The 230686-nt window shown below is 54.6% G+C and carries 214 protein-coding genes, 2 tRNA genes and 1 riboswitch (2 of these 217 cut by a window edge); of the genes, 124 read left to right on the top strand and 92 right to left on the bottom strand.

Features of this window, described 5'->3' with window-relative positions; all coding sequences use genetic code 11:
- The 8 genes from KF784_10510 to KF784_10475 all read left to right on the top strand — a co-directional run.
- Positions 1-60, top strand: the final stretch of a protein-coding gene (locus KF784_10510; protein ID MBX3119489.1) for a hypothetical protein. It extends 948 nt beyond the left edge of the window; 60 of the gene's 1008 nt are visible here — the last part of the coding sequence; its start codon lies off the left edge, out of view; the stop codon is at positions 58-60.
- A 9-nt stretch (positions 61-69) separates the two neighbouring features.
- A complete protein-coding gene (locus KF784_10505) occupies positions 70-975 on the top strand; it encodes a hypothetical protein (protein MBX3119488.1) in 906 nt (301 codons plus the stop codon).
- A 49-nt stretch (positions 976-1024) separates the two neighbouring features.
- Complete coding sequence (locus KF784_10500) at positions 1025-1246, top strand: DUF433 domain-containing protein (GenBank protein ID MBX3119487.1); 222 nt, start codon at positions 1025-1027, stop codon at positions 1244-1246.
- A complete protein-coding gene (locus KF784_10495) occupies positions 1247-1576 on the top strand; it encodes a DUF5615 family PIN-like protein (GenBank protein ID MBX3119486.1) in 330 nt (109 codons plus the stop codon).
- A 570-nt stretch (positions 1577-2146) separates the two neighbouring features.
- The gene (locus KF784_10490) at positions 2147-2824 is read left to right on the top strand and encodes a G5 domain-containing protein (protein ID MBX3119485.1); all 678 of its coding nucleotides are present in this window, start codon (positions 2147-2149) and stop codon (positions 2822-2824) included.
- 1 nt (position 2825) lies between these two features.
- A complete protein-coding gene (rsmA, locus tag KF784_10485) occupies positions 2826-3656 on the top strand; it encodes a ribosomal RNA small subunit methyltransferase A (GenBank protein MBX3119484.1) in 831 nt (276 codons plus the stop codon).
- Between the two features lie 324 nt (positions 3657-3980).
- Positions 3981-4925, top strand: a complete 945-nt coding sequence (gene queG / locus KF784_10480; GenBank protein ID MBX3119483.1) for a tRNA epoxyqueuosine(34) reductase QueG — start codon at positions 3981-3983, stop codon at positions 4923-4925.
- Positions 4926-5034: 109 nt separating this feature from the next.
- A complete protein-coding gene (locus KF784_10475) occupies positions 5035-5433 on the top strand; it encodes a DUF559 domain-containing protein (protein ID MBX3119482.1) in 399 nt (132 codons plus the stop codon).
- 166 nt (positions 5434-5599) lie between these two features.
- Here KF784_10475 and KF784_10470 read toward each other — a convergent pair whose 3' ends face one another.
- Entirely contained in the window at positions 5600-6634 is a 1035-nt protein-coding gene (locus KF784_10470; GenBank protein ID MBX3119481.1) for an aspartate-semialdehyde dehydrogenase, read from the bottom strand.
- Between the two features lie 243 nt (positions 6635-6877).
- Between KF784_10470 and KF784_10465 the strand changes: the two genes are divergently transcribed.
- Positions 6878-7777, top strand: a complete 900-nt coding sequence (locus KF784_10465) for a helix-turn-helix transcriptional regulator (GenBank protein MBX3119480.1) — start codon at positions 6878-6880, stop codon at positions 7775-7777.
- 154 nt (positions 7778-7931) lie between these two features.
- Here the strand turns inward: KF784_10465 and trpB are convergent, their stop codons facing one another.
- Entirely contained in the window at positions 7932-9113 is a 1182-nt protein-coding gene (gene trpB / locus KF784_10460; protein ID MBX3119479.1) for a tryptophan synthase subunit beta, read from the bottom strand.
- Positions 9114-9190: 77 nt separating this feature from the next.
- Here trpB and KF784_10455 point away from each other — a divergent pair, with 77 nt between their 5' ends.
- Both KF784_10455 and KF784_10450 read left to right on the top strand, forming a co-directional pair.
- A complete protein-coding gene (locus KF784_10455) occupies positions 9191-10951 on the top strand; it encodes a hypothetical protein (protein ID MBX3119478.1) in 1761 nt (586 codons plus the stop codon).
- A gap of 233 nt (positions 10952-11184) precedes the next feature.
- The gene (locus KF784_10450) at positions 11185-11694 is read left to right on the top strand and encodes an inorganic diphosphatase (GenBank protein ID MBX3119477.1); all 510 of its coding nucleotides are present in this window, start codon (positions 11185-11187) and stop codon (positions 11692-11694) included.
- A gap of 1 nt (position 11695) precedes the next feature.
- Here the strand turns inward: KF784_10450 and KF784_10445 are convergent, their stop codons facing one another.
- The 4 genes from KF784_10445 to KF784_10430 form a co-directional block, all read right to left on the bottom strand.
- Positions 11696-12022, bottom strand: coding sequence for a hypothetical protein (locus tag KF784_10445; protein MBX3119476.1), 327 nt, complete (start codon positions 12020-12022; stop codon positions 11696-11698).
- Between the two features lie 42 nt (positions 12023-12064).
- The gene (locus KF784_10440; GenBank protein ID MBX3119475.1) at positions 12065-12469 is read right to left on the bottom strand and encodes a hypothetical protein; all 405 of its coding nucleotides are present in this window, start codon (positions 12467-12469) and stop codon (positions 12065-12067) included.
- 79 nt (positions 12470-12548) lie between these two features.
- On the bottom strand, positions 12549-14321 hold the full coding sequence (gene ggt, locus KF784_10435) for a gamma-glutamyltransferase (protein ID MBX3119474.1): 1773 nt from the start codon (positions 14319-14321) through the stop codon (positions 12549-12551).
- On the bottom strand, positions 14318-14776 hold the full coding sequence (locus tag KF784_10430; protein ID MBX3119473.1) for an EVE domain-containing protein: 459 nt from the start codon (positions 14774-14776) through the stop codon (positions 14318-14320). Before KF784_10430 ends, ggt begins: the two co-directional genes overlap by 4 nt.
- Before the next feature lie 155 nt (positions 14777-14931).
- Between KF784_10430 and gcvH the strand changes: the two genes are divergently transcribed.
- The 9 genes from gcvH to KF784_10385 all read left to right on the top strand — a co-directional run bounded on the left by gcvH (position 14932) and on the right by KF784_10385 (position 23894).
- Positions 14932-15309: a glycine cleavage system protein GcvH gene (gene gcvH, locus KF784_10425; protein ID MBX3119472.1), complete on the top strand. Its 378-nt coding sequence runs from the start codon at positions 14932-14934 to the stop codon at positions 15307-15309.
- A gap of 188 nt (positions 15310-15497) precedes the next feature.
- Positions 15498-16838, top strand: a complete 1341-nt coding sequence (gcvPA, locus tag KF784_10420; GenBank protein MBX3119471.1) for an aminomethyl-transferring glycine dehydrogenase subunit GcvPA — start codon at positions 15498-15500, stop codon at positions 16836-16838.
- Positions 16839-17110: 272 nt separating this feature from the next.
- Positions 17111-17941 carry a hypothetical protein gene (locus tag KF784_10415; protein ID MBX3119470.1) on the top strand — a complete coding sequence of 277 codons (831 nt, stop codon included), beginning with the start codon at positions 17111-17113 and terminating at the stop codon, positions 17939-17941.
- On the top strand, positions 17938-18573 hold the full coding sequence (locus tag KF784_10410; protein ID MBX3119469.1) for a prepilin-type N-terminal cleavage/methylation domain-containing protein: 636 nt from the start codon (positions 17938-17940) through the stop codon (positions 18571-18573). The genes KF784_10415 and KF784_10410 overlap by 4 nt, the downstream gene beginning before the upstream one ends.
- Before the next feature lie 591 nt (positions 18574-19164).
- On the top strand, positions 19165-20676 hold the full coding sequence (gene gcvPB, locus KF784_10405; GenBank protein MBX3119468.1) for an aminomethyl-transferring glycine dehydrogenase subunit GcvPB: 1512 nt from the start codon (positions 19165-19167) through the stop codon (positions 20674-20676).
- 39 nt (positions 20677-20715) lie between these two features.
- A complete protein-coding gene (locus KF784_10400; protein MBX3119467.1) occupies positions 20716-21291 on the top strand; it encodes an S-layer homology domain-containing protein in 576 nt (191 codons plus the stop codon).
- 38 nt (positions 21292-21329) lie between these two features.
- Positions 21330-21947, top strand: coding sequence for a hypothetical protein (locus KF784_10395; protein MBX3119466.1), 618 nt, complete (start codon positions 21330-21332; stop codon positions 21945-21947).
- 110 nt (positions 21948-22057) lie between these two features.
- Positions 22058-23092 carry an endonuclease/exonuclease/phosphatase family protein gene (locus tag KF784_10390; protein MBX3119465.1) on the top strand — a complete coding sequence of 345 codons (1035 nt, stop codon included), beginning with the start codon at positions 22058-22060 and terminating at the stop codon, positions 23090-23092.
- A gap of 67 nt (positions 23093-23159) precedes the next feature.
- Positions 23160-23894, top strand: a complete 735-nt coding sequence (locus KF784_10385; GenBank protein ID MBX3119464.1) for a hypothetical protein — start codon at positions 23160-23162, stop codon at positions 23892-23894.
- A gap of 39 nt (positions 23895-23933) precedes the next feature.
- Here KF784_10385 and KF784_10380 read toward each other — a convergent pair whose 3' ends face one another.
- The 10 genes from KF784_10380 to KF784_10335 form a co-directional block, all read right to left on the bottom strand.
- A complete protein-coding gene (locus KF784_10380; protein MBX3119463.1) occupies positions 23934-24164 on the bottom strand; it encodes a NifU family protein in 231 nt (76 codons plus the stop codon).
- Between the two features lie 219 nt (positions 24165-24383).
- The gene (locus KF784_10375) at positions 24384-26390 is read right to left on the bottom strand and encodes a glycoside hydrolase family 127 protein (GenBank protein MBX3119462.1); all 2007 of its coding nucleotides are present in this window, start codon (positions 26388-26390) and stop codon (positions 24384-24386) included.
- Positions 26391-26505: 115 nt separating this feature from the next.
- Positions 26506-27459 (bottom strand): hypothetical protein, encoded by a 954-nt coding sequence (locus KF784_10370; protein MBX3119461.1) that lies wholly within the window; start codon positions 27457-27459, stop codon positions 26506-26508.
- A 49-nt stretch (positions 27460-27508) separates the two neighbouring features.
- Positions 27509-28330, bottom strand: coding sequence for a carbon-nitrogen hydrolase family protein (locus KF784_10365; protein MBX3119460.1), 822 nt, complete (start codon positions 28328-28330; stop codon positions 27509-27511).
- A gap of 134 nt (positions 28331-28464) precedes the next feature.
- Complete coding sequence (locus tag KF784_10360; GenBank protein MBX3119459.1) at positions 28465-29793, bottom strand: homoserine dehydrogenase; 1329 nt, start codon at positions 29791-29793, stop codon at positions 28465-28467.
- A 176-nt stretch (positions 29794-29969) separates the two neighbouring features.
- The gene (locus KF784_10355) at positions 29970-30428 is read right to left on the bottom strand and encodes a hypothetical protein (GenBank protein ID MBX3119458.1); all 459 of its coding nucleotides are present in this window, start codon (positions 30426-30428) and stop codon (positions 29970-29972) included.
- A gap of 89 nt (positions 30429-30517) precedes the next feature.
- Entirely contained in the window at positions 30518-31270 is a 753-nt protein-coding gene (locus KF784_10350; protein MBX3119457.1) for a prepilin-type N-terminal cleavage/methylation domain-containing protein, read from the bottom strand.
- A 62-nt stretch (positions 31271-31332) separates the two neighbouring features.
- Positions 31333-31444, bottom strand: a riboswitch (TPP riboswitch).
- A gap of 46 nt (positions 31445-31490) precedes the next feature.
- The gene (locus tag KF784_10345; protein ID MBX3119456.1) at positions 31491-34223 is read right to left on the bottom strand and encodes an AAA family ATPase; all 2733 of its coding nucleotides are present in this window, start codon (positions 34221-34223) and stop codon (positions 31491-31493) included.
- Positions 34224-34517: 294 nt separating this feature from the next.
- On the bottom strand, positions 34518-35975 hold the full coding sequence (locus KF784_10340; protein ID MBX3119455.1) for a hypothetical protein: 1458 nt from the start codon (positions 35973-35975) through the stop codon (positions 34518-34520).
- Between the two features lie 220 nt (positions 35976-36195).
- Positions 36196-37578 (bottom strand): hypothetical protein, encoded by a 1383-nt coding sequence (locus tag KF784_10335; protein ID MBX3119454.1) that lies wholly within the window; start codon positions 37576-37578, stop codon positions 36196-36198.
- Between the two features lie 350 nt (positions 37579-37928).
- Between KF784_10335 and KF784_10330 the strand changes: the two genes are divergently transcribed.
- Positions 37929-38954, top strand: coding sequence for an isocitrate/isopropylmalate dehydrogenase family protein (locus KF784_10330; GenBank protein MBX3119453.1), 1026 nt, complete (start codon positions 37929-37931; stop codon positions 38952-38954).
- A 166-nt stretch (positions 38955-39120) separates the two neighbouring features.
- Here KF784_10330 and KF784_10325 read toward each other — a convergent pair whose 3' ends face one another.
- From KF784_10325 to KF784_10315, 3 genes are read right to left on the bottom strand one after another with little or no spacing between them, the layout of a single operon-like run.
- Complete coding sequence (locus tag KF784_10325; protein MBX3119452.1) at positions 39121-40188, bottom strand: hypothetical protein; 1068 nt, start codon at positions 40186-40188, stop codon at positions 39121-39123.
- A complete protein-coding gene (locus KF784_10320; protein ID MBX3119451.1) occupies positions 40185-40805 on the bottom strand; it encodes an SRPBCC domain-containing protein in 621 nt (206 codons plus the stop codon). The genes KF784_10325 and KF784_10320 overlap by 4 nt, the downstream gene beginning before the upstream one ends.
- Positions 40802-41581 carry a helix-turn-helix domain-containing protein gene (locus KF784_10315; protein MBX3119450.1) on the bottom strand — a complete coding sequence of 260 codons (780 nt, stop codon included), beginning with the start codon at positions 41579-41581 and terminating at the stop codon, positions 40802-40804. The genes KF784_10320 and KF784_10315 overlap by 4 nt, the downstream gene beginning before the upstream one ends.
- Positions 41582-41843: 262 nt before the next feature.
- On the opposite strand from KF784_10315, the gene KF784_10310 reads away from it, so the two are divergent.
- Positions 41844-42842: a hypothetical protein gene (locus tag KF784_10310; protein MBX3119449.1), complete on the top strand. Its 999-nt coding sequence runs from the start codon at positions 41844-41846 to the stop codon at positions 42840-42842.
- The gene (locus tag KF784_10305; GenBank protein ID MBX3119448.1) at positions 42835-43767 is read left to right on the top strand and encodes a glycosyltransferase family 9 protein; all 933 of its coding nucleotides are present in this window, start codon (positions 42835-42837) and stop codon (positions 43765-43767) included. The genes KF784_10310 and KF784_10305 overlap by 8 nt, the downstream gene beginning before the upstream one ends.
- Before the next feature lie 81 nt (positions 43768-43848).
- Here KF784_10305 and KF784_10300 read toward each other — a convergent pair whose 3' ends face one another.
- The 6 genes from KF784_10300 to KF784_10275 all read right to left on the bottom strand — a co-directional run bounded on the left by KF784_10300 (position 43849) and on the right by KF784_10275 (position 52925).
- Positions 43849-45552 carry a hypothetical protein gene (locus tag KF784_10300; protein MBX3119447.1) on the bottom strand — a complete coding sequence of 568 codons (1704 nt, stop codon included), beginning with the start codon at positions 45550-45552 and terminating at the stop codon, positions 43849-43851.
- Positions 45553-45667: 115 nt separating this feature from the next.
- Complete coding sequence (locus KF784_10295; protein ID MBX3119446.1) at positions 45668-47194, bottom strand: glycosyltransferase family 2 protein; 1527 nt, start codon at positions 47192-47194, stop codon at positions 45668-45670.
- A 166-nt stretch (positions 47195-47360) separates the two neighbouring features.
- Complete coding sequence (locus KF784_10290) at positions 47361-49274, bottom strand: S1 RNA-binding domain-containing protein (GenBank protein ID MBX3119445.1); 1914 nt, start codon at positions 49272-49274, stop codon at positions 47361-47363.
- A 191-nt stretch (positions 49275-49465) separates the two neighbouring features.
- Positions 49466-50698: a TlpA family protein disulfide reductase gene (locus tag KF784_10285; GenBank protein MBX3119444.1), complete on the bottom strand. Its 1233-nt coding sequence runs from the start codon at positions 50696-50698 to the stop codon at positions 49466-49468.
- A 181-nt stretch (positions 50699-50879) separates the two neighbouring features.
- Entirely contained in the window at positions 50880-51488 is a 609-nt protein-coding gene (gene rpsD / locus KF784_10280) for a 30S ribosomal protein S4 (protein ID MBX3119443.1), read from the bottom strand.
- Between the two features lie 159 nt (positions 51489-51647).
- Positions 51648-52925, bottom strand: a complete 1278-nt coding sequence (locus KF784_10275; GenBank protein MBX3119442.1) for a PDZ domain-containing protein — start codon at positions 52923-52925, stop codon at positions 51648-51650.
- A 99-nt stretch (positions 52926-53024) separates the two neighbouring features.
- Between KF784_10275 and KF784_10270 the strand changes: the two genes are divergently transcribed.
- A complete protein-coding gene (locus KF784_10270; GenBank protein ID MBX3119441.1) occupies positions 53025-55217 on the top strand; it encodes a hypothetical protein in 2193 nt (730 codons plus the stop codon).
- Here the strand turns inward: KF784_10270 and KF784_10265 are convergent.
- Together KF784_10265 and KF784_10260 are read right to left on the bottom strand one after the other, a co-directional pair.
- A complete protein-coding gene (locus KF784_10265; protein MBX3119440.1) occupies positions 55214-57460 on the bottom strand; it encodes a hypothetical protein in 2247 nt (748 codons plus the stop codon). The two genes, KF784_10270 and KF784_10265, sit on opposite strands and share 4 nt — an antisense overlap.
- Before the next feature lie 81 nt (positions 57461-57541).
- The gene (locus tag KF784_10260) at positions 57542-57961 is read right to left on the bottom strand and encodes a VanZ family protein (protein MBX3119439.1); all 420 of its coding nucleotides are present in this window, start codon (positions 57959-57961) and stop codon (positions 57542-57544) included.
- Positions 57962-58418: 457 nt separating this feature from the next.
- Here KF784_10260 and surE point away from each other — a divergent pair, with 457 nt between their 5' ends.
- The 4 genes from surE to KF784_10240 all read left to right on the top strand — a co-directional run bounded on the left by surE (position 58419) and on the right by KF784_10240 (position 62553).
- A complete protein-coding gene (surE, locus tag KF784_10255) occupies positions 58419-59183 on the top strand; it encodes a 5'/3'-nucleotidase SurE (protein ID MBX3119438.1) in 765 nt (254 codons plus the stop codon).
- A gap of 151 nt (positions 59184-59334) precedes the next feature.
- The gene (locus KF784_10250; GenBank protein ID MBX3119437.1) at positions 59335-60645 is read left to right on the top strand and encodes a hypothetical protein; all 1311 of its coding nucleotides are present in this window, start codon (positions 59335-59337) and stop codon (positions 60643-60645) included.
- A gap of 241 nt (positions 60646-60886) precedes the next feature.
- Positions 60887-61636, top strand: a complete 750-nt coding sequence (locus KF784_10245; GenBank protein MBX3119436.1) for a PEP-CTERM sorting domain-containing protein — start codon at positions 60887-60889, stop codon at positions 61634-61636.
- Positions 61637-61806: 170 nt separating this feature from the next.
- Positions 61807-62553, top strand: coding sequence for a hypothetical protein (locus KF784_10240; protein MBX3119435.1), 747 nt, complete (start codon positions 61807-61809; stop codon positions 62551-62553).
- 14 nt (positions 62554-62567) lie between these two features.
- On the opposite strand, the gene KF784_10235 is transcribed toward KF784_10240, so the two are convergent.
- The gene (locus KF784_10235) at positions 62568-64346 is read right to left on the bottom strand and encodes a sodium:proton antiporter (GenBank protein ID MBX3119434.1); all 1779 of its coding nucleotides are present in this window, start codon (positions 64344-64346) and stop codon (positions 62568-62570) included.
- A gap of 140 nt (positions 64347-64486) precedes the next feature.
- Positions 64487-64993, bottom strand: a complete 507-nt coding sequence (locus tag KF784_10230) for a DUF3011 domain-containing protein (protein ID MBX3119433.1) — start codon at positions 64991-64993, stop codon at positions 64487-64489.
- A gap of 109 nt (positions 64994-65102) precedes the next feature.
- Here KF784_10230 and KF784_10225 point away from each other — a divergent pair, with 109 nt between their 5' ends.
- On the top strand, positions 65103-65858 hold the full coding sequence (locus KF784_10225; protein ID MBX3119432.1) for an enoyl-CoA hydratase/isomerase family protein: 756 nt from the start codon (positions 65103-65105) through the stop codon (positions 65856-65858).
- 314 nt (positions 65859-66172) lie between these two features.
- Positions 66173-67714, top strand: coding sequence for an ATP-grasp domain-containing protein (locus KF784_10220; protein ID MBX3119431.1), 1542 nt, complete (start codon positions 66173-66175; stop codon positions 67712-67714).
- 180 nt (positions 67715-67894) lie between these two features.
- Here KF784_10220 and KF784_10215 read toward each other — a convergent pair whose 3' ends face one another.
- Together KF784_10215 and KF784_10210 are read right to left on the bottom strand one after the other, a co-directional pair.
- Entirely contained in the window at positions 67895-69295 is a 1401-nt protein-coding gene (locus KF784_10215; GenBank protein ID MBX3119430.1) for a Gfo/Idh/MocA family oxidoreductase, read from the bottom strand.
- Positions 69296-69409: 114 nt separating this feature from the next.
- Positions 69410-69841, bottom strand: a complete 432-nt coding sequence (locus tag KF784_10210; protein MBX3119429.1) for a hypothetical protein — start codon at positions 69839-69841, stop codon at positions 69410-69412.
- Between the two features lie 216 nt (positions 69842-70057).
- Here KF784_10210 and KF784_10205 point away from each other — a divergent pair, with 216 nt between their 5' ends.
- Positions 70058-71515: an ankyrin repeat domain-containing protein gene (locus tag KF784_10205; protein ID MBX3119428.1), complete on the top strand. Its 1458-nt coding sequence runs from the start codon at positions 70058-70060 to the stop codon at positions 71513-71515.
- Between the two features lie 76 nt (positions 71516-71591).
- Here the strand turns inward: KF784_10205 and KF784_10200 are convergent, their stop codons facing one another.
- The 5 genes from KF784_10200 to KF784_10180 all read right to left on the bottom strand — a co-directional run bounded on the left by KF784_10200 (position 71592) and on the right by KF784_10180 (position 75677).
- Positions 71592-72062 carry a hypothetical protein gene (locus tag KF784_10200; GenBank protein MBX3119427.1) on the bottom strand — a complete coding sequence of 157 codons (471 nt, stop codon included), beginning with the start codon at positions 72060-72062 and terminating at the stop codon, positions 71592-71594.
- A 91-nt stretch (positions 72063-72153) separates the two neighbouring features.
- Positions 72154-72822, bottom strand: coding sequence for a hypothetical protein (locus KF784_10195; GenBank protein ID MBX3119426.1), 669 nt, complete (start codon positions 72820-72822; stop codon positions 72154-72156).
- 175 nt (positions 72823-72997) lie between these two features.
- The gene (locus tag KF784_10190; protein ID MBX3119425.1) at positions 72998-73612 is read right to left on the bottom strand and encodes a VOC family protein; all 615 of its coding nucleotides are present in this window, start codon (positions 73610-73612) and stop codon (positions 72998-73000) included.
- Positions 73613-73669: 57 nt separating this feature from the next.
- The gene (locus tag KF784_10185) at positions 73670-74227 is read right to left on the bottom strand and encodes a hypothetical protein (GenBank protein MBX3119424.1); all 558 of its coding nucleotides are present in this window, start codon (positions 74225-74227) and stop codon (positions 73670-73672) included.
- Between the two features lie 52 nt (positions 74228-74279).
- Positions 74280-75677, bottom strand: coding sequence for an aspartate ammonia-lyase (locus tag KF784_10180; GenBank protein ID MBX3119423.1), 1398 nt, complete (start codon positions 75675-75677; stop codon positions 74280-74282).
- 398 nt (positions 75678-76075) lie between these two features.
- Between KF784_10180 and KF784_10175 the strand changes: the two genes are divergently transcribed.
- The 3 genes from KF784_10175 (at position 76076) to KF784_10165 (ending at position 79964) form a co-directional block, all read left to right on the top strand.
- The gene (locus KF784_10175) at positions 76076-76960 is read left to right on the top strand and encodes a hypothetical protein (GenBank protein MBX3119422.1); all 885 of its coding nucleotides are present in this window, start codon (positions 76076-76078) and stop codon (positions 76958-76960) included.
- 90 nt (positions 76961-77050) lie between these two features.
- Positions 77051-77341, top strand: a complete 291-nt coding sequence (locus KF784_10170) for a metal-sensitive transcriptional regulator (protein MBX3119421.1) — start codon at positions 77051-77053, stop codon at positions 77339-77341.
- Positions 77342-77423: 82 nt separating this feature from the next.
- The gene (locus KF784_10165) at positions 77424-79964 is read left to right on the top strand and encodes a copper-translocating P-type ATPase (GenBank protein ID MBX3119420.1); all 2541 of its coding nucleotides are present in this window, start codon (positions 77424-77426) and stop codon (positions 79962-79964) included.
- A 190-nt stretch (positions 79965-80154) separates the two neighbouring features.
- Here the strand turns inward: KF784_10165 and KF784_10160 are convergent, their stop codons facing one another.
- Positions 80155-80730, bottom strand: coding sequence for a YHS domain-containing protein (locus KF784_10160; protein ID MBX3119419.1), 576 nt, complete (start codon positions 80728-80730; stop codon positions 80155-80157).
- 134 nt (positions 80731-80864) lie between these two features.
- Entirely contained in the window at positions 80865-81845 is a 981-nt protein-coding gene (locus tag KF784_10155) for a Gfo/Idh/MocA family oxidoreductase (GenBank protein MBX3119418.1), read from the bottom strand.
- A gap of 400 nt (positions 81846-82245) precedes the next feature.
- On the opposite strand from KF784_10155, the gene KF784_10150 reads away from it, so the two are divergent.
- The 7 genes from KF784_10150 to KF784_10120 all read left to right on the top strand — a co-directional run bounded on the left by KF784_10150 (position 82246) and on the right by KF784_10120 (position 88680).
- The gene (locus KF784_10150) at positions 82246-83913 is read left to right on the top strand and encodes an FAD-binding protein (protein MBX3119417.1); all 1668 of its coding nucleotides are present in this window, start codon (positions 82246-82248) and stop codon (positions 83911-83913) included.
- Positions 83910-84572, top strand: coding sequence for an FAD-binding protein (locus KF784_10145; GenBank protein MBX3119416.1), 663 nt, complete (start codon positions 83910-83912; stop codon positions 84570-84572). Before KF784_10150 ends, KF784_10145 begins: the two co-directional genes overlap by 4 nt.
- On the top strand, positions 84569-85780 hold the full coding sequence (locus KF784_10140; protein ID MBX3119415.1) for a (Fe-S)-binding protein: 1212 nt from the start codon (positions 84569-84571) through the stop codon (positions 85778-85780). Before KF784_10145 ends, KF784_10140 begins: the two co-directional genes overlap by 4 nt.
- 47 nt (positions 85781-85827) lie before the next feature.
- Positions 85828-86313: a transposase gene (locus KF784_10135; GenBank protein ID MBX3119414.1), complete on the top strand. Its 486-nt coding sequence runs from the start codon at positions 85828-85830 to the stop codon at positions 86311-86313.
- 131 nt (positions 86314-86444) lie between these two features.
- Complete coding sequence (locus tag KF784_10130; GenBank protein MBX3119413.1) at positions 86445-87257, top strand: GTP cyclohydrolase I FolE2; 813 nt, start codon at positions 86445-86447, stop codon at positions 87255-87257.
- Positions 87258-87337: 80 nt separating this feature from the next.
- Entirely contained in the window at positions 87338-87628 is a 291-nt protein-coding gene (locus KF784_10125; GenBank protein MBX3119412.1) for a hypothetical protein, read from the top strand.
- A complete protein-coding gene (locus KF784_10120; GenBank protein MBX3119411.1) occupies positions 87625-88680 on the top strand; it encodes a YchF family ATPase in 1056 nt (351 codons plus the stop codon). Before KF784_10125 ends, KF784_10120 begins: the two co-directional genes overlap by 4 nt.
- A gap of 1 nt (position 88681) precedes the next feature.
- On the opposite strand, the gene KF784_10115 is transcribed toward KF784_10120, so the two are convergent.
- The gene (locus tag KF784_10115; protein ID MBX3119410.1) at positions 88682-89617 is read right to left on the bottom strand and encodes a PD40 domain-containing protein; all 936 of its coding nucleotides are present in this window, start codon (positions 89615-89617) and stop codon (positions 88682-88684) included.
- 73 nt (positions 89618-89690) lie between these two features.
- Here KF784_10115 and KF784_10110 point away from each other — a divergent pair, with 73 nt between their 5' ends.
- The 6 genes from KF784_10110 (at position 89691) to KF784_10085 (ending at position 97544) form a co-directional block, all read left to right on the top strand.
- Complete coding sequence (locus KF784_10110) at positions 89691-90746, top strand: M42 family metallopeptidase (GenBank protein ID MBX3119409.1); 1056 nt, start codon at positions 89691-89693, stop codon at positions 90744-90746.
- Between the two features lie 164 nt (positions 90747-90910).
- Complete coding sequence (locus KF784_10105; GenBank protein MBX3119408.1) at positions 90911-92716, top strand: DUF2207 domain-containing protein; 1806 nt, start codon at positions 90911-90913, stop codon at positions 92714-92716.
- A gap of 168 nt (positions 92717-92884) precedes the next feature.
- Positions 92885-93562: a hypothetical protein gene (locus tag KF784_10100; GenBank protein ID MBX3119407.1), complete on the top strand. Its 678-nt coding sequence runs from the start codon at positions 92885-92887 to the stop codon at positions 93560-93562.
- A 57-nt stretch (positions 93563-93619) separates the two neighbouring features.
- Positions 93620-94138 carry a hypothetical protein gene (locus KF784_10095; protein ID MBX3119406.1) on the top strand — a complete coding sequence of 173 codons (519 nt, stop codon included), beginning with the start codon at positions 93620-93622 and terminating at the stop codon, positions 94136-94138.
- Positions 94087-95004: a 3' terminal RNA ribose 2'-O-methyltransferase Hen1 gene (locus KF784_10090; GenBank protein ID MBX3119405.1), complete on the top strand. Its 918-nt coding sequence runs from the start codon at positions 94087-94089 to the stop codon at positions 95002-95004. Before KF784_10095 ends, KF784_10090 begins: the two co-directional genes overlap by 52 nt.
- A complete protein-coding gene (locus KF784_10085) occupies positions 95001-97544 on the top strand; it encodes a polynucleotide kinase-phosphatase (GenBank protein ID MBX3119404.1) in 2544 nt (847 codons plus the stop codon). Before KF784_10090 ends, KF784_10085 begins: the two co-directional genes overlap by 4 nt.
- On the opposite strand, the gene KF784_10080 is transcribed toward KF784_10085, so the two are convergent.
- Both KF784_10080 and KF784_10075 read right to left on the bottom strand, forming a co-directional pair.
- Complete coding sequence (locus tag KF784_10080; protein ID MBX3119403.1) at positions 97541-98299, bottom strand: DUF3738 domain-containing protein; 759 nt, start codon at positions 98297-98299, stop codon at positions 97541-97543. The two genes, KF784_10085 and KF784_10080, sit on opposite strands and share 4 nt — an antisense overlap.
- Before the next feature lie 195 nt (positions 98300-98494).
- A complete protein-coding gene (locus tag KF784_10075; GenBank protein MBX3119402.1) occupies positions 98495-99337 on the bottom strand; it encodes a hypothetical protein in 843 nt (280 codons plus the stop codon).
- Positions 99338-99763: 426 nt separating this feature from the next.
- Here KF784_10075 and KF784_10070 point away from each other — a divergent pair, with 426 nt between their 5' ends.
- Both KF784_10070 and KF784_10065 read left to right on the top strand, forming a co-directional pair.
- Positions 99764-100186 carry a hypothetical protein gene (locus KF784_10070; GenBank protein MBX3119401.1) on the top strand — a complete coding sequence of 141 codons (423 nt, stop codon included), beginning with the start codon at positions 99764-99766 and terminating at the stop codon, positions 100184-100186.
- 58 nt (positions 100187-100244) lie between these two features.
- A complete protein-coding gene (locus KF784_10065) occupies positions 100245-101036 on the top strand; it encodes a PD-(D/E)XK nuclease family protein (protein MBX3119400.1) in 792 nt (263 codons plus the stop codon).
- Position 101037: 1 nt separating this feature from the next.
- Here KF784_10065 and KF784_10060 read toward each other — a convergent pair whose 3' ends face one another.
- The 3 genes from KF784_10060 to KF784_10050 are packed head-to-tail and all read right to left on the bottom strand — an operon-like array spanning position 101038 to position 103733.
- Positions 101038-102243: an insulinase family protein gene (locus KF784_10060; GenBank protein ID MBX3119399.1), complete on the bottom strand. Its 1206-nt coding sequence runs from the start codon at positions 102241-102243 to the stop codon at positions 101038-101040.
- Entirely contained in the window at positions 102240-103403 is a 1164-nt protein-coding gene (locus KF784_10055; protein ID MBX3119398.1) for an insulinase family protein, read from the bottom strand. The genes KF784_10060 and KF784_10055 overlap by 4 nt, the downstream gene beginning before the upstream one ends.
- A gap of 3 nt (positions 103404-103406) precedes the next feature.
- The gene (locus KF784_10050) at positions 103407-103733 is read right to left on the bottom strand and encodes an FKBP-type peptidyl-prolyl cis-trans isomerase (GenBank protein ID MBX3119397.1); all 327 of its coding nucleotides are present in this window, start codon (positions 103731-103733) and stop codon (positions 103407-103409) included.
- 253 nt (positions 103734-103986) lie between these two features.
- Here KF784_10050 and KF784_10045 point away from each other — a divergent pair.
- From KF784_10045 to KF784_10035, 3 genes are all read left to right on the top strand, one after another.
- Positions 103987-104062: transfer RNA gene (locus KF784_10045), tRNA-Arg, on the top strand.
- A gap of 76 nt (positions 104063-104138) precedes the next feature.
- A complete protein-coding gene (locus KF784_10040; protein ID MBX3119396.1) occupies positions 104139-104600 on the top strand; it encodes a MerC domain-containing protein in 462 nt (153 codons plus the stop codon).
- 29 nt (positions 104601-104629) lie between these two features.
- The gene (locus KF784_10035; protein ID MBX3119395.1) at positions 104630-105190 is read left to right on the top strand and encodes a GNAT family N-acetyltransferase; all 561 of its coding nucleotides are present in this window, start codon (positions 104630-104632) and stop codon (positions 105188-105190) included.
- Here the strand turns inward: KF784_10035 and KF784_10030 are convergent.
- Positions 105184-106485, bottom strand: coding sequence for a PD40 domain-containing protein (locus tag KF784_10030; GenBank protein ID MBX3119394.1), 1302 nt, complete (start codon positions 106483-106485; stop codon positions 105184-105186). The genes KF784_10035 and KF784_10030 overlap by 7 nt on opposite strands.
- Positions 106486-106642: 157 nt before the next feature.
- On the opposite strand from KF784_10030, the gene KF784_10025 reads away from it, so the two are divergent.
- The 4 genes from KF784_10025 to KF784_10010 all read left to right on the top strand — a co-directional run bounded on the left by KF784_10025 (position 106643) and on the right by KF784_10010 (position 110754).
- Positions 106643-107341: a hypothetical protein gene (locus KF784_10025; GenBank protein ID MBX3119393.1), complete on the top strand. Its 699-nt coding sequence runs from the start codon at positions 106643-106645 to the stop codon at positions 107339-107341.
- 90 nt (positions 107342-107431) lie between these two features.
- Positions 107432-107890: a hypothetical protein gene (locus tag KF784_10020; GenBank protein ID MBX3119392.1), complete on the top strand. Its 459-nt coding sequence runs from the start codon at positions 107432-107434 to the stop codon at positions 107888-107890.
- A 109-nt stretch (positions 107891-107999) separates the two neighbouring features.
- Entirely contained in the window at positions 108000-109385 is a 1386-nt protein-coding gene (locus KF784_10015; protein ID MBX3119391.1) for an MBL fold metallo-hydrolase, read from the top strand.
- A 43-nt stretch (positions 109386-109428) separates the two neighbouring features.
- A complete protein-coding gene (locus tag KF784_10010) occupies positions 109429-110754 on the top strand; it encodes a serpin family protein (protein ID MBX3119390.1) in 1326 nt (441 codons plus the stop codon).
- A 39-nt stretch (positions 110755-110793) separates the two neighbouring features.
- Here KF784_10010 and KF784_10005 read toward each other — a convergent pair whose 3' ends face one another.
- The 10 genes from KF784_10005 to flgB form a co-directional block, all read right to left on the bottom strand.
- Complete coding sequence (locus KF784_10005; protein ID MBX3119389.1) at positions 110794-111282, bottom strand: hypothetical protein; 489 nt, start codon at positions 111280-111282, stop codon at positions 110794-110796.
- The gene (locus KF784_10000) at positions 111279-111878 is read right to left on the bottom strand and encodes a lytic transglycosylase domain-containing protein (protein ID MBX3119388.1); all 600 of its coding nucleotides are present in this window, start codon (positions 111876-111878) and stop codon (positions 111279-111281) included. The genes KF784_10005 and KF784_10000 overlap by 4 nt, the downstream gene beginning before the upstream one ends.
- A 14-nt stretch (positions 111879-111892) precedes the next feature.
- Complete coding sequence (locus KF784_09995; GenBank protein MBX3119387.1) at positions 111893-112312, bottom strand: flagellar FliJ family protein; 420 nt, start codon at positions 112310-112312, stop codon at positions 111893-111895.
- Entirely contained in the window at positions 112305-113564 is a 1260-nt protein-coding gene (fliI, locus tag KF784_09990) for a flagellar protein export ATPase FliI (GenBank protein ID MBX3119386.1), read from the bottom strand. Before fliI ends, KF784_09995 begins: the two co-directional genes overlap by 8 nt.
- Positions 113565-113620: 56 nt before the next feature.
- On the bottom strand, positions 113621-114298 hold the full coding sequence (locus KF784_09985) for a hypothetical protein (GenBank protein ID MBX3119385.1): 678 nt from the start codon (positions 114296-114298) through the stop codon (positions 113621-113623).
- Entirely contained in the window at positions 114291-115301 is a 1011-nt protein-coding gene (gene fliG / locus KF784_09980; GenBank protein ID MBX3119384.1) for a flagellar motor switch protein FliG, read from the bottom strand. Before fliG ends, KF784_09985 begins: the two co-directional genes overlap by 8 nt.
- Positions 115298-117040, bottom strand: a complete 1743-nt coding sequence (locus KF784_09975) for a hypothetical protein (GenBank protein MBX3119383.1) — start codon at positions 117038-117040, stop codon at positions 115298-115300. The genes fliG and KF784_09975 overlap by 4 nt, the downstream gene beginning before the upstream one ends.
- Before the next feature lie 116 nt (positions 117041-117156).
- Positions 117157-117459, bottom strand: a complete 303-nt coding sequence (fliE, locus tag KF784_09970; protein MBX3119382.1) for a flagellar hook-basal body complex protein FliE — start codon at positions 117457-117459, stop codon at positions 117157-117159.
- A 39-nt stretch (positions 117460-117498) separates the two neighbouring features.
- A complete protein-coding gene (gene flgC, locus KF784_09965) occupies positions 117499-117870 on the bottom strand; it encodes a flagellar basal body rod protein FlgC (protein ID MBX3119381.1) in 372 nt (123 codons plus the stop codon).
- 20 nt (positions 117871-117890) lie between these two features.
- Positions 117891-118268: a flagellar basal body rod protein FlgB gene (gene flgB, locus KF784_09960; GenBank protein MBX3119380.1), complete on the bottom strand. Its 378-nt coding sequence runs from the start codon at positions 118266-118268 to the stop codon at positions 117891-117893.
- Positions 118269-118510: 242 nt separating this feature from the next.
- Here flgB and KF784_09955 point away from each other — a divergent pair, with 242 nt between their 5' ends.
- Both KF784_09955 and KF784_09950 read left to right on the top strand, forming a co-directional pair.
- On the top strand, positions 118511-121066 hold the full coding sequence (locus KF784_09955; protein ID MBX3119379.1) for a DPP IV N-terminal domain-containing protein: 2556 nt from the start codon (positions 118511-118513) through the stop codon (positions 121064-121066).
- Between the two features lie 111 nt (positions 121067-121177).
- A complete protein-coding gene (locus KF784_09950; GenBank protein ID MBX3119378.1) occupies positions 121178-122737 on the top strand; it encodes an erythromycin esterase family protein in 1560 nt (519 codons plus the stop codon).
- 57 nt (positions 122738-122794) lie between these two features.
- Here the strand turns inward: KF784_09950 and gcvT are convergent, their stop codons facing one another.
- On the bottom strand, positions 122795-123901 hold the full coding sequence (gcvT, locus tag KF784_09945) for a glycine cleavage system aminomethyltransferase GcvT (protein MBX3119377.1): 1107 nt from the start codon (positions 123899-123901) through the stop codon (positions 122795-122797).
- A 213-nt stretch (positions 123902-124114) separates the two neighbouring features.
- Here gcvT and rfbD point away from each other — a divergent pair, with 213 nt between their 5' ends.
- On the top strand, positions 124115-124990 hold the full coding sequence (rfbD, locus tag KF784_09940; protein ID MBX3119376.1) for a dTDP-4-dehydrorhamnose reductase: 876 nt from the start codon (positions 124115-124117) through the stop codon (positions 124988-124990).
- 199 nt (positions 124991-125189) lie between these two features.
- Here rfbD and KF784_09935 read toward each other — a convergent pair whose 3' ends face one another.
- Positions 125190-125660 (bottom strand): ankyrin repeat domain-containing protein, encoded by a 471-nt coding sequence (locus tag KF784_09935; protein ID MBX3119375.1) that lies wholly within the window; start codon positions 125658-125660, stop codon positions 125190-125192.
- A gap of 211 nt (positions 125661-125871) precedes the next feature.
- On the opposite strand from KF784_09935, the gene KF784_09930 reads away from it, so the two are divergent.
- Both KF784_09930 and KF784_09925 read left to right on the top strand, forming a co-directional pair.
- On the top strand, positions 125872-126657 hold the full coding sequence (locus tag KF784_09930; protein ID MBX3119374.1) for a ParA family protein: 786 nt from the start codon (positions 125872-125874) through the stop codon (positions 126655-126657).
- Complete coding sequence (locus tag KF784_09925; GenBank protein MBX3119373.1) at positions 126642-127505, top strand: ParB/RepB/Spo0J family partition protein; 864 nt, start codon at positions 126642-126644, stop codon at positions 127503-127505. The genes KF784_09930 and KF784_09925 overlap by 16 nt, the downstream gene beginning before the upstream one ends.
- A gap of 89 nt (positions 127506-127594) precedes the next feature.
- Here the strand turns inward: KF784_09925 and KF784_09920 are convergent, their stop codons facing one another.
- Positions 127595-128848, bottom strand: coding sequence for a pyridoxal phosphate-dependent aminotransferase (locus KF784_09920; protein ID MBX3119372.1), 1254 nt, complete (start codon positions 128846-128848; stop codon positions 127595-127597).
- Between the two features lie 363 nt (positions 128849-129211).
- Between KF784_09920 and KF784_09915 the strand changes: the two genes are divergently transcribed.
- Complete coding sequence (locus KF784_09915) at positions 129212-130315, top strand: porin (protein ID MBX3119371.1); 1104 nt, start codon at positions 129212-129214, stop codon at positions 130313-130315.
- Positions 130316-130375: 60 nt separating this feature from the next.
- On the opposite strand, the gene KF784_09910 is transcribed toward KF784_09915, so the two are convergent.
- A tRNA-Arg gene (locus tag KF784_09910) sits at positions 130376-130451 on the bottom strand.
- A 177-nt stretch (positions 130452-130628) separates the two neighbouring features.
- Here KF784_09910 and KF784_09905 point away from each other — a divergent pair.
- The 7 genes from KF784_09905 (at position 130629) to KF784_09875 (ending at position 137352) form a co-directional block, all read left to right on the top strand.
- The gene (locus KF784_09905; protein ID MBX3119370.1) at positions 130629-130940 is read left to right on the top strand and encodes a hypothetical protein; all 312 of its coding nucleotides are present in this window, start codon (positions 130629-130631) and stop codon (positions 130938-130940) included.
- Positions 130941-131008: 68 nt separating this feature from the next.
- Positions 131009-131983, top strand: a complete 975-nt coding sequence (locus KF784_09900) for a diacylglycerol kinase family lipid kinase (GenBank protein ID MBX3119369.1) — start codon at positions 131009-131011, stop codon at positions 131981-131983.
- Positions 131980-133101: a 1-deoxy-D-xylulose-5-phosphate reductoisomerase gene (dxr, locus tag KF784_09895; protein ID MBX3119368.1), complete on the top strand. Its 1122-nt coding sequence runs from the start codon at positions 131980-131982 to the stop codon at positions 133099-133101. The genes KF784_09900 and dxr overlap by 4 nt, the downstream gene beginning before the upstream one ends.
- Positions 133102-133150: 49 nt before the next feature.
- Entirely contained in the window at positions 133151-134347 is a 1197-nt protein-coding gene (locus tag KF784_09890; protein ID MBX3119367.1) for a site-2 protease family protein, read from the top strand.
- A gap of 26 nt (positions 134348-134373) precedes the next feature.
- The gene (locus tag KF784_09885) at positions 134374-135657 is read left to right on the top strand and encodes a hypothetical protein (GenBank protein MBX3119366.1); all 1284 of its coding nucleotides are present in this window, start codon (positions 134374-134376) and stop codon (positions 135655-135657) included.
- A gap of 40 nt (positions 135658-135697) precedes the next feature.
- Positions 135698-136090, top strand: a complete 393-nt coding sequence (locus tag KF784_09880) for a BlaI/MecI/CopY family transcriptional regulator (GenBank protein MBX3119365.1) — start codon at positions 135698-135700, stop codon at positions 136088-136090.
- Positions 136091-136092: 2 nt separating this feature from the next.
- Positions 136093-137352, top strand: a complete 1260-nt coding sequence (locus KF784_09875) for a M48 family metalloprotease (GenBank protein ID MBX3119364.1) — start codon at positions 136093-136095, stop codon at positions 137350-137352.
- Here KF784_09875 and KF784_09870 read toward each other — a convergent pair.
- Positions 137319-137873, bottom strand: coding sequence for a hypothetical protein (locus tag KF784_09870; protein ID MBX3119363.1), 555 nt, complete (start codon positions 137871-137873; stop codon positions 137319-137321). The genes KF784_09875 and KF784_09870 overlap by 34 nt on opposite strands.
- Before the next feature lie 334 nt (positions 137874-138207).
- Between KF784_09870 and KF784_09865 the strand changes: the two genes are divergently transcribed.
- Positions 138208-138483, top strand: coding sequence for a hypothetical protein (locus tag KF784_09865; protein MBX3119362.1), 276 nt, complete (start codon positions 138208-138210; stop codon positions 138481-138483).
- A 59-nt stretch (positions 138484-138542) separates the two neighbouring features.
- Here the strand turns inward: KF784_09865 and KF784_09860 are convergent, their stop codons facing one another.
- Positions 138543-139796, bottom strand: coding sequence for a 2-oxo acid dehydrogenase subunit E2 (locus tag KF784_09860; protein ID MBX3119361.1), 1254 nt, complete (start codon positions 139794-139796; stop codon positions 138543-138545).
- A 166-nt stretch (positions 139797-139962) separates the two neighbouring features.
- Positions 139963-140982 (bottom strand): ROK family protein, encoded by a 1020-nt coding sequence (locus tag KF784_09855; protein ID MBX3119360.1) that lies wholly within the window; start codon positions 140980-140982, stop codon positions 139963-139965.
- 149 nt (positions 140983-141131) lie between these two features.
- On the opposite strand from KF784_09855, the gene KF784_09850 reads away from it, so the two are divergent.
- The 6 genes from KF784_09850 (at position 141132) to KF784_09825 (ending at position 149811) form a co-directional block, all read left to right on the top strand.
- Entirely contained in the window at positions 141132-142121 is a 990-nt protein-coding gene (locus tag KF784_09850) for a MoxR family ATPase (protein MBX3119359.1), read from the top strand.
- A 19-nt stretch (positions 142122-142140) separates the two neighbouring features.
- Positions 142141-143334 carry a DUF58 domain-containing protein gene (locus KF784_09845; protein MBX3119358.1) on the top strand — a complete coding sequence of 398 codons (1194 nt, stop codon included), beginning with the start codon at positions 142141-142143 and terminating at the stop codon, positions 143332-143334.
- On the top strand, positions 143331-145382 hold the full coding sequence (locus KF784_09840; GenBank protein ID MBX3119357.1) for a DUF4129 domain-containing protein: 2052 nt from the start codon (positions 143331-143333) through the stop codon (positions 145380-145382). The genes KF784_09845 and KF784_09840 overlap by 4 nt, the downstream gene beginning before the upstream one ends.
- Positions 145379-146449 carry a DNA polymerase III subunit delta gene (gene holA / locus KF784_09835; protein ID MBX3119356.1) on the top strand — a complete coding sequence of 357 codons (1071 nt, stop codon included), beginning with the start codon at positions 145379-145381 and terminating at the stop codon, positions 146447-146449. The genes KF784_09840 and holA overlap by 4 nt, the downstream gene beginning before the upstream one ends.
- 187 nt (positions 146450-146636) lie before the next feature.
- Positions 146637-147173: a hypothetical protein gene (locus KF784_09830; protein MBX3119355.1), complete on the top strand. Its 537-nt coding sequence runs from the start codon at positions 146637-146639 to the stop codon at positions 147171-147173.
- A complete protein-coding gene (locus tag KF784_09825; protein MBX3119354.1) occupies positions 147166-149811 on the top strand; it encodes a hypothetical protein in 2646 nt (881 codons plus the stop codon). The genes KF784_09830 and KF784_09825 overlap by 8 nt, the downstream gene beginning before the upstream one ends.
- Before the next feature lie 230 nt (positions 149812-150041).
- On the opposite strand, the gene KF784_09820 is transcribed toward KF784_09825, so the two are convergent.
- Entirely contained in the window at positions 150042-150458 is a 417-nt protein-coding gene (locus KF784_09820) for a cell division protein SepF (GenBank protein MBX3119353.1), read from the bottom strand.
- Between the two features lie 21 nt (positions 150459-150479).
- Positions 150480-151145, bottom strand: coding sequence for a YggS family pyridoxal phosphate-dependent enzyme (locus tag KF784_09815; protein ID MBX3119352.1), 666 nt, complete (start codon positions 151143-151145; stop codon positions 150480-150482).
- Between the two features lie 190 nt (positions 151146-151335).
- Here KF784_09815 and KF784_09810 point away from each other — a divergent pair, with 190 nt between their 5' ends.
- The 4 genes from KF784_09810 to KF784_09795 all read left to right on the top strand — a co-directional run bounded on the left by KF784_09810 (position 151336) and on the right by KF784_09795 (position 154112).
- A complete protein-coding gene (locus KF784_09810; GenBank protein ID MBX3119351.1) occupies positions 151336-151662 on the top strand; it encodes a hypothetical protein in 327 nt (108 codons plus the stop codon).
- Between the two features lie 156 nt (positions 151663-151818).
- Complete coding sequence (locus tag KF784_09805; protein MBX3119350.1) at positions 151819-152196, top strand: hypothetical protein; 378 nt, start codon at positions 151819-151821, stop codon at positions 152194-152196.
- A gap of 138 nt (positions 152197-152334) precedes the next feature.
- Positions 152335-153669, top strand: coding sequence for a dicarboxylate/amino acid:cation symporter (locus KF784_09800; GenBank protein ID MBX3119349.1), 1335 nt, complete (start codon positions 152335-152337; stop codon positions 153667-153669).
- An 8-nt stretch (positions 153670-153677) separates the two neighbouring features.
- A complete protein-coding gene (locus KF784_09795) occupies positions 153678-154112 on the top strand; it encodes a DinB family protein (GenBank protein ID MBX3119348.1) in 435 nt (144 codons plus the stop codon).
- On the opposite strand, the gene KF784_09790 is transcribed toward KF784_09795, so the two are convergent.
- Positions 154109-155266 carry a homogentisate 1,2-dioxygenase gene (locus KF784_09790; GenBank protein ID MBX3119347.1) on the bottom strand — a complete coding sequence of 386 codons (1158 nt, stop codon included), beginning with the start codon at positions 155264-155266 and terminating at the stop codon, positions 154109-154111. The two genes, KF784_09795 and KF784_09790, sit on opposite strands and share 4 nt — an antisense overlap.
- 267 nt (positions 155267-155533) lie before the next feature.
- On the opposite strand from KF784_09790, the gene KF784_09785 reads away from it, so the two are divergent.
- From KF784_09785 to KF784_09740, 10 genes are all read left to right on the top strand, one after another.
- Positions 155534-156106: a hypothetical protein gene (locus tag KF784_09785; protein ID MBX3119346.1), complete on the top strand. Its 573-nt coding sequence runs from the start codon at positions 155534-155536 to the stop codon at positions 156104-156106.
- 246 nt (positions 156107-156352) lie between these two features.
- A complete protein-coding gene (locus KF784_09780; GenBank protein ID MBX3119345.1) occupies positions 156353-158977 on the top strand; it encodes a hypothetical protein in 2625 nt (874 codons plus the stop codon).
- 575 nt (positions 158978-159552) lie between these two features.
- Positions 159553-163404 carry an RHS repeat protein gene (locus KF784_09775; GenBank protein ID MBX3119344.1) on the top strand — a complete coding sequence of 1284 codons (3852 nt, stop codon included), beginning with the start codon at positions 159553-159555 and terminating at the stop codon, positions 163402-163404.
- Positions 163405-163461: 57 nt separating this feature from the next.
- A complete protein-coding gene (locus KF784_09770; GenBank protein MBX3119343.1) occupies positions 163462-164457 on the top strand; it encodes a hypothetical protein in 996 nt (331 codons plus the stop codon).
- 125 nt (positions 164458-164582) lie between these two features.
- Positions 164583-166064: an RHS repeat-associated core domain-containing protein gene (locus tag KF784_09765; GenBank protein MBX3119342.1), complete on the top strand. Its 1482-nt coding sequence runs from the start codon at positions 164583-164585 to the stop codon at positions 166062-166064.
- Complete coding sequence (locus KF784_09760; protein MBX3119341.1) at positions 166064-166552, top strand: hypothetical protein; 489 nt, start codon at positions 166064-166066, stop codon at positions 166550-166552. The genes KF784_09765 and KF784_09760 overlap by 1 nt, the downstream gene beginning before the upstream one ends.
- Complete coding sequence (locus KF784_09755) at positions 166545-166775, top strand: hypothetical protein (GenBank protein MBX3119340.1); 231 nt, start codon at positions 166545-166547, stop codon at positions 166773-166775. Before KF784_09760 ends, KF784_09755 begins: the two co-directional genes overlap by 8 nt.
- Before the next feature lie 358 nt (positions 166776-167133).
- On the top strand, positions 167134-167685 hold the full coding sequence (locus KF784_09750) for a GNAT family N-acetyltransferase (GenBank protein ID MBX3119339.1): 552 nt from the start codon (positions 167134-167136) through the stop codon (positions 167683-167685).
- A gap of 40 nt (positions 167686-167725) precedes the next feature.
- Positions 167726-168952 (top strand): hypothetical protein, encoded by a 1227-nt coding sequence (locus KF784_09745; protein MBX3119338.1) that lies wholly within the window; start codon positions 167726-167728, stop codon positions 168950-168952.
- Positions 168953-168971: 19 nt separating this feature from the next.
- The gene (locus KF784_09740; GenBank protein MBX3119337.1) at positions 168972-169478 is read left to right on the top strand and encodes a bifunctional nuclease family protein; all 507 of its coding nucleotides are present in this window, start codon (positions 168972-168974) and stop codon (positions 169476-169478) included.
- Between the two features lie 16 nt (positions 169479-169494).
- Here KF784_09740 and KF784_09735 read toward each other — a convergent pair whose 3' ends face one another.
- The 6 genes from KF784_09735 to KF784_09710 all read right to left on the bottom strand — a co-directional run bounded on the left by KF784_09735 (position 169495) and on the right by KF784_09710 (position 176438).
- Complete coding sequence (locus tag KF784_09735; GenBank protein MBX3119336.1) at positions 169495-170256, bottom strand: ABC transporter permease; 762 nt, start codon at positions 170254-170256, stop codon at positions 169495-169497.
- Positions 170257-170349: 93 nt separating this feature from the next.
- Complete coding sequence (locus KF784_09730; GenBank protein MBX3119335.1) at positions 170350-171129, bottom strand: prepilin-type N-terminal cleavage/methylation domain-containing protein; 780 nt, start codon at positions 171127-171129, stop codon at positions 170350-170352.
- Positions 171130-171214: 85 nt separating this feature from the next.
- A complete protein-coding gene (locus KF784_09725) occupies positions 171215-172018 on the bottom strand; it encodes a hypothetical protein (GenBank protein ID MBX3119334.1) in 804 nt (267 codons plus the stop codon).
- A complete protein-coding gene (locus tag KF784_09720; GenBank protein MBX3119333.1) occupies positions 172015-172572 on the bottom strand; it encodes a sigma-70 family RNA polymerase sigma factor in 558 nt (185 codons plus the stop codon). The genes KF784_09725 and KF784_09720 overlap by 4 nt, the downstream gene beginning before the upstream one ends.
- A gap of 49 nt (positions 172573-172621) precedes the next feature.
- Positions 172622-174949, bottom strand: a complete 2328-nt coding sequence (locus tag KF784_09715; GenBank protein MBX3119332.1) for a hypothetical protein — start codon at positions 174947-174949, stop codon at positions 172622-172624.
- A gap of 28 nt (positions 174950-174977) precedes the next feature.
- Entirely contained in the window at positions 174978-176438 is a 1461-nt protein-coding gene (locus tag KF784_09710; GenBank protein ID MBX3119331.1) for a glycosyltransferase family 39 protein, read from the bottom strand.
- 131 nt (positions 176439-176569) lie between these two features.
- On the opposite strand from KF784_09710, the gene KF784_09705 reads away from it, so the two are divergent.
- The 5 genes from KF784_09705 to KF784_09685 all read left to right on the top strand — a co-directional run bounded on the left by KF784_09705 (position 176570) and on the right by KF784_09685 (position 181242).
- Entirely contained in the window at positions 176570-177544 is a 975-nt protein-coding gene (locus tag KF784_09705; GenBank protein ID MBX3119330.1) for a thioredoxin family protein, read from the top strand.
- Positions 177545-177854: 310 nt separating this feature from the next.
- Entirely contained in the window at positions 177855-178934 is a 1080-nt protein-coding gene (locus KF784_09700; protein ID MBX3119329.1) for a thiamine pyrophosphate-dependent dehydrogenase E1 component subunit alpha, read from the top strand.
- Positions 178931-179944 (top strand): alpha-ketoacid dehydrogenase subunit beta, encoded by a 1014-nt coding sequence (locus KF784_09695; protein MBX3119328.1) that lies wholly within the window; start codon positions 178931-178933, stop codon positions 179942-179944. The genes KF784_09700 and KF784_09695 overlap by 4 nt, the downstream gene beginning before the upstream one ends.
- A gap of 154 nt (positions 179945-180098) precedes the next feature.
- The gene (locus tag KF784_09690; protein ID MBX3119327.1) at positions 180099-180614 is read left to right on the top strand and encodes a hypothetical protein; all 516 of its coding nucleotides are present in this window, start codon (positions 180099-180101) and stop codon (positions 180612-180614) included.
- Positions 180615-180711: 97 nt separating this feature from the next.
- Positions 180712-181242: a DUF1579 family protein gene (locus KF784_09685; protein MBX3119326.1), complete on the top strand. Its 531-nt coding sequence runs from the start codon at positions 180712-180714 to the stop codon at positions 181240-181242.
- Positions 181243-181319: 77 nt separating this feature from the next.
- On the opposite strand, the gene KF784_09680 is transcribed toward KF784_09685, so the two are convergent.
- The 4 genes from KF784_09680 to KF784_09665 are packed head-to-tail and all read right to left on the bottom strand — an operon-like array spanning position 181320 to position 185759.
- Positions 181320-182084 (bottom strand): ABC transporter ATP-binding protein, encoded by a 765-nt coding sequence (locus tag KF784_09680; protein ID MBX3119325.1) that lies wholly within the window; start codon positions 182082-182084, stop codon positions 181320-181322.
- Positions 182081-183304 carry a branched-chain amino acid ABC transporter permease gene (locus tag KF784_09675; GenBank protein MBX3119324.1) on the bottom strand — a complete coding sequence of 408 codons (1224 nt, stop codon included), beginning with the start codon at positions 183302-183304 and terminating at the stop codon, positions 182081-182083. Before KF784_09675 ends, KF784_09680 begins: the two co-directional genes overlap by 4 nt.
- Positions 183304-184482, bottom strand: coding sequence for a branched-chain amino acid ABC transporter permease (locus KF784_09670; protein ID MBX3119323.1), 1179 nt, complete (start codon positions 184480-184482; stop codon positions 183304-183306). Before KF784_09670 ends, KF784_09675 begins: the two co-directional genes overlap by 1 nt.
- Before the next feature lie 5 nt (positions 184483-184487).
- Positions 184488-185759 carry an ABC transporter substrate-binding protein gene (locus KF784_09665; protein MBX3119322.1) on the bottom strand — a complete coding sequence of 424 codons (1272 nt, stop codon included), beginning with the start codon at positions 185757-185759 and terminating at the stop codon, positions 184488-184490.
- A gap of 254 nt (positions 185760-186013) precedes the next feature.
- On the opposite strand from KF784_09665, the gene KF784_09660 reads away from it, so the two are divergent.
- From KF784_09660 to smc, 7 genes are all read left to right on the top strand, one after another.
- A complete protein-coding gene (locus tag KF784_09660) occupies positions 186014-186994 on the top strand; it encodes a tetratricopeptide repeat protein (GenBank protein MBX3119321.1) in 981 nt (326 codons plus the stop codon).
- A gap of 80 nt (positions 186995-187074) precedes the next feature.
- Complete coding sequence (locus KF784_09655; protein MBX3119320.1) at positions 187075-188253, top strand: PDZ domain-containing protein; 1179 nt, start codon at positions 187075-187077, stop codon at positions 188251-188253.
- A 158-nt stretch (positions 188254-188411) separates the two neighbouring features.
- Positions 188412-189749 (top strand): HD-GYP domain-containing protein, encoded by a 1338-nt coding sequence (locus KF784_09650; protein MBX3119319.1) that lies wholly within the window; start codon positions 188412-188414, stop codon positions 189747-189749.
- Positions 189746-190414, top strand: a complete 669-nt coding sequence (locus tag KF784_09645; protein ID MBX3119318.1) for a hypothetical protein — start codon at positions 189746-189748, stop codon at positions 190412-190414. The genes KF784_09650 and KF784_09645 overlap by 4 nt, the downstream gene beginning before the upstream one ends.
- Positions 190386-192218 (top strand): glycosyltransferase family 39 protein, encoded by a 1833-nt coding sequence (locus KF784_09640; protein ID MBX3119317.1) that lies wholly within the window; start codon positions 190386-190388, stop codon positions 192216-192218. Before KF784_09645 ends, KF784_09640 begins: the two co-directional genes overlap by 29 nt.
- Positions 192170-193072, top strand: coding sequence for a tyrosine recombinase (locus KF784_09635; GenBank protein MBX3119316.1), 903 nt, complete (start codon positions 192170-192172; stop codon positions 193070-193072). Before KF784_09640 ends, KF784_09635 begins: the two co-directional genes overlap by 49 nt.
- 273 nt (positions 193073-193345) lie before the next feature.
- Positions 193346-196864, top strand: a complete 3519-nt coding sequence (gene smc, locus KF784_09630; protein ID MBX3119315.1) for a chromosome segregation protein SMC — start codon at positions 193346-193348, stop codon at positions 196862-196864.
- A gap of 2 nt (positions 196865-196866) precedes the next feature.
- On the opposite strand, the gene KF784_09625 is transcribed toward smc, so the two are convergent.
- Together KF784_09625 and KF784_09620 are read right to left on the bottom strand one after the other, a co-directional pair.
- Positions 196867-197304: an RpiB/LacA/LacB family sugar-phosphate isomerase gene (locus KF784_09625; protein MBX3119314.1), complete on the bottom strand. Its 438-nt coding sequence runs from the start codon at positions 197302-197304 to the stop codon at positions 196867-196869.
- A 48-nt stretch (positions 197305-197352) separates the two neighbouring features.
- Positions 197353-197748, bottom strand: a complete 396-nt coding sequence (locus tag KF784_09620) for a DUF423 domain-containing protein (GenBank protein ID MBX3119313.1) — start codon at positions 197746-197748, stop codon at positions 197353-197355.
- A gap of 115 nt (positions 197749-197863) precedes the next feature.
- Between KF784_09620 and KF784_09615 the strand changes: the two genes are divergently transcribed.
- Entirely contained in the window at positions 197864-199738 is a 1875-nt protein-coding gene (locus tag KF784_09615; GenBank protein ID MBX3119312.1) for a CocE/NonD family hydrolase, read from the top strand.
- 13 nt (positions 199739-199751) lie between these two features.
- Here the strand turns inward: KF784_09615 and KF784_09610 are convergent, their stop codons facing one another.
- Positions 199752-200690 carry a prepilin-type N-terminal cleavage/methylation domain-containing protein gene (locus tag KF784_09610; protein MBX3119311.1) on the bottom strand — a complete coding sequence of 313 codons (939 nt, stop codon included), beginning with the start codon at positions 200688-200690 and terminating at the stop codon, positions 199752-199754.
- Between the two features lie 151 nt (positions 200691-200841).
- Between KF784_09610 and KF784_09605 the strand changes: the two genes are divergently transcribed.
- From KF784_09605 to KF784_09580, 6 genes are all read left to right on the top strand, one after another.
- The gene (locus tag KF784_09605; GenBank protein ID MBX3119310.1) at positions 200842-201360 is read left to right on the top strand and encodes an RNA polymerase sigma factor; all 519 of its coding nucleotides are present in this window, start codon (positions 200842-200844) and stop codon (positions 201358-201360) included.
- Positions 201357-202448 carry a DUF4349 domain-containing protein gene (locus tag KF784_09600; protein ID MBX3119309.1) on the top strand — a complete coding sequence of 364 codons (1092 nt, stop codon included), beginning with the start codon at positions 201357-201359 and terminating at the stop codon, positions 202446-202448. Before KF784_09605 ends, KF784_09600 begins: the two co-directional genes overlap by 4 nt.
- Positions 202449-202495: 47 nt before the next feature.
- The gene (locus KF784_09595; GenBank protein MBX3119308.1) at positions 202496-203143 is read left to right on the top strand and encodes a phosphatase PAP2 family protein; all 648 of its coding nucleotides are present in this window, start codon (positions 202496-202498) and stop codon (positions 203141-203143) included.
- Complete coding sequence (locus tag KF784_09590; GenBank protein MBX3119307.1) at positions 203109-203471, top strand: cupin domain-containing protein; 363 nt, start codon at positions 203109-203111, stop codon at positions 203469-203471. Before KF784_09595 ends, KF784_09590 begins: the two co-directional genes overlap by 35 nt.
- Before the next feature lie 107 nt (positions 203472-203578).
- Positions 203579-204019 carry a hypothetical protein gene (locus tag KF784_09585; GenBank protein MBX3119306.1) on the top strand — a complete coding sequence of 147 codons (441 nt, stop codon included), beginning with the start codon at positions 203579-203581 and terminating at the stop codon, positions 204017-204019.
- Positions 204020-204290: 271 nt separating this feature from the next.
- Positions 204291-204752, top strand: coding sequence for a HEAT repeat domain-containing protein (locus tag KF784_09580; protein MBX3119305.1), 462 nt, complete (start codon positions 204291-204293; stop codon positions 204750-204752).
- A gap of 81 nt (positions 204753-204833) precedes the next feature.
- On the opposite strand, the gene KF784_09575 is transcribed toward KF784_09580, so the two are convergent.
- The 3 genes from KF784_09575 to groES form a co-directional block, all read right to left on the bottom strand.
- Positions 204834-205985, bottom strand: a complete 1152-nt coding sequence (locus KF784_09575) for a nucleotide-binding protein (GenBank protein ID MBX3119304.1) — start codon at positions 205983-205985, stop codon at positions 204834-204836.
- Positions 205986-206194: 209 nt separating this feature from the next.
- Positions 206195-207808 carry a chaperonin GroEL gene (gene groL / locus KF784_09570; protein ID MBX3119303.1) on the bottom strand — a complete coding sequence of 538 codons (1614 nt, stop codon included), beginning with the start codon at positions 207806-207808 and terminating at the stop codon, positions 206195-206197.
- A gap of 178 nt (positions 207809-207986) precedes the next feature.
- Positions 207987-208325, bottom strand: coding sequence for a co-chaperone GroES (groES, locus tag KF784_09565; protein ID MBX3119302.1), 339 nt, complete (start codon positions 208323-208325; stop codon positions 207987-207989).
- Between the two features lie 186 nt (positions 208326-208511).
- On the opposite strand from groES, the gene KF784_09560 reads away from it, so the two are divergent.
- Positions 208512-208970 carry a GNAT family N-acetyltransferase gene (locus KF784_09560; GenBank protein MBX3119301.1) on the top strand — a complete coding sequence of 153 codons (459 nt, stop codon included), beginning with the start codon at positions 208512-208514 and terminating at the stop codon, positions 208968-208970.
- Between the two features lie 48 nt (positions 208971-209018).
- Here KF784_09560 and KF784_09555 read toward each other — a convergent pair whose 3' ends face one another.
- Both KF784_09555 and KF784_09550 read right to left on the bottom strand, forming a co-directional pair.
- Positions 209019-209330, bottom strand: a complete 312-nt coding sequence (locus KF784_09555) for a helix-turn-helix transcriptional regulator (GenBank protein ID MBX3119300.1) — start codon at positions 209328-209330, stop codon at positions 209019-209021.
- A complete protein-coding gene (locus KF784_09550) occupies positions 209330-209788 on the bottom strand; it encodes an SRPBCC family protein (GenBank protein ID MBX3119299.1) in 459 nt (152 codons plus the stop codon). The genes KF784_09555 and KF784_09550 overlap by 1 nt, the downstream gene beginning before the upstream one ends.
- A gap of 181 nt (positions 209789-209969) precedes the next feature.
- On the opposite strand from KF784_09550, the gene KF784_09545 reads away from it, so the two are divergent.
- The gene (locus KF784_09545; protein MBX3119298.1) at positions 209970-210839 is read left to right on the top strand and encodes an RluA family pseudouridine synthase; all 870 of its coding nucleotides are present in this window, start codon (positions 209970-209972) and stop codon (positions 210837-210839) included.
- 67 nt (positions 210840-210906) lie between these two features.
- On the opposite strand, the gene KF784_09540 is transcribed toward KF784_09545, so the two are convergent.
- The 3 genes from KF784_09540 to KF784_09530 form a co-directional block, all read right to left on the bottom strand.
- Positions 210907-211506: a PEP-CTERM sorting domain-containing protein gene (locus KF784_09540; protein ID MBX3119297.1), complete on the bottom strand. Its 600-nt coding sequence runs from the start codon at positions 211504-211506 to the stop codon at positions 210907-210909.
- Positions 211507-211696: 190 nt separating this feature from the next.
- Positions 211697-212317, bottom strand: coding sequence for a PEP-CTERM sorting domain-containing protein (locus KF784_09535; GenBank protein MBX3119296.1), 621 nt, complete (start codon positions 212315-212317; stop codon positions 211697-211699).
- Between the two features lie 266 nt (positions 212318-212583).
- A complete protein-coding gene (locus KF784_09530) occupies positions 212584-213204 on the bottom strand; it encodes a PEP-CTERM sorting domain-containing protein (GenBank protein ID MBX3119295.1) in 621 nt (206 codons plus the stop codon).
- A gap of 43 nt (positions 213205-213247) precedes the next feature.
- On the opposite strand from KF784_09530, the gene KF784_09525 reads away from it, so the two are divergent.
- Both KF784_09525 and KF784_09520 read left to right on the top strand, forming a co-directional pair.
- Positions 213248-214003 (top strand): dienelactone hydrolase family protein, encoded by a 756-nt coding sequence (locus KF784_09525; protein ID MBX3119294.1) that lies wholly within the window; start codon positions 213248-213250, stop codon positions 214001-214003.
- 285 nt (positions 214004-214288) lie between these two features.
- Positions 214289-215572, top strand: a complete 1284-nt coding sequence (locus tag KF784_09520; protein MBX3119293.1) for a PAS domain-containing protein — start codon at positions 214289-214291, stop codon at positions 215570-215572.
- A 48-nt stretch (positions 215573-215620) separates the two neighbouring features.
- Here the strand turns inward: KF784_09520 and KF784_09515 are convergent, their stop codons facing one another.
- Both KF784_09515 and KF784_09510 read right to left on the bottom strand, forming a co-directional pair.
- Entirely contained in the window at positions 215621-216256 is a 636-nt protein-coding gene (locus KF784_09515) for a prepilin-type N-terminal cleavage/methylation domain-containing protein (protein MBX3119292.1), read from the bottom strand.
- A 54-nt stretch (positions 216257-216310) separates the two neighbouring features.
- On the bottom strand, positions 216311-217393 hold the full coding sequence (locus KF784_09510) for a DUF2961 domain-containing protein (protein ID MBX3119291.1): 1083 nt from the start codon (positions 217391-217393) through the stop codon (positions 216311-216313).
- A 200-nt stretch (positions 217394-217593) separates the two neighbouring features.
- On the opposite strand from KF784_09510, the gene KF784_09505 reads away from it, so the two are divergent.
- The 4 genes from KF784_09505 to murB are packed head-to-tail and all read left to right on the top strand — an operon-like array spanning position 217594 to position 221973.
- The gene (locus KF784_09505) at positions 217594-219330 is read left to right on the top strand and encodes a GAF domain-containing protein (GenBank protein MBX3119290.1); all 1737 of its coding nucleotides are present in this window, start codon (positions 217594-217596) and stop codon (positions 219328-219330) included.
- Complete coding sequence (locus KF784_09500) at positions 219327-220406, top strand: hypothetical protein (GenBank protein ID MBX3119289.1); 1080 nt, start codon at positions 219327-219329, stop codon at positions 220404-220406. The genes KF784_09505 and KF784_09500 overlap by 4 nt, the downstream gene beginning before the upstream one ends.
- Complete coding sequence (tsaB, locus tag KF784_09495; protein ID MBX3119288.1) at positions 220403-220996, top strand: tRNA (adenosine(37)-N6)-threonylcarbamoyltransferase complex dimerization subunit type 1 TsaB; 594 nt, start codon at positions 220403-220405, stop codon at positions 220994-220996. The genes KF784_09500 and tsaB overlap by 4 nt, the downstream gene beginning before the upstream one ends.
- On the top strand, positions 220993-221973 hold the full coding sequence (murB, locus tag KF784_09490; GenBank protein ID MBX3119287.1) for a UDP-N-acetylmuramate dehydrogenase: 981 nt from the start codon (positions 220993-220995) through the stop codon (positions 221971-221973). The genes tsaB and murB overlap by 4 nt, the downstream gene beginning before the upstream one ends.
- On the opposite strand, the gene KF784_09485 is transcribed toward murB, so the two are convergent.
- Positions 221919-222248, bottom strand: coding sequence for a hypothetical protein (locus KF784_09485; GenBank protein ID MBX3119286.1), 330 nt, complete (start codon positions 222246-222248; stop codon positions 221919-221921). The two genes, murB and KF784_09485, sit on opposite strands and share 55 nt — an antisense overlap.
- A 67-nt stretch (positions 222249-222315) precedes the next feature.
- Here KF784_09485 and KF784_09480 point away from each other — a divergent pair, with 67 nt between their 5' ends.
- The 3 genes from KF784_09480 (at position 222316) to KF784_09470 (ending at position 224652) form a co-directional block, all read left to right on the top strand.
- Positions 222316-223290 (top strand): hypothetical protein, encoded by a 975-nt coding sequence (locus KF784_09480; GenBank protein MBX3119285.1) that lies wholly within the window; start codon positions 222316-222318, stop codon positions 223288-223290.
- A gap of 98 nt (positions 223291-223388) precedes the next feature.
- Positions 223389-223991 (top strand): phosphatase PAP2 family protein, encoded by a 603-nt coding sequence (locus tag KF784_09475; GenBank protein ID MBX3119284.1) that lies wholly within the window; start codon positions 223389-223391, stop codon positions 223989-223991.
- On the top strand, positions 223942-224652 hold the full coding sequence (locus KF784_09470; GenBank protein ID MBX3119283.1) for a M50 family metallopeptidase: 711 nt from the start codon (positions 223942-223944) through the stop codon (positions 224650-224652). Before KF784_09475 ends, KF784_09470 begins: the two co-directional genes overlap by 50 nt.
- On the opposite strand, the gene KF784_09465 is transcribed toward KF784_09470, so the two are convergent.
- The 3 genes from KF784_09465 to KF784_09455 all read right to left on the bottom strand — a co-directional run bounded on the left by KF784_09465 (position 224564) and on the right by KF784_09455 (position 227662).
- A complete protein-coding gene (locus tag KF784_09465) occupies positions 224564-225214 on the bottom strand; it encodes a GerMN domain-containing protein (GenBank protein ID MBX3119282.1) in 651 nt (216 codons plus the stop codon). The two genes, KF784_09470 and KF784_09465, sit on opposite strands and share 89 nt — an antisense overlap.
- Positions 225198-226907: an N-acetylmuramoyl-L-alanine amidase gene (locus KF784_09460; GenBank protein MBX3119281.1), complete on the bottom strand. Its 1710-nt coding sequence runs from the start codon at positions 226905-226907 to the stop codon at positions 225198-225200. The genes KF784_09465 and KF784_09460 overlap by 17 nt, the downstream gene beginning before the upstream one ends.
- Positions 226908-226984: 77 nt before the next feature.
- The gene (locus tag KF784_09455) at positions 226985-227662 is read right to left on the bottom strand and encodes a DUF2807 domain-containing protein (GenBank protein ID MBX3119280.1); all 678 of its coding nucleotides are present in this window, start codon (positions 227660-227662) and stop codon (positions 226985-226987) included.
- Positions 227663-227758: 96 nt separating this feature from the next.
- On the opposite strand from KF784_09455, the gene KF784_09450 reads away from it, so the two are divergent.
- The 4 genes from KF784_09450 to msrB (KF784_09435) all read left to right on the top strand — a co-directional run.
- Positions 227759-228868 (top strand): glycosyltransferase, encoded by a 1110-nt coding sequence (locus tag KF784_09450; GenBank protein ID MBX3119279.1) that lies wholly within the window; start codon positions 227759-227761, stop codon positions 228866-228868.
- A gap of 158 nt (positions 228869-229026) precedes the next feature.
- Positions 229027-229614 (top strand): hypothetical protein, encoded by a 588-nt coding sequence (locus tag KF784_09445; protein ID MBX3119278.1) that lies wholly within the window; start codon positions 229027-229029, stop codon positions 229612-229614.
- 153 nt (positions 229615-229767) lie between these two features.
- Entirely contained in the window at positions 229768-230316 is a 549-nt protein-coding gene (gene msrB, locus KF784_09440) for a peptide-methionine (R)-S-oxide reductase MsrB (GenBank protein ID MBX3119277.1), read from the top strand.
- 61 nt (positions 230317-230377) lie between these two features.
- A protein-coding gene (gene msrB / locus KF784_09435; GenBank protein ID MBX3119276.1) for a peptide-methionine (R)-S-oxide reductase MsrB crosses the window boundary here: on the top strand, positions 230378-230686 show its 5' portion. 114 nt of this gene lie beyond the right edge of the window; only the first 309 of its 423 coding nucleotides appear in the window; it begins with the start codon at positions 230378-230380; its stop codon lies beyond the right edge, outside the window.

Raw genomic sequence — 230686 nt, 5'->3', positions numbered from 1 at the left:
TGGGCGCATCAGTACCTATTCCTGGAGAACTTGCTGAACTGGCGCGAGCGCAGGAAGTAAGCTCCAAGCATGAACACGAAGTGGCTGCTTTCCGCCGTTGCTGCCTTTACACTGGTCACGGGATTCTCTTGCACTGAACCCTCTTCGCAGGGCACGACGGGGACGTCTGAGGCATCGACCGGGCGTTCGTTTGGAGAGCCAAGTCTTGCCGTGACTCTGCAGGATAAGGCGATCAACGAAAGCTCTGGGATTGCACCGAGCTATCTCAAACCCGACTGGTACCTCACGCACAACGATAGCGGAGACACGGCGCGGTTTTGGCGATTCGACCTGAAAGGGACGATCGAGGGGCCTTTCAACATCAAGGGCGCGGGAGCGGTGGATTGGGAGGATATGGCGAGCGCGAGCCTGGACGGAAAGAACTATGTCTATCTGGCGGATATTGGGGACAACAGCAGCAGGCGGGCCTCAGTCCAGATTTATCGGGTTGAGGAGCCATCGGGGTCGGGTGGGGATATTTCTGCGTTCGAGAAATGGGATTTGAAATATCCCGACGGCGCACACAACGCCGAGAGCTTCATGGTCCACCCCAAAACGGGCGATATGTATATCGTTACCAAGGTTTCGGCGGGAGATTGGCAAGTGTTTAAGCTCGATGGTTCGTCCGGTCCGGGAAGCCATACACTGAAGGAGATTGGAAAGATCACGCCGTCGGGGGCGATGGAGGCCTCCCGACTGACTACGGCAGGGGATATCTCTCCCGATGGGAAGTACGTTATGGTGCGAACCTATTCTGGTGGATTTGAGTTTGCGGCACCGGCGAACTTCGATGATTGGTTTAAGGCAAAGCCGGTTCCGGTGAAGCTGAACGTGGAGATGCAAGGCGAGGCGATCTGCTATGCGCTTGATGGGAAGAAGATTCTGACGACGAGCGAGTTTACGCCGTGTCGGGTGTCGGTGGTTCCAGTCAGATAGTCGCAAGGCTATTCACGCTCGGAAAGGATAGATATCGTACAATAGCACAGTGGACTATCGGTCAATCATCACTATCGAGCCAGGCAAGCGAAGCGGGAAGCCCTGCATTCGAGACCTTCGTGTGACTGTTTCAGACGTCTTGGGTTGGCTGGCGGCGGGGATGTCTCGCGAGGAGATCATCGCCGACTATCCGTACGTGACGAACGACGATATTTCAGCTTGCCTTGCGTTTGCTGCTGACCGGGAACGTCAATTGATTTCCAGAATCTAAATGAAGCTGCTTTTCGACGCGAATCTGTCGCCGAAGCTCGTGGACTTGCTTCGTGATCAATATCCTGATTCGAAGCACGTTCTGGAGATTGGACTGACTCTTCCAGACGTGGATATTCTTGCCTTTGCCCTGGCGCAAGACTACATAGTCGTGACCAAGGATGACGACTTCGAAGGCTTGGCTTTCCTGGGCGGTCCGCCGCGCAAGGTCATTCTGATCAGGCTGGGTAACTGTCGAACTGAAGCGGTCGCATTGTTGCTGCGTACCGAGTTTGAGCTCGTTAGCCAGCTGGCAGAATCAACAACTGAAGTACTCCTAGCAATCCCGTAATCACAACGGGGTGCAATCCAAACAGACCCAGTGCCTCTATCGTAATGCTCTCCAAATTCTCCCTCATCGGCAGCTCCGACCGTGCTTATTCAGCCTGACGGTCAGGTAACGGCTTCGTACCTGTAAAGGTTGTAAAGAGTAAGGATTGTAAGGGGAGGAAATGGCACTTGCGGTCAATTCGTCTACACTCATCTCTTCACATTTAATAGAGTTCGCGCATGTGCGTACGCGTGAGGACTGATTTCAACCTGATTGAACCCAAGCTCAGCCTTTGGGCTTCAGCTTCTTCGCATGCAAAAACATGCGCTATCGCAGCTTCAAACCGGGACCCACGGCCTACCGCAATCTCCGGTTCGTTTGAACCTAAACGATTTGACGAAAAATCAAGAAAACACGCAAAAAACGAAGATTTGTGAAGATTGAAAACGAAAGGATAACTCCATTATCTCAGGATAACCCAGGATAACCCAGGATATCTCCGGCTCCTTCGGTTTGCCTCCGGTTGAGATTCCTTGGTACAGTACGAACTTCGATTCTGACGCGCAGAAGGAGGTGACCCCAATGAGCGCCATGAAGCGATTTACCCTTGGGTTGGGTATCGCAATTGCCACCGTAACGGTGGTTGCACAAGTAGACCTACCGGTAGGAGTTCGCAGCCAAAGCGAGCACTCCGCTCAACAAGCCGGTACGGACGAGAAGGCGAACGAAAGAGAGTTCTTTGTCGTTCGCAAAGAGATCCCTTTCCCTGTTGAGTATGTTCTCACACGCTCCCTTCCGCATGGACGAATGAAGGAGGAGAAGCCGGGGACGAAAGGCCGTCTCGTCGATGTTTATCGCATTGAGGAGAAGGATGGGAAGGAAGTCATGACTCTGGTGCGGACCGACCGCGTGGAGCCCATGAGCCAGATTTTTCACGTCGGCAAGCCAAGATTCGAGATGAGTCGCGGTAATTATTCGCGGACCAAGAGCATTGAGATGGAGGCTTCGGCATACGATCCCAGCGCGGGGCGCGGCAAGAACGCAACGTTCCGCACAGCTACCGGACAAAAGGCTGAAATGGGCGTTGCCGCCGTCGATCCCAGTGTGATTCCACTCGGTACAGTGTTGTATATCGAGGGTTATGGCATGGCTTTGGCCTGCGATAAGGGCAGCGCTATCAAGGGCTACAAGATCGACCTTTGTTTCCCAACACGCGCCGCTGCGTTGAAATTCGGACGCAAAAAGGTTAAGGTCCACGTCCTTAGCTAAATTGAACCTACACGATCAGAGCGAGCTTCGTGCGTTCCTGGCCAAACACGGTCTTTGGGCACGCAAGGGGCTCGCTCAACACTTTCTCTGCTCCCCCAAAGTTCTGAATGCGATCCGCTCGCGTTTGGATGGCATCGAGGGCATTCTTGAGATCGGCCCTGGTCCAGGCGCTATTACTGGAATGCTTACCGAAGCAGCGTCGAAGGTGATCGCACTTGAGGTGGATACAAGATTCCCCGAGGTGTTGGCGGAGTCGGCTCCCCTTGCTGATGTGCGTTTGTTGGATGCGCTGGAGGCCGATCTTGGGTCGGTGCTTTTCGAGCTTCCAGAGCCGCGTTCTGTTGTTTCGAACATGCCCTATCACATCACGGGGCCGTTGATCACACGCATTGCTGAGGTGCGGAAGCAATATGTGAAAGCGGTTTTGATGATGCAAAAAGAGGTTGGCGTAAGGATTCTTGCGCCGGTTGGGGATTCAAATAGGGGATCGCTGTCGGTTTACTTGCAGACTCAGTTTCAGATCAACAAGGTGTGCGACGTGCCTCCGGGGGCGTTCTTGCCACCGCCGAAAGTTCAGAGCATCGTGCTGGAGTTTGTGCCGGTGGAGACCGGCTTGTCGGCTGAGGAAGAGCCGGGATTTTTTAAGCTGGTGCGTGGGTGCTTTGCGATGCCGAGGAAGACTTTGGCGAACAACTTGATTCGGTATGGGATAGAGCGTCCGCGAACGGAGGCGTTGATTGAGAAAGCTGGGTTGTCGGCCTTGGCCCGTCCGCAGTCTTTGACTTTGGATCAGTGGCGGGAGTTGTATCGATTGTCGGTTTTGGGGAGGTGAATCGTGATCGGTGATCCGCCATCAGAGTCTTTCTCGCAAAGGCGCAAAGCCGCAAAGGGGGAAGGTGATCCGTGATTCGTGATCCGCAAGTGACCTCCGATTTCCGATCTTCGATCTCTGATCCCTTTCTCCGGGAGACGCGACGGGAAGAATAGATCTGCTGAAGGGCTGAGCGCGCCCGGGACCTCCCCACCCCTGCCCCTCCCCTCCATTTCAGGAAAAATGGAAGGGGAGGGGATCGTGCCACACTCGTAGAGGAGCGTCACCTTTGATGGAGACCGGAATTGCACATCGGAAGATGTGTTCTTGCCACCTCAACCAGAAATGCTGGACCCTACACCGCTCAAGGAGAAAGCCCTCGAACTTGGCTTCGACACCGTCGGGGTTTGCGATGCGGTGTCGCCCCCTAACCTAGACACCTACAAGAGCTGGCTTGCCAAGGGTTATCAAGGGACTATGGACTACCTTGCCGAACAGCTCCCTTTGAAGGAGCATCCGGAGAGGCTGCTGCCGGGAGTCCAGTCGGTGGTGGCGGTTTCTCTCAATTACAACCAATCTAACCCCTTCGACGATGGCTTTCCGCGCATTGCGCGGTATGCCTTGGGTCGTGATTATCACAAGGTTATTCGGGGGAAGCTGAGGCGGCTTTCGGAATGGCTGAAGGCGGAGTATCCCGGTATAGAGACAAGGCCTTGCGTGGACAGCGCCCCGATCATGGACCGTGAATTTGCCCAGCTTGCTGGACTTGGTTGGTATGGGAAGAACACCTGCCTTATCGACTCTCGACGGGGAAGTTGGTTTTTCATTGGGCTGCTGCTCGTGACAAAGCGATTTGCGCCGGATGCTCCGGCGGTCGGAGGTTGCGGCACCTGCACGAAGTGCATCGACGCCTGCCCAACAGGAGCGATAAAGCATGAAGACGGGCGCTATCACGTTGATGCTCGGCAATGCATAAGCTATTTGACCATCGAGCATGAGGGGCCGATTCCTGATGACCTTGCGTCGAGGCTCAGCGGTTGGACGTTTGGGTGTGATGTCTGCCAAGAGGTTTGCCCGTTTAATCAACCCAGTGAGAACCAGCCCTTGCGCGCCCGAATTACCGAAGAACCAGATTTCCTGAACCGGCGAGAGTGGCCTGCTCTGAAGGAGTTGGCGGTGATACAGTCGGATGCATGGGATGATTTGACGCGGGGGTCTGCTGTGAGGAGGACTGGTCTTGTGGGGCTTAGGCGGAATGCGGAGCTGTGCTTGAAAGCCTGTGAGGAGTGAGTTTCCCCTCCCCTTGCTCATGCTCCCCCTCCTCATTAACTGCGTAGCCTTAATGAGGAGGGGGTAGGGGGTGGAGACAAGAAGCTTTTAGCCCAGTTAGAATGTGACTATGCGCCGGGGAAGCTATAACCACTCGCCAGAAGCCAGGGCTCGTGCTCGCGAACTGCGCAAGTCGATGAGCGTAAGCGAAAAGCGGTTGTGGTACTGGCTAAGGGAAAAGAAGACGGGCTTTCTTTTTAAGAAGCAAGTTCCGGTTGGCGTTTACTTCCTCGATTTCTATTGCCCGGAAGCAAAACTTTGTGTCGAAGTTGACGGTGAACAACACGCACAACGGCAAACTAAGGATAAGGCAAGAGATGAGTATTTGAGATCGGTAGGCATCGATACATTTCGATTGCCAAGTCTCGATCTCTTTGAACACACTGGCGCTGAGCTTGTTGAGTGGGTCACCCTGATCGTTCGGGCTTGTGAAGAAAGAGCGGGTAGAAAAGGAAAGCTGCCGTTCTGACAAGATCGCTAGTCTCCCTCCCCCTGCCCCCTCCCTCATCAAGTCTTCGACGTTGACGAGGGAGGGGAATTTTTGAGTCGAAATTAAGTCTTCGACATTGACGAGGGAGGGGAGTGTTGAGTTGAAACCAAGTCTTCGACGTTGACGAGGGAGGGGAGTTTTTTTATTAGAGCGTTGCGGCGACCTTTAGCTTGCCCAACTCGATCAGTTTTTCGGCTATCTGTACACCGTTCAGGGCTGCGCCTTTTAGGAGTTGATCACCGCTGGCAAAGAGTGAGATTGCGGACGGGTGGGAAACATCCTTTCGGACTCGCCCTACCAAGACGTCGTACTGGCCTGAGGCATCTAGCGGCATAGGGAAGACGTTTCCGGCTCGGTCGTCGACAATCCGAACTCCAGGAGCTGCGCTTAGCGCTTCGAGGACTGCCTGCTCTGACGGGGCTGCGCCTTCAAACTCCACGGTAATGGACTCCGAGTGTGCTCTAAGAACGGGCACTCGAACGCATGTGACATTGATGCGCAGATCGGGGATGCCCATGATCTTGCGCGACTCTTGGATGACCTTCCACTCTTCGTCGTTGTAACCGTGCTCGTTGATGGCGGTGTTGTGGCTAAAGACGTTGAAGGCGTAGGGGTGAGGCATGATTTTGGGTACGGCGGGTCTGCCCTCCAGTACGTCGCGCGTTTGCTCTCTGAGCTCTTCCATCGCGGCGGCTCCGGCTCCGCTGGCGCTCTGGTAGGTGCTCACCACGATTCGACTCACTTTGCCGAGCTTGAAGAGTGGGGATGTCGCCATGAGGAGGATGATTGCGGTGCAGTTGGGAACAGCGAGCACCTTCGCATCTCCGATCGTGGCTGTGTTGATTTCGGGCACCACCAATGGGGTTTCCTCATTCATTCGGAAGGCGCTTGAATTGTCGATCACGTAGGAACCTGCGGCGACGGCATGTGGCGCAAACTCCTTTGAGCGGGTGGCTCCGGCGCTGAAGAAGGCAACGTCAACGCCTTCAAAGCTTTGGGGCGAGACCGCTTCGACAGCGACATCACGGCCTTGAAAACTCAGGGTCTTACCGGCGGACCTTGCACTGGCGAGCAGACGAAGGTCCCCTACCGGAAACCGCCGATCTTCAAAGAGCTTTAAGAATTCGTGGCCGACAGCGCCAGTTGCGCCGAGGACAGCCACGGATAAACCTTGGGGCATAGGAAAGTGATACCCTATGAAAGAACGAAGGAAATTTGCGGGCTTAGGAACAAACCGCTGCGATTCCTTTTGTGAGGAGTGTTACACTAACAAAAGTAATCTAAATGGGCTCGGGCAGTTTTGATTGTTTTGAATCAGCAATCAAGGATGGCCCTGTTGCTAGTGGGCGGCTTTTTCTAAAGGTCTGGCAAAAGACCTGGCGAAATTTATGCCCAAGGCTTCATGCTCTGATGTACAAGGGCGATGCGATTATTTGGAACGGCAGCTATGGGGGCAGACGAGCAGGGCGGTTCAGCACAGTTTCGTAGTCAGGTGTTGTTCGAGTCGGACAAGCTTCGCGCAATCGTGCGCACTGCTACCATTCGAGCCACGTCAACAACGACGATGGATGTACCTGCGAATACGGCCTGTCTATGGTTCAAGCGGCAGGGAACAATCCTGTTGCGTACGCCATCTGACACGCGCTGGAGCATCCTCCCTGTTGGAAGTGTCTCGCTCCTTCGCGGCCCGGCAAACCTCACACTTCGCGTCGCTAGAGGCGAACAAGAATGCCGGATTCTAACTTGGGCGCTACCCTCAACACCTGGTCTGCTTGATGACGCCCTGATTGACCCAGCTAAACCGAGCGATCGCCTGAGCGTGATGACGCAGCCTGTAAACCCGCTTTTTGTGACAGCTGTGGATCGGTTGAATCGGGCGCTGAACGGGAAGCGTGGCGATGTCGAGGCGTTGCTGTTTTCTGTGATTTATGAATCCTGTGCGTACCTCAAGACGGGGGTCAGCAGCTTTGGTCTAACACCGTTGCCGATTGATCTTGCCGAGGGCATTGTGGACTTAACCGAAGCCGTGCGGAAGAACCCCGAGCAGGCCTGGCCTCTCAAAGATGCCGCCGATTTTGTCGGGTACTCCCCCTTCCACTTCTCACGTGTGTTTAAGGCCAGCGTTGGGTATGGCTTCCATGAGTTTGTGGACCGGTGTCGGACGGAGATGGCTGTGGAGTTGCTACGCACGACAGATTCCCCTATCGATGTGATCGCCACAGCGGCGGGCTTTGGAACAACGCAGGGCTTGCGTGAATCGGTGAAGGAATACCTGGGGCTAGTGCCTTCTGAGCTGAGAAGTGATCCTGATCCGGGAGAGTAGAGAATCTACGATTTACGATTTTGGATTTTGGATTTTAGATTTTTTGGATTGTAGATTTGGGATTTGGGATTGGTTTGAACGTGTGTCTGGATCGGGCAGATATAGATCTTTTGATGATCTCATGCTCGTACTGACCACGCTAAGAAGTGCTCAATCATAGGTCAAACAGCTTTGCGGCTGACTCCATATCCTTATCTCCGCGGCCGCTCATGTTCACAAGCACACGGTCGCCGGGCTTGAATCGCGACGTGTCTCGCAGGAGCGCGAAGGCGTGAGCCGATTCAAAGGCGGCGATAAGACCCTCCTTTTTGGCGAGCCACTGAAATGCGTCCAGAGCCTCTTTGTCGGTGACCGACGTGTAATCGACCCGTCCTGAATCCTTCAAATACGAGTGCTCGGCGCCAACGCCTGGGTAATCCAGCCCTGCCGACACTGAATGCGTGCCGATAACCTGGCCGTCGTCATCCTGCATCAGATAGCTGTATGACCCGTGCAGTACCCCTGGCGAGCCTGCCGTGAGCGGAGCCGCGTGTTGACCTGACTCGATCCCGTGCCCCCCTGCCTCCACGCCGTACAGCCGTATGTCGGTGTCTCCAAGAAAAGCGGCAAAGAACCCGATGGCATTTGAGCCTCCGCCAACACAGGCTATACCGGCATCAGGCAGTCTGCCGTACCTTTCCAGATACTGCGCGCGGGCTTCGTTTCCGATGACGGACTGGAACTCACGCACCATGTAGGGGTAGGGGTGCGGGCCGGCTGCTGTGCCGATGACGTAGTGGGTGTTGGTCACATTGGTGACCCAATCGCGCATCGCTTCGTTCAAGGCGTCCTTCAGCGTCTTCGTGCCGCTGGAAACGGGGATCACCTTCGCCCCGAGGAGCCGCATCCGAAAGACGTTGAGCTGCTGGCGGGCGCAGTCCTCCTCGCCCATGTAGACCTCGCACTCCATCCCCAGCAGAGCGCAGACCGTTGCCGTCGCCACGCCGTGCTGTCCGGCTCCAGTTTCGGCTATGATCCGCTTCTTGCCCATCCGCTGCGCAAGCAGGCACTGCCCGAGAGCGTTGTTGATCTTGTGCGCGCCCGTGTGGTTAAGGTCCTCGCGCTTGATGACGACGTGCAGCCCGAGCTCCTCCGAAATGCGGCGGGCTTCGGTGATCGGGGTGGGGCGGCCCACGTACTCACGGAGGAGGCGATCAAATTCAGCCCGAAACGTGTCCTCTGACCACGCCCTTTTGAATTCGGCTTCGAGTTCGTCGAGAGCCGGGATTAGGGTTTCGGGGACATAGCGTCCGCCAAAATCGCCAAAGCGTCCGGTAGCGTCGGGCTGAGTGGGCATGTTGATATTATGGCTTCGGCGGTTCGGGTACGGCTGTTCGTAAGTAACCAAATGAGTCGGCGGTACGTCTGCAAGCCATGAGGTATTTTGCTCGCTATCTCGCATCTCTTAGTTTTGTCTTGATCGCTACGCAGGCTCTTCCGCAAGGCAGTGCGGCAGGCTATGGCCAAGGTGGCGGATTTGGTGGTGGAGGAGCAGGCGCAGCAATCGGACGAGATGATGCTGAGAAGACTTCATCAAGTCCAGACAACGATGCTCGCGTGCCGCACCTCTGGACTTCAAGATCGGCTGTCCTCACGCCGGGAGACCGCGTTGAATTCACCTACAAAGTCAAGAAGGGAGAGACGCTTATGGCGGGGGCCACGAGTGACGCCTTCGACCCTGTGCTTGTCATTGAGGATGAAAAGGGCACCAAGCTCAAAGAGGTTGATGATCGGGTGGAGGGTGATCAATCCCCGTTTATTATCTACCGCTTTACCGAAGCGGGCACCTACAAGCTAAAAGTGGTCTGCTACAAGCCGGTGGCGGGTGGAAAGTTCACTCTTAAAACGCGGACCTTTATGCCACTGGATGCGCCTTTTGGGCAGAAGAAGCATGACTCAATTCCTCCGGAAGTTTCTGACACCAATCGAATCTGGGTTTCAATGGCAGCGAAAAAGAACGGCTTGTATGACCTGAGACGCGTGTATTCTGAAGGCAACTACACTTCACAAGCTAGCTTTGTGCGAGTTGTCGGCCCGACCGGAGTGGAGGCATCTGACTTTCAACAAATTAGGACGCCTGATGGATCGGTCGCCTTTAAAGCTCTTGCTGACGGAGCCTACTTTGTTGAATACGGCGTGTACGAGACCAAGCGCTTGACTACAGAATTCCACGAAGTCGTTCCTATTCGAATCAAACCTGCAGACAAAACCGACTTCGAACTCCAGGAGGACGAGTTGGCGGTGGTTGAGTTTCCCGTGACGGAAAGTCAGATTGTGCGGACGACCATCGTCGGAGGTAAGTTTCGACAGGCCTTCACGGCCCCCAAGGGCAAACAAGAGGAGATCTCAACAGCAGATGACTCTTACGGCGTTGATAGCGATCTTCTATGGTTTCTGGTGAAGGTTTCGAATCCAAACGATGTGGTTAGGGTGTTTCAAGCTGAAGGGACCGCGCAGCTTGTGCTGCGCTCGATGTCGACCAAGTCGAGCAAGATCACCATCTCCAACACCGAGTCTTTGCCAACCTGGGAGGACGGTAAGGCGATCAAAGATACGCTGGAGATTGGCGAGTCGAAGCTGTTTCTCATTGAATCCAACAAGTCGGAACTTATGCGTGTCTTTGCCAAGGCTGCCCACTTTTTGACGAAGATTGACATTTTCAGTCTAACGGGCAAGCTGGAGAACAGCATTGTAAACCGGGAAACGCTTGTTTCTGCCGATGACCTCTACTTTCCGGAGGCCAAGACCTTTATCATTCGGTTTTCTTGTGAAGGCAATGGTGGATCGGGGGACTTTGAACTGCGTCGAGACGAAGTGACGGCGACAAAGTACACGCTGGATCGGCCGGAAACGTTTACCTTCGAAGGCGGCAAGTTCGGTCTTTATGCGGTTGACCTTGTTGCAGGAAAGCGCTATGAGTTCATCGTTGATCAGCCAGGGACTCAACTCCGGGTTGATCTCCTTGACGACGACGGACAGTTTCTGCGGGCGCAGTGGTTGCAGTTTGACAAGGTGCAGGTCCATTACTTCGTGCCGACGAAATCGGGCAGACACCGTCTTTGGCTTCGAGCGAGTACGGGAACACGTCAATTTAAGCTACAGCTTCATACGCCGCCGGGGATTGGAGGTGGGTAGTAGCTGGGAGCGGGGTGTATGGAGCTGGGATGTCATAGGGGATTATAAGCATAGCCAGCTGAGGGGCGAGGCGCGCAGTTCTGGTGCGCCTCGTTTCCGACTATTTTTTGATTTCCGCTCCTGATTCATCTCTCATCCATGATCGTTCATCGTTTCCCATTGACGCCTTGACTTGGTATCCCCCTGTCCGAAGCCCTGGGGGTGGCTGGGCTCTCACGGTACTCTAGCCGTAAATGAGTCTTCTCACATTGCCTCTCGGAAAGAACGCTCCCCAAGAATTCAACGCGATTATTGAGGTGCCGCGGTACAGCACCAACAAGTACGAATACGATCCGGCTTTGGACATGATCCGGCTCGACCGGGTGCTCTTTTCGCCGCTGTTTTATCCGTGGGATTACGGCTTTTTGCCGTCAACAAAGTATTTGGATGGGGACGCCATCGATGTGCTGGTGCTGTGTTCGCATCCCACTTTTCCGGGCTGTGTGGTTGAGGCGAAGCCGATTGGCGTCTTGGAAATGTACGACGAGAAGGGGTCGGACGAGAAGATCCTCGCCGTTGCCTCGAAGGACCCGCGATTTGGAAATCGTGAGTCGATGGATGAGGTGAATCCTCATACACTCAATGAGATTCACCACTTTTTCGAGATTTACAAGCTGCTGGAAGACAAAACTGTTGAGGTCTTTGGCTGGAAGGGCAAAGACGTTGCGCTGGAACTGATTGAGAAATACCGGACGGACAAATGATTTAGGCGCTTGAGCGCATCGAAACAAGCCCGTAGATGAGGCATGCGAGGGTGATGAGTGCAGCCACGACTAGAATTCCCCCAGGATAGACTGCGGGCTCGGACATCAGCTTTCGCCCAAATCGGCCCAGGATTGCAATGCATGCAATGGCGACGATGGCATAGCCCAGAATCGTGCTGTTTTTTGCTACGAACGCCCCTACTATGGCGAGTACGCCAATGGCGCCACCTGCGTACAGTGAGACCATGCTGCCGCTAGCTGCGCCAGCGATACCCAAAACGACGTTTAGAGCTCCGAAAGCCGCTCCAACCATTTGCACCCAGTTCATGTTTTTGAGGCTACCCAAGCGCGTGATGCGGTCGCTGACAGCCTAGGCCGCGCTTTCGAGAATCATCTTCAGTGTTGCGTTGCGTACGGCCCGTTTGCGAGCCAATTTATCCTTGCTTAAGTAGCAAGCGATGGAGACAACTTTTTCGGGCTGGGGCTCGCCCATTCCGGCGATCAGCCACTCAAGCATGAGGATGTCGATAATCATCGACGAATCCAAGCCAAAGAGGAATGCGACGGTCGGGACGCTCATCTCGTAGTCGATGCAGCACTCGGTGAGGAGTTTTGCGGTCGGTTCGAGTGAGCGATAGCTTGCCCAGAAAACTTCGTAATCGCCGGCTTCTATCGTCTCTTCCAAAATCGCAAGCAACAGCCGGCACTCTTCGAAGGTGGGTAGATCGTCGAGAGGACGGTCTTGCCGTCGATTCTTGTCGGTCGGAAACTGCATGTGTGTGCCCTCGGTCCCGCCGAAGGATTGAAGCAAAGTTTATGCCAAAGGCGCTTGGATAAGACAAGGCGCGTTTCCGTTAGAATCCGGCTGCTCCGGCGTCGTCGCTGCGAGCGTCTACTCCGGCTCGTCTGTTGCCATTCGAATCGACAAGGATCGACATGCACGATCCCATGTTTGACGGGCGTGCAGCAAACTTGTGCCCCATGGATTCCATCATCTTCTTGGTATCTGGGGCAACTCCAAAGGACTCCCAGGAGATCGAATCGGGCATCCATTGATGATGGATTCGAGGTGCGGACACGGCTCGCTGAATGTCCATGTTGAAGAGCGCGACATTCAGGAAGGTTTGCATCACGGTGTTGATGATGGTGGGTCCGCCGGGCGAACCAATCACCATGGACAGCTCACCCTCTTTCAATACGATTGTCGGTGTCATTGACGAGACTGGGCGCTTGCCAGGGGCGATGGCATTGTTTTCGCCTTGAATGAGGCCAAACACGTTTGGTTTGCCGGGTGCGGTCATGAAGTCGTCCATCTCGTTGTTTAGGAGGAACCCTGCACCCGTGACCATCACCCCGCTTCCATAGCCAGTGTTGAGGGTGTAGGTGTTCGCCACGGCGTTGCCCCACTGATCGACGACCGAGAAGTGAGTGGTATGGTCGCCCTCTTTGATTCCCGAGTCAAAGGGTTTGATTTCGGCTGAGGGGGTGGCTTTGTCGAGTTTGATCGCCTCGCGCAGGCTGTCTGCGTATGCCATTGAAGTTAGGGTTTGAGTAGGGACTTTGAAAAAGGCCGGATCGCCCGAGTTGTATGCTCGGTCGGCGAATGCCCGCTTCATTGTTTCGATCAGGATATGGTTGTAGGAGACGCTCCCCCAGCCCATCGGTTTCAGTTCGTAACCGCTGAGGATATTGAGCATTTGGACGAGAGCGATCCCACCGGAGCTTGGTGGGGGCATGGTGATGATGTCGTAACCAAAAGCGGATGCCTTGAGCGGCTGACGAGATACGCTACGGTAGTTCTTTAAGTCTTCGAGGGTGATGATGCCGTTGCCGCGCTTCATCTCGGCAACGATCAGCTTGGCGGTTTCGCCTTCGTAGAATCCAGCAGGTCCTTCGTCTCGGATGCGGCCGAGTGTCTTGGCGAGGTCCGGCAGCTTTAGGGTTTCGCCCCAACCCCAAAACTTTCCGTCTTTGTTGAGCACTCGGTAGCTGTCGGGGAAGGGTCGGAATCGGGCGGCCTGGGATTTGAGTTCATCGGCGAGGCTCTTGCTAACGACGAAGCCGTTTTGTGCGAGCTTGCGGGCGGGCTCGACGACGTCCTTCCAGGGGAGCTTTCCAAACTGTTTGTGGGCGTCGTACATTCCGTAAACCGTGCCGGGGACTCCCGATGCCATCTGTCCGGTTAGGGAAGCCCCGGGTTGGGGGGCGTTCATGTACATCTCTCGCGATGACGCGGCTGGCGCGGTTTCACGGTAGTCGATAGCAATGGTGCGGCCGTCAGCCATGCGGACGACCATGAAGCCTCCACCGCCTATGTTTCCAGCTGTGGGATGAGTGACGGCGAGGGCAAAAGCAGTCGCCACTGCGCCGTCGACGGCGTTGCCACCTTTGCGCATGACTTCGGCGCCGATTTGAGAAGCGATGGCGCTATCGCTGACGACGCAGGCTTTTTCGAAGTATTGGGGGGCGTGAGATTGGGCTTGGGCAGACGGAGAGGCCCATCCGATCGCAACAATGAGAGCAGCAGCTTTGCACAATCGGAATGCTTTGCCTGTGGAATGCGTCACTCCTCTCCATTTCTCCTTCGTCGAAGCAAGGAGGGGGTTTAGTCGCAGCCGAGCCTTCATAGCCCTTCTTTCCCCATGACGATGTTCCACTCTGCCTCGGTTACGGGCATCACGCTCAGGCGCTGGCCCTTGCGCGTCACCCACATATCTTCAAGGCCGGGTGTTTCACGGAGTTCAGCGAGGGAGACGGTGCGCTTAAACTTGCGGACGAACCTCACATCACGGACGAGCCATCGGGGGGCATCCTTTGGGCTCTTGGCGTCGTAGTAGTGCGACTTGGGATCGAACTGAGTGGGGTCGGGGTAAGCCTCGCTGACGATCTCCATTACGCCGACGATTCCCGCTGGATCAACGTTAGAGTGGTGAAAGAAAGCGAGATCGCCGATCTGCATGCTGTCTCGGAAGAAGTTCCGCACGGTGTAGTTGCGACAGCCCTCCCACATGTTTGTGCCCTCTTTTTCCAGGTCGTCGATGCCATATGTGTCCGGCTCTGACTTCATCAGCCAATATCCCATAGGCGTATTTTAACCTGCTTGTGGTTCGGCGCGGCTTGGCTCTTGACGACGACGCTTGGAACAGCTTGCCAACGTCGACCCAAACGGCGTCCCAAAGTCCACATGATACGGTGGGGCACTGGTAAACTTTGCCATTCCCATCAGGAGACCCCGCATTGAACGTACCCAGCGACCTCAAATACACCCCAACCCATGAATGGATTCGTGTCGACGGCGACGTCGCCACCATCGGCATCACCGAGTTTGCCCAGTCGGAACTCGGCGACATCGTCTACGTCGATCTTCCCAACGTTGGCCGAGCAGTAAACGCCGCTGAGGCGATCGGATCGGTTGAAAGCGTGAAGACCGTATCCGATATCTATTCGCCTTTGGGTGGAGAGATCGTTGAGACGAACGAAGCGCTTGGCGCTAGGTCGGAACTGGTGAACAGCGACCCGTACGGCGATGGCTGGATGTTCAAAGTGAAGGTCGGAGATGCCGCTGCATTTGACGGTTTGTTGGATGCGGATGGTTATAAGGGAGTGCTTGGATAGGGTTGTCGACAAGTTGTTGTCAAGTGGTCGGCAAGTAGTCGGCAAGTTGTAAGACCACTTACCAACCGCACGCCGAAACTTTGAGAACCACCTGCCGACAACTTGACAACAACTTGAAAACCACTTGAAAACCACCTGACAACGCCTCTGAAGAATCGTCAATCCAAAATCCCAAATCTAAAATCGAAATGTCCCGCCCATACATCCCCCACACCGAAGAAGACGTTAAAGAGATGCTCGCCACCATCGGTGCGGGCAGCATTGAGGAGCTGTTCCGAGAGGTCCCCGATGACCTGAAGCTCAAGGGTCAGCTGGATGTTCCGGCTTCGCTTGATGAACACAGACTCCTGGGTCACCTCTTTGAGCTTTCACGCAAGAATAAAAATCTCCTAACCGATCTTGTGTGCTTCCTTGGCGCAGGGATTTATGACCGATATATTCCGGCGACGGTCGGCGCTCTGATCTCGCGTGGCGAGTTCTTGACCGCGTACACGCCGTATCAGCCCGAGCTATCGCAGGGTTACCTGCAAACCATTTACGAATTTCAAACGATGGTCGCTGACCTTTACGGGATGGAGATTGCCAATGCGTCGCTCTATGACGGGGCGACGGGAACGGCTGAAGCGGCGATTCTTTGCCACGGAGTGAATGGCAGGCAAAAGATCGCGGTGAGCGATGCCGTGCATCCCCACTATCGGCAGGTTCTGGAGACTTATTGCTGGTCGATTGGGCTGGACGTGGTTGTGATCAACCATGAAGATGGCGCGACGACGGATTATTCGAAGCTCGACCAAGACACAGCTTGTGTGATCGTCCAATATCCCAACTTCTTTGGCACGATCGAAGACCTTGCCCAAGCAAGGGAAGCGGCTACCCAAGCTGGAGCGATGTTCGTGGTTGTTGCCGATCCTATCGCCTGCGCGCTGCTTAAGCCACCGGGCGAATACGGCGCTGACATCGTTGTTGGCGAGGGCCAGCCGATGGGTGTGGCGATGGGCTTTGGTGGACCGGTGGTTGGACTGTTTGCGTGTAAGACCGAGCTTGTCCGCCGAATTCCGGGCCGAATCGTTGGTAAGACGTTGGACCACGACGGCAATCCAGGCTATGTGATGACTCTGCGCACGCGAGAGCAGGATATTCGCCGAGAAAAGGCGACTTCCAATATCTGTACAAACCAAGCGCTTATGGCCTTGGCGGCAACGATTTACATGTCGGCGCTTGGCAAGAACGGTATGCAAACGGTTGCCGAATCGACGGTCCGCAATACACAGTACGCGATGTCGAAGCTTTCGGAGGCGGGGGCGAGGGTGAAGTATTCGGGCAAGGTCTTTGGGGAGTTTGTATTGGAGCTGCCCAAAAGCGCTGAAACCGTCCAACGCGCAATGATGGAGAAGGGCGTCCTTGCCGGTCTTCCTCTTGGTAAGTTCTATCAAGGGATGGAGAACTGCTTGCTTGTTGCGGTGACGGAGACCCGGACGAAAGCGCAGATCGATGATTTTGCGACGAAGCTATCATTTGAACTTGCTTAACTGGCTGCTTTGATAGCACTCAAGAATATCTGCAATGCCTGCCAATCTCTTGTCTATTCTTTGAGACACAACTCTTTGAGTCTCAATGATTCTTGGTCAAATTGTTGGCAGTAGTAGACATAGAGAAACTAATTTCAGGCTAAACTACTGGCACAATTACCAATTGTTGCAATCTAATTTAGCGTTAACCAAAAAATTCTTGAGAACATCTCTTTACATTTCGCGTCCTATGTGATAATTTATAGAGCGTCTTGACTGTTCGGAGTTTGCACATGGCTGAGGAATGTGTTATTGGGGAAATCGCAGTTCAAAGAAGAGTCTTGAAGATAGGGACAATCGTCAAGTGGATTCTTCCACTTCCTCCTGCAATCATTCTCCTTAGCTTTTGTACAGCATGCACGCAGCCTGGTCCCTTTCAATATTTTAAGGCAGTCCTATTGCCGCTAATTGGCTTTACGGTTGCATTAAGCTTGAATTTTCTGCGAGGTCTGTGGAGCGACTGTATTGTTGTTCTTGGATCAGTCACTGGTGTCTTGCTCCTCTCGACGGGCTACTTGCTTGGTGTGCAGCCTTGCCTTATGTGTCTTACCTTTTGGTTCTTGTGGGGAGTACTGTTGCTTGAGGTTATTCTTGAAAATCGGAAACTTGCAAGAATTGGCAGTGTAGCTATTCTTACAGCCACGTTTTGCGTAGTTGCGCTCAGTATGTCTCCCTTCGTGCGAGCAAGCGCCAGGACGATTGCTTCTAATAATTTCATAGAGGCCGAGGGGCTACGTGTTGGAGCCGCTTTGCCTGAAACTGGAATAATAGGCCAGAATGCAGTTGCGATCTTTTCAGCAAAATGTCCGACCTGTTGGTCGGGCAGGATGGAGAAGATAATAGGCCAGCTAAGGCAGAAGTATCAACAATATCCGTTGCAAGTTTTTGTTTTAGACGGAGCAGATGATCCGGTATGGGCAAACAAGACCGTCATCCGACATGCCGATCCTGAATTCTTTTCGATGTTTAACGTCCGCACGGCTGGCATTCCTTATATTATGATTTTTGAAAACGGAAAGGTGAGCGAAAGCTTTGATGCTTCGAGTGAGGGAGAGGGGAAATGAGGAAGAAGACAAGAGGCGCTACCTTGCCTGAAATACTAATCGTAATAGCAATAATAGCTATTCTTTGTGTGACACTTACGCTGCTTCTGAGGCCTGTAGTGATGCGTAAATCGCATGAGACGGCGATTAGAGTGGATTTAAAGCAAAATGTTTCCGCAATCAATCTGTATATGTCTGATTATGACGGCAATTATCCGAATTATTTGCATAGTTTAGAGGGCTCTTATAAGTATGTTAAGGGTCGCCCAGAGCTTGCGGACTATCCTGGTTCACATGGGTTGCCAGAATATTCACTGACTTACAATTGGGGTGTTCGCATCGCGGAAAAAAGGCGTCCACTAACAACAAAATTTGATCCAGTCTCGGATCCAATTGTAAAAGCTGAATTTTTCCCGAGAAGCTTAGGTTTTATCAATAAGAGATATTTTTCGAGTCCTAAACAAGGATTTGCTAACTCTATTTCAAAAACTGAAGCATTCGAAGTCTTAGGTGGATACTTAGATGGACATGTTAAATGGTGCCCTATGCTTAGCGACTGGGAAGATGAAGCAGCATATTATTCGATGGGTGCCGTGAAAGAAGAGATGGATGAAAGGCTGAGAGCGCGGAAGAGCGGTAGACCGCTCCAATAAGTGTGGAGGCGAAATGAAAACAAATAGATTTGGCATTATTTGCCTGATAATCACCGTGTTGGGAATAGCGACAATAGCCTGGGCTAGTGATGGATCGTGCACACCTACATACCCAGAATGTCCGATGCCAATACGAGAGGGAGATCCCTGCGGAGGTGGGCTATATACCTATCGTGATGTTAGCGAAGAATTGGATGGCTTTATGTACAGCTGCAATAGTCATTCAACTCAATGTTCACCTGCTGGAGCACAATGCAATCAACGCACGAGGTTTAGGGTGAAGTACATTTCCTTTCGATGCGGTGAGGGACCACTTCAATTTTGTATCAGGGGAACCCCGTACGATGCTACACCTCTAAATCTCAACTGTTCCGACGAGAAATGCAATCCTACAGGGCCGGATGATGTGATTCCTGAGCTGATCCCGCCTTGTACAACCTGCCCGCAAAAACCTTTGCCAGAACCGATTGTGGCGCATGAGTAACGTTAGGTCTTGTTGCATGAGAGGGTCCACTCCAGAATTGGAGTGGGCCTTCTTTTTGGGCTGCTCGCGATTGCACAACTGCGCAGGTAAAATCTCCTCCAACACCTATGCCCACAAAGACCGTTCCTCAGCCGCAACTCATCTTTGAAAAATCCCGCGCGGGCCGCGTTGGATGCAACGTTCCCCGTTGCGACACGCCTAAAGTCGATCTCAAGGCGACTGTTGGAGAGATGCGCACGGAGTTGCATCTGCCGGAGATAGGTGAGATGGACCTGGTGCGCCACTTCACAAACCTGAGCCACATCAACTACGGCATCGACACGGGCTTCTATCCGCTCGGTTCATGCACCATGAAATACAACCCGCGCATCAATGAGCGCACGGCAGGCTTGGCGGGCTTCACCCAGATTCACCCGCTGCAACCGCTGGATACGGTGAAGGGCTTTCTTGAGGTCATTGCGGGCGTTCAAGACTTTCTGATTGAGATCACCGGCTTTGATGCGATCACGATGCAGCCGGTAGCGGGGGCGCACGGTGAGCAGACCTGTTTGATGCTCATCAAGGCGTATCACGAGTCGCGTGGGGAAGGGGAGAAGCGCCGAATCGTGTTGATTCCCGACTCGGCTCACGGCACCAATCCGGCTTCGGCGGCGCGATGTGGTTACGATGTGAAGACCGTTCCGACGGATGCCAGCGGTAATACTGATCTAAAGGCCTTTGAGGCGTTGTTGGATGACACGGTCGCGGCCTTTATGGTCACAAACCCATCCACGCTCGGGTTGTTTGAGACCAACATCTCCAAGATTTGTGAGATGGTGCACGCGGTCGGCGGACAGGTTTTCTGCGACGGCGCGAACATGAACGCGATGGTGGGCACCACCCGCCCCGGCGATCATGGGTTCGACTGCATGCATTTGAATCTGCACAAGACGTTTACGACCCCTCACGGAGGCGGCGGGCCGGGGTGCGGCGCGATCGGCTTGATGAAACATCTGGAGCCGTTTTTGCCTGGGCCAGTGATCGTGAGCAAGAAGCAGTCGGCAAAGCTTGGGTTGAGCGCAACGGAGGCGTATGTGGACGAGAACCGTCCGCTCAGCATTGGGCGCGTTAGCTCGTTCTGGGGGCAGTCATTGATGGCAGTGCGGGCTTATACATATCTGCTTGCGATGGGCAAGGAGTATTTGCCGGATATCAGCCGGTATTCGGTCCTGAACGCCAACTATCTGCGTGCTCGGCTGAAAGAGGTTCTTCCTCCCGCGCATGATCGACCTTGCACGCACGAGTGCATCTTGACGGCGGAACGCTATAAGAAGCAGTTCGGCGTGCGGGCGCTGGATATCTCCAAGCGGTTGATCGACTATGGCTTCCACCCGGCCACCAACTACTTCCCGTTGATCGTTCCCGAGTGCTTTATGATCGAGCCGACGGAAACGGAGTGCAAGGAGACCTTGGACGCGTTCTGCGATGCGCTGATTGCGATCTGCAAAGAGGCGGAGACCGATCCTGAGCTGCTGCACAACGCGCCGTCGACGCAGATCGTGGGGCGGTTGGATGAGGCGAAAGCGGTGAAGGATTTAGACGTGCGTTGGCGTCCTGCGAAGACTGCGGTTATTGCGTAGGCACCGAAATCTTCCGGTATTCCCAACCGTCCTTCAAGCATGAAGGTCACTCGCGTAGTTGTTGCTGGCTTGGCGCTGACTTTTGCCAGCGGCTCATCATCCCAACAGTGGACGAACAAAGGGACTGAGTGGGCGAGGCCGTTTATCCGTGTGGTCCAGAACAAGGGCATGTTGGCTGGCTATCCAGATGGCTCCGCTGGTCATGTCAGGGGTGAGTTCCCGTCGAAATGGGATCTTGCGGTGACGGCGAATGCTCTGGTGATGAAATACAGTCAGGTTTGGTCGGCAACTTCTCAAGAACAGAAATCTTATCGAGATACCGTTGCTCCAGGTACAGGTTGGGAGCTATCGCAACTGAAGCGATTGATTCGATACGTGTCGAAGGAGCTTCAGGAGATTTCGAACTCCTATGAAGACAGGCCATGCGATCCTGAAGACTTGCTGAAGAGAGTGGACGAGCTATCAGCGCATTGGGCCGCAGAGTATCCAGGGTTTGCTCGTCCATTTCCTGACGTTCCTTCCGATCACTGGGCGACTGGTGCGGTTGCGAACCTACGCAACGCGGGCATCCTTGTGGGTTATCCATCTGGAGAATTTGGAAAGCCGAAGCCTTGAAGGAGCGCCTTGACCAATCATCGAATTAGAGTATGGAAATGCTCATCCCATTCGCCCTATTGATAAGCCAGCAAACGACATACGATACGGTCGTCGAGCAACGGCTTACGTTCACCGAATCCGGCGTGAAGTGGCGTTTCGATGTCATGAATGCACGGCTCAATGACGAGCATTTCGTTCTTCTTTACAAGAATGGAAAGAGAGTCGCTGGATATGGGATGCCCGAAGAGGGAGTGGAGTTCAAAAAAGGGCAGTATGTATATGGTCGCTTTTTCAAAGTCTTTGAACCAGTTGTGAAAGCACCCTTTAAGGTTGCTGCTGTGCGTGGACACTCAGGCGCTGGACACGGACAGGATACGCTTTTCCTTGGATTTCGGAATGGCAAAGTGTTCCAGATGGGGAGGGCAGTCCAGAACGGCGGAGAATATGGAGGTCTAGTGAACTGGAAAGGCCAGCCCGATCATTGGGTGTTCGACGATTACGACTACTACTTGCATTACGATCTTAAGGAGTCGACGGCACCCTTCCACCACCTCCTTTATCGAATCAATAAACGGGGCAAGCTGGAGTTTGTCCGAAAATGGAAAGTCAATCATTCGGACAGGTTGAAGGATTTGGTTGCGCCGGCCGCTCGTGGTGTGCCAGAGATCTTTTGACTGAAAATGGTTGCCCCGGGATTCGTACTCTGGAGGCAGTTTTGTACCCTCTACAACAGCAGCTGTGGAGGGATCAGACTTGATGTTTACGAAATGGATAAGCTAATTACGTGAGTGATGCAGAGTCTGTTGACGTGCCCGAAAGTGATGTCCGGACATCACGAAAGAGTAGGCCCGTTAGGGCGCACTCCATTTGGCTTGCTCTCATTCTCCTTGACTGCCTCCTCTATGCCTTCAAGCCGGACATCCTTTGGGCTCTGGCGATCTTGCCTGTGTGGGTTTGGAGCTTTGTTGCTTGGCTGTGCCTGTTGGTGAGCCTGCGCAAGAGGAACTGGAGAAGGAAGGCTGCATGGGCGGGATTGTGGCTGATCCCAGTGTTGCTATTCTCCCAAGAATGGATTTCGCTGGGTCGAGGGCTTTTCGCCGATGACAAGCGCGGCGATCTGCGAGTGATCAGCCTGAACTGCGAAGGGGGATCGTTTGATGCGGCGAAAGAGGTTTTGGCCTACAAGCCGGATGTCGTCCTCTTTCAAGAGACGCCGAGCCAGCCGGAGCTTGACCTTCTTGCCAAAGAGATATTCGGTGAAGAGGGTGTAGCCTTTGCCGGACCCGATTGCTCCATCGTGGCAAGAGGGAAGAAGGAGGCTGTTTTCATTCCGTTTGTTGGCTCTAACCGTACAGTTGCCAACGCAACTGCGGCGCTCTTCAACCTCGGAAGTGGGAAGAAGCTGCTAGTTGTCAGCCTTCGGCTCCAACCGCCGGTCTTTAATCTCAACTTTATAAGCCCCGACTGCTGGACTGGGCTTGCCGAGAATCGACGAAGCAGAAGGCAAGAACTGATCGAGCTACGCTCAACTTTGGACGATCTAGCCGTTTCCAAGGACACTTTGGTGATCGTAGGCGGGGATTTCAATACACCACCCGATGCGTCGGTGCAGAACGCTTTACGACCGTGGCTTGAGGACTCCTTCAACAAGGCGGGAGTTGGGTGGGGCAACACCGGAGTGAACGCTTATCCGCTAGTTCGAATCGATCAAATCTGGCATTCCAAGGAGTTAACGCCGAAGCGGGTTTGGGCGGCTGAGACATTAAACTCGGACCATCGGATGGTGATTGCTGACTTCACATTTAACAAACAGAATTAAATAGTCAATTTTTTACAAGGATCATCAGGATTGATAAGTCCGTCTATTAGGTAAGCTCAGGTTCAACATGCAGACAGAGACCGCTCACCAACGATGCTATCGGTCTCTCCAAGGCGGAGAGGATGCCGAGTTCATATTCTTCAACGAAGGGGCTCATCTTGGCCAAGTAAATATGGCTCGCGACGCCCAACTCCTCATCGACGCTGAGAGGGGTTTTGTCGGCTGTCGAGTTTATGGATGGAGCGGCCCTTGGGTGAGCTTGGGAATGAACCAAGACCCGGATAAGGCTCTGCGTGTGAGCTGCGATATTCCTTGGGTTGTGCGTCCGACGGGCGGGAAGGCCGTTCTGCATGGGCACGACGTGACGGTGGCGATCGGTGTGCCGCTGTCAGCGATCTCTCGCGTATTGGGAGAAGAGCTGGATGCGAAGTCGGTTGCAAAGGTCTATCGATTCTTGGCCCGACCGCTGATCTCAGCCCTACGCTCTGGGGGAGTGGACGCTTTCTTGGGAGAGGAGACAGAGCAATTGCGCGCCGAAGGCCGGTCGAGCGATTGCTTTATGCACGTCTCCCCGAACGACATTGTGGATGCGGGGAGCGGCAAGAAGGTTTGCGGCTGTGCCTTGCGGCTAACGGATACGGCGGTTTTGCTGCAGGCAAGTATTCCTTGTCGGCGGCCTTTGGTAGATCCAGAAATGGTCTTTGAAGAGGCGCATGAGGGCTTCTTTATCAAGCTCGATGCGAACGCGTTTCAGAATGCGCTTGAAAGCACAATGCGGGAAACGTTTGGGTTTGCCGGGTGAAAAATCGGATATCTGATATCGGAGATCAGATTTCTCTTATCAAACCTGAATGACTTTTCGAACGCCAGGGACTAGTTCCCGCAGCCGCTCTTCGATCCCTAGTTTCAGCGTCACTGCCGACATTGGGCAGCCTACGCATGTTCCTCGGAATTTGATCTTGACGTCGCCTTCTTCATTCACGCTCAGGAGTTGAATGTCGCCGCCGTGGGATCGGGCGTAAGCCTGGACATCCTGCATGACCTCTTTGACGGTGGCATACAGCGGGCCCATTGATGCTGGGTCCTGCGGTTCACCGTTTCTGAATAAGCGCTGAAGAAGAGTCATTCGGTACCCCTAAACTATACTTACTTATACGGAAACTTTGGTGGGAAACGTTAGGGGGAAGCGTTGGCAAGTGGTTGGTAGGTTGTTGGCAAGTGGTTGGCGGGTTGCGGTTGGGTAGATGCATCTGCGGATTCTGAACAGGCGACGACGAAGCGTTGCCCTCTCTTACCTCTCCCTCACCCAAACCGCCATCGTGTTCGGCCCAGGATTGCACCAGGCGTAGTAGGGGATGAACTCGAATTCGGCGCTCTCCGATTCCGGCTCAGAGTCGAGATACAGCTCTTCATCCTCCCAGTCGGCATCCCGGAAGCCTGGCGCAGACAGCATTACCGAACCGTTGAAGCTCTGGCTCGGACGCTCGGCAATCTCGGTGTCGGTGTTGACCTTTGCCAGGAGTGGGGTGCGATCCTCGGCCCCGGACTGCAGGCAATAGACGACAGGCCCGCGCATGAGGGCGACCCGACCGAGGTTTGCCGCAACCTTCGGGTTGCACCGAACCCACTTCGGCTGAACGTCGAAGTTCACACGAAAGGTGTCGCCCGGCTTCCACCGACGGCGGATCAGGATGTAGTTTCCGTCATAGTCGGCCTCTTCGTCCAAACCCTCGACCTCGACATTCCCACACCACAGAGGAATGCGCACCTTCACCACAAACTCCATCCCTTCGGTGGGATCGACCTTGACCTCAACCTCTCCGGACCGCGGATAATCGCCGACGATCTCGATCTTGAGCCCCGGCGCGACCTCAGCCTGCATCGCGATGGGGAGGTGAATCCAGACGGTCTTGTCAGAAGTGGAATGGGCGTCTCGCCCATGCGTCCCATGACCGTCCCGGTCATGGATATCAGAATCCACGGGCGAGACGCCCGTGTGACGCTTGGGCGGGACGCCCAAGCCACGCTCCTCGAAGCCGTAAGCCCCGAGCGCATAGCTCCCCAAGTTCGCCAGCACGCGGGCGATGTTCGGCGGGCAACAGGCGCAGGTGAACCACGGCACGCGCTGATGCGTTCCGTGGCTTTCGTGGGGGTTAGCGTAGAAGAAGCGGTCGCCGCTGAGCGAGATGCCGCTGAGGAGCCCGTTGTAGAGCGCAAGCTCCATCACGTCGGCGTAGTCGCCCTCTCCCGTCTGCTCCAGCATGGCATGGCCCCAAAGAAACAGCCCGATCGCGGCGCAGGTCTCAGCGTAGGAACTGAGGTTGGGCAGGTCATAGTCCGTGGTGAATCCTTCATTGCTCCCCGACGGCCCAATGCCCCCCGTCACATACATGCGACGCTTGGTGAGGTTGGTCCAGGCGCGGGTAAGCGCGTCTTCGAGAGCCTGGTCGTTTTGTCCATCGGCGAGGTCTGCGGCGGCGATGTAGAGGTACATCGCTCGCACGGCGTGTCCAACGACCTTGTCATGCTCGCGCACGGGGGCGTGGTCCTGCGCATACTCGCCGCTGTACTTGCCGTCGGCATTCATGAATCCGGCAAGCCACGGCGCTAATGCATTGGTGGCTCCTGTGTCCAGCTCAGTCTCGAACGGTGAGGGTCGCTGACCACGCATGTCCACCATCCAGCGGGCTCGTTCGCGGTACTTCGGGTCGCCGGTGATGTTCGAGAGTTTGATGAATGCGAGTTCGATCTCCTCATGCCCGCAGAATCCCAGCCTGCCTTCGGGTCCGAAGATCGAAAGCACATGGTCGGCGGCTTTGATGCCGACGTTCAGGAGGGCCTCGTCGCTGTGGTATTGGGCCATCGCTACGCAGGCCTCGATGAGGTGCCCGATGCAGTACATCTCGTGCATTGCGGAGAGGTTGGCCCACTTGTATTGCGGGTAGTTGAGCTGGAAAAAGGTGTTGATATAGCCGTCGGCCTCTTGGGCTTGGGCGATGAGATCTATCGCTTCGCGGGCCGCTTTTCCGACTTCGTGGTTCGGGCGGATGGCGAGGCTGTACGCACAGGCTTCGAGCCATTTGTAAACGTCGCTGTCGTCGAATTTGAGCCCCTTGTGCGTGCCGCTCTCGCCCCGGACGACCTTGCGGAAGTTTTCCAGCCTCCCAGTCTCCTCAAGCTGCTTGTGGATGTGCAGCAGGGTGGTGCCCGATACGGTGTCTTGCCACTTTGACCAAAAGGGGTCGGTGATGCGGACGGAGGACAGGGGCAGCGAGCGCATGCGGCGACGAAAGGGCATGGGGAGGAGGATACCAATTTTGGATTTTGGATTTTAGATTTTGGACTTAGAACATGATAACTGCGATGCCCTGACCTGCAAGTGCAGGCGTGATGTGAGCGCTCTATCCACTGCTTCAACGCGGTCTAAGACTTAGCGACCGAACACGCATCCCAGCCGATGTGAATCGGTAGCTTTTTCGGGCACGAAGATCATGAGATGTCGATGTTCCCGACACAGGTTTATGACGGATTGAGCCATCGGTGTCGAGCGAAGAAGCGGCTATCTCGTTTTCGACATCGGCGTCTAGTTCGCGCCCGAATGCAGCCAGTTCAAACTCGCCGGTTAGCCAGTTCATTTGGTGCAAGCTCTCGACAGGATCGCCCTTTAACCAACTGATCGAGTAGATCCACGACGAAGTTGCCCCCTTCTTGTTCCAGGCCGAGATGGGAATGCCCTCGAAATTGGGGCAGGAATACTGCTTGCCATCTCGCTCAAGGATGAGGCCAGAACGCGCTTTGCCTATCGACGAGACGACTCCAACCGACGGGCCGTATCCGCCAGCGGTGATCCAGCGAACAGAGTCGTCTTGGGTTTCTCGGTTGTCTCTTACTCGCTGATGCTTCCACATGAAGACTGGGAGGTATTCGATACGTCTCCCTTGTAGGTCGCCATCAACGTCAATGACGTATCCGACCGGAGAGAAAAAGTTCTCTGAAAGTGTTGGCCGGATATTGAAGATCGGTTCACGGTAGCTGCTGCCGAAGTTACGCGGGTCGATTGCGGAGATTGTCTCGCCTTCAGCAAGCTTCCTGGGGTTATTGAATGGGGCTTTCGCGTACCAAAGCGAGAATTTGCCACCGTTCGAGCGCGTCGTCCATGCTATGGCATCCCGGCCCTCCCAGCGCACTTGGACACAGGCCGCCTTCGAGCTTGTAATTTGTCGCGTGTTGCTTCCGTCTTTATCACAGATGTAAACCTGTGCAATATCTCTGCCGAGTTTGCTGTCTGAGTTCAGATTTCGTGCGACGTACGCGACGTCGGCGGTATTGAGGAGACAGGTGCAGAGCAAGTAGGAAAGACCGAGCATCGAGGAGTTGACGCTCTATCTTTATGCGCGTTTCGCTGGGGTTAACTGGCTACTCCCCGAGCACTCCGTACAGCTCCGGTCTGCGGCAGGCGATCACATCCAACTCATACTCCCCCGGAATGTTCACAACATGCTTTTGCCGAGCTTGGGCGAGATCGCAGTCCGCGATAACGATCGCTTCATCCCGATGGTCCGCCGCCGCAAGAATCTGGCCGCTGGGGGCGATGATCCGGCTATGTCCGATGAAAGTTGTGCCCTTTTCCTGGCCCACACGATCCGCTGTAGCCATGAAGACCCGGTTCTCTGCCGCACGCGAGATCGAGCCACTTTGTGCGGAGACTTCGGCTCCGATCGGCCAGTTCGTCGGCAGGCAAATGATCTCTGCACCTTTCAGAGTTAGGACGCGAGCAGCTTCGGGAGGACGCAGGTCGTAGCAGATGAGGATGCCGATTCTGCCGACCTTGGTATCGAAGACTTCCAGTTCGTCTCCCGCTTCGTCAAAGCGGTCATAACCCAGGCAAAGCAGGTGAGCCTTTCTATAGCGCCGCATCGGCATGCCCGGCTCATAGAGGCCGGCTGTGTTGCGAAGCTTGTCCTCAGAGTCGATTCCAGCAAAACCGACAATGGCCACGATCCCCGTCTCCTCAACGACCGCTTGAATCTGGGTGTGGACGGGGTGGTCCGTTTCGGAGATGGCAATGCTGCGGGCTTCTTCGGCGGATGCGGCGGCGTAGCCGGTGAGGAAGCACTCGGGGAAGACGGCCAGTTCGACGCCTTTTTTGGAAAGCTCGCGGACGGTCGCGCAAACCCGGTCGGCGTTGGTTTGGGGATCGTTGAAGGCAACTGTGAGCTGGCAGCAGGCGACGCGCATTTCTCTATGTTGACAGAAGAGAATTGGGTAGCGAGACTGGACTACCATCCGAAAAGGATATCTGACTCAGTTACCCCACCCCCTGCACCCCCTCCCCATCTTCGCTCCGCTCAGACAAGGAGGGGGAATGCTGCTTACTCCTCAACCCGGATCGCGGAGCAGACATCCAGCACCACCGGAAGATCGCGAATAACGCTTAGGGCTCGCTGGAAGTCTGACTCTTGGCAGGTGTGGGTGAGGAAAACGATCTCGCCGATGTTTTGCTCTGGATCAACAACGCGCATCTCCATCGCGGCGAGGGAGACGTCGGCGTCGCCGAGTGTGTTGGCGATTGCGCCGAGGACTTTGGGTTGGTCTTTGACTCGGACTCGGAAATAGTAAGCGGTCCGCAGCGCTCCGATAGTGGCAAGGCGGAAATCTGCCGCCCAAGGAATGGCGCTGCCAGGACCCTCCACCATGTGGTTTCGAGCCACGTCAATCACATCTCCCACAACGGCTGAGGCGGTGGGTTTTGAGCCCGCTCCCTTGCCGCTGAGCATCACGCTGCCGACGTAATCGCCTTGGAACCAGAGAGCATTGTAAACATCGCTGACCGTGGCGAGAGGGTGGGCTTTGGGGATCATGGCGGGGTGGACCCGGCAGATGGCTTTGCCATCGTCCCAGGGCTCACAGATGGCAAGGAGCTTGATTCGATAGCCAAGCACATCGGCATAGTGCATGTCCACGCTGGAGACCTTTGTGATGCCCTCGCGATAGATATCTTCGACGTCGACCTGGCTGCCAAAGGCGATTGAGGCGAGGATGGCGAGTTTGTAAGCGGCGTCGAAACCTTCGACATCGGCGGTGGGGTCAGCCTCGGCGTATCCCTTTTCTTGCGCCTCACGGAGGACTTCGCCAAAGTCGGCGCCTTCCTCTGCCATTTTGCTGAGGATGTAGTTTGTGGTGCCGTTGACGATTCCCATCATCTTGACGAGATCGTTGCCGGAGAGCTGATGTTTGAGCGGTTGGATAAGTGGGATGCCCCCGCCGACAGCGGCTTCGTAATGGAGGTCGAGACCCTTGGATTTGGCGAGGTTGACCAGGCGTCCGCCCTGCTTGGCCATCAGTTCTTTGTTTGCGGTGACGACGCTTTTGCCGAGCGAAAGAGCTTTTTCGATGAGGCGTTCTGCGGGATCACAGCCACCTATGAGCTCAACCACAACGTCGACGTTGGCGGACTCGACAATGGAATCAAGGTCGGTCGTAAAGAATGAAGAGGGAAGGGACCTTGTTTTTGCTTGGTCGCGAATGCCTGCGGTCACGATCTCAAGACCCATGCCCGCGCGAGCCTCGATGGTCTCTCGGTTCTCTTCGAGCATACGGTACACACCTTCGCCAACCGTGCCAAAACCAAGCAATCCAATGCGAAGGGTACGCGGTTGAACACCCGTGGACAAAAATGAGGAAGCCTCGCCAGCGTTCATGAGGCTCAATTATGAAGCCCGCACCATGGCTTCGTCGAGTTAGACCCAATTGCGTTTGCCGTCAAACGTGCTGACTCTACTTTGCCTAAGAAGCACAGTCCGCACAGCCAAAATGGCTAAGAATGTTCGGCGAGCAGGTTGAAATCTTGGATTGGATGGGGCCGAGCAAAAGGATTTCAGCTCACGTATAGGAGGGGGTCGCCTTGGTTGACGATATCACCGCTCTTAGCCGCTATCTTTTGGACTGTTCCGGCCATCGGCGCGACGATCTCGTTAAAGACCTTCATCGCTTCGATGAGTGCGACGACCTGGCCAGCCTCGACAACGTCTCCCTCGTTCACGAAGGGGGCCGCAGTTGGGCTTGGCGCGGCGTAAAAGATTCCGTTCATCGGGCTGTTGATGGGCATTCCGACAGGCTTTTCTGCTGCTGGCGCAGGTTCGGGAGTGACAGTTTCGCTTGCCATCCCGTCCATATCGGCGTGCCCATCGTGCAATACCGCCGGTGCTGCTGTGGGAGCAGGTCGGTTCTTTCTTAGAGCCACCCTCCAGTCGTTGCCCTTTAGTTCAGCCTCAGACAGGTTGAACTCGGACATGATCTCGGCAAGCTCATCGACGCGCGTATTGATGTCGGACACGGGGATATTATGGACGATATGGCGGTCGGCGATCAGCTATCGGCGATCACATTCCAAGATAGCCGATAGCAGACCGCTGATAGCTTGCTTCAGTCACATGCCCAATACCAAGTTCCGGCGGTTGGGTGCGCTTCGCCCGATTTTTTGCCTTCTGGGTTCACACGGGCGTTGTCGAATTGGCCAGGGGCGACGATGTGCCGAGCGCTGCCGTCGGCAAAGATGAAGATGCCTCCACGTGGGCTCCATTGTTTGTAATAGTCCCACGGAGACGGGCAATCATAGCCGTACTTTTCGCAGTTGATGTCGATGCGCTTGTCGAAGAACGGAAACATCTCCGAGCGCATAACCCGGGAGTCGGAAGGGAACTCGATCTGGGTTTCTTGAACGACCCAGTTGTCGGTTGTTGGGTTGTTATTGGTGGAGGACTCTCCGGCGACGACCGTGTAAAGGCACTTTGTGAAGCGGTAGGAACTGCCGTAAGCCTTCCAATAAGAGTCGGAGCCGGGAACATCGACTGACGTGTATGGTCCTCCGATATCGAACGGACTCTTAAAGATGTTCTGGTTCTTGCAGTAGGGTTGGAGGAGGACCTCGACGCCTTTGTGTCCTGGCTGCCAGCCGGGAGGGGCGCTATTGTAAGCATAAAAGATCGGCATGGTGTCGTCGTAGTCGGTGAGATACATTTTCACCGCCATGCCGATTTGGCGTCCGTTGCTGATGTCGGCAGTTGTTTTAGCCGAGACCTTCGCTTGAGCGAAAACGGGGAAGAGAATGGCCGCCAAGATGGCGATGATGGCGATGACGACAAGAAGCTCAATGAGCGTAAATGCGTTGCGTTTCAATTTTGTTCACCTCAAATAAGTTGAGCCACCTTTGACGATTGCAAAGGCAGCTCAACCACCGCGGTGAACGCCTTCCACAATCCCTACGCCGGCATTACCCGGATCAGGTTATTTGGGTCATCGCCCGGTTCCCCGGTACGAAATCTCAGCCTTGCGGCCCCCCATGCGGATAGCTCTGTTTCTATTCTACGGCATTTTGAAAGCAGCGTCGCAACAATGGTCAGTCACGGACAGCCATCCCGGTCCAACCCGAATCGCTTTGCGAAACTGACCGGACGATTTCAACCATGGTAGCGTCGTCATCCTCGGGGCATAACTGATCGAGGGGTTTGCGAGGACTATTGAGGATGACTATCTTCCCGTTCGCGACCCTTTCGATACCCGTATGCTGGTGGAAGCGGGCTGGCAGATTGTGCCATTTCACCTCGCCGCGCTGTACGTTTACCAGCCTTTCGAGATCATGCCTCAAATCGCGAAAAGTGAAGCTGTCTTCAAGCATGGCGAAGGCCTTCAGAACTCTTAGGCTAATCCTTGTAACTTCAGGGTGCATGCTTGTTATCATGTGTGTACCGATGTAGATCCTCTCCAGAGCCTGCCCTTCGCGGGCCATCCGGCTGAGAATCATAAGTCTCGCATACTGAGCAGGTTCGTTTCCAAGCTGGCGACCTCTCAGTTCAAGCAACTCTTCGTAAGCAAAGTCGTTGCCTATCGCTACCTGATCTCTTAGCTTTTTCAGCTCTGCGCAAAGAACAGGCATCTGGTTGCGGATCTCGTCTCCTACAGTCAACGCCTCATTTAGCAAGAAGGGTGGCGATGTAAGTCTTGACAGGAAGTCGCTCTTTTTGAGTGTGCGGTCAGAGGCCTCGTAGGACTCTCTTTCTGTCTTTGTATGGAATTCGGTTAGGGGGGAACTGTGCTTTAGGCCTATAGTGACTGCGGTTCCATCCTCGCACTGAGAGTTTTCCGATTTCCCCGCGATTGCGACCTGCGCGGGTTCGTGGTCGCCTTCGACGAGAGCATAGCTGGGGAAACCTCTGTCGCTGCCAGATGCATGAGTCGCAAGAAAGTTGTCAATTTCTGCCACTAGCTGGTCTCTTGTCTCCTCCAAATGCCTGACTGTCCTTGGCTGGTGTCGCGTCTGCTTGAGGTCTTCCGTACCTACGAAAACCCAGACACAAGGGTGTATCGTGAAGGATTTTCCTTCGCGGTTGTAGTGCCCATCCTCAAGAGGTGCTAGAAAGGCGCTGTAAACGTTCTGGTTGTCAAGGAGTGCGTTTATCTCATCGACGAACACGAGTATGGGGGAGGTAGGGTCTTGCGCCTGAGAGGTGACGATCGTGTCGAAGAAGGAAAGCAGATCCTCCTTGCGAGACAGCTCAGTGATGTTAACCTGCAGCACCCTCAGTCCTTTAAACCTTGCTAACTGCTTCACAAGCGTTGACTTGCCTCCGCCAGGATCGTCAACGATCATAAAGCTTTTGTGATGCTGTCGGTTTGAGCGCACAAATCTGTCAAGTTCAAGGGACAGTTGATTCAGCGTGTGCCTCTTTGTGCGCACAACACTAATCACGCCGGGAATGTCGCTCATTGCGCGCCACACTTCGAGGTACATCCTGCCGTTCCGCCTGATCGCTCCTAAGCCTGGCCAGGCTGTAAAAGAATCCTTGTATTCTTTCAGAAGATGGTTCCATGCAAAGCTGACATGCTTGTCAGTCTCCAGTGCCTGTATCCTTTTGTGTAGCTTATCTGCCGGGTTCCCTTTTATAGTCGTTATCCCACAGGCGTCCCCAGTTTTCGTATCGGCAAGCCTAGCCGAGTTTTCCTTCCAATCATTCTTGGAGATTCGACCTGCTTCTTCCTGAACCCATATGCCTGTAAATTCTAAGGCACGAGCAATTGCGGAACACCAATGATCCTCATCATTGCAGACGACGTCTGAATGAAAAAGGGCGGCAAACAGCGCAGAAGCACGAGGCATAAAGGATTCAGGCTGTTTTTCTTCCATCATTTGATGAAAGCACCCGAAAGCGGGGTCCTCAGGGATTCGTGCAATGAGCGAATTGCGACCGGGAAGGGCGATAACTACAGGGCCATTTTTGCTCGTCTCATATTCCATGTCAGGACACAGATCACGGAACTTAAGATCAATGGCCTGCAATGCTGCGCGAGTAGGCGCTTTTCCGTCGATAAACCAGTGTCGGACCTCTTTGGCGAGTACATCGTTCGTTGTGGCCTTCGCTGTGGCTTCATATTGATACAAAACAAGCCTGAGTTTTTGACTTTTAAGCTCTGAAATCCAGTCCGCATTCCATTGCTTTGTTGAGACATACCAGGTGGCATCTGGATAGCATTTGATCAGCTCTTTGATAAGATCCTTAGTGACAATTCCATGCCCATGATCTTTCACAAGGATGTATTTGATATCCGGGATTGCTTTCTGAATATCGTGAAATGAACGTCGATGCTCGCCCGACGGCGCTGGAGTCTCAAAGTCAATTCGATGGACTATTTTGTATTCGTTGGAGGATGTTTGGCGATAGACTCTAATGACGCGGCTAGTGCCGCTTTTAGCAGATGTTGAAAGGTTGTAGACCCTTTGCGGATTCTTCGTGCCTATCGGTTGGTATTCGATCCTTGATTTCAGGTGCAGCGGATTGTCCCCGATGTTCTTGCCGCGCATCATTGCCTGAATGAGTGGATCATCCCCTATCGCCCAGCTGCCCACGCCATAGATTTCTCCATACAGTCCTCTATGACTTCCAGCTTCGAGAATGCTAGCGACTTGGCCAGCTCCGCATAGGGCTCGGACAGTGGCCTCTACTTCATGTATAGATAGGCTTTGAACGTCGCCGGGCCGACTAGCAGTATCCGATTCGTGCGGTGCTACAACCCAGTGTGCATCAACATACCAGTCTCCTATGACTAGTACGTTTGAACTATTGCCTCCATCCATGCGCGCATCATACCCAACGTTCTGCTTCAGTAAGAGATGAAGGTTCTGTACTCTTTGAGACAAGAGAAGCGATCCTGGCAAAATTCCCTGGTCAATGTGGACCTCTAACAAACTGTAAAGCCCCGACGGGTGATCGGGGCTTACGATGAGAGGAGGTCACGTTAAGTGATCCGAGCTTCGCCGCACTTTGCTTTCGCTCCGAACGGTTCCGCTCCGGGGCGCCTGGGCGTCTCGGAACGTGCCGTCTTGGAGTTTGGAGCGCCTCCCCAAAGACGCTGCTCTGCTCGTCTTAACCTAGCCGCCTCTTAAAAGGCTCAAGATTCCTTGCGGAATTTGGTTGGCCTGCGCCAGAACCGACATACCGCTCTGGTTGAGAATCTGCAATCGAGTCATCTGCGTGATCTCGCTTGCCATATCTGCGTCACGAATCGAGCTCTCGGTCGCGGCGAGGTTCTCTTGCGAGATACCCAGCGACCGAACCGTCGATTCAAGGAAGTTCTTCTGGAACGATCCGAGTTCGCCGCGCATTCGGGCGACCTGCTGGATCGCGTCGTCGATAATGCGCATGGCGTTCGTTGCGCCCGTTTGGGTGGTTACATCGATGTCGGCAAGGCTCATTCCGCTGACAACGCCGGTACCAAGTCGATTTGCAAAGACTGGCGGCATGCTGAACTGAACGGCCTGACCTTGGTTCGCGCCAATCTGGAACTGAACATTGCCGGCGGTGATTTCGCCAACGACTGCTCCGGCTCCTGTGATGGACTGGTTGCCCTGTTCGGTCAATGTGATTGCGTTGCCGTAGTTATCGGTGAGTCTCAGACCCGATTCCTGCGGGCCGCGTCCGCCTGTGAACAGCGTTGTCGTGACGCCCGATTGAGTGGTGATCGTGACGTTGAACACAGCGTCGATACCGCTGGCGCTGCCACTGGCCGATGTGTGTAGGATATTCGTCGGGTCGAAGAAGCTGATATTGTGCTGCGAACCGTACTGATTCTGCACGAGGTTGATGGAGATCGGACCACTGCCGGAAACCTGCGCGGTGACGCCGGTTGTGCCGGACATCGCGTTGATCTTGCTGAGCAGCGCGTTGACCGATTCGTTGCCGTCGGTGGTGAAGGAGTAGCCGTTGATAACGAAAGCGCCTGCGGTTGGGACGATGCTGCTTGTGTTTGCAAACGTCTGGCCGAGCGAGATCGATGCGACGGTTCCCTGAGTGACTCGTGAAATTGTGATCGGGCCGGTTGCGGTGCCCATTCCAGCGAACGTTCCACCGATGTAGAGGCTGGATACGTCGTTGACGCTGGTGACGTTCGCCATTACGCCAGCAGTACCGTCGAGCAGTTTCTTGGTTCCAAACTGGGTTTGCTGGGCGATTCGGTTTACCGACTGGATGGTAGAGCGAATTTGTGTTTGGTCGGCTTGAAGGCCGGACGAATCGACAACAGCGGTGTTGGCGGCGTGTACAGCCAGACCTCTGATGTTCGTGAGAAGCCGCTGCACTTCGTCGAGGGCGGATTCTGCCGTCTTGGACATGTTGACAGCATCCTGCGAGTTGCGGATCGCTTGCTCAAGGCCCTTCATTTGGGCGCGCATGCCTTCGCTGATGATGAGACCAGCGGGGTCGTCGGCTGCGCTGTTAATGCGCAAACCTGTGCTCAGACGGCCAATTGTGCCCGTAAGCTCCATTTGCGTGTTGCCTAGATTGCGCAAGGCATTCATCGCCGCAACATTCGTGTTAATTCTCAGACTCACTTCAATGTCTCCCTTCTCGTGTCGTATCGTCCGTGATTGAGGTTTTTTTGAAAAAACCCGTAGATTTCATGTGAAATGGTTGGCGATATGTGGAACAACTTTAGATTGCGGCTAAAGAAACCTCACAAATTGGGCAAGATTTTGAAATTTTGCGGTCCAAGACGCAAAAAAGACCCCAGTCCTGTTGGACTGGGGTCTTTTTCATAGCCGTAAGTGGCTTTTACCAGGCTGAACGGTTTGTTGTACCGAACTTGGTAATCACGTAGCCGTCGCGCTCCCACTTCAGTCGATACCAGTGGAACACGCTTTCTGAGCGTCCCCAAGGATCGACGTATTGGTGGCGAGCCTGAACTTCGACTTCGTCGCGATTTCTCTCGACACGCACGACTTCGTAGCGGCGAGTTCGGGTGGTCATGATGCCGTCGAGCATCAGATCGTAGAACTCATCTGAATCCAGAGAGTACGAATACCTCTGATCGAAGTAGATGTCGATGTTGCCACGTCGGGGAAGCAATCGGCTAAGCGCTCGGCGATCTTGTCGCTCGAACATGCTCACGATATCGTCGACGGCGTAGTCGAGATCGCTCCGGTTGTCGTTAAACCAACTTCCGCTGTTGTTGTAATACGGGCGATAGTTGTAGTACGACCCTCTCCAGTTATAGTTCTGATTGCCGCTCAGAACGATAATGTTGTTGACCTGGAGATATCCGGGCAGATGGTTGTAGTAGTACCACGGCGAGACGTAGCAGTTCACGGTGGGCGTGAACACATAGTGCGAGTACCAAAAGTCGTCATCGCACCAGCCGTTGTGATAGCTGTAATATCCGCGCCGATAGTCGGGCGAAGGGTGGCGTGCACGGGGATTGTCCTCGCGCAGCACCTGATTCTTTAATGAACCTGCGATCACGTCGATCGGGGCGTTCCCGATTCGGCCCGGGGATGAGTTGCGCTCGCCACGGTTGCTGTTGTTGACGGTGTTGTACACGCGGTCTCGGCGGTTGCTCTTGCCAAGGTCGCTGTCGTTACCTTGACCAGGGCGGCCTTGATTGCTGTTGTCAATTCGTCCTAGCTTGTCATCGCCACGGTTTCCGCCGCTATTGCCGCCGTTACCCTGGTTTCCGCCACCGATAATGATGGGAGGTCGGTTATTGCCGTTTCCGTTTCCGTTACCGGACCCGCCATTCCCGTTGCCTGATCCTCCACTGCCGGAGCCGCCGCCGTTGCCAGAACCACTGCCTTGACCAGGTCGTGGTTTCTTGCCTAGACCGCCATCGTCACCGCCACCCGAAGTCGGGGGCTTATTCTCTGGAGGCCGATTCTGTGGGGGCTTGCTCTCCGGTGGCTTGTTCTGGGGTGGTTTGTTTTCGGGGGGCTTCGTCTGAGGAGGCTTGCTCTCAGGCGGTTTGCTCTCTGGGGGCTTTGATTGGGGTGGCTTGCTTTCGGGAGGCTTAGTCTGTGGCGGAGGCTTGGTCTCCGGTCCACCGCCGCCACCCTGGGTTGGTGGCTTTGGCTTAGGCTTTTTCCCGAGTTCGTCGTCGGCATGTGACATGCCTACTACGAGCGCCATTGCTGCAGCGATACTTAGAATTCGGAATGTGTTCATAGCAAAGTCCTGTGTCTATTCTATCAAACGATTGGGCCAATGCCGCGTTTTGGACGAATTTTAGTCAATGGGACCAGGGGGAGGATTGTAGATTTTGGATTTTGGATTGTTGGGTGTTGGGGCGTTCGGGCGTTCGGGCTTTCGGGCATTTGGGCGTTCGGGCTTTTGGGCGTTGGGTGGTGGGTGGTGGGTGGTGGGTGGTGGGGTAGATAGCTGACGGCGATCACCCATAGCTGATCGCTGATCGCTGATAACTGATAGCTGATAGCTGATAGCTGATAGCTTATCTCTGATCGCCGATTGCTCATTCCTACCTACCGAACACCCAGCAGAATTGCCACAATACTAATATGAGTAAGCAGCGCATTGGCGTGATACCCGGCGATGGTATCGGCCCTGAGATCATGGAGGCCACCATCGGGATCCTCGAAGCGACTGGTTTTGAGGCTGATTGGGTCTATCTTGACGCGGGCCTTGGCACCATCGAGAAGTGTGGGTCGGCGATGCCGCCGGCGACCATTGAAGCGATTCGGGAGATCGGTGTTGCGATTAAGGGGCCGACCACAACCCCAAGCGGTGGTGGGCACACCAGCGCGAATGTCGCTTTGCGCAAGGCTCTCGATCTTTTTGCGAACGTCCGCCCGATCAAGACACTTCCCGGAGTGAAGGGACCGTTTGCCGATAAAGATATCGACATCATCATCGTGCGCGAGAACACCGAAGACCTTTATGCGGGCATCGAGTATCAGCCCCATCCGGATGTGGCGCAGTCGATCAAGGTCATCACCCGGCAGGGAAGCGCTCGGCTTTTCAAATACACGTTCGACATGGCGCGAAAGCAGGGTCGCAAGCGTGTGACGGTGGTCCACAAGGCCAACATCATGAAGCTCAGCGACGGCCTTTTCCTCGAAGAGTTTTACAAGGCCGCCGACCTGAATAAAGATATCCAGGCCGACGATATCATCGTCGACAACTGCTGTATGCAGCTCGTTACTCGACCCGAGACGTTTGATGTGCTTGTCACTGAGAACCTGTACGGCGACATTATCAGCGATCTTTGTGCGGGCTTGGTGGGTGGACTCGGACTTGCCCCTGGGGCCAACATCGGAGCAGATTGCGCAGTGTTTGAAGCGGTGCACGGCTCGGCGCCGGATATCGCAGGCAAGGGAGTTGCCAACCCGACGGCGCTGCTGTTTAGCTCGCTGATGATGCTTCGCTATCTGGGGCATCACGAGCAGGCAGATCGGATTCAGAATTCGGTTCTGCGGGTTTGTCAGGAAGGGCAGTGTTTGACGATTGACCTTGGTGGAAAGGCTTGCACGAAGGAGTACAGCACCGAAGTGATCAATCTGGCGAAGACGGCTGTAGCTTCCTAGTTTTTTGGGAGTGCGCGGATTTATCCGCGCTTTCTGATCCCCTCATATCGAAAGATATGGGGGGATCATTTTGTCTCCAGACGCTTCGTCTGGAGACAACGTTTACCCCACGCCTTTTATCCCCTCCCCATCAATCCTTCGGCTTGACAAGGAGGGGAAAAGTGAATCACAGCCCGGCTGGCTTTACGAACAGCTTCTCATCCAGCGGATCGTTGATCCGCACGGAAGAGTAGGATCGCGGCGCGGGGTCCGTCTGCATCCCCTTATAGCTGACCGTAATCGTCATCGGCACCTCGACGCCGCTGATTTTCTGATAGTTCGACCATGCGCGAGTCACCGCCGTGTAAGGCCCTGATGCCCGATCCCGGCTGATCGTCGCGATGATCCGATGCGTCTTGGGATCGAGGATCATCGTCACCGTCTTGCCCAGCATCTGCACCTGCACCGCATCGCCGGTCCCGTTATAGCCGGTGCTGGAGATCGAAACCGGCTTGGCGCGGAACGTCGTGTCACGGCTGGAGCGCAGGAGCATGATCGGCTGCTTGATCAGATCGCGTTGGAGGTAGCCAAGTTCCTGCCCTCCAAGGTTGAAGGTATCGCGCCCATCGTGCGCCCTGCCTTCGCTGGTCGTTCCCCAGTTCCAGGCGCCGCCGCCCTCCCAGACCGAGCCGGAGTAAAAATGTCCGGGGTGTTTCATTCCGTAGGTCCGAATGTGCGCCGCATCCTTGCCGTCTGAGGTCTTGTACGGCGAGGAGGTTTCCCAGACGAAGCTCTTGATTCCAGAGATCGCCTGCCAGCCACCATGCGCTTCGACTGCTTTGTCAAGTATGGCCTTGGCGGCCTTTGCTTCTTCAGCTGTGGGTTTTAGGTCAACGTCTGGCTTGTCGACATGGTTTGCCGGGTCGCGCTCGAACGAAGCTTTGCAGCCCAGTGAGGCAAAGAGCCAGATCCTGCCGTCGTAGACCGTAAATCGGGTTCCGTCTCCCCGTCCGCTCAGTGGCCCCATGCTTCCGCACGCGCCACCGATCTGCACTCCCCAACGCTCGGGGTCGGCTTTGAAGAGATCAAGGTTCTTCTGATTTGAGAATGTGTAGGTGTAGAGGCCATGCTTGTATGTCAGGTCAGCCTTTCCGGCTACGCTGTGGCCTTTGCAGAGTTCGACAGGGTCATTGCCATTGAGCGCAGCGGCGTCGGCGGCGATGATGAATGCTGTTGCGAGCAGTGTTGAGATCATGATCCTTTCTCCAAAATGTCTTTGAGTGTCGTGAGAGACGTTGACCAAGCTTCGCGGATGCCATCGGCTTCAGCCCGTGTTTGAATTCGGTCGTGGTTGACGAGGAGGCCGGTTTTTCCGCCCTTGTCGGTGAGAACGACATCGACGAGGCTTTCGTCTCCTCCGGCTGTATGCCAAGAGAAACGAAGGTCTTTGTTCTCGCGGACGCGTTTAAAGGTTCCTTTGTTGCCGTCCCCGTCGTCAAGCGACCCGCCTTCTTTGGGGTCGACCTTTGCGCCTGAGCCAATCCATTTGCCGAGTAGGGAAGAGTCGGTCCAGGCTTTGTAAACGGCATCGACCGGTGCGTTGATGGTCTTGGTGGAGCAGATGAAGTATCCCTTCAGCCTGCCGTCCTTCTCCTTCTTGCCCTTATGCTCTTCGTAGCTTACGCTGAGCGTGCCCGCCCACCAAGCTTCGACTTTGCAGTCGGCATAGAGGTAGTTGTTGATCTCGCGTCGGCCTTGGGATTCCAGTCCTTTGGCTTCGATCTCGGCGTACCACTCTTGCATTGTTTTGCCGGTAGCGGCCTTGCAAGCTTCGTCCGTAATCGGATTTTGTGATTTGATTTCGACTTTCATGCTGCACCCCCCGCTTTTGCTTCGCAATATTTCTTCAATGCATCCTCCATCAGCTGCCGAGAACCTTCTTCCAGCATCTTCTCAAGCTCTTCTGGCACCTCTCCCCACATGCTGAGCTGTTTCTTGTATACGGTGAATTCTCCGTCTTGGCTGAGCGTTTCTGAGTTTTTGGCTGAGAAGTTCCCCATGAAGCCAATCCCGACGACGATCACTTGCTCATCCGGTTTGAGCATCATGATTGTGCCAAAGGCGACGGAACCTCCCCGGGCAAACCGTTCTCCCAGTGTCCCGCCAACCACATTGTCAAAATAGAGTGTTGAATCGGCGTGGAACTTGTGCGGCCACCACTCCGGATACCCAGCGGTTAGCGCATGATACACCACGCTCTTTGGAGCGCGGATGCGCGTTTCCATTTCAATTTTCACCATCCGATACGATGATTCATTCATTTGTATTGCCTCGTGTTGAGTTTGTGCGTATCGCTTCAAGTGTTGGGCCGCTTCGGCCGCGCTCGACGCAATCGGGTTTACCCATTGCTCGTATAAGTCCCTTAGCAACGCCGGGTTGGAGTAGTTGTACCGGTTTCGGCCCTCTTTTCGGGCTAAAACCAGTCCGGACTCTTCCAGAACTCCCAAATGCTGCATGACCGCAAACCGGGTTAGACCCGGCATGGCACGGGTGAGATCACCCGTGGTTTTTGGGCCACTGCGCAGCAGGTCGAGAATCTTCCTGCGGTGCTGGCTGGACAGCGCTCGCCAAACGGTTTCCTGTTCCACGACGTCAATACGTGATAAAAGTATAACATATTGTTGGGAGTCGTGAGTCGTGAGTCGTGAGGGATTTCTCGCAAAGTCCGCAAAGGGGCAAAGGACGCAAAGAGGGGCCGGTCTTTCTTGATCGACGTGAATGGTTATTCGCAAAGGACCAAGAATAGATCTCCTGTTGGACGCGGAGGTGACCTCCCCACCCAACCCTCCCCTCCATTTCCGGAAAAATGAAGGGGAGGGCTTTTATGCTTTGAACCGGTAAAATCTCTCTGTGATCCGCTATCAGGGCCAACCCTTACCCAAAAACCCCCGCATTGCCCTGATCTCCAACGACGCCATTGGGAATTACGCGATCGCGACGTCGATTTTGGCGATGATCAAGGCAGAGCTCAAGCCTTCGCAGTTGATCTATTTTGGGGGAATGCGGGTAGCCGAGTTCCAAACTGAATCTAAGCTGGAGGACATTTCCTATCCCTACTGGGGGCTGCCAGATAGCAAGCAGGGTGAGATCCGAGCAAGGCATTCTGGTCAGATCGATCTGGTCGTGAACCTTGAAATTTCCGAGACTGCTCAGGAGCTTGCAGCGAGTTTGGCGGGGGGAGACTGCTTGGTCAGTGGGCCTTGTGCCGGATTGCCCTATCCTAACGACCTCGAAGGCAAACTCTGGCAAGACCAAGAATGGATCGCCGAAGATATCGTTGGTAAGTATCCGTTCCTCAAATCCGGCTTCATCGTTGAGATCTTCGCCCGGCTTTGTTATCTCAAAGGCGACATCCTCCCTTATCAACTTCCCTCATCAAAGCCAAACAGGGAAGTGCCAGACGTTCTGATCGCGATGTCCGCCAGCCTCCCAGAAAAACTCTGGCCCCTTGAGAATTGGAAGGAAATTATGGGTTGGCTGAATGGAAGAGGTTTGAGCGTTGGACTCCTCGGAGCAAAGCCTACCGATCAATCGAAGTTCTGGATGGGCGCTGCCGACGAGCAGGCATTGGTCGATGCGGGGCTTGTAGCGGACCTTAGAGGCGTTTTTACGCTGCCGGGCGTCGTAGGAGCCATCGACGCCGCCAAAGCCGTGTTTACGCTCGACAACGGCATCATGCACCTCGCCGCATCGACGAGCACTCCAACTGTCGCCTTATTCCGGCATGGCATCCATCGCCTTTGGTGTCCGCCGTTTGGTCAGATCACGGCGTTGACCGCTGGGGAAAGCAGTCCGGTTTCGGAGATCAGTGTAGAGACCGTAAAGGGGGCGCTGAGCGGCATTGTCTGAGAAGGTCTTTGTCTGGCTAAAGCCGCAGTTTTTGGGCGATGCGGTCATGGCTTGCCCGATGATCGACAGCATGATCGACGCCAATATTCAGGTCGTTGTGCGAGCGAGCCCGATCGTCCAGCAGGTTCTTGCCGACCGTGCGGCCAAGGTTTGGTTTGTGACGGGTGGCAAGATCAGCGGCTTGGGCGCGATCCTGAAAGCCGCAAAAGAGCTGCGAGCCGAAAATCCGGATGCAATGTTGCTGGTGAATCGCAGTTTCCGTTCGGCCTTGGCGGCTCGCTTTGCCGGCGTGCCGATCAGAATCGGGCATGCGACAGAGGGGCGCGGATTCCTGCTCACCCATCGCATCCCCTACGATGAGGCTCGGTTCGAGGCGGAGTGTTACCTTGATCTGCTTGAACCGCTGGGAATCAAACGGTCGGTGAGTCTGCCATCTTTGACGGTCACGGAAGAGGAAAAGGAATCAGCCTGTGGCTTATTGGGCGGCGCTACGGTCGGCGTTCAGCCGGGGGCGCGCTATCCTGAAAAGCAACTCCCCATCCAAACGCTCGCCGAAGTTGCCAGCGCTCTGCAGCAAAAAGGTTTGCAAATCGCGATGCTTGGCGGGCCGGACGAGGTGGAAGATGCGGTTAAGTTTCAAAGTTTAGTTGGCGCTCCAGTAGTTGATCTCGTTGGGAAGTGCTCTATCCGGCAGACTCTTGCTGTGCTGTCCAATCTCAGGCTGATGATTGGGAGCGATACCGGCCTGATGCACCTTGCCGTGGCAGTTGGTTGCCCGACGGTTACGGTCTTTGGCCCGAACCCGATTTCCAAGTGGGGCCACCATTACGGACCGCACTATCCCACCGCTGCACCGGAAGGAAAGCCGTCATTAGTGAAGGCGGGGGAGATTGTTGAGTTGGCGCTGAAGAGCGTTGGCACGTAGTCGGCAAGTGGTTGACAGGTGGTTGACAATTGGTCGGCAGGTGGTTGGCAAGTAGTCGGCAGGTGGTTGGCTGATTTCGATTTAAGACTTCAGCCATCCTTTTCGTAACTCTATCGCTTTCGGCGTAGCGAAAGGATCGAACTCAATTCGCCATGCGTTTTCGGTGACGGACTGCAGCTTCAGTCGAAGGGGGATGGTTTGTCCGTTTCGCACGATGTGGAGATCGTAGGGTTGATCGGGCGATACATTGGAGAATGAAGTCTCTGTGAACGGCTTTCCGAGGACCTTTACAATCCGGTCGCCGTTTCTCAAACCCAGGGTCACCAGGTTCGCCATGATGTCCTGCACGGTGTCTTGATTAAGTGTGAACCCAAGGAGTTTATATGTCTTTCCAGGTTGGCGAATGCGGAGGCCAATGGCAGAAAGTCGCTCGTAGGGAAGCTCTTGGGTCGTGCGTGCCATCTGGTTGTATAGCTCAGTGAAGTCCTTGCCGGAGACTTCGTTGATCGCCTTAAGAATGCCGTCCTCGGGATATCCGGGTTGGGGAAGCTTATGCCGTGCGTAAAGCAGACTCATCACGTCGTCGAGGCTCTTCTTTCCGTCGGTTGCTGACCGAATCTCAGCGTCGAATATCCAGCCCATGAGAGCGCCTTTGGTGTAATAGCTCAGGTCGCCAATGCCAAATCCGCCGTTCTCCCAAGCTTTCGTCGATGTCTCCTCAATCGTGCTTCTGAGTCGTTGTCTTGACCGTTGAAGCTCTTGGATCATCGCTTGATAGGATTCGAGCAGCCAGCCGGAATCACGAACACCGCTTTGATAGACATGGAGGTGTGCGTAGTAGTCGGTGACTCCCTCGGCGAACCAGAGGTTTGCTGTGCGGGCTTGCTTTGTGTAGTCGAAGGGGCCGAGAACGGAGGGTCGAATCTGTTTTACGTTCCATGAGTGAAAGAATTCGTGAGATGCGAGGGCATCGAGGTAGTCCTCGTCTCGGTTCGGGATGCTCATGACGGTGCTGTTTCGATGCTCAAGGCCACCACTGAAGTCACCAACGGCGAGATGGATGAAGTAGCTGTATCGCTTGAAGGGCGCTCCGCGCATCATTTTGATTGCAGGCGCGCTGATCTGAGCGAGCATCGCCGTCGTTCGATTGAGGTCGATGCCATACTTGCCGTCCATTGACACAAAGACAGCCTCGAACGGTATGCCGGAGACTTCAAATTGGCGTCGTTCGAAGATGCCCATCTCGATGGGGCAGTCAATTAGCTCGTCATAGTCCTTTGCCTTAAAGTAGCCTTCGGGATCCTTCTCGAGTCCGGTTGCGATGTCCCAGTTACCCGGCAGATTGACCCGGAGTGTGGCAGGCTCTTGGAGGCGTCCGGTAGGGAAGACGAAGGCGGCGGGTCCGTTCACGAACGCGGTGTTCTTTCGGACGTTAACCCGGAAAAAGCCAAGCCCCTCATCATCGCCAAGCACCGAGTAACTGAAGGTGACGGGGCCCTTGGTTGGGTTCAGAACCGTCCAGAGTCGTCGCTCTTTAGTCTCTACCTTTAACTCGTTGCCGTGTGGGTCGGTGGCGCGGATGGCGCTCATCTTCTTGTCGTAGTCGAGCAGCGTGTAGAAGCCTGGGCACCAAGCGGGGATGCGAAACTCTTGCCTCTCTTCTGCCTGGTCGAGCGTGAGGCTGACCCGGATCGATTGGGCTGCGGGATCGGGACGCAGAGTGTAGTTCAGGTTGGCGCAAGCGAACGATGGGAGGAAGAGCAGAGCGAGGAGCAAGCGTTTCATGTCTTTGGCGCGGTCCGAAAAGAGAAATCAGACATCGGATATCCGATATCTGATTTCTGAGATCAAAGGATACTTGAATACCCTTGATTCTTTATTACGGAATTGCGCTTTAGATTTACGCCGACTTGTTGGTTCCGAGTGCGAGGATGCAGTCGATCACTTCTCGGCGCTTGGCTCGTGGGTGCGCTCGCATCGCGTTCATCACCCAAGCGACAAACTCAACCTCTCCGGCTTCGTGAACGATGTCGATCATCTCTCCGTTGATCTTGGTGACGTGGCGGTCGTCAAAGTTAAAGTCGAGGGGGACGTGGAGGCTGACGTCGTCCGGATAGGTCTCCAGGGCAGGCCACTCCTCAAGAGTCATGATCTGCCACTTCTCGCCGAATGTTTCGCCGTTGCGCTGGATGTTGGCGTTGTAATCAATTCCTAACTTCTGAAATGTCTTGGAGCCTTTGTGGTGGAGGAATGCACCTTCGGCGACCCAAAGAGTGAAACCAGCAAGTCTTGTTCGGAGATTGTGGTCGTCATCTTCAAAGTTGCCAATTCCAAATCGGGGGTCGAAGCCGCCTACCTCTTTCAGGCAGTCGGGGTGGATCAGGAGCAGAAGTCCGCGAAGCTGAACCTCTTGTCGGCCCGACGAATGCTTCTCTCGACGGAAAGCTTCGGTGTCTTCGTCGAGGGTGTGGACACTGTTGATTGGCAGTTTGATCTGCTGGCAACCGTTGATGTTGTCCGACAGCGGAGCCACAACGCCTGGCTTGTAACCTAGCGAATCGAGTTGTCGCATAGCCAAGACCATCTCGGAGAGACAGCCTTCGGCGGGGACCACGTCGTCGTTCATTACCGCATAGAATTCGCATTCACCAGCCGTGTGCAGGGCGTGCAGACCTCGGTTGCACCCTAATCCGTAGCCCTGGTTTGTCTCGTTGCGGATGAGCGTTGCGCGGGCTCCCCAATCGTTAGCTGCTTGCTGGAGCCTTGCCCACGCAACGTCGTTGGTGCCATTTCCGACGATGGCGAATCGGATTTGACCCGGATACTGATCGATGAATTTGTTGACGGCAAAGACGGCGTCTTCGGTGTTGTCAATGGTGGGTATCGCAATTCCAACTGTTGGCCAGACAACTTCGGGGCAATCTCCAATCGCGGCCATCCAAAGGGTCGCATCAGAGTCGAGGCCGTTTGTGCAGGGGTGGGGCCAGTTCTCGGCCTGGGAGAAGAATTGAGCGGGCTTGTTTGGGAAGGCTCCGGTAACGGCGCTTTTGAAAGCTTCGACATCGCCCGTTGAAGGATTCCACGCGACGATTATGGCTGCGTAGTCCTTGCCGATCGCATTCAGTTCATCTGGCGTGACGGAATTCAGGTTCACATAGATGTCGCATGCCTTTGCAGGCGCGGTGGGCGTGAAGTCGACGCAAGAATACTCAGAGCTGAACGAGATCACTTCTACCGGATCGGCGACCAACGCTTGCACTTGCTGCGCGCAGAGTGTGACGTAGTTGGCTCCCCACGGAAATCCGCTGGCATCGAAGACAGTCTTGTCGTCGACGCACTGCCGGAAAAATCGGTAGCGGGCTTTGAGGGCGGGGTTGTGTTGCGTGGGGGCGGGCTGGGCGTTTTCTAGTTCGTGCTGGAGGGCCATCGTGATCTCCTGGCACTCTTATCGGGGGAAATTCAAAAATCTAAAGTGTTGCTGGAGGTTTTTGGGTGTGAAAGTTCACACAGCCATGAGCTTGGCTGCGCTCTCAAGTAAAAAAACACTCCGGATGAATTCATCCGGAGTGTTTGAGATTGTTGAAGAGGGCTTCTCAGTCCTCTTTCTTTTCTTCAGCAGCAGGCTCTTCAGGAGTTGGCTCTTCTGCAACGGGTTTTTCGGTCTCAGCAGCTGGGGCTTCGACTTCAATCACCGGTGTCTCAACTTCGGCAGCCGGGGCCACGTCCATCGCAGAGGATTCGATTTCGGGAATCGGCGTCTCGCCGATCTCTTCCTCGACTTCCTCGTCGCGGGTTAGGAGACCCTTGAGCATTCCGAGACGCTCGCCGATGGTGACACCGCTGCCACCGAACTGACGCGGTCTGCTGAAGTAATCATCAACATCCTCATCGTCACGGCGTCCGCCCTTGCCCTTCTTGCCACCCTTCTTGCCGCCCATCGGGCCGCCTGCACGGCGTCCGCGGTCGTCTTCATACATCGGGCCAGCATAGCCGCCTCTGTCGATAGCAGCCTGTCCACCGGGCAACAACGCTCGGATGGAAAGAACCATGCGACGGTCGCTCGGGCGAAGGTCGATAATCTGGACTTCGACTTCCTGATTCTCTTCGACAGCTTCTTGAGCTCGCTTGATGCGGCGAACCGACATCTCACTGAGCGGCAGGAAGGCTTCTGCACCTTCGGGAAGCTTAACGAATGCGCCACTCTGGACGATGCGTCCGATGGTGACGGTGAGCTTTTGACCCTGGACGTACTTGTCCTTGATCAAATTCCACGGATCGGGAAGAACTTGACGGTGCCCAAGGCTGATCTTTCCAGAGTTGGCGTCGAGCTTCAGGACCATCACCTGAATCTTCTGGCCTTCCTTGAACATCTCCTTGGGGTGGTTGATGCGCATCCAGCTCATCTCACTGATGTGCAGGAGGCCATCTACGCCGCCAAGGTCGACGAAAGCGCCGTAATCGGTCAATCGTCGGACGGTACCCTCAAGGATGTCGGCGGCCTTGACGCTGCTAAACAGCTCGTCCTTTGCGGCGGCCTTGTTCTCCTCTTCGGCAAGTCGGTTCGATAGGACAACCTTTTTGCGCTCGCGGTCAATCTCGATGATCTTGAACGGGAGTGTTTCGCCTACGAACTTGTCGATGTTGCGTAGCTTTCCGTTGCCGACGTGCGTTGCGGGAACAAATCCTCGCACACCGATATCGACGACGAGCCCACCCTTAACGCGGTCAACGACCGGAGCGTTAATGGTCGTTCCGCTGGTGTGCTTGTCTTCGATGTCGTACCAAGCATTCTCAAAATCGGCTTTCTTTTTGGAGACGATTGCGTTGCCGTCTGCGCCCTCGGGCTTGAGGACGATAACGTCGATCTTGTCTCCGACCTTAATATGCTGAGTGGCGTCGCCGGTGTGGTCATCCAGCAACTCGGCGATTGGAACGATGCCTTCCGATTTCGTGCCGAGGTCGACAAAGACCCGGTCGCGCTCAACCTGGATAACGGTCGCTTCAAGCCTCTCACCCTTGGTGAGGCGCTTGAATGTTCCTTCCACTTCTCCCGAATCCTCACCCGTTTCGAGTGCGTTCATCGCAGCTTCAAACAGGTCGGCGTCGCTCATTCCAGGCACGGCAGGCTTAGCTGGCGCGGCTGGCGCTGGAGCAGGGGCCGGTGCGGCTTCTGCAACGACTTCTGGCGCAGCTTCGACAGGGGCTGGATCGGGATCCGGCTGTGGAGCAGGCGCCTCGGCGACTACGGGTTCGGGCTGAGCTTCTGGCTCAGGCGTGGGATCGGGCGCAGGAGTTGCGGATTCGGGTTTGTCGGCGTCGGGTGTCGGCTCCGTGGGAGCTGAACCGGCGGCTGCGTCGGCAGAAGCTTCGGCCTCCCCGGGTGCGGTGTTCTCGGTGTCCGGGCTCGCGGCGTCTACTTGCTCACTCGTCACGGACGCCTCGATGCCGTCAGGCTGAATCGCCTCTTCCTGGCTCTCGATGGGCGTCGATTGTTGGTCGGTCATCATTAAGATACTCTCGGTGATCGGTCTGGGAACCCTATTATAGCGAATCTATATTAGGGGCACATAAGCATGCAGTATTTGCCCCGGATAAATCAATGAATCCGGGCAACTGCAGGATGCTTCCGACACAAAGTCCTAATGAGCCGAACCGCCCGAGGTTTCGACTCGGGCGGCAGGTTAGGGGCAATGGGGAATTACTTCACTTTAAGAAGCTCTTCGATCTCTTGACGGAACGCCTTAAAGCTTGCCGCAGAATATCCTACGTGGAGCTTGTGGACGGTGCCATCGCGACCGATCACGATCGTGGTTGGGATGCCCGTAATTCCGTAAGCGTCGAAGTTCGAGGCATCTCCGTAGATGATGGGCCAGGGAAGTTTGAATTCGGCGATGAAGTCGCTCATCTTGGCGAACTCTGTATCCTTCGGCATGTCCCTCTCTTTAGCATTTTCTTGAGCGTAGTAACCGTAATATCTTGTTACACCCACGATCTCCAGTCCTTGATCCTTGAGATCGCTGTACATCTGGCGCATATCCGGGAAGGCGGCTTTGCACGGGCCGCACCAGTGGGCGAAGAAGTCGATGATGACGACCTTGCCCTTGAGATTGGCAAGGCTGGAGAATGTGCCGTAGCCGCGTTCGAAATCGAGAGTTGGGGCCGTTGCTCCAATGAGGTTCATGCGTGTCTTTGCGCTCTTCAAATTCCGCTCGCCAGCTGATTTTGGAGTTGCCTTGGCGATAGCCCTGTCGAGAACCGCGTTGGCTTCTTTCTTTTTGTCTGCGCTATACAGCAATTCGGCTCGGCCCGTTGCAGAAGCTGCCTTGTAGCTCTCCAGGCTTTGCTTTTGCTGATCGGTCTCAGGCTCCATATTGTCGAGAAGCTCATCGGCCCTGTCGAACACGCGAAGAGCCTTTTCAAGACCAAGCTTGCCGTTGACGGTGTCGCTGTACAGATTGATTGCGCCAAGCGCGAGAGATTGCTTTTGCGGGTAGCTCTCGGGCTTCATCGCCAAAAGCAGGTTCAGCACATTCTCGGCTTCGCCCAGATTGTTGCAGGAGGACAGCATGAGCTGTTGGGCTGCATATTTCGCCGCACTTGTGGGGCCAGAAGTTAGGAAGCGCTCGGCTGCCATGCAAGCGTTATGATCTTCGCCTGCCATCTGAAAGAGCTGTGCCCAGGCATATCCTTGAGCTGGCTCAACGTGCATCGGGTCGACGTCTTTGACGGCGGCTTGAGCCTTGGCCTTGCGGTCGGCGAAGAGCTCGGCAGTATTGATTGCTTTGCCCGCGTCTCGGGCTTCCTTAACCTTGGCCGCATACTCTTCCTGAATTTGTTTGAGGATTTGTGCGGGGTCTTGCGACTGCGCAAACACGAGGAATGACGCTGCGGCGAGCGACATGACGATTAGAGATTTCTTAAAGAAGTTCATAGCAATCCCTCGACTGGACTTTGCAAGTCTATCACCGAATCATTGAAACTGTGAAGTGCGTCGCGCTTTTGCGCAATGAAAGCCAAGATTACAGGCACCCGATAAGCACGGTTGTCGACAGCACAAAAAAACCCTGCTAAGCGAACGCTTAGCAGGGTTACCGGCTAACTCCCGAGGGAGTTTAGCGTGCGTAGAATTCGACGACCTGCTGCTCTTGGAAGAACTTCGGGAAGTCCTCTCTCTCGGGCAGGGCGATGATTTTGCCGCTGTAGTTCGGTACATCGGCTTCGATGTAGGCTGGAACCGGTGCGCCTTCAAAGTGGCTTGTTCGAGCGATCTTTCGGCTCGACTCGCGGTCACGGACGGAGATCACGTCGCCCACTTTACAGCTAAAGCTGGGGATGTTGACCATCTTGCCGTTGACCATGATGTGGCAGTGGTTGACCATCTGTCGGGCATGGAAGATGGACTTCGCGTATCCCATTCGCCAGACGATGGTGCTCAATCGCAGTTCCAACAATCGAAGGAAGTTCAAGCTGCTGTTGCCGTGCATCCGATGTGCCTTCTGGAAGGTGTTTCGGAACTGCTTTTCCATCATGTTGTAATAGCGGCGGATGACCTGCTTGGCCAAAAGCTGCTCGCCATATTCCGACTGTCGCCGGTCCCTCAAGTTAGGACCGTGCTGGCCGGCAGGGTATTGGCGTTTCGTGCTCGGACACTTCGCCTTGCCCCAAATGTTATAACCCACCTTTCGGCAGATGTCGGTTTTTCTTCCTCGGTAAGTCGCCATAGCTTCTGTATTTCTATCTTAGAAAACGTTATTGGGCGGTGGCGCTTAGGATTCGCCTCCGGCCTCAAACAGCCGCAAGAGGGGATTATACCAGCGTCGGGCAACCGCAAACTACGGGTAGGACTTGGGGCGGCGATTTCTGAGTCTTATGCAGCGTTGCTATGCTCCGATTTTGCCGCCGCCGCTGAGTGCGTTGGGCTTCTTTTCGAGCAGTTGCTTGGCAATCTCGGGGGCGGTGTCCTTTTCTCCGAATCGCGGTGTGCGGGCTTCAGAGTCGGGGACGACTCCATTTCCTTCGAGGCGTACACCACGAGCGGAGATGTAATCCATGAATGGGAATTGAACCTGCCAACCGTTCGGCAGTTCAGCAATCATGGAAACAAGCACCGCGCCTGCCGATTTGGAGCCGATGACCGGCGCCCCGCGGAACTCTCGAAGAGCCATCGCAGTGATTTCGGAGGCGCTGCCCGAACCGCCATCGACGAGAACGGCGAGGCTGCCTTTATAAAGTCCGAGCTTGGATTTGGTTGCGGTCATTCCTCTTGGCTTCACGTGATCGACAACCTTTTTAAGGTCGGTCGAATCGGCCATCGTGTCCTTCTCGTACTTCTTAACCATCGAGCTATTCACGAAGTAGCCGAAGGCATCGTCGGGATCGAGGAAGTAGCCCAGCAGGTTCATCATGTTTAACACGATGCCGCCACCGTTTCCGCGCAGGTCGAGCACGATGCGCTTTGCTTTCTGCGCTTCGGTCATGAGTGTTTCGATGCGCTTGCTGCTGTAGCCGTCCATGAAGGTATGAACTTGAAGTACGGCGGTTTCATTGTCGAGCCAAGTTAGTGTGTCTGGCTCGTCGATGGAGTACTTTTTGCGCTCAATCGTAAATTCAAGAATGTCTTCGCCACGCTTGACCTTGAGTCCGACGTTTGTTCCAACGGGACCCTGGAAGGTCATTCCGCCTTTGAGCTTTCTGCCGTCCGCTTCGAGCACCACATCGCCCGGCTGAATGCCAGCAATCGCTGCGGGCGTGTCGGGGAAAACCTTCACGACACGAAGACCCTCTTCAAGCCCTTCGACACGGATACCAACACCGACGGCGGATCGATCCTTTCTGGCTTCGGCAGCCTTGGGGTTGATGAGCACGAGGTGGCTTGCCTTGAAGAATCGGACCATCTCTTCGTTGATGAGATCAGACAACTGTTCTGGGGACTTCACGTCGTTGATCTCTTGCTCTTTGGACTTGATGAACTCGTCCCACTTCGTGAAATCGACTCCGGGAACGAAAGCTCGCTCCTTGACGACGTTTGTCAAGCCAGCAATAACTTCTTTCTTTGCCTCGGCGGACATGCCTTGCTGCCCCGTCGTTTCCTGTGCGAGCACTGGGAGGGCGGTGGCGATAATGGCGAACGAAACTAAAACTCTTTGGAGCAGTCGCATAAAGATCCTCGAAACCGATTCAACGGCGTGTTCGGTGTTGTCAATGATGATACGTATTATTCTCGGCGCAGATACACCGCGTGCGTATAAAATCTGCACATGAACCCGTTAGAAAGACTGCGCCGAAAGGACAAATGGTTCTTGGGCGGAGGTACGGGTTCCATCTACGCACCGGTTTTTCCGCAGTGGCTGAGCACTGTTGGTTTTTGGGACGAATCGTATTTTGCCGATGTTCGGTTGCAAAGACTATTTATTGGTCTCTTTTTTCAGAACGGCAAGGCTTGTCGGCTCCAATCTCGAACGGTTGATTGGCGGCCCGACCGGCTCCTCTTGGAGCATGCAAGCGATAACCTAAAGCTCCTTGAAACTCGGCTTGTCCTCCCGTGTCACTCCTGGGTGTCAATGATCGAAGTCCTGAAATCTGGGAGTGATCCGGTTGACGTTGCACTATGGTCGTTGCAAGCCTACGATCCGACGGGTGTTGGAACCCCCTGGCAAAGCATTACTTCGGTTGAAGTGATGGGCGACTTCCTCCAGTATCGATTTGATACGGCTTGGCCTCTCGACTTTAAGCCTGATCGAACGGCGGTGGATCAAGAAGCATTGTCCGTCGGTGGGGGGATGGGGAGGGCTTTACCTTTGTATATGACGCTGGGGGCTGACAAACCTGCGCGGAGCCGTTTCGTGCAGCATGCTCAGCGTCACTTTGATGGACCGCTCCACGAGACATGTGCTTTGTTAGGGGGCGAACTCCATACGTTCGTTGGGGGTGGATTACTTGGTGATGATCCTGAACTCGGATTTGTCCACCTGGGTTTGACTTACAGCGTCGGGGAAGGTGAGACAATTGTTTTGGGCTCTGCAGCGGGATTGAGTTCAGAACTGTCGATGAGCAACTTGGAAACGGCTTTGGGCAGTGACCCGGCTCAAGCGAGTGAGAATAGCTGGAAGGCGTTTTTTGGTGGCGTTCCGCAGTTTGAATCCAGCGATCCGTACTTGACGAATGCCTATTGGTACCGATGGTATGGGCTTCGGCTCAATACGGTCTCGATTCCCGACCTTCCGAATGCAGAGTCGTCTCAGTCGTTCTCTCCATTTGTGACGGAAGGGGTGGGCTTCTTCCGGAACTTCGTTACTTATTCCGCTCAAGCTCATTTGCGTGAGGTTGCTTGGATGCACGATCCGGCGCTTGCGTTAGGCATTGTCGATAACCTTGTCAGGATTCAGCGCAGTAACGGGAGCTACCCTGGACACAACTACTCGTGCAGGCCGAGCCGCGATTTTTATCACGCCGACTTTGCGACGGGGTGCGAGCTGTTGGAGGCTCTGCACGGATCCGTCGTGAGCCCGTCGGTGGCGGAGTCCCTTGCTCGATCCCTCATGTACTTCGTTGAGGCTCGATGGGCAAAGAATCGAGCTGGTTTCATGGTCTTCGATCAGAACGAAACCGGGCAAGAGTATATGAACCGGTACCTCTTCGCCAACCCAAACGCCGACCAATGGGAGTCTTTCCGAATCGTGGGGGTTGAGGCGACGGTCTATGTTCTGCGATTGGCGAGGTTGGTGCAAAAGTTAGGTTTGCAGCATGACCGAAAAGATTGGATTGAGCTTGCCGACAAAGCGCTGTCGCAAACTAGAGCCTCTGCCTATGATTCCGATTCGCGGTACTTGTGCGATTCGACCGAGGATGGATTGATCTCGCCTGCCCGCCCTGCGACGGGATTGTATGGACTTTCGGAGAATGGATTGGGCCACAACGCAGATCAGACCCAAGAGATGATTCGGAAGTGGCTCTCCGAACCCGGACTTTTTCGCAGAGGCTTTGGGTTTTTTGCGGAAGCAGCCACAGAGCCAACCTTCGACAGTTTGGGCTCTTGGAAAGGGAAGCGGTTGAACTGTCCGTGGAACGGCAGGAGCTGGCCCATGGCGAACTCGCATATCGTTGACGAACTCGCGACTGTTGCAAGATCAAACCCAGAGTTTTGTGCACTTGCCGGTGAGGCATTGATGGGTTGTATCCGAATGATGTTTCACGAGGGCGACCCGGATCGTCCGAACAGCTACGAGCACTATGATCCTTTGACGGGGCAAGCCTCCGTCTACCGAGGATATGACGACTACATGCACTCGTGGATCGTCGATTTGATTCTTCGCCATGCTGTTGGCTATCAGCCCGACACAAAGAGTTTCGATCCACTCCCCCTTGCGGGTGTAGAGTGGATCGAATGCTCTGGGATTCCCGATCCTTCTGGTTTACAGAGTGTTAGGATCGAAAACGGCCGCGCTGTTTAGGGAAGTGGGGGGCGCACCGTTCCTCCACCGAACATCGGGAATGGGCTCTTCTTAAACTCCTCGACCTTTTTCTTGATTTGATCTTGAACGTCTTGTGGGAGGTTAGAGATCGAGACTGGCTGCGCATCTTTTGGAATGCGGTCGTCATTTAACGTGCGTGTGAACAGCACGTCGTTTGAAACAAAGAACGAGAAGCTGTACTGGGTGCGAACGCCAGGCTTAAGCTGTTGAATCTGGGGCATTTCTCCCGTCATTTGGGACATGTTCGGGTCGGTCTTCATCCACTCAAACATTGCCAGCTCATCAATACCCAATGGCATGCGGTCCATCATTCCCATCCCCACACCGAGGCCAGTAGCCGTGCCGATGAACATCTCCTTGAAGTTGCCAGTTACGTATCCGTTTGAGGGGAGTCCGTTCGGCATGACTTCGGTGGGTTCTTGCCGGTAATCCTTGTCCTGGGTTGGCAAGAATTGGGTCATCAGGGCGAGGAAACCCCCCACTTCCGGTTTCTGTTCAGAACCGATTTGAAGCTTTGTGCTTGATCCGAAGGCCATCTTTGCGACAAGGTCGCGCTGCTGCGGGGCAAGGTTTCCGTAGGGAAGTCGTCCGTCGTTGGCGAGGGTTTGGCGTTGTGACAGATTCAGCGTGCCGTAGAAGCGCAGCGCATCCCAATCGGTCATGCCAATGAATCCTTGCTGCATAGCACCAGGAGCGAACAGCATCAAGTAGAGCTGGGCGGCTGGTGTTGTCATGGGAGATTCGGCGACTTGTGCGTAAGCGGCAAGGTCGTCGAGAGTTGCCATGCCTTTAGTTTGGATGTTGGCAAGGAGGCCTGCCAACGCAACTCGGTTTGTGCGCGATGCTCGTGCGGCGGTCGGGTCTTTGGGTGTGATCGTCATCCACGTGCCTTCTGTGGTCACCCAAAGCGATTTATCCTCTTTGAGCTTCTTAAGATACGTGTTGACAGTCATGGCCTGACCACGGCTGAGGATCATTCCGAAGAGTGAAATCTCATCGTCCGATAGATTTGCGACGATATTTAGCTTCTTTGCTTTGGCTATCGCTATGAGTGCTTCGGACTGGGCAAAGCTGAGGGGATCATGCTCGTCGGGCCTGAGCAGAAGCTTCTCAAGTGCTTCGTCGAGCTTGGGAGGTCCTCCCTGCATCGAATTGCTGAACATCGTCATCATCGACTGAGTTTCTTTGCTGAATTCAATCTTGGTGTCGTTCTCGTCTGGCTTGGTATCCTGAGCCTTCTTGGGATCAAGCGCACCTGATAGCTCTGTGAGGTTGCCAACATTGAACCCAAGCTGGTGTCCGCCTCGGAGGATGACCTGGCCTTTGCTGTTATAGAGCTTCAGTTCTACGGAGATGCTGTCGTCGCCAAAGGGGCCGATCGCCATCCCCATTCCCATCATGCCTCGGGTGATGACCATGATTACCTTTGCGGGGCGTTCGTCAACGGCCTTGGGCTCAGTGATACCGAAGAGTTTCATGAACTCTTCGAGCTCCTTCATATCGACATTCTCAACTTCGATCTCGTCGCTTTTATTCTTGTTGGCTTCGCGCTCTTTCGCAGTCTTGTTATGGTCTGCAACCCAAGCTGAGATAATGTTGGCGACGTTTCCTGGCAGAGGGCGTTGCATTCGGGTGTTTGGCGAAGCAAAGACGAGTCTTTCGTTGTTGCGCACAGACGCGATGAGCGAAGGATCGACTCCCATAAGGAGATAAGAGATGGCTTTGACGTCTGACCCACCTCCGCCGAACATCCCCATCTGCATCATTTCGGCTTCAAACTCGTCGTCGGGCTTTTTGTTTTTGCCGGTGACTTCATCGTAAAGTTCTTTTATCTCTTTCTTGATCTTCGCTGTCGCAGCCTGCGCTGCTTCGCGGTCTTCACGCTGCATTTGAGAGAAGTTTCGTTGGAGGCGCATGACGTCTCCGTCTTTAACCCACACTCCAACGGATGCGGCGGCAATTTTGTCGAGAAGCTGCTTGCCGGTGACGTTATCAACGGAAACAATAAGAATCTCGTTCTTTACTTGAGGCAGCACTTCGAGCTGCATGTCCAGCTTTTTGGCAACTTCGGCGACGATCTTCTCGACCGTTGTGGCCTTCATCGAAAGGCTAATCGGCTTGGATAGCGGATCTTGCGCTGGCTCCTGCGATCTGGCTTGGACGAGCATTGGAATTGCGATCGCGACGGCGAAAGCAACCCCCCACATTTGAGCTTTTTTCATAACATCACCCGAGAAGATTCAATAATTGCGAACTTCACTACATGATACGTCGCTGGAGACAGTCAGGTTGTATCGCGGGTCCTACGGATTTGTGACTTTTGCGTGATAGCGGGTTCCGAAGAGCCAAATGAAGAAAAGCGCTCCTGCCATGTCGAGGAGAAAATCCAGCGCCGAGCCACTGCGGTTGGAGGAGAAAAGTTGGCGGGTTTCGTCGTAAGCGGCGAGGATGGCGACGTAGGGTAGGGCAAGCATCAGGCCGAGCTTGATCGTGGGAGGGTTCGTCTTCCACTTCTCATTCAGGCTGAAAACAGTTCTTGAGGCGATGACATATCGGAAGGCGAGGTATCCGGCGACGCCGTAGAAGGCGAAGTGGATCGTCTTGCGGATGGCGATCGTGGCGATGTCGGCGGCTTGGGAAGTGAGGCCGAACCAGTCCATGAGGGCTTTGTGCATGGGGTCAGCGCCGCCTTTGGAACTTGAATAGGCCGCTACCAGCAACATAAAGATCGTTAATGAGTTGCGCAACCACGATCTGTCACGTAGAGTTTTCTGAACTTTGAGGTCTTGGAAAAAGGACTGGATGAGCAACAAAGGTAAGAAAATATATAGAATGGCACTCTCTGGGAGGTCGGGCTTGACCTCGCTTGCAAGTGAAAACTGAGCTACCGCACAAAACAAGAAGGGCCAAGCAATGAATTCAAACAGGTCAGTTTTAGTCCAGGGGCGAGGAGTTACAAATTGTGACCAAAGGACGAATAGCGTCGCTGCAACCGATGAAGCCATCCATCCGGCTATGGGCCATGCTATGGTCAAGCAAATCGCTACGGGCAAAGGCACTAAGCTGAGCCACACAACGAGCCGTAGTTTTCTCTGGTGCAGAGCATCATAGTCCTTCGGCAGCAGTCTCGGCATTTGTTGTACCCGTGGGTGGTCTTCCGAGTAACCTACCTCAAACTCCATGCGCATTCTGATTACCAATGACGACGGCATCCGCGCCGAAGGCCTGCGCGTGCTTGCGCGCGTCGCAAAGCAGTTCGGCGAAGTGAAGATCGCGGCTCCCGACCGCGAGCGCAGCGCCTGCTCCCACGCCATGACCCTGCGCGACCCGATCCGCGCCGTCGAAACAGCGGTCGAGGGGTGCCAAGCGTGGGAAGTGGACGGCTTTCCGGTGGACTGTGTGAACGTCGGGCTGGAACTGGGCTGGCCCGAAGGCTGCGACCTAGTGCTGAGCGGGGTCAACTACGGCCCGAATCTGGGGTTCGACACTACCTATTCCGGCACCGTCGCCGGGGCGATGGAAGGGGCGATCAACGGCATCTTCTCCATCGCCGTCAGCATGGCGATCTTCGTCTCTGGCGCGCCGCCGCACTTTGCCACCGGCGAGCAGTGGCTGTGCGAAAACATGGAGCGGCTGCTGAGGCTCCCGCGCAAGCGGCTCACCTTCCTGAACGTGAACATCCCGGCGATCGCCTTTGACGGCATTGCCGGGGCGAAGATGGTGGGGATGGGGGAGAGGGTGTATGAAGAGCGTCTGGTTCAGCGCGAGGACCCCTGGGGGCGGCCCTATTACTGGCAGGGCGGGGTTGTGGTGATGAACGAGGAGCAGGCGGAAAAGGACGTTGCGGCGATCAACGATGGATATGTGACGGTGACGCCGGTGACGCTGGACTGGACGGATCATGCGTATCTGGAGGAGGCGCAGAGAGAGTTTGAGGAGCAATGATAGCTACCCCCACCTCGCTCCTCCCCCTCGACGGGGGAGGATGACTGTTACCATCTGTAAGCTCTCGTGTATTGGGGTAGCAGCCATCACAGTTGAGCCTGAGTTTAGCCAAGGCCGACTATAATCCCTCAAGCCCCTGTTGGTGTCGCCTATGATAACCGTCCTCGCCATCGCCCTGATCGTTTCTGACAATTCATCCTTTGCTCAGATTGAGCCCATACACCCCGTTCGGACCGAGGTCATCACCCCCATCCGCAACAAGACCTTCAATAAGGAGGGGGCGGCGAAGGAGCGGCGGCAGGGTGGGAATCCCCGCACGGTCGATGGCATTCTCATCTTTGACGGCTCATCTGATGGCAACCGGCAAGTCGATCCGCAGATCGCAGTTGGCGGGGGCTATGTATTGCACGGCACCAACAACGGCCTTGTGATTTACGACAAGAAGGGCAATTACGTGCAGGGTGTGCCGCAATCGGAGTTCAACAACGGCATCGACCCGAAGATGTTCTTCGACATTCACAACCGGGTTTTTGGATTCGATCTTTGGAACCCCTGGGACGACGCGAAGCTGAAACCGGTCAACATCTCCATCTCAGAAACTTCAAACCCAACGGGAGCTTGGAACACCTATCCGGTACCGGCTCCGGGCGGGGTTGATGGTGGCGGGATCGGTTACAGCCGGAAGTGGATCGGATACTCGTTCCCCGGTGGGCCAGAGCAGACATTTGTGATGAAGATGGCCGAGGCAAAGGCGGGCAAGCCCGCAACGGTGTATCACTTTTCGGGCAGCCTTGGGCATCCGGTGAATGTTCAAGACCCAAGCGACGACTTGTATTTCGTTCGCCTAACCGATCGTGAGATCGTCCTCACCCGCGTGACCGATGATGGAAAGGGAACACCGGTTGTCGCTTCGGTTGTGAAGCAGGCGCACGGCTTTAAGTATTTTGGTTGGCCTCCGGCATCACCGATGAAGGGCGTGTCCGTTACGACCGCATCGGGAGACCGGAACCCTAAGGTATTGGTTGTCCAAAGTGGACGGTTGTGGTTCTCACATGCGGTCAATGTTGAAGGCCGTGCTGCGGTGCAATGGCACCAGTTTAAGTTGGATGGAACATTGATTCAGTCGGGGTTGATTGCCGATTCGGTGAACAGCTATATCCAGACCACTCTTGCGGTGAACAAGTTTGGAGATGCGCTTATTGGCTTTCAGGAGACCGGGCCAGAGATGTTTATCAGCGGGCGGTGTGCTTTGCGGCTGGTGGATGACCCGATGGGTTCTGTGCGTGACATCCTTAAGTTAGGTGAAGGTGTTGCAGCGACGGAAGGCGGCTCTTGGGGCGACTATAGCGGTACGGTGGTAGACGGCGATAACTTGACCGATATGTGGACGATCCAGAGCGTCGCGAATGAAAAGGGGCGGGGAAGCACGGTGATTGCGCGGATTACGCGCCCAGAGAAGTAGCGTTGAGTATTAATGACAGATCAGCAGCGGTCATTCTGCTCATCTATCGCCCTTCCTTTTATATAGTCCCAAAGCACTCTTTAGGGCACATCTCCACTGAGACCTCTGCCCCTTTCTTTGCGGGTGCACGCAGTCCTTGGACCCGAACGCTAACAGCGCTCTGAGTCTCCTTCGGTATCACTCTTAGCGCCCCGCCTGCGATTTGGCAGGTACGGGCTTTTTGTTAAACGAAGGAAGCAACATGCAAACAACAAAATATGCAACTGCGGCGGCCGCTCTGGCCGTCCTCGCTGTAGGAGCTCAGGCCATCACGATCACGAACGGATTTGAGGCTCCCGACTACTCGAATGGCTCTACGCTAACCGGAGCGAACGGCTGGACTCCAATCTCAGAGGGCACTACGGCTGGGCTGGTTCAAACCGACATCGTTAAATCAGGCTCGCAGGCAGTCCGCTTTGATCGGACAGCGACAAGCCCAGCAACCTTTGGGGCTTACGTCGAGCATTCTGGGTGGATCATGACCCCTGAGCATCCGGTGACCACGATGGAGTGGGACATGTATGCGCTTGATGGTTCCGTCAAGAGCGATCTTTGGGGGATGAGCGCTTTTTGGGGCTTAGAAGAGCGTATGACGGTGGGCATTAACCAGAACAACAAGCTTACGGTTCGCAACGGTTGGATTGGAACTGTCGAGACCAACACAACGGTCGCACGGAACGTTTGGAACCGCTACCGGATAGACATCGACTATATCGCCAAGAATGCTTCGGTCTACTTTAATGACGCGTTTATTGGTCAGTGGGCTATCTTGCCTGGACCAGCAGAGCACTGGGGAACGGCAATCTTCAACCGATCTTTCGGCGGAAATGATGGCGCAGTTTTCGATGGGCTGTCGATTGCTACGAGCGCCCCAGTCCCTGAGCCTGCGAGTCTTGCAGCTCTCGGCATTGGTGCAATAGCCTTGATTCGTCGTCGGCGAAACCGGGGCTAATATCTCTCCCGGATATTCCTCCCTTGTCAACGTTCGGCGTTGATGAGAGAGGTTTGCATTTGTGGGGTTAGCCGAAGGGCATTGTTAGGTGCAAACGTCATTCGTTTTATTAGCGAATCCTGTCCCAAAGAACCCTGCAAAAAATAGCAGTAACACCGACGATTATGGGTATGAGCCTCGGCCTTGCCCTTGTCACCCTTGCGACGTGTTGCGTCGATGCGCCGCAGCAACCCGTAATCGCCTCAACTGGTCCTTCGCGTGAGCTTATTGCGTGGGAGCCCGTAGCCGGGCAGCAGCTCGAATACTGGACCCGCTTTGGCACTTGGAACGGCGATAGATTTACGGAATGGCAGGCGACCACTCGACTCATGGTTCTTTCTGTCAAGCAGGACGAGCTTTTTGTCCAGACTCGATTTCGCACGCTATCCGAAGCGGTCAAGGCTGGCGATTGGCGAACACGATGGGATGTGGACCGAATGCCGGTGACGACCCAAAAGCTCAACAACTACGGCGAACCGATGGACGCAGAGGGAGCGCTTCCACTCAATCGATTTTGGGTGTCGGAAGCAGTTTCTGGGTGCGGAATTCAGTATCCAAGAAACGTTGTTGGACTCAATGAGTCGTGGACTGTGGTCAAGAAGGGAGTCAGCGCTCTGACCTTTACCTACGTTGGCAAAGAACAGGTTCGGAAGCGTGACTGCTTCAAGGTGTCGTTTACTCGAACTGACGCATCGGACAACCCGCAAGTGAAATGCTCAGGGACGTATTGGCTGGATTCTTCCGACGGCAAAGTTGTGCGTGTGCAGATCGGCACTCGCGAAGAAGCCTGCGGAAAGGTGAGTGCGGGGCCTGGACATTCTGCGTTTTATCTGGAGCTTGAGCTTACACAGGCCAAAACGCCGCTTAACTCTCATTGATTCGATTGTACGACCTAAGAGCTCATAATCTCGGATCGATTTTGGTCTGGAACTGATGGGATTATCGCGACAATCGTTTCAAGATCAGTTGCAGTTTTGGTGCCTTTCGAGTGCAATGAATAGCGCTTCATATTGCCGCTCGCCAGAACGATCGCACCTTCGTGGGAATTCAGATCCTCTGCGTTAATCGCTTCGATGCTTCCACCATTGTGCAGGGCTTCTAAGACTTGCCCGTGCTTTAATGCCGGACTTCCAAGGACTCGACCGTGATTGTTGTGGGGGTCGTCGGCCTTTCGATTGGGGTTGAGGCGGAAGACGTTGGCCCGTCCAAAGTGGGGTGTCCAGTGAACCACAGCAAGGTCGTTGACTTCATCGCTAGGTGTCGCGCCGATGAATCTTCCGATTCCACGCAGGTCCAGATCAGAGGTGCTGTGATCGTCGAAGGCGCTGCATTCGGCGGCTTGTAGACCCGCTTTTTCGGCTTGTGCGACCTTAGCAGGATCGATATCTAGGAGGAGCACCCTTTGTCCCAGCTTTTGCAATGCAAGCCCTAATCGTATTCCCACATCATCTGCTCCGGCGATAACAACCCCTTGGGGGTCTTCATCGGCAACTTTGAGATATCGAGCGAGTGGAGCAGCCCCGAGGCCGTAAATGAAGACCGTGATGACGATAGTGAGGATCGAGTAGGTCGCAAGCTCTTCACCGCCACTGAGTCTGGTTTCGGTGAGTCGCAGGGCAAAGACGGTGGATACGGCAGCGGCGACGATACCGCGAGGCATCACGCCCGCCAGGAAGAGACGTTCGTGCCATTTTAACGAAGAGAATGCCGTCGAGACGAAGACTGTCACAGGCCGTGCAACAACGATGAGAACGAGAATCACGACGATGCTGGTTGGCGTGATGAGCCTTGCGACCGTCGGTTCGAGCCTTGCCGAGAGCAGGATAAAGAGCGTTGAGATGAGCAGAACTCGCAGGTTCTCTTTGAACTCAAGAATGTGTTCAACCTTCACCAGTGACTGGTTCGCCATCACGAGCCCCATCGCGGTGACCGCGAGCAGGCCGGATTCATGAAACGCCATATTTGAGATGGAGTACACGCCGACGACGAGTCCAAGAGTTAGCGGCACGTGAAGGTGGTCGGGAACCCAGAAGCGGCGGAGGGCGATGACGATCAATGCTGCGCCGCCCAGGCCAATTCCAGTGCCCGTAGCCAACAGCTTGACGATCATGAGGGCAGCCTGGTTGGTGGGGAGGTCGGGCTGGAGATAGGCGATCTCGAAGACGATCACAGCGAGGATCGCGCCGATGGGGTCGGCAACTATCGATTCCCACTTTAAGATTGAGCGTAGACGAGCCACCGGACGGACTTGACGAAGGAGTGGGAGGATGACGGTGGGGCCGCTGACGGTCATCAAAGCTCCCCAAAGCAGGGCGAGCCTGAGTTCAAAACCTGCTATCAGAACAGCGGCTGAAGCGCCGACGGCCCACCCAGCGGCGAGGCCGACTGTCACGAGCAATGGAACGACGGCTCCGGTTGCTTTGAGCTCTCGGAATTTTAAGCTTAATGCGCCTTCGAAGAGGATGATCGAGACGGCAAGGGAGGCCACGGAAAGGACTACGTCGCGTCCGAACGTTTCATCGGGTTTGAGAATGCCGGTCACGGGTCCGGCGACGATTCCGGCAAGCAGGAGGAGCAGAATCCCAGGCAAGCGAGTGCGCCAAGCGATCCATTGCGCGCCTACTCCTAGCAGGAGCACCAACACCAATCCTTGCATGACTCCTGATTCCATAGGACTGCTCAGGATACTCAATAGGCCTGATTTCAGGCATGCATTCCGCTAATACTTGGTGGGCAGACACCAAAGCGAAATCAAAGATGCGCCGAGACTTCCTCTCGGCGCATCTTTGATTGGTAAGGGTTACTGAGAGCCTAACGACGAACTTCAAACTCGGCTCGGCATCCGTTATCGACCCAGATATGGGCGTTCGTGTATCCCCATGATCGACCATAGGTGCAGGGGGCATCGCTGAGTCGCTTGACGAGTCGAACTTGGTTTCGTGTTGCGATGAAATAGGTGGCCAGACGTCGATCTTTGCTTTCCACCTTCACGCGTTTCCAGTCGTCGCGTCTGTCATCACGGCGGTCGTCTCTTCGGTCATCTCGGCCGTATTGCCGCACCTCAAAGACCGCGCGACATCCGTCGTCGACCCAGATTTTGCGGCTGTCGTAGCCCCAAGTTCGGCCTTCGATGCATCGGGCGTCGGAGAGTCTGTCTTGGACTCGAACCCGCGCATCACGCAGGTCCATACGCCTTTCTGCATAGCGGCCGTCCTTGCTTTCGACCTTGACGCATTCGACGTGGTCCCATGCTGCGTAGGCCATGGTGCCGACAAATGCGGCGCAGACGGTAATGAAAATTCCTTTGCTTAGGTTCATAAATCACCTCGATTGGAGTTGGGTTACTTTTCCGACGTCCTGGTATTTGGGGAGTTACCCTTTCCTGGGGTCAGTGGGCCGAGTGTTTGGGTCATGCCATACTTTTCCCATGCTCAATGCTGAGTCCCGTGGACCCGTTTTGTACGTCACTTTGAACCGCCCCGAAGTGCGCAATGCCTTCAACGACGAACTGATTTCCAAGCTGACCGACGTCTTCTCTGGCGTCGGTTCCGAAACTCGGGTCGTTGTCATGAGTGGGGAAGGAAAGTCGTTCTGTGCGGGGGGCGATTTGGAGTGGATGCGCAAGGCGGCGGCTTATACCGAAGAGCAGAACTATCAGGATGCGGTGAAGTTGGGCAAGCTGTTTGAGAGCATTGCCAATTGTCCGGCGGTGGTGATCGCAAAGGTGCATGGCGCGGCTTTTGGCGGTGGGGCTGGGGTTGTGGCTTGCGCGGATATCGCGATTGCGGAGACCGAAACGAAGTTCGCTTTCAGCGAGGTTCGGCTCGGGCTTATTCCGGGCACGATTTCGGCGTTCGTGATCCCCAAGATCGGGGCTGGGCATGCCCGGGCGCTGTTTACGACCGGAGAGGCTTTTGATGCTGCGCACGCCTTTCACATTGGTCTGGTGCATCAGGTTGCCTCTTCGGAGTCACTTGATGAAGCCGTGAACGCGAAGTTGAAGTGGATTTTGGCAGCAGGGCCGAATGCGGTTGCGGCGTCCAAGAAGATCGTCCTGGACGGCAGTTTGCCGATTGAAGAGTGCGCGCGACGGCTCGCAGCGGCTCGGGCGAGCGAGGAAGGGAAAGAGGGAGTTGGGGCATTTTTGGAGAAGCGGAAAGCGAGCTTTGTTGTTGAGATTTGAAGGCGTAGGTGAATCCCGGCCTCGTCCCGACGAAGGAGAGAAGATGAGGGGACGGGTTAGAAAAAGGAATCTAAGGATATCGTGGGTATGTATGGAGCTTCTTTTGGTTTCTCGCAAAGACGCAAAGTCAAATTTGATGGGGCGCTGCCTTCGGTGAATGGACTGTAAGGATGTTCCCATCCAGCCTTAATGACCCATAGTGTGTGACGAATAGGAGGCTGATTCCAGCGACGATTGTCTGGAAACAAGTACCCTCCATAACGCAGTTATGGAGGGATCACAGTCTCTCCAATTGAATGCCAGCGGGTTTCTGAATGATCTCTAAACTCCTCATCGCCAATCGCGGAGAAATCGCCGTCCGCGTCATCCGGGCCGCCCGCGAAATGGGCATCCGCACCGTCGCCGTCTATTCGGACGCAGACGCACAGGCCATGCACACCCAGCTTGCCGACGAAGCCGTCCACATCGGCCCGCCCGAGCCCGCAAGCTCCTATCTCGACATCGGCAAGATCACCGACGCCGCCAAGCAGACCGGGACCGATGCCATCCACCCCGGCTACGGATTTCTTTCCGAGCGAGCCGAATTCGCCGACGCATGCCAGGAAGCGGGGATCACCTTCGTCGGTCCGAGCGGGGATGCGATGCGGCTTTTGGGCGGCAAGATCGGGGCGAAGAACCTGGCGGTGAGCGTGGGCGTCCCCGTGACTCCCGGCTTCTTCCAGCCCGGGGCGACCGACGCCCAGCTTAAGGAAGCGGCGAATGAGATCGGCTACCCCGTGATGCTCAAGGCCAGCGCGGGCGGAGGCGGGCGCGGCATGAGGATCGTGCGCAACCCCGGCGACTTCGACAATGAGCTCAAGCTTGCCAGCGAGGAGGCGATTAAAGCCTTCGGCGATGGGGCGATGATGGTGGAGAAGCTGGTGGAACGCCCCCGCCACGTGGAAGTGCAGATCCTTGCCGACCAACACGGCAGCGTCGCCGCGCTGTTCGAGCGCGAATGCTCGATCCAGCGTCGGCATCAGAAGCTCTTCGAAGAGGCCCCTTCCCCGCTTTACTCCAGCGAGTACCCCGCCAACCCCGGCGCGCTGGTCGAGCTTTGGCCCAAGATGCGCGAGGCCTGCGTTGCCCTCATCAAAGCGGCGAAGTATACGAACGCGGGCACGGTCGAATTCATCGTCGACGAAGCCGCCAAGGAGTTTTACTTCCTGGAGGTCAACGCACGGCTGCAGGTGGAGCATCCGGTGACCGAGATGGTAACCGGGCTGGACCTGGTGCAGTGGCAGCTTCGGGTGGCTTCAGGCGAGGCTTTGAACCTGCCGCAAGCCGTCATGAACGGCGAGCGAGGAGCCTTGAACGGCCATGCGATCGAGGCCCGCATCGTCGCCGAAGACCCAGCCAGCGGGTTCATGCCGAGCATCGGCAAAATCATCGCCTGGGCCGAGCCGAAGGCGCCAGGGATTCGGGTGGACACCGGCTTTGCCGCAGGCTCGGAAGTGACCCGCTACTACGACTCGATGATCGCCAAGGTGATCGCGTTTGGAGCGACACGGTCGGAGGCCATCCGCAGGCTGAAGAACGCTTTGCTGGACTTCCATGTGATCGGTGTGAAGACGAATGTGGCCTACATGCTCGACGTGCTGGACCACCCCGACTTTCAAGCCGGGAGAATGGACACCGGGTTCTTGGGGCGTGAGTTTGCGGAATGGTCGCTGGGGGAGACGATCCCGGACGAGCTGGCAGCGATCCTTGCCAACGCTCAGCAGGGGGGGATGCACTCTGTCGCCGCTAACGGCGGAGGGTCGGAAGCGGCGGCTACTGCCTGGTCCATTAGCGACGGCTTTCGGAATGCCCACTAGTTTTGGGAGTGCGCGAATTTATTCGCGCTTTTAGCTGACCCGATTCATCGGGTCAGCACCACTTGAAGTTTTCTGTAGAGTGCACTCGCTATATAGCGTGCCAACACCTTGCCGGAAGATGCTGGCTGCGATAAATCGCCGCTATGAAAGCGCGAATTAATTCGCTCACTCCCAAAAGTGCTATCTCTTCACAGCAGACTTGATGTCTACTTTTTGCACTTGCCCGCCCTTGTGGCGGCTAACTTCCGATTGGAACCCGATATGGTGGCTCTCCATCGACTCTTGAAGGTCGGTTAGCAAGAACGCCGAATCGTCCCAAGCGATCGCTTGGCAAAGATCGCGGACCATCCGCTGATCGCCTCCGCCGTGTCCGTCTAAGCCCTGATTGTGTTGAGCGACATCCCACCGCACCGCCTTCCCGGTCTGGAAGTTATAGACATCGAGGAATCGCTCGTCGCCCACGATGTCACCTCCCGTGCAGAAGATGCGGGTGCGACGGCCGCCATAGCTCGAATTCGCCTCCATATTGAAGTTGGCGGTGATGTTCCCATCGAATTCCATCATCACCGTCTGATGGTCGCAAACGTCGTTGCGGTGCCGATACACGCAGGCGTCGTATTGAGTTTCCTTCATCGCCCGCAAAATCGCCTCGTCGGAGCGGTCGCGAGAGATGATGTGGTGGGTGCTCCACAGCTTCTTCTTCACATAGAAGTTGGAGGCTTCGTAGGGGCAGGTTTCGACGATGGGGCAGCCCTTGCTGCAGTGGGTAGGGGCACCCTCCGGGGCATACTTCTTGGAGAAGTGTGTGAGCCCGCCAAAGCTGCTGACGCGGCGGCACGGCACACCCGCAAACCATTTGATCAGATCGAGATCGTGGCAGCTCTTAGCGAGCAGAGACGGGTTGGAATCCTTCTCGTTGTGCCACGGTCCCCGCACATACGAGTGAGCAAAGTGCCGATAGTGGATCGGCTCTAGATGCTGGATCGAGACGACATCGCCGATCAGTCCGCTGCGAAGGACGGCCTCCATCTGCACAAAGTAGGGCGCGTACCGCAAAACGTGGCAGACCGCCGTGTAAGCCTTCGCCTTCTCAGCGGCAAACAAGATGTCGCGGCACTGCCTCCACGACTGCGCGATCGGCTTTTCGAGCAGGAGGTGATAGCCCTTGTTCAGTGCGGCGAGAGCGGGACCGATGTGGAGATTGTCCGGTGTGGAGACAACGATCACGTCGGCGAACTTGGGCTTGTCGAAGACCTTCTCCCAAGTGTCGAAGACGACCTCCGGCCCCAGCTTGTGCCGAGAGATCGCCTGCTCGCGGCGATAGTCGATCGGTTCGGCAACGCCCACGATCTTCCAGTCGTCGGGCATCTGGCTTTCCATATAGCCGTAGTAGCCTCCGCGTCCGCCGTAGCCCAGGACAATTGCCGTGACCGGGCGGTTTGGCTTGCGGTAGGCGGGGCGCTTGGGCGTGGGCAGGGTGATGTCATCTTGGGCTTCCTCCCAAGTGAAGCCGTCGAGCCGAGGGAGAGGCAGGCTTGCTGCCCCAAGCATGCCCAATAGTTCGCGTCGGGTGATACTCATAGCCGTGCGCTGAGGTTACCGATGGGGTCTGCGGCAAATCAAGCATCGGAGGCAGCAATCGCGGCGTGCAGCCAAAACCGCACTAAATGCTTGAAAGAAGGTCCACGTCTGAGACTACTTGCCGGAATAGTCGATTTTGATCTTGGCGCGGTCGGCCCGGGGAGGGGGAAGGGCACTGAAAAGCGCCGGACCAACCCCGAAGAAGAGCCCGATGATGACCAGAGCGTAGCCCAGGTTTGCCTTGCCGTCGTTTGCATCGCCGAGTAGTTCGTGAATGATCGTTTCGGCCCCAGATGCCCCGATGAACACAAATGCCAAGATCGGGACAGCCAGCCAACCAACCGGCCAAGGGAAACTTTCAAATATATTCTTGCCGTCTTGCGACGAGAATTGTGTCCTGGATTGAACGATCCGAATGAGGAACCAGGTGATCGGGATGGCCATGACGGCTAGGTAGCTCCAGGGGATATCACTGCGTAACACGATCTTTTCGATCCCGTTCAGAAAGACAAAAACACACAGGATAAGCAGGCCGTTTTTGAGCATGTTGACGCTCTTTTCGATAGAGTACGTGTTTATTCTATTCGAGGATTCAGCCCTCTTGACTCGCTTTCGTCCACAAGCGTTGCGTGTATAATCTTTGCAGGCGCATCGGGCGCAACCGGGTCCGCGGAAAGAGCTTAGCTCACCGATCACATAGCTTAAACACTTAACCAAAGTGCGGCCTAATCGCGGACCTTAGGCGATCGCATGGAGGTTTATATGTCGAAACAACTGCCCGAGCGCCCCAATCTGGAGCATCTCAAAAACGAAGCCAAGGCCCTTCTTCGCCTTGCCAAGACCAACGATCCCGAAGCTCTTGCCCGCATGGGCCAGACCCCCGCAAAAGCGCGACTCACCGACTCCCAGCTCGCCATCGCCCGCGAATATGGCTACCCTAGCTGGTCCAAGCTGAAACGCTACGTCGAGGGCTATGAAACGCACCGGAACGCTTTCTTTGCTGCCATCAAAGCCGGTGATCGAGAGCGTGTGCGAAAGATCCTTGCCGAGAGTCCGGACGTGATTCGATCCAAGGACCCGACCGAGTTTGGGGCCACGCCGATGATCGCGGCGGTAAACCGCGAAGATCGCCCGATGATCGATCTCCTCTTGGAGCACGGGGCCGACGTGAATGCCAAAAGCGACTGGTGGGCGGGGGGATTTGGTCCGCTGGATTCGGCGAGTGAGGAGATTTCGAACTACCTCATCTCTAAAGGCGCAAAGCTGACGGCCCACGCGGCGGCACGGCTTGGCAAAGTCAAGGAGCTGAAGGCGATTATCGCCAAAGACCCGAATGTGGTTCATGAGCGTGGCGGGGATGGCCAGTACCCTTTGCACTTTTCCAAGACCCCCGAAATCGCCGGGATCATTTTGGATGCGGGGGCGGACATCGACGCGCGTGACCTCGACCATCACGGAACCGCCGCACAGTTCCTGCTGAAAAACGAGGAGGTGCTGCGGTATTTGGTAGAGCGCGGCGCGAGCACCGACATCTTTATGGCGGTTGCGCTGGAGAAGATGGACCTCCTGAAATGGCATGTCGAGGAGGATGCCGGGGTCTTGGAGCGACCTATCAACGAGCCGGGGAGCGCGATGATCCCGGTCGCCCCTGGGCGACATATCTATTCCTATGTGCTCGGCGGGGTCACCCCATTGCAGGCCGCAGCGAATTTGGATAGGGAGCTTGCTTATCAGTTCCTGTTTGACCGGTCGCCGCCCCGATTGCAACTGCTAGCGGCTTGTTGGAAGGGTGATGGTGCGGTGGCGCGGCGGATCGTGGCGGAGAACCCGGACATGGTTGCGAACCTGGCCCTAAAGGACAAGCGGCTGATCTGCGACGCGGCATGGAACCGGAAGGCCGACTCAGTGAAGCTGATGCTGGAGCTTGGGTTTGACGTGAACACGCTCAACGGCGAGCGCTTGACCCCGATCGCCAACGGAGCTTTCCACGGATTCGACGACATTGTGGAGCTAATCTTGCCTTACGGGCCGGATTTGGAGATCAAGAATGTGTACGGCGGGACGCCCTTGGGAACCTGTACGTACGGGTCGGTGAACGGTTGGCGGAAGGACGGCAACTATCCTCGAACGGTGGAGCTGCTGATTAAGGCAGGGGCAAAGCTGCCCGAGAGTCCGGCTGGCAGTCCGGAGGTTAGGGAAGTGCTGGCGAAGTATATGTGATTGGGGATGGTCGGCAGGTTGCTGAGTAATTCCCCTCCTTGTTAAGCGGAGAGTTTGACAGGGAGGGGTTTGCGTTTTAGAGGTGCCGGTCGCGTTCGTCTGGCGAGCCTTGGTGATCTCGACCGGACTTCCTTCTGTCGGTCAGCCAATAAAGGAAGGTCATCATAGCGCTCATCGCGATTCCAAAGTAGATATGATCGCTCCAAGGCGTTTGCATCGTTGTGTCACGGCGCATGCTTTCTGCAAGCGTTTCCAGTCCTGCTCGGCAGAAGATCATGATGATCGCCGTCAGTACTCCCGCAAGCAAGAAGGTCCAAAAATCCGCCGGCTCATCCTCTTGGCTTTGAGTCGGCTTGCGTCGGGAGTGTCTGTAGAGACCGATAGCAGAACTGGCAATGCTGACAACCAACGCTATCGATGCTGCGGTGGGCCATTGGTTGATACCCGGCTGTAAGAGTTGGAACACGCCGATGAGGCAGCAGAAGAGCACAACTGCGATCGCCAGTGTTGTGCCGATGATGGATGGATAGCTGATCCTGCTGAGCACTGTTGGAATATTCTACAGCAGGTCTTGGGCGCTGGCTGCTGGGCTTTCTGTCGAGGCAGGTAAGGGAGAGGTGATGGCGCGACTATAGGCGTCAAAGAACCTTTTTATAGCCGTGGGCCGCAAGCCATTTATCCTGATCTTTTTCAGAAATCCATTTCAGCACAATCTGGCGAGTACGGCGAAAGCGTGCGTGATGAAAAATCCCCAGGCAGAAGATGACAAGCCCAGCGAGACTTAAGATGGCAGTTTCTGCTTTAGTGAAGAACCAACCAAGTATTCCAAGTGTAATCGCTGTGAAGCCGCTAAGATATAAGAGGTGAGCCTCCGCTGCAAACGTACGAGAAAACTCAGCCTGATCGCTCGGACCCAGCTCTCTGGTAATTTGGCCCGAGATAATATCAGCCTCAAAGATTGACATTCCGTACTCTTTCCTCAAGCGATGCTCAAAGCTAGGGTACTGACTGGCAGCATCCTCGTGTCCACTTCGAAACTTCGACGGACTACTGCCTGGCCATAGCGCGTGGATGCACAACAGCAGTGGATATATTGCTGCACGATAGACCCCGTAGGAAAGAATTCCAACCGACAACGCGAGTGTCGCCAAGCCAGCAGCCCCAAACTTAGAGATAACATCGCTCTCGAGAATGTCAGGAAAGGCGATGGCCCAGCAAGCGAGCAAAACAACACCGCCGATAAAATAGCGGATGATTGAGTCTAGTGAGAACTCTTTACTGGTGATTTTTGGTAGGACATCAGCCATTGGTACAAACCTCAATCCATTATGGCCCCCATATTTATAAGGCCAAACACACGCCTTCTGTTGCCGCCTGCTTACGTTTGTCTGGAGTCCTGAGGCTGTGGTTTTAGCCTCAGGGCTCTGGGTTGTGGCTGGAGAGGGAGAGAGGAAGGCGCACCCTGAGGCATCAAAGTGAGCCTTAGATAGGATTCAATTCTTCGGCTAAGCCAATAAGGATTCCTTCGGGGCCGCGAATGTAGCAAAGGCGGTAGATGTCTTCGTACTGGACCACTTCACCGACAACCTCCGCGCCATGCTTGGCGAGGCGTTCGAGCGTTGCGTTGAGATCGCTGACGCCGAACATGACCCGCAGATAGCCCCAAGCATTTACGGGTGCCGTGCGGTGGTCGGCGACGACCTCTGGCCTTAGGAATTGAGACAGCTCCAGTCGGCTATGGCCATCGGGCGTCACCATCATAGCGATTTCGACCTGCTGGTCGCCAAGTCCAGTGACGCGGCCCGCCCATTCGCCCTCGATCATGGCTCGGCCTTCCAACTCCATGCCGAGTTCCGTGAAGAAGGCAATCGCCGTATCGAGGGACTGCACAACGATTCCGGTGTTGTGCATGGTCAGGCTTGGCGGTTGGGTTGAATTCATACGCTGAGTGTACATGGGGGAGTGATACACGGGCTCTCGGCACAGGATCCATTGGAGGCATGCGGCAAGGAAGGAGAGCACCACCGCCATTCTTGCAAAGGCAGGCCGCAGGCCCTTGAAACCCTTTAGCTTGCGATGGTCGGCGGCGGTTAGCACTGGGTCAATTGTGACTCGACCTCCGCGGCGAGATCGGAATATGGTGCACCAAGAGCATCAAATTGGAGGCGGCAAGCCCCAAAAAATCTTGTCCCCTCCGAACAGCTTCTTCGGGAATCGACTGAGATTTACGCTGACCTTCGATCCAGTCTTCTTCGATACTGCTGACAGCATCTTCTTAATTGTGGTTCGACTATATCCAGGACTTTGACTGAGAACTGATCCGTCCGGCATTACAATCGCTGTAGTGAAAACTTCGGTGCCTTCATAGTGTCCAAGTTTTTCAACAACATCTTTGCCGTCGCACAATAATAAAAAATCTAGTCCATACTCTCGCTTCAATAGTACAGCGTCATTAAGATCATCGGTAACAATGCCCACTACTCGTATCTTGTAATTCAGCAAATGAGCTAAGCGTCTTATGTCTCTGATACCTTCCCTCAACATTTGTGATCCTGAGAGAAAGACTAAGAACGTGGGCTTGCCAAAACCCATGTCTGAAGGACCGTACATTTTGCCATCTGTACCTTGAAGCTTAAACGTTAGTTTCGCTTCAGATTGCCTGTTTTGTGGGTTCGCTGTTGCCGCGCCAGCAAAAATCGCTGCGCTGACCAAGAACGGAAGAATAGGCCTTGTCATCACATGCCTCACAATTACATTCCTGCGGTTACTTCCCAGGAATCCCCGGTTCTGTCAGCTTCGCCGGATCGAGGACTTTCTGCAACGTTTCTTCATCCAGCAGTCTTTGCTCGCGGACAACATCCGGGATTGACTTCTTCTCCTTCAACGCCGTCTTCACCACCTGGGCCGCTGTCTGATACCCCAGGTAGACGTTCAGCGCGGTAGCCAGCGACGGGGAGGTTTCGGCGTAGTGCTTGCAACGCTCTTCGTCGGCCTTGATGCCGCGCACGCAGTTCTCGGTGAAGGTGTTCAGCGTGTTCGCCAGAATTTGGATGGAGAACTGCGCGCTAAAGGCCATGCTCGGCATCATCACGTTCAGCTCAAGCTGTCCGGCCTGCACGCAGTAGTCGAGCGACTGACACTGCCCAAGCACCTGGAAGAGGACCAGGTTCAGGTTTTCCGCCATGCTGGGGTTCACCTTTCCGGGCATGATGCTGGACCCCGGCTGGACCGCCGGAAGCACGATCTCGGCAATGCCGGTGAGCGGGCCGCTGCACATCAGGCGCAGGTCGTTCGAGATGCGGGTGAGCTCCAGACACAGGATGCGCAGACCCGAAGCCAGCGCCGCCATGCACATCTGGCTCTGCATAGATTCGACCAGGCTGGGGGCGTTGCGGAATTCGATGCCGGTGTAGCCTTTCAGCCGCTCCACCACGATAAACCGATACTGCGGGTGCGTGTTCAGGCCCGTTCCGGCTGCCGAACCGCCGATGCCCAGCTCTTCCAGTTCGTAGGCGGCATGCTCCAGCCACTTTCGCGCTTTGCGAATGGCCAATCCGTAAGCGGCGAACTCCTGTCCGAGACGGATCGGAACCGCGTCCTGCAGGTGGGTCCGGCCCGATTTCAGGATCGTGTCGAACTCGACACCCTTGGCCTCGAAGGCGTCGGCAAGGGTATCGACGGCCTTGAAGAGGTCGGTGAGCATCAGGCGCGTCATGATGCGCATGGCGCTGGGGAAGGTGTCGTTGGTGGACTGCCCGTAGTTGACGTGGTCGTTCGGGTTGACGCGGGTGTACTTGCCCTTCTCCCCGCCGAGAATCTCTTCGGCGCGGTTGGCCAAAACCTCGTTGGTGTTCATGTTGAACGAGGTGCCCGCGCCCATGTGGAAGACGTCGACCGGGAACTGGTCGCGGAACTTCCCACCAAGGACTTCGTCGGCGGCTTTGACGATCGCTCCGCCCACTTCCTTGTCCAGCAGACCAAGCTCGGTGTTGGCCTCGGCGCACGCCTTTTTGAGCATGACGTATGCGTCGATCATCTTGGGGTGCTCGGTGAGCCCGCTGATCTGGAAGAGGTTGCGGGTGCGCTCGGCCTGCGAGCCCCAATAAGCGTCGGCGGGGACGTTGACATCGCCCAAAGAGTCCTTTTCGATGCGGAAGTTCATAGGTGGTTTGAGTTTACCGGGACCTGAGACGTGAGATTGGAGATTGCAGAGTCGTCGGGATTTCTCACGGAGCGCACTGAGGGCCACAGAGGTCACGGAGGGGAAGGATGAAGGATGAACGATGAGTTATGAACGATGAACGATGAATGATGAATGGGAAGGGAAATGATGAACGACGAATGGGGAAGGGACCGTGATCCGTAATCGGTGATCCGACTCGGATTTCCGATTTCCGATGTCCGATTTCTGATCTCTGTTTTCTTTCTCGCAAAGGCGTAAAGACGCAAAGGGGAGAAGTGATGAGTGACGGATGGGGAAGGTGTGGAACCTTAGTTGAACCAAAAATGTAAGAGATTGACAGGCTGATGGAAGAACTGGATTTAAGGAACGCCTTGCCCATGTCGGACGAAGAAATCCGTCGGCTTTATGGTGAGGCGACGAAGAGTCTGGACGATGCCTATAAAGCGCTTGCCGATTCAAGGATCAAGAGACTGCGCATTTGGTGGACGTTGCTCACGCTTATCGCTGCACTCTTTTTTGTTCAGACCGAAGCCAAGGGCATAGCCTTTCTTTGCATCCTGATGTTCGCCTTCTTAGGTCCTTACCTTTGGGAGATGTCAGAACGGAAGATTAGGAAGATCAACCGTCAGCGCGAACTCAGGAGCCTAGACGTTCGTAACCCTCGCGTTCTCCGAGTCGTCGTCGATCACGTCAAAAGCCAGCCTCTCTTCACTTCCGAGGAGATCAAGGCACGGGTCGCAGAGAAAAGGAAGCTCGTCAACGAGGCCGCGATACGCACATCCGAGTCCATCTCTCGGCTGGATAAGCGTTTGGATGAACAGGCCGATGAGACAATGCGGCTTCTTATGCTTAGCAAACGGGCAAAGGCGCTTGAAACACTTCAGGGCTTGCAAAAGGCAGATGCGCTTCTTGAAGCTAGGTTGCAAGAGGCCGATGAGATAGTGCGCCCGGTCATCGAATTGGCGGCTCAGTTTGAACTGATGTGGGACATCAGTCGGGATATCGATGTCATTCGCGAAGCGGGAGAACTGGTTAAGAACGTTCATGAAGAGGCGGATGACCGGCTCACAGAACTCACTCTGCTCAACTTTACAGCATCAAAAGCGATTGACCGCCTCGCAAGCTTGCAAAGCTCTCTGGACTCGGAGAACAAGGCACGAATTGAGTTTGAATCCTGGTTGGACCAGCCTGATGCGGCTATGATTGCCGATCCTGAGATCGTGAAGATGACCGCTATTGATCAAGCACCAGATAAAGATTAGTCTTCTGGGCCTGATTTCCGCTGCCTCTTACTGCCCAGTTTTGGTCTTTCGTCTGCTCCCTGTGAATACCCTATAGGGTATAATATCGTCATGGACGCAGAATCCAAACAATCGCTTGATCGTCGACTTGCACGCTTGGAAGGCCAGGTGCGGGGAGTTCGTCGGATGCTGAACGAGGACCAGTATTGTATCGACATCCTCACTCAGGTTGCGGCTGTGCGCGCTGCGCTGGAGCAACTCTCAGCGGAGATCGCGGCAGCCCATATGAAAGGCTGCATCCTCGGGCATGGCACGGGCTCGGAGCATGACCAGGCAAAGACGCAAACTCCTCACCAGCTCGTCGAGGAGCTTCGCAAGACGATGTCCCGAATGGTCCGATAGGACCCTGTTTCAGTTCAGGACGGCCTTAAGGACCTATACAAATATACCCCATGGGGTATATTTTGAATGTAGGAGAAATCACATGACACACACACATCACGACACAAACGAGATCCAGATACCGATCAAGGGCATGACCTGTGCTTCCTGTGTGGCGCGTGTCGAGAAGGCGCTTGCAAAGGTGGAAGGAGTTGTCGAAGCAAACGTCAACTTTGCCACTGACAAGGCGACCGTCGTCGCACAGTCTGACGTTCAAATGGATGCTCTGGCAAAGGCCGTATCCGATGCGGGTTATGAGGCGGTGCTTCCCAATGCTAAGCCCGATCCGATGAAGGGTCTTGGCCTCGCGGCGGCTCGGCCTAAACCTCAGCAAATCGAGTTTCCGATCAAGGGCATGACGTGCGCGTCGTGCGTTGCCCGGGTCGAGAAAGCGCTCAAGGGCGTTCATGGCGTAGTCGATGCCAATGTCAACTTTGCTACGGAGAAAGCAACGATCGTCGCGGGCGGGAACGTCACCGTCGAAGCTTTGCAGAAGGCAGTTTCTGACGCGGGTTACGAAGCGGTTGCATCAAAGCCAAAGGCTGCCGACCCCCATGCCGGGCATATGATGTCCGCTGCCCCAATGCCAGCAATGGATCATGGCGCTCATGATGAACATGCCGAGCATATGAAGGTTGAATCGGACCGCGAACTTAAAGCTCAGCGGTTTAACTTGTGGATGGCGATTGCCCTTACGATCCCGGCTGTCGGGCTGTCGATGTTTTGGCATCCAAGACCGGCTTGGGCAAACTGGCTGCTTTTTGCGCTGGTGACTCCGGTTGTTTTCTGGAATGGACGGCAATTCTTCGTGTCTACGTGGAAGGGCCTGAAGCACTTCGCGGCGACGATGGATTCGCTGATCGCGATTGGCGCTTTTGCAGCTTGGGCATACAGTACGTACGCCCTGATCGCTTATCGAGAGCACGCTGGGCACTCGATGGTTTCGGATCATATCTACTTCGAAACCGGAGCGGCGATCGTATCGCTGATCCTGGTAGGGAAGTATCTCGAAGCACGCTCGAAGCGGCGGATGTCGGGAGCCATTGAAAAGCTTATGGGATTGGCGCCGAAGGTTGCCAATGTCGTCGGGCCTGATGGAAACGAGGCGCAGCATCCCATTGAACATATTCAGGTTGGCAACATCATTCGGGTGAAGCCGGGTGAAAAGGTTGCTGTGGATGGAGAGGTAGTTGAAGGAAGTTCATTCATCGACGAATCCATGCTCACGGGTGAGCCGGTGCCTGTTGAGAAGTCGGTGGGTGATGAAGTGACGGGGGGCACCCTGAATACCTCGGGGGCTTTGCTTTACCGAGCAACCAAGGTTGGCGCTGATACAGCTTTGGCACATATTGTTAAGCTTGTGGAGCGTGCTCAAGGCTCGAAGGCCCCGGTTCAAAAGCTTGCCGACAAAGTGTCTTCCGTGTTTGTGCCGCTCGTTATCCTTACGGCCATCCTCACCTTTGCTGGGTGGATGTTGAGAGGGGCGGATATTGCTGCCGCGCTCATACCAGCCGTAACGGTTCTCGTTATTGCTTGCCCATGCGCCCTCGGCTTGGCCACACCGACAGCAGTGATGGTTGGCACGGGTCGTGGTTCTGAGCTGGGCATCTTGATCAAAGACGGTTCGGCCTTGGAGAAGGCGGGGTCCATCAAGACTGTTCTCCTTGATAAAACAGGAACCATTACGAAGGGACGCCCTGAGCTTTCTGATGTGATCGTCGCTGGAGATTTGACTGAGGCCGAGGTGATGCGCCTGGCTTCTGGGGCCGAGGAAGGGTCGGAACATCCGGTTGCTCGTGCAATCGTTGATGGCGCCAAGAAGCGTGGCTACATGCCGATCAAGGCGGAGTCCTTCGAAGCGCACAGCGGTAAAGGTATCCAGGCTGTCGTCGATGGCAAGATGGTTGTTGTTGGGAGCGCTAGGATTTTGGAGGATTGGAGTTTGGCGCTGAGCGATGTGCTTCGGGCCAAGTTCACGCAGCTCGAATCCCAAGCTAAGACCGTGATGGCGGTTGCCGTTGACGGCAAAGTTCAGGCCCTCCTGGCTGTGTCTGACCGCGTGGATGAGCATAGTCGTGAGGCTGTGAAGCAGCTTGAGCGAATGGGGGTTGAGCCTGTGATGGTGACCGGTGACAACCGAAAGACTGCGGAAGCCATTGCCAAAGAGGTGGGGATTAGCCGGATTGAAGCACAGGTGTTGCCTGCCGACAAGGCGAATATCGTTGTCAGTCATCAAACGAACGGAAACCGAGTTGCCATGGTCGGCGATGGTATCAACGACGCGCCCGCGCTTGCCCAGGCCGACCTTGGAATTGCGATGGGCGGAGGCACAGACGTTGCGATGGAGACGGCGCAGATTACGCTGCTTCGGTCGGACTTGAGAGGTGTTGCCCAATCGATCAGGCTTGCCAGAGCCACGCTCACGACAATCCGCTGGAATCTGGTTTGGGCGTTTGGCTATAACGTTCTCATGATCCCGCTCGCTGTGATGGGGATGCTCAATCCGATGTTCGCGGCGGCGGCGATGGCGTTTAGCAGTGTGTCGGTGATTCTGAACTCGCTTAGGTTGAAGAGGTTTGTCTAAGGAGTGAGTCGTGAGTAGTGAGTAGCTATGAGTGAGTAGCGGGGAGTAAGTAGCGGGGAGTGAGTAGTGAGTAGTGAGTAGTGAGTAGTGAGGAGTAGGAACCTAGAAACCTCATATGGGCCACCATAAATAAAGAGCCGCATCCCAAGTGGGATGCGGCTCTTCTAATGGGAGTCTGCGTAGAAAACGCTTACTTTACGTCCTGAACGACGGGAGCTTTTGCCTTTGCAGAAGCGGCTTTGGCATACTTGGCCGGTTCAGCTCGGAACTTAGCAACGCAGTCCGCGCAGCAGAAGTAGTAGCGAACGCCATCATGGTCGGCGTAACCGCCAGCCTTGGCGTAGCTTGCTACTGCATGGCTTCCCATAACCGGGCAGCTCATGACTTCTTTCTTCGGCATCACGGCGAGGGTCTTGGCGTTCTTGGTGAAGGTGTCCTTGCCAGCCTCGGTTGCGAAGTGGTAGCGGATGCCGTTGTAGTCCGTTGTTGCCTTCGCTTTCTTGGCGTCAATCGGGAGACCTGTTGTGGGGTCGAAGAGGAATTCTCCGATCGCTTTGCTGTCTGCCTTCAACTTTCCAACCACGTTGGCGGCATCTTTCTTAAATGCACCGTCGCAGCCGCCACAACACATGCGGAAGCGTGCGCCGTTGTAGTCCAGCGCTTGCGATTTTGCGTTGGTCGGGCTGCCCATGATCGGACAAGCCAGGGGGGTATCGGCGCCAGCAGGGGCGAAGAGTGTCATAGCAGCAATAAGCGTTGTAATCATAAGTCTTTCCTTGTTGTTTTTGGGTCGTGATCAACCGGGCGTTGGCCTCACATTTAAGGTGAATCGTCCGCGATCTCCTGTTATGCGGAAGCCAAGAAAACGAAATTGGTTCCCTCTAGGATATCGTATCTGGACTAAATCTGTCGGGCCGGTGCAACGACGCGACCAGTTCTGGCTGAGTCAAGTGCGGCGAGACTGATGCTAAGAGCCATGAAACCGTCGTAAGCCGTGATCGGCAAGGGTTCGCCTTTTGTGACGGCAGCAAGGAAGGCGCTGAGTTCGCGGTAGTAAGGGTCATCTTTCGGGGCGAGCGGACCTTCGGTTACCTTGATATCGCCGGTGTTGACACGGAGTGTTGGCAGGTGTCGAGAGTCAAATTCAATCATCCCTTCGCTTCCACACACTTCCAGAGCGACTCGGAATCCGCCCGGATCCATCCAGGTGGTCTCTGTGTGGGCTACCGCGCCGCTGTCGAAGGTGAGAGTGGTGAGGGCATAGTCGAGGCCTTTACCGGTCTTCGCCCCTACCGAGCGCGAATAGAGATGCTTGACTTCGCCAAGCGTCCAGCGTAGCCAATCGAAATCGTGGATGGCCAGATCGAGCAGAACTCCACCCGACTTCTCGTGATCGAAGAACCACTCTGCGTGGGATCGCGGAGGTCCACCGCCCCTGCGCATTCGTGCTGCAGCTGGAATGCCGACTGTTCCGTTTTCGACGAGGTTGTGTGCGGTACGGAATTCGGGAAAGAAGCGAACGACTTGGCCGACAAAGAGCGGCACCTCCGCTTTTTCGGACGCCTCCATCATCTCTGAGGCATGCTCGAGGGTTGTGGCTATCGGCTTTTCGACCATCGTCGGCTTGCCTGCTGCGATGGATTTCATCCCGAATTCGTAATGCAGGTTCGACGGCAGGCAGATATCGACGGCATCAACTTTAGCGATGAGATCATCGAAAGACGAGCAGGGGATTGCCCGATGGGCTTTAGCGATGGTATCGACTTTTTCGGGGTGAATATCGAAGACGTGGAGTTCCACATCGGGCATTGCGGAATAGTGTCGGGCGTGAACGTTGCCGATGCCTCCGGCCCCGAGGAGGCCAACCTTAACCGAACCCATGATGCTCATTGTAGACCTTGAAAGCGCTGGCCTGCTCAGGCATGTGCGATTCATTGGTAGTCGGTTGGTCCCAAAGTTGCCAAACAATGTACTGATTTCACGCAGTCGGTCCTACTCGCGGGAACCGGGTTCAGTAGGCGGGCGTAATCCCGAACATAGCGATTTTTGACTCGATTGGCTGAGAGGCGAAAGCCCGGCATATTGAGCAGAAAAGCCGCGATCAGAATCGGCCTTAACGGCCCGAGTCGATGATCGCAAGAAAGACGAGCAACTAGGGCGTGCTGAGCACGCCCGTTTTTTTTGGTGGGCCTGGATTTAGGTCTTGTAGGGCGTATTCGTCGTTTAGGTTGGCTATGAAGGGCGATGCATTTGGAATGCAAAGCTAAACTAACCACAACCGATGACTGACGCTGAGCAGATCGCCCGTGGAATGGAGTCCATCCTGGAAGCGCACAAAGTGCTTTCTGGGCCAGGGGCTTTGCGGGCTTACGACTGCGACGCCTACACCGTCGACCGCAGCAAGCCGGCTGTCGTCGTCCTTCCCGAATCCACCGATGAGGTGCAGAAGGTGGTGCAGTGGTGCGTGGCAAACTCTGTCCCCTACACGGCGCGGGGCGCGGGCACGGGACTGAGCGGCGGCGCGCTGGCGGCGATGGGGGGCGTGATCATCTCCACCAAGAAGCTCACGAAGATTCTGGAGATCGACGTCGAGAATCGCTGCCTGCTTGCCCAAGCTGGGATCGCGAACAAGCGCATCTCCGACGCCGTCGCCGAGCACGGCCTGCACTTTGCCCCCGACCCCAGCAGCCAGACCGTCTCGACCCTCGGCGGCAATATCGCCGAGAACTCGGGCGGGCCGCACACGCTGAAGTATGGGGTGACGGTTCAGCACATCCTGGGCATCACGATGGTCGAGCCGAATGGGGAAGTGGTGCGCTTTGGCGGGGAGGTCCCCGGCGGGCCGGGTTATGACTTTCTGGGTCTGATCGTGGGTTCGGAAGGGACGCTGGGCATCGTGACGGAGGCTTGGGTGAAACTGACGCCCGTTCCGGCAGCCGTCAAGACAGCGCTCGCCGCGTTCCCGACGGTGCGCGGAGCCACGCAGGCCGTGGCGCAGATCATCGCCGAGGGGGTGCTCCCAGCGGCGATGGAGATCATGGACAAGGGGATCCTTAAAGCTCTCAAAGCCGCGTTCAATCTGCAGTATCCCGAAGGCGCAGAGGCGCTGCTGTTGGTGGAGTGTGACAGTAGCGATCAGCTATCGGCGATCAGCGATCGGGGTGTGGATATCGGAGATCGGAGATCAGGGATCGGTCATCGGGAAACCCCCTCCCCCAACCCCCTCCCCCTCGCTCCTTCGTCGCAGGGGGAGGGGAGTTTTGGGGGCGATCAGCTATCGGCGATCAGCGATCGGGGCGTAGATATCGGAGATCAGCTATCGGCAATCGGCGATCCAATCCAAAATCCAAAATCCAAAATCCAAAATTCGGAAGATGTTGTCCAAAACGAAATGTCCGCCGTCTCCCGAATCTGCCAGGAAAACGGCGCGCTGGAGGTCCGCATCGCCAAGGACGAGCGCGAGCGGCAAGAGCTTTGGACCGCCCGAAAGAAGGGCATCGGGGCGATGGGGCGGCTTGCGCCCAGCATCGTCACCCACGACGGCGTGATCCCCCGCTCCAAGCTCCCGGAGATGCTGGACTTTGTGTACAAAGTCGCCGAGGAGCACGGCCTGGGCGTCGCCAACCTGTTCCATGCGGGCGATGGCAACCTTCACCCCTGCTTTTACTTCGACGACCGCGACCCCGACCAGGTGAAGCGCGTGGTCGAGGCCGGGGAAGTGATCGTGCGGCGGTGCATCGAGCTTGGAGGCAGCGTCACCGGCGAGCACGGGATCGGCGTAGAGAAGGTCGACCTGATGCCGCTGATGTTCAGTCCGGCGGACTTGGAGCTGCAGGCGATGGCGAAGCGCATCTTCAACGACGGAATGCTGTGCAACCCGTGCAAGATTCTGCCGAATCAGAAGAGCTGCGTGGAGCATCAGAAGCGCTGGCGCGGGGTGGCGTGGTGATCCATCGTCCAGATAGCTTGACGGGGATTGTCGAGGCTGTGGCTTCGGCTGATCGGCTGCGAATTCGAGGCTTCCTTCAAGATGTTGAGGAGCAAGGTGAAGACGTGCTAGCGATGTCCGCCTATGCGGGACTGATCGACTGCATTCCTGAGGATCAGGTTGCCGTCGTAAGGGCGGGAACGCCGCTGTCAGTGCTTCAAGAGGAGCTGGCTTCAAAGGGACAGTGTCTGCCTATCTCCGGCGGCGTGAGCGACCCGACGGTTGGTGGGGCCTTATCGACCAATGCACCACATCGCTTGCAGTCGGAGTATGGTTCTTGGCGAGACTGGGTGTTGGGGATGACGGTTGTTACTGCAGACGGCTGTGTTCGAAAGTGCGGCAGCCGAGCCGTCAAAAATGTCGCGGGGTACGACGTTCAGAAGCTGTTTATCGGTGCTCGGGGCACACTCGGAGTCGTGGCTGAAGTCATCTTGAAGACGAATCCGCTCAAGCCGATCTCATCCTCGCTGAGTGCAACGCCTGCTGACTTTGCATCACCGAACGCCCAATCCCAGATTCCCCAAATCACCGACCCCGCCATGATCCGCTACATGAAGCGGGCCAAGGAGATCTTCGACCCGACGCACAAACTCAATCCAGGGGAGATGGGCATCTTTTGAGCGACCACAAGCTTTCCGACCTCACCTCCCACTGCATCCGGTGCGGCTTTTGCCTGGAAAGCTGCCCAACCTTCGTGCTGACCGGGCAGGAGACCGAATCCCCGCGCGGACGCATTTACCTGGCACGCACCGCCGACGAGGGCAAGCTGGATTGGAAGGAAGACGTCGGGCCGCACCTCGACCAGTGCCTCGGCTGCCGAGCTTGCGAAACGGCCTGTCCCAGCGGGGTCGAATACGGCGCGATCCTGGAGATGGCAAGAACGCGGGTCGAAGAGGTTCACAAGCATCGGGCCAAACGGATGTTCTTGGACGGTCTGAGCAGCCCAACCAAGATGAGGATTCAGCTTGGCCTTTCCAAGATCATCCCGGGAAAGCGCATCCCCGCGATTCTAAGCCGCATCCTCAGCGGGCAATCGCCCGAAGCCGACAAGCCCACCCCTCAGCCGAGCTTCCCCTGGCCTCCGCTCGACGAAGCCGCGCTCCCCGAGATCAAGGGTCAGGTGTACATGCTGGAGGGGTGCGTCATGCGGGTGATGTATCCGAACGTCCACGAGGCCACGCGCAGGCTTTTGAGAAGACTCGGCTATGCTGTCAAGCCCAGCAGCTCCGGCTGCTGCGGGGCTCTTCACGCGCACAACGGGTTCTTGGAGGTCGGACAGCAGTACGCGAAGCGGCTCGCCGAGACCATGCCCGGCGATCTTCCCATCGTGGTGAACTCTGCCGGATGCGGCAGCCACATGAAGGAGCAAACCGCCTTTGGCGACCGGGTGAAAGATATCTCCGAGTTCTTTGTCGAGAACGGTCTGCTCGATCTGCTCAGTGAGCTGCCGAGAAGGGAAGCGACCGCCACCTATCACGATGCCTGCCACCTTGCCCACGGGCAGAAGATTCGCATCCAGCCTCGGCAACTCTTGAATGCAATCCCAGGATTGGAGCTGATCGAGATGCCGGAGGCGGACATGTGCTGCGGCAGCGCAGGGATTTACAACGTCACCCAGCCTAAGCTCGCGCGAGAGCTTCTGGAGCGGAAGTATGCGAACGCCGAATCGACCGGAGCGAGCCTGATCGTGATGGGGAATCCTGGATGTCACGGCTGGATCGCGCAGGCGGTCCGGGAGCATGGGGAGCGCCTGAAAGTTCTGTATTTGGCTGAGATACTGGAGTTGGTTTGTTCGGGCTGGGAGGGCAGCGCTTCGTCGCTGCCGTAAAATCGAAGTGCGAGGGCAGCGCTTTGTCGCTGCCGTATCAGTTATACATGAGCAACCCAGATTTGCCGAAGCGTCTGCACCCTGTTCACTTGCCAAACAAGGCATACCGCAACCGTTCGACGATTCTATTTGTGACGGTCTGCACAAACCATCGCAAGAAAATTCTGGTTGACGCACAGGCTGCTAAGACTATTGTAGAAGCATGGCAGCAAGCCGAGAAGTGGAAGGTGGGCAGGTACGTCATTCTTCCGGACCACATACACTTCTTTTGCGCCCCGAGTGAACGGCCTGCCTATAGTCTGAGCAGATGGATCAAGTATTGGAAGGCGCTGGCCAGCAAAGAGTGGCCTCTTCCTGATCAGCACCCCATTTGGCAGATCGACTATTGGGATCGACAGTTGCGATCTCATGAAAACTACAATGCTAAGTGGGAGTATGTGCGATCGAATCCGATTCGACACTGGTTAGTCGAGAGACCAGAAGATTGGCCTTATCAGGGTGAGCTGAACGAGTTTGAATGGTATGACCCCTAATAGGTGTCTATGGCAGCGACGAAGCGCTGCCCTCCCAAGAGCAGCGTCTGCTTGACTTAGGACTCTTGAACGCAAGGGAACCTAATGACGTAAAACGGCATTGGGGTTTGCGAGTCACAATAGGAATGCCGATGAGTATGCACGCGAAGGAGACGAAGGGCCCGTTGCCCGATATGCAGAACACGCGCGACACGCGCAACATCCCCATTGATAAAGTGGGCGTACGCGGCGTCAAATATCCTATTGCTGTGCTGGACCGACAGGATGAACGGCAGCACACAATCGGCGATTTCACGCTAACAGTGAATCTGCCGCACCACTTTAAGGGTACGCATATGAGTCGATTCTTGGAGGTCTTGAACGACCACAAGAAAGAGGTCAGCGTTCACGGTATTCCCAAGATTCTCAAGGCGCTGAAGGACCGCCTCCACGCAGAGAGCGCTCATCTTGAAGTGTATTTTCCGTTCTTTATGACCAAGGCTGCTCCGGTGACTAAAAAAGAGGGCATGATGCCATACAACTGTGGCTTCATTGCCGAGGCCAACGGTGAGCTTGACATGGTGATGTATGTGCAGGTGCCGGTGACGACCCTCTGCCCTTGCAGCAAGGAGATCTCAGCACGGGGAGCACACAACCAACGAGGTTATGTGACCGTGAAGGTGCGAGCGCAGGAAGGACAGCATGTTTGGCTGGAAGAGATCGTTGAGATGGTCGAAGAGTCGGCTTCTTGCGATCTGTATCCTGTGCTGAAACGACCTGATGAGAAGTGGGTCACGGAACACGCCTTCGACAACCCTCGATTCGTGGAGGATATGATCCGCGAAGTGGCGCTTCGGTTTGATGCCGACGATAGGATCGCTGGCTATGAGATTGAGGTTGAGAACCACGAGTCGATCCACGCGCACAACGCTTATGCGTATGTGGCGAGGAGTCGGGAGTCGTAAGTTGTGAGGCGTGAGGCGTGAGGCGTGAGGCCCCAGGCCTAACACCCCAGGCCTGACGTCCCCTGGTATCCTCTTTCTCCATGAGCAAGCCGGAAATGGCCCGTCCTATCGCCGGCCCAAAACGCCGGAAATTTCCGTGGCTTGCCCTTGTGCTTCTGCTCGGATCGGTCTACGCCTTCTGGATATTGCCCTGGCAATTGAACGGACAGAAGGAGTTTGTTGGGCCTCAGGCCGCGCCGGAAGTTAAGACCAGCTACGCAAACTCTACGCAGCCACCAGCCAGCAAAGCAACCGACGAAACCAAGGGTCAAAAAGAGAAGGCTGAAGCTCATCCCAAGCCGACAGAGACAGATTCCCCAACACAACCATGAAAGTCGCAGTGATCGGATACCCGCAATCGGGCAAGAGTACGCTTTATCGAGCCGCCGCCCGTGGCATCGCCAAGGGCGAAGTGACCGCCGTCCCGGTTCCTGATCCGCGATTCGATAAGATCGTGGCGCAGGTTCAGCCAAAGAAAATCACTCCAGCAACGGTTACTCTGCAGGACGATATGGATGCTATCCAGGCATCTGGCAAGCACTTCACCCAGAAGTTTTTGGACAACGCGCGCCGGGCTGATGTTTTGCTTCACATCGTTCGAGGGTTTGAGTCAAACATGTCGGCTTACCATGCAGCGATCAATCCCTTAAGGGATCAAGAAGCAGTGGATGTGGAGCTGGTTTTGGCGGACCTGCAGATCGTTGAAAATCGTCTGGAGAAGCTGCAAAAGTCGATGACCGTCAAGCAGCCGGGGTCGCCCGACTATCTTGAGAAGGCGTTATTCGAGAGAATCAAGGACCCACTCGAAAGTGGCACTCCGCTGCGTGCGCTCGATCTTGATGAGAACGAGCTGAGCATCATCAAAAACTATCAGTTCCTGAGTTTCCAGCAGATGGTGGTGGCGTTTAACGTTAGCGAAGACGATGCCGCCAACCCGCCTGCCGAACTGCAAAAGCGGATCGACGAGCTATCGGGACAGGGAACCCCTGCCTTTGCTGTATGTGCGACCATCGAGGAGGAGATTGCTCAGCTCGACCCAGCGGACCAGCCAGAGTTTTTGGAGTCGCTCGGACTGACTGAGCCCGCTTCGAACCGAGTTATCCGCGCTGTTTATGATGCGATGGGGTTGATTACTTTCTTCACCGCAGGCGATAACGACACACGCGCATGGGCTTTGAAGAAAGGATCAAGCGCGCTCAAAGCGGCAGCGACGATTCACAACGACATCGCCAAAGGGTTTATTCGCGCGGAGATTGTGCATTACGACGCCTATGTGGCGGCGGGCTCGCTGGATGCAGCTTACTCGGCTGGGAAGATGAGCTTGGAAGGGAAGGACTACGTCATTCAGGACGGCGATCTGATCCACATCCGCAACAAGAGCTAATCTACGGACGCCAAACTGGCCACGAGCCTTTGACAAGTCGTCTCGAAGTTTTGGCTGCGATGTTTGCTATCCAAACTTCCTCATCTTGACTTGAGCCTGACATGTAAGCAAGCCGCTTTCCGTCGGGCGAGAATTCGACCGTTGAGACACCAGTGGCTCCTACGGCTCCGACCTTCGTGGGGGCTTTTGAGGGGCCGCTGCAAACGTAAATGCCTGGCTTGCCAGGTGGGCCGTAAAACGCAACGGTTGCCCGATTTGGATCGACGTTGTATTCCCATGGACTCCAATCTGTTCCAAGCCACATTTCTTCTTTTCCGGAAGGAAGATTTCGAGCCCAGAGTTCACACTTGCCAGCCGGTTTTGGCTTGATGAAGAACATGATTTTTCGATCTCCAGAAAGTCGATGCTGCATTCCGGCGGTGACCCTTTTCACGGCCTTTGTCGTGACATCGATAGAGAGAACCTCCACAGATTCTTCGTGACGCTCAAAGTACAGCAAGCGGCTGTCGGCGGACCATGTGGGAGCAACGTCGCGGTGCGCTTCGCTGCCGAGAATTTGAACTTTCGTGCCTTCGGAGTCGATGACACAAATCCCTTGATACCCAGAGATATAAGCGATCCTTTTACCATCTGGGGAAAAGGATGGCGATCGATTGTCCTTTGTTCTTTTCTTGGTGAGCTCACCGGACGTCTTTGTCTCTGGATTGATCCAGTACATGTTCCAGCCTGCATCGGTGCTGTCGTGTCGGTAGATCAATCGTTTTCCGTCGGGGTACCAACTGACCTGACGGTCGTGATCGGTCTTGGCGACGAGCCGGTCGTTGCTACCGTCGGTTCTGACCAGCCTTACTTCACCGCCTCGCATGTAGGCGATCTCGGGAGTTGCGGCTTCGGGTGAAGTCCATAAAAGCGACAAACTCAGTAAACAGGCAAGCATAAAAGTGCTACGACTCTCGTTAATTCTGATGTTCCGACGTCGGCGTCTTTGGGCAGTCGGGTAAATTCTCCCCGTGGCCAGGTTCCAGATCTCCACCGAATACCTCACCCGCGTCCTCACCGACCTCCTTAATACGCCGAGTCCGACCGGATATACCGATTGGGCGATGAGCTTTGTTGAGCAAGAGCTTGACGAGATGGGTGTGTTTTACTATCGGACGAATAAAGGAGCTTTGATTGCGAGTTTTGACGGGCTTAGGGAGGATCGTCCGCGGGCGCTCACGGCTCACGTAGACACCCTTGGCGCGATGGTGAAGGAGATCAAGTCGAACGGCCGGCTGAAACTGACGGCACTGAACGGAGTGATGTGGCCAAGCGTTGAGAGCGAAGGCGTTTGGATTGAAACTAGGTCGGGTACGCGTATTCGCGGGTCAATCGTTTTTGCCAATGGCGCGATTCACGTCAACAAAGAGGCTCGAAGCGGCCCTAGAAATGAGGATACGCTTGAGGTCCGACTTGACGAAAGGACAACCAGCGCCGACGAGACGCGTGTACTTGGTATTGAAGTTGGTGATTTTTGTTTGTTCGACCCGCGAGTCGAACAAAGCGAATCGGGGTTTATTCGTTCGCGGTTCTTGGACGATAAAGCGGCTGTTGCCTGTATTCTCGCAGCAATGAAGGCCTTGAGAGACAATGGCATTGCTCCAGCCCAGAGGTCTTCGATTCTGTTCAGCAACTATGAAGAGGTTGGGCACGGAGGCTTGGACGGGCTTCCTAGCGACCTTGCCGAACTGGTTGTCATCGATATGGCGGCTTTGGGGGATGGGCTCCAAGGCGACGAGTATCACTGTTCGATTTGCGTCAAGGACTCTAGCGGCCCCTATAGTCGCCGACTTACGGAGAAGCTTCGTGGAATTGCCGACCGGGCAGGGATTGATCTCAAAACTGACGTCTATCCGTTTTACAGTTCGGACGGCTCCGTTTATTGGCAAGGCGGCGGGCAGGCGCAGGTAGCTCTCATTGGCCCAGGAGTGGATACGAGCCATGGTTATGAACGCACGCACGTTGATGCTCTGAACGATACAACCGCGCTGATTGCCGAGTACCTAGTTGACGACGAGGCGGACTGAGTTAATTGCGGCGGATACTGAGTCCGCTTGGTTGAAAAGGTTTGAAGAAGCCTCGCGTGTGCTCTGAATCGGGGCAGCGTCAAGACCTTGATGGGAGTTGTCGTCTCTGCCCTCGAACCAGTGGCTTCAAAACCCACTCGGCTCTTTCCGCGTAAACTAACTCCATGAAGCTTTTGCGGTGGGTTCTCCTCCTTCTCAGCCTGACGACATGTTCTTTGTCGGTTGCGCAAAACTTCTCCGGCTATCCATATGTGATCGAGGGCTACAGCGTCAATATCGATCTCAAGTCTGATGGCTGGATGAATGTGGAAGAGAAGATTGAGGTCACGTTCAACGAAACTCGCCGCGGCATCTTCCGACGCATCCCTGTGGTTTATCGATCGGGCCAAGGGTTTGGGCGAAAGGTGTTGATGAAGGACATCCAGGTTGAGGAGGGAGGAGGCAACCCTGGCACAAAGATCACAAGCGAAGGCGAATCGATTAACATCCGCATAGGCAGAGAAAAGGTCTTTCTCCCGCCAGGAACACGCAAGACCTATGTCATTCGGTACTCCGTCTTCGGGATGCTCAACTGGTTCGACAAGGATGAAGCGTGGGAAGCATGGGTGGAGCTTTATTGGAACTTGACGGGTGACGAGTGGGATACCGTGATCAAGCGGACCTCCTTTGAGATTAGGTTTCCAGAGGTTAAGGATGCACAGAGAGTGCGGTCGAAGATGTTTGTCGGACCTTATGGGAGCACTCAGCAGCAGATAGTCAACGGACCCGCACGGGGCGACTATGGACGAGAGACCGACTTTACGATTTGGCAAGACGGCAGATCGATTCGGGGAGAGCGGCTAAGCCCACTGGAAGTCAAAAACGGGGCCACTGTGGTCCTCAACCTTCCTGCCGATTCAATTCCTGAGCCTGGATTTCTGGCTTCTCTCTGGACTTTGATGCTGGCCAATCTGGGCTTAATCAACCCGATCCTTGTTCTGCCAGCTATATTCCTCTTCTGGATGGCGTTTGGACGCGACCCCAAGGGTGGTCCGATGGTGGTGCAGTTTGAGCCTCCTGACGGACTTGGCCCCGCCGCTTGCGGAACGATCACAGATGAAAGCGTTGACCTGCGCGACCTTGGTGCAGCCATGGTGAGCATTGCGCAAAAGGGCTACATGGAGATTGAGGTTCAAGAATCGGGCGGCATTTTCAAATCGACGACAACCACGCTGCTCATGAAGGCAACCAATCCCAAAGGTGAACTGACGCGCTTTGAGACGGAGCTTTACGAGCGCCTGCGGGACTGCGGCGAAACCGTAACAGAGGCGGAACTTCGGTCAAATGTGGCCCCGCATATTAATGAACTCAAGAACGTGCTCTATCAGGAGCTTGCCGACAAGGGCTACTACCTGGCGAACCCCAACACGGTGCGTCAAACGTGGGGCTGTCTGGGCGTTCTTGCGGTGATTGCCTTAGCATTCTTGCTGCACGTCATGAGTGTTGCTTTCTCGCCTGCTCCGGCGATCATCGGAGCCATTATCTCCGTCGTCATTGTGCTGATCTTTGCCAGACAGATGCCGAAGCGGACGAAAGAGGGCTCAAAAGTGCGACAGCGAGTGCTTGGGTTTGAGGAGTTTATTCGCAGAGCCCGTAAGAATGAGTTGGATTGGATGTCGAAGAAGATGCCCAACCAAGTCTTGTTCGAGGAGTATCTTCCTTATGCGATGGCGTTTGGCTTGGGTGAAGAGTGGGCGGATGCGTTCAAGGATGTCACGATTGAGAATCCGACTTGGTACCACAGTCCGTACGGCGGGCATTTCAGTACATACATGTTTATGAACAGCTTGACCTCGGCGACGAATTCTGTTTCTACGGCAGCGACCACGCCTCCTCGATCATCGGGGGCGAGTGGCGGATCGTCTGGATTTAGCGGTGGAGGCGGATTCTCAGGCGGTGGCTTCGGCGGTGGTGGAGGCGGAAGTTGGTAAGTCGTGAGTTGTGAGTCGTGAGTTGTGAGTTGTGAGTTGTGAGTGGTGAGTAGTGAGTAGTGAGTAGTGAGGGATACTAAAGGGAGAGTTTCGGGGCATTCAGAGACGGATTTCAGTTCACGTCTGTGAATAAATGGGAGTAGAGTCCGTCACTACATTGAGGTACCGATGATGACTTCAGCGCTTGTCTTTGTTTCCATGTTCGCGATTCAGTCGGACAGTCCGCGGCAGGTTCTGCTTGATCTGCGCGATAGGTATACCAAGCTGGAAAGCCTTAGCGTGGAGATTGAACACGACTTCAGTTCTGGTCTGTTTCCTGGCAAGTATCAGCAAGAGTTGCTTGTTAGCAAGAAGAACGGTTTTCGGCTGACGGTGAAGGTGGACAAGTGCGAGAAGAGGCCAGACGGCTGTGCCTACGATTACTACTATAGCGCGGGAAAGAAGGTCGTCACCTTGCGCGGGGATGAGCGCTTTACAGCCGACTTGAACACGGACGAGAACCAGATGCCTGGGTATGAAGTGACGGGGTCGATGATCCTTTCTTGGATGCTCAAATCCCCAGCGATCGATCGATTTTTTGAGCCTCCAAAAGGATACAAGTTTGACTATGCATGGGGAAGCCGAACGGAATGGCACGGGCAGAAGACGAAGGAGATTGTGCTTAAGATTACACAGACCGAGGCAAAGGAAGGCCCCGAGGTTTGGATGTTCCTCTCGGAAGATAAAAAGAAGTTTCTTGGGCACGAGTGGAAGTCGCAGGGCAAAGTCGGCTATCAGCTTTACTCGAATCAGAAAGAGAACCCCGACGTTAAGCCGTCCGACTTTGAGCCTCCAAAGGCTGGATAGTCCCGATTCCTTATCGGCACAGGCGTATAATGTCCAATCCCGAATTTGGGATTGGACATGTTGCTTACGATCACGCTTGAACATAAGCCCGCGACCGACCTGGGATACCTCCTGCACAAGAATCCTGGGCGGCTTCACACTGCCGAAATGACCTTCGGCAAGGCGCATGTGTTCTATCCCGAAGCCACCGAAGAGCGATGCACGGCCGCGCTGATGATCGAGGTCGATCCGGTTCGGCTGGTGCGGGGGAAGAAGAGCGAAGGCGGGATGCTGGACCAGTATGTGAACGACCGTCCCTACGCGGCCTCCTCATTCCTAAGCTCGGCGATCACCGAATTCTTCTCCACGGCGATGTCCGGGCGAAGCAAGGAACGGCCCGAGCTGGCGGCTTCGCCGCTGAGCTTGGTCGTGAACGTTCCCGTGCTATGCTGCCGGGGTGGGGAAGGGTTCCTGCGCGGATTGTTCGAGCCCCTAGGCTATGCCGTCGAGGCGGCTCCTTTGCCGCTCGATGACCGCTTTCCGGGCTGGGGGCGAGCCCGTACTTCAGCGTCACGCTCCGCTACACCGGACTGCTGAAGGATATGCTGGCCCACCTTTATGTGCTGATCCCGGTTTTGGACAACAGCAAGCACTACTTCATCGCCGACGACGAAGTGGAGAAGCTGATGCGACGGGCGGAGTCGTGGCTGCCTAGCCACCCTAGCAAAGAGGCGATCGTCAGCCGCTATCTGCAAAAGCGGCGCGTGCTGACCCGGCTCGCTCTTCAGCAGCTTGCCGAGACGGAAGACCCCGACGAGCAGCTGCAGGAGGCTCAGGCCGCCGAGGAAGAGGCCGAGAAGAAGATCTCGCTGCACGAGATTCGGCTGGAAACGGTGCGCCAAAGGCTGTTGGATTTGGGTGTGAAGCGGGTCGTCGATCTGGGCTGCGGCGAGGGTCGCCTGCTCAAGATGATCCTCAAGGAGAAGCAGCTTTCCGAGGTGGTGGGGATGGATGTTTCCGACTATGCGCTCAGCCGAGCCGAGAAGAGCTTGCGCATCCATCAGCTGCCGGCCAAGCATAGGGAGAAGCTGAAGATCATCCACGGATCGCTGATGTATCGCGACCCGAGGATCGAGGGGTTTGACGCGGCGACCGTGGTCGAAGTGATCGAGCACATGGACCCGCCCAGGCTTGCGGCGTTCCAGCGGAACGTTTTCGAATTCGCTAGGCCGACTTATGTTCTTGTGACCACGCCGAACCGGGAGTACAACGCGCTCTTTCCCGGCTTGGAGGAAGGCAAGATGCGGCACCGCGACCATCGGTTTGAATGGACCCGCGAGGAGTTCAAGGCTTGGTGCGACTCGGTATGCGAAAGGTTCGGATACTCCGTCGAGATCAGAGGGATCGGCCCGGAGGATGAGAATGCGGGGGCGCCTTCGCAGATGGGGGTGTTTGCCCGATGACTTTCAAGATTCCCGACTTTTGCGTCGTGCTTCTGGTGGGGCCGTCGGGTTGCGGAAAGTCCAGCTTTGCCGCCAAGCACTTCCTGCCCAGCGAGGTGCTTTCCTCCGACTGGTGCCGTGCTGCCGTCAGCGACGATGAGACAGCTCAGCACGCCACGAGCGACGCCTTCGAGCTGCTCCACACCATGCTGAAGGTGCGGCTGAAGAACCGGCGTCTATGCGTGATCGACGCCACGAACGTACAGTCGCAGTCGCGCCGAGAGATCGTGAAGATCGCCCAGAGCTATCACGCGCTGACCTACGCCATCGTTTTCTCCCTGCCCGACTCCCTCTGCTTCGAGCGCAACCAAAACCGCGCGAATCGCGACTTCGGGATTCACGTCATTCGGCGGCAGAATCAGGAGCTTAAGCGAAGCGCGCCGCTGATGCAGAAGGAGGGGATTCGGAACCAGTTCTGGCTGAAGTCGGTGGAGGACATCGATGCGTTCGAGATTGTCCGCGAGCCGCTCTTCAACGACAAGCGAGAGCTCGCCGGACCGTTCGACATCATCGGTGACGTGCACGGATGCTACGACGAGCTAACCGAGCTTTTCGACCGTCTTGGCTACCGCATCGAAGGCACCGGGGAGGAGGTCGCCGTAATTCCCCCAGAAGGCCGCACCGCCATCTTCCTAGGCGATCTAGTGGATCGCGGTCCGAAGAGCATGGAGGCGCTGAAGCTGGCGATGTCGATGGTGAACGCGGGGACGGCCCTTTGTATCCCCGGAAACCACGATGAGAAGTTCTACCGGTACTTGGGGGGAAGGGACGTTCAGATCAAGCACGGCCTTGCGGAGACCATCGAGCAGCTGGAGAAGGAGCCGCCGGAGTTCCGCGACAAGCTTTCCAAATTCCTAGAAGGTCTAGTGAGCCACTACTGGCTGGATGGAGGGAAGCTGTGCGTGGCCCACGCCGGGATGAAGGAGGAGATGATCGGACGCAGCTCTCGCGCCGTGCGCGAGTTTGCCATGTACGGCGAGACCACTGGGGAGACTGACGAGTTCGGCCTGCCTGTGCGCTATCAGTGGGCGGCGGACTATCGGGGACGGACGAAAATCGTCTACGGGCATACGCCCGTGCCGATGGCGGAGTGGCTGAACAACACGATCTGTCTCGATACGGGCTGCGTTTTTGGCGGGAAGCTTACCGCGCTCCGATACCCGGAGATGACCCTGATCGACGTTCCCGCCAAAGAAACCTACGCCGAATCGGCAAAGCCGCTTGAGCTGGGAAGCCGCACACTCCAGCACACGTCCGACGACGTGCTGGATATCAGCGATATCCTAGGCCGCCGAATTATCCACACGCGGGTTCACGGCAACGTAACGATCCGGGAAGAGAACTCCAGCGCCGCGCTGGAGGCGATGAGCCGCTTTGCCGCAAATCCCAAGTGGCTGGTCTATCTGCCGCCGACCATGTCGCCTTGCGGGACCAGCGAAGCCTACGGCTACCTGGAAAGGCCGGAGGAGGCTTTCGCCTACTTCAAGAGCGAGAGCATCGACAAGGTTGTCTGCGAAGAGAAGCACATGGGCTCGCGGGCGGTGGCGATCGTCTGCCGCGACGCAGAGGCGGCGAAAAGGCGGTTCGGGATTCTCGAAGAGGAGTCGGGGATCGTCTACACCCGCACCGGACGACGATTCTTCGACGACCTAGCGATGGAAGCCGCGCTTCTGAGCGAGATTCGAGAGGCCGCGAATAAGACCGACTTTTGGGCTCGCCACAGCACCGACTGGATGATCCTCGACTGCGAACTGATGCCGTGGTCGGCAAAGGCCCAGGAGCTTTTGCGTACGCAGTATGCGCTGGTTGGGTCGGCGTCCTCCCATGCGCTGAAGGCCGCGCACGACGCCCTTCATGCCGCGTCCATGACAAACCCGGACGTGACGCCGCTGCTCCAAGAGGCTATCGACCGCCGGGAGATGGCGGATCGGTTTGTGCAGGCCTATCGCCACTACTGCTGGGAGGTTTCGGGCCCGCAGGATCTCAAGCTCGCACCGTTTCACCTGTTGGCGACGGAGGGCGCGGTCCACGACACCAAGAGCCACGAGTGGCACATGACGGAGCTTGCCGGACTGTGCGAGGGCGGCACGGGCATCCTAATGCAGACGCCGTGGCGAACCGTCGATCTGAGCGACGAGGCGCAGGTTGGCGAGGCCGTGAAATGGTGGGAAGAGCTGACCGCCAAGGGTGGGGAAGGGATGGTCGTCAAGCCGCTCGGCTTCACCGTGCGCGGGCAGAAGGGGTTGGCGCAGCCGGCGGTCAAGTGTCGCGGGCCGGAGTATCTGCGCATCATCTACGGTCCGGAATATCTGCGGCCCGAGAACCTTTCGCGGCTGAGAAAGAGAGGTCTGGCATTCAAGCGGTCGCTCGCCCTGCGCGAGTATGCGCTGGGGCTGGAGGCGCTGCATCGGTTCGTGGAGAAGGAGCCGCTGAGGCGGGTACACGAATGCGCGTTCGGGGTGCTGGCAATGGAGAGCGAGCCTGTGGATCCGCGGCTCTAGCTTTTTCCGTCTTCCGTCTCAACTGGTTCGACCACATACATGCTCATGCGTTCGCGGGCAAACTTCATATCCAGCCCGAGCTTGTTCTTAATCTCTGCGGTCAGCTCATTTTCGTGGATGCCTTGCTGAATGGCCAGTTCCCACTTAAAGAGGCCGATCATCTTTGTGCGATCGATGACGGGTCGGTTGTAGAACTTTTCCAGATAGAGGCCAAGGCCTTCCATGGTCGTGTGCCCTACGGTAGAACCGCTGCCGATGGTGATCGAGCTATTGGCTTCGTAGGACGCCCAGATGGCTGGACCGAGCTTTCGAGGCTTGTCGATGATGACAACATCGACGTCCATTTGTTTGAGCACAACGCGCATGCCTAGCATTCGCAAGACCGAATCCATGATGATCCCTTCGCCCATGCTGCGCGAAAGGGAGGTTGATTGGTAATCCACGTCGAAGCGTTCGTTAAGCAGCTTTTCTCCGCCGAATATGTAGGCGGGGTTTACGCGGTGCACGAACGTTACGATATCGAGCGCTCGCACTCCTCTGAGCGTGACGGAGGAGGGGTTCCATTCTTGGCTGTTCGTCGCGCTTTGGCTCTTGGCGATGCTAAGTTTGAATAGGCTTGTACCCGCGCTTTGGCAGAATGCCTGCCCGGCGAACAGGGTAAGTAGGGTGAGGGCGCTTATGAATCTGGGCCAGCGTCGCCAGCGGTTCACGGTTGACCAACGCGTCAGTCGATAGCTTGTCGGAGATTTGTACATTCTGCTTCTTTTGACGCAGAATCGGCGGAAATGGATCGGGGAGGCCTATTTGGGGCTTGTAAGGATTGTAAGGATTGTAAGGATTGTAAGGGTCGTAAGGATCGTAAGGATGCAGGGGTGGTGCGGCACTGGATCTGGGCTGATCTTGAAGAGCAATCTTTACCCCCTTACAATCCTTACAACCTCTACTATCCCCTAGTCCACCACCGCCACTTCAACTGCCGGAACCAGTCCCGCATCCGAGCCCATCTGTAACAAGAGTTTGATCGCCTTTACGCCATCTTCTCCCATGTCCATCGTTCGTTCGTTCACATACATGCCGACGAACTCGTCGCTTGTGTCGGTGTCCAGCCCACGAGCAAACTGAAGGGCGTACTCAAGCGCAGTGGCGCGGTTGTTGAGTCCTGCCGAAATCGACTCGCGCATACAGCGGGAAACGTCGGCGACGGCTTCGGCACCCAGGTCTTTACGAACGACGTTCACGCCGAGGGGCAAGGGAAGTCCGGTCTTGGCCTTCCACCACACTCCCATGTCGGCGATCAGCTCCATGCCGTCATCCTTGTAGGTGAGTTGGCCCTCGTGAATAATTAGTCCGGCGGTGTACTTTCCGGCTTGGATGCTTGGGATGATTTCGTCGAACGGGACGACTTCGAACTTGAGGGGGACGCCCTCGCCAAACTGTTCCTTCCACCAAAGATTCAGTTCAAGGAAAGCGGACGTCAGTTTCCCGGGAATGGCAATGGTCTGCTCTTTCAGGTCGTCCATTGTGAGAGCCTTGCTTGCCACAAGCATGGGGCCGTAATCCCAGCCGAACGAGCCGCCGTGGCGCAGCAGGGCGTACTTGTCGGCTACGTGGGCGAAGGCGTGGACGGAGATGGCGGTCGATTCGAGCTTGCCTTCCATCGCCCATTCGTTCAGGGTCTGGATGTCGCGGAGGATGTGCTCGAACTCGTGGTCGCTTTTGACCTCCCCGCTGGCAAGGCCCCAAAACATAAAGGCGTCGTCGGAGTCGGGGGAGTGCCCAAGTCGGATTTTCATTGTGTGAAAGGGTACCCCTCCGGGAGATTTTGGATTTTGGATTTTGGATTTTGGATCGGGAATTGGGGCGAAAGGGCGCAGGGGGGTTTTGGAATTTTAGATTTTGGATTTTGGATTGGAGCGTGAGGGAGGAGATGCGTAAGGGTTGTAAGGGGTAAGGCGGTAAAGGGGCGGTGGCTCGAGATAGAGGGGGGCTGGGGAGGTCCGTCGTATACTTGGAGGGTGAGTTCAGGTGTTGATGGTCTTAGCCTCAGGGCTGAGGGATGAGGCTGGAAAAGGGATGGGGAGTGCGCGATCTGGGGCATCAAAGTGCAGCCGTGACATCTAGACAATAGCTTGCGAGGGAACATAGCAGTGAAGCAGATGCACGCTGAAGCATCAACAGAACCAAGACGAAGGCACTGGCTTCTATGCTGTGCCATCGCTATGCTCTTTTGTTGTGTCATCTTAAGACCCCTCTGCATCGACACCCGGGAAAGCGAGATTAAGCAGATCTTCGCGAGGGTGCCGCTTGGATCGGATGTTCGCGCGCTCAGAATTGTCGATGAGTACAACACGGCATCCTATCGGCCTGTCACTGAGTGGATCCGGACGGATGACCTCTCACAAGCGACCTACAAGAAACTTCGCGAGAGTGGCGTGATCTTAGGCACGAAATATGGAGATTTCCGTCAAAAGGAGCTCGGGCATTACTCAGAGGATTGTCCTCCGACTCAAGGGTTTACAGGGGTTGTCTTCTTTATCCTCGACTCTTACGCTGACACGTTTGTTGGAGACGGGGTTGGAATCGAGTTTACGTACATCGATGGAAAACTCGTCAATAAGGCCGTCGTGCCTTTGCCAGGATGATTTATACACGTAGTAGCTGTGCGTCCCTATCTCCCTAATTCAGCTTCCAAAATAGACCATGCCCCGCAAACCCAGCCTGAGCCCCAGCAAGATCAAGACGTATTTGGCCTGTCCGGTCAAGTACCGCTGGACGTATGTGGACGGCAGCGGGAGATTCTACATGCGCGCCAAGAGCTATTACAGCTTCGGCACCGTGCTCCACAACGTCCTTCAAAGGTTGCACGACCCTTTTGATGCCGAGGTGCAGACGGCTGAGCAAGCGGTCGAGGCGCTGAAGTCGGGCTGGATCGAAGCGGGGTATGAATCGCCACAGGCGGCTGCGGAAGCGTTGGTGGAGGGGGAGAAGATCATTCAGAAGCAGGCCGAGGCCGTGATGGCTGGGGACAAAGAGGTCACAACGCTCCTCACCGAAAAGATGCTGCGGATGGAGATGAAGGGGTGGGACTTGATTGGGCGCATCGACCGGGTGGACGAGCGCCCGGATGGGTCAATCGAAGTTGTCGATTACAAGTCGGGACGGCTTACGGTTGAGGCTCAAGACGTGGCCAGCGACCTGGCGATGAACTGCTACCAGCTCATGCTGAGGAAGATGTATCCCGGTCGGCGTGTTTTCGGGACGATCTTAGCCCTGCGCACGGGTGATACTGCCTCTTACGCGTTGCCAGATGAGGATGTCGAACCATTGACGCGAGACATGCAAATCATCGGCGATGAAATCCTGACGACCGAATTCTATGAACTGGAGCCGAAGGTGCTGGATATCTGCCCGGAATGCGACTTCTTGGAGCTCTGCATGAAGCATCCGGAGTTTGCTGAGGAATATCGCAGCCTGCTAAATGACGAGACTTGAGTTACTTCCCCGAAATCACTCTCGGCAGCGCGGTGAGCACCAACCTTTCTCCAGCCGTTTTCAAATCTTCCAATCCCACCTTGCGCATGTCTTGGACCAGCGCCGCCGGATCCCAGTCCTTGCCTGCCTTCATGCGCCAATAGCCGATAAGGAACGCCCTATCGGGCAGGTCTTTGCCCAGCGGCCCGTTTTCTGACCAGTACAGCGGATTGGGACCGATACCGTAGTTCAGCGATGCGTTGGCAAGCCCAAGGGCGCGGTCGACGTCAGCCTGCGTCCAAGCCTTGATGTCCTCGGCTAGCAAAGTTCGCAGCTTTTCGGGAAGCGCCTTGTCGTCTTCGGTGGGGATGGTTTCCAGCAAGAACCGCGCCCGGAAGCCGCTGGGTGAGGGCCAAAGAATGGCTTCCTGACGGTAGCTGAGGGCTTCGCGGTCGCGCACAATTCGATGAAGGGTTGAGCCTTTGCCCACGCCAAGTGCATACAGCGCGAGCATCTTTGATGGATAATCGGCGTCTGTTGCCTTCATGGCGGGTCCGACAAGCTCCACGGTTGTCACTGCCTGGTCGTGCTTTTCACGCAAGCTCAGCGGTGGCCCGTAATAGCCTCGGCGTCCGATCCTCTTATCTTGCCAGTCCTTGGTTCGCGTGTTCCATTCCTGTTCGGCTCTGCCAGGATCGAACTCTCCCATGGCGACGACGAAGATGTTTGAGGGTTGGAAGAGGGTTTGATAAAGCTCGACGACTTCAACCCGCCGAACCTTGTTTACTGCCAGGAGTTCTGGCCTCAGAGCTGTCAGCCAAGGTGTTTCGGGGGTTCTGTCTGCTTCTCCAATGGCAGCGTTGAGGGCTTCATCAGAGAGGAGCGGATCGCGGAGAAGCGAGACGATCATGCCAAGGCCGGTGGAGAGCTCTCCACGATCGACCGTGACGGATACACGGATGTGATCGGGCATGAGGATGAATCGAGGCTCGTAACCTGGCGCGGAGTTTCGGCGCATGGTCACGCGTCCGTATTCGTTGCTGCCGTCCCGCATCGCACCCACGAGGACCTCGGCTGCGGCGCGGTCGCCGAGGTGCAGTTCGGGCAGGCGTACCAGCGCTTGGATGGTGATTCGGCTCTCGCTGGAGTCGGGGGCTTCGATAAAGGTAGCGCCCTGAGTTTGCACAAGCCCGGTTGCAAGAACCAATGTTGCCAAGAGCGCCGTCATATTCGGCCTCCGATCACTTGAACGCCATTGCCGTACTTGAGCTTTTCAAAGCCCTGCATAAACTGAGATGGGGTCATAGAGTTTAGGTTTTCAAGTATCTGCTCGGGCTTTCCTCCGAACGCTTGGCAGCCGATGTATCCGCGTAGATAGGCAGCGCCAGAAGGGGTGGAGAGACGGTTGAGGAGCCAAGCCCTAGCATTGAGCCGGCCTTGAGCGAACAATCCCAAGGCTTCCTCTTGGCTGAGGCCATCGATGCGGTTTACAAAGGTCTTGTCGCTAGTGCTGCCGACCAACACGAGGCCATTTTGGATACTTGGCGTGTAGATGAAGAAGCCGTCATCAAACTCCGTTGCCACACCGAAAGCAGCGGCGATGGTCCAGGCCGTGTCGGCCTCGGAGTAACGACCAACACCGGCGCCTCTGGCTGAGCCGCGAGCGATCTCTGCTTCGCCGTTGCCGGGCTTTGCGTCCGGCCGCTTGGACCAGTTCATGTCTGGCGTTCCCTTGAGTGGTTCAAGAATTTTTCGGGCGGCGGCGATGGCCTCGGTCTCGGGAATCGGTCCGGCAATGCTGATGACCAAGTTTCCGGCGGTGAAGTGCTTCTGCTGCAGGGCAAGCAAGCTTTCGGGCGTGGCCTTTGCCATGATCGCCAAATTGCCGAGGGGGTCAAAGCCCTCGGTTCCATAGGCAAGGTTCCAGGCCGCAGAGGATAGCCGTGCGGAATCGGGCAGAATCGCCAGTTCTTGGCTGATGATCTTAATCTCTTTCCCGATCTCCTGGGTTGTGGTTTTCACCGGTTTTAGGAGGTCCTCAAGAACGCTTAGAGCTTCGTTGAGTTGGAGAAATGTTCCGCGCACTTCAAACTGCATCGCATCGCGATACGTCTCGGCGGTTAAGAACAAGCCTTTGGTTTCGATCTTTCGATCAAGGTCCTTATCTGGGCCTTTGGCGAGAATATGCTCCAGCAGGTGCCGCATGCCGTGCGTCTCGGCCGATTCTTGAACACCGCGCGATGCGGCGAAGAGGTTGACGGAGATCGTCTTGGCGTTTGGCAGGCTCTGCACGATCACGGCGGAACCGTTGTCCAGATTGACCCGTTTCCAGGCAAAGCCCTGATCCAACTGGATGAGGGCCGTCATCGCGCAGAGCATAGCGAGCATCGTTTAGTCTTCCACCGCAAGAAGTTCGACGTCGAAAATGAGCGTAGAATTCGGGGGAATTGCACCAGGAGCGCCGCGCTCGCCGTAAGCCAGGTGGCTTGGAATGGTGAGCTTGCGCGAGCCGCCGACCTTCATGCCGTCGAATCCTTGGTCCCAGCCCTTGATGACGCGGCCTGCGCCGAGTTTGAAGTTGAAGGGTCCACGGTTCTTGCTGGAGTCGAAGACGTTGCCATCTTCGAAATATCCGGTGTAGTGGACGCTGATGTTCTTGCCGGCGGTCGCCTCTGCGCCATCGCCTACGGTGATGTCTTCAATAATGAGTTCGGACATTGGGACATTATGGCAGGGGGGAGGAATTGTAGATTGAGGATTGGAGATTGGAGATTGAGGATTGCAGATTGGAGATTGGAAATCCAAAATCCAAAATCCAAAATCCAAAATCGGAAATCTATCTTATGATCTTTAACCTTAAGTCTGTGATGCCCTCCACTGATTTCGGATGTCCGATCTCTGATTTCCTGCTTTGCCCGGGCCCAATTTGCCCTGCGTCCAGACAGGGATGCGGTATATTCATCGGGCCAACGCGCTCGTAGCTCAGTGGATAGAGCAACAGGTTGCGGACCTGTAGGTCGGAGGTTCGAGTCCTCTCGAGCGCGCCATCCCCAAACCCTTCTTTTTCTCATAAAGAAGTCCTACCCTCTTTGTTAAATGCAAAAATAGTGCAATAATAGGATTGTGGCAAAGACAGTGAAGGCTTTGAACTGGGACAAGCTTGGATCGTGGGCAAGCGGTTTGTGTGCTGTGCACTGCCTGCTCACGGGGATTGCGCTGGGTTTGCTGTCTGTTGTCGGGCTTGGGTTTATGGCAAATCCCTGGGTCGAATACGGGTTTATCGGCACAGCCATCGTGGTCGGCATTGCGGCGATTGTTCATGGACGACGCCATCACGGCTCTATCGTCCCGGCGATTATCTTTGTCGCTGGTATCGCTTTGATCGCAATCTCGCACTTCGTTTTTGGACATGGACACCAAGCCGCGATCCATAAGGCGCATTCTTCAACGCTTTGGGCCACCTTGACCGCGGTTGGCGGTGGTACCTGTCTTGTGCTTTTTCACGTTGTCAACCAGTGGATGCGGCATCGGTCTTGCGGCTGTGTTCACAGTAAAGACTGCGAACATGGCGCTCATACTGCCTAAGTGGGCATTTCCTGCTGTAGACTTTGTCGGTGGGTGGCGATTCCGACCTCTGTCATATGGTTCAGTGCCGTTTAGCAACGGCTGACGATGCGCATTGTATGGCTCATATCTCCGTCGAAGGCTGGCGGTACGCCTATCAGGGGATTCTCCCGGCTCAGATGCTTGACGCGCTCGATGTGGAGGAGCGGACCAAGAACATGCTCTCTCGGATGTCTCAGTATGATGGAGTCGAGCAGTTTGGGCTTGTCGCTGTCGATGCACAGGATCGAGTGTTGGGGTTCATTGAAGGCGGTCCCCAGACCTCCCCGGCTGAGGGCATCGAGGTTGAGATTCAGACCCTCTATGTTCACCCGAAAGCGCATGGTCGTGGAATCGGGAAACTCCTACTCACGGAGGCGGTACGGCGGTTTGTTGCGGCGGGGCATCGCTCGATGATCGTTTGGACCTTTCGGGACAATGCCGCAGTTGAGTTTTATCGAAAGCTGGGAGGGACGCTCGCGAAGGAGTCGACGTATAAATTAGCCGACGTCGAGTATCCCGACGTCGGCTATGCTTGGTACGATCTTCCCACTTGGCTTGCGTCTCACTGACGGAATTCGAGCGGCGCTCGGAACCGCCCAATTGGTGGACGATGAGTGCCTCCGTAACCGAATGCGCCAAAGCCTGTCGGTGAGAAGGAGCTTCCTCCGCCTCCAGCTGACCAGAAAGTGTAGGTTTGGACGTTTCCGAGGACGAGTGTCATTCGGTTTGCCCCGTTGAGATCGCAACGATAAAGCCCTTGATCGTCAACACCGGCAATCGGGTCGATGATGGAGAAAGACACCAGCGTGCCAGCTTCGTTTAACGAGGGTCCAAATTCGTCAAGTCCACTGTTTGTGACCTGTACTTGCGATCCCCCTGCGGCTGACATCTGATAGATGTTGTAGTTACCGTCAAGGTCGGTCGAGAAGATGACAAACGATCCATCTTTGCTCCACTGGGGATTACGCTCATCGGCAGCCGTGTTCGTCAGGCGTGTCGCGCTGCCTCCACCAATCGGGATTGTGAAGAGATCGGACGCGGTGGCCTGGAATTGGGAATAGAGAATCTTTGTGCCGTCGGGACTGATTGCCGCCTCTTCCGCGCTCGTCATGTTGGTGAGGCCGGTGCCGTTGGCGTTGATCCGGTAGAGCCGGAAATCACCTTCGGAAGTCGTGGCTGTGAAGACAATCTGCGAGGCGTCGGGAGTGTACTGCAGTGTGCCCGTGTAGATGAAATTCTGGGTGGTGAGGCGCGTTGCCCCGGTTACCGTTGGCGTCGTATTTGTGTACAGGTCGTACTTTGGAATGCTGCCGCCGGATGTTTGGGCAAAGAACGCAAACTTGCTGCCGCCGGGGTTGGGAACGGCGGCGGGAATGGTCTTGACATAGGCGATGAGGAGTTGGTCGTCAGAGCCGTTCGGTTGGACTGAGCGGATTTCATACCCCGCAGGTCCGAGCCCGTTTACGTAATAGACCCGATCAGGTTGGAATCCGCCGGTGCCGCCAGTTGTTGTGCTTCCCGTTGTCGAGCCTGTCGTTGATCCTGTCGTGCTGCCGGTTGTGGAAGTGGTGCCACCCGTTGTTGAAGTGGTCGAGCCTGTTGTTGACGTTGTGCTGCCGGTCGTCGAGGTGGTGCTACCCGTTGTTGAAGTCGTAGAGCCCGTTGTCGACGTTGTGCCACCCGTCGTTGAAGTTGTAGAGCCTCCAGTAGCTGTGCCGGAGCCCGACCCAGAACCAGTACCGGTCGCAGTCGCGCTGGTTGTGCTTCCACCACCAGCTCCGCCACCACCACAGCCGATGATCAGCGCGAGGGTCACGCTCAAGAAGATAACTACAATCAAGTCAGGACGTCGGATCGCATGCATAAAAAAGCCTCAGGGACACTATTTGACTGACGAATTATGGACCGGTTTCTCATCTGTTAAGTTCGCTGGCATGTATTTTGGTCTGGTAAAGTCCCCTGCAAGAACGAAACACTTTCCCTTTTTCTACGTTCAAAAGAGGGCGTCGGCAGAAACAATCATGAAAACTCGAATCATCTCCGTTTTGTTGCTCGCAGCAACTGCCTGTATGGCAAATCAGCAGACCTTCAGCATGGAAAGGAAGTACAAGGTCGGCGACAAGGATGTTTATGCCTACAAGGTTGCAATGGAGATTGAGATAGGCAGCGTTGATTTGAGCATGGACATCGTTCACACGGTGACCAAGGTCTATGAGAACGGCGATGCGGACATCGAGGTCGAATCTGCCAACACGAAGATTTTGCTGAATGGTCAGGAAACTCAGCAGAATTCGGGAAGTTCTTCAAAAGTTACGACTCGGGTTAATAAGTTCTTTGTAAAACAGAAAGCTGAGGGGTCGGGAGCACAACGCAGCGGTGCAGCGGGGATCGGCGATCTTATGATGTCGTTCGATAAGGTTCTCACCCTTGGCACCGAGGCGAAATTTGAGTATGTCGATCCTGACAACCCCAAGAAAAAGTCTGAGAGCACTGTGCTTTTGCAGTCGGTTGATGGGGGAGTTGCAAAGGTCTTGATTCGATCGATCGTAACCACCGAGGGTCAAAAAGAGCCGCAAAAGGTGAACACGACGGCATGGTTCGATGTCGCGAGCGGTAAGCCCAAGAAGTACGAAGGAACGATCAGTGGCATGCGCATTGGGGGGCAAGGCGGGCCAGATATGGCGGTAAAGAGCGCCAGCTTTACGATCACACGAACGTAGGCCCCAACTTCGGCGATTGAGTTTGCGAGAAGGGCGCTTTACGATTTGCCCTGAGCGACGGCATTTGGATGACCGATCATTCCAATAGCCATGCTTGCAGCTATATTTTACGGCATCGGATGTTTCGTCCTTGCCTTGATCCTAACGAGCTTGTACGCGTTTACGCGGCCGATTCAAGCGCGTGGAGAGATGCGATCTTGGCGCGTGCTTATCGGTCTCTTCATCTTTTTGACCATCGCGCCTTACGGGGGGATTGAGATCATGACCCGCGTTTGGGGGTCGGGCATGAAACCGGCCGTCGAAGAGGGGCTGACCGACGCCGGAATCAAGGGTGATTTAGGCTATTACAAGGTGCTTTTTACAAGCGGTAAAGAGGCACGGGTCCTCGCCGTTGGAGTTGAAGAAGCGCCCTGGGGCGGCACGGACAAGGCGGTTGTGAAGATGACTCTCAAGAATGAGGGTGAGAACAAGTGGTCGGCAACTTCCTTTAAAATCGTCTATTCCGAGAATCGCAACGTTGATGGTCTGATCATTCCTCCGTATTGGTAAGGGTAGCTATCAGCTATCAGCTATCGGCTATCGGCTATCGGCGATTTAGAAATTGCCTCATGCTCTCTTCTGGCATAACCCGGACTCAAACCAGCCATACTTGACTTGAATGGCAAACCGGATTCAATTTTGCGGGGCCGCTCAGACCGTAACGGGGTCGCGGCATCTCATCACCACTAATGGCAAGAAGATTCTTGTGGACTGCGGGCTCTTTCAGGGCCGTCGAGAGATACGCGAGCGGAACTGGGAACCGTTTCCAATCGACCCTCGCGAGATTGACGCCATCGTTCTCACCCATGCCCACACCGACCACCTTGGCTTCTTGCCAGTATTGGTCAAGCTTGGCTATCGAGGGCCGATTTACTCCACAAAAGCGACCCTTGGGCTTGCTCGAATCAGCCTTCCAGATTCCGGTCGTTTGCAGGAAGAGGACGCACGCTACAGGAACAAGCACGGATATTCTCGCCACAAACCGGCCCTGCCGCTCTATACCGAGAAGGACGCATACGCTTGCTTGAAGCAGTTCCACACGGTGAAGTATCGAACGAACGTGGACTTGCCCGGTAAAGCGATCTTCCGCTACTCACCAGCGGGACACATCCTTGGTTCGGCATTCATTGAACTGTTCTTTGAGAACGGTGAACGGATAGTGATGAGCGGTGATGTCGGGCGATATGACACGCCAATCATCAAAGATCCCTGCTGCGTCGATTTTGGCGAATACCTTGTGATGGAGAGCACTTACGGGGATCGACTGCACGAGCAGTCTGACCCAGAAGGCGAGCTTGAGAGAGTGATTGGGGATGCCGTTCGTGCGGGGTCTGTGGTCTTGCTTCCGAGCTTTGCCATCGGACGCACTCAAGAAGTGTTGTACTACGTCAAGAAGCTGCAGGATTCGGGGAAGATTCCCCGTGTTCCGATCTTCGTAGACTCTCCGATGGCGACCAAGGCGACGGTCGAGTATCTCAATCAAACCGAAGAGCACGATGAAGAGGCAAAGCTGGCCTTTGACATGAATGATAATCCTATCGAGCCAGCGCTTCTTGAGTTTGTCCGAGACCGGGACATGTCGAAGATGCTGAACTCTCGCAAGGGGCCGATGATGATCATTGCCGGCAGTGGGATGGCTAACGGTGGGCGTATCCTGCATCACCTTTTGCACCGCATCGAGGACCCCTCGACGATTGTGGTTTTCACCGGATACCAAGCTGAGGGAACGCTCGGCAGAGAGATACTGGACGGGGCTCCAGAGATAGAGATCTTTAGAAGAACTCTGAAGGTGAGCGCACGAATTGAGCGGCTGCATGCCCTGTCGGCGCATGCCGATCAGGCCGAGATGATGCAGTGGCTTGGTGACTTCAAGCAGCCGCCAAAGAAGACCTTCTTGGTCCATGGCGAACCGGCTGTTCAGGAAGTTTTCCGTGACAAAATCGTCAAAGAGCTAGGCTGGAAGGTCGAGATTCCCAAACATCTCGAAGCATTTGACCTGGTTTGAGCGTTGAACCAAATAGACTCAGCAAAACACAAAGGTTATGGACATGAAGCGCACAACGTTGTTGGTAGGAGTAATTTCGGCGATGGTGGCACTGGTGGGCTGCGGCGGCTCTGGACGTCAGGCCGATTCGCCTTACGGGGTCAATCGCTTTGCAGCCAGCCCAGAAAAGGTGGCGGGGGCTACACGGGCGATCACAGAAGGGAAGGGAGCAGCAGTGGCAAATAGTGGCAACGACTTCGGATTTCGCCTTCTGGGAGAGCTTTGGAAAGATGCACCCAACACGAATCTCTTCATCAGCCCAGTCAGCGTTGATCTTGCGTTGGGGATGACATACAACGGCGCGGGCGGAGATACGAAGACAGCGATGGCGAAGACGCTTGGTGTCGACAAGATTGAGCTTTCGCAGTTCAATGAGGCCAGCCGGAATATATTGACTGTGCTAGCGAACCCTGATCCCAAGGTCAAGCTTGAGATCGCGAACTCCATCTGGATTGATAAGGAGTATAAGGTCAAAGCCGACTTTGTCAGCAGAAATGAAAGCTACTTCGGAGCGTACGTCACCAACCTTGATTTCAAAGCGCCAGAGGCTACAAAGACCATCAACAGTTGGGTGAATGAGAATACCGGTGAGAAGATTCCAAAGATCGTTGAAGAACTGGACCCTGATGCGAAGATGATGCTGGTTAACGCCGTCTACTTTAAGGGCCTTTGGAGCACACCTTTCGATATCACTCGCACCAAGGACGAGGAGTTCACCAAGTTCGACGGCAAGAAAGTGAGTGTGCCGATGATGACCCGGGGTCAGGAGGATTTCCTCTATCAGGATCACAAGGATTTCCAAGGGGTTCAGATTCCGTATGGCGCAGGTCAGGTCAAGATGGTTGTCTTGCTGCCGAAATCCAGCACGAAGTTTGCGGACTTCTTGAAGGGCGTGAATACCAAGAATTGGGCGGCCTGGATGAAGCTCTTCAAGACAAGCCAAGGAACCGTGACGATCCCGCGTTGGAAGGTTGAGCAGTCGTACATGCTCAAAGATGCGCTGTCTGGGTTAGGAATGGCTGCCGCTTTTGATCCTAAAGTTGCCGACTTTAGTGGGATGCGGCAAGAGAAAGACTTGTTTATCAACCGCGTCATCCACAAGACGTTTGTTGAAGTGAACGAGGAAGGAACGGAGGCAGCAGGCGCGACGGGCGTTGAGATGAAGCCTACGGCGATGCCGATGCCTGACAAGACCTTTACGTTCAAGGCAGATCGCCCGTTTGTGTACGCCATCATCGATTCGAAGACGGATATTGTCCTCTTCCTAGGAGTTGTTGGAGACCCGGTAGGGAAGGCAGAGTCAGGGGCAAAGAAAGACGGCAAGTCGTAGGGTGCTGGACACGCGTTCGCTTGCTTAGAGAAAAGTCGATTATCCGCCGTCGCCGTAGACCTTCGATGCTTCTTCTTGGATCAGTTTGCTGATCTTAGAAGCTCTTGAGGCGTCCATCGATCCTAGCAGGAGGGCAACTTTTTCAGGTTCCATCACGGCTAGCTGTGGGGCGAGGTCTTCGTCCTTCCAGTCGGCGGTGATTCTTAAGAGCGTCGCCACATCCATGGAGTTCCAGAGCTTGGCGAGCTTCTTGCGGCCTTGCACGATATCGACTTGATAATCGGGCTCGGGTGGTTTTACTGTCGGCTGAGTTGCGACAGTCGCCGGCGGGCTTGTTTCTTCTAGGACTGTGGGTTCAATTTTGTCTGAGTTGTAAAGCCCAAGAGCTTCTTTGTCCGCATCGTATAGCCCAGCAGTTTTCTTGGCCGGTGAGATTCCAGGAATCTGTACCATTCCCATCTTCGCAGCGCCAAAAATTCCTCCACCGATAAGGACAAGTGGGATGATAATCATGAGCATCTTTTTCATGCAGACCTCTTTGCTTCATACGTTGCGAGCACTTTCTGAACGTAGTTCTGAGTTTCCTTGTACGGCGGGAGTCCACCATGACGATCGACTGCGCCAGGGCCAGCATTGTAAGCAGCCAGAGCAAGACGAACGTCACCGTACTTGTCAATCATCTTAGCAAGATAATTTGCTCCACCCATCAAATTCTGCTGGGCATTGAATGGGTCGGTGACGCCTAACGATTTGGCGGTACCGGGCATGAGCTGTGTGAGTCCCATCGCTCCCGCGCTTGATCTTGCGTTCGGGTTGTAGCCGCTTTCGGTTGCAACAAGGGCGTCGAGCAGGCCTGGATCGATGCCAGCTCGCGCTGCGGCTTGGTCAATCATTGGTTTGAGGTCGTTGGGCGAGCTGAGGCCATCAACCTTAACGCCGGGACCAAATGGATTTAGCGGCTTTAGGGATGCGTTGCCACCGATCTTTCCCATTAGGTTTGAGAATTCATTGGGTGGGGTGGATGTATCCGACTCATCGTGGCGGGTTGTCAACTCCTCAATCCGGGACTTCAACTCTTGCATCCGTCCGACTGCGTTTTGATAGCCCAATAGTCGCGGTTCCATCTTTTACTTCTCCGTTAGGCAGCTTTTCGAGTCGTTGCCCACTCGTCGAGCGCGGCCTGTTCCTTCTTGCTTTCATCAAGCATCCAAGCCTCGTACTCTTTCTGACGTAATTTCTCGAGCGTTTCAAGCTCCATCTTCTTGTCAATCCACTCTAGGCGCCGATTCTCTTCGTCGTGAGCGAGCATTTCAACGATGATCTTCTGCTGTCGCTCTTGATCGTCGAGCGCCTGGACCATCTCCTGCAATGCGACCCTCTCGTGAACGGTGCTCATCTCTGTGCTCAACAGTCTGTTGCGCTGATCGTTGATTGAATGGATAAAGGCTTCTGCTTCCAATCGCGCGACCTTCGCATCCAGGTAGGCATCTTTTGCCTGCTCTTCCAAAATCGCTCTATAATCGCGGACTCTCTCTAATCGAAACTGAAACTTAGCCATGGATAACCTCATTCAAGCGTGTGAGTGTTTCGGAGAGCGGTGTGCCCTCAGATTTGTTTTGTCGAAGGAAACCATTTATTGCATCCCACTTGTCGATTGCCTTGTCTGCCAGAGGCTTAGCTCCGGGTTTGTAAGCTCCGATGGTGACCAGGTCCTCTACGTCGTCATAAGCAGCAAGCAGCTCGCGTAGATCTCGTGCCAACTGGACGTGCTCAGGAGAGGTGACCATGGGCATGACACGACTAAGGGAGTTTAAAACGTCGATAGGAGGGTAGTGCCCTCGACTGGTCAACCTTCGATTGAGGACAATGTGTCCATCGAGAATCGAACGTGCCGCGTCGGCAATGGGTTCGTTGTTGTCGTCACCCTCAACGAGTACCGTGTATAGGGCAGTGATGGACCCGCTTTTGTCGTTTCCAGCGCGCTCCATCAGTTTTGGGAGGAGGGCAAATACGCTGGGTGTGTAACCCTTTGTGCTGGGAGGCTCACCTATCGCCAGCCCAACTTCTCTCTGAGCCATCGCAAAGCGTGTGACGGAGTCCATCATCAGCATAACCTTCAAGCCTTGATCGCGATAATATTCGGCGATTGCTGTCGCCGTGAAGGCTGCTTTGATACGCACCAGTGAGGGTTGGTCTGAGGTTGCGCAAACTATCACAGATCGCTTGACTCCTTCGGGGCCAAGATCATTTTCGATAAACTCTCGGACTTCACGACCTCGTTCGCCAACGAGGGCGATCACGTTTACGTCGGCATCGCAATCGCGGGCGATCATGCCGAGTAAGGTGCTTTTGCCGACTCCCGAACCCGCGAAGATGCCGACACGCTGGCCTATTCCAACAGTCATCGCCCCGTCGATGGCTCGAACTCCCGTAGAGAAGGGCTCGGCAATCATCTTCCGCTCAAGGGCATTGGGAGGTGTGTTGTAGATTGGATTTGTCGAGCGCGCATTGAGAGGTCCGAGCCCGTCCATCGGCTCGCCGATACCATCCAAGGTGCGTCCCAGAAGTTCTGGACCGACGGGTACTCGCAGACAATGCCCCGTACCATGCACGTAGCAGCCAACGCGGATACCAGCTAGATCACCAAGGGGCATCAGGAGGACGCGATCATCTTTGAAGCCGACCACCTCAGCACGGACAAGCTCTCCGTGATTTGACTCGATCAGACATAAGTCACCGACCCTGGCGTTGGGGCCGCTCGATTCAACGATGAGTCCGACAACTTGGACGACTCTGCCATAGACACGCATTCGTGGAGAAGCGTCGATGCGCTTGCGCGCTTCGCGGAAAGTGGGCGCGATTACACTCACGCTGCTTCTCCTCGGAGGGTGTTTAAGATCGCTTCAACCTTTGTTTGAACAGTCGCATCCGCAGCGCCGCTGTCGGACTCGATTAGGCAGCCACCCGTGATTGAGGGGTCTTCGATGATCTCGACCTGCCGTACGCTGGGCGAAATCGCCATCAAGGATGCTTTGTGTTCGTTCAAGGTTGGCGAATCGAAGGGATTCACGCGGATACGAACTTTTTCGGTATTGGTAATTTCAGCGAGGGCTTCTTTGGTGATTCCAAGGATAACTTCTGGGTTGGTTGTCAGTTCGTTCCCAACGATTCTTGATGCAATGTATACGGCAAGTTCGGCGAGTTCTGGCTCGGCGGCTTCGTACCAGCGATCAATCGATTGAATGACCGTATCGCGCGCTTCGTTCAGCTCAGCCTGAAATCGGGCCAAGTATTCGGCCTGCTCGTCGGCAACGGCCTGTTGACCCTCAAGCCGTCCTGTTCGATAACCGTCCTCATAACCCTTGTGGAAGCCATCTTCCTGGGCCTGCTTGAGCATCCCATCCAGCTCGCTTTTGAACTTCGTTCGGAGGTCCGTGCTGCCTTGTCTGCGGGCAGCATCCACGGCGTCCTCTACGGGTTGAAGCGTGTGCAAGTAAGATGAGGCTCCATGAGCATGATCGCCTGTCAAAAAGGTTTTAGACAAGCACATCCTCCTCGCCAGCGCGGGAAATAGTGATCTCGCCTGCTTCTTCCAGTCTGCGAATGGCAGCAACAATCTTCTGCTGAGCTTCTTCGACGATCTTGAGTCGAACGGGTCCCATGAATTCCATGTCCTCTTTCAGCATTGCCACGGCGCGTTCCGACATGTTCTTGTAGAACTTGTTTTGAACCTCAACGCCAGTGCCCTTTAACGCTGTTGCAAGCTCCTTCATATCAACTTCTTTGAGGACTTGCTGCAGCGCGCGGTCGTCGAGTTGGATGATGTCCTCGAAGACGAACATCATATTCTTGACGGTATCGGCAAGTTCAGGATCTGATTCGGAGATCGAGTCCATGATAAGCCGTTCCGTTGTTCGATCCACTCGGTTTAAGAGGTCTACGAGAGCTTTGGGGCCTCCGGCATAGGTCATCTCTTGGCTGAGAACGGTCGAAATCTTCTTTTCCAGAACTTGCTCGATACGTCGGACAACTTCAGGAGGCGTCTGCTCCATGCTTGCGATTCGAGCAGCAACCTCAACACGAAGATCTTGTGGGAGCTTCGATACGATCTGGGCGGCTGCGTTGATGGGCATGTAAGCAAGGATGAGCGCGATGGTTTGAGGGTGCTCGTCCTGAATAAAGCTAAGAACCTGTGCGGGGTCTGCTTTTTTGAGGAACTCAAACGGCACAACCTGCATGGCTGTGACGACTTTCTCTATGATCGACTCGGCTCTTTCCGCGCCAAAGGCCTGTTCGAGCACACGCTTTGCATGCTCGATGCCGCCCTCAGCCATGTATTCCTGCGCAATGGCAAGCTCATGGAACTCGTGGATGACCTGGGCTCTTTGCTCGGGGGTGACGCGCTCAAGACGGGCGACCTCAATGGAGAGCTGCTCGACTTGCTCTTCCTTGAAGAAGCGCATCATGCTGCCCGATTGCTCCGGGCCAAGAATCATCAGCATGATTGCTGCTTTTTGTCGGGATGAAATATCTTCCTTGCGTCTCATCGTCGTTCCTCCGTGAGCCAGCTCTTAAGCAGCAGGGCAACGGTATCGGGTCGCTCTTCGGCCATCTTTCGAATCTGCTCGAGAGGGATGTTGAGTTTTTCGTCGATCTCACCTACATCGACTTTCTTCTTCTTCTTGCGAACTGGCTTTTGGGTCTCTTCGTCTTCTTCCTCGACCCACGTCTCATCCTCTGCAAGCTCCTCGGTTTCTCCAGGAGCGAGAGGGGCAAGCGACCGGCTTCCACTCCCCATCGTTAGGGCGGCGGTACCGCCCGATTGCAGTACATGTCCTCCGGCCATCGCGGTCACGACGACGTCCTTGGTCTTGGCGACTTTGGCAATTGCTTTCAGCACGACAAACGCGACGATGAAGAGGGCGGCGATTGGGAGGAGTGAGAACAACTGCTGAGTTCGTTCTTGGGCAGCAGCCGTTGAGACAGCCGTGTTATCGACGGGATGAAATGCCGATTCGACTACTGTGACGCTGTAGGTTGGAGAGTCTTTGCCTGCGTTCTTGAGTTGGTAGTCGTTGCCGACTTTGACGAGCCCAAGGTGTCCATTGAGGAACTGCTCAACCGCTTCCCTGGAAGGGGGCTGAATCACATCCTCTGGCTTTTGTCCCGGCTTTGGCTTCGGCGTTGCGGAGTTGATAACCACACTCAGAGCGACATTGGTAACTGCACCGGGAGTCTTCTCCTTCTTGGTGGTTTTGGAGTTGTATCGATAATCTTCTTTCTTTTGGGTTCCGGAGTAGCCAGAGTTTGTCGTGCCCGTTCCGGTCGTATTTGGGGGAGTCGTATTGGCGGTTGCACCGGCAGGTCCGCCCGTCGATCCAGCCGTCGATCCGCCGTCTCCAACGGTCTCGGTGACTTGGCTGACACTTCCAGGCTCTTCAGCTCGCTGATAAACAACGGACTCTTCCTGGGTCTCGTCCCAGTCCATTTCCACGCGGGTTGTGATCAGCGTTTGGCCTGGGCCGCACCATCGGTCGAGAACCTGCTGGAGCTCTCCGCGCATTTTTCGCGCGGCAGAGACTTCGGCAGAAATCTTCTTGTTTGCGGCGCCTTGGATTCCTTCTTGACTGCCGTCGAAGAGCTGCGATCCATCCGATCCGAGGATCACCACATCTTTCTTATTCAGTCCAGGCACGGCGCGTGCCACGAGAGCAGCCATGGCCTGGGCGTTGTCGCCTCCGATGTCATAGCCGCCCTTGGGCGTGATTGTCACGCTTGCCGAGGCTGGCACATCTTCGACGGCGAACTTGCCCTTCTCACCAGGGTTGATGATGACGGTTGCGGCGCTAACGTTCTCTAGTCCTTCGAGGGCACGGGCGATCTCCCCTTGCTGAATGGCGACGAGTCGTGCTTTCTCAACATCGGAGGAGGTCATCAAGCTGATGTTTCCGAGAGCCTCATTCCCGATGTGGCTTGAAGTTGGGGCCGCGCCGGATGTTGCTAGCCGCGTCTTGACTTCATCAAGCTTGTTATCGGGGACTCGAACCGTGCCGCTGACCGTGTCATATTCAACCCCGATCCCCATGCCTTGTATTTCGGCGACGACTTTGCCCATCGTCGCGGGGTCGAGGCCACCATACGCCACCGCCATTTTAGGCCGCGTCGAGATGAAGAATGTTGCTCCAAGTAAGAGAACGAGGAACGCACTGCCAAAGATGGAGACAACCCGCTGTGTGCGATCGGCTGTTTCCCACCAGGCTCTGATTTTAATAAAGATTCCGCCCATGGCTTAGGATTTCTTCCTATGCGGATCGGGCGACGAAATCGAAATATGACTTGCCATTCACGACTTAAGGAACCAGTCCCGAAATCACCAATCGCACATCATCATCCGTCAATTGCCTAGATCTGGGTTCTTGCAATCTCTTGATACGCTTCCAGGAGCTTATTGCGCACCTGCATCGTCAACTGCATTGCAATTCCCGCACGCTCTGCGGCAATCATTACGTCACTTAGATCCACGTTCTGACCCGTCATAAAGGCGTTTTGCTTGTCTCTAGCGTTGAGCTGAGACTCGTTCACTTCCTTCAGGACGTCCATCAGAGTGTTTGCGAAGTCGTCGCTATTCTCGCCGCCATCGACCTTCGGCTTGAGGTTCTCAAGTCGGCTTGTGTCGAATTGGGCTGCGAGGTCTTGGATTCTCATGACGTTTTCTCTTTGCTGTTAGCTACTACTGCTCACTACTTACATCTTTCCGATATTCAAGGCGGCTTTGGCCATTCCCTTAGCCGTGTTAAATGCGGCCAAGTTTGCTTCGTATGCACGGGTTGCGGAGATCATGTTCACCATCTCGTAGATAGGCTGAACGTTCGAGTACTTCACGAATCCCTCAGCATCGGCGTTTTCGTTATTGGGGTCGTACTCCGTACGGAAGGGAGCATCGTCCTCTTGGATCTTTACGATCTGGACACCGTCTGTCCCGGCTTCGAGAACGACGTCGCGACGTCGATACGGGTCTTGGCCTTTGATGCCAACGGAGTTTGCGTTGGCGATGTTGCTGGAGATCACATCCATCCGGAACCGCTCGGCGGTGAGACCGGAGGAGCTAATGCGCATGGCGCGGCTGATTGGTGACATTATTTGCCCTCCCTAATAACGTTGCGCAGACCGCTGAAATAGCGATTGGTGAAGTCGGTGAGTGCCTGGTAGCGGAGTTCCGTTTCGGCAATGGACATGACCTCTTTTTCAAGGTCGACGCTGCTGCCGTCAACGCGAACGCTCGCGTTCTCGGCTCCGTTTACAAACCGTCGAGAATGGAGATCGTTATCCGCAAGCAGGAGCTTCTTTTGCTCACCCTTGAGAACGATGTTGAAGTCCATATCCTTACGCTTGTAGCCAGGCGTATTGACGTTGGCAAGGTTTTCTGCCAACAGCCCGTGCCTCTCCGACGCCTTATGCAAGGCATCGCTGAGGTTATCGATATGGGGTCCAAATAGGTTGTCCAGTATGCGCACGACTGATATCCACCGTCTGCGCTGTCCTTAGCTGAATCAAGTTCCGCATCCTTGGAACTTCGAGCCAACTACTTCTAAGTCGGCTTATCAGTGGTATCGGCACGTCCTCGCATTTCTACAGGGGTTTGGAGATGAACAGGCCCTGAATGTGCGTATTTTGTGACTGTCTCTCTCAGATAGCCTCAAATGGGGAGTTTTGGGCTATGCTGAAATCTGTTGAGCACTTCATGGGTGGTTAGCGTATGTCGAAGAATTCAATTGCATCCCAAGCCCGGCTTAAGCCGGGTTCGCTTCGTATGAAGCCAGCATCTCTCCTTGCTTTGTGTCTTTTCCAGTTGACAGCTCTGGCGGTGGGCCAGAACAATGCCAACTGGGAGCTTGCAAACCGGTTTTCTCCCCAAAACATCAATCTGTATGTTGGGAGCACTTCGGTAAATCCGAGATTTATCGGCAAGACCGACAACTTTTGGTACACATGGCGCGATGGCGATGGGGTCACTTTCCATTTTGTGAACCCCAAGGCGAAGATCAAACGGCCCTTGTTTGACCACGTCAAGATGGCGGAACTGCTGTCAGAGGCAGTCAAGAAGCCGTATGAGGCGAGCAACCTGCCGTTTACGGATGTCGAGTTCCAAGAGAAAACGAACGCGATACGGTTTGTGGTTGAGAGAGTTCGATACGAATACGATCTTGACAAAGAGACACTTACAAAGATCGAGGATATCAAGCCCGAGCCGCGACCGCTGCCGAACTTCCGAAACTACTCGCCAGACAAGAAAGCGTGCGTCTATGCGATGGATCACAACCTGTACTATGTCGAAATCGTCGACAACAAAGAGCAGGAGCCGATCCAGCTGACCAAAGACGGTGAGGAGTATTACAGCTTTGGCTCAGCTACCGGATCAGGCTCGCAGCGTGTGATCGGTGGAACGCCTCCACCTGTTCCCAACGAAAAGCGGGTTCGAGCTAATGTCTCTTGGTCTCCCGATTCGAATTGGTTCTACATCATGCGATCCGATTCGAGAAAGGTTAAGCCTCTTTGGCTTGTGAACAATATCGCCGATCCTCGACCGACTCTCTTGGAATACAAGTACGCGATGCCGGGTGACCCCGACATAACGATCCAGGAGTTCTTCGTGTTTAATCGTGCGGACAAGCAGCTTAAGAAGATGGACATCTCCAAGTTCAAAGATCAGTCCATTATTCGTCCCGATTGGTCAGACAAGTCCGACAAGATTCGGATGTTACGACGTGACCGCCTTCAGAGAAACGCCGATTTGGTCGATCTTGATCCGGCTACGGGAAAGATCACAGAATTGCTGACAGAGTCGGTTGAGAACGCATTCCTTGAGGTTTTTGAGATGACCTCGAACATGCGCTATCTGGTCAATGACAAGATGGGTGAGGACTTCGTCTGGTGGTCTGAGCGCTCTGGTTGGGGACATTTGTATCTCTACGGCCCCGATGGGAAGCTCAAGCAGCAGCTCACACGAGGGGCTTTCCGAGTGGAGAGCGTTGTTGACGTTGATAAAGAAAAGAACATGGTGTGGTTCACGGCTGTAGGCCGCGAGCGTGGAGAGAACCCCTACTACACCCATCTCTATCGGGTCAATCTTGATGGCACTGGGTTAACCCTTTTGGATGCTGGCGACGCGAACCACAGCTCCCGGCTTTCAACGAGCAAGCAGTACATCGTGGACAACGCTACCCGTGTTGACATGGCGCCCACAGCGGTCGTACGCGATTCCAAGGGGTCTGTAATCATGGCTCTGGAGCAAACGGACTTGTCCCGATTGATGGAGACGGGCTGGAAGATGCCCGAGACCTTTGTGGTCAAGGCAGCTGACGCAACGACGAATATCTACGGCAACATTTGGAAGCCGTTTGACTTCAACCCAAGCAAGAAATATCCCATCATCCTGAACGTCTATCCTGGCCCGCAGACCGAGAGCGTGACCGCGAACTTCTCGGCCTATAGCTCGACTCAGCAGCTAGCACAGCTTGGGTTTATCGTGATCCAGATCGGAAACCGTGGCGGCAACCCATCACGGTCAAACGCCTATCACAGCTTTGGCTACTACAACCTGCGCGACTATGGCCTTGCCGACAAGAAGGCAGGAGTCGAGCAGCTGGCTGCCAAGTACAGCTGGATCGACATCAACCGCATCGGTATATACGGACACTCGGGTGGTGGCTTTATGACTGCTGCCGCGATGATGCTCCCGCCGTACAACGACTTTTTCAAGGTAGGAGTGTCGTCGGCGGGCAACCACGACAACAACATCTATAACTGGAACTGGAGCGAGCAGCATCACGGCTTGCGAGAAGTTGCAGTGAACCAGCAGACTGGCGGGACCGGCGGTCAGGGTACCGGTCAAGGTGGCGGTCGCGGTGGACGCGGTGGTGGCGGCGGAGGCCGTGGTGGAGGAGGAGACGAGTTTGGCCCTTCACCCGATGAGGTCTTCTGGGAGCAGTTCTTCGACGCACCGGCGATCGAGACCAAGTTCGAAATCAAGGTCCCGACAACTCAGGAGCTTGCACCGAATCTGCGCGGCAAATTGCTGATCGTTCATGGCGACATGGACAACAACGTTCACCCCGCAGGCTCTATCCGCCTTGCGAACGAGCTGATAAAAGCGAACAAGCGGTTCGACTTTATGTTGATGCCGGGGCAGGCTCACGGCTTTGGCCCGTATAGCGGATATTTCCAGCAAATGAGTTGGGAGTATTTTGCACAGCATCTCTTAGGAGATGACTACTCTCGCAATGCCGAGATGAAGGACAAAGGGGGAAGGTAGCGAATAAGCGCTGGATAAAGAAGCCCTCCCTCGTCGCTTCTGATGAGGGAGGGCTTTCTATTTGTTCTGACTGGTTTGCATGAACTAAGAACCTGGCCCATAATTCAATAGATGCTGCTGCCACTCCTATGCTCCGTTTCGATAGCCATCGGCGTACGCACGGATGAACCGGTGATCCTCGCGGCATTGGAGAAGGCGTGCGTCCCTCTAGGTGGCAGTGCCTCAAAAGGGTCCTGGAAGGAGTTTGCCCCTCTAGAAAAGTTATTGGGAAGTGTGACTATCGTTGGAGCGGGTGAGTGTACTCACGGCTCGCGAGAGATTTTCGAGACGAAGGCGAGACTCTTTCAATTCCTAGTTGAGAGAATGGGCTATACGACCTTGGCCCTAGAAGCGAGTGTGCCTGGCTGTGTGGCACTTGATCGGTATGTGACCTCAGGAGAAGGCGATCCGGCAGAGGCTTTGAAGGCGCAGGGATTCTGGACGTGGTCGACCGAAGAGGTTCTGGACCTCGTCAAGTGGATGCGCGCTTACAACGCCGATGCAAAGCACAAGAGCAAGCTGAGGATCGTCGGCGTGGACATGCAGGATCGCGAGGGTGCGTTGGACTCTATCGTTCAGACGCTGAAGGATGCCAAGATCGGCGGACAGATCGTTGAAGACCTGCTTTGGTTTCCCCGGGTCCGCCACGAGAAGGGGCGAGAAGCGGCGCTGAACGAGCTGGACCAGATTGTCAAAGACGCTTTGCCGAAAGTTGAGGAATTGCTGGGCAAAGAGCGAGCGACTTTCTTTAAGCAGTGCGCACGCGTCTTTGTACAGGCGGATGAGCTGCAGCAGCAGTCGGTTGTGATTGATGACTTTTACGAAGTTAGAGATATGGCAATGGAGCCGTTTGCAACTCTCAAAAACCGCATTGACGCTATCCAAGAGGATGCAAAATCACTTCCTGAGGAGGCACGCTACGCCATCGACATCGTCAAGTCTTCCACAAGATCGGTGATCGAGCCTACCTATGATGTCGACAAGCTTATAAAGGGTGTCGCGCAGATTCGAGAACAGGGCCAACTTCGAAAGATGTTTGAAGAGGATTACAAGAACGTAGCTATTGTGCTCGATTTCATGATCTATCTTCCCAAATATCTCGCAGCAATCAAGCAGAATCCGCGCGATGTTTTTATGGCTGAAAACACCATCTGGGCGGTGGAAAAGTATCTGCCCAAAAAGAAAGCGATGCTCTGGGGGCACAACTATCACATAGCGAGAACGGAAGCCCCGCTGCCCGAATCATGCGGAACAGAACTCAATCGTAGAATTGGGAAGCGCTACTATCCGATAGGATTTGCTTTTGGAGCCGGTTCTTTTGTCGCAAGAGGCCAGTATGATCCAGATACTGGCTGGAGGCCTCTCGTTTCATTTACTGTCGATCTTGAATCGGGTGGGACGCTGGATAGGACGCTGAGCAAGGTGAAGCACTCTGCATTCTTTATCAACTGTGCTACGCCTGCTTTGCATACGTGGCTGTTGTCCGCGCATACGACAAGGAATATCGGATCCAACTATGATTCCACTCGAAGCGGCGCTTATGTGGGGCCACTCAAAGCGGGTGAATTCTATCGCGGGCTGATCTTCTTGCGGGAAGTAACGGCGGCAAAGACGCTGAAGGGAATGCGATAAAGGGTGCTCGGCGTTCTGTCCTCAAAACTCAACACTTAATCGCTTCGTAAACGGAACCTACTTTCCCCTCTTGAAGAACCGCTTGTTTACCACCGTCCCAGGCTCCATCTTGCCCCGGACGTCCACCTCGCACGGCGTGTCCAGCTCCGTATCCGCCTTCAAGAAGGCAAAGGCGATGCCGCACTCCAGAAGCGGGGAATACACGCCCGACGACAGTTCGCCGATCTCCTGTCCGTTCTGATAAACCTTCATGCCCGGCATGGTCAGTCGCTTCGACTCCAGTTTGACGCCGAGCAGCTTGGTCGGGGTGCCTTCGGCGCGGTCTTTGTTGAAGGCGTCGGAACTGTTGAAGCTCTTGGTCTTGCTGATGACCCAGCCCAAGCCTGCCGAGATGGGGGACATGTCGTCGCCCAGTTCGTGCCCATACAGAGGCAGTCCGGCTTCGACGCGCAAAACGTCGCGCGAACCCAGGCCGCAGGCTGCAACCCCCGCCGCAAGCAGGGCATCCCAAAGCTGAACGGCTCCCGAAGCCGGACAGACGAGTTCAAAGCCGTCCTCGCCCGTATAGCCAGACCGGGGCGCGAAGCAGGGAACTCCGGCAATATTGCACTCCACGATGCCGAACATCGGAGCCGCGTTCAGGGCTTCCGCCGCGTCGCTGAGTCCGGCGATGATCTCGGCGGCCTTGGGGCCCTGCACCGCGATCATCGCGGTGTCGTCGGTCTCGTCGGTGATCTCCACGCCGTAGCCGCCGCGCTCGTTCTCGGCCTTGATCCAGTTCACGTCCTTCTCATGGTTCGCCGCGTTGACGGCCATGCGGAAGACGGTCTCGGTGATGCGGTACACGATGATGTCGTCCACCAGGCCGCCGTTTAGGTTGGGGAGCAGGGAATACTGCCCGCGCCCGTTGGTGAGCTTGCTGATGTCGTTGGTGGTGATCTGCTCCAGGAATTCGACCACGCGGTCGCCCTTCAGCCAAAGCCGCGCCATGTGGCTCACGTCGAACATGCCCGCTCCTTCGCGGACGGCAGTCGACTCGGCGATGATGCTCGTGTATTGAACCGGCATGTCGTAACCGGTGAAGGGCACCATTCGGGCGTTCAGCGCCAAATGAGCGTCGTAAAGGGCTGTGCGGAGGTTGGCGGCATCCATCGTTTCGGACATGGTGGGAAGTATATCTGGGATGACGGCTGGGCCGTAAGGGTAGTAAGGAGTAAGGGTAGTAAGGATTGTCCAAGCACGGGGAATTCAGCCGAGGAAGGCATCGAACGAACACTGTCGCGGTACTACGGCCCCAGAAAGCACCCACTTTTTCGTGTCAGCGTCCTTACCATCCTTACTCCTTACAATCTTTACAATCAACGGTATCCTATCCCCGTGAACTTTCTCGTCGTCGGAGGAACAGGAATGCTTGGGTCGGACGTCGTTGCCGAGCTGAAGAAGCGCCGGCACGAGGTTGCAGCTCCGTCCTCTGTCGAGCTTGATATTACGAATCCCGAGTCGGTGGCTCAGGTCGTGACTGGCGTGTTTGGTAAGAACATCCGTTGGTGCATCAACTGTGCCGCTTACACGGCGGTCGATTTGGCTGAGTCGGAGTCTGACCAGGCCATGACGGTGAACGCCCTTGGGCCGGGATACTTGGCGAACGTTTGTCAGATGGCTGGGGTGCGGTTGATCCACGTTTCGACCGATTTTGTGTTCGACGGCGTTAAGACAGAGCCTTATACTGAGACAGACAAGACGAATCCACTCGGAGTCTATGGGCGGTCAAAGTTGGCGGGGGAGCAGAGTGTTATGGCCGCGAATGCGAGCAGTGTGATCGTGCGAACATCCTGGCTATACGGTCCCAATGGTAAGAGCTTCCCGAGAACTATGATCAACGCCTATCTGGCAGGGAAGCAGCTTCGTGTAGTTGCTGACCAGACCGGGTGCCCCACCTACACCGCCGACCTTGCGCGCACACTGGTCGATATAACGGAGAAGGAGATGATGCCGGGGATTTTTCATGCAACCGGCGAAGATGTCATGTCGTGGCATGGCTTTGCCAAGCTGGCGATCGAGACGTACTGTCGTGAGGAATTGAGGGAGAGTAGGGAAGTGGAGATTGAGCCGATCCCGACGGAGGCTTATCCGACTCCCGCGCAGAGGCCGAAGTACAGCGTGCTTTCCAATGCCAAGCTTCGTGACCAAGGTGTTGAAGGTATGCGCTCGGTCGGGGAGTGCTTGAGTGAGTATGTTAGTCGGTTGGACTGATGCCTGGATCGGCAGGAATCGTCGTACACTTGGAAAGTGAGTTTAGTCGTTGGTTTTAGCCACAGGGTTGGGCGATCGGGCAAGAGAGTGGTGAGATGCGTGCACACCCTGTAGCATGATAGTTCTTCTTCACAAGACAGGCCGGCGCCAAGTTGTGCCAGCTTTGATCGCCGGAAAGGCGCACAATCCGTAGGCAGAGTTAGGTTCCGATACTTGGTCTAGTGCGTGGCTGAGTCATCTGATCCGTTTGCTTCTTTAACCACTCGATCGCGATTTTTCGCTTCTTCTCTTCGATTGAATCCTTCGTTTTGAGAGGGGCTTGAAGGTGATCCATGATGGTCTTGCCGTTGTTGTCTTTAGCATCGACCCGGGCACCTGCGACACACAGGGTATCGGCAACCGCGATATTTCCATTGAGCAGGGCGTACTGCAACGGCGAAACTCCGTTTCCGTCCCGCTCGTCGGGGTTTGCGCCTTCTCTGAGCAGTTTGAGAACCTTTTCCTGGTCGCCGTTTGCTGCCGCGTTTGCAATCGGGGGGACGTAGACTTGGGGGACCCTGACGTAGGCTGCGTAAGCCACGGCAAGGACCAAAACGGCGACGATGACACCGATCAGCGCCTTGGGGACGCCCCTTTTTGAACTGGCTACAGATAGGTTTTCTTCGCTCACATTGTCAAAGACAGTTTAGGGGCAGAGATCGTTTCCAATCGGGGAAAGATTCGTCGCTTGCCATATCACGATCCGGCTAAGCCCTGATCGTGTTCCCTGGCGAAGCTCTTTTAATGCGACTAGGTCATCAGAAAAGTGAAGGGTCAAAGAGTAATCCACACATCGCCCAGATTGACCCCGAACAGCTCATTAACACCGCCATAATAGAGCGGTGGGAATCTGGGGTGTAGTGAATCAAAAGGGTGGAGTGGGCAAGACGACCACTGCCGTCAACCTTGCCGCAGGCTTGGCATCGCGTGGAAAGAAGACACTCTTGATCGATTGCGATCCGCAAGGCAATGCGACCACCGGCCTGGGCGTGGACAAGCAAAAGGCTCCGCTGACTTTGTTTGAAGTGATCAGCTCCGTGGTTGACAATCCCGACACGACCGATACGATCCGGCGAGCGATCATGAAGGTCGATCCTCATTTGGACGTTGTGCCAGCAACTCTGGACCTTGCCGGGGCTGAGCCCGTGCTGTTGAATGCCGTCGGCAAGGAGTTGATTTTGCGCGATGCTCTGGAGCCGGTAAAGAGCGAATACGACTGGATAATATTGGACGCTCCTCCGAGTCTCGGTCTGCTGACGATCAATATCCTCAGCGCGGCGGATTGTGTGCTCGTACCTATGCAGTGCGAGTTCTATGCGCTGGAGGGCTTGAGCCAGCTGATCAAGACCATTGATGTTGTGCGTAGGCGGATTAACCCATCCTTGAGCATCGCCAAGGTTTTGCTGACGATGTATGACCCGCGCAACCGTCTTACTTTGCAGGTGAAGAAGGAGGTCGTCGACTATTTCGGCGGCAAGGTGGCAAGGACCACAATCCCTCGGAACGTTCGGCTGAGCGAAGCGCCGAGTTTTGGTCAGGCAGCCGTGACCCGATTCCCGACGAGCAAAGGCGCAACAGCCTACTACAGTTTTGTGAACGAGGTACTTACAGAATGCGACGTGCGCTAGGCAAAGGATTATCGCAACTTATCGGTGAACAGGTCGAGCAGATGGAGCCTGGGTCGCAAGAGGTCTCTATTGATTCCATCGTGCCGAACGAGCGCCAGCCTAGGCAGTTCTTTGATGAGACGGCTCTGCAGGAGCTTGCGGATTCGATCAAGGAGCACGGCATTTTACAGCCGATCTTGGTTCGTCCCATCGCAGAGGGCAAGTACGAACTCATCGCGGGTGAACGACGTTGGCGGGCGGCTAAGCTGGCAGGCTTAACGACCGTTCCTGTGATTGTCCGTTCGGCGGCGAACGTCGATGCTCTGGAATGGTCGCTGATTGAGAATATCCAGCGTGCCGATATTACGCCGCTTGAAATGGCGCGGGCCTATCGTCGGCTCATTGATGAGTTTGGTCTTACGCAAGAGCAGGTCGCGGAGAAGGTTGGGAAATCGCGGGTTGCGGTTACGAATACGGTTCGTCTTTTAAAGCTGCAGCCTAAGATTTTGAAGGGGCTTGAGGAAGGGAAGATCACCGAGGGGCATGCACGGGCTTTGCTCGGGCTGGAGAGCCCAGTGATGCAGCTTGCCATCTACGACAAGATCCTTGAGCAGGGGCTGACCGTCCGAGATGTCGAGAAGACCTCACAAGCCACTTCGACCAAGACAGCACGAGCAACGAAGGGTGGACGACCGCGCGTGGAAGCGACGAAGGATGCCGATACACAGATGTTGGAAGAGGCTCTTTCCACATATTTTGGATCGCCGGTGAAGATTGAGCGAGGAGAGGTCGGCGGCAAACTGCAGGTTGAGTTTTATTCGGAAGATGATCTGACCCGGATTTTGGATGTGTTGGGGATTAGGCTTTAGGGAAGTGTAAGGGGTAAGGATCGTAAGGACTGTAAGGAACCCTACGCGAAGTGGGATTCTCTCCTTGCAATCCTTACTCCTTACAATCTTTACTCTCTAATTCGGGCAACCATCTCGCCAAGTCTTTCTAATCCAGCCGCCAGATTCGGGCGGGGCGGGCCGAAGGAGAATCGAACCCACGGGTTAAGCGGCGAGTCGCCGGTTCGCTGTCGGTAGGGGTTCACGTCGAAGAATTCACCGGGGACGGTCAAGACTTTGTGCTTGAAAGCCTCACGCATGAATCCCTGTCCATCATTGATGGGGGCGGGCAGATTGCCCACATAACCGAAGGCATAGAACGTGGACTGCGGATTATGGGGGAATTCAACACCCATTTCGCGGAGCTTTGTGAGAGTCAGGTTCTGCTTTTCCGCGAAGACCTGGCGAACGGCAGCAGTTTCCTGATCAGCCTGATTTGGTTCCAGGGCAAGGATCGCTGCACGCTGCATCGGTCTGCAAGAACCACCATCCAGGAAGCTTCCCGCAGCGGCAAGGGCGTTGATGATGTGCTTGGGAGCAAGCACCCAACCCACGCGCCAGCCTGGATATCGGAAGGATTTGGTAAGGCCGTCAATGACAACAATCGGGTCAGTGTTCACGTCGTCGATGTACTCGGCGGCACTGACGCCTCTGTCGGAGCCATCGTAGATGAAGTGCGAATAAAACTCGTCCATCAGGAGGGTGCAGTTCCGACGTCGGGCCATTTCTGCCCACTCAGCCAGCTCTTCGCCTTTGACCACCGTGCCAGTCGGATTGCACGGGTTGCTGATGAGAAGGGAACCCAGGCCCTCTCTCTTCACGAGGGCGTCCAAATCGTCGGGATTGATGCGGAATCCGTTTTCGGGAAGGAGTTCGATCCAGTGTGGCTGGATTCGGGGGAAGGTGGTGAGCAGGTCTTCGTAGGCGGTGTAGTCGGGCGTGAAGTAGCCCAACTTCATCTTCTCAAGGGTCGCCCCGATTCGGGTCAGGGCGGCTCGTCCGCCCGGAGCTATGGCAACGTTTTCGGCTGTGTACTGGGAAGCTTTGCCTTTGCGGTAGAGGCGGTTGTAGTGAGCCGCGATGGATTCTCGCAGTTCGGGAATGCCCTCGATTGGGCCGTAAGCGTGATCCTCTGAAAGGATAGGTAGGGTCCCGATCCGTGGAGGTGCGCCGTCCATGTCTCCGACTTCTGGCTGACCCTGACCGAGGTTTGACCAGGCAGGATCACCCATTTGGTAACCGTGCTCAGTGATGGCTTCGACGTTGACGCGAATGACGCCCATGTAAGGGAGTTGACGAAAGGCGGAGTTGGACTCGGCAAGCATGTCGGATGTGATACCACTTTTGGGGCGTTAGGAGTGGCCTCGACGGCAATCTCACAGTGACAACGGTAACAGTTCCACTCTTTGGTAGAAGTGCGTGTGCGCGGTTTCCGCATCACCCTTACTCATTACAATCTCAACGGCAGATTACGGGAGATTGCCTACCAATTAGCTCGTGCATTCAAGCAGAAAAAGCGCAGGTATCTGTTCAAGTTGGATTGGAGTGCCGACAATCCTTTCGAACGCATTGGAGTATTGCTAAATCGCATAGTGGGGGCCAGGATTTGACTGGATGGGTGGCGGTACTCGATGTGGCCCGAGCAGCTCGTTAAGCTGTGGGGGTTGAACAACACACGGAGAATCTTGATGAGACTACAAATTATTGCGATTGCGGCTGTCTGTACGGTCGCATGCGCTCACGGGCAGGAATCGGAAAGCCCGTGGAAGATTTCGGGATTTGTCGACGGATACTGGGGCAATTCGTCGCCTGACCAAGGCAAGGGGCTGACACGATTTGGGCGTCAATTCGACGTTCGCAATGAGCAGATTCGGCTGGCAAATGCGCAGCTAACCTTTGTTTACACTCACCCGAGCGGTGGATATGGATTTACGTTCTCGCCTTTCATCGGCGACAACACAAAGATTTTGTTTGCGACAGACCCGTCAGACTCCGGTCTGATTAAGCATCTTGCTCAGGGCTTCGCCACGATCAATGAGAAGCGGTCTGGCTTGAGCCTCGATCTTGGTAAGTTCTATTCCTGGATCGGATATGAGGGCGCTGAGAGCCTGGACGATGATCTCTACAGCCGAGGTTTCTTGTACACGCTGGCGCAGCCGGCTTATCACACTGGCGGAAGATTGACGATACCTATGAACGACCAGTGGGGAGCTTCACTCTTTGCGACGCAGGGCTGGAATCAGTCTGAATCGACCGGTGAGGGGCTGACTCTTGGGGGGCAGATTCGCTACACGCCCAACGACAAGAGCTTTTTGTCGGTTGGAGTGATCTCTGGCAAAGAGGGTGATGGTACGACAAATCGTTCTGGCAGTTTCGGCGGCATCGGCTTTGGAAGCACGGGCCGTGCTCAAACTGATCTCGTAGACGTGGTTTACACCTATCAGTACTCGCCGAAGTTGAAGCTGGCTTTGAATGCCGATGTCGCGTCGGTTGACGGGGCTGGAAAGGACGGTCAGTGGTCGGGGTGGGCAGGCCATGCTCGCTATGAGGCCTCGGACAAGGTGTCGGTCGCCCTTCGCATCGAGTCTGTTGCGGACCGCGATGGTCTGCGATTGGGAGTTCCGGCAACAGTCGGCTCGTTCTCGCTTGGCGCGGATTATCGACTGAACCCGCTCTTCACGTTGCGTGCGGAATACCGAAAAGATTGGGCGGACACGGCGCTCTTTACAAATACGTCGGGTACGTCGAAGAACCAATCGACATTCAACGTCGGGTTCGGAGTTCGGTTCTAAACCGAAATTGAGAAATGAATTCGGAGATCTGATTTCAGATCTCCGATCTCTTGAAGAAGTTGGCGCGGACGAAGGGATTCGAACCCCCAACCCTCAGTTCCGAAGACTGATGCTCTATCCATTGAGCTACGTCCGCGCGGGACGCTGAATTGTACCCTTGAGATCATTTGGCATGCGGGCCGTTTCGTCCCTTAGTTCGTTGACATGTCGATTCCAGAAAATGGGGTAAACCTTACGGACGCGACGTTTCCGATTGAGAAACCTCAGGCGATCTCTGAAGATTCTTGGTCTGACACCCGACAAAAATACTAGCATGCAGGTCGATACACTTGTTCAACCGCTCTTAGGACTCGACGAAGAGTTTCCTGCCGAGCTATTTGTGCTTCATCACCCATCGACCGGGCGATACGGCTGCTACTGCTTCCAAGGCGTCCACGGTTTAGCCTGTTTTAGCTCTGAGGCTGCGGCTGTCCGTTTTGGCGAGTGGATCGAATTAGGCGGGATGGTTATCCTGGAAACGACATTCGATGGCGCTCGGGATGTGGCTAAGGCACGTCCTCTGCCAGTTATCGCGCTCATGCTCCTTGATGAGCTTGAGCAGCCAAAAATCCACTACGTCCGCTAAGTTTTCAGGCGGAATTCTCTGGTACCCCTAGTCTTTGTGCACTGTCCAATGTGCGACACTGACTTCGCATGCCGTCGGACCAACCCCCAATAGACGTCTACGTGATCGCTAACCCAACTTCCGGGCGAGGCTCGGGCGGTCGGCTTGTTTCTGAGCTAGCCCGTCATATCGAGAACTCTCCGCAGGTCTCGTCGTGTACCGTGGCCCTGACAACGCCTTTCCAAGCACGAAATTCACCCAGTCACAGTACTGAATCAGGTTGGCGCTCCAGCGCTTTCGAACTTGCACAATCTGCAATTCGCCAGGGTTATCAGCGTGTCATCGCAGTTGGAGGAGATGGGACTCTACACGAGGTCGCTAACGCACTGGTCGGTGCGCAAACGGTTCTTGGACTTATTCCAGCAGGTACAGGCAATGACTTTGCTCGGAGTGCGGGAATACGCGGGAGCCTGAAAGAGCTGGTAGAGGTTGCGGTCAGCGGTGAAGTGAAATTGATTGACGTGGGCAAGGTTAATGATCGCTACTTTTTGAATGTTGCGGGCTGTGGCTTTGACGCTGTCGTTGCGGACCGGATCAACAAGGGTTATCGCTACTTGCGGGGAACTTCTGCTTATGTTGCAGCTGTGCTGAGAACCCTCGCCCAATACAAGGCCGCCCAACTAACCATCACAACGGATACAGACACGCTCCAACTTAACGCTATGTTGTGCGCGGTTGCCAATGCACGATTCTACGGTGGGGGGATGATGATCAGCCCAGAGGCAGAGATGGACGACGGGCTGTTCGATATCTCCGTGGTAAAGGAGATCGGCAAAATTGGGTTTCTCAGAGCTTTTCCCAGTGTCTTTAAAGGTACGCATGTGAAGCATTCGAAGTATGTCGGTCTTCGAGCCAAGCGTGTGAAGATTGAATCCGAAAAGGCTCTACCGGTGCTCGTCGATGGAGAGTTGCTGGGGACGACCCCGGTTGAGTTCAAAATCGTGCCCCAAGCCTTACGGATTGCCCTGCCGAGACTGCTTGTATCGGATACAATGCCTGAGTGATACGGGTCGTCATTCTTGGTTCCACCGGCAGCATAGGCACACAGACGCTCGATATCATTCGCCAGCACTCGGACAAGCTTCAAGTCGTAGGCATGGCGGCAGGGCGCAATGCTCCAGCTCTGCGCAAGCAGGCCGTCGAGTACCCCGAAGCAAAGCTTGCGTTGTATGATTCGCCCGAATCCGACATCCCAAGCGGGATGCAAGCTATCGTCGATCTCGCCACGATGCCAGACGTGGACATCGTCGTGGTTTGTGTTGCGGGCGTGATTGGCCTGCTGCCAACATTTGAGGCGATCAAGGCAGGGAAGACTATCGCGCTTGCGAGCAAAGAGGTTCTTGTTGCGGCGGGAGAGATAGTGATGCCGCTTGCTGAGAAGCATGGTGTTCGGATACTGCCTATCGACAGTGAGCACAGCGCTCTGTTTCAGTGCTTGCAGGGATATCAGACCTATCAAATCGAAGAGTTGATCCTCACGGCGAGCGGGGGACCGTTCCGGGGTTGGAGCTTGGAGCAGCTCTCGGCTGTCACGGTGGATGAGGCGCTCAATCACCCTACTTGGAATATGGGCGGGAAGATCACGATTGACTCGGCGACCCTGATGAACAAGGGCTTGGAGACGATTGAGGCGAAGTGGTTGTTTGGTGTGGAGATCAGCCAGGTGTCGGTTGCTGTTCACCCTCAGAGCATCGTTCATTCATTCGTGAAGTTTAAGGATGGAAGCGTATTGGGTCAAATTGGCTGGCCGAATATGCGACTTCCCATACAATACGCATTGCTGTATCCCGAGCGGGCGGAGAACGATCTTCTGCCCTGGAGTCCTTTGGACTCTCCAAGCTTGACCTTCGAGCCAGTGGATGAAAGGACCTTCCGCTGTCTTGGGCTTGCACGCGAAGCTTCGAGATACGGTGGTACGATGCCGTGCGCGATGAATGCAGCAAATGAAGAGGCCGCCAATGCGTTTCTGAGGGGCGAGATTGGATTTCTTACGATAGCCGACTCAGTGGAACGTGTTATGCAGGACCATCGTACAGAGAAGGCAAGTTTGGAGTCCTTATTAGATACCGATAAATGGGCGCGCACCCGATTCCGAGAATTGGCAAGGGCAGCCCGAGCGTGAATAGACCGTTATGTTGATGACTCTCCTCTCAATCATCGTTTTCCTCACCATGCTAACACTGCTTGTAGCGGCTCATGAATTGGGTCACTACCTCATCGCGCGTATGTTCAAAATGGGCGTCGAGGAGTTTGCAGTTGGTTTTGGACGTCCGAAATGGGTTTGGAAAAGGAAGAGCTTCACAACGGAGCACTTAGATGATGAGGGCAATCCGGTCATCGAAACCACGGAGTACACGTTCCGGCCGGTGCCCCTTGGCGGATTCGTTCGGATCAAAGGGATGTTGCCGGAAGAGGACGGCAGCGAAACGAAGATCCCCGGCGGGTTCTTTAGCAAGCCGCCTATTCAGAGGTTCCTTGTCCTTTTTGCTGGCCCAGTTTTTAGCATTCTCGCCGGCTGGGTTTTGCTGATTCCTGCATACACGATCACGGGCATTGAAAAACCGATCAACGAGCCATTTTTGGGAGAAGTTGGTGCCGAGGGTCCGGCCGCAGTGGCTGGTCTGAAGGAGGGCGACAAGATCATCTCGATCGATGGCAAGCCCATAAACACATTCTTCAATATCGTTGAGACTGTCAGAGATTTGCCCCCACAAGAGTTTGCGGTCGTCTATGAGCGTGATGGGAAGCAGTCTCAAACTGTGGTTACAACCTACAGAAGAGAGGCACCCACACCTGTTCTTGATTCTAATTTAGAACTCACCCCCGTTCTGAAGTATCAGAGTTTGCTTGGTATTGATCCCCCCAGAAAGCATGTAAGTCTTTCGATAGGTCAAGCCTCACAAAAAGCCTTTGAGCTGCCTTTGAGAATGGTAGAAGGCATCTTCGCGATGTTTGCCGCACCGTCGACGATCCAACACCAGGTCGGCGGTCCCGTGACGATCTTCGAGATGACACGCAGCAGCATGGACACGGGAATCGGCCCGCTGATCATCTTCGCCGGATTGCTTAGCATCATGCTGGGGATCTTTAACCTGCTGCCCGTGGTTGGTGTTTTGGACGGGGGGCACATGTGCGTCGCCTTCGTCGAAATGCTGCGACGTGGCAGACGGTTGAGCTACAAGGCCCAGGAGCGTATCGCTACGATTGGGGTGATTGCTATCGTTTTCATGTTTGGCAGTGTGCTCTTTATCGATATCAGCCGAAAGTTCAAGCAAAACAAGCAGCCCGAGAAGCCTGCAATCGAACGGCCTTTGAAGCAAGAAAAGGCTGACGAGAAGCCGCTCGATGGTAAAGCCGATACTCCGTAAAACGTGATGCGGTACCCTGCATTATCGTGCTTACAGCAATAGTCGTATTGATTCTTGGCCAGACCAAGCCAGCGGATTACTTTTCAAAGTGCCTCAAGGCTCATACCGCTTTGAAGGCGGCGGATGTGACGATTCGCTCGAATACTGCCGTCGGCGATCCATCTAAGCCCGGAACCTTTCGCCTGGTGTTTGTCAAACCCAGTCAGGTCCGGCTACAGATCATAAACCCAGCCGTCAACGAACAGGCCGCAAGCAATCGCACCTTTGCCATTGTTGGGAATCGGGTGACGGCTTATGATGCGACCGTTGACGAGAAGCTCTCTCTCACTTTGGAAGGGAGCGGCGATATCGCTGAGAAGTTGTCGGCGGTGATCCCTTCGGTCAATGACTCAGTCATGGCGGTTCTTGATCCCAAACGCCTTACAGAGATCATGAAACCGTTTCGAGATTTGAAGGATTGGACCGTCTCGAAAGAAGGGGCCGATGTGGTTTTGGTGCGACGGACTGGCTCGCAATCGAGCGCTCGCTGGCAAATCGACGGAAAGACTTTTCTTCTGAAGAAGCTGACGCTTGTTGCGGGATCAACAATGGATTGGTCTTATTCCTACGGGCCTACTCCTAAGAGCGCAGCATATACTCCACCTCCGAGTGCGGTTGCGGTGAGCGAGTTCAAAGAGCGCATCATGCCACCGAAGTACAAGGACGCGACGGCCAAACGAGTGGGAACAGCAGCAATTGTCGCTCTTGATAGACTTAAGAACGCTCATTTTACGCTGACAACGGAGGATGGCACATCCAAGGTGTGGTTGTCGGCGGGGATGATTCGGGAAGAGCTGAAGGGGCGCTCTTGGGCTTATGATGGGGCCACATTAACCGCACTCGTCGACACAGCAAAGCGCCACTACGCGTCGCGTAAAGGTCGCAGTTCTGCGGTTGACTCGTTAGCCGATGTGAAGATGGAGGCCACCCCCTTCGTTCGCACACTCTTGATGCGGCGAAACCCGCTCAACTCGCTCTTACGTGAGGGTTTGACCGTCGAGCACAACGGCACAATCGTGCTTGCGGGCGTCAAATGCGACCTCTTGGAATCGAATGGGATGGGTCTGCGACACTTGCTTACGCTCCGCGCCGACAATCACCTGCCTATCGAGATTCGGACTGAGAATCGGTTCCCAGGGACAGACGAGGTTATCGTTTCGGAGTTGAAGTTCAAATACATAGGGTTAGGGCAACCCATCCCTTCAAGCGTCTTTAAGCTGAGCACAAAGAAAGGTTATATGAGCGGGGCATTTCCTAAGCCAAAGGTCTAACAGGAACCAATCAACGAGTCATTTCGTATATCTTAGTACCGTGAAGCGAGACCGAAGCCATTCGCTGCCGACCCCTGCCGAGTTGGAGATTCTTCAGGTTCTATGGAGCCGAGGAAAATCCAGTGTTCGCGAAATCCATGATGCCTTTGGCGCGGAGAAGGGGATTGGCTATACCACCGTTTTGAAGCTACTGCAGATTATGTTTGCCAAGGGGCTTGTGCGCCGAGAAGAAGCGGGGAAGGCGCATATTTATGAAGCGACGCAACCTGCTGTAACCGCTCAGGGAAGCATGGTCAGCGACATGGTGAAACGTGTTTTTGGAGGCTCATCGAAGGACCTTGTCATGCGGGCCATGACGGACAAGACGCTTTCTCGCGATGAACTTGCCGAGATTCGCAAAATGCTTGAAGAGCTTGAGTCGGAGGCGAAATGAGCATGGACTCGCTCTCACCAGTGAGTGCAGCTTTGCTGCATGGGCTCTGGCAAGGGTTTGTGGTTGCTGCGATCGTATGTTTCGCTTTGCGCTGGATACTCGCTGCGAGACATCGCTATGCCCTTCTGTGGGGGGCGATGTCGGCAGTTGTCATGCTGCCATTTGCTTACTATGTTGCTGCTCCAAGCAGAGTTGAGGCATTTATCGCGGCTCCTGGGGTCGCGACACCGACGGTTGGACCAAGTATCAACTGGGCGCAGTCGATCCTTCTTTTCTGGGCTTGTGGTGCGGTGTACGGGATAGTCAGACTCTTTATCGAGTGGGTTCGGGTGCACACTTTTTCGAGGACTTGTGAACCAGCTTGTCCCGAGTTGCGTGAAGTTCGCGACAGAGTGCTTGAGCGGATGGCAGTTCGGAGATATGTGCGCGTGCGAACAAGTCATGCCGTGCAAGCCCCCGCGACAATCGGAACTGCACGTCCAATCGTTGTTTGGCCAGCAGGCGGTTTTGACAGGATGTCCGACACAGAGAATGAAGCCTTCATGGCGCATGAATTGGCACACATCCAGCGCAACGATTATGCGCTTCACTTGCTCCAGCGTGCGCTCGAAGCTCTGATGTGGTGCAATCCAGCCGCGCTTTGGATTGGGGCACGACTCCGGCATGAGCGTGAGAAGGCAGCAGACGAACTGGCGGCTGAAGCCTTGCAAACAGGGAAAGGATTGGCGATCGCGCTTGGCAGATTGGCGATTCAGAATTCGGGGCGTGCCGCTCTAAGCTTGGCGGCGGATGATGGTGATGTTCAGTCGCGCATGCGCAGCTTGGCGATCTGGAAACCCCAGAAAATGACACTACGTTCGGGATTCGGGATTGCCATCACCCTCGTTTTGCTTGGCGCTGTCACTTTTGTTGCCGCGAAAGCTGCGGCTAGTACAAAGACCGCGACTGTTTACGTTTCGCCCGTTCACAAAGCTTATCAAAATGGACTACTCCGCGTGACGACAGGGGAGGCAAAATTCCAGCATGCCACTATCAGCCCCGGGAGATTGATTGATACGCTCCGTGTTGTCGAGGGCAGAAATCTGTCGACAAAGCAGATGATATTCATTCGGATTGACAGTAGTTCAGAGGCCTCGAATGGTCATTCTGTTAGCTCAACCTCGGCAGTTTATGAGTTTGAAAAAAGCGGCACCGCTGGCTTTATCGAAGTTCAGGGCACCGCCAGCAATCAGCTCTTACTGCCTTTGAACGGCTTGCCCTGAAGTTGTTTGAACTCCGCATCCTGAGCTTGTGTTAAAACTTTGCTGAGTTCAGTGGTGAGGCGCTGCTGAATTTTCTTGATATCTTCGATCAGCCCGCTGTCGATTCTTCCTCCGCTCCCGCTTACCAGTTCATTTTGCTCCTGCTGAGCTTTGGACTTTAGTGTCTTGATCTTTGTCAACTGGGTGTCGGTGAGTTTCAGAGCTTTACTCACTTCCTCACGGTCGATGACGCTATAGCTGCCAATTTGATAGACGATCTCGAAGAGCCTCTTCTTTTGGGCCGCAGTAATTAGCTTGAAAGCCCTGCCCTCAAAGTCTTCATGAGCTTTCTTGATGTTTCCACCGCCACGCATCGAATGTCGTCCTTGTCCTTGGTCCTCGACTTCAAAGCCATGCTCGCGGAATGTGTCGCTGTAAGCAGTTTGGAGCTTTTGCCGGACCTCCTTTGAGAGCTTCAGATCATCCTGAACATCCTGGCGAAGTAGTAAGGCACCCGGTTGAGCGCCCGCTGCGGTGACCATGACTTGGGCAGTCGAAAGAGATACGATAAGTGCACACAGTGCACAAAAAATGATGTGTTTTAGTTTCATGAGTAGACCTCAACGACAAGCTACTACGACAAGCATCGTAGATGTTCCTTGAGAGTTGAGATTTGGAAAATTGTATGGTTCCTGCTCAGACAAACTGACCTATACTGAATAGACTGGATAGCGAGAATCGGTCGCTTCGCAGAAGATGAATAACTCCTCTAGAACTGCATATATTCTCAGTGGGTTTTTGTTGCTCAATTTCGTCCTGCTCGCAGTTCTCTTGTATCGTCCATCTTGTTCTCCCCGAAGAGAACCTGACACCAGTTTGCAGAGTTCTGGCATCGCTTTAGGGCTGGACGATTTTGTGACCATAGCGCTGAGTGATCGCGAGTTTTTAGAGGCGATTCAGAGAGATGAGTTTGTCAAGGGGACAAAGGAGTTGAAGAGGAAGGTTGTCGAGCACTGGGCGGACAACAGTTTTCAGTCATTCACTCGACGCATGAGCGATGCTGAACGGGCTGAATTCCAGGCAAAGCTCCTCGAAGCAGCGGATGATCTGCTCGCTGAAAAGGAGTTTTCAGTGGCTGAACCGGCAAGATAGCACGCCTATCACTTACGCAGTTCACAGGCTGATCTCACCGGTTCTGAGTCGCTTCTGCGCTACGACAGCAGTCGGGTCGGATTTTCAAGGTAGCTCCGCACCACGTTGATAAACTTGGCTCCGATTGCGCCATCGACAACTCGATGATCGAAGGAGGCCGAGATATTCATCCTTGTGCTGATGACGACCTGCTCCTCGTGATTTACGACTACCGTTTTTCGGGCGGAACTGACCGCGAGAATGCCAGAGTTTGGTTGGTTCACGATTGCGATGAAACTATCGACGTCGAGCATGCCCATGTTGGAGATGCTGAAGGTACTTCCCGTAAGCTCGTCCATAGAGAGTCTGTTCTCCCTTGCTTTGCCAGCGAGTTCTTTAGCACGAGCATTTATTTGGCGGAGTGTCATCTGGTCCGCGTTTCGAATCACCGCAACCGTGAGCCCATCGTCAAGGGCCACTGCCATTCCGATGTTGACGGCTCCATATTGAATCAGCTTGTCGCCTTGATAGCTTGAGTTCACCATCGGCATTTCGCGGAGGGCGAGCGCACAAGCCTTCACAACGAAGTCGTTGACGGAAACCTTGCCAGCGCCTTCCTCTTCAAATGTTTTGCGCAGGGCCATAAGCCGGTCAACATCGACGTCGACGGTGACGTAGAAGTGCGGGATTTGTTGCTTCGATTCAACGGTACGCTGAGCTGTGATTTGGCGAATCTTGTTGAGGGGTATGAGCTGATCTTCAGCAGTGGCATTGATAGCTGCGGCTGTGGCAGGTGCGGTCTTTGCGGTTGTCGATCCAGCAGCGGCTCTGACATCTTTCTCGACAATGCGTCCACCAGGACCGGAGCCGCTTATGGCGGTGAGATCAACGCCGAGCTCAGCTGCGATTCTTTTGGCAAGTGGACTTGCTTTCACACGGCCAGCTGGCGCGGTTGAGGCTTGAGATGGGGCAGTCGATGCTGCAGTAGGAGCTGAGGCAGTGGATGCACCGTTCGCGGCGGGGGCTGGCTCCGTGGTTTTTTCTTCCGACTTCGACGCCGGCGAGCTACCTGATCCCCAATTCTCAGGCAGCGCTTCACCCTCTTTGAGAAGGATGGCAATCGGTTTGCCGACGGGTACGGTGTCTCCCTCTTTGATTAGGAATCCAGTTAGGCTTCCACTCCCGGGTGACTCCAACTCAAGGGTGGCCTTGTCTGTCTGGATCGTGCCGATGATATCACCGGATTTGACCTTGTCGCCATCTTTCTTGAGCCATTCCAGAAGAGTGCCTTCTTCCATTCCGTCGCCCATCTTGGGCATGATCACTTCAGTCATTGTGTTGCTCCGTCAGACAAGAACAAGGATACCAGGTGTCTGGATGCAACTATACATTCAAAAGTATACTGAGTATAGTTGGGTGTTGAGCGTGAACCCCTAAGCCGAGAATATCTCCGTGTCAACAAGTGTCTTACTACATTTCGACACAAAACGCTATCAAAGCTCAGCCCAATCGCATCATCGCAAGCGCTGCGCCGCCAAGCATCCCGGCATCGTCAATCTGCTCGGCTTGTACAACGTTAACGTCGGACCACAGTGAGGGTACGGCAACGTTTGCTGCAGATCGCCGCGCGGGGCCGAGAAGGTGTTCTCCCGCTTTGGCTATCTGACCGCCGATGGCAAAAACGTCCGGGGCGAACACGTTGATGAGCGAGCCTATGCCCGCGCCGAGATAGGTCCCGACTTCGTGCCAAACCTCCAGAGCCAGTTCATCGCCCTCGTCTGCTGCGGAGTCGATGATCTTCGGAGTGACCTTGGAAAGATCACCGCCGATCATCTCGCGCATGATTGAAGGTCTTCCACGTTGGAGTCGGTGAACGGCGCGTTTCACGATTGAATCGCGTTGGCAGTAGGATTCGATAGGGCCGTAGGTGCCTGCATTGCAGTCAAGCCCACCGTATTGAATCATCGTGTGTCCTAACTCTGCTCCGCCGTGGTTCGCTCCCAAGAGCAGCAGAGGACCTGAGGCTGTGCCTTGAACGCAATCAGGAGTCATAACGACGCCTCCCCCGATTCCTGTACCGATGGTTAGGAGGACAAGGCATTTCGCTGAGTTTTTCCCAGAGCCAAATCTGTATTCTCCGAGGGCGGCGAGGTTTGCATCGTTTCCGAGAAAAATTGGAATGTCGATGTGTGGGGAAAGGAGCGCACCCAGCGGCACGTCAAACCAACTATAGAAAACGCCGTCTCGCTCCTCGCCGAAATTGGGCGCCCATCGAACGACCCCGGTTCTCATGTCGATATGGCCCGGAACAGCGATACCAACGGCCTCGGGTCGGGATTGGCATGAGCTCACAGCGAGTCGTACGACATCAGCAATGGATTGGATGATTGCGTCCGTTCCCGACTGCGCATTCGATGGCTGATCGAACTTTGGACCGGCAGGGACCCCGTCCAAGCTATAAGCACACGCACGGACATTGGTTCCGCCAAGATCAACACCGACGACGAACCTATCCTGCACGGTAACCATTCTAGCATCGGGAACGTCGAAGGACCCTAAAGCGTAACGGAAAGAAGCCGTTATGTGCCGATTGGCGTATGCCGAGAGTGTACGGGCGTGCCAATTCGCTAAAATGGTCAGGGGGACCCTCGGGAGGAATATTGATTCAAATGTCTCAAGAAGAAGGCCAGGATGCTCGGCCTGCACTGGCTGTTGCAGATGTCGCCGAAGAAGCAAACAAGATCATTGCTGAAGTTGAAAAAGTAATCGTCGGAAAGTCTGAGACCATCCGGCTATCTGTTCTGACGATGCTTTGTGGTGGGCATCTGTTGCTTGAGGATATTCCGGGTGTTGGTAAGACGACCCTAGCTAAAGCCCTCGCACTTAGCATTGGCGGTGACTTTCGACGTGTGCAGTTTACGCCCGACCTGCTGCCTGCCGACGTTACGGGGACCTCAATCTACAACCAGTCGAAGGGTGATTTTGAGTTCAAGCCCGGTCCGTTGTTCGGCAATATCGTCCTCGTCGATGAGATCAACCGTGCAACGCCGAAGACGCAGTCTGCTCTTCTTGAGGCGATGGAGGAGCGGCAGATCACGAGCGATGGCGTGACGCGCAATCTCCCGGAACCGTTTTTTGTTATCGCCACCCAGAACAACATTGAGATGACGGGTACCTATCCATTGCCCGAAGCTCAGCTTGACCGGTTCTTTTCAATGCTCTCGCTTGGTTATCCGGAGCGGGATGACGAAGTTCACATTCTTGGTCAGCAGCAGGTCGTGCACCCGATCGAGTCGGTCGAGCAGGTCACAACGCTGTCGAGAATGGTGAGCGCCCAGCACGCCGTCCGTGAATTGTTCGTACACGAAACGGTTCGGGGCTACATCGTCGATCTTATTCGCCAGACTCGTGGACATCCTCAACTCCAAGCTGGAGCTTCCCCGAGAGGTTCACTGCAGGTGATGCGGGCGGCTCAGGCACACGCAGCGATGCGTGGAGCAGACTTTGTGATGCCGGACGATGTCAAGGCGGTTGGGCCGTACATCCTTTCGCACCGTGTACTCCCGAAGACGGACTTGCGTACTCGAGGCGCTTCCTCAAGGGAAGTCATCTCGAACATTCTTAGTACCTTGCCGGCACCCGTGCCGACTGCGAAGTAGTTGCGCGTAAAAAAGAGATATGGGCAACATCGCCGCTGTCGCCATAACGACCGCATCGCTCTTCCTTCTGGTAGTTGGAGTGATGCTGAATTCGGCTGCCTTGTTCTATATGAGCATGGCGCTTGTCGGCGCCATCGTCTCGACACGTGTTCAAGCGATCATCGCTTCACGATTCTTGCGGTTCGAGCGTCGCGCTCCGCAGATCGTGCGGGTCGGCGATACGGTAACCATTGAGTTGTTGGCGATGAGCGAGCGGGCAATCCAGCGATCTCTCGTGATGTTGCAAGACCACGTCCCGAATCGGATGCGAACGAGTGAGATGACAAGAGCTGTTCCGGTTGCACCGGGATTTGGCGAGCCTGTAATCTCAACTTACAGCTTTAGAATCGAAAGGCGGGGTCGATACAAGTGGGACACGCTGACCGTTATTGGCGTGGATTCCTTTGGAATTGCCCGTGTGCCACGGGAGTACAAGACACCCCCCACCGAACTCATCGTGCTGCCAGCGCCAATTCCGATCGATATTGAGATGCCCTCAGCGACAGGCTGGGGATTTGAAGAGACCGAGCATGGTCTTAGTCGCGGTCAAGGACTCGAGCCTCGTGGTGTTCGTGAATATAGTCCTGGCGATGCCATGCGGTACATCCATTGGAAGTCGTCGGCTAAAGCAGGGAAGATGCTGGTGAAGGAGTTTGAGACGGGATCGCAGGCAGCGATTGCGATGATTGCTCAAACGACCGTTGGCAGCGAGATGGGGAGTGATTTTACGACACTTGACCACATCTGCGGGCACATGGCTTATCTCATTGAACGCTTCTGTCGGAAGAACCTTGAAGTCTATCTACCTGGACTCGTTGAGACCAATCAACAGCAGAGCGCGTTTGGAAACGAGTGGGACTTGCAGGTTGCTTTGGCGAGTTTAGAGGCGGATGCGAAGGAGACGTTGACGGAACAGTTGCACGCCGAGGTGCCACGCCTGCCCTCTGGAACGGCGATCTACCTCTTCATGACGCTTGCGGAAGCGAATCTGCCTGGTTATATCAGCACGTTGTGCGCGATTGGCCACCCGGTATTTGTTGTCGTTTACCGGCTCCAAGACCCCACACGAAGCAAAGCTGCTCGCTCAGGCTATGCGGCTGATAAAGCGTACATCGACGAGCTGAGCATGGCGGGGGCCAAGACGGAGATCGTCGAGCTTGGAGTGTTTGCATGATTGTCTTACGTCAAGCGCAAAGAACAGTTTCTGAGCTGAACTGGCTTGACTATGTGCTTGCCGCACTGGGCACAGCTCTACCGCTTAACTCTGTTGGGATCGCGCTTTCGCGACCCACGTTGGGTCTAGTTTTCGTTTCCGCTTCTCTCGGCGGGATTCTGATCAGCTATATCATCCATATTCTTGGATTTTCCAAGCAACGAACTCGCTGGGATGCGGTGCTGTATATCGTGATCGCTTTGGTGGCGATTTACGGATCGAGAGCGTTCAACAATTTCTTGCCTGATGAGGGCTTTCCCCGTGATCTGCTCATTACTGGCATTTTGAGCTGGATGTTGCTTCTGGGGAGCTACACGCTTTGGCGTGACTCGACGATGCTATTTCAGGCTATTCCAGGGCTAGCTCTGTTTGGGCTGATCGGGGCGTTTAACACCTACCTTGCGGCTCCAATCGTCTTTTTCATCTACATCGTTATTTGGGGGACTCTCTTTGCGCGAGTTCATACCCGCGCCATGCTCCGGGTTGCTCAGCAGGCGGGATATACGGATACCAGAGCGATTAAAGATGGCCCTTGGCGGGCGATGGCGGGGACGCGCCTCGCTCTGATTTCAGCGATAGCTGTTGGGCTGATTAGCTTTGTGTTCGGTCCGCTTGTTAAGGAATCGATGGGTGGCCTTGCTCGTGGGATTGTCATCAACATTCCGCAACCGCGACCGCCTTCAAGTACGACCGGCGCGGGGTCTGTTCGCGCAGCAGCTTCAGTTCGGATTGGGAACGGTCCGCCTTTGCTTTCGGAAAGCGTGGTTTTCCGGGCTAAGCTCGATGAGCCAAGATACCTCCGCACGACAACTTATGCGAGCTATACGGGCAATGGATGGGGAGATCAAGGAGATAGCGCGATAACCTCTATCGGCGCAGCTCCCGATTCGTTCATCGACCGTTCTACGATCGTGAGCAATCGGGCGGCCTTTGAGTCCGTTCCTTTCCAAGTTCGGCTGCTTGATTTTCGCCTTGATCGTCTGCCTATCCCAGGCGAGCTTAATACCCTCAAAGAGCCGACGCTTTTCGACCCGTTGGCAGACGGCAATCTGCGTATGCGGACCGGCGCGGTTGGAAGCCTGATAGAGGGTACTGCCTTTGTCCCGACAGGGATGGTTCAGCCGACAGTTTCTGAGCGTGCAACAGATGGGACTCTCCCAAAGCACCTTGTCCCATTTGTATCGCAAGAAAACATCCCAGAATCGGTGATGAACCTGGCCAAAGAGGTCTCGGCAGAGGGAAGGAACGACTACGAAAAGGCCAACATGCTGATGTTGGAGATTCAGCAGCGGTGTATGTATAACCTTAGGGCAGAGGGCGCGCCTAGGGATAGGGACGCCGTCGAATGGTTCTTGTTTGGCGATGTTCGGCAGGCGTACTGTGACATGTTTGCGAGTTCGATGGCTTTGATGGCACGGTCGATTGGAATTCCGTCGCGGGTGGCTTCGGGCTATTACCCAAATCAATCTGGCACTAACGACGGCTGGTACGAATTGCGTGGGGCCGATGCTCACATGTGGTGCGAGTTGTACTTCCGCGATCTTGGTTGGGTGGTTTTCGATCCCACTTCTGGGGCAAGGGCCGTCGAAGGTGGTGAGCGTGGGTTATCGACGGAGACAGGCCCATGGTATCGGCGCCCCTGGTTCTTAATGATCCTGAATATCGTCATTCTTGGCGGCCTCCTGCTCGGGGCCTGGGTGGGCGTCCAGAGCTATCGAAGGCAGAAGGACGTGAAGAGCCGCCGTATCAATGCGATGACGGCTGCCTACTTGAAGTTTGTTAGGGCGATGGAAGTGAAGTCGGGACGGTTAAAGCGGCTAAGTGAGACGCCAACAGAGTATTTTGAAGCTGTGAAGGAAGCGCTTGGCGACCTTGCCGATAAGGCAGATACGTTGAACCGTCAATTCATTGACTCGTTCTATGGAGCTGCCGAAATGACGGATGAATCCGTTCGATCGCTAAAAAATGAAGCGAACTTGGTTTCCAAGGATCTTTGGAGAGCAGCTTGACGGTTCCAGACAATGCCCTTGCCGCGCGTGTTGTGCTGCTTTCCGGAACGGAAGAGACTCTTAGACGTCGCGCCCTGACGGACCTCATCGATCAAGCCACCGCGGGTGACGAATTTGATCTCGAAACGCTTATTGCAGGCGATGCTTCGGTGAACCAGTGGTTTGGCTCAGCGATGACGGCTCCATTTCTTTCTCCTCGTAGAACTGTCGTGGTGCGCAACTTACTCAGGGCAAAGTCACCCAAGGAGGCCTTAGAAGGTGTTGGTACTGGGTTTGCCGATCTGCCAGAGTCTGCTTTCCTAATTCTCGTGGCGGACGAAGAAACGAACGAAGAGAAGGATCAGGAGAAGTATAAAGCGTTGCGAAAGCAGTGGGAAAAAGCCGTTCGCGACGGGCTTGGCTTGGTGGTCTCGTTTGAGTCCGATCCCAAACAGATCAAGGAGTCGCTTAAGGTTGAGCTTTTTCGGATCAACAAGCGAATGTCGGACACGGCGCTTGAAACCCTGATTGAGATGACTGGCGGCAGCTTGAGTCGTGGACTAGAAGAGATTGACAAGCTGAGTCTATTCGTGGGGGATGAACCTGAGATTCGCGATGCGGATGTTAAGCAGGTGGTCATGCCTTCGCGTGAATGGAACGTCTATCGGATGACGGATGCCATTGTTGCTGGACAGACGACCGAAGCTCTAAAGCAGATACGCATACTTGTAGGCTCGCAACCGCGTCCAGAAGAGACTATTTTCTCCCGTATCTTTCCGACACTGCTTCGCCAGCTGAGGATGCTTTGGCAGGCTCGTATGTGTTTGGATCATCGGGTTGCACCCTCAGCCATTCCAGAAACGTTGGCGCTCCAATTTCCTGCCAAGGGGATTGCAAGCGAGCCTGAATGGAGGCAGCGGCGATTGATGACTTCAGCGCGCACGATAACTTATGACAAGCTGCGAGGATGCTTTACGGCTTTGTCGGATGCTGAGGCTCGGCTCAAGGGCGCTTTGCCGTCGTATTCTGCTCTGGAGACCCTTGAGCGGATGACGATGGAGATGATTGGAGTGGTGGGGAGAAGGTAGTTTAGGAGGCGTTGACAGGTTGTCGGCAAGTGGTCGGCAAGTAGTCGGCAAGTAGTCGGCAAGTAGTCAGCAAGTGGTTGGCAGGTTGTCGGCAAATGGTTCGCAGCAAATCTGTCAGTTACCTGTGAACAACCTGCCAGTCACCTGCCAACAACCTGATAGCAACCTGCCAGCGCAACTGAAAGCAATGAAACCCCTCCACAAAAAAGCCCAGGTTCGCAAGTTTCACAAGGCCGCCAAGGCGCAGGGGCGCAGGATGGAGATCGCCTTCTTTCTGCAAGACTGGGAGGATGCCTACAACGTCGGCGGAATGTTTCGCGTCGCAGACGCTTGCGGAGCGGTAGAAATCTTTTCCAGCGGACGTACGCCCGACCTCAATTCTCCGATGATCGGCGTGACGTCGATGGGCCACCACCGACGGATTCCTTATCATCACTTCGATAAGCACGATGACGCTGTGGACGCGATCAAGCAAGCGGGCTTTGCGCTGGTGATGATCGAAATCGCCGAGGGTGCGGTTCCTTACTCCGAGTTCGACTATCCCGAGAAGGTTTGCTTTGTGCTGGGCAACGAAGAGCGAGGCATCTACACGAACGTGATGAAGAAGGCGGATGCTGTGGTCTTTATCCCCCAGTTTGGGAAAGGGCGGTCGATGAATGTACACGTTGCTGGGGCTGTGGTAGCCTTCAACGCTCTGCTTGAGCGAGATACCGCCGATGAGTGAACCCACCCCGCTTTACTACACCTTCGGGAATCACATGCATTGGGTCGATATGGAGTGGCTCTGGGGCTACCATGTCCTTCCTGGCTCGGTGCGCGACATGCTCCTCTTCTGCAAGGAGACCGGAGCCAGGGGCAACGTCAACTTCGACGGCATCGGCTATGAAAAGCTGGCCTCGGAGAATCCGGAAGCGTTTCAGGAGTTGAGAGAAGCGATCCGGTCGGGGCAGGTGGAGGTGGTGGGGGGCTCCTATGGACAGCCTTATGGCTTGTTTCACGGTGGGGAGTCGAACGTTCGCCAGCGCATCTATGGGGTGCGGGCATGTTTGCGGCTGTTCGGCGTGCGCCCCAAAACGTTCTGGGAGGAGGAGTTCGACTTCTTCCCCCAGCTTCCACAGATGCTGAAAGGGTGCGGGTTTGAGTATTCGTCGCTATTCTTCCAATGGACGTGGCACACGCCGGAGGTGCCGAAGGAGCCGGTGAGCGCGGTCTGGTGGGAGGGCGTAGACGGCTCGCGGCTCTTGTGCGCTCCCCGCAATGAACTGAACCTCCACCAATGGCCCGAGGACATGCAGATACTGCTGGACCAGCTCAGCCGTGGCGAATCACCAGTCAGTGGGATTGACGACGTCCCCCCACTGATCCTGCAATGGCTGGAGCTGATGCCTTCACCGGACTGGATGTGTCGGTCCGAGGTGCTGCTGCCCAAGATGCGGGAGCTGATGAGCGATCCCCGGTTTGAGGTGAAGGTGGCGACGCTTGGAGAGTACTTGGCTTTGCACAAGGGGAAGGATTTGCCCGTGCGCCAGTATGGGATGGGAGATGTTTGGCATGGGCTGAGTCTGGGGAAGAACGGGGACTACATGCGAGAGCTCAGCGCCAGCACGGAGCGAAGTCTGGTGCAGGCGGAGAGTCTGGCTTCAATGGCAGGGCTTTTGGGCAGGCCTTACGTGCAGTGGGATGTCTATCCGACTTGGGAATTGGAAGAGGGATGGCGCGAACTCCTTAGCGCACAGCACCATGATAACGACGAGTGCGAGGGCTTGTGCGGGCGGGTAGGTGTGGCTTCTTACAAACGGGCCGCGCTCCTTGCCGAGAGAACCATTGATCGCCATGTCAGTTCGCTCGCCGAAGATGTTTCGGGACCGGCGGATTCTGCAGTCGTTTTCAATTCACTCGGCTGGGCGCAGACAGCATGGATCGTGCACCGCGAGGGCGCATGGACGATGGTCAATGTCCCTGCTCACGGCTATGCTCTGGTCACGCCAGATATGCCCGATTTTGAGAAAGGAAAGTGGACACTTGGGTTTGGCCGTGCCACCTACGACTACAAAGGCTTGGTTTTTGAAGTGGAGTTTGAAACTCTGCGCATTGTTCGATTGGCGCGAACGGGGGTCGGCGAGATTGGGTCCGCCGAGGTTCCGGTGATGGCGTTGCCATCGCACCCCGGCAAGACGGAAATCAAAAAAGTCCATGCCGAACGCGGCTTGTTGGCGTGGCGATGCGTTGTCGAGGATGGCGAATATTTCGAGTACATGCTTACTGTTGACCCCGTCCACGAGGCTTTGTCCATTGAGGTCAGATGTTCTTATCTGCAGCTTGAGAAGCCGGGCTTTCAGGGGGCTTTGCGCTCACGATTTCCAGCGTTGTCTGGCAAGAGAGCACAATGCGATACCGCTTATGCGATGGCGGAAGCTGTTCCGTCAGTTGCTGGAGTGCGTAAGTATCCGAAGGGCGACTGGATGACTTCGGAGCAGTGGTTTGAGAAGGTGGACGGGGCTTTTTCAGCAAATTCGCTGGTCGATTTTGAGCTAGGCAGCGGTGGGTTGCTCGTGACGCATGATCGCACTCGCCAATGGTTTTGGAGCGACAGCGGCGTTCCCGAGATGGTGGTCACGCTGGAATGTCCTTGGGATGAGGCGACAGTCCGGCGCGATTTCGTCGCCCGGTTTGCCTTGCAGCTTCATTCTCCGCGGACTCCCGTCCATTCCTGGAAGACCGCCCAAGAGATTTGGAATCCCCCGATCGAGGAGTATAAGGAGTCGGAAGGGGATCGGCTGCCGCCAGCTTTTGGCTCGCTTGCCTTGCAAGCTGCCAGTACGATTGTCTCTGCGTTTTATCGGGAGACGGAGGATTATTCAGGCATCGGGCTGGAGGCTTATGCGGGCAAGGGGATGGGGTACCCGTATGTTCTGCGGCTGGTGGAGTGGAATGGGGAAGGGGACGAGTGTGAGCTGACTGTTGCAGGGACGGTGGCGAAGGCGTTCCGGACGAATCTGATGGGGGAGGTTGAGGAAGAGTTAGAGGTTGAGGTCATCCAGGGTGCCACCCCTCCCTCGGTCCCTCCCCGTCGAGGGGAGGGAGGACCTTCTGCAAGTGTTCGGGCAGAGACGCTGACCTCTACCCCTGCGCAGGGGACTCTTGAGGCCACCCCTCCCTCGGTTCCTTCCCCTCAAGGGGAGAGAGGACCTGAAAATGAAGTTGTGCGCCATCCCTTCACTGGCGCATCATCAAAGCTTAAATTCAAGATGCGGCCGCACGAGATAGCAACTTTGTATCTGGACATTGTTGAGGGCAGAAAACAGCCCCGAGATTTGGACGCGAAGAGGGAAGTCTGGGCAACGGTGCATAGAGAAAAGTAAGGATTGTAAGGCGTTTGGAGATACAGAATAGTCGTTCACATTTGCTGGACCAGGCACGGTGAAAGTCTTTTTCCACTTATCTCTTGCCGTGCAATCCTAACCCCTCACAAACATTCAGACGCAAAAAATCCCGCCATTCCTTCCTGATGCCGGGGAAAGAAGGGCCGACACAAGGCGAACGCGCGGGTATTTACTTGTTCTCTGGTTTTTACCTTTGGTTTGCTATTGAGCTAGTTGCGAAAAAGTCCGGTCTTGGGCGTTGCAGATGCAACTTCCACAAAGGCGCTTGCAGGGGCGACAAGGTAGATATGCTCGCCGATCTGCTCCCAATTGGCATCTTGCGCAAAGGCGACGCCCGACATAAAGTCGACGATTTTTTGGCGCAAAACGGGCTCGGTGTTGGCGAGGTTTACGATCTGCTGTTCGCCGCGCTTTAGGCCGTTGGCAGCAGAGTATGCCTCTTCAAAATTGGTGATGTGTTGCCGGACAGTGACGTGGTATCGATACGCAGCCTTGAGCTGGTATGCGTTGCCCGCAACAGTGGAGGGGATGTCAGCATCCATCTCATCAACCTCTTCTCTTTGTCCAAAGAGGTTGGTCAAACGTGAAAATAGACCAGGCTTTTCCTGGAGTTCGAGCTCTTCCATGATTTCTACTCCGTGACATATTCAGTTTCGAGGCCCGAAGAGGGCGCTCCCGACTCTGACATGGGTTGATCCTTCCTGGATCGCCACTTCAAAGTCACCGCTCATTCCGATACTAAGCCATTCGCTTCCGAACCGCTTTCCCTCTAGACGAAGCTTCTTAAAGAAAGGTCGCATCGCTTCCGGGTTTTTTTCGTTCGGACCGATTGCCATCAGCCCTCGGAAATTTGCTTGCGTACATTCTAACACACGTTTCACAAATATCTCTAGGTTTTCTAGTGATATGCCGGATTTTTGCACCTCATTCGCAATATTCACTTCAACCAGAACGTCGATCTTTCGGTCTAACTTTGTAAGTTCCTTGAGCTGGGATTCCGATTCGATGGTGTGAAACACGGAAAAATCGCTAGCTGCCCTACGTAGTTTGTTCGATTGAAGCTTTCCTATGAAGTGCCAGTCGATGTCCTTTGGGAGAGCCTCAATCTTTGGCAAGGCCTCTTGCAAGCGGCTTTCGCCGAATGTACGAAGGCCGAGGTCGTAGGCTAACTGGATCGTTTCGATCGGCACTGTTTTTGTGACAGCGATGAGCTTGATGTCTTCTGGATTTCGATTCACTGAACCTGCGGCTGACCTTATCCGCTCCTGAATATCGCGGAGATTCAGCTTAAGTTCTTCGTAGGACAGGCTCATTGCTTTGAGAGAATGTACCGGGAGTTTTGGCCTGCTCGCTAAGCTGACAGTGAAATACGTGTCACGAGCAGCTTTTGGGGAGCGTAGAAACAGATTGTAAAGCAGCGTCAGACTGCATAATCGCCAGCTAAATCAACCTCTGGTCAATTCACTTTCCTTTCATTCGCATGTGTGGCTTTGGAGGTCACTCATGAAAGCGAGATCTAACGCATGTCCCCGTTGCGGCTTGGCAGTTTCGGAAGGTTTGATGTATTGCCCAAGCTGTGGCCAGCTATTGAAGCGAAGCCGGACACGTGACTCTGAGATCACTCGTCCCTCAGTCGTCATTCTCTTTGTGCTCATCGGCATTCCATGTGCCTTCATTGGGCTCATCAGCGTTGTAGCTATGGCATCTCCATCTTTGCGGATGACGAATTCAGAGTCGTGGCTTGGATTGCAAGTCTTTGGTTTGATCGCCTTGCCGATCTTTGCCTTCCTTTCTTGGGAGCTCTATCGCGAGCTGAAACGGAAGCTTTAGTTGGGCAAGGAGCATTCGAACCACTGACAGGAGGCTTAGCTATTCTGCTGAAGAAAAGATTCGATTCGAGAAGGTACTAGCAAATTGAATCGTAACTTTTGCACTTCTTGGGAGAGATTTGCCTATGCTAGTGTTGTAGAAAGAAGAAGTGTCGAAATGAGCATGGGTTCTGAGGTTCTGTACTGCCAAGGTTGCCACTGCGAGTATGCAGAGGAGCTTTCCAGTTGCCCAAATTGCGGTCAGCACAATAATGGCAGTATCGTTTCCCGAGAGTCGGTGCAGGCTTTTCGAACATTTTTTGGGGCGTTCGTTTGCGTCGGAGTCCTGCTGTTTATCGTTGGCTTGTCCCATTCTCTGATCGCTGCCATTTTTCACCACTTAGCTTTGGTATGGTGGGCTTACCTGCCGCTCGTCTTGGCCGCTGGGTATCTCATCCATCTGCACCACCGTCAGCTGATGGCGATCCTATATGCCCGGAAATCGGTGAAGGGTTTTCGGCAGAGCACGGTGTCTCAGCGACTCCGCGATTTCTGAGAAAGCCCTCGCAATTTGATGTTTGCCAGCTTGTGTTGGTGACTCTCGCTTTTCCTTGTCTCATCAAGCCCGAAGGTGAAAAGGTAACTTTCGAGCCCAATTAACAGGTAGAACATTGGGACTCGGGACGTGGGATTTATGAGCAGGGCAAAGCGCGGGATGCCGCTACACATCAAGATTCTGATTTCTTTGGTCCTCGGTTTTGTAGCCGGACTGATCTGCCAGCAGATGGTCAACAACCCAGAGGCAGCGCAAGGAAGCAAGGACGCCATCGGGTTCTTTAACGATAATCTTGCCAAGCCCGCTGGAAGCATTTTCCTAAACATGATCTTCATGATCGTGATTCCACTCCTTTTCTCGGCCCTTGTCCTGGGTGTGACCGAAATTGGAGATGCGAAAAAAGTCGGAAAGGTCGGGCTGTATTCGTTGGCGCTCACGGTCGTCCTAAGCAGCATAGCCGTTGGTATTGGTTTGATCGGCGTCAATACCATCAAGCCAGGAGCGGGCATTCCAGAAGTTAAACGCGAACAGCTGATGCAGCAATACGCTTCTAAAAACAAGGCCGAGACGGAGAAACGCCTTGCTCAGGCAAAAGAAGGGAAGACTGTCGCCGATACGATCGTTGACATTGTTCCGAAGAATCCAATAGACGCGATCGTCAAGGACAACATTCTTGCTTTCATGTTCTTTGCCCTTGTGTTCGGATTAGCATTAGGCTCAATTGAACAAGAGCGTGCTCAACCTGTGAAGCGCTTCCTCGACGGAATCTTCCACGTTTCGTTGAGGGTCATCGACTTTGCAATGAAGCTTGCCCCAATAGGCGTCTTCGGGCTTACTTTTTCGGCCGGATTGGTTTTGGGGCTGGACGCGATTCAGGCCCTTGGACTATATGTGGCGTTGGTTTTGGTGGCTCTTGCCATTCATATGTTTGGCGTGTATTCCCTGGCGCTCAGGTTCATCGCAGGCCGAAATCCGATCACTTTCTTCCGCCAAGTCAAGCAGGTTATCTTTACGGCGTTTGCCACAAGTTCGTCCAACGCAACTCTTCCGACAGCCTTAAAGGTTGCCGATGAGGAGGTAGGGCTGCCGCGCGATGTCAGCTCGTTTGTTTTGACCGTTGGCGCTACGGCAAACCAGAACGGAACCGCTCTGTTTGAGGGGATCACAATCTTGTTCCTTGCTCAGCTCTTCGGAGTGCCACTCACCATTGCTGACCAGTTGGGCATCATGGGTCTGGCAATCCTTGCTGGTGTGGGTACAGCCGGTGTTCCTGGAGGCGCATGGCCTGTAATCGCCATTATCTTGACGAAGTACAACATTCCCGCTGCTGGCATCGGTCTTGTTCTTGGTATCGACCGTATCTTGGATATGAGCCGCACAGTGCTGAACGTCGTCGGTGATGTAACGATTGCGGCGTGTGTGTCGAAACTGTCGGGTGAGAAGAAGTCGCTGGAAGAGGCGGCTACGGGATAGCATAAGGCATGAGCGCCGCAGTTGCCCTACGCCAAATCTGGGAAGGGAAGGATTTTCGCTCTCCAAAGAGCGTCCTTAGCCGCGTTACGGTCGAGCAAGCCGCTGCCCTCCCGCCCGGATTCAAATACTCACTCTTAACTCTTGTCGAACACACTGACTTTTGGCAGAGGATTTGGCTTGCCCACCTTAAGGGGGAGAAGGCCGAGAACTTCATGAAAGACTGGCGCGTTCCCGCCCACGAAGAGTGGCCCACAGTTCGTGAGCGATTCCTAAAGAACTTTGAGGAAGCCTTACGGATCGCCGAATCGGAACCATTCACGCACAAGATGAAGTCCGACGAGGAAGCGATCTCGACCCTTGCTCAGATTGCTGTGCACAACGCTTATCACGTCGGGCAGTTTGTGCTGATGAAAAGGGCTGTTTCAAGCAAGTCGGACGATTAGCGCGTCTGCCAACTCTTCCAGTACTCGGGATCCTCAAGCTCAATTGCCTGTTTCGTCAGTTTCAGTGGGTGGAAAGTATCTACCATCACGGCAAGCTCTTCGGTCTTTGTCGCTCCAAGGGACGCCTCGACTGCGCCGGGCTGGGGACCGTGCGGAATGCCAAGAGGGTGCAGAGTAATCGAGCCCTCTTCGATGCCTCGACGGCTGCCGAACTTGTCGTTGCAATAGTACAGCACCTCGTCCGAGTCCACGTTGGAATGGTTGTAAGGGATCGGCACGGCTTCGGGATGGAAGTCGAGCAGGCGCGGGCAGAACGAGCAGATCACAAAGCCTTGCCCTTGGAAAGTCTGATGGATGGGCGGAGGCATGTGGATTTTGCCCGTGATCGGCTGAAAGTCGTTGATGTTGAAGGCGTAGGGATAGCAGTAGCCGTCCCAGCCCACCACGTTCAGCGGGCTGAACGGATAGGTGTAGAGCGTGTGCCGATTGCGCGCCTTGATCAAGACCTTGTGCTCGACCCGGCGGTCGTCGGTAATCAGCTCATGCGGAGGCCGGAAGTCGCGCTCCTTGTAGGGGGCATGCTCAAGATACTGGCCGTACTCGTTGCGGTATCGACGCGGCGTAGTAATCGGCCCGTGGCTTTCGACGGCGAGCATCTTGACGGGATACTGGTCGAAGTCGATCTTCCAGATGGTGCCGCGCGGAATGACGATGTAGTCGCCCGGGCGAAAGTCGATCACGCCGAACATGGAGGTGAACTTGCCGGAACCGTCATGGACGAACAGGCACTCGTCGCCCTCCGAATTCTTGTAGAACCAGGGCATCGGTTCGGCGACGCGGACCTGAAACCAGATCAGGTCCTGGTTGCCCATCAGCGGGATGCGTCCACTGATGGCATTGCCCATCGGCACCATGTTCGCCGTCTTGAGGTGCCGATGGCGCAGAGGCTCGTCGTCGAGGAACTCCACCTTCACCGAGCCCATATCCTCCCAGCCCAACACCTCTGTCGGCCGATAGTGGTAGTAAATGGTGGACATCGGGCCGTCGAAACCACGTGTGCTAAAAAGCTCTTCGGGGTAGAGGGTGCCGTCGGGTTTGCGGAACTGGATATGGTGCTTGCGGGGCGTTTCGCCGAGTTTGTGATATCGGGGCATGTGTTGTGGACTCCTATGGCCTGGGTTGAATCTGCCTACAGTTTACTTTGCGAGGCGAAGGTTTAGGGCGTGAAGGCTTAGCGCGGGTTATCTTGAACAGCTGGCTGATCGCTATTGGAGCACGTTCGTCGGTTGGGCCGACGCGACATTAATGTTGTGGCAGACCAACTAAAGCTGAGCTTCCAAGCTGCAAGTGTTGAGGCACATGGAGTGTATATTTTTGGCTGACGGAACCATCTCTGGTCACATTTGCGCAAAGATAGCGTTATGAAGCGTGTGCTTTTTTCGATCGCTGTTTGTGGCATGTTTGCCGCAAGCGCCTTTTCTCAAACCACCAAGTCTCCCCAAGGGCCGCCGGCTGACGCCAAACCCGCTCAAGCCAAGCCTGAGGATGTGAAGTCGGTTGACTCCATTATCAAGGCCCTTTATGACGTCATTTCTGGACCAGCCGGACAAAAGCGCGATTGGGACCGGTTTAGATCGCTCTTCTCTCCTGATGCTTCGATGGCGGCTTATGGCAAACGTCCGAATGGGGAAGTGGTACGACGAGCATTCTCGCCGGAGGAGTACATCACGATGTCTGGCGCGATGCTCGAGGAGCGTGGGTTCTTTGAAACTGAGGTTGCTCGGCGTACAGAGCAGTTCCGAGACATGGCCCAGGTATGGAGCACTTACGAGAGCCGGTCGAAGAAAGAAGATGAGAAGCCTTTTCAGCGCGGGATCAACAGCATCCAACTCTATAACGATGGAAAGCGCTGGTGGATCGTGACCGTTTTTTGGGAGCCAGAGGGTCCACAGGATTTGATACCGGAGAAGTACTTGAAGGGGGGCGGTGAGTGATTTTGGATTGTAGATTGTAGATTTTGGATTGGATTGGATTGGATTGGATGCCGATGACGGACGGCTGAGAATAGGTTGCTCTGAGCAATGTTCTGGTGCGGAATGAACGGCTTTGCAACCCTTTGCCTCTACAATCCTCACTGAATCTTTACTGCTCGTTACTGAACTCTGACCCCTGGCAATCATTCCGGGGTAAAACGCTTTGAACCGGTTGCATTCTGGGGCAGCCGATGGACTGAGGAAGATATGTTTCTACGATTACGTTATGCCTTGGCGGCGGGGCTACTGATTTCGGTTGTCTCGACAGCCGTCTCACAGACCGATCTCCTTTCAAATTTGCGTCCGCGAGCGATCGGGCCCACGACAATGGGCGGACGCATTGCGGACATCTCCGTTTATGAGAAAGAACCGCGCATTTTCTACGTTGCAAGCGCAGCTGGTGGACTTTGGAAAACAGTGAACGCCGGCATCACGATGGAGCCGATGTTTGACCAGTTTGGCCAGCCCGGACTTGGCGATGTCGAAGTTAGCCAAACGAATCCAGACGTGGTCTGGGTTGCCACGGGTGAGCCCGCTAGTCGAAACTCGGTTTCTTGGGGAGATGGGATTTATAAGTCCACTGATGGCGGCAAGACCTTTACGAACATGGGCTTGAAAGAAGTCCAGTTTATGGCTGACATCATTATTGACCCCAAGGACGAAAACACCATCTACGTCGCAGGTCTTGGACCGCTTTGGAACCCAAGCGAGAATCGAGGTGTGTACAAGTCCACAGACGGTGGCAAGAACTGGACGAAGATACTTTATGTCGACGACAAGACTGGTCCTGGCGACATGGTGATGAACCCTTCGAACCCGAAGGAGATCCTCGTTGGCATGTGGCAGAAGATTCGCTACCCTTGGAGCCTGCTGAACGGCGGTCCAAGCAGCGCGATTTATAAGACGGTCGATGCGGGGAAGACCTGGAAGAAAATCACGAACGGTATGCCTGAGGGCAATATCGGCCGTATCGGTCTGGACTACTACCGTAAGAATCCCAAAGTTGTCGTTGCACTCATTGAGTCGAACGCTTCAGGCGGCGGTGGCGGCGGTGGCGGAGTCACCAATACGGGCGGTGGAACCTACCGAAGCACTGATGGAGGAGAGTCGTGGACCAAGGTCAACAATCTAAACCCGAGGCCGTTCTACTTTAGTCTTCCTAGGCAAGACCCGTCCGACCTTGATCGGATCTATGTTGCAGGAACGAACCTGCACATGAGCAGCGATCAGGGCAAGACGTTTACAACGATGCCCATTAACCGAACTGTTCACGTTGACTATCACGCCATGTGGATCGACCCAAAGGACAGCAACCACATTATCGTGGGCAACGACGGAGGGCTTTATCAATCTCGCGACAGAGGAGTGAAGTGGGAGCACATCAACTCGATGGTGATCTCTCAATTCTATGCCGTTCACTACGACATGCGAAAGCCTTACTGGGTAGGCGGCGGTCTTCAGGACAACCAGTGCTGGATGGCGCCTTCGCAGGGCGATGCAGGGTTTACCACGTTCTCGAATTGGTACAACCTTGGCGGTGGCGACGGCTTCTTTGTCCAGTTCGACCCGAATGATTGGACAACCGTATATCATGAGTCGCAAGGCGGAGCCGCTCAAAGGACCAACCTTCTGACGGGCGAAAGCCGTAGCGTTCGACCGCGTGTAGCAGGTGAGCGTATTCGCTTCAACTGGAGCGCTCCTATTGCTCTTTCACCTTGGGTCAGTACGACTGTCTACATGGGCTCAAACAGGCTTATGAAGTCGACGAGTCGTGGCGATTCTTGGGAGGCGATCAGCCCTGACCTGACGACTAACAACCCTGACAAACAGCGCCCCGGCCTGGGGAGCGTCAACCCTGAGAACACTGGCGCTGAGGTTCACTGTACAATCGTTACGGTTGCCGAGTCGCAGAGCCGTCGTGACATGATCTGGGTCGGCACTGATGATGGCCTGGTGCATGTCACTTCAGATGGTGGCAAGACTTGGGAGAACGTTACTACGAACATTCCTGACCTTCCCGAAGGTATGTGGTGCACGCGAGTGATGCCTTCTAAGTTTGCGGCGAACCGCTGCTATGTCTCCTTCGATGACCACCGCCGAGGCAATTTCAAGCCGTATCTATATGTTACGGAAGACCTGGGTAAGACCTGGAAGAAACTTGCAGAGAGCCTGCCGAACGGACACGTAATCCACTGCGTCCGCGAGGGCACGAACAACCCCAATGCCCTTTATCTCGGCACAGAGGTTGGTCTCTATATCTCAGTTGATCGTGGAGCTACTTGGAATCGGCTAAGCCAATTCCCGGCGACACCTGTTCACGATGTGCAGGTTCACCCGCGCGACCTCGACCTCATCCTCGCCACGCACGGCCGCGGCATTTGGACGATGAACGTCTCTGGCATTGAGGCGATGACGGAAGATGCTATGAAGGCCGATGCTGTGATTGGTACCCCTCAGAATGTCTACATATTGCCCAATGGGATGCAAGATGGTGGGTATGGCGACCGTCAGTGGAACGCACAAAACACCCAGCCGGGAACTGAGATTCAGTACTATCTGAAGGCCGATCAAGCGGCGAATAGTGTGAAGGTAATCATCACCGACGTTGCTGGAAATGTGGTGTGGCAGACAACGGGCTCGGAAAAGGCGGGTCTTAACGTTGTGCGCTGGAATGGCGGATCGCAAGGAGGGCAAGGTCGGCGTTCCGGTCGAGTGCCGGGCGAATACCGCGTGACGCTGAAGCTTGGGGAAAAGGAGTTCACTACCCGGGTTACGGTGGAGAGCCTGATTCCTGGCGGGGCATTCCCTGGGAGCTTTGGCTTCGGCGGGTAAGGACAAGAACGGCACAACTGTACTTGATAGAAGTCCCTGAGCATTTTGCTCGGGGACTTTTTCTTTTTAGGAAATGCCATTCCAATGACTCAACTATTGTCGATGACAAACAAATGATTGCCGCGAGAAACATTCACTCTAAAATGATTCTATATAAATCTAATCATTATGATCAAAAAGTATGATCAAAATTATATATGTGAACTGCACAAATAGCTGATCAGTGCGAACTTCGTTACTTGGATCATGGATCTGCGCATGTATTGCAACAAATGGTGCCTGAAACTACAGGGCAAGATATTTCTCTCCGCTCATTGTGAAGTCGGTAGAAAGGGGAGGAAATTGCTCTTATGAGTTCAAAATGTCTCCCTCGGCTCGTTCTTTGAACTCATGGCCCATCTAAAAATTCTGGAGTAAATACGTTATTGGCCCGTAACGAAATTGTAAGTTGTAACAATTAATCTTTGTACTTATTTGATTATTTTGCAAGAATAGCCTTGGTGTTTTGAAGAACCTGTGATATAAACCAGGTCATGTACGCTTCAAGGTGCTCAAAATTTGCCAAGGTAGTTAGCTTGGTGATGTGTTTTTCGCTAACCTTCAGCGCGACGTCTGCTGGACTAAGTACAGTTGGATCGACCCTGAACGAGAAGCTTCAGCAGTTCTTGCGAAGACCTGGAGTTTTCACCGATCGCCCGACCAAGATCTTTCTTGGCACGAATCCTGGAAAGGACCCGGTTTACCGGGCTGGCCGATGGACGCCAAAGACCCTTGCCGTTTTTCGCAGCATTCGCATGCAGCAGCAAGCGGATAACCCTGCGTTTTGGTTTGCCTCGATCAGCCCGTTGCTTGCTGGTGGAGTTTTCCAAGGTCCTGGAGGTTCTGGCGGCGGCGGTGAAGGCGGCGGTGAGGGCAGTGGTCGCGGAGGCGGCGCTGGCCTTGGCGCAGGTGGAGGTAGTGAAGGTGGGGCCGGCGGCTTTGGCCGAACATCAAGCGGCATGGGAGCATCCGTCAACACCCACACGGGCAATCGTTTGACGACTCTCCCGATCGTCGGTTGGTCCTCGGTCGGTCAGACTGGCGTGGGCCTCGTATTGAGCCACAGTTCGCTCGGCGATAGCTGGGTCGGCGCTTTTGGCACAGCTTGGACGCACTCCTATGAGTGGAAGATCGACTACGCGGCAAGCACCGCCATCGTCCACTACGGTGACGGCAGTGATATCGCTTACACGGAATCCGGCGGCGTGTTCTCCGCCCCGGCAGGCATCTTCGAGACTCTTGTGCACAACACGAACGGCACCTGGGAACTCAAGTCCAAGAGCGGCATTAAATATCTCTTCAACTCGGGTGGCTATCTCACCAGTATCCAGGACCGCAACGCCAACACGGTGACCATCGCGCTCAACGGCTCGAACAAGGTCAGCACCGTTACCGATCCCGGTGGCAAGGTCTTGACCTTTGCCTACGACAGCAACGGACGGGTCTCGACAATAACCGACCCGCTTAGTCGTGAGTGGAGCTTTGCCTACAGCAGCGGCGGGGACTTGACGGGCGTCACGTACCCAACCATCAACAGCACGACCCCGACGCGGACCTACGGCTACAACAGCACTCACGACATCACTTCGGAAGTGGACCTGCGCGGCAATACCTGGACGAACACCTACGATTCGACCCAGCGACAGACTGCATGGGCAGACCCGCTTTCGAACTCGACGACTTACACTTACAATTCGACCAACACGGTCATCACCCTGCCCGGCAGCCAGACCATCACCCACAACTACTCTAGCGGGCTGCTTGCTTCGGAAGTCGACCCGGCAACCTACAGCGACGCTTACACTTACGACACGAACAGGAACGTTTTGACCCACACCGACCGCAGAGGCAAGGTCTGGACGTATACCTACGACAGCAAGGGCAACGTGCTCACGGCGAAGAATCCTCTGAACCACACGACGACCATCACGTACAATTCGGCGTTTAGCCAGCCCCTGACAATCACCGATCCTTTGAGCAATGTCACGACGATGACTTACAGCTCAACAGGAAACTTGCTGACGGTGGTGGATCCTCTGAACCGCACGTCGGTAACGAACACGTATGACGCGTACGGACAGCTCTACACGACCAAAGACGCGCAGAACAACACAACGACGATCGGCTACGACAGCCACGGAAACGTAACCAGCGTGTCGGATCCGGCAAGCAACTCAACCACAGCTGCGTACAACGGACTGAACCGGATCACGTCGGTGACCAATGCACTGAGCCAAACAGCAAGCGTCACTTACGACAACTGGATGCGCAGCGTGACGATGACGAACATCGACAGCACGACGACAAGCGCTGTCTACGACAACGAAGGGCACGTGACTTCTGCGACCAACGAGCGTGGCAAGACCTCGACGATGGTCTACGACGCAGCGGGAAGGAACACTTCCTCGACCAATGCGAAGAGCGAGGCCCACACCTTTGCTTACAACAGCAATAGCTGGCTGACGAGCATCACTAACGGACGCAGCTACACGCGCACCTATGCTTACAACAGCCGTGGAGAAGTAACTTCGCTCACCATGCCCGACTCTTCGGTGGAGAGCTGGTCCTACAATGCCAACGGGCAAACAAGCGCCTACACGAACCCGCTGAGCGAAACCATCGCTTACGTTTTCGACGATGCGGGACGGCTAACCACAGTCGATTACCCCACAGGGACCGACACGACATTCACCTACGATAATGGCGATCGCCGGACTCAAATGGTGGACGGCAGCGGCACGACCGGCTGGACGTACAACGCGGCTTCGGAGTTGACGGCCTTGAGCACGCCGCAGGGCAACCTGAGCTACACGTATGACACTCTGGGCCGCCGGGCGACGATGGTCGACGGCTCCTTGACCACGACCTATAACTATAACTCGCTCTCTCAGCTCACTTCGGTGGTGAACGGGTATAGCGAAACGACCAGCTTCCAGTACGACGCTCTTGGGCGAACGACCAAGCGCACGCTCAGCAGCGGGCAGTACGAAGACTTCACCTACGACTCCATGTCTCGGGTGACGGCGATCTCGCTCAAGAACTCGTCGAACGCGGCTTTGATGAGCCAGTCGTACACTTACGACAACGGTTCCAACGTGCTCACGCACACCAAAGACAGCCTAACGACGACCTACACCTACGACGACATCGACCAGCTCCTGACCGAGGTGCGCACTGGATATTCCTGCACCTACACTTATGATGCGAACGGAAACCGGGCGACAAAGGCGTTGGGCGGGACTACGGAGACGTACAACTACGACAGTGCTGACAAGCTGACGAGTATCACGGTTGGCGGCAATACGACGAAGTCTTACAGCTACGACTCGGCGGGCAGAACAACGGCCATAACCTACGGCGGTACGGCCACGAACTTTGCCTACGACTATGAGAACCGCATCACGAGCATTACGCGATCTGGTGTCACGACCAACTCCTTCTCGTATAATGGAATGGACACACGGGTCTCCAAGACGGACTCGTCAGGCTCTTTTACATTTAAGCGAGATGGTGTGGGAGTCACGGCTCCGGTGGTTGGCGACGGCTCGGCTGTCTATACGGCGGGAGTTTCCGAACGCCGGTCCAGCACGACCACATATATCCACTCGGGCATCAAGAACGCCGAAGCACAAGGAACGACAAGCCAGACCGTTGGCGCAACCCGCCAGTACGACGCCTTCGGCAACCTGACCTCCTCTTCCGGTTCCTGGAGTGGACCCTTCGGATATGCGGGCGGGTTCGGGTACCAGGAGGACGGGGACCACGGGTACAAACTCCTTGGACACCGTTACTACGATTCCAGCACAGGAAGATTCCTGACGCGGGATCCTGTTAAGGATGGCAGGAATTGGTATGGATACTGCGGGAACAATCCAGTGAGTCAGTTGGATCCGACGGGTCTATGGTGGGAGAAAGAGATACTTCACAATGGCAAGAAACTTACCTATTGGATATTTCCCACTAACAAAGAACTCAAGGATGCTGCACGTGAGTTGTATGGACGCAAGACCAAGCTTAGATTCGATGAATATGGTCACAATGGCGGGCCGCCACATTACCATATTGGCGATGGTCAAGGCCCTGACAAATATACGCATCCTCACCTGACGACCTATGCTTACGCGGACGATGCTGCAGAAAGGTTTGCCCCAGGCTGGGAGAATTGGCGAGAGAATGCCATTAAGCGAAAGGGGAGTAGTCCTTGGAACGGTATCCTAGCCTTTGGAGGAGGAATCGCTCTCAGAGATCCTGGCATGGCAGGGCAAGGTCTCGGTGCAGCCATAGACCCAGCAGTTGGTGCAGCAGCATATGGTTACGGAGGCTGGACTAATGGAGGTAGAGCTGGATTAGACCCCGGCTTTTTCGATGATCCAGTCGAAAAGCTCTAACTTACGGCAAGATAGCAGTTTTTCTCATCTGAGAAAAACTGCTATCATGTATATATTATGAATGTATCAAAACTAACCTACAGCGATATCATTTGCAAAGAGCTGTCTAACGCCACGTCATCGATACTAAACGTATGTATAGGAAACAGTTCCTTAAGAGAATTTGACAGCGAATCCGCCATGGCACTTAGACAATATTTCCAAAAGATGCTAAATAAATCAATGCCATGGATACCAACAGTGCCTTTGATGCATGGCAAAGGAAATGACTACTTATGGAATTACTTTCCATCCGAATTGCCTCGATTCACAGACTGGGAAGATTTCAAGAAGGATATTCTTCGCTTTGATAAATTAGTCCTAATAGATGAAAATCCTATTCGCGGAGCTCGTATTGTTGATACCAAATCACTTTCTTCTGCCAATATTTCAAGTTCGGATCTATATCTTTTGCCATGGCCTGATCTAAATTGTATCTGGGCCATTGATCATGAAGGTTTCGGGCCATGGAAGATAGCTCCAAATGAACGTATTAAATTGCCTCACTCGCTATCTCAGTCAATTGATCGGAGACTCCTAAGAATAAAGCCTCAGATCACGTCTGCAGATACAGCATCATTGTATTTAAATTCAGCCGTTAGCACTTTTGAGACAATCTCTGCACGAAAAATGAATTATTTGCACAAGTGGATTATGAACCAACTCATAGAACGTGGACTTTATATTCCCGAATATGATCTACCCCAAGGTCGTGTGAGCTGGGATTTCCTCTGGAACTACATCCCAACACAACACGACTTTGATTGGCCTGGAAATGATTACGGGCGGTGGGCATACACAACAGGACCTCAAGTTCTCCTATTCTTTGAAAAGCGAGGATTGCCAGGTTTTATTGTAAATTCAAACGAAATCAATCTTAAGAATTTCGCCCCTGAACATTTTTACCTCATAGATTGGCCTGAGAAGCGTTGGTTAATGGCATTCCCAAAGGATGCTTTAAAATTTGGTGCGGATAGTGCATATGCGCCTTCTTATATTAGATTAAATAGATGAGTGTTATTTGAGATCAATTACCATTTCACAGCTTTTAATCTATACAAGTATCATCACTAAGTCAATCCGCAAGCATTATTATCCTTCACCACGACCGCGACCGCGCGACGATGGTCGGCGGCTCCTTGACCACAACTTATACCTATGACGCGTTGTCCCGGCTTACCGAGCTTGAGAACGGCTATGGCGAGTCTACAACCTTTGAGTATGACGACCTTTCGCGGCTGACGAAGCGCACGCTTCACAGCGGGCAGTACGAGGACTTCACCTACGACTCCATGTCCCGTGTGACGGCGATCTCGCTGAAGAACTCATCCAACGCAACTCTTATGAGCCAGTCGTACACATACGACAACAACTCTAACGTGCTCACGCACACAAAAGACAGCCTAACGACGACCTACACTTACGACGACATCGACCAGCTGCTTTCCGAATCCAGAACTGGCTACTCGGGCTCGTACACTTACGATGCCAATGGAAACCGTGCCACGCGCACGGTTAACAGCGTCACGGAAAGCTACAACTACGACAATGCCGACAAGCTGACGAGTATCACGGTCGGCGGCAATACGACGAAGTCTTACAGCTACGACTCGGCGGGCAGAACCACAGCCATAACCTACGGCGGTACAGCAACGAACTTTGCCTATGACTATGAGAATCGCATCACCAGCATCACCCGATCCGGCGTGACGACCAATTCCTTCTCGTATTATGGACTTGACACACGGGTCTCCAAGACGGACTCGTCAGGCTCTTTTACATTTAAGCGGGACGGTGTTGGGGTAACGGCTCCTGTCGTTGGCGACGGCTCGGCCGTCTACACGCCGGGAGTCTCTGAACGAAGCTCAAGCACGACCACATATATGCACTCGGGCATCAAGAACGCCGAGGCTCAGGGGACGACTAGCCAGACTGTCGGTGCCACGCGCCAATACGACGCCTTTGGAAATCTAACCTCCTCCAGTGGAACCTGGAACGGCCCGTTCGGCTATGCAGGCGGGTTCGGATATCAGGAGGACGGGGACCACGGATACAAGCTCCTTGGGCATCGGTACTACGATCCGAGTACGGGGAGATTTCTGACGAGGGATCCGATTAAGGATGGAAGGAATTGGTACAGTTATTGTGAAAATAATCCATTGATTTTTTCCGATCCTAATGGTCTTTACGTACGTCGTTTACTTTACTCCTGGATTATGGCATATGAGACAGAGTATGGACTGCAAAATAGGAGGCCTTTCTTTGAGTACACTACTGCGAATGAGAACAATCCAAACGATGAAATATGGCCAGGAGATAATGAACACAAAGAGCCAAATCTGAGAGATGATGTCGGACTGAGTTTAGTACAGACTGCAACTGGTGAGGGCTTGACTGCGGGAGTTCCCGGAGGACCGGCCGTTGTTGGCGGAGCAGGATGGACACTAATGAGTGCTGGAGCAACGGGTGCGCAGGGTGTACCTCCAGTCGCGAATCATAAGGCTCGAATCGAAGATTTGATTGATAATCAATTTTATGACGGAAACAATGATGGGTTAGAAGGGGATGCAGGCGAATCTTACAGGAGAAGATATGTAGAGAGCGATCGGTTAAGAAGATAATGAAAAGCGTTTGGTTGTTATCGGTGATGCTGTTTTTGATAGGCTGCGCCTCAAAGCAAGAGGGGCAGCCTATTCAGACGTTTGCTATGGGAAATTGGAGAATTCCCTATGATGATAGCATTGAGGCATCTATTTCTAATGATATGGAGCTTGTGCGTTTGAAAAAGAACAAAGCAGGGCATGGCTGGACTCTTCAGTTTTGTCTGATTGATATGCCGGCGAAGACACTAGAGCAACGCGAAATAGTGCTGAGGGAGTATCTTAAGGATAATGATCGAACAGCAACTGATATAATTGAGTCTAAGTCTGCCTCGGATCAAGGCTCTGAGATAGTACATCTGTCGACGACCTATAAAGGGCATATAGCACATACTGTTTTATTCATGAATGATTCAGTCCTTGAGGTAATTGGAGTGAACTCAAATGATTCAAGCCTGTCAGAAGATCAATTAGAAATCATTAGAGGAGTGTTTTACGTACGTGAATGAGCTTTCCAAATGGCATGTGATCATCCCTCTTCTCTTTGTAGCTATTTTTTGCTTTTTAAGAGGTGCTATAACTCTATATGAGGGGCACACGACATTTGTCAATGTTACGCTTAACTCGGGCACGGGAGCAATAAAGTATGGATTTGGATGGTTGATTACGGGAGTCTTAGTTATTATGGGAATGATTGCTTTTAACCGTTGGTGGAATGATTCTGATTATTGAGATGTTAGCGAACGGCTACAGTCCTGAGGCCTTCTTCTGATATCACGACGGTAGCGACATGGCGTTTGCCGAGGCGGGCGGGCATCTTGGACACACGTGTCCTCAACGGCAACGGGACGTGGACGTTCACGACCAAGCACGGGGTGAAGCTGAACTTCAACAGCTCCGGCTACATGACGAACATCCAGGACAGCAACGCCAACACAGTGACCATTGCGCTCAACGGCTTGAGCTATGTCAGCACTGTCACTGATCCCAGGGTGAAACTCTCCATGCTTAGGATAGGCAGAGATGGGTGGGGCGGAAAAGGCCAAGACACAAGCCGCGCCACACTCATAACTTCCAGTTACAATAACACATGGCTTGGCAAGGTCAAAAAATCCAGCTCGTCCCTCTGGACTATGAAAAGCACTTTGAGAACTGTCTCCGTTGGATCAACGATCCGGAGATCACCGAGTACTTGGCTCATCCCGAGCACCCCATGACGCGCCTTGCCGAGAAGAACTGGTTCGACGCCGTATGCGCCGGAAGGGATAACGACATCATGTTCGCCATCGAGACGCTTGACGGGCGGCACATCGGCAACAGTGGACTGCATCAGATCAGCCACATGCACAAGACTGCCGTTACAGGAACGCTTATTGGCGAGCGGGAAGAGTGGGGAAGGGGATACGGAACGGATGCCGCCCGAACTCGTGCCCGCTATGCATTTGACGTGTTGGGGTTGCGAATGCTGATGTCTGAGTTTTTCGTTGGAAATATCGGGTCAGAGAAGATGCAGGCGAAGGTCGGCTATGTGCAGGCAGGGGTGATTCCGGCGCGATATTGGCGACGGGGAAGGTATATGGATGCCGTTCAGACCTACCTGACCAAGGAAGCGTTTGAGGAAGCCCTAGGGCGAGCAAACTGACCGCATCGAACAGACTCAAAGAGACGTCTATAATGGCGTTATGCTGTCGTTTTTGCCGGCCCTCGTATTCCTTGCTCTCCCCGGACAGGATAGCTTTTCAACACCCATGCAAGTTGTGGAAACACAACGCCTTGCGCTCACGCCAAAGATCGACGGCAAGCTGGACGTTGAGGAGTGGGATGAGCTGGCGCGAGGCTCGTATATGCAGTGGGAGCCGGATCGGCTTTATGCGGCATGTTTGGTCGCGGAAGGCGATACGGCTGTCGTCAGTTATGATTTCAAGAACAACGGTTGGCTGGTAGGGAAGGACAACCTTGAAATCCGGGTTGGGATAGTTGAGGGTAAGCCGGTTGTCAAAGTTCGGGTGCTTGATGCATCAAATCCCAACGCACCGACCTGGACCGACGACGAGAGATACCGGCTCACTGTTCAAGTGGCATCACAACCGACCGAAGGCGGTTGGTTTGTAGAAACGTCGGTGGAGGATCCCGGCGACGACTCGCTTCCTGCGGATAACGGCAAGACGATTGGTGTGCGGGTAGACACCGTTGCGGCGAATACGGAGGGCGAGGCGCTTACTCCCCGGATCATGACGCCGGTCGAGCTCACTTACAACCGAGGCTCGAACGTGCCCGGCGGCATGAAGTGGAACGTCCAGGTGATTACAAGAACCACAAGCCCGGCATCGAATTATCGCATCCGAGTGACGTTCAACGGTACCAACGATCTGGGGTTAAAGATGATCGGTATGCGAACTGAAGGATTTGGCAGAGACGAAGCGCTGACCTTTGAGAAGCCATTCCCAAGGTTTGATAACAAGGGACGCGCATTCGTGGACTATGAGACCACCGTTCCGGCTACTTCGACAGAGGGGTATCGATTGTTGCGAGTCATCGTCACGGATCAAACGGGGCAGTCGGCTGTTCTTAAAACCTCCTGGGAGGTCGCGCCGGTCGTCGAGTTCGATCTGGTTCAGCCAGCGCGTCGCTCGGTTAACAATATCGACGTCGTGGCGAAGTTCTCCTGTTACGTCAAGTCGAATACACAGGATCGCGTTGAAGGAAGATTCCACGTGTACGTGCCTGAGGGCTGGGATGTTCAAAGTGGCCAAGACACCGACTTCTTTATCGCCAATGCACGCGGAAGCTCTCGTCGGGTTTTTGAGGTCCGCATCCCCAAAGACACGGCTGGAACCTTTCCTTTCCGACTTGAGGCAAAGGTCGGAAGCAAGGTGATCCGACGCTTGGTGTGGGTAACCATCGGCTAGGCGGGGGTATCGTAAGGGTATGGCCGACGAGCGCGAACCGTCTGACGATCAAGGCGATTTCTCTGAGCCACCGCCATTCTTTCCGGTCGACTTCAATGAGCATGTCCGGGAGCCAGGCTCCTTGGGCAAACTCATTCAGGTGCAGATCGACGGCGTTTTTGCCTCAGAGACAAACGGTCAGACCACGCGATTTGTCTTGGTCACCGACGGACGTCGGCGCTTGCCTATCGTGATCGGCCCGTTTGAAGCGCAGGCGATCAGCCTTCCACTTGATGGCGCCGTTCCAGACCGCCCGATGACGCACGATCTTTTTAAGACGATCGTTGATCGAGTTGGTGGAGATGTTGACCGGGTGGTGATCGATGACCTTTGGAATGCCATCTACTACGCAAAGGTTTATTTGAAGGTGAGTAAAGATGAGTTTGAGATCGATGCCCGCCCGTCCGATGCCATCGCAATCGCCGTCCGCTTCGACGCACCAATTTATGTTGCCGAAGGGATCCTCGATATGGCGATCGAGGATTGATTAACTCGGGACAGGCCTAACTCAACGGGTGAAATTCCGCCGCCGCGTCGTGGATTGCAAGCTGAGCAGAGAGCAACTCTGCCTTCTTGCGCGGGATTCCGGTAAGCAGTACGGCTGGCAGATCTTCGAGGATGTTCTTCACCTGATTTCGGTTGAGGGCCAACATCGTTTGCAGGGTCGCTATGACCTCTTCCGTCTTGTTGCCTTGAGCAACTAAAACCAACTCGTAGAGCCGCTCGTCGTCGGTGATGGCGTACGCGCGGGCAACGTGACGCTGCTGAGCTCCCGTGGAAAGGGGAATCTCACGGTCGCAACTCTCGCAAACAAGCAGGTCGTTCTTCTCGCTATAGTAGTTGAGCGTGTTGCAATAACCGCACCGTACTTGCTCTACAGGCAGGACTTTGCCGTCGAGAACAGGGACCAGTCGGTTGCACTTTACACATCGAAAGTCTTCGGTGGGGAACTCAGTGAATTCGTTCTTCGCTTTGCATTCATCGTAGACGCAGGTGATTCTAATTCCCGTGACCTTGCGAGCCTGGAGAGCAGTGTAAGCTCCATATAAGATTCCAGCAACTCCGGCGATCATCATCACCCAGGCAAAGCCGATCATTGTGCCGCCCTCGCGCTGATAGTAGTAGAAAAGCATGCCGATGAGCAGGGCAATGATCCCGCCGATGCCAAAGAGCAACGATTTCTCGCCGATCACTTCCAAAACGTCCGACTTTCTTTTGAACATACCGATCCAAGTCTCCGTGCCGTTGCCGGGAATATCCGTCATTACAACAGACGAACAAATCTGCCCTTCTGAACAGCAAAAAAGAATCGGGCCGAGAATTCTCGCGGCCCGATTCATTGTAACACGCCGGACTACTTAGCGGAAGCGGAAAATAACGCCTGATTCAAAGCTGTTCATGTGAGCAGCCGAGTATGTCTTCGTGTGGCCGTCCGCAAAGATCATTGGGCTTCGCCCGTCGTCCTTGCCCGTACGCTGATACCGGCAATAGATAGGCTTGAGCTGCGCTGGAGTAAGAGCAGTAAGCTCAACGATCAGGTCACGGTCGGAAATCAGCGGCAACCCTTTTAGCGGATCACTCGGATGCGTTGGCCCATTGTAAGGGTTGAAAGTATAGCCACGGTAGTTGCCGGTTGTTTTGTTCGGAGTTGTGGCGAACAAAGCTACTCGGGAGCTTTCGTCAGCCTGCGAGAAGTTAGCTGCTGAAGTGAAGCCTTCACAGCCTGGCCCACCTGCACCTTGCACACAGCCGAGGGGATCATACGATGTCGCCTCGTTATATCCAATCGATTGGTTTCGGCGGTTAGCCCAGTTGCTGGCGAAGGTTCCGTCCGATCCCGGGGCTACAAAGAGCTGTTCGTTTTTCACGTAGGGGTTGGTAAGCGAGGGCCAAAGAATGGGATCGACAGAAGGGTCTGTGGTTCTTAGAGAGCACGGCACAAAATAATCGTCATAGTCGTTCGCATACATCATGACGCCCATCGAGAGTTGTCGCATTTGAGCGATGGCTCGGGTTACAAGCGCGGCTTCCTTGGCTCGTGCAAACACGGGAAAGAGGATCGCAGCAAGGATGGCGATGATCGCGATGACGACAAGCAACTCTATGAGCGTAAAGCCGATATGACGTGTTCTCTTCATGTACATGACCCCACTGGTGCAACTCTAATTATGCAACCTAGATGTAGCGACGGTCTTGAAGGAACCAAACGTTCCGGCAATAATGTCAGTTTTCGTCGCTATCGGGTTGACCATTATTGGGTCGAGTACGCGCGTCTATTCCGACATTGCTCCCAGCATCCCTTGAGTCGCTGGCTTTTGGCGCTGTGCTTTTATCAACCGCTGGAATCAAGAGATACTCACGACCGCCTTGCTTTAACGGCGTAAAGCCGAACTTCTGCCCAAGATCGGCAAGGATCTCTCCAATCGTCATGTCCTTGTAGTCAACGGTTATCGTCGGGTTTTCAAATCCAGGTGCAACCTGAACATCGGCGTTGCATTGAAGGCCGATCATTTCTAAAGCACTCACCAGGCCGACATCTTCCAACTTGACGGTGTATCTTCCTTCCATTTGAACGGGAGGAGGAGTCTGTAGGTTTGGTTGGTTGGGTTGAACGTTCGTTGTCGGTGGTGTGTTTTGGCGGTATTCAAGCGTGTTGCCCGAGCCATCAAATCTTTCCGTTGTCGCCACCGGTGCAGAAGTGTTCGGCTTGTCGCTTTTTGGGTTAAAAACGTACATCCCGCCAAAGAATGCTGCCGATGCGAGGGCGCTAAGTAATGCCGCAACAGGGACCCAACTGAGCCGATGTCGGGTGAGCCTTACGGGAGCCTGGGTCGGCCGAAATCGCTGAGTGAGAATGGCGCTGTTCTCCGGCTTCGAACTTTTTAGAGCCCGTACCATGGCAAGGCGCTTACCCAATTCGTACTTGTGTACGGGGTAGCGCGCTTCAAAGTTTTCGACTGCTGTCATGTCGCCCGATTCGGCGACAGCCCACATCAGCGAGTCGATTTCTGGCGGAATCTTTTTCATTCGGTCTCCTCGTAAAGCGCTCGAAAGCGCTCCCGCGCCCTGTAAAGCCGTGTTTTGGCGGCGTTTGCGTTGCAGCCGATGCTGTCGGCGATTTCGTTTAAGGACAGCTCTTCCCAATAAAAGAGAATCAGGATCGCCCTATCCTGTGGCACCAGTTGGGCCATCGCTGTCTCCACCCTTGGATCGGAGCTGATAGGCGATTCTTGAATGCTCTGAGCGATGGCTTCGTCAAGCTCAGTAGTTCGGGGGCGGTGCTTCTGCTTGCGCGTTTCTTGAATGCTGCGATTAACGGCAATCCGAAAGAGCCAGGTGCTGAATTTCGCCCTTCTATCGAACTTATGAAGGTTGCGATAGACGAGTGTAAAAATCTCCTGCACAGCGTCTGTAGCCTCTTCAACGTCAAAGAGAATGCCACGCGCGATCGCGAAGACCTTATCGAAGTACTTTGTGTAGAGCGACTCGAAGCTGTCGCTATCACCACCGAGAAAACGTTCGACGAGAATGAGATCCTCGTCGAACCCGCCTGTCCTTGATTTGTCAAGAATGACCGACACCACCTTTTGTTAGACGCAGGGGTTCTCGGTCATGTCACCGAGTCCTGGCTTAACTTACGCGAGGCGGCTTATTGCCGCCTCCACCAACTGTAACTTTAACATTTTCGCCCCCGCGCCCAGGTTTAGAGTTCAGATTTTCGAGCATCTTCTGAACCCGCTCGCGGAAGGTTGCTGGAAGTTGCTCATATTGCATGAGACTTCCTGAGCCTTCGATCCGATTATCCTCAAGCGAGCGCGACATCGCTGCGATCGGGCTGAAAAGGAACTCAAAGTTTAATCGCGACATGGTCGCCGGAACAAACTTCTCGTATTTCGGCATGGAAACCGGTCCTTGAAGGTTGCCTTGAGAAGCGATCCAGCTTTGCATCGCATACTCCTCAGCCGACATGAACTTAGATTCTGAACCATCGGCGTTGCTTGCATACACACCTTCGTCGTTGGAGATGCTGAGATTGATCATCGCATCGCGTGGAACGCCGGTCGGCATAAACTCGGTCCTTTCGTCGAGTAGCTTTGTCGGTCCCATTCCCATAAATCCGGACATACCACCCCCGAGGTTCGCCATAGTGACAAACACGGCTTCTTCACTCTTTCCTTGGCGAGGAGGCGCTGGTGGATTTGGATTGATGTATCGCGGGCCGGAGACATCGTCATAGACCATGCGGTCAAGGATGCCCATCTGGAACGGATTGAGGTTGGAGGCTCTCACCCGACCTGCGGTGAGCATGTCGCGTCGCTGCTGTGGGTTCATCGAGCCGTAAAGCTTAAGGAGATTCCAGTTATAGGGGCTTTGCCCAGATAGGTAGCCGCCAGCCGTTTTGTTCACCACATTCAAGTAAGGAATCTCAAACCCATCTCTCTGAAGGGGAGCGCCGTGGCGTGACGCATATTCAGCGGCTTCATCGAGTGGAAGTGTTGGGCGGTTCTTAACCGATCTCAATAATTGTCCAGCCGGGAGCCTGTCGGCCCGATCAAGTCTCGCAAGAGGTGAGAATCGTGGCGTGACGACCATCCATCCATCTTTTGTTTCAGTTTCCATCTTCAAGGTTGATGAAAGGATGTTACGGAGTTCGGTTGGTCGAGTATTGATCACCGCTCGACGAGAAAGGGGGATTAAAAGCGAGTCGGGAATGCTTGCCACAATGTTCTGACCATTCGCCATTCCGGAAAGGAACTCGGATACGGCAAAGCTTAAGGGGTCGTATTTTTCAGGTTCAAGGATCTTGGCGAGCAACTCAGGGGTTGGTTTGACTTTGGGCTGGAATCCCTGCGCCGGCTCTGACTCGACCAACTTGATTCCGATAGCCTCCGTAACGAACGTCCCCCCGCCTCCGCTGCTGAACGTAAAGTGCACATTGTCGTTGGAAGCTGTGGTCCCCATCAATTGGGCATGAAGTTTTGCTTCGTCGGAGAGCTCTATCGGCTTTTCGCTGCTATCAACTGTTAGCGGTTTCGATTTATCTTCGATTCGCCCAGAAATCATGGTTGACGCTGAAGCAGCGATGTTGCCTTCCTGGTCGGCCACAAGAATCTGCGCTTGCACGTCATCGCTGTCCTCAAACCTCTGGAGGACAAGAAGGATTTTGCTGATGCCTCCCTTGATCTCATTTGAGGTCTGGCCTCCCGGTCCCAAGAAAAGAAACTTTCCTGGCATAACTTCCGTCTGGGCCTGCTTTTGTTTGAGCACGTATGCTTGATGCTCTGCGGCAAAATTCTGAAGCTCTCTCAAAGCTGCGCCCGGCATTGCTCGCTGAACTCTTGTTGGGGCGCTTGCGTAAACGACTCGCGTGCCTTCACCCATAGCCGCAATGTCGTTTACATTCATTCGACTCAATACGGCAATCAGCGCTCTTCCAACCGGCGTTTCCCCTAACTTTGGCGGTGGGGGAAGTCGATACTCTTGAAGACCGTTCTCGTTCTCGATCTTCATGGTCGAGCTGACAATCTGCTCGCCCTTAGCTTCGCTGCTCGTTGAACCAGCAGGGGCCTTCAGCTTTGAAATGGCGTCTGTCATCGCTGCGGCTCGTGCGTTTAGATACTTCCGCTCCTGCGTGTTGGACAAACCTTGCGACCGACTGAGTCGATAGCCGGTGCTATCCTTCACCCATTCGGCGTCGCTCGCTTGAGCGATTTTCTCCATGAGCTGCTGCACTGTGACGTCTTTGACAGACACCAGCAGGACATCATTTGCCGTTTGCGGAGTAACGTTAAAGGCAATGCCGGTCTCTTTCTGGAGAATCGGCATTAAGTTCTTCATCGTGGTCGCGTGTACCGCGAACGTAATCTTCTTTTGCAGGGGGTCTTCCTGCACGGGGCGGGCCCAGCAAACGCCCGTGAGAGCCAGTACGGCAATGATAAGTTCAACGCGCTTTTTCATAACATGCCTCTAAGAAGCCTTTCGTAGATTATACGTCCTGACGCAAAAGAACGGTTCCCGATAGACCCGCTGTCGCAGTTTGAACCCGTCTCTCAAACTCCGAAGGAAGGGTCGTTAAGATATAGATGTTCAATCCTATCATGATCGCTCCTAAGACTCCAAGGGCGAGGGTTTGCTTGAACTTCGGAATCGCAGTGACCCCACAGCCGACGGCAATGGCGATAGACGCAATCGCAGGCAGGAGATATCTTGCCTGTGCCTGGAAGTATTGGATATTGAAGCGGATGAAGAGCAAAAGAACGACGATGAAGAAAACGGATAAGGCAAGTCGCACAATTGCAGCTTCCTGAACCTCGGACCTTCTTCGACCAAGGATGTTGGAGATGAGTAATCCAAGGAGACACAACCCCAGCACCGCGTAGAGCGGGGAAGGCAGGAAGATGTCCATGTAGCCGAACACTCCAAAGAAGCTCCTAAACGTCCACCAGCCCGTCCATCGTATCGTATAATCGTAAACTGCGCTAGCAGGCAATCCCTCTTTGCGAACGACCTCCTCATTAAGCTGTCTCGGTGTGATGTCGGGCTTGGATTCGACGATTTGGCTAGCGGCTGCGTTAAATCGTGGATCCGTTTGGATGAGTTGGGATACGATGAGATCGGTTGGTTTGGCTGTCCCGGTGAAGGCTTGATCGAACGCCTTCATCGCTAGAGGGTCGCCATAGAGATTTTGGTTTCTCACCCACCAGGGTGCCGCAAGGACAATCATCAATCCAACTGCGGCTGCTAAGGGTTTGATTTCAAGCTTGAGCTTGCCAGTATCTCGCCTAATCAAGAACAAACATGCAAGAGCCGGAAGAAGCGCTATTGCTGACGTCTTGGTGAGCAGAGCCAACCCTGCCAGCAGACCAACAAGCAAGCCTGAGCTAAGGGTCCAGCCATCTCTTGATGCTCTAGCCCCAAGTGCCAAGGCCCATGTGCACAGGGCGATGAGGAGAACATCATTGGTGATGGCGGCGCTCAACGCGACATTCATCGAGAGGAGCGCAGCAAATGCAGCGGCCAGCAGCCCGATAGACTCGTTGCGAAATCCCCAAAGTCCGATGAAGAAGATGCCCGCTATCGCCAGTGCGCCAAGAAGCGCGTTCAGCCCTCTCAAAACCAAACCCGTTGATCTCTCCTCGACGTCGGTTTGGCCCGTTACCTTGGCGATTCCAGCGGACAGCAGATAGTAAAGAGGAGGCTGGTGGCTCTGATACGTTTCGTAGAGATCGGGGCTGCCTGGTTTGAAAACGGGGAAGCCTTTGCCGTCGAGCAGATGCTGGACATAGTTCGCGTGCTGACGCTCGTCGGGTGCTCCGATGTCCTGAGCGGGAGCGCCACCTTGAAATCTTAATATTCCTGCAGTTCGATAAGGTGTGATTGTCGAATAAACAAGAGCAAGCCCGAAGTGAAACAACAAAATGAGAATTAGCCAGCGTTTCCAGTCCATAATAGTAAAAACCTGAAAATGATCTATGGCCTGTATACGTCATTCAGTTTAGGCCTGATGTATTATTGTGGTCAAGCAACAGTATTCGTTGCCCGAGACGCAGACAGGTTCTGAGGGAGAAACTAGAAATCATGAGAAAGCTTAAATGGACCCTTGGGGTAGCGGCAATCGCCGTGTTGGCGCTTGCACAAGGCGGCAGCCAGCTCCTGGGCGGCTATAACAAGGCAATGACCGAGGCACAGACCCTGAAGGCAACCTATACCCTCCAGGTTCTTGGCGGCACGGCCAACCAATATTCAATCGACTTTTCAAAGCCGAACTTGGCCCGGATTGAAACGCAGGCAGAGACAATCGTCGCTGATGGCAAGTTCGTCACGCGATATGACAAGAAGACGAACACCTATTACAAGGATGCTCAAACACCTGCTCTGTTGAGCGAAGTGATGAGCGACGATGCCTTCAATGTTTGGGCACCGTTCTTCGACGAAAAGGCGCTTAAGCCCGTAAGCTCCAAGAGCCTTGGCAGCAAGAACCGAAAAGGCATGACTCTCAACACTGTTGAGGCAACTTTTGGTGGCGGCAAGGTCATGACTCTGTACATCAACTCGGAAGACAACACAGTCCGACAAGCTGAGCTCAAGTACAAGGATATGGAGAAGCCCGTTCTTATGGACACCAAGTCCTTCGAGATCGGCGCGAAGGCAGGCGATGCCTCCATGTATGCGTTCAAGGCGCCCGCTGGCGCTCAAGAGCTTACGATGGATCAGCGCATGTCGGCTAAGTGGTATTACGACCTTGATGAAGCGATGAAGGATGCGGCCCGAAGCGGACGCAAAATCTTCTGCGACTTCATGGCGTCGTGGTGCGGCCCGTGCAAACTGCTCGATCGTGAAGTGCTGCAAACCGAAGATTTCAAGCAGGAATACAGCAAGAACTTTGTTTTCCTCAAGATCGACGTCGACCAGCAGCCCGCCGTCTCCCAAAAGTACGGCATCACGGCTATGCCCACGCAGATGATTCTCGACAAGGACGGCAACGTGCTTGGCAAGGTTGTCGGCTACGGCGGCCCGCAGGGCTTCTACAACTTCATCAATCAGTATCGGTAAGACCCTGATTGAGACCATTTATCGGGCGGAAGGGAACTCCCTTCCGCCCGATTGCATTTGAAGGGTGTCGGAACAGAAGGAAGCATCAAAAATAAACCGGCAGTAAATTGTCCGCAATTTTTGATACCAAGAGTCCTATACCCTGTCTCTTTGAACCTAATGGTCCGACCATTTTACTAGGGCGTCAGGTAGACTTGAACCCTGATTTCTGGCGGCGGAGTCCGCCTAATCGAACGGAGACCACGGCAAATTGGCTTCAAAAACGAGTAGCGCTGTAACGGCGCCGCAAACACGACTCAGGGACGGGTACGTGGACAACGCAAGCGAACTGTTGACCAAGGATCAGCAACTTGAAATGCTGATGCACCTTTACTTGGCCAGGTATTTCGATGTCCGCCTCATCAAGGAGAAGAAAAGAGGACGCTTGAAAGGCACCCTTTACTCCTCCCATAACCAAGAAGCCATTATCGTTGGCTCAATCTACGGACTGAAGGGCACCGACTGGATCAGCCCGATCCACCGCGACATGCCCATGTTCTTCCTCAAGGATGCGGCAGGAGGCCGTCTGCGTGACCCAGAGCGGTACGGTATGTCTATCGAAGAGGTTTGCGGGCAGGTTTGGGGCAAAGTCACCTCTCCGGGCCGTGCAAGGGACAACTGGTCGCACATCGGCAGCAAGAGGGCAAAGATCATCCACAGCACCTCCATGCTCGCGGGCACGATCCCGGTCGCTGCAGGTGTGGTTTATGCCGACAGATTGAACGGGGGAGATTCCGTCGCCTTGACCTTTAATGGCGAGGGCTCGACAGCCCAAGGCGTATTTCACGAGGCCATTAATTTTGCCGCAGTCCACAAGCTCCCTATGATTACCGTCATCGAGAATAACCAGTGGGCTTATGGTACACCGACGAACCTTGAGTATCCGCTTGAGGACTTCGCTCGTCGCGCCGATGGGTACGGAATTCCGGGTCTGGTCGCCGATGGTCAAAACGTTTTTGATGTTTACGACAAAGTCATGTGGGCAGTCGAGTACGCCCGCGCTGGGAACGGTCCAAGCATCATTGAGTGTAAGACCTTCCGAGCGTATGGACACGGAGACCATGATGATGACCGCGCTGCAAAATACCGACCGAAGGACGAAGTTGACGACGGTCGATCTCGCGACCCGATCGCGGTAGCAAAAAGGCTCCTCCTTGAGAAGGGCGTGATCAACCAAGCGCAGAGCGATAACCATATGGCAGAAGGGAAGAGCGCGGCTGAAGTTCGCGATGACGATTTCCCCGAAGAAGTGGTCGCTTACCTCAAACAGGGCGTCGAGTCCGCCGTTGGAGCGCCGCTACCTTCGGCTGAAGAAGGTGGAATGTGGGTTTTTAAGGGAGACGAAGCATGAGCCCAGTTACTGAGCATGCAGCAGCAGTCAAGAAGAATTATTTGACCGCGATTAACGAAGCTCTGCTTGAAGAGATGTCCACCAACCCGGACATGATCTGCATTGGTGAGGACATCGGCTTGCTTGGTGGCGCCTTTGGTGTTACAGACGGTCTTCAATCCAAGTTCGGCGCTTCGCGAGTCATGGACGCACCGATCAGCGAAGCTGCGATTGTGGGATCGTCAGTTGGAATGGCGCTGAACGGCAAGACCGTGATGGCAGAGATGCAGTTCATCGATTTCATCTCGTGCGGATTCGATCAGATCGTCAACATGATGGCGACGTATCACTACCGCACAGCTGGCGAAGTGAACTTACCTATTGTTCTGCGTGGTCCAGCAGGCGGCTACGGCGGAGGCGCCCTTTATCACAGCCAGATGAATGAGGCGTGGTTTGCCCATTCACCGGGAATTAAGATTATTTGCCCCTCTACCCCTTACGACGCCAAGGGGATGATGAAGTCGGCGCTGCGAGATGGCAACCCTGTCATCAGCTATGAAATCAAGCAGCTGTATCGACTCAATCAGATTGCTGAAGAGCTGCCCGATGAGGACTACACCGTTCCGCTCGGCAAGGCTGCAATCCGACGTGAAGGTTCGGACGTGACCATGGTCAGCTATGGCCAAAACGTTTATCACTGCCTTCAAGCCGCCGATAAGCTTGCCGAAGCAGGCGTTCATGCCGAAGTCATCGACATCCGAACTCTCGTTCCGCTCGATGAGGATACGATTTTGGAATCGCTGGCGAAAACGAATCGTATCGTGGTCGTCAACGAAGCGGCAAGAACATGTGGCTTTGCTGGCGAAATCGTAGCCCGGATATCCGATCTCGGATTTGAGTATCTGGACGCTCCTCCATTACGGGTGACACGTCTTGATACGCCGGTACCGTGGGTTCAGCCCCTTGAGAGCTTTGTTCTTCCTTCGGTAGACCAGGTTGTTGAAGCCTGTCTGCGAGTTGTGAAGTACTAAGTCTGCCTGCAACCGGTCCTAAGGGAGCGTAGTACATACTCACGACATGCTCGTGTACTCGCCGTTACCACCTTGGCTGCGAAAAGTCATTGCCGCGGGTTTGGGGTGTGCAGGGTTGATCCTCTTGGGTTTAGCTGTCATATCAAGGGATCTCGTGTGGCTGGTACCAGCATCGGCAATCGGCGTCATATCGTGGTCGGTGCTCAACCTGCACTGGCATCTTAAAGTCGATACCGATGCCAAGTGGTATGACCTTCGCATAGGAGTCGGAAGATTCGGATTGCACAAGCAGGGCTCGCTTGAAGATTTTGCTCGCATAGAGATCGATTACGTATTGTCCACAAGCCGGTCCTTGGTCAGGCATGAATTTGCCGTAGTTGTCGTCTTTAGAAGCATTCCGCGTGCTTACAGCAAGGCGTTTGCAGCCTTTGTCAAGCTCGAACATGATAGGGTATTGCGGTATCGAATTGGCTCCTACGATGAACTCTATCAAGCTCTCGGGGCAGCATCGACTCTATCTGAAGCGAGCGGTGCTCCGATCATCGAAATGCCAGCTCTTTTGGGCCTCCGCTGGAAACTAACCGGCTCAGCGCCGCTGAACGTTGACCAGACTGCTGATCCGTCGCAAAACGTACAACTCGAAGAAGCCGACAAATCTGATGCCGATTGATCAGATCACTCGTCACCGAGGGCGATTCTTCTTCCAAAGAGTCCATGTGATCTCCCTTTTTTCACCCAAAAAGCACTGTTAGGCGTAGAATGGCGTCATGCGAACATATTTGATCATTCTCGTTATTGCATTGCTTGCGCCATTGGTCGTCAGCCAACAGCCGCAGCAACCTCCTGTACATCCAAAGATGAAGGAGCTTGAATTTCTGCTGGGTGCTTGGAAGGGTGATCTGAAGTATGAGATCGGGGAGGCCTCCTTTAGCGGTCCAGTCATCTTTAAGTTTGAAAAAGTCCTTGACGGAACATATGTTCAGGTCACCGTCGAGAACGATTTGAAAACACAAGGAGTCGTGAAAGGAATCGGCATGCTTGCTTTCGACGGAAAGAAGCAGAAGTTTGCCATGTTCACCTTTGCCAACGGGGGCATGGATGGTGCAGCTCCCCGCGAAGAAACGGGTGCAGTTGAGGGTAGCAAGCTCTCTCTCGAAACGGGTGCAAACTCCGTCATTGGGCAGCTGCGACAGTCTTGGGAGCGGAAGGGGGATGAAATCTCTTACGTACTTGAAATGAGGCAAGGCGACAAGTACCTGCCGATCGCAACGGCGACAGTAAAGCTGGCGAAATCTTAGAGCCTTGCATGGTCGGACCGGCACAGCAAAAAGCCCCGACATTCAAAAGAGTGTCGGGGCTAATTTCTGTGTGAAAGTTAAACGGCTTCGCCGAGATAAGCTTCAATCACTTTGGGATTGTTGCGGATATCGGCGGGCGGGCCATAAGCAATCTCTTCGCCGTGGTCAAGCACCACGATCTTCTCGCAAAGGTTCATCACGAATCGCATGTCGTGCTCAATGACGAGAATGGTCTTCTTGAAGTCATTGCGGAGCTTGAGAACGGTTTGCCTTAGCTCGTCCTTTTCTTGAGGGTTCATACCGGCAGCAGGTTCATCGAGCAGCAACAGTTGTGGATTCGTTGCCATAGCTCTCGCGATTTCAAGACGTCTCTGCTTGCCGTAGGACAGGTCTGCGCTCCGTGCAGAGGCAACGTCGGCAAGGTCCAGTACCTCTAGCAGTTCCATTGCGTTCTTACGAAGCTGTGCTGACTCGTTGATGGCTCCTGGAAGATAGGCAAGGGCGCTTCCAAGCGAGGACTTGTGCCGTAGGAAAGCCCCGACGAGTACATTCTCCAACACTGAGAGCGACTTAAAGAGCCGGATATTCTGGAATGTGCGGGAGATGCCAAGTACCGCAATCTTGTTCGGCGGCGTTCCATTGATCCGCTTGCCGTTGAAGATCACATCGCCAGAAGTGGGTGTGTAGACACCAGTGATGAGATTGAAGCAGGTTGTTTTTCCTGCCCCGTTCGGCCCGATCAGCCCAAACATGTCTCCCTGCTCGATCTTGAAGCTCACTTCGTTGACGGCAACGAGTCCGCCGAACCGAATTGTCGCGGCTTTTAGTTCAAGTACGCTCATGCCGACACCGCCTTAGATGGGCGGTTCTTGATTCCCAAGACCCGCCTAACCCACGTCCAGCTGAATTCATGGTGTCCGAGAACTCCCTGTGGACGCAACAGCATCAGAATAATCAGTGTTCCGGCGAAGATCACCATTCGCAGGCGGTTGGCCTCGATCGCTTCCATCTGTGCAATTGACGGTACGGCGCTCAGGATAAGGCCAAGAACGAACGAAAGTGCTGCCGCCCCAAAGAACGTTCCGAAGTAGAGGAGAGCCCCTTTTCCTTTCGGACCATGATAGGTGATTGAAATCCGTTTCATGACGGAAACCATTAGCAGTACGCTTACGATTCCTCCGGCGATGTAGGCAACCGGGACTGGGGGGAGGTCGCGAAGTTTCTCAGGCAGATAGAAGAGAACAGCCGCGGCAAGCGCCGATCCCGTGATTGAACCCGTTCCACCAAGAACGACCATGGTGAGAATGATAAACGAAACATCCATCGTGAACATCGTCGGCGTGAGGAAGCCTTCATAGTGGGCAAGAAGCGCCCCCGCTGCCCCCGCAAACGATGAACCGATAAGGAAGGCAATCACCTTCATTTTGGTGACGTTCACACCCATCGCTGAGCTCGCCACTTCGTCTTCACGAACTGCCAAGAAGGGAAGTCCATGGACGGTCTTGAGCAGGTTGCGGCAAACGGCGATACATATGAAGGCGAGAACCCACACCATCCAAACTCCCGATGTGCCTGTTCCACCAAACAGCACAGGGAATTTTGGCTGGACGTTCATCCCATAACTTCCACCGATCACTTCTTGGTTTTGGACGATGATACGAATGATCTCGCCAAATCCGAGGGTGACGATTCCCAGGTAGTCGCCCTTTAACCGCAGCGAGGGAAGTCCTACGATTAAGCCAGCTATTGCAGCCGCAATCGCGCTGACACCCATCATCGCGATGATCCACATCGGGCCGGTAAGCCAAGGAATCTTCCCGTAGAAGGTCACAGCAAAGTAACCAGAGGCGTAAGCGCCAACTTGATAGAAGGCTGCATGGCCCATCGAAAACTGGCCGGTGATGCCGTTGATAAGGTTCAGGCTGACACTAAGGGTGACGTAGAGCCCGGCAAGGATGATTAGACGCCTTGAGAAGTCGTCCATACCCCCAGCGATGGCATCAATCGCCAAACACACAAGGAGCCCAATCGCAATGGATCCGAATCGTTTGAGAAAGAACATTAGACTTTCTCCACCTTCGAGGATCCGAGAATTCCACCGGGTCGGAAGAGCAGGACGATGATCAAAATGACCAACGCTACGGCGTCTTTATATTCGCTATAGCCAGCCCAAATCACCATATCTTCGGCAACTCCCATGAGAAGCCCGCCGAGGACCGCTCCGGGGATATTGCCGATACCACCGAGAACGGCGGCGACAAATGCTTTTACGCCGGGTTGTAGGCCAAAGAAAGTGGTTAGGGGCGTGCCCTGGAAACTTGCCAGCATCATTGCGCCAGCGCCGGCGAGCGATGAACCGATCACAAAAGTAAGCGTGACGATCTTATTGACATCGACGCCCATTAGGGCTGCAGAATCAAAATCGTGCGACACGGCGCGCATGGCTCGACCGGCACGGGTTCTCGTTACCAAGTACCAGAGGATGACCATGAGAAACATGGACGTGGAGAGCATGATTAGCTTTCCAGTTGGAACAATAATCTTGTTTGAACTTGTGTCGGCCTCTCTGACTGCGCCGGAATAAGCGCGTTCTTTCTCTTGGAACTCAGAGCGGATCGCTTCGCCTTCTGGAGTCAGTTCGAACTCGTCTTTCTCAATCTTCTTCTGGGCCTCCCACTTCTGCTTGGCTTCTTCGTAAGCTGGCTTGAGGTCCGCGATTGTTTGGGTAATTTTTTCGTCGGGTTGCGTTAGGACGATGGTAACGGGTTTTCGGAATTCGGGGGGATTGACCGTTTCTTTAATGCTCGGGGGTGGAGAGACCGGCAGAAAGAGCGCCCCACCGTACTGCAGCAGGAGCGATACGCCGATTGCGGTAATCAAGGAGGCGATTCGTGGTTGGCTTCGCAGCGGTCTGTAAGCGAAGCGTTCGATCAAGACGCCGATGATCGCGCAGATCGTCATCGAAAGCAAAAGCATGATCGCAAGCGAGAGCAGAGGATTGGTGGGGTCGCCAGAGGCCGCAGGGCCATATCCCAGCGCATAGGAAGTGAGCAGTGCCACATAGGCTCCCAGCATAAAAACTTCACCGTGGGCAAAGTTGATGAGGCGCAAAACGCCATAGACCATCGTGTAGCCGAGAGCGATCAGGGCATAGATCGCACCGTTCAGAATCCCATTTGTCAAAGTCTGTGGCAGAGCTGAAAAATTCAGCCCTGCCACGGTATTGGTCAGATCGTACATAGATATTACTTGGGCTCGAAGTAATCGTAGGCTTTCTTGAAGACTTGCTTCTCACTGACCGGATCAAGGCCAACAACAAGAGCGCGCTTCTCGGGGTTGCCGTTCTTACCCTTGAGAGTGATTGAACCAGAAACGCCAGGGAAGTTCTCGGTGTTATCGATGGCTGCCATCAGTGACTTCGAATCGAGTGTGCCGGTTGCTGCTGCCGTCTTCAGTGACTGAAGGACAAGCATTGTGGCGTCGTATCCGAGGGCTCCCATTGTTGTTGCTGGAGTTGAATTGTACTTCTTCTTCCATGCAGCAAGGAAAGCCTTCACTTCTTCGCGATCTTCGTCGTTGTTGTAGTGGTTGCAGAAGTAGCCATTCTTGATCGCAGCGCCAGCGTTGGTGATAATCTCTCGGCTGTCCCAACCGTCGCCACCGACATACGGCACGTCAATGCCTTGCTCGCTCGCCTGACGAATGATTGGGCCGACTTCTGTGAAGTAGCCACTCAGGAACAGACAGTCAGGATTCTTGTCCTTAAGCGCTTTCAATTGGCTGCTAAATTGCGTCTGCTGTGACTCGTAGTTCTCTTCTGCGACAACCTCTCCACCGAGCTTCTTGAAATAGGCAGCGAAGCTCTTGCTGAGATAGGTCGAATACGGTTGCTTGATGTCGGTCATGATGCCGACTCTTCGCTTGCCGAGGGCCTCATAGGCGAACTTGGCCATAACCGGACCCTGGAAGTCGTCGATATAACAAACTCGGAAGACGTTTGCGCCGATATCGGTCACGTCGGTTCGGGTTGCGCCAACGGCTACAAGCGGAACTCCCTTCTCAAAGGTTGCTTGTGCCATCTGCGCGGTGATTCCGCTCGAAACTTCACCGATCACCGCAAGGGCGCCGTTTGACATTAACTTCTCGGCAGCTGTTTTGCCTTGCTCAGGCTTGGAGTTCGAGTCCTCAATCATGAGATCGACCATGCGGCCGTCTACTCCACCTGCCGCGTTAAACTCTTCAAGAGCAAGCAGCGCTCCCGCTTGACTGTCCGCCCCCCATGGTTTGAGCTCACCGTTCAAGCTAGCGACAAGGCCGACTTTGATCGGGCCGCTGCCACTGTCCGTATTGCCTGCACCAGTGGGAGCTGGGCGCTTTGCGGCAGAGGCTGTTCCACCATCTGGTGTGGTTGAGCCTCCGTTGTCTGCTGTCTTCCCATTACATCCGATGACGCCAAAAGCGGCGATGGACAATGCCATTACACCGAGCGTCGGTTTCCAAATTGCGTTGAACTTCATGCGCTTGTCACCATCCTGTTGCCCTCGGGCAAGAGCCCGGTTGAGTCGGGTTACCAGTATACAGAAAACTATCCCGACTTTGACGGCTTCTCATCTTTCAGGGCTAACTTCTCACGACGTAAAAAGGATATTCAATGGTTCCAGGCGAATTTCTTTCATCGTGCCACCTTCATCAGTCGTCTTCCGTATGAGTAGCGGTAGACTGGACGACTTATAAGGTGTCCGGGGAATGATGATTCAGGGAGGTTAGGATAGTGTCCGAGGATCACGGGAAACAATTTCGCGAAGAAGCGATACAAAGCGTTCAGAGTGGGCAGCCCGAAAAGGCTCTCGAACTGATCAATCAGGCGCTTGAACTGAACGACCACGACAGCGAGGCATATGTCCTGAAAGGAATTGCACTTGCTCAGCTCAAACGAGACGACGAAGCGACCGAGGCGTTTCGAGGTGCCATTTCTTGTGGGCCAAGTAACCCAAAGGCATATTTCAACTTAGCTGTACATCAGTACGGACTCGGTCATAAGGCAGAGGCGGAGTCGATAGCCAGGGAAGCCGTCAGGCTTGATCCAAGCCATTCGGGTGCAAAGGACCTCGTTGCGAGAATCACTCGCGAGATGAACCCGGACGTGATCACGCCAACCGGCAAGGTTGCGGCGGATGCGCCTTCTTTGTCGCAGCCGGGCGACCCGCTCTCCCAACCCAACCCAGGAGCAGCGCCTCCGACCGGGCAGCCTAGCGGGCCTCCGGCTGGTGCGCCTCCCCAAGGGCAACCCGGCCTTCACGGTCCAGGCACCCCGCCTCCAGGGCAGCAATATATCCCACCCGGTGGTTATGAACGGCCTGGATACGGAACGCGAAACGTCCACAGCATGGCTTTTATCGAAAACATGGGTAAAGGTTGGGATGGATTTGGATACATCCTTTCGGCGTTAAACATCATCCTTTTCATTGTCATCTCGGCGGCAACCTATTCCTTAGTTATGGAGGCCTTCCAGAATCCTGAAGCCTTCCAAAACAGGAATATGGGGTTCTTCAGCATGGAAGGGGTTAGCCCGGTCATCACCGTGCTCAGCCTTGTTTCTCGACTGATTCAACTGATTTCGCTGATCTGGATGATCATGGAGTTGGCGGACAGGCGTGGCAACTGGCTTTGGCTTCTGCCGTTCATTCTTTGCTGTTGTTGCGGCCTACCTGGTCTGATCATTCCGATCTATATTTGGAAAGGCAGATCGTAGACTGTTTTCAGAATCGTACGACGCACAAAGTCTCTTTGTGCGTCGTACTTTAATATCAGATTCATCTGGAATAAATTCGTATGGCACTTCTTACTTGCGCAGCATTGCTCCTCACAACACAGGCTCCCGCGGGAATCGTCGACGTTCCGTTTTCAGTTGGTGAAGACGCAATCATCGTTGATGCCACGATCAACGGCCGGAAGGCTTCCTTGATGTTTGACACGGGATTTTCGGGGGCAGTCGTTCTCGATGAGAACATCAACATTGGGCCAGCAACCGGTGTCATGAATCTGCGCGACTTTGTAGGCGTGTTCCAGGCAAAAACCGTCAAGATCAAGAGCCTCAAGCTCGGGCAAAAGGATATCGACAGCACAGAAATGGAGGCAGTACAGCAGCCTGCTGCGAATTATTCCTTCTCTTACAACACACATTGCGACGGCATTATGGGCTTTGAGGTCATCGCACACAACATCACTGAAATCAACTTTGAAAAGAAGATGTTCAGGTTCTATCCGAAGAGCTATGACATCACCAAGCTTGTTCCAGACAACAAGAAGACATTCTTAGCCAAACTGTTGCCGACGGGCCATAACTCGCTGGAGATGTCGGTTGCTGCCGCAAATGGCGGAAAGATGACTCTCGCGCTTGATACTGGCAATGCGTTTTTTGCGACGACTCACAAGGATGTTCTTGAGAGAATCGGGCTTTGGAAAACGGGACAGGATGCAAAGTTTCTGAAATCGGCTTTTGTCGCCTCGGGCGAAGTAGCGAGTTGGTACGCTCGATTTAAGGATATGAGCATCTATGGGATTCCCGTTCCTGATTGTACGTGGAGCATCATCGACGCAGCATCCAGTTCGGCGGAAGGTGACGGTACGATCGGCTACGGATTTTTGAGCAATTTCAACATTATCATTGACTATGAGCGCCGCCGAGTCTGGTTTGACAATTGGACCGGTAAGACAGGCAATCTGCCCAAAGCTGAATTGGGAATAAGCGCAGCACCGGAAGCATCTGGCCGCAGAATGTTCGTTTACCGCGTTTCTAACGGTGGCCCTGCTGAAAAGGCTGGCATCCGACGCGGAGACTTTTTGCTCTCTATTGACGGACATGACGTTGAGGGGATGGATCAACGCAAGCTTTGGAAGCTGATGGAGGGCGAAGAAGGGAGCAAAGTTCCTATTGTCCTTAGTCGAAACGGACAGCTGATTCGCATGGAGCTTTCGCGGGCCTATCTGGTCAACGATCTTCGTGGATAGCTGATTGCGCTCGCCTTCCACCCGCAAAGTTAGAAATGCCGGATCAACTTTTTGTGCAAATCCGGCACAAATCGATACAACCACCAGTCAAATACGCGGGCGTTGAAGCAAATGCCCCATTTTGGGAGTCCATTCCTTGGGGCGAATTCGGAGGACTGGTGGGAAAAACGGGCCGCGGCACACGGCATACAACCTCGGAAACAACCCGCGCATCGGTGTATCTGCCTTTACGACTTAGTTCGGGCGGCGCAAGACCGAGCCGGGGGCTTATTGTCAGTGTGCTCTTGGTACTTGCGATTGGCGCATGGGCTTCGACGACTCTACCAACACCTGAATCTCCAGACATGGGCCTTTGCTTTGGTCTATCCGTGCTCGCGCTACTTGCTTCCCGATTTGGCTATGTGGCCACAGAACCGTTCACTCCAGTTTCGTGGCGTTTACCGTTTGTGGCGGCGATTGCGGTGGTCGCGGGGCCGGTCTGGGCTCTAATGACCGATCTGCTTGCTTTTGTGCTGACTCCTGTTCGTTCGCGTTACATCGGCGGTAGGGAGCATGTCGATTCGGAATCCGCTTGGGCGTTAGTTGCGTTAGTTGGTTTTAATGTCGTTTCGGCATTCGCGATGGGTCTCTTCCTTCAATTAGGCGGGCTCTCGCAAACGCTGGTTTACTCAGGTGTCTACCTCGTAATCAATGCAGCTTGGATGGTGGCTCTCAGTTCTCGACGCATCGCGAAACGGCTCGGTCTCGTACCGCATGGTTTGAGTTGGACTGGCGCGTGGCAGTGGACTCTGATCCTGACGTTTGCTTTCTCAGCCGGTGTACTTGTTGAGATGGAGATGCCAGGTTGGTCGGCGCTGATTCTGCTACCGGTCCTTGCATCGAGAATGGTCGCCGGGAAGTCCCAAGAGATTGACGACCACTACTACGGCACCATCACGGCTCTCACGTTGATGCTACAACGAGCCCACCCTTACAGCCACCGTCATATTGAGCGTGTTTCGCTCATTGCCGAAGAGGTCGCCTTGCGGTTGGGATTGAACCGGAAGAATGCACGGCTGGTTCGCGAGGCGGCAGTTTTGCACGATATTGGCAAAATCGCAGTGGATGAAGAAATTCTGGACAAGCCTTCTAAACTTGACGTCTTTGAGATGGATCATGTGCGGCAGCATTCGGCATTTGGGGCGGAGATTCTTTCTCCCGTCGTGTCTCTCAAGCCGATCGTGCCGTGGATACGCCACCATCATGAAAGGCTCGATGGGGATGGATATCCCGACGGTCTCGTCGATGTCGAGATTCCGATTGAAAGCAAAATCATCGCCGTTGTGGACGCCTACGATGCGATGACTGGAGGAAATAGCGGCAACGATAAGCGGCCCTATCGCGATCCGATGTCGGTGGATCAAGCTCTATCGGAGCTCGTTCGTTGTTCAGGAACACAGTTCGACCCAGACGTCGTTCAGGCCTTTCGTGAAGTGATTGAGGAGGATGCGCATTGAACTGGGTTCTTGCCGTCGCCATTGCTCTACCGGTCATCTGCTGCTTGGCGATGGTCTATTACGCGAAGGTGGTTCTGCCTCGGAGGCTTCAGGAGCGATTCCAGGAGTCCGCAAAGGCTTTTGGGACAGCAATTGAGTTGCGATTCCCATCTCACAAGGGGCTGACAGACCGGATTGTGATGTTAAGTCATTTCTTGGCCGCGCGGGTTGGACTTACCGAATTCCAACTTGAGCGGCTCGAACTTGCTTGCCGACTGCGCGATATTGGTTTGTGTGCCATCCCGTACAAGCTTGTGAATACGCGGGAGTTCAAAGATTGGAGCGATAAGGAACGAGAAACCTACTTTAAGCATGGGGATGTGAGCGGCGCGATGCTTGAACTGCTTCCTCCTCTCAGGACAATTGCCGACCTCGTCCGGCAACATCACACAACGTATGCACCGGCTCATCTTGGCCAGAAGATTTCGGGCAAGGACCTGCCGATTGAGTCCCGGGTTCTCAAAGTCGTTTCGGATTACGTTTGGCTTGAGAAATGGCAGGGCGACATTCTTGCCCGCGAGGTTTTGCGTGACGGGCGCGGGGCCGACTACGACCCAGACCTCGTGGAGGAGTTCCTTGCTGTGCTAAGATCGAACCGTGTCGACAGCGCCCAAGCACTCGCCTGAACGGCTTGTAACTCTCCTCGCGTTCGGCTTCTTCTTCGTTTCGCTGCTGATCCGTCTGCTGGGCATTGGCTGGGGTTTGCCAAAAGAAGGACAACACTATTCGCTCCATCCAGACGAGGATGTCATCTTGAGCGCGTCACGACAGATCGAGCCTGCCAAAGGGAAGTTCGACCCAGGTTTCTACAATTACGGGACGCTCTACCTTACTGTCGAACGAATTGCCAGCGATGTAGTGGCAGGCTACGGCGGCGGACCGAAAGAGGGCGATCGCGAATCCCGTTTCCGATACAACGGATCATGCATCCTCGCCGGAAGGATCATCAACGCTGTCGCTGGTGCGTTTTCCGTCTTGCTCCTGCTGTTGATCGGATTGCGGTTTATGTCGCTTTGGGGGGCTTGTTTTGCGGCTGGGGCCCTTGCAGTTGCGCCGGGATACGTAGTTCATGCGAGATTCCAGACGGTAGACGTGTTTGCGACCTTTCTGTTGGTGTGCTCAATCTACTTTGCGCTGAAGCTGCTGCCGGAACATGCGCATGATGACGTCACTGAGGACAGTGACCCTCCAGACAAAGATGCAGAAACCACCCTCACCCCCAGCCACCTCTCCTTGAAGGGCGGGGAGGCTCTTTCGGACAAGGCAATCCTCAAAGCCACTGTCTGGGCAGGAGTCTTTGCCGGACTCAGCGCGGGCACCAAGTACACCGGCATTCTCGCCGTGCTGGTCCTGATCGCGGTGCACATCGCCCTTAAGCGCTCCGACCGCTGGAAGATGATCGGCATTGGAGTCGCTGCCAGCCTGGTCGCTTTCTTCGTCGCAACGCCCGGTGCATTGCTGAACACGGGCAAGTTCGTTCAAGATTTTAAGTTCGAGATGCTCCACACCTCCACCGGGCACGGCCTCATCTTCGAGGGCCTACCTAGTGGATTCTTGTGGCACTTTGTAAACCTGGGCACGGGCTTTGGCGGGATTGTTATGATCCTCGGAATCGCTGGCTGCTTCCTAGCCGTTCGGCAGAAGGCGAAGTGGCTGATCGCGGTGCTCGCGTTCGCAATCCTGTATTACTTCCTCATCGGGCGGGCTGAGGTTCTTTTCCTACGCTACACCTTCCCGCTGATGATCCCGTTGGCGTTGGGGTTTGGCTACCTGGTGAGCGCGGCACGGAGCCAACAGACGAAGCTCGGACATTTCTCCGTCGCACTTGGCATCCTTGCACTAGGGGGAAGCGCCATCTCAGCTTCGCGAATGACTGCGTGGATGCTGGGCACGGACCCACGCGACCAAGCCGCTGTGTATTTGAGGGAGGAGGCCCAGAAATCTCCGAACGATGTCACAGTAGGACTAGTGAGCGATCCTTGGTATTACACGCCAACACTCTTTCCAGACTCGGCGATGATGCGCTTTGGCCCTGAAGTCTACGCTAATGCGATGGCGGCCACAGCGAGTCCGCGCGTGGTCCGCTACTGGCCCGAAAACCGGGAGGAGAGGATCGATTGGGACACCCGCCTGATCACGGAAACCAAGCCCGATTACGTCGTGTTTAGCAGCTTTGAGGCTGACGACTTGAAGCGGCTGGAGAAGGTAAGCGGGCTAAAGCCGGAAGTCCAGGCCAAAGTTGACCAGTTCAAGGCTTTCACCAAACAACTTTTCGAGACCTACGAGCCCGCAATCACCTTAGGGCGCACCCAGGACGAATTAGTCAATTTGAAGCCGTACGCCATCCACGACCTCGAATACATCCGTCCTTACATTTGGATTTGGAAACGCAAGACAGTCCCCTCCACGACGCCATCGAATGGTTCTTAGATTCGCTGAGGAGCAACCGTGGCGCAAGCGTACACACGGTCGAGGCTTATCGCCGCGATCTTTTCACGCTGTCCGAGTACTTGGGCAAGTTGGGGTTGGAGGACTGGCAAAAGCTCGATTTTCCTACCGTCCAGCGTTACCAATCCACACTCGGTCCGCCCATCGCTCCAACGACAGCGCAGCGGCGGATGAGTTCACTTCGGTCGTTCTTGAAGTTCTTGAAGAAGCAGGGGTTTGGCCCGCCGATGGATTTGCCAAGTACAGGAGGCTTTAAGAAGGCCCGGGCTTTGCCAAAAGCGTTGCCTTACGAACGCGTTGAAGCTTTGTTGAACGCTCCTGATATCGAGACTTCTGATGGGCTGCGTGATCGTGCAATCTTGGAACTTATCTACGGCGCGGGCCTACGCATCTCTGAAGCGGTAGACCTAAACATGTCTCAGCTTGATTTCGATAGCGGATTGCTGCGAGTGCATGGAAAACGTGGCAAGACACGGTTGGTGCCTTTGCCTGGAGATACGGTTTACTGGCTGAAGAAGTATGTGGCGGAGGCACGTCCAAAACTTCTGAAGAAGCCTATCGGTGAAGTGTTTGTGTCGCATCGAGGTTTGAAGCTAAGGCGGACAACGGTTGGGCTCAAGCTTGCCGAGTATTGCAAGCTGGCAGGGATCTCAGAGAAGGTTTCGCCCCATACGTTGCGGCACTCCTATGCAGTTCATCTGCTCAAAGGAGGGGCAGACTTGCGTGCTGTGCAAGAGCTTCTCGGGCATGAATCGGTCGCGACAACTCAGGTTTATACACACTTAGACATGGATGAGGTTCGACGGAAGTTTGAGAATGCGCATCCGAGGGCGTAGGAAAGCGTCGGCAAGTGGTCACGTCTTTACAATTCGTTGACCTAGTCGGGGGATCCAGCCATTGTGAAGAGAGGAACGTGCACTTGCCACCCCCATCCTGGCCTTCCCCCGTCAAGGGGGAAGGTAACTACACTGCATTGTGGAAAACATCCCCCTTCCTTCGAACTTGGGGATTCGTCTTTAAGGGCACAGGATTTGAAATACTGGGTTTGAAGCTGTTTCAAGCTAACAACGGCGCGGTCCCGGTACATTCAAGAGAGATTTCACAAGGTTATGCGGCTCAAGCGCGTCAAGATATTTGGCTTCAAAACGTTCGCCGACAAGACCGAGTTCGACGTTGACGGCGATCTCATCGCTGTTGTTGGGCCAAACGGTTGCGGCAAATCCAACCTGGTCGACGCCATCCTCTGGGCATTGGGGGAAGGCAACGCCAGGCAATTGCGTGCGCAAACCAACCAGGATGTGATCTTTAGCGGGAGCTCACGCCGCAAGCCAGTGGGATACGCCGAAGTGACGCTCCTCTTTGATAACGAAGACGGCTCGCTCCCTATTGACACTCCCGAAGTTGCCGTGAGTCGTCGGCTCACGCGGTCAGGCGAATCCGACTACATGATCAATCGTCGCAACTGCCGCTTGCGTGATGTTCTAGAGCTTCTTGCCGACTCTGGCCTGGGTCGGGCGGGTTACGCGATTGTTGGTCAGAAGGACATTGATCAGGCCCTCGCCGCTTCCCCGGAAGAGCGTCGAGCTTGGGTTGACGAGGCTGCGGGTGTCCAGCGTTACCGCGCGCGGAAACAAGAGTCGCTCAAGAGGATGGCTCAGGCTCAAGATCATCTCTCCAGAGTTGGGGACATCATCACTGAGATTGAGTCGCAGAGGGAGCCCCTCCGGGAAGAAGCCGAAGTCGCTGTGCGCTATAAATCGGTGTTGGGCGGTTTGCGCGAGGTCGAAAGCGGGCTTCTCATTGTCGAGATTGCAAATGCTGTCAAAGAAGTTGAGCTTCAAGAAAAGCACATCGAAGAGTCACAGCTTCTCGTAAGCAAAGAGTCCGCTCGCGCAGAGGAGTTGGAAGCGCAGGTTCGGCGTACTGGCGAGCGTATCAGCGCGTTGGAATCCGATATGGATTCCCTCCGCGCTCAGCAGCAATCCAGCATCACCGCGCTTGAGCGCGCGGATGCCGCGATGCGGCTCTCCGAGCAGAGACTTACCTCGCTTGATGAGCTTGAAAAGAATTTGGATCATGAAGGCACGGCGGGGCAGCAACGCCTCAAAGAGCTTGAACAGGAATTAGAATCGCTCAAGGCCGAAGAAGAGCTTGAGCGAGAGAACCTAGAGCGGCTGCGCGCCGAGTTTGCCGGGGCGGGTGAGGATGCAAAAGCTCTTTCTGCGCAACTGAAAAAGTTGGAATCGGAGCTTCAGCAAGCACGCGAAGCCCACACACTTCGGCTCAAGCAGAAAGCCGAAACTGAGCACCGCAAGCAGCGTGAAAAGGAGATCAAACGCGAGATCCAGGGCATCGAGTCCACTGTGCCGGACCTTGCGAAAGCCCTCAAGGAAGCTCAGGACAATTACGACAGCGCCAAGATGGCGATCTCCAAGATCGAAGCTGCCATCCAACAGGCCGCTGCAAGGATGCAAGAGCTTCGGACTGAGGAAGAAAAGCAGGCTCAATCCGTTCGCAAACATCTCGCCGAGAAGGCGGCGTTAGAAGGGCGTCGGCGCGGCATCGAATCCACAATTGAAGCGCATGAAGGGCTTCATCAAGGCGCGCGAGCGGTAATGATGGCCGCCGAGAACAATAAGCTCGATGGCGAGTACATCCCGGTCGGGGAGTGTGTGGAAGTTGATAAGGAGTACGCACTTGCGATTGAGACAGCGCTCGGTGCGTCCTCGAACGATCTCATCGTCCGAGACGAACAAGACGCTAAGCGGGCCATCGAATATCTTAAGGCTGGTCGTTTGGGTCGGGCGACCTTCCAACCCATCCCTCTGATGCGTCCATTTGAGCCGTCGCCAGGTTTGCGGAGCGTTTTGAATGAGCGGGGTGTCGTTGGGCGGGCTTCGGAATTGATTTCATGCGCTTCGATCTATCGGCCTGTCATCGATAGCCTTATGGGCCGAGTTGTGATTGTTGAGGACATTGACGTTGCGTTGCGGCTTGCAAAAACCTCGGGTTGGAATAGGTTGGTGACACTCGATGGAGAGGTTGTACACAGCTCGGGTGCCGTTTCAGGAGGACAGGCGGCGAAGTCGGGTTATGGAATGGTGCAGCGTAAAGCCGATCTCGCAGAGCTCGGGCGTGCGCTGGAAAGTATTGAGCGAGAGATATCGCAATTCGAAAAAGCATCTGCCAAGCGGACAAAAGAGATCCTCACCGATGAGGCTAAGATCGCTGAATTACGTGGACAAACTCGCGAAAAAGCACCCGAGCTGGAGGAGGCTCAGAACTGGCTTCAGAGCCTGCAGCACGAATTCAACGACACGGGTCGTGCGAAGAGCAAACTTGAGGCCGAGTTGGCTCAACTTTTGGCGGCTGCGTCTGTAGAGCTTCCTGAGATTGATCTGCCTGGAGTTGAGGCTGACCGCGATCATCTGATTAAGCAACTGGCGGCTCGATCTGCCGACGCAGAACAGGCTGAGAATCGACTGAATGAGGCGATGCAGAGACTAGAGCAGGCACAGGCCCGATATGTTGCCGCTCAAAAGCGATTCTCGAACGCAAAAGAGGCAGAAGAGCACCGACACAAACGAGCGTCCAACCTTGAGCCAGAGAGACAGCGCGCTCGCGACGACATCGAACGCCACAAGAAAGACAAGGCACGTGCGACTGAAGTTCAGGCGGATGTCACCGCTAAGCTTCAGGTTGCTCAAGAGAAGAAGCGTGAGCTTCTCGATGGCAGCTTCCAAAGCACAGAGCAGGCAAAGGAAGCCCGACGCAACGCCCAAGCCTGCGGCGACACTGCACACCAAGCCGAACTCAATCGAGCCAGAGCCGATGCCAAACGCGCGTCCAGCCAGCAGCGTTTGATGGAGGAGTACGGCCTAACTGAAGAGGATGCGTTAGCTCAGGCCGACTCCATAGAGGTCCCTTCGGACGCTGCCGCGCTAGTGAGCAAGCTAAGGCGTGAACTCAAGTCGATGGGGGATGTCAACCTTGGCGCAATCGAAGCTTTTGAGCGGCTGACGGAGCGTTACGACGAACTCGCGACGCAGATGGAGGACATCGTCGAGGGCATCAAGCAAGTTGAGGCCAGTATTAAAGAGCTCGACGAACTCACACGAGATCGCTTCTTTAACACCTTTACTGCGGTCCAAGAAGCCTTTTCTGCGATCTTTGCCAAGGTGTTTCCCGGAGGTCAGGGCAACCTTGAACTCACCGACAAAGAGAATCTGCTTGAAAGCGGCATTGAGATCGATGTACAGCTTCCGGGCAAGAATAAGCAGAGGCTAGTGCTTTTGAGTGGAGGCGAGAGGTCGCTGTGTGCCGCGGCCTTCCTTTTTGCGCTACTACGTGTAAAGCCTTCACCGCTCGTTGTGCTTGACGAGGTGGATGCTCCGCTTGATGGGCGCAACGTCGAGCGGTTTATCGACCTCTTACGCGAGTTCAAAGAGACGACACAGTTTATCGTGATCACCCACAACCCGACGACGATTGCGGCTGCACCGGTCTGGCTTGGCGTAACGATGCAGGAGCCGGGTGTTTCTACTTTGGTGCCGACGAATGTCGGACTATTGCCAGAAGAGCCCAGGCAGACTGCGACGAATGGCGGCTATGCGGTCGTTCAGGCTTAGCGCTACTTGCTCATTTCATCGATTTGCCAAATCCGTATATCGTGTCGCCCGCCTTCGTAAGACTCAAACATGAACACGTCTACCAGGTCGAGCGCCATCTGAAGGTTCATCATTCGCTCGCCGATGGAGATCATGTTAGCGTTGTTGTGCTGCCGGGCGAGTTTCACCGATTCCTCATTCCACACCACTGCGCAACGGATACCGTGAATTCGATTTGCTGCCATGGCTTCGCCGTTTCCAGAACCGCCAAGGACGATTCCACGTTCGTACTCTCCTGAAGCAACGGCCTTTGCCGCCGGGATGACGAATTCGGGATAGTTGCAAGAGTCGGGGGAATGGGTTCCGAAGTCTTCAACGTCATGCCCGAGCTTGATAAGGCGGTCTTCGATGGCTTCTTTGTAGCGGTATCCGGCGTGGTCGGAGGCGATTGCGATCTTCATGGCAAGTTGGGATTGATTATGGCTTCTTTCGGTGTTCGGGCTGAGGCATCAATCATTGTGTTTTGTTGCGGGCTGGCTTCCTAAACAACACCACGCAAAGACAGCCCAACCAACCATCAAACTCAGTCCACCGACAGGCGCGACCATCCCGAGCTTGGTCTGCCCAGTCAGGACAATTGCGTAGAGCGACCCGCTAAAGACCACAACTCCCGTAACGAACAACCACCCGCTAACCCTTGCCCTTTTCTCAAAGGCCAGCTTGCTGGCAAGCGCTGCAAGGACTAAGAGAGCGATGCCATGGAAGATTTGGTAGGTCGAGGCAGTCGACCATATCTCCATCTCCCGAGCGGTTTTAGATTCGCGTAGGGCGTGGGTTCCAAAGGCGCCCGCAAGAACTCCAAGCCCAGCAAAGAGAGCGCCAAGAAAACCAAATGTTCGGATCATAGAATTACGGTACCTAACCGGTGCCACAGTAGATTGCCCATGCACTTTAAATGAGTTACAGGCTAGCCGCTGGCCTTGGGAAGGAATCTATGGCCGCCACGACGAACTGCATAACATGCGGTTGTGTCGCTTCCTCATTCTCACAGTTACTTTCTCATTCTGTGGTCTCACACTGGCTCAAGCGGGTCAACAGCGCCCCACTCCTATCAAGGATGCGTATCTGAAGGCTGAGTACATGATCCCGATGCGGGATGGCGTTAAGCTCTATACCGCCGTCTACGTTCCCAAGGACGACTCGGGGAAGCACCCGATTATGTTGACGCGGACGCCTTACAGCGCCGGACCTTACGGACCCGACAACTTCAAGTCTGGCTTTGGTGGATCGCAGAAATTCGTGTCCAACAACTACATTTTTGCATTCCAAGATGTGCGTGGGAAGTACATGTCGGAGGGTGATTTCGTCAATGTTCGCCCGATGATTTCGAAGCTGAACCCAAATGCCAAGATCGACGAGAGCACCGACACCTACGACACGATTGAGTATCTCATCAAGAATGTACAAGGCAACAACGGTAGGGTGGGAATCTGGGGGATTTCTTATCCGGGGTTCTATGCGGGCGCATCAGTGGTGAACAGCCACCCCGCGCTGAAAGCAGTTTCGCCGCAGGCTCCCGTTTCTAACTGGTGGATCGGCGACGACTTTCATCACAACGGCGCGTTCTTCATGATGGACGCATTCAACTTTCTCGGCAACTTTGGGCAACCTCGCCCCGAACCAACAGCCACCCCAAAACGCGGACCAGCGCACGACAAGAAAGGCGACGCGTATCAGTTCTTTCTCGATCTCGGCCCGCTAAGCAACGCCAATGACTTGTATTTCAAGAACGAAGTTGCATTTTGGAACGAGCTGTTTGTGCACCCCAACTACGATGACTATTGGAAGGCTCGGGCATTGCCGGACCATGTAACTGGTGTGAAATGCGCCGTAATGACGACTGGAGGCTGGTACGACGCTGAAGACTTGTGGGGAGCCCTTTACCTCTACCGTGGAATTGAGCAAAAGAACCCAAATGCAACGAACACAATCGTGATGGGTCCCTGGTTTCATGGCGGGTGGCATCGCTCGAACGGTTCATCATTCGGTGGCGTGAACTTCGGTATTCGCACTTCCGATTGGTATATGGAAGAGGTAGAGTTTCCGTTTTTTGACAGTCATTTGCGAGGCGATGGGAGCTATCGGAATCCTGAAGCGATCATGTTCGTCGGCGGACGCAATCAATGGGCAAAGTTTGACGTTTGGCCTCCAAAAGACGCGAAGGCAACAACTTTCTTCTTCCACGGTAACCGCCGTATCTCAACTTCCAAACCCAGTGAGGTAGGGCCTGCCTTCGACGAATACACAAACGACCCGGCTAACCCAACGCCCTATATTGCCGAAAAGACAGCATCACGCACGCGAGAGTACATGATCGACGATCAAGTTTTCGCCGAGAAGCGCGCCGATGTTCTCACCTACCGAACCGAGACTCTGTTGGAAGATTGGGTTCTGGCGGGACCCGTGAACGTCGACCTCTATGTGCAGACCACTGGAACGGACGCAGACTTCGTGGTGAAAGTGATTGACGAAGCGCCTGGGGGATCGCAACGACTTGTACGCGCCGAGATCATGCGCTCAAAATTCCGCGACGACCCAACGCATCCAAAGCCGCTCAAGGCCAACAGTGTGGAGCGCGTGCGTTACACCATGCCAGACCTCTTATACGGATTCCAGAGAGGGCATCGGCTGATGATCCAGGTTCAAAGCAACTGGTTCCCGTTAGCGGATCGTAACCCGAATCAGTTTTTGGACATCTACCGCGCGAAGGCAAACGATTACATCAAAGCCCAAATTCAAATCCACCGGTCGGCGCAGTACCCGTCGTCGGTGTCCATCGGTCGAATAGGGAAGTATGACGTGATAGATACCTCACGATATGCGGCAGGCGAATAACGACAACTCCGAATCAGAAGACATTCGGAGTTGCTGGTTCGTTGCCAAAGTCAAAGTCCGGCCTGAACATATAAAGGTGGCATTTGTTCTGGTCGTACCACGTTCCAGATGGGTGTGGACCGCCGCCGTATTCGAGGAATGGATCAATCTTCGGGTCGGTGTTGCCGGTCGTGCCGATGCCAAGCTTGCGCCACTTGGTTGAAGAGTCGGCATAAGAGTAGTTGATTCCCCCACTGTAAACGTCGTATCCAAGCCCACGGGTGTTGTTTGAAAGGAAGCTGATCACGCCGTTTGGATTGCCGCTGAAGGTGCAGGGACCCGACGAAGGCACGTAGACGCAGGGCGAGAAATAGTCGCGGCACTCAAGGTACGGATTGACATAGCCATATCCGACAAATGCGGCACGTCCACGCCCCATCCAGAACACAGGCGTCCGGGTCTGCTCGGCGACAGAGCTGAGTGGATAGCCGCTCAAAAGGCCGTTGAAGGTATAGCTGATCTTGTTCTTGACGGTGTCGGGGGGCATACCGGCGCTGATGCTGCTTGACCGGATCTCCGATGTACCCGGATCGTAGTACATGTCTATGTTCTTCATGTACGGTTGAATGTTGTTCCCCCAGAAGGTTTGAAAAGCGTTCATCTGGTCGGGGGTGGGAGCTGTTGGCCAGGTCGTCGGGACGGGGATCAAAAGGTTGTGTGAGTATCCACGCGAAACGGTCCAGGGAGCATATGTTGTCGGGATGATGTCGTCATAATCCGGCGCATAAATATGCACAGCAGTTGCCATCTGCTTCAGGTGGGCGATGCCGACGGTCTTTTTTGCGGCAAGCTTTGCGCGGGCAAAAACAGGAAAAAGTAGGGCTGCCAGGATCGCGATGATCGCAATCACCACGAGCAGCTCAATCAAAGTAAACGCATTCCGGACCTTTCGTATTGAGGGGACGACGACCATAGAGTCAGTTTACATGCACATATACCAGGGCGTCCACTCTGCCGACGATCCTTAGGTATCTCCGACGTCTAAAGTACGGTCCCTATGATTTTTTGCAATCGTGTGAACAATTGTTAGCGCTACCCACACTCAGTTTTCAAGAAGTCCGGTAATGGATGCAGATGTCCAGTTAGCTCAGCGCGGAGACCGCGAGGCGATGGGAAGGATCGTAGACATGTACTACGATGCCGTGTTCGCGTTTTGTGCGAGGTCGGTCGGAAGAGAACTCGCGCAAGATGCTTCACAGGAAACCTTCCTTACGGCGCAAGGCTCTATCAAGCGGTTTCGTGGTGATTCGAGCCTAAAAACCTGGCTATTTGGCATCGCTCACAACCACTGCCGGAGCGCTCTGCGCAAGCAACGCTGTGAATCGGTGGATTGGATCATGGAACTGCACGGCATAGAGAGCCCAGAGGCCTCCGTCATCAATCGTGAGGTTCTTCGGACGGCATTGAAGAGGCTGAGTCCCGAACATCGGGAGGTCGTGCTTCTGCACGAAATCGAAGGCTTGAAGTATGAGGAGATTGCTCAGGTGATCGGTGTTCCCATAGGAACGGTGAAGTCGCGCCTTCACCACGCATTTTTGAATTTACGCACAGCGCTGTTTGGCGCAGAAGAGGTTATGGCATGAGCATTCGCGAGGATTTAAAGGCATATTTGGACGGCGAACTCTCGCCGGAGCGCGCTCGCGAAGTAGAGGCTGGCATAGCCGCTAGCCCTGAGTTGCGAGAGGAGTGCGAGCAGATGAAGCTGCTCTCGTCGGAGATCAGAACCGTTGCTCCCACTTTGACCATCGAAGGCAAGGACCAGGTGAGACGATTGGTCACGACAGCCAAGACACCTTGGTGGAGCCCTTCGACCCGGAATGGTCGCCTCGTGTGGTCAGGGGCTTGTGCCGTCGCTGTGATGTTTGTGATGTTCCCCCTAATGAGAGGCTTGGCTGGGGAAGCTGCAAACTCCTCTGCCGATATGGCTGCGACTGAGGAGGCGTTTAAAGCGAGAAGTGCACCTGCGAATGCCGATGGTGGCAGCTCCGCCAAGGAGAGCGCAAGCTTCAGCTCAAACGACACGTTGGATCGGCGAGCGGAAACGCCTTCGACAGAACGGCCTGAGGCAGCATTTGAAGATTCGAGCCCGACCAGAAGCTTGCCAGGAGCGAGTGAGCCGCGGCTTCGACCGTTTGATCCTAGCGTGAACAGTACGCTCGGCACCAATTCAATGAATCCAGAAAGCCCGGCTGACGCCAAGCAACAGATGGCGATCAAAAGGGGTGAGATTGGGCTTAGCGTAGAGAATATTCAGTCCTCCGAAGAGAAGATCGAGAAGCTGGCTAAGTCGCTGGGCGGCAAACTAATCAGCAGCATCTCCACCGATGGTTCCAAGAAGTCGGCGACCCTTATCACCATCCGAGTGCAAGAAGCCGCATTTGAAAAGGCTCTTGAAGGTCTTAAGCAGATCGGCACGGTGACGGCACGAGAGGTCCGTTCGTCGGATATGCAAGCCAAGTATGCCGAGACTCAAGCTAAGGTGAAGGAGCTTGAAGAGGAAGAAAGAGAGTTGGCAAGGCGCGCCGGAGCCCGGCAGCGAGACTCTCAAGCGAGCCGTGACCTTGAAGCGGTACAGCAGAGACTCGATCAGCTTAGGAAGACGGAAGGTGATCTGAAAGATGGAGCCTCTCATGCGACGATCGTGATTACCTTGACGGCGAAGAATGAGTGAAGTTAGGGTCTGTGAGATACCGCAACCCGCTCAAGTAGACTGACACTGTGCAGCGGCTTTGGGAGTTGGACCAGCAGATCTTTCGCGCCATCCACCACGGATGGCACCAAAGCTGGCTCGATCCCATCTTTTGGGTGATCTCGACCAGTGGCCTTGGCTGGGTGCAGATGGTTGCGCTCCTGCTGGGCTGGTACGTCTTCAGAGTGCGTACACTGGCTGCAAACGAGGGTGGAAGTGGGCTTGCCTGGGCGTTGCGAGGCTTCAAAGGATTCCGGCTTACAGAGTGGAGAGCTTGGGTCTGGCCCTTGATCCTGTGCTACGCCGCCTCTGGCATTCTGAATTCAGCGATCCTAAAGAAGGTTTTTGATCGCGACCGGCCCAGCAGGTTGTGGGATAGCTTGCCGCAAGAGGGTTTCCACCACAACGCTTTCCCGAGCGGACACACCGCGTCTGCATTTGCCATTGCCTTCTATCTGTTTCTGAGGTGGTACGGGACCGAGCGGCAGAAATGGGGATGGGGCGTCATGGCTTGGGCGTGTCTGGTGGGGCTGAGCCGAATCTATCGGGGTGTGCACTGGCCGACCGACGTTATGGGTGGGGCGTGCATCGGGATGTTGACGGCATCTGTGGTTTATCTGTGGTTGGATGGGAGGGAAGGTAATGATCCAGAAAGTGAACCTGCAAGAGAAGTTTGATTCGATTTCGGACCAGTGGAATCCGCGCATTGTTGGCGAACTGAACGCGCAGCTTGTCAAGCTCGTGAAGTTCCAAGGAGACTTTGTTTGGCACCATCACGACAATGAGGACGAGATGTTTCTGGTGGTCAAGGGACGGTTTTGCATGAAGCTGCGCGATGGCGATGTGTGGCTGGAAGAAGGGGAGTTTATGGTCATTCCTCGGGAAGTGGAGCATTGCCCCTTTGCAGAGGAAGTGTGTGAAGTGATGCTGTTTGAACCGGCGTCAACTCTGAACACGGGGAATGTGGTCAACGAGAGAACGCGGGTTGAGTTAGAACGGATGTAGAGAGTCGGATCGGCTTCTCTTTTGACGTAGACGATTGACTCTATATCCGCGCAATTGCCGCAGCTGAGAGTGCTTCTAAAGCTACAAACCGCCCCTATAATATCTCTGTGAGGACAATTCGCCGATCACTATCCGAAAATGCATCTCGACCAATGTACTTGCCTCATTTAGTCACTCCAATTCTGATCGTTGTACTTGGGGCGACATTGTTCCTTGTTTTGCTGCATTCAAAAGCTGGACACTCTGGTGCATTTGATGAGGGCAGCGGCATACCGCTGCGACCATTTCTAAATGGCACGTTGTGCTTTACCATTATTCTTTGGTGGACTTTGTATTTTCTATTTTCGAGAGTAAAGTTCGGTTTTGTGTGGGCGTTTTTGGTGAGCACAATGGTGTCTTCGGTTGTTTGGAGCACGGCATTTTGGGGGAGTATCCGTTGGGGTTGGGCAGCAGACAATGCGATCTTTGCGGCCATTGTTTTCTGCCTTTCTGTGCAAGTCGTGTTTGTGATCTTTTACGCCAGGGCTGGACTTGTCAAAAGAAGATAGTCTGCTCATGCATGCATAACTTGTTTCTCTTGAGCGTCCAATGTGCAAAGACCAACCCAATCAGGCGATCAACCAATACCTTGACGAGGTCAGGCAGCGACATCCGCACAGGCGGACAGACTGTGGGGCGCTTCTTTCCGAGTTCGTCTCCGCCCAAGGCACCTTCGGTCAGGGACAGGCTGCACTTCACCTGGGTATCACTAAGTGCCACCGTGCGAGAGGTCGGCTTGAGGCTGCGGCGAATCAATACTTAAACTTGCTATCCCCTGGGATGGCACGCGAGGACTTTCCGCAGGAAGGCTTGCTCTCCAACATTCTGGTGGGCCTGGGCATACTGGATTCTGCACCATCGCACCGTTTCCTCTGTCGGCTCCTTAGCGAATCGGAGCATCCTTTCGTCCGGGCGGAAGTGCTGGAGGCGTTGTCCTTTGAGCATGAACATGGCGACTTCCGCATTGCGTTACCCTACCTCGCGCCGGAGGCTGACGTACAGGAGACTCTCAGCGCCCTCTACATGCTGGAGTTCCTTGGTTACGCCGGCCGACGTCCAAAAGCAGCACGGGAGCATATCTCGCCCCTGCTTTCCCACGAAAACCCGAATGTGAGGAGTTTTGCCGTCAGTGCGCTTGCTCAAAACCGCTCCAACCGTGCGCTGATCCTTTCCCTGGAAAATGATCCGTACCTGTCTGTCAGGGCGGCTGTGCTGGAAGCGATCTGGAAGATGGATCGGTGATTTTAGCTTAGGGCCTATGAGTCGAGATGACCCCAGTCTGAGGAGGTTGAGCCCCGAAGCATCAAAATCTTGGAAAGTACCTTATGCCTCTCTTCTCATTATCCAGATGCTTCCCTTGTCATCTTCTCGATTGCCTGCGTGTAGCTTGACCAGTGTCCCGTTAGGACGACGTATTACAACGGGTCTGAATCCTTCAAGCTCTACTTTTGTGAGGTCGCTTGGTCTACATGACGTAATCCGCCATCCTTCCTTCATAAATCCTTGAATTTGAGGATTTCCATTCAACGCATCGCTAGACATTTGAAACCAATCTAAATTGTCATAATCAACGCTATTAGGATCATCCTTATATCCCTTACGGTCACCAATGGGAACATATTTTATTCTTGGACACCGTCCAGTTGCCTTAACAGAATAGCCCATTGCAGATAAACGATCAGACAGTTGATTCCTCATTGACTTAGCATCGCTCCACCGAAATGGGTGCAGCCCAGCAACATCAGAGTGTAACTCTACATCCCCAAATTGGACCACAATTACACGCCTTCCAAATTTACCCAGTGCTATTCCATGTTCAAAAATGACGTTTGGTCTGGCCTGATATTTCTCCTTAGCGTCGCTTGCGTGTCGGTGTAGTTGTGGGCGGAGGATAGCTCTTTCATCCGGGCTCAGGATTACAATCGCGCCATCACAACTCTCAAAAAGGCGGTCGATGATTTCATGATTGAAATCATCAGCGCTTTCTCCTTTTATTTTAGCGAATTGAAAGTCGATAAGGTTAACGCTAAGTGACTTTACAACCCGACGTATACAGTTGGTAGCTACATCGTCACGTCCGAAAATAAGAGCTAAGTTGTTCTTGTTAAGTCTTGGCTGGTCCGATCTTGCTCTTTCGGTTGCGAGAATTGCGTTGTCTCTCAGATTAAGATAACTCTGATGTTGCGCCGAAACACTGTCGCCAAGGGCTCTGCTTACAAAGTTTCGTGCTGTTTCCTCTGCGGTGCTGGAGTCGATCTTTATGGCCTCCGCACAAGAAGCGACTAAGATTGGTGTCCAGGTTGATTGTTGCGCCTTAAAATGCTGATAGGCTACTTCAACGGACGTCGTGTCATGGTTCAGCCCAGCCTGCTCAATCCGACTTACATACATTTGCCAAGCCTTTTCGGCGAATTCGCTGATCCAAGAATAGATGGCTGAATATAGACGCTGAGACGTCACAGTGTCTCGTGACATTGAGTAGCCTTGTGTTACTAAACGCCCGAGTGTATTGCTGACATGCAACTGGAATTCTCGACTCTTGCTGGACAAGAGGCTAAGACTTGTCTGTGATGCGAGTTGAATTGCCTGTTCGGTTAGGGTTTTTTGCGATATATCTCCCTCCCCTAACCCCTCCCTCATTAAGGCTTCGCCGTTAACAAGGGAGGGGTATCATCTCTTAGCCCTTAGTGATGATGGTGCCCGTGGCCATGGCCTTCGTCTTCCTTCTCAGGAAGGTCAGCCACTGCGGCTTCCGTCATCAACAGCAGGCCGCTAACCGACGCTGCGTTTTGCAGAGCCAGTCGGACAACCTTCGTCGGGTCAACAACGCCTGACTTCACCAGGTCTTCGTAGACCAGTGTGCTGGCGTTGAAACCGTAACCCGGCTTGCCGCCGCGCACGTTCTCAATGACCACCGAACCCTCAACGCCCGCGTTCTCCGCGATGATGCGGATCGGAGCTTCGAGAGCCTTGCGGATGATGCGAATGCCGATCTCTTCGTCAGCGTCACCCTTGAGCTTGTCAAGAGCCGTTGCTGCCTGGAGCAGCGCCACGCCGCCGCCTGCCACGATGCCCTCTTCGAGAGCTGCACGGGTTGCTGCCAGAGCGTCCTCGATGCGAGCCTTGCGCTCCTTCATCGCGGTCTCGGTAGCGGCGCCGACCTTGATGACGGCAACGCCGCCGCTGAGCTTGGCAAGTCGCTCTTGAAGCTTCTCCTTGTCATAGCTGCTGTCGGTGGTTTCGATCTGTCGCTGAATCTGCTTGATGCGTCCGTCGATGTCCGCCTTCTTGCCCTTTCCAGCAACAACCGTTGTGCTTTCCTTGGTGATGACGACCTTTGAAGCGGTGCCGAGCATCTCAATGCCGACGTTCTCCAGCTTCAGACCGAGGTCTTCGCTGATGAACTGTCCTCCCGTGAGGATCGCCATATCTTCGAGCATCGCCTTTCGACGGTCGCCGAAGCCAGGTGCCTTGACGGCGGCTACGGGGAGGTTGGCACGGAGTCGGTTCAGCACGAGGGTTGCCAAGCACTCCGGCTCGACGTCCTCAGCGATGATGACCAGGGCCTTTCCACTTCGGAGGACCTTTTCGAGGATCGGGACGATGTCCTGAACGTTGCTGATTTTCTTCTCATAGAAGAGGATCATCGGGTCTTCGAAGATGGCTTCCATGCGGGTCGCGTCGGTGATGAAGTAGGGCGAGAGATAGCCCTTGTCGAACTGCATACCTTCGACGATATCGAAGCCGGTCTCGAGGCTCTTCGACTCTTCAACCGTGACGACGCCGTCTTTGCCGACCTTGTCGATCACCTCGGCGATCAGTTCGCCGATCTCGGGGATCTTGGAGCTGACGGTGGCGACCTGGACGGTGTCGGCCTTGCCCTTTACCGGCTTGCTGATCTTGACCAGCGCATCGACAACCGCATCCACGGCCTTCTCGATGCCGTGCTTCATTTGGGTGGCGTTGCTTCCGGCGGCAACGTTTCGGATGCCTTCCTTGAAGATAGCCTGAGCCAAAACGGTGGCGGTGGTGGTTCCATCGCCAGCGGCGTCGTTGGTCTTGGTGCTGACTTCGCGAATAAGCTGGGCGCCCATGTTCTCGAAGCGGTCCTCGACCTCGATCTCCTTAGCGATGGTAGCGCCGTCGTCGATGACGACCGGGCTGCCAAATTTCTTCTCGAGCACGACCGTTCGGCCGCGCGGGCCGAGGGTGACTTTGATGGTATTGGCGAGCTTGTCTACGCCTGTTTCGAGAGCCTTCCGGCACTCGTCTGAAAATTTGAGTTCTTTTGCGGCCATTGGTTTCCTCTATCTGGTGGGGAGGGAGTTCGTGAAAAAGCTTGTAAGGATAGTAAGGAGTAAGGGTGGTAAGGAGTAAGGGTGGTAAGGAGTAAGGGTGGTAAGGAGTGATTAATAGATCGACTGAGGTTCTTTTCCCCTTACAATCCTTACCCTTTACGACCCTTACGCCCCCAAACTACTTCTTCGCCCCAACCTTCTCCTTCTTCTCAGCCTTAGCTGCCTTTGCCCCTTCGATGACGGCAAGGATTTCGTCGGCGCGGAGGATGATGAAGTCATCGCCCTCAACCGTCACTTCGGTGCCGCTGTACTTGCCATAGAGCACGGTATCGCCGACTTTCACATCGACCGGCTCACGCTTGCCGCTGTCGAGGATTTTGCCGGGGCCGACGGCGAGCACGCTGCCCTGTCGGGGCTTCTCTTGGGCGCTGTCCGGGAGGTAGATGCCGCTTGCGGTCTTCTCTTCCTTTGCGGCAGCTCCCACAATCACACGATCGTTCAGTGGTTGCAGTTTCATAGTTTCTCCTTAAATTGCTGTCTTCTTCGGAGTGTGTCGCTCTAGCGCGCTTGGTACTCCGATGACGCTTCTGAATGATTAGCAGTATACCGCTGAGAGTGCTAATTTCAAAGAAGAATAGATGGTGATTTGAGTCTAATGGGCCAGCATCTTTGTGCAGGGTTTTGGAAGCGATAGAATCTTTGCATGATCCGCCAACACGGAGAATATGAAATCGACGATGAGCTATCGCGCGTTGACTTCGCCATCGTTCATGAGATGTTGACGAACAGCTACTGGTGTCCCGGTATCTCTCGTGAGCGGATAGAGAAGGGGGCGAAGTACAGCGCGATGGTGGTTGCGGCTTACCATGATGGTCAGTTGGTGGGCTTTGAGCGTGTGGTCTCGGATCGCATTCGGTTTGCATACTTGTGCGATGTGATCGTTAGCCCTGAGCATCAAGGGAAGGGAATAGCGCGGGCGATGACGCAGTTTGCGCTTGATGACCCCGATCTGCGTGAGTGCCGATGGCTGCTTGCGACGAAGGATGCCCATGGCGTTTATGCAACGCTCGGATTTGAGGCGTTGCCCAAACCCGAGCGCTGGATGGCGATGCTCCCAAAGGACTTCTATGATCCGCTTGCAGAGCCTGATACATCTCGTTAGATGCAATCTAAGCATTATCCTGGCTCTCGTGGAATGCAAAGCAGACGGCTAATCCTCTTCGACAAATTGTCGTAGCGCTTCCAGCCGCGCATCCCATTTTGCTTCAAGCTCGGCAATGAAAGACTTCGCTTTCTTCAGAGTCTCTGCATCAAGCGAGACGCGCACTTGCCGTCCCTCCGGACGCAGAATAATCAGCCTCGAGTTCTCCAAGACCTGCAGATGCTTGCGCGCCCCTTGACGGGTCACTCCAAGGTCCTCCGTGAGATTAGAGATTGTATACGGCGTGTCTTGCGATAGCCGTCTTACAATCTCTAACCGCACAGGATCGCCCAAAGCCCGAAAGACTTCGGCAACGGCCATTACGCCTGCTCGACGAAGGCTTTGAGCTTCGGAAGCTCCTCGTCCCAGCCGCCGTTGTTATCCTTGAATGCCTGCTCATAGTAATCTGGAGATAGAGAGGTAAATCCGCTCTCTACCATTCGGAGCTTCGTTCCACCTTCTGTCTCTGTCAAGAAGAACTCAACCAGCGTCGTTGCAACTTTGGAAAGGTCTCCTTCTATAGTGTCCGACCCCGGCACCCAACGATAGGCGCAGTAATGCTGTGGGTCCATTGCCACTATGTGAGCCGAAACGCGAAACACTGCCGTTGAGCCTTGGAACATGAAGACGACGTCCTCCCCAGCTTCGTACTTTCCTTCAATTGCTGTCATAAACCAAGAGCAAATGCCTTTGGCGTCGGCAAGTGCGTGATAGACCCGGCCAATCGGCGCGTTCAAAATCATCTCTCGTTCAATCGTATCCTGCAAAGTGTTGTTCATATGCAACCTCCGAGTTGCATTATAGCAATTGCCGAAGAATAATGCAACCATATAGTTGCATAAATTACAATTTCCGATCTAAATGGATCAAGTGCGCCACAATGAAAGGGCTTCGCACATTGCGTTGCGAAGGTCTAAGATGTCGAAAAGTTTTGTAGTTGATGAGGGAGAGAGGCTGGACATGTTTCTAAAGAAGCAGTTCAGCACGCACAGCCGCACAAAGATTGCCGGTGCGATTGATGCTGGGTATGTGCGAGTGGATGGAGAGTTGCAGAGTAAACCCAGCCTCAAGCTTAAGCCGGGCATGGTTGTAGAAATTGAGGAACTTCCTGAAACTTCGGCCCCCGACCTTACTCCAGCGGACATCCCCATTGAGGTTTGCTACGAAGACGAGCATCTGCTTGTGGTGAACAAGCCACGTGGACTGGCAGCGCATCCGGCAGCTTCCTTGAAAGAGCCAAGTTTAGTCAATGCTCTTCTTTCTTGTGGGCAGAAGCTCAGTACGGCAGGTGGAGAATTTCGACCGGGGATCGTCCACCGATTAGACAAGGACACGACTGGTTTGATGGTCGTCGCGAAGAATGACCGCATCCACAACGCGCTTGCAAAGCAGTTTGAAAGCAAGACGGCCGAACGACGGTATGTTGCTGTGGTCGACGGGAACGTCGCGGCTGAGCGATTCTTGATTGATGCCCCAATTGCTCGCGATCAGAAAAATCGTCTTAAGATGGCGGTTGATCCAAAGGGCAAGCCTGCCAAAACTCACATCCTTCGTGTTGCACGGCTTGATGCCGGTTGGCTCGTTGCGGCGAGGCTGGAAACTGGACGCACTCACCAGATACGCGTTCATCTCACTTTTGCCCATCATCCGGTTCTTGGAGACACGCTTTACGGTCAGAAGCACCTGAACAGTGTCCCTCTTCAGCTTCATGCGGCGTATCTCGCTCTAACACACCCGGTTAGCAAGTCACGGCTGGAAGTTTATGTTGACCCGCCCGATGATTTTCTGGGATGCTTGTCGACCAGTCGCGAAGTCCTTGACAAGCTCTGACTGCCGTACGGTCAATAGAACGGGCTCACCTTCACGATGAGCCCTTGGTGGTTTGTGGGATTGGCCTTTAAGCTTTCTTCGTATTGCGACGGCGCAGCGCGATTGCGCCGATCGTCAGAACGGCCAATGTCGCAGGCTCAGGTACGGGCCCAGAAGTATAGATGTGATCGCCGACAACCCAATGGCTTGAGAAGATCTCAGCGCTCGCAAAGGAACTTGCCCCGACCCAGCCTACGAACGATCGCGTCGCGCCCTGCGTTAGGGCCTTCGACTCGCCATTGCTCAGACGCAACGTTGAGTCTCCCGCGAAATCGTTTCCGTTTTGATCACTGTTTCCGAGAACCAACCCAAAAGCGGTGACTGGCAAGCCAGTGAAGTTGAAATTGATGATTTTGAACGGAGAGCTCGTCGATATTGCACCAGGCAGAGAGTACAGTCCTTGATCAGCAGATGCCGTCCAACCGAATCCGTTTGCACCAGGCGATGCCCAGGATGGAGCGCCATTCAAGGGAGAAGCGTTGGTCCAGCCATTAAAGTCCTCCAGATAGAGATTTGGCCCGACAGCGGCAAGGAAGTCAGCCTCGTTGGTGTACCAAGTTGCGTGTGCGCTCATAGACAGCGCAAGGAGCCCGCTGCAAGCTATTGTAAATCTCATTCGTTTCAGCATCTACTCACCTTTAGTCCGACATCACGCGGACTACAATAGTAGTGAGTATGTATCATTACAGCTGTAGTTAGTCAAGGCTTCAGGAAAAGTTGGTCTGAACTGGTGTTTTTGCGGGCAGGGAGGGAGAGGCACAAAAAAGCGAGTTCACCTTAAGGTGAACTCGCTTTCCGTTAGTGTCGGATGAAGGTCTTTACGCCTTCTTGTTTCGTCGGCGAAGAAGTGCGAGTGCGCCAACTCCGAGGACTGCCATGGTTGCGGGCTCGGGAACAGCGGCTGCGCCCGTGTAAACGTGGTCAGCTTGGACCCAGTCGTTAGCCGGGCTGACGGTTGTGAGTGTTGCTGATGTCAGAACGTCGTTGCCAACCCAGCCGAGGAATCCTTCGGTTGCGCCCTGTGTGAGCGTGTTGGTTGCAGCATTGCTGAGCGTAACGGTCGAATCGCCAGCGATGAAAGCACCGGTGATATCGGTGTTGCCGATCTTAAGACCGAATGCTGTAACGGGGGCGCCCGTGAACGTGATCACGATCGGATCTTCGGCGAGGTTCGTTGACAGTGCGCCAACGTTCGACCAAAGGTTACCTGCTGCGAAAGCATCCCAGCCGTAACCGTTTGCGCCTGGAGCCGACCAAGTGCTCGTCGTTCCGTCGAGCGGCGTACCGAACGAGGTGAACGTATTGAAATCTTCAAGGTAGAAGTTCGGATCAATTGCTGCGAGGAAGTTCGCTTCGTTCGTGTACCAAGTTGCATGTGCACTGGCGCTTGCAACCATCAAAACGGCGCCAGCCGCTAAAAATCTCATTTTCTTGTTCATAACGTGTTCCACCCACCTGTCCAATAACCATGGACAAACTTTCTGTAGAGAATTTAATATACTGCAAATCGTGCCAACCTCACCCTGAGTCAATCGAGAAGTGGCAATAATTGGTGATTTTACCGGGGAGAATCTACAAAACAAATCCGATATGTACAAGTTATTCAAGATTTCTGCAGAGAGCGCTCTGAATGGTCTTGACATAAAACAAGAACCCCCCAACGATTAAGTAGAGGGGTTCTTGAAAAGCCGTGTGCTTGCAGGCTTTAGCTTCTTCGTCGCCGAAGCAAGGAGAGCACTGCCAACCCGAGGATGGCAATCGATGCAGGTTCCGGAACAGGCGCGGATGTTCCAGTGTAGATGTGATCGGCGGATACCCAATTATCATCCACATTGGAATTTGTTGTGCTCAGGGCTGCGAATGTGAGGGTTTCATTGCCCGCCCAACCGAGAAATCCCTGATTGCCAGCCAAGCTCAGTGTTTTCACGGCTCCGTTGCTCAGTGTAACGGTTGCATCGCCGGCGATATAGTTCGCTTCAAAGTCGGAATTGGCGATGTTCAGTCCAAACGCCCTTACTGGCGCTCCCGTAAAAGATAGCGTTAAAGTGTCGTTCGCGAAGTTAGTTGAAAGCGCACCCGGAATAGAGAACAATCCATCGGCCGCAAACCCATTCCATCTATATCCGTTCGAGCCAGGAGCTGACCATTCTGTTTCTGAACCATCGAGTGGTGCAGAGAAATCCCAGCCGGCGAAATCTTCCAGGTAGTACGATCCGTGGATAGCGGAAAGGAAATCGGCTTCGTTTGTGTACCACGCAGCCTCGGTATTTGCACCAAAGACAAGCAGGCCAATGCCCGCACCAAGAATTCTCAGTTTCTGTTTCATTTTCACTTCCTTGCACCGCGAAACACGGAGATGTAATCATCGGGTGTCCCGAGCCGTCGTCCTTAACGGCGCTGGCGGGTTGAATTGTGTCAACCCAGTAGGATTATCGGGTAACAATGCGGGCATGATTACGTTTGATGGGAACGGTAATTCTTATGGCGGTTATCTGGCAATCCCCGAGTCCGGCACTGGCCCGGCTTTGATCGTCATTCAAGAGTGGTGGGGAATCGTCGGGCACATCAAAAGCGTGACCGATCGATTTGCGCAGGCTGGATTTGTTGCTTTGGCCCCAGACTTCTATCACGGAAAAGCCACAACTGAGCCCGACGAGGCTGGGTCACTGATGATGGCCTTGAACATCGCAGATGCCGAGAAGGTGTTGAAAGGCGCTGTAAACTTCCTCTTAAGCCACGAAGCTGTGACCTCGAACAAGGCTGGAGTCGTAGGCTTTTGCATGGGCGGTCAGCTCTCGCTCTATGCTGCTACGGTGAATTCAAAGATAGGAGCTTGTGTTGACTTTTATGGGATTCATCCCAACGTTCATCCCCAACTTGAGAACCTGAACTGTCCGATGCTTGGCATCTTTGCCGAGAACGATGCTTATTCTTCTCCCGAAGTCGTATCCAACCTATCGGCAAAGCTTAATGAGCTGGGAAAACCTCACGAATTTGTCACGTATCCGGGCACTCAGCACGCGTTCTTCAACGATGATCGGCCTGAGGTGTACGATGCGGCTGCCTCTGCAGATGCATGGAATCGCACGGTCAAATTCCTCGGCCAGCATCTGAACGGAAAGTAGCTATCGACGAGCCGTAGTCGGGGCGATCTCTTGGCTGACTATTCTTGCTGTTTTGCAAGCTGCAGCTTGTATAGGGTTATCAGAGTACGGTCTCAAGTGCCCGAAACGACACAAAAAGTTGACGATTGCTTTAACATTTTTGTCGCAGCCAATGAACACGTACACGCGCAGTGAAATGTCAAGTTTCGAACGTGCAATCAAACTCTATATTCCATGCGATGCTATTGACCAGGAGGCAAATTTGTCGCATACTTGAGTTCTAGATTCCAGCGGGGAGGCTGAAAAATGGATGAAGTTCGCGGGGAAACCGATTTTAGAAAGCTGTTTGAGCTTTCTCCCGGGCTCTATTTGGTGTTATCAAGAGAGTTTGTTATCGTTGGTGTAACCGCCGCCTACTTACAGGCGACTCTTACAGATAGAGAGTCAATTATCGGACGACATCTGTTTGATGTCTTTCCAGACAACCCCGACGATCCAGCCGCAACCGGCGTTCATAACCTACGCCTCTCCCTTGAGTCCGTTCTGAGAGAGCGTCGGCCAAATACGATGGCCATCCAAAAGTACGATATTCGCAGGCCAGAATCTGAGGGTGGTGGGTTTGAGGAGCGGCATTGGAGTCCGGTTAACTCTCCCGTTCTCAACGAACTTGGTGAGGTCGAGTACATTATTCACCGCGTTGAGGACGTTACCGAGTACGTGCGTTTGCTTGATCGTGCCGATGCTCTTACACAGGAGTTTGGTGACTCCGCGCGAGTTCGTCAAGAGATGGACATTGAGCTGTACCATCGTGCGCAGGAGATTCAGTCGACCAATCAACAGCTGGCTGAAGCGAACGATGCTCTGCGAATGAGTGAGGATAACGCAAAGGCGCTTGCCAAGGAGCTACAGTCTGCAAACAAGGAGCTTGAGAGCTTCTCTTATTCTGTTTCGCACGACCTTCGTGCTCCTTTGCGAGCGATATCGGGCTACTCCGAAATCCTGCTTCAAGACTTGAAAGAGAAACTCACTGAGGAAGATGAGTTTCTTTTTCGTCGGATCATTCTGGCTGCCGCAAGGATGTCTGACCTCGTAGACGCGCTATTGCGTCTCGCCCGAACAGGCCGGGATGTGATGGACATAAGCAAAGTAGACCTAAGTTTGATTGCAGCTGAAGCCGTTGCCGAGGTCTCAATCCGTCATTCGCCAGATGAAGCGGAGGCTACGGTTGAACAAGGCTTGACCGTCGTTGGCGACATTCGGATGCTTCGTATTCTCATTGATAACTTGATTAGCAACGCGTTCAAGTTTTCTGCGGTGGTGGAATCGCCAACCATCGCGTTTGGTATGAGAACAATCAAGGGCGAGAGTGTCTACTTCGTCGAAGACAATGGAACGGGTTTCGACGTGACTCTTTCAGAGAGCATTTTTGAGCCCTTCGTCAGAGCCCACTCTGAGGAGGAGTTTAAAGGCACTGGAATTGGACTGGCAATCGCGGCAAAGATCGTCTCGCGACACAACGGCAGAATCTGGGCAGAAAGCGAGCTCGGCAAGGGAACGACTGTTTACTTCACCTTAGCGGCAGAGGAGTAATGATTCCTGTTTCCTTTCTATGAGATTGCTTATTGGCGGATGGAGGTCCTACATCTTCGGAATGAGAGGGCAGTGCGAGTGCTTCACATGCCAATCCAGGAAGAGCTGGCTGCAGCCTTCTCCGTGAACCGTGTACTTCTCATTCTTGCCTTTGCCCGAATTGAACAGTTCGCGCGTTTGGTCGCTGATGTGGGTGGCTCCGGCAGGGTCGCGGACCGCATCCAAGGGGGCTGAGGGATAGCTCGCTGAACCCAGCCAGCCTGTATAGCTGCTCCGGACAATCCGTCCATCGTAAACGGTGTCCGGCGCGACGAGCGGCTGGCCCTTGTAAGGGTCGGACGGGCAGAAGGCCATTGCATCCTTGAAGCCGTGGGGCTTGAGCTGGGCGATCCAGCGTGTCGTCACCCACGGCAGAAAATAGGGGTCGCCGGGTTTTGGATCGAGCCCGGGCATATAGGTGGGGAGCAGGCTGTCGTAGTCGGCGGTGTAGAGCTGTGTTGCCGTTCCGATCTGCGACAGGTTGGTGATGCATGCCGAAACCTTGCCGCGCTCCTTCGCGCTGATCGTGACCGGGATGATAATCGCCGCAATCACAGCAAGGATCGCGATCACGATCAGAACTTCGACCAGGGTAACTCCCCGAACTCGGCTGCGTTGGGCCACAAAACAACGACGTATCGGCAAGCGCCGTTTGTTGCATAGCACAGCGAATGAGTGGTCTGAGCAAACGGTAAAGAGCTACTCTCCCCCGTCAAACTCCGGCTCGATCGGCCTTGCCTCTCTCTCCTGTGCAGATAGCAGAGCCGGGAACGGCTTGTGCGGTTCAAGCTGATACCAGAACGCCGCCGAGCTGTAGTCGTTGTACAGCTTGTTCGCATGGCCCGACTCGATGGTCACCCGGATCGACTTGTAGAACCGGATCGGGTCTTCGATGTGGAAGCGGTACATGCCGTTGCGGCCTTTCCACGGCCAGTTGCTGTTGCCGCTATAGAGGGTCAGACCGTGGTAGGGCGCGCAGTATTCGGTCTGGGGGCAGAACGCCATGTTGAAATAGTCTTCAGTGCCGGTGCCGTGCAATCGGGGAGGCCAAGGCTCGCCGTCGACGAAGATCATGTCGTCGCCTTCGCCGTACCAGTCGTTGCCTTGCCGTTTGAACACGTCGATGCTCAGGACGCAGCCGACATAGATGCCGCTCCCTTCGGCGTCCAGGATCACGTAATTGTCGTCGCCGGTGATGTTCGGCTTTCGGCTCCACACATCCCAGATGTTCTCGTTGTTCAGCTTCTCCTTCAGCCAGCCTTCGGTCTTGTGGACGCGCCGCCACTGGCAGTGAAACCGCGCAACGTCCTCGGCCTGGGGCTGATCGTACTCCTCGTAATCGACATAGAAATAGAGGTTGCACTGCTCGGGGGCCTCGTTTTGAATTGTGATCTTCGCAGTATTGAACGGCATGGCCCACCAACAGTTCATGCCGCGACCGTCCTGCGGGCTCATCTGGATGGGGAGGCTGATAAAGTTCTTGTGAACGCCGAACCCAGACCCAAAGAAGTCGCCCAGCGGACACTCTACGCTGGGGGTTTCCTCCCCGTCCCAATACATGCGGATCACGATGTGCCGCAGAAAGTGCGGCCCGCCTCCGCCCACGGTCATCCATATGTGCTTGATGCATCCGGGGATGTCGGAGGCCATGATGGTCTTCTCCTCTCCGGGCTGAAAGGTCCACCAGTCGCTGTTGTTTCCGGCGGGGTCGAAGCTGGAGGCGCGGTTGCTGCGAAAGTCGCGGAGGCGGGGAAGTCCGTTGAGGGTGGTGTGACCGAGCATTGCTGAATTATGGGGACGTCGGCAGGTTGTTGGCAAGTGGTGAGCAGGTGGACTGCAAGTTGTGGGAAGCCCGCAAGTACTCGAATGAATCACCACAGCTACCTGCCAACTACTATCCAACCACTTGCCAACAACCTGCCGACATCCCCCATTTCCCCGTAAGGCCCTGCACAACCTCCATCTCCAATCATAATCACGATATGCCCCGAGCTGATGAGCTTGCCGCCTTAACTCAACTGGTCTCACGCCAGGCCGATTCCGGTAAGGCGCTTGAGCAGCTCACTCAAAAGGCGCTTGAGATGACGGGAAGCAGGAACGTGCTGATCGCCTGCATGAACGACGAGCTTGGCGTACTAGAGATGCGTTATGGGGCTGGAGCCGATTGGACGGCGCAAAGGCTCGGCAAGTTTTTCCACATTGACGTCAAGGAGAGCGCGGGCATCGTCGCTCATGTTGCTGCAACTGCGGAGTCTTTTGTCACTGGCGATGTCAGCGAAGAGCCGATCTATCAGGACATGTTCAGTACGACCAAAAGTGAGATCGCGGTACCGATCCTCGACACGATCGGTCGCGTTCGTGGTGTGCTCAATGCTGAGTCGGACAATCTCGACGCATACTCCGAAGACCACCTCATCGCCTGCCAAATCATCGCTGATCTCATCTCTCTTGTCTTTGAAAGAGAAGAGCATCTCATGCGCGAAGAGGCGCTCATCGCGGTTGGAAGTGCGATGGATCAGGCTCAAAACGAGAAGGAACTGCTTTCTCAGGTGATCGAAGTTGCGCAAAACGTGCTTAGGTTTCAGGCCTTTTCGATCTTTCTTTACGATGCAGAGACCGATAAATTTGTGCTGCGCGCGAGCTTGGATCAGCTTAAAGATAAAATCGGCAGTCTCACCTACAAACGCGGAGAGGGCTGTACGGGTTGGGTATGCGAACATGGTGAGCCATTGCGGCTCGACCAACCCCAAAAGGACCCTCGTTGGCGGGGGGCAAACCTTGAATTTCCGAGTGAGCAGGTCGCGAGCTTCATCGCCGTTCCCATCTCCATCAGATCACACTGTATTGGGGCGGTCCGTGTTATCCGAAGAAAATCGGACAACGAGTATCTAGACAACCGTTTCACTGAAGGCGAGCAACAGGTGATCCAGGCTGTCGCCGACCAGATCGCCATAGGGATTGAGAACATTCGGACGCTTGAAAAAACCCTTCATTCCGAAAGGATGATCGCGTGGGGCGAGATGAGCGCGAAAAGTTCGCACATGATCGGGAACCGAGTTTTTGCTCTTAAAGGCGACGTGAACGAGCTCAAACACTTGCTAGGGGAAGAGGTCTTGGCACGAAAATCTCTCCAAGACTTGCAGGCAAGTTTATCGACTAACGTGACCCGCGTCGATGAGATCCTGCAGGACTTCCGAGACTTTCTCACAGCTACAAAGATTGCCAAGGTCTCTACAGACATCCCTCAACTTGTGCGCGAAACAGCAACTGAAGTTTTTCCTCGACGAAGTCGGATTGAGCTTGTGCTGGATATTGATGAGACTCTGCCCGAGATTGAGACGGATTCCAAGCGCATTCGGAGGGCTCTATCTGAACTCATCGAGAACTCCATTAGCTTTATGGACGAAGGGAGTCTGCGCATCTCGGCAAACGCAGCCACCAAGCGCGATGTCATCGACGCGAACCTTAGTCCACTGAAGCCATTTATCAAAATTGAAGTTCGCGACACTGGTCCTGGAGTGACCGATGACAAGAAAGCCAAGATCTTCGAGCCGTTCTTCAGCTCACGCGTTCGGGGCATGGGTCTTGGTTTATCTATCGTCAAAGGCATCCTTGAGGCTCACGGTGGTACCGTAGTAGAGACAGGCCAAGAGGGTGAAGGGGCCAATTTCATGATGCTCCTGCCCGTCGGTGAGCGTCAGAACGGAGAGGAAAAATGAAAGCTCTTTTGCTTGCGGTTCTCTTATTCAATGCACAGGGGCAAGAAACCCCGCCAAAGCAGGAAGAAACGACGACGCCTTTTCGGAGCGCGGCGATCGGCCTTACCTTCAGCTACCCGAAGGAGTGGAAGGTCACCGAGAAGAAGACCAAGACGAACGCTTGGTCAGAACTTGAGGTTCCTACCAAGTCTGGACCGGCGCGAATTGAAGTCTTCGGCCTATACTTCCGCGCCGACAAGGAGATCTTCCAGATCTCGCAGAGTCATGCTGTCAAGCAGACTGAGTCTGAATTGGTCAGGCAGTGGGAAGAGGAGATTCTTGGAGCTCCATTGTTGCTTACGCAGTCGAAGAAGAAGTCAGAAACGGTTTTGGTTGGGCTGGTTTACAGCTTCACCTTTAATAAACTGCTCTTTAGAATCACGGCTCCAGAAGATTCCTTTGACGACGTTCTCTACCATTGGCGACAAGCCCTTCAGTCTCTGCGCACGTTTGACGGGCAGATTCTCAGGCCCGACGATCCCACGAAACTCCTTCCTGGCGAAACGCCATTCTTGGGGCCTCACACAGTCCGCATTGGCGGTGTTCCGAACACTTACGTTCTCGATACCGCCAGCCAGCCTCCACCACTCGTGCAGATCGCTGCCAAAGCCAGTGGCAAGCCCTTGATCTTGGCGGCTCCGGATGGCTGGGATGGCAAGCCTAACGAGATTGGAGATGTCGTCGAGTTGACGCACCCCAAAGTACCGGGCAAGGTTACCGTTCACCTGGCGTCTACATTGAACGCGGAGTCTCCAGCACGGGCCTTGTTTAGCCAGAGCCTAGACACATTGAACCGCTTTACAGTTGTGGATAGGAGAACGGAGACGAATCCTTCGAAGAACAAGTCGGGCGCGATGTACAGCTACATTTGGCGGTTTGGCAAAAACGATAAGGGGCCGCTCGTTTCACTTGATGCGGCAGGCTCAGTCGATTCGTACTATTGGTTAGTGGCATATCACAACGAAACCCTCGAAAAGGAGGCCCGGGAGCAGCTGCAGATACTGATTGACCGGCTGTTCCTTATCGTTGGCTCGTGATCCTTTCCATCAGCACTTCGAGTCCCTACGTGAGCGTGGCCTACCTTGACAAAGGTGGCCAAGTCTTAGCAGCCGTCGGTGCGGAGGCAAAGCGTCAAGCCAGCGCTGCCATCCTGCGACTTTTGGAGGAGGTTGAGCGAGAGTTTGGATTGAGTGCAAAGACCGCCGATGCCTTCATCGCCGATATAGGACCGGGAAGTTTTACAGGCGTCAAAGTTGGCGTGACCATGGCAAAGACGTTTGGCTATGCCTTTGGCAAGAAGGTGGGCGGTGTCTCGAGCTTTGACCTTGTCTCCGCCTCTCAAACCGTCGTGATTCCAAATGTCGCAGGCAAGTTCTTCGTGCGAGAGCCCGGGAAAGCAGGTGCCCTGCAACAAGGATTACCGAAAGGGAGTTTTGTTGGCTACGGAGTTGGGGTGCTGGAGCCTTGGCATCCAGATGCTGCCCATGCGGGTGAGGTTCTTAAGAGCGTTGAGTGGGTTGCACCAGAGCAGCTTGTTGCTCTCTATATCGCCGAGCCGAGCATTAGCGCTCCCAAGCGGGCGTACGGCTCCTTGGTCGCCGAGGGGCAGTCTGGGGGAACGCATTGATCGAGCTTCCGTACGACATCGCGTTTACAAAGGGTGGTTGCCTCCGACCCTTTACGACCTTGAAAGCTGGCGGCAACGCTGAGTATCTGGCCATTGCACGAACCGCCGACGAACTGTCCTCAGTCGCAGAATCTGTGCAGCAGCGAGGTATCAAGGCGACCTACCTGGGTTCGGGGAGCAACATCTTGCCCTCCGATGCAGGGGTCCCGGGTTGGGTGGTCATCAATGGGGCACGCAAGATCGCAGTGAGGGAAGATGGAGAGGTCCTCGCTGATGCCGGGTGCAGCTTTCAAGAGTTGTTTCTGAAAACCGTACAGGCTGGACTGAAAGGATTGGAGTTTGCTGTCGGGATTCCCGGCACTCTCGGGGGAGCTTTGGTGAGCAATGCGGGCGCTTATCGCAGCAACGTCTCGGAGTTCTTAACTGATATCGAAGTTGTTTTTGAGGGGAAACGACAGTGGGTTGAACCCGGATTCATGCAGTTCTCTTACCGCGACTCAATCCTGCGTCAGCCGAACCCTCCTGCCATTGCCCTTGTCCGAGTGAAGATGAAGCTTCCCGAAGGCGATCGCAAGGCGAGCTATGACGAGGCTCGCGATTATCAACGCCAGCGCATCGGTAAGCAGCCGCCATCCGCTAGTGCAGGGAGCTTTTTTAAGAATGTCAATGATCCCAAGCTTGCCGCATCACTCGACAACCTGCCGGAAGGATTGAGGAAAGCAGGGGTTGTGCCGGCTGGGTACTTAATGGAGAAGGTGGGCTTGAAGGGTCAGCGGGTAGGCGGAGCGATGCTGAGTGCGCGCCACGCCAACTTTATGCTGAATGTTCGGGGAGCTACATCGACCGATATCCGCAGCCTTGCTTTTCATGCCAAGTCCCGGGTTGAGGACAGTTACGGGGTGACTTTGGAAGAGGAAGTTCTCTATCTTGGAGATTGGAGTGCGTTTACGCCACTTCCGCTTGGTTCGGGTACCTGAAATCCGCCTCGAACGTAGATGTTGAGCGTCATCCAATACGCTGCCGTAATGAGCAGACTGTAGATGAGCAAGTTCATGAGAAAGGTGACAAGCTTGAGGCCGTGCCTGCGGGCGAACCTTTCCTGTCGCTTGTATGCCTCGATTGCTTTGGCATCGCCACGGTTTCGCAAACGATTAGCCCAACCCACGCGGCGTTTGCGAATCGGCGACCAGCGTAGGAACTTCAGCATTCCGTACCAAACCCACCGAGCCAAAAACCGCGCTAACGACGACATTCAGTCTAATTGTGCTGCACCAGCGGCTACTCTGACTTGGCAGGCGCCATCCGGGTAAACACTCTCTGTGGCGCACATTCATCTCTCCGACGGCTTTAACCCCGAGTTTCAGGGTGCCTTGCCGACCGATCCATTCGTGCAAATGGCAGTGGAGCTATGTTCATACGCCACTGTCTCACACGGTGGGGAAGCACCAGACGAAACAACTATCTTGGTTGCGGGGAGGCTGCAAGAGGGCGAGAAGAGCCTTCCGAATCTCCACACCGTTGTCGTCCCATTTGCGGGCATCCCGGCGGCGCTTGCGACAGCATTGAGCGAACGCCCCGAGATCAAAGTTGTGAACCTGCACTTCAACGCTTCGGCGACGGCGGAAATGGCGATGGCATTGCTACTCGGGGCTGCTCGTGGCGTCCCACAGGCCGACGCAGCTTTGCGCAAGGGCTACTGGAGAGGGCGACAGGACTCCGTAACTGGAGTATTGCTGGCAGGGAAGACGGCAACCGTTCTCGGTTACGGGGAGGTCGGGCGACGGGTCGGGGTGGCTTGCAAGGCGCTTGGGATGGATGTTATCGGTGTTCGGCGAACTTTCGATGCGGCTGAGCCTGAGGTGTTAGGGGTTGACCGATTGCACGATGCCCTTTCGCAATCCCATGCGCTGATCGTAACTGCGCCGGGCACACCCGAAACAGAAGGGCTGATCGGGACGCGTGAGATTGGTCTGTTGAAAAAGCCGAGGTTGATCGTCAACGTAGGCCGGGGAGCAGTGATCCACGAAGAGGCCTTGTATGATGCTTGCCGAGATGGGGAAGTTGCTGGTGCGGGGCTCGACGTTTGGTATCAGTACCCAAAGGGGGATAATGACGGCCCGAACTTTCCTTCAATGTATCCCTTTCATGAACTGGACAACGTCACGATGAGCCCGCATCGCGCCGGGACGGGCGATGATACGGAGCGATTGCGCACGGCTGATCTCCTGCGGGTTCTGCGGCAGATTCTTTCTGGGGAACCCGTGCGGTATGTGGATTTAGGGAATCGGTACTAATACAGATGTGCTGGTGCTGCTGATTCCAGTCTTTAGTTCGTTCGTCGATCCACACTGGCATCGACGATGTGTTGCCCTCCCGCAAGCCATAATCATTCGTGCGCGGGCTAGACATCACAATATTCCGTTGGATCAACGGCTGGCCAGACTCCTTCAACCCCTTCTTCCACTTCCTTAGCGAAGGGAACAAGATGCTCGGAGTGCGCATTTTCCTGCTTGCCGTCATCATCACGATGCTCATCGTCAACAAGACGACCCGCAAGGCCGCTCTCCTCGCCCTTTTGGGAGTGCTGCTGGCTAATGCCCTCACTGAGGGTCTCAAGTACGGTTTCCAGGCGCTCAGACCGTGTGTGGAGCTTGCCGACGTGAACATTCGAGTGAACAAGCTCACGAGCTTCGGGACGGCCTCTAGCCACGCAGGGAACATGATGGCGGTCGGTTTCGTGTTCACATACCTGCTTGGTTGGCGTTGGAGTCCTTGGATATTGCTGGCGATTCTGACCGGTCTGAGCCGCATCTACATTGGCGTACATTATCCGTCTCAAGTCCTGCTTGGCTGGGTTTGCGGGGCTTTTTGTGGTCTCATGCTCGTCAAGATGAGTGAAGCCTACGGTCGTTTGCGCCGTAAGAGTGTTACGGAAGACAACGCCGATGCCCCAGAACAAAGCCCAGAGAGCCCTCCTGATCGCGAGCCTGCTTAGCGCGGCGGGGCTTGTATTGCCCTATGCCAACTGGCTCCTTTTGCCCGTTCAATATTTGAACACCCACATCCACGAGTTTTGCCACGCCTTTGCGGCAATTGCTACCGGTGGGAGGGTCGAAGATATCCATGTTTATGCGGCTGGAAACGGTGAGACGCTCCTTGGTGGTGGTTGGGCAGTCGTGATCGGCTCGGCGGGCTATGTTGGCGCTACCATCTTTGGTGGGCTGATGGTTGCCGTTAGCCGCACAGAAAAAGGGGCGAGGGTCATGCTTCAATTCCTCGGGGTGCTTTTGGCCATCTCGATGGCGCTGTGGGTCCGGGGCGATTGGATGGGTGTGGGTTCGGGCGCGTTCTGGGTTTTGACGGCGATTATCGTTGCCGCGAAAGCGAAAGATATGGCCTTGATCGTCACGGCGCAATTCATCGGCATCCAGCAATGTCTTTCTGCCCTGCAGTCGCTTTGGGTGTTGCTAAGAATTAACGCCTATCCGGGCATCGAAAACGATGCGGCGATACTTGAGAAATCGACTAGGATTCCCGCTATGGCGTGGGCGATACTTTGGTCGGTGATCAGCCTTGGGGTTCTATGGGCGTCGTTCCGTCAGGGCTGGTCGGGTTCTTCCAAAGCCCCGGGCGAATCACCTTTTGCGGACCAATAAGTTCGATGTGTCCCAATGCGTCTACTTGGTGCCCGTCGGAGAAGAACTCCACCTCATCGATGGAACCGAACTGACCCATCACCGCACGGATGCCGTTTAGAAGAGTGGCTTCGTCTTGCGACCCCAAAGACTGCTCACCGAAAGCCTTGTTAAAGTAAAGAAGAGCTATTTTCCCGTCTAGCTTGATCTCCTCAATTCGAACCGGACCGTCGGCAACATCGCTTCGCTTGATAAACTCGTTGACCGCGAATATCGCTGAATTCTGTCCATTGGGGACATCAATCTGTGATTCCTCGAAAGTGAGCTTATCTCCATCAAATCTTGCGATGGCCATGGACACGCGAGATTGGGTGAATGGGTTATCTTTTTGGCTGGATACCGACCTGCCGTTGCCGGTCTGCCGGTCGGGAAAGGCCTGATCGGCGAAAGGCTCCCTAATATCAGCGACCCTGTCAGCGGGGGTGAATTTGACATAAGCGCCAAGCCCTGCCGCCAGAGATGCAGTAAGAACCAAAGCGTAAAGTGCAATCGGTTTTGCGCGGTTCTTAGTCTTCCTTCTCATCGCCAAAATACACCTTGATTCCTTTTACGATTGCCTGAGAGACGAGGATTGGATATTCGTCTGTCTTAAGTTTAGCGCGGTCTTTTGCGTGGTTGATAAATCCGAGTTCAAGCAGGACGGATGGCATCTTCGAATAGCGCAACACCGCAAATCCACTGTTGTAGATCCGACTGTCACTCCAAGTGCCAATCGTCGGAATGCCCGTCTTTGCTTTTGCCATCTCACCATTGATGCAGTCGGCGAGTAGCGTTCCAAGCGGTGAACTCATGTGATAGAAAACGATGGAGCCTGAAGTTGAGTTCGCCTTTTTGTTCGAGTTTGTGTGGACGCTAATAAAGAGATCGGCACCATTGCGATTGGCAATTTCGGATCGCTCCTTAAGTTCGATGAATACATCGGTTTTACGGGTGAGAATGACTGTCGCACCTTGGGCGGTGAGCTGTTTTGCCAGTTCTTTACCGACTCTGAGATTGACGTCTTCCTCGTTAATCTCCTTGGCTGGGCTCCGTGCTCCCGAATCGTGTCCACCGTGCCCAGGGTCAACGACGATGACCTTGCCTGCGAGACTGCCGTCGCCAACGGCCGGTCGGGTAAGTCCAATCTGTATCTCGGTTCCAGTGTTGATCAATTCGATGCCCATCGGCTTGGCTAACTTGAGCCGCAGCACCGCGACACCCTCGTTCTGCTCAATCTCAACACCAGCCAGAAGTTGTGATTCAAAAGTGGGAGCATCTTCGGCAGAGTGCCTCGTGCCAGGAAGATAGATCTCAAGCGTGTCGGGGTCTACGCGTTTGAACATCGCCGGCTTCGGAAGAGTAGCGCTAAGCGTGATCGCGAGCTGTACCAGAGTCGGTTTTTCCGAAAGTAACCGAACGGGACCGGCGACGACACTGGGTTGCCCTGGATTGGCGGGCGCTGTTTTCGTAGGATCCAGTATCGTCGGCGGCGCTTGTCCGGTAGTCGGAGGGTTGTTTTGTCCAGTTGTGGGTGGTGGATCTTGTGTGACTGGGATGATCGTGATCGGTGTATTAAGGTTATCACCACCTGAGCCGGGATTCCTCTTCGAGGCGCTCAAATCGATGGCGTAACTCTTTCCCGGGTCAATGTCTAAATTTGGATTGATCGGCTTATCCGAAGTCTCGATCACGAATCGAACCGTGTCGGGCTTGAACTGACCTACTCGTGAATCGTCGGAGATTTTGATCTCAGTCTTGTCTTGAAGCTTTGCACCAATCAAGTCAATGACAAGTCTGTCTGGGCCCTCAAGGTACATCACCTTGGGTTGAATCTTCATTGTCGATTCAATATCGAGCTTGCCATCCACAAACTTTATGCTTTTGATCGGGCTGACAACGTAGAACTGGCCCGTTCCTTCCATCCATCCCGCTTCTCCGCCAAGCTTGTTGACGATCGCGCTAAGGGGGATGACCTTTTTGCCAGATTGCGTGCGATAGGGAACGTTGATCTTTTTGTCGGCGGTTGTGATCTCGGCCTGACGGTCATCTACCTTGACCTTCCAGCCCCACACTTCGACAGCATCAATCGGTACGAAACATTCGGTTCCGATCTGATAGGCTGGGGCGGCAAGCTTCCCGTAGTGCGTAAAAAACACTTGCGCTGGGCGCGGCATTTCTTGCGCGGAAGCTACCGCAATCACCATCCATGGCAACACGGCGAGGAGAAAGCGCTTCATCCTTAGCGTCTCCATTGTAGCCCGAAAAAATACGGATACAAAGGAGACGCAAGGATTTTGCTTCTTTTTTACAATCTCTACTTGGCTCGGACGTCGCCCGATCCCGTGACGTTTTTGGTTACCGATAACTTCTCCTGGCTGGCGTATACGATGTCGCCGCTGCCCGTAATGGACGCCTTTAAGCTTGTTATCGGTCGAGTATGGATTTCTCCAGAGCCTGTCACTCTGGCGCTGGCTTCATCAGCCGTAAGGTCGCCAGCTTGGATACTGCCGCTCCCGGTCACCTCAGCAACTAGGAAGTCGCATTTACCTGAGGCACGCACGGAGCCAGAACCTGTAACGGTAAGCCCGAGAGTCTTTCCTTCAAGGCCGGTCAAAGTCGAATCACCCGATCCGGAAGCAGAAAAATCTTCGAGTGATGGGACAACGATGGTCACCTTGATATCGCCAGTCGAACTAAAGTTGCGCGAGGAATCAATAATGAGTGTCCCATCTTTAACCTCTGTCCTGACTATTTCAAGGATGTTGTCGTCTGCACTCACCGAAACAGACTGAGGCGAACCGATCTTCAACTCAACGTTGAATGGGCCAGCCGATTGGACTTTGGTAAACGCATCCACTTTGCGTGTTTCGGATTTGACATTGCCGGAACCCTTCACCTGTGGCCCGCCAACCATCCTTTCGACCATACATCCGTTGAGGGCGATTACCGAACCACCGAATGCGACAGCAAGAAGTAGCTTTGAAAATTGCATAGGGACACCTCTTTCGACAGTTTAGAGAAGGTCTTTGGATATGCCAAATGGACTGGGGCTTTGTGCCGCTGGGGTCCTACGGGTACGCTGGGCCTTATGCGACCAGGCATCACCGCAGCGATGATCGTGAAGAACGAGGCCCGCTGTTTACGACGTTGTCTGGACTCGATGCGAGAGTGGGCTGCCGACATCATTGTCGTCGATACTGGCTCCACCGATCGGACCCTAGACATTGCCAAAGAATGCGGCGCGCGCACGTTTACGATGGAGTGGCCCGGGCGCTTCGACGTTGCCCGAAACTTCTCTTTCGATCTTGTCGAAACGGAGTGGACCCTGTGGATCGACGCAGACGAGTGGTTTCCGGATGGCGTAGGTGAGGCGATGGAGCAGATGGTTGCGGTCGATTATGCCTCCGCCTATTGCTTGACACGCCATGATTTGATGAAGGATGGACGGTGGGGCGAACAATGGCTGATTCGGATGTGGCGTACGCATCCGGAAATGCGTCTAATTGGGATCATCCACGAGCACTTTACAGACGACCAGTTGGTCGATCTCTATCCTGGAATGCAAGTCGGAACGACAAAGGTGCCCATCTATCACGATGGTTACGCCCCGGAATACACCGACGCGAAGGCTCGACGAAACCTACCGCTGCTTCAACAGGAGCTATCAGAGAGGCCAGAGCAGTTTTATTACGAAGTCGAACTTGCGCTGACGATGCGGCAGCTTGGAAACCCTGAATACCAAGCTGAGTTCGATAAGATGATTGATCGCGTCCTTGCTATGCAGGACTACGATGAAGTACCGGACCGAAAGGTCGCTAGCGTTATCAGTGCGTATTTCCCGCTGGTTGAGGAAAATGAACTCAAATCACCTAGGTTGAGCTCGCTCATCCGTTGCGCTCGGGCATGGTTCCCCAAGTCTCCAACGGTTCTCTTTCTAGTGGCGCAAATGGAGATTCGGAGAAAGAACTTAACGATGGCCTTGCAGGACTTGCTTGAGATTGAGCGAATGAAAGAGACCGATACGTACGAGAAGTTTGCGCTCGTGGAACCACGTGTATTGAGCGAGGGACTGTACACGAACTTGGCTTTGGTTGCTCACCAGCTTGGTAGGAGGGATATCGCCATTCGCAACTATGAGCGGCTCTTAGCCGTCGATCCAAACAACGAAGTAGCTCTGCAAAACATCCGGTTGCTGTGATAAGGAGTTGGGCGCAGACCTGACGTATGCCGCCGGTCAAAGATTTCTCTTTTCCGATACTAATCTGTCATCAAATCTATCTGCATTTTCCGTCCATTCTTTGAACAGCGATGATGATGGAGAACCCGCTTTACGGGTCTTTCAACCGTGAGAGGACGATGCTTATTTTCAAGCAGCGGTCGCTTGAGGTGCATGCCGCCCAGGCCTCGCTGATAGGCGGTTCTGTACTCTTCGCTGGCGGATTAGCTGGCGCGATTCTCGGTATCCCCACCTACATCATCAGCCCCTTTTGGAGTGTGATGTTTGGGTTCCTTTTTGCTTTGGCAGGGGCCTGGGCGTTTGCACTGTTTCGCATCATAAAGTTCGACCTTCGCACGCGTCAATATCACGAGAGATACGGTTCGGGAGGCTGGGTGCGTTGGCGCAAGGGGTCCATCGACGAATTCAAGGCGCTTGAGCTAATGGCTTATCAAGGTCTAGCTCCTCAATTCGGAAATCCGTCTCCACCCGTAGCGACACCGCAAGGCCCCATGGCTCCCCCTGGGACAGTCTTTGTGATCCGTTTGTGGAGTCACGACCCGTACCGGCACCCAATGGTATTGGAGCATGTTGTGGTTGGGCAGAACTACGGCGCTAACGCGGAGCGGGCGGCAAACTTTGTGACGATAGCCCAAATGTACTCGCATAATCTCAAGTTGCCGTTGTACGGGTCACTCGCTCCGCAGCCATGGAATCCGCTTGCTTAGTGGGTTTGGAAGGTAGTTGGCAAGTGGTTGGAAGGTTTTAGATTTTGGATTTTGGATTGGAAATACCGTGTCTTGTTGTTGGCACATGGTCAGCATGTCCCGAGTCGGGAACAATAGGGAAGCCTTCTTCCTTACCTATACAGGAGCACACCCATGAAGAAGATTTTCCTTTTTTGCATTCCTATTTTAGCGATTGGAGGACTACTTGTGGCTTATGGAGCCATGAACCCCCAAGAGAAAAGCGGCTCGCAGAACCAGAAGGAGACCGAGCGGAAGGCGCGTCCGAAGCCAAACAAGGACGGCAAAGTGGTACTCACGAACGACGAATGGAAGAAGATTCTCACACCTGAGGAGTACCACGTCCTTCGCGAGCAGGGAACTGAGCGCGCTTTTGCAGGTAAGTATGATGAGTTTTTCGAGGCTGGCACGTACGTCTGCAACGGTTGCGATTTACCGCTCTTTAGCTCCAAGCATAAGTTCAATTCAGGGTGCGGCTGGCCGGCATTCTATCAACCCATTGATAAGAAGGCGATCGAAGAGAAGCCAGACTCATCGTATGGGATGAGGAGGATTGAGGTGGTTTGCTCGCGCTGTGGCGGGCATCAGGGCCACGTCTTTGAAGATGGTCCCAAACCAACCGGTTTGCGCTACTGCATCAATTCGGTAAGCATCCACTTTGAGCCCGAAAAGAAGGGAAAGTAGACTAATCTCCTCTGCTCAGCATGTGTCGGCGGCTGACAAAAACCCTACGAGAAATCCAGATATGAAAGAGATCACCAACGTTCGTGAAGTGCAAAAGACCGATGAAGAGTGGAGAGCCGAGCTCACACTCGAGCAATATCGGGTTCTACGCGAGAAGGGCACCGAACGCCCCTTTATTGGCGAATACACAAATTCTAAGGAAGAGGGGATGTACGTCTGTGCCGGATGTGGCGAAGACCTCTTCTCGTCGGATACAAAGTTTGACTCGGGCTGTGGGTGGCCCAGCTTCTTTGATACGATTGACCGGGCCAAGATCGACTATGTTGAGGACACCAGTCACGGGATGTACCGGATTGAAGTCGTTTGCAAA

This window comes from Fimbriimonadaceae bacterium (assembly GCA_019638775.1).
GTDB lineage: Bacteria > Armatimonadota > Fimbriimonadia > Fimbriimonadales > Fimbriimonadaceae > JAHBTD01.
Note: the sequence above shows the minus strand (reverse complement) of the source record. Positions and strands in the feature narration are given on the sequence as shown.

What these genes read in the sequence shown, in the direction of transcription:
- KF784_10505 (MBX3119488.1), top strand. Translation starts at nt 70, where the DNA reads ATGAACACGAAGTGGCTGCTTTCCGCCGTTGCTGCCTTTACACTGGTC.
- KF784_10495 (MBX3119486.1), top strand. Translation starts at nt 1,247, where the DNA reads ATGAAGCTGCTTTTCGACGCGAATCTGTCGCCGAAGCTCGTGGACTTG.
- KF784_10490 (MBX3119485.1), top strand. Translation starts at nt 2,147, where the DNA reads ATGAAGCGATTTACCCTTGGGTTGGGTATCGCAATTGCCACCGTAACG.
- queG (MBX3119483.1), top strand. Translation starts at nt 3,981, where the DNA reads ATGCTGGACCCTACACCGCTCAAGGAGAAAGCCCTCGAACTTGGCTTC.
- KF784_10475 (MBX3119482.1), top strand. Translation starts at nt 5,035, where the DNA reads ATGCGCCGGGGAAGCTATAACCACTCGCCAGAAGCCAGGGCTCGTGCT.
- KF784_10470 (MBX3119481.1), bottom strand. Translation starts at nt 6,634, where the DNA reads ATGCCCCAAGGTTTATCCGTGGCTGTCCTCGGCGCAACTGGCGCTGTC.
- KF784_10465 (MBX3119480.1), top strand. Translation starts at nt 6,878, where the DNA reads ATGCGATTATTTGGAACGGCAGCTATGGGGGCAGACGAGCAGGGCGGT.
- trpB (MBX3119479.1), bottom strand. Translation starts at nt 9,113, where the DNA reads ATGCCCACTCAGCCCGACGCTACCGGACGCTTTGGCGATTTTGGCGGA.
- KF784_10455 (MBX3119478.1), top strand. Translation starts at nt 9,191, where the DNA reads ATGAGGTATTTTGCTCGCTATCTCGCATCTCTTAGTTTTGTCTTGATC.
- KF784_10450 (MBX3119477.1), top strand. Translation starts at nt 11,185, where the DNA reads ATGAGTCTTCTCACATTGCCTCTCGGAAAGAACGCTCCCCAAGAATTC.
- KF784_10445 (MBX3119476.1), bottom strand. Translation starts at nt 12,022, where the DNA reads ATGAACTGGGTGCAAATGGTTGGAGCGGCTTTCGGAGCTCTAAACGTC.
- KF784_10440 (MBX3119475.1), bottom strand. Translation starts at nt 12,469, where the DNA reads ATGCAGTTTCCGACCGACAAGAATCGACGGCAAGACCGTCCTCTCGAC.
- ggt (MBX3119474.1), bottom strand. Translation starts at nt 14,321, where the DNA reads ATGAAGGCTCGGCTGCGACTAAACCCCCTCCTTGCTTCGACGAAGGAG.
- KF784_10430 (MBX3119473.1), bottom strand. Translation starts at nt 14,776, where the DNA reads ATGGGATATTGGCTGATGAAGTCAGAGCCGGACACATATGGCATCGAC.
- gcvPA (MBX3119471.1), top strand. Translation starts at nt 15,498, where the DNA reads ATGTCCCGCCCATACATCCCCCACACCGAAGAAGACGTTAAAGAGATG.
- KF784_10415 (MBX3119470.1), top strand. Translation starts at nt 17,111, where the DNA reads ATGGCTGAGGAATGTGTTATTGGGGAAATCGCAGTTCAAAGAAGAGTC.
- KF784_10410 (MBX3119469.1), top strand. Translation starts at nt 17,938, where the DNA reads ATGAGGAAGAAGACAAGAGGCGCTACCTTGCCTGAAATACTAATCGTA.
- gcvPB (MBX3119468.1), top strand. Translation starts at nt 19,165, where the DNA reads ATGCCCACAAAGACCGTTCCTCAGCCGCAACTCATCTTTGAAAAATCC.
- KF784_10400 (MBX3119467.1), top strand. Translation starts at nt 20,716, where the DNA reads ATGAAGGTCACTCGCGTAGTTGTTGCTGGCTTGGCGCTGACTTTTGCC.
- KF784_10395 (MBX3119466.1), top strand. Translation starts at nt 21,330, where the DNA reads ATGCTCATCCCATTCGCCCTATTGATAAGCCAGCAAACGACATACGAT.
- KF784_10385 (MBX3119464.1), top strand. Translation starts at nt 23,160, where the DNA reads ATGCAGACAGAGACCGCTCACCAACGATGCTATCGGTCTCTCCAAGGC.
- KF784_10380 (MBX3119463.1), bottom strand. Translation starts at nt 24,164, where the DNA reads ATGGGCCCGCTGTATGCCACCGTCAAAGAGGTCATGCAGGATGTCCAG.
- KF784_10375 (MBX3119462.1), bottom strand. Translation starts at nt 26,390, where the DNA reads ATGCCCTTTCGTCGCCGCATGCGCTCGCTGCCCCTGTCCTCCGTCCGC.
- KF784_10370 (MBX3119461.1), bottom strand. Translation starts at nt 27,459, where the DNA reads ATGCTCGGTCTTTCCTACTTGCTCTGCACCTGTCTCCTCAATACCGCC.
- KF784_10365 (MBX3119460.1), bottom strand. Translation starts at nt 28,330, where the DNA reads ATGCGCGTCGCCTGCTGCCAGCTCACAGTTGCCTTCAACGATCCCCAA.
- KF784_10360 (MBX3119459.1), bottom strand. Translation starts at nt 29,793, where the DNA reads ATGAACGCTGGCGAGGCTTCCTCATTTTTGTCCACGGGTGTTCAACCG.
- KF784_10345 (MBX3119456.1), bottom strand. Translation starts at nt 34,223, where the DNA reads ATGGATGGAGGCAATAGTTCAAACGTACTAGTCATAGGAGACTGGTAT.
- KF784_10335 (MBX3119454.1), bottom strand. Translation starts at nt 37,578, where the DNA reads ATGAACACATTCCGAATTCTAAGTATCGCTGCAGCAATGGCGCTCGTA.
- KF784_10330 (MBX3119453.1), top strand. Translation starts at nt 37,929, where the DNA reads ATGAGTAAGCAGCGCATTGGCGTGATACCCGGCGATGGTATCGGCCCT.
- KF784_10325 (MBX3119452.1), bottom strand. Translation starts at nt 40,188, where the DNA reads ATGATCTCAACACTGCTCGCAACAGCATTCATCATCGCCGCCGACGCC.
- KF784_10320 (MBX3119451.1), bottom strand. Translation starts at nt 40,805, where the DNA reads ATGAAAGTCGAAATCAAATCACAAAATCCGATTACGGACGAAGCTTGC.
- KF784_10300 (MBX3119447.1), bottom strand. Translation starts at nt 45,552, where the DNA reads ATGAAACGCTTGCTCCTCGCTCTGCTCTTCCTCCCATCGTTCGCTTGC.
- KF784_10295 (MBX3119446.1), bottom strand. Translation starts at nt 47,194, where the DNA reads ATGGCCCTCCAGCACGAACTAGAAAACGCCCAGCCCGCCCCCACGCAA.
- KF784_10290 (MBX3119445.1), bottom strand. Translation starts at nt 49,274, where the DNA reads ATGATGACCGACCAACAATCGACGCCCATCGAGAGCCAGGAAGAGGCG.
- KF784_10285 (MBX3119444.1), bottom strand. Translation starts at nt 50,698, where the DNA reads ATGAACTTCTTTAAGAAATCTCTAATCGTCATGTCGCTCGCCGCAGCG.
- rpsD (MBX3119443.1), bottom strand. Translation starts at nt 51,488, where the DNA reads ATGGCGACTTACCGAGGAAGAAAAACCGACATCTGCCGAAAGGTGGGT.
- KF784_10275 (MBX3119442.1), bottom strand. Translation starts at nt 52,925, where the DNA reads ATGCGACTGCTCCAAAGAGTTTTAGTTTCGTTCGCCATTATCGCCACC.
- KF784_10270 (MBX3119441.1), top strand. Translation starts at nt 53,025, where the DNA reads ATGAACCCGTTAGAAAGACTGCGCCGAAAGGACAAATGGTTCTTGGGC.
- KF784_10265 (MBX3119440.1), bottom strand. Translation starts at nt 57,460, where the DNA reads ATGAAAAAAGCTCAAATGTGGGGGGTTGCTTTCGCCGTCGCGATCGCA.
- KF784_10260 (MBX3119439.1), bottom strand. Translation starts at nt 57,961, where the DNA reads ATGTTGCTGGTAGCGGCCTATTCAAGTTCCAAAGGCGGCGCTGACCCC.
- surE (MBX3119438.1), top strand. Translation starts at nt 58,419, where the DNA reads ATGCGCATTCTGATTACCAATGACGACGGCATCCGCGCCGAAGGCCTG.
- KF784_10250 (MBX3119437.1), top strand. Translation starts at nt 59,335, where the DNA reads ATGATAACCGTCCTCGCCATCGCCCTGATCGTTTCTGACAATTCATCC.
- KF784_10245 (MBX3119436.1), top strand. Translation starts at nt 60,887, where the DNA reads ATGCAAACAACAAAATATGCAACTGCGGCGGCCGCTCTGGCCGTCCTC.
- KF784_10240 (MBX3119435.1), top strand. Translation starts at nt 61,807, where the DNA reads ATGAGCCTCGGCCTTGCCCTTGTCACCCTTGCGACGTGTTGCGTCGAT.
- KF784_10235 (MBX3119434.1), bottom strand. Translation starts at nt 64,346, where the DNA reads ATGGAATCAGGAGTCATGCAAGGATTGGTGTTGGTGCTCCTGCTAGGA.
- KF784_10230 (MBX3119433.1), bottom strand. Translation starts at nt 64,993, where the DNA reads ATGAACCTAAGCAAAGGAATTTTCATTACCGTCTGCGCCGCATTTGTC.
- KF784_10225 (MBX3119432.1), top strand. Translation starts at nt 65,103, where the DNA reads ATGCTCAATGCTGAGTCCCGTGGACCCGTTTTGTACGTCACTTTGAAC.
- KF784_10220 (MBX3119431.1), top strand. Translation starts at nt 66,173, where the DNA reads ATGATCTCTAAACTCCTCATCGCCAATCGCGGAGAAATCGCCGTCCGC.
- KF784_10215 (MBX3119430.1), bottom strand. Translation starts at nt 69,295, where the DNA reads ATGAGTATCACCCGACGCGAACTATTGGGCATGCTTGGGGCAGCAAGC.
- KF784_10210 (MBX3119429.1), bottom strand. Translation starts at nt 69,841, where the DNA reads ATGCTCAAAAACGGCCTGCTTATCCTGTGTGTTTTTGTCTTTCTGAAC.
- KF784_10205 (MBX3119428.1), top strand. Translation starts at nt 70,058, where the DNA reads ATGTCGAAACAACTGCCCGAGCGCCCCAATCTGGAGCATCTCAAAAAC.
- KF784_10195 (MBX3119426.1), bottom strand. Translation starts at nt 72,822, where the DNA reads ATGGCTGATGTCCTACCAAAAATCACCAGTAAAGAGTTCTCACTAGAC.
- KF784_10180 (MBX3119423.1), bottom strand. Translation starts at nt 75,677, where the DNA reads ATGAACTTCCGCATCGAAAAGGACTCTTTGGGCGATGTCAACGTCCCC.
- KF784_10175 (MBX3119422.1), top strand. Translation starts at nt 76,076, where the DNA reads ATGTCGGACGAAGAAATCCGTCGGCTTTATGGTGAGGCGACGAAGAGT.
- KF784_10170 (MBX3119421.1), top strand. Translation starts at nt 77,051, where the DNA reads ATGGACGCAGAATCCAAACAATCGCTTGATCGTCGACTTGCACGCTTG.
- KF784_10165 (MBX3119420.1), top strand. Translation starts at nt 77,424, where the DNA reads ATGACACACACACATCACGACACAAACGAGATCCAGATACCGATCAAG.
- KF784_10160 (MBX3119419.1), bottom strand. Translation starts at nt 80,730, where the DNA reads ATGATTACAACGCTTATTGCTGCTATGACACTCTTCGCCCCTGCTGGC.
- KF784_10155 (MBX3119418.1), bottom strand. Translation starts at nt 81,845, where the DNA reads ATGGGTTCGGTTAAGGTTGGCCTCCTCGGGGCCGGAGGCATCGGCAAC.
- KF784_10150 (MBX3119417.1), top strand. Translation starts at nt 82,246, where the DNA reads ATGACTGACGCTGAGCAGATCGCCCGTGGAATGGAGTCCATCCTGGAA.
- KF784_10135 (MBX3119414.1), top strand. Translation starts at nt 85,828, where the DNA reads ATGAGCAACCCAGATTTGCCGAAGCGTCTGCACCCTGTTCACTTGCCA.
- KF784_10130 (MBX3119413.1), top strand. Translation starts at nt 86,445, where the DNA reads ATGAGTATGCACGCGAAGGAGACGAAGGGCCCGTTGCCCGATATGCAG.
- KF784_10125 (MBX3119412.1), top strand. Translation starts at nt 87,338, where the DNA reads ATGAGCAAGCCGGAAATGGCCCGTCCTATCGCCGGCCCAAAACGCCGG.
- KF784_10120 (MBX3119411.1), top strand. Translation starts at nt 87,625, where the DNA reads ATGAAAGTCGCAGTGATCGGATACCCGCAATCGGGCAAGAGTACGCTT.
- KF784_10115 (MBX3119410.1), bottom strand. Translation starts at nt 89,617, where the DNA reads ATGCTTGCCTGTTTACTGAGTTTGTCGCTTTTATGGACTTCACCCGAA.
- KF784_10105 (MBX3119408.1), top strand. Translation starts at nt 90,911, where the DNA reads ATGAAGCTTTTGCGGTGGGTTCTCCTCCTTCTCAGCCTGACGACATGT.
- KF784_10100 (MBX3119407.1), top strand. Translation starts at nt 92,885, where the DNA reads ATGATGACTTCAGCGCTTGTCTTTGTTTCCATGTTCGCGATTCAGTCG.
- KF784_10095 (MBX3119406.1), top strand. Translation starts at nt 93,620, where the DNA reads ATGTTGCTTACGATCACGCTTGAACATAAGCCCGCGACCGACCTGGGA.
- KF784_10085 (MBX3119404.1), top strand. Translation starts at nt 95,001, where the DNA reads ATGACTTTCAAGATTCCCGACTTTTGCGTCGTGCTTCTGGTGGGGCCG.
- KF784_10080 (MBX3119403.1), bottom strand. Translation starts at nt 98,299, where the DNA reads ATGTACAAATCTCCGACAAGCTATCGACTGACGCGTTGGTCAACCGTG.
- KF784_10075 (MBX3119402.1), bottom strand. Translation starts at nt 99,337, where the DNA reads ATGAAAATCCGACTTGGGCACTCCCCCGACTCCGACGACGCCTTTATG.
- KF784_10070 (MBX3119401.1), top strand. Translation starts at nt 99,764, where the DNA reads ATGCTCTTTTGTTGTGTCATCTTAAGACCCCTCTGCATCGACACCCGG.
- KF784_10065 (MBX3119400.1), top strand. Translation starts at nt 100,245, where the DNA reads ATGCCCCGCAAACCCAGCCTGAGCCCCAGCAAGATCAAGACGTATTTG.
- KF784_10060 (MBX3119399.1), bottom strand. Translation starts at nt 102,243, where the DNA reads ATGACGGCGCTCTTGGCAACATTGGTTCTTGCAACCGGGCTTGTGCAA.
- KF784_10055 (MBX3119398.1), bottom strand. Translation starts at nt 103,403, where the DNA reads ATGCTCGCTATGCTCTGCGCGATGACGGCCCTCATCCAGTTGGATCAG.
- KF784_10050 (MBX3119397.1), bottom strand. Translation starts at nt 103,733, where the DNA reads ATGTCCGAACTCATTATTGAAGACATCACCGTAGGCGATGGCGCAGAG.
- KF784_10030 (MBX3119394.1), bottom strand. Translation starts at nt 106,485, where the DNA reads ATGCATGCGATCCGACGTCCTGACTTGATTGTAGTTATCTTCTTGAGC.
- KF784_10025 (MBX3119393.1), top strand. Translation starts at nt 106,643, where the DNA reads ATGAAAACTCGAATCATCTCCGTTTTGTTGCTCGCAGCAACTGCCTGT.
- KF784_10020 (MBX3119392.1), top strand. Translation starts at nt 107,432, where the DNA reads ATGCTTGCAGCTATATTTTACGGCATCGGATGTTTCGTCCTTGCCTTG.
- KF784_10015 (MBX3119391.1), top strand. Translation starts at nt 108,000, where the DNA reads ATGGCAAACCGGATTCAATTTTGCGGGGCCGCTCAGACCGTAACGGGG.
- KF784_10010 (MBX3119390.1), top strand. Translation starts at nt 109,429, where the DNA reads ATGAAGCGCACAACGTTGTTGGTAGGAGTAATTTCGGCGATGGTGGCA.
- KF784_10005 (MBX3119389.1), bottom strand. Translation starts at nt 111,282, where the DNA reads ATGAAAAAGATGCTCATGATTATCATCCCACTTGTCCTTATCGGTGGA.
- KF784_10000 (MBX3119388.1), bottom strand. Translation starts at nt 111,878, where the DNA reads ATGGAACCGCGACTATTGGGCTATCAAAACGCAGTCGGACGGATGCAA.
- KF784_09995 (MBX3119387.1), bottom strand. Translation starts at nt 112,312, where the DNA reads ATGGCTAAGTTTCAGTTTCGATTAGAGAGAGTCCGCGATTATAGAGCG.
- fliI (MBX3119386.1), bottom strand. Translation starts at nt 113,564, where the DNA reads ATGCGTGTCTATGGCAGAGTCGTCCAAGTTGTCGGACTCATCGTTGAA.
- fliG (MBX3119384.1), bottom strand. Translation starts at nt 115,301, where the DNA reads ATGAGACGCAAGGAAGATATTTCATCCCGACAAAAAGCAGCAATCATG.
- KF784_09975 (MBX3119383.1), bottom strand. Translation starts at nt 117,040, where the DNA reads ATGGGCGGAATCTTTATTAAAATCAGAGCCTGGTGGGAAACAGCCGAT.
- fliE (MBX3119382.1), bottom strand. Translation starts at nt 117,459, where the DNA reads ATGAGAATCCAAGACCTCGCAGCCCAATTCGACACAAGCCGACTTGAG.
- flgC (MBX3119381.1), bottom strand. Translation starts at nt 117,870, where the DNA reads ATGCGCATTAGCTCCTCCGGTCTCACCGCCGAGCGGTTCCGGATGGAT.
- KF784_09955 (MBX3119379.1), top strand. Translation starts at nt 118,511, where the DNA reads ATGTCGAAGAATTCAATTGCATCCCAAGCCCGGCTTAAGCCGGGTTCG.
- KF784_09950 (MBX3119378.1), top strand. Translation starts at nt 121,178, where the DNA reads ATGCTGCTGCCACTCCTATGCTCCGTTTCGATAGCCATCGGCGTACGC.
- gcvT (MBX3119377.1), bottom strand. Translation starts at nt 123,901, where the DNA reads ATGTCCGAAACGATGGATGCCGCCAACCTCCGCACAGCCCTTTACGAC.
- KF784_09925 (MBX3119373.1), top strand. Translation starts at nt 126,642, where the DNA reads ATGCGACGTGCGCTAGGCAAAGGATTATCGCAACTTATCGGTGAACAG.
- KF784_09920 (MBX3119372.1), bottom strand. Translation starts at nt 128,848, where the DNA reads ATGCTTGCCGAGTCCAACTCCGCCTTTCGTCAACTCCCTTACATGGGC.
- KF784_09915 (MBX3119371.1), top strand. Translation starts at nt 129,212, where the DNA reads ATGAGACTACAAATTATTGCGATTGCGGCTGTCTGTACGGTCGCATGC.
- KF784_09905 (MBX3119370.1), top strand. Translation starts at nt 130,629, where the DNA reads ATGCAGGTCGATACACTTGTTCAACCGCTCTTAGGACTCGACGAAGAG.
- KF784_09900 (MBX3119369.1), top strand. Translation starts at nt 131,009, where the DNA reads ATGCCGTCGGACCAACCCCCAATAGACGTCTACGTGATCGCTAACCCA.
- KF784_09890 (MBX3119367.1), top strand. Translation starts at nt 133,151, where the DNA reads ATGCTAACACTGCTTGTAGCGGCTCATGAATTGGGTCACTACCTCATC.
- KF784_09875 (MBX3119364.1), top strand. Translation starts at nt 136,093, where the DNA reads ATGGACTCGCTCTCACCAGTGAGTGCAGCTTTGCTGCATGGGCTCTGG.
- KF784_09870 (MBX3119363.1), bottom strand. Translation starts at nt 137,873, where the DNA reads ATGGTCACCGCAGCGGGCGCTCAACCGGGTGCCTTACTACTTCGCCAG.
- KF784_09860 (MBX3119361.1), bottom strand. Translation starts at nt 139,796, where the DNA reads ATGACTGAAGTGATCATGCCCAAGATGGGCGACGGAATGGAAGAAGGC.
- KF784_09850 (MBX3119359.1), top strand. Translation starts at nt 141,132, where the DNA reads ATGTCTCAAGAAGAAGGCCAGGATGCTCGGCCTGCACTGGCTGTTGCA.
- KF784_09845 (MBX3119358.1), top strand. Translation starts at nt 142,141, where the DNA reads ATGGGCAACATCGCCGCTGTCGCCATAACGACCGCATCGCTCTTCCTT.
- KF784_09840 (MBX3119357.1), top strand. Translation starts at nt 143,331, where the DNA reads ATGATTGTCTTACGTCAAGCGCAAAGAACAGTTTCTGAGCTGAACTGG.
- KF784_09830 (MBX3119355.1), top strand. Translation starts at nt 146,637, where the DNA reads ATGAAACCCCTCCACAAAAAAGCCCAGGTTCGCAAGTTTCACAAGGCC.
- KF784_09825 (MBX3119354.1), top strand. Translation starts at nt 147,166, where the DNA reads ATGAGTGAACCCACCCCGCTTTACTACACCTTCGGGAATCACATGCAT.
- KF784_09820 (MBX3119353.1), bottom strand. Translation starts at nt 150,458, where the DNA reads ATGGAAGAGCTCGAACTCCAGGAAAAGCCTGGTCTATTTTCACGTTTG.
- KF784_09815 (MBX3119352.1), bottom strand. Translation starts at nt 151,145, where the DNA reads ATGAGCCTGTCCTACGAAGAACTTAAGCTGAATCTCCGCGATATTCAG.
- KF784_09810 (MBX3119351.1), top strand. Translation starts at nt 151,336, where the DNA reads ATGAAAGCGAGATCTAACGCATGTCCCCGTTGCGGCTTGGCAGTTTCG.
- KF784_09805 (MBX3119350.1), top strand. Translation starts at nt 151,819, where the DNA reads ATGAGCATGGGTTCTGAGGTTCTGTACTGCCAAGGTTGCCACTGCGAG.
- KF784_09800 (MBX3119349.1), top strand. Translation starts at nt 152,335, where the DNA reads ATGAGCAGGGCAAAGCGCGGGATGCCGCTACACATCAAGATTCTGATT.
- KF784_09795 (MBX3119348.1), top strand. Translation starts at nt 153,678, where the DNA reads ATGAGCGCCGCAGTTGCCCTACGCCAAATCTGGGAAGGGAAGGATTTT.
- KF784_09790 (MBX3119347.1), bottom strand. Translation starts at nt 155,266, where the DNA reads ATGCCCCGATATCACAAACTCGGCGAAACGCCCCGCAAGCACCATATC.
- KF784_09785 (MBX3119346.1), top strand. Translation starts at nt 155,534, where the DNA reads ATGAAGCGTGTGCTTTTTTCGATCGCTGTTTGTGGCATGTTTGCCGCA.
- KF784_09780 (MBX3119345.1), top strand. Translation starts at nt 156,353, where the DNA reads ATGTTTCTACGATTACGTTATGCCTTGGCGGCGGGGCTACTGATTTCG.
- KF784_09770 (MBX3119343.1), top strand. Translation starts at nt 163,462, where the DNA reads ATGAATGTATCAAAACTAACCTACAGCGATATCATTTGCAAAGAGCTG.
- KF784_09760 (MBX3119341.1), top strand. Translation starts at nt 166,064, where the DNA reads ATGAAAAGCGTTTGGTTGTTATCGGTGATGCTGTTTTTGATAGGCTGC.
- KF784_09750 (MBX3119339.1), top strand. Translation starts at nt 167,134, where the DNA reads ATGGCTTGGCAAGGTCAAAAAATCCAGCTCGTCCCTCTGGACTATGAA.
- KF784_09745 (MBX3119338.1), top strand. Translation starts at nt 167,726, where the DNA reads ATGCTGTCGTTTTTGCCGGCCCTCGTATTCCTTGCTCTCCCCGGACAG.
- KF784_09740 (MBX3119337.1), top strand. Translation starts at nt 168,972, where the DNA reads ATGGCCGACGAGCGCGAACCGTCTGACGATCAAGGCGATTTCTCTGAG.
- KF784_09735 (MBX3119336.1), bottom strand. Translation starts at nt 170,256, where the DNA reads ATGACGGATATTCCCGGCAACGGCACGGAGACTTGGATCGGTATGTTC.
- KF784_09730 (MBX3119335.1), bottom strand. Translation starts at nt 171,129, where the DNA reads ATGAAGAGAACACGTCATATCGGCTTTACGCTCATAGAGTTGCTTGTC.
- KF784_09725 (MBX3119334.1), bottom strand. Translation starts at nt 172,018, where the DNA reads ATGAAAAAGATTCCGCCAGAAATCGACTCGCTGATGTGGGCTGTCGCC.
- KF784_09715 (MBX3119332.1), bottom strand. Translation starts at nt 174,949, where the DNA reads ATGAAAAAGCGCGTTGAACTTATCATTGCCGTACTGGCTCTCACGGGC.
- KF784_09710 (MBX3119331.1), bottom strand. Translation starts at nt 176,438, where the DNA reads ATGGACTGGAAACGCTGGCTAATTCTCATTTTGTTGTTTCACTTCGGG.
- KF784_09705 (MBX3119330.1), top strand. Translation starts at nt 176,570, where the DNA reads ATGAGAAAGCTTAAATGGACCCTTGGGGTAGCGGCAATCGCCGTGTTG.
- KF784_09695 (MBX3119328.1), top strand. Translation starts at nt 178,931, where the DNA reads ATGAGCCCAGTTACTGAGCATGCAGCAGCAGTCAAGAAGAATTATTTG.
- KF784_09685 (MBX3119326.1), top strand. Translation starts at nt 180,712, where the DNA reads ATGCGAACATATTTGATCATTCTCGTTATTGCATTGCTTGCGCCATTG.
- KF784_09680 (MBX3119325.1), bottom strand. Translation starts at nt 182,084, where the DNA reads ATGAGCGTACTTGAACTAAAAGCCGCGACAATTCGGTTCGGCGGACTC.
- KF784_09675 (MBX3119324.1), bottom strand. Translation starts at nt 183,304, where the DNA reads ATGTTCTTTCTCAAACGATTCGGATCCATTGCGATTGGGCTCCTTGTG.
- KF784_09670 (MBX3119323.1), bottom strand. Translation starts at nt 184,482, where the DNA reads ATGTACGATCTGACCAATACCGTGGCAGGGCTGAATTTTTCAGCTCTG.
- KF784_09665 (MBX3119322.1), bottom strand. Translation starts at nt 185,759, where the DNA reads ATGAAGTTCAACGCAATTTGGAAACCGACGCTCGGTGTAATGGCATTG.
- KF784_09655 (MBX3119320.1), top strand. Translation starts at nt 187,075, where the DNA reads ATGGCACTTCTTACTTGCGCAGCATTGCTCCTCACAACACAGGCTCCC.
- smc (MBX3119315.1), top strand. Translation starts at nt 193,346, where the DNA reads ATGCGGCTCAAGCGCGTCAAGATATTTGGCTTCAAAACGTTCGCCGAC.
- KF784_09625 (MBX3119314.1), bottom strand. Translation starts at nt 197,304, where the DNA reads ATGAAGATCGCAATCGCCTCCGACCACGCCGGATACCGCTACAAAGAA.
- KF784_09620 (MBX3119313.1), bottom strand. Translation starts at nt 197,748, where the DNA reads ATGATCCGAACATTTGGTTTTCTTGGCGCTCTCTTTGCTGGGCTTGGA.
- KF784_09615 (MBX3119312.1), top strand. Translation starts at nt 197,864, where the DNA reads ATGCGGTTGTGTCGCTTCCTCATTCTCACAGTTACTTTCTCATTCTGT.
- KF784_09610 (MBX3119311.1), bottom strand. Translation starts at nt 200,690, where the DNA reads ATGGTCGTCGTCCCCTCAATACGAAAGGTCCGGAATGCGTTTACTTTG.
- KF784_09605 (MBX3119310.1), top strand. Translation starts at nt 200,842, where the DNA reads ATGGATGCAGATGTCCAGTTAGCTCAGCGCGGAGACCGCGAGGCGATG.
- KF784_09600 (MBX3119309.1), top strand. Translation starts at nt 201,357, where the DNA reads ATGAGCATTCGCGAGGATTTAAAGGCATATTTGGACGGCGAACTCTCG.
- KF784_09590 (MBX3119307.1), top strand. Translation starts at nt 203,109, where the DNA reads ATGATCCAGAAAGTGAACCTGCAAGAGAAGTTTGATTCGATTTCGGAC.
- KF784_09580 (MBX3119305.1), top strand. Translation starts at nt 204,291, where the DNA reads ATGGCACGCGAGGACTTTCCGCAGGAAGGCTTGCTCTCCAACATTCTG.
- KF784_09575 (MBX3119304.1), bottom strand. Translation starts at nt 205,985, where the DNA reads ATGTCACGAGACACTGTGACGTCTCAGCGTCTATATTCAGCCATCTAT.
- groL (MBX3119303.1), bottom strand. Translation starts at nt 207,808, where the DNA reads ATGGCCGCAAAAGAACTCAAATTTTCAGACGAGTGCCGGAAGGCTCTC.
- groES (MBX3119302.1), bottom strand. Translation starts at nt 208,325, where the DNA reads ATGAAACTGCAACCACTGAACGATCGTGTGATTGTGGGAGCTGCCGCA.
- KF784_09560 (MBX3119301.1), top strand. Translation starts at nt 208,512, where the DNA reads ATGATCCGCCAACACGGAGAATATGAAATCGACGATGAGCTATCGCGC.
- KF784_09555 (MBX3119300.1), bottom strand. Translation starts at nt 209,330, where the DNA reads ATGGCCGTTGCCGAAGTCTTTCGGGCTTTGGGCGATCCTGTGCGGTTA.
- KF784_09550 (MBX3119299.1), bottom strand. Translation starts at nt 209,788, where the DNA reads ATGAACAACACTTTGCAGGATACGATTGAACGAGAGATGATTTTGAAC.
- KF784_09545 (MBX3119298.1), top strand. Translation starts at nt 209,970, where the DNA reads ATGTTTCTAAAGAAGCAGTTCAGCACGCACAGCCGCACAAAGATTGCC.
- KF784_09540 (MBX3119297.1), bottom strand. Translation starts at nt 211,506, where the DNA reads ATGCTGAAACGAATGAGATTTACAATAGCTTGCAGCGGGCTCCTTGCG.
- KF784_09535 (MBX3119296.1), bottom strand. Translation starts at nt 212,317, where the DNA reads ATGAACAAGAAAATGAGATTTTTAGCGGCTGGCGCCGTTTTGATGGTT.
- KF784_09530 (MBX3119295.1), bottom strand. Translation starts at nt 213,204, where the DNA reads ATGAAACAGAAACTGAGAATTCTTGGTGCGGGCATTGGCCTGCTTGTC.
- KF784_09520 (MBX3119293.1), top strand. Translation starts at nt 214,289, where the DNA reads ATGGATGAAGTTCGCGGGGAAACCGATTTTAGAAAGCTGTTTGAGCTT.
- KF784_09510 (MBX3119291.1), bottom strand. Translation starts at nt 217,393, where the DNA reads ATGCTCGGTCACACCACCCTCAACGGACTTCCCCGCCTCCGCGACTTT.
- KF784_09505 (MBX3119290.1), top strand. Translation starts at nt 217,594, where the DNA reads ATGCCCCGAGCTGATGAGCTTGCCGCCTTAACTCAACTGGTCTCACGC.
- KF784_09500 (MBX3119289.1), top strand. Translation starts at nt 219,327, where the DNA reads ATGAAAGCTCTTTTGCTTGCGGTTCTCTTATTCAATGCACAGGGGCAA.
- KF784_09485 (MBX3119286.1), bottom strand. Translation starts at nt 222,248, where the DNA reads ATGTCGTCGTTAGCGCGGTTTTTGGCTCGGTGGGTTTGGTACGGAATG.
- KF784_09470 (MBX3119283.1), top strand. Translation starts at nt 223,942, where the DNA reads ATGCCCCAGAACAAAGCCCAGAGAGCCCTCCTGATCGCGAGCCTGCTT.
- KF784_09465 (MBX3119282.1), bottom strand. Translation starts at nt 225,214, where the DNA reads ATGAGAAGGAAGACTAAGAACCGCGCAAAACCGATTGCACTTTACGCT.
- KF784_09460 (MBX3119281.1), bottom strand. Translation starts at nt 226,907, where the DNA reads ATGAAGCGCTTTCTCCTCGCCGTGTTGCCATGGATGGTGATTGCGGTA.
- KF784_09455 (MBX3119280.1), bottom strand. Translation starts at nt 227,662, where the DNA reads ATGCAATTTTCAAAGCTACTTCTTGCTGTCGCATTCGGTGGTTCGGTA.
- KF784_09450 (MBX3119279.1), top strand. Translation starts at nt 227,759, where the DNA reads ATGCGACCAGGCATCACCGCAGCGATGATCGTGAAGAACGAGGCCCGC.
- KF784_09445 (MBX3119278.1), top strand. Translation starts at nt 229,027, where the DNA reads ATGCTTATTTTCAAGCAGCGGTCGCTTGAGGTGCATGCCGCCCAGGCC.
- msrB (MBX3119277.1), top strand. Translation starts at nt 229,768, where the DNA reads ATGAAGAAGATTTTCCTTTTTTGCATTCCTATTTTAGCGATTGGAGGA.